Consider the following 230686-nt stretch of genomic DNA (forward strand, 5'->3'; position numbering starts at 1 on the left):
CGAAAAGCTCCAAGGCCGCGAACTGCGTGGCATGGGGCATGGCAGAGACTTCGTCCAGAAACAACGATCCGCCAGCGGCATCCTCGCAGCTTTTGGCCAATTCTTCGGGGCTAAGGCTAGAGGCCGTGCGTTTGACAAACGGTCCCTGCCCTGCGGGTGACATCAGATGCACCACCTCGGCGACCTTTGAAATGCCGCTGCCCGGAGGTCCCGTAACAAGTACCTCAGCCCCCGTCGGTGCAACGGTTCGAACCCGCTCGCGCAGCGCCTCTGCCTGCGGCGACAAGCCGAACAGCAGCCGTGCGGCAGGATCTCCGCGTTCTAGCTCGGATTTCACCGCTCTTTGCTCCAAGACTTGAGAACGGGCTGCGAAGGCACGCTCAAGTACTTCCAGCAAGTCAGACGCCGCGCACGGCTTTTCCAGAAAGTCGAACGCGCCCTTTCCCATGGCCTCGACGGCCATGGGTATGTCGCCTTCACCCGTCAGCAGAACCACAGGCAGGTCTGGGTCGATTTCCCGCGCATAGGCCAGCAGATGGAACCCGTCCCGGCCTGGCATGCGGATATCCGAGATGATGACACCCGGGAAATCGAGGCGGATATGGTCCTTGGCCGCCACAAAAGACCCGGCGGTCGTTGGCAGATAATCCGCCAGTTCCAGAGTTTGCGACAGGGCTTCGCGAACGGCGGCATCATCATCGACCAACAAAACCCTGCGCATCATGCGGCTTCTTCCTTGTCGCAAGGTTCCAGTTCGACGGTAAACATGGCCCCATCCGCCGTGTTCGTGCCCCGAATATCGCCGCCGAAGCTTTGGACCAGCCCATAGGAAATCGAAAGCCCCAGCCCCAAGCCTTCCGACGATCCCACACTCTTCGTAGAATAGAATGGCTCGAACATCCGATCAGGGTCTTCAATGCCGGGGCCTGTGTCCTGCACAGAAACGCTCAACCGTGCGCCTTCTCGCAGCGCAATCGTTATATTCCGTTTTGGTCGCCCCAACATTGCATCCGCCGCATTGTTGATCAGATTCACAAACACTTGAACCAAACGTACTTCACCCCCCCAAACATACATAGCGCTATTCGGAGGCGCCCAGTTTAACGTCACATCGTCGTCTCGCAGGCGGGCTTCGGTCAGTTCGACTGCGGTGTTCAGAACCTGAATCAGGTCAACACGCCCCATCGGTTCGCTTTCATTGCGGGCAAAGGCACGAAGGTTCTTGATGATCCGCGCCATCCGCGCCGCCATTTCAGAGATGCGGCCCAGATTCTCGGCAGCCTTCTCGGGCTTTCCCCGCGTCATGAACGCCGAGCCGTTATCTGCAAATTGCCGGATCGCCATAAGCGGTTGGTTCAGTTCATGACTGATACCCGCCGACATCTGCCCCAAGGCGCTGAGCTTGCCTGCCTGCACCAGATCCGCCTGAGCCCTCCGCAGCGCTGCTTCGGCTTCTTCCCGTTCCGTCACTTCCCTGCGTAAGCTGGCATTTGCAACTGTCAGATCGTGGGTGCGTTTGGCCACGCGGCTTTCCAGAACGGCGTTCGCCTGTGCCAGGGTCCGTCTTCTCTCCATGGCAAGAAAGAGCATTGCACCAAAAGCCAGACAGATCGCCGCGACGGCAGCCGCCTGAAGCCTGGCAAGCTGCAGGGCCGGCGCCACGTCCACCAAAACCTCGGCAGTCATATCGATGACCGGCAAATCAAGGGTAAGGTGCAGCGCATCGCGTGGCAGATAACGCCCCCAATTCAATCTCCATAGCTCGTGCCTACCGACTTGAGTCGACGCAAAATCGACTGCCTCGCCATCTGGTGGGTTCAGCCCCGGCTCACCCTCTGCTCGATGCCAGAACAGCAGATCCGATCTGTTGGAGATGAAGACAACACCATCTGAATCGACAAAGAAAACCGCCTCGGTACTGCCACGCCAAGTTTGTTCAACGTCCTGAACATCGGCAACGACCATCAGCGCACCTTTGATCTCGCCAGGCGGGCCGAAGGCTGGTGCGGCGTAGGAATAAATCCGGTCGTCGCCCGAGGGCACAACCTCATGCGCATTGCCCAACGCACCCTGCATCGCACGACGGAAAGCGGGGTGCCCCGCCATATTGCGCTGGGATACCGGCTGCGCTGATACCAGGACCTGCCCGGTCGTATCCAGATACATCATGTTGACGGCAGCTGTCTTGTCCGCAACGTCCAGCAACATGGCCTGAGCTTGACGTATGTCGGCCTGAGTTTCCAAATCATGCAGAATTGGATGCGTCGCCATCAGCACCGCAAGCTCTTGATATACTTGCATTTGCGTGCTCAGCCGGTCAGCCGCCAGCTCAAGATCAGCCTCTGCCTTTTCGCTCAGCTGCGAAAGCGCCTGTCGATACCCATAAGACCAGATAAACCCCGACAATAGTCCGACGGCGAGCAAAAATCCGGAAATGAACCAAACCCTGTGCATAGACAGGGTCTTGCATTCAATGCGCCGCATGGCAAGTGTGCTGCGCATGAAGTCTTATTCGCAATCCCCGACAGACCCGGGTTTCGTCCAAAACCCCTACCCGTTCTACGACAAGGCGCGGAGATCGGGCGATCTGATCTTTTGGCAGGACTACAATATGGTCGCTGCGGTGTCCTGTCAGGCTGTCCGGACATTTCTGCGGGACCGCAGGTTTGGACGCGAAGTTCCGCCTGAACACGCGACGTCCGGACCTCCTCATCTGGCACCATGGCTGGCTGTTGAAGCCCATTCGCTTCTTGAAGCAGAGCCGCCGCGCCATACCCGGCTGCGAGCGCTGGTCATGCGCGCTTTCACCTCACGGGCAATTGCTGCCCTGCAACCTTCCATCGAATCCCTGTGCAACAGTTTGATCGATGCTTTCCCTCAAGACCCCTTTGACCTTCTGGATGCCTATTGCACTCAGGTCCCGGTGATCACGATCTGCCGGCTTTTGGGCGTACCCGAAGACATGGCCCCCGCCCTTTTACGCTGGTCACATGACATGGTCGCGATGTATCAGGCCAACCGGACTCGGGAAACCGAAGATCAGGCCGCAAGGTCATCACAAGAGTTCATCGAGTTTCTGGAAAACTACATCGACGAACGCCGCAGTGACCCGCGCGACGACCTGATCACACGCCTGATCAGTGCGGAAGAAAAAGGTGAAAAACTGTCCCGGGACGAACTGGTCGCAACCTGCATTTTGTTGCTGAACGCAGGTCACGAAGCGACGGTGCATTCTCTTGCCAACGGTGCGAAAACCCTGTTGCAGACCAATACCGATCCCGGTGTTCTGCGCCCGGATGCCATCGACGGGACGCTTGAGGAAATCCTGCGGTACGATCCACCGCTACACATGTTCACCCGCTATGCGTATGAAGACGTTGAGTTATTCGGTCATTCGTTCAAGCGCGGCGATCAAGTGGCGCTATTGCTTGCAGCGGCCAACCGTGACCCGGCTGTCTGGACCGAACCTGAAAAGTTTGATCCGGACCGCATCATTGAAGTGAACACAAGCTTTGGTGGCGGCATTCACTTCTGTGTCGGAGCACCTCTGGCACGTCTGGAAATGCGTATCGCCATGCCTATCCTGTTCGAAAGATGTCCAAATCTTCGACTGGCCGAAGTTCCAGTCTATTCAGACAGCTATCATTTTCACGGCCTGAAGCGTTTGTTGGTGCAGGTTTGACGGCACCAATCGCTTCGCCGCGCATTACCTCTGAAATAGGTAATTCTGCGTCAGAGTAAGATGTTGATCCTTGTGTCCCGGCAAACACTCATCTCGGTACACAATGACGCGCGCGCGTCAGGGCTTCTCAAGACCCAACCACCATTGCATTCAACGGCAGCATCGTCGTGGATTTGATCTCTTCCATAGACAAAAGAGCCGTCACATTGTGCACCCGCACCTCCGAGATGAGTGACTGGTAGAACTCGTCATAAGCGCGTGCGTTCTTGACCCGGACTTTCAGAATATAATCGATGTCCCCGGCCAAGCGGTGTGCTTCTTGCACTTCGGGGTGATCTTTCAATGCTTTCAGGAATTTACGCTGCCATTCCGCCTCATGTTCCGACGTGCGGATCAATACAAAGAAAGTGGCCTCAAATCCAAGTGCCTCAGCATCCAGCAGAACAGTTTGCTGGCCAATAATCCCAGCCCCTTTGAGTTTCCGTATGCGATTCCAGACCGGTGTCTTTGAACTGCCGACCCGCGCCGCAATTTCATCCAGAGATTGACCCGCATCGCGTTGCAGCTCAGCCAGAATTTTCCGATCAGTGTCATCTATCCGAACCGACATTCCAAATTTCCTTCCGTTTCGATGTTCCTGTTCCGGTTTCCACGCAAAACAGAACAAACATCCTTATTTCAGCGGCGATATGGCGCTTTGTTGGGAATATTTCCTATATTAGGGGTCAAGTCAAACAACACTCGAGACGATCCGATGCAGGATTTTCACACAACCAAACCCTTAGGGCATGTCGACTTTGTCGGCGCCGGTCCGGGTGACCCCGAGTTGCTGACGCTCAAGGCATTAACTGCATTTGAGCGCGCGGATGTTGTGTTGCATGATCGCCTCATCAGCAAATCTGTACTGGACATAGCCGGTCAAAGCGCAATTTTGATCGACGTCGGCAAAGCCGGGTTCGGCCCTTCCTGGAAGCAAAGCGACATCGACGCGCTTCTGATCGATTATGCCCTGAAGGGCAACCGGGTCGTGCGTCTGAAATCAGGAGATCCGACTGTCTTTGGTCGTCTGGACGAAGAGATCGAAGCGGTCGAGGCGGCTGGTATCTCGTGGCAGATTGTTCCCGGCATCACCGCGGCCTCTGCCGCGGTGGCTGGCATCGGTCAAAGCCTGACCCGCCGTGGACGCAACTCATCTGTCCGTTTTTTGACCGGGCATGACATGAAAGGCTTTGCCGATCATGACTGGAACGCTCTGGCACAGGCGGGTTCGGTTGCCGCGATCTACATGGGCAAGAAATCTGCCCGCTTCATCCAAGGCCGCCTGATCATGCACGGTGCGGATCGCACCACGCCTGTCACTCTGGTCGAGAACGCCTCGCGTCCGAACCAACGGATTCTGGCCACCACGCTGGACCAGTTGCCTAACGATGTGGCCGCCGCCGAAATGGACGGGCCGGCCCTGACCTTCTATGGCCTTGCCCCGCGCGAAGCGGTGCAGGCTGTAACCGAATTCAATAAGGAGCTTGCCTGATGGCCCGCGCTTTTACCCCCAAAGTCGTCACCGCAAACGATTTGCTGGAAGGTGATGTTATTTACCAGACCGAAGATGACCGATGGTCGCGTGATCTGTCCGACGCCGAACTGATTACGGACGAGGCTCATGCGCAGGTCCGCCTGCTGGATGCCGCGCGCCAGGCAAACAAAATCGTTGGTGCCTATCTGGCTGATGCCGCCGCAGGCGACAACGGCCCCGAGCCCACCCATTTTCGGGAAGACTTCCGCCGCACTGGTCCGTCCAACTATGCCCACGGCAAACAGGAAACTTCCCAGCAGCCCCGGGCCTGACCTCTGGCCCTTCTCTCTCCCCTTCAAGGCCCTGGTTCGGGGCTGCAACTAAGGACAGCTAGACATGTATCGCTACTCCGAGTTTGACCACGAGTTTCTGGCAGAGCGCAACGCGCAGTTCCGCGCTCAAGTTGAACGTCGCATTGACGGTTCGCTGACCGAAGACGAATTCAAACCCCTGCGCCTGATGAACGGCCTGTATCTACAGCTGCACGCCTATATGCTGAGGGTCGCCATTCCCTACGGCACACTTAACAGCGCACAGATGCGTCAACTGGCTCTGCTGGCCGAAAAGTGGGACAAGGGCTATGGCCATTTCACCACCCGTCAGAACATCCAGTACAACTGGCCGAAACTGAACGACGTGCCGGATATGCTGGACGCGCTGGCCGAGGTTGGTATGCACGCCATTCAGACCTCGGGCAACACCATCCGTAACGTGACCGCCGACCATTTTGCCGGTGCCGCCGCGGATGAAATCGCCGACCCGCGCCCCTATGCCGAACTGCTGCGCCAGTGGTCCACTGATCACCCGGAATTCCAGTTCATGCCGCGTAAGTTCAAGATCGCCATCACCGGTTCGGAAAACGACCGCGCCGTGATCAAGGCGCATGACATCGGCTTGCAACTGGTTGAGCGTGACGGCGTTCTGGGTGCCCGCGTTATCGTTGGCGGTGGCCTGGGCCGTACGCCGATGATCGGTAAAGAGTTGTCCGAGTTTGTCGCATTTGACGACCTGCTGGCCTATCTTGAGGCCACTGTTTCCGTATGGAACCAGATTGGTCGCCGCGACAACAAGTACAAAGCGCGCATCAAGATCACCGTCCATGAAAACGGCATCGACACGATCCGCGCCAAGGTAAACGAGCGCTTCCTGCAGGTTCGCCCGCAGTTCAAAGGTGCAGACATAAACCTGTTGGAAGAGATCAAGGGCCACTTTGCGGCACCTGCCTTCCGCGAAGGTTCGGTTGCGTCGTTCGAAAGCGCCTATACCAACAATCCGGTCTTTCGTTCGTGGGTCGACACCAACATCGCACCGCACAAGAACGCGGACCACGCGATCGTCACGATCTCGATCAAGAAGCATGGGGCAACGCCGGGCGATGCGACTGCCGAGCAGATGCGCGTGATGGCCGATCTGGCCGAACAGTTCGCCTATGACGAGCTGCGCATCAGCCATGAGCAGAACGTGATCCTGCCGCATGTCCACAAATCGGACCTGCCCGCGATCCATGCGAAGCTGAAAGAGCATGAGTTGGCCACCGCCAATATCGGCCTGATCAGCGATATCATCGCCTGCCCCGGCATGGATTACTGCGCGCTGGCAACGGCCCGTTCAATCCCGGTTGCACAGGAAATCGCGACCCGTTTCGATGATCTGAAGCTTGAGCATGATATCGGTCACCTTAAGATCAAGATCTCGGGCTGCATCAACGCGTGTGGCCACCACCACGTGGGTCACATCGGCATCCTGGGTCTGGATCGCGCAGGCGTCGAAAACTACCAGATCACTCTGGGTGGTGACGCGACTGAAACTGCGACCGTTGGTGACCGCACCGGCCCGGGCTTTGCCTATGACGAGATCGTGCCGGCCGTAGAACGCATCGTCTATACCTATCTGGAACAGCGGGAGAGCGCTGAAGAAACCTTCCTGGAGACCTATCGCCGCGTCGGCATGGCTCCGTTCAAGGCGGCCCTCTACCCCGAGGCTCAGGCGAATGCCGCTTGACCTGATCCAGACGGAACTGGGCGCTGACCGTGCCGACCTGACTGAAAAGGTCAACGCATTGAACGCCCGGTTCCGGCATCACAGCGCCCATGATGTGATGCATGGTGCCATTGAAGCGATAGACGAGCTTGCTCTGGTCTCAAGCTTTGGTGCGGAATCGGTGGTGCTGCTGCATATGGCTGCGGTGGTCGACAAGATGACACCGGTGCTGTTCGTCGACACCCAGATGCTCTTTACCGAAACGCTGGAATATCAGCAGGAGGTCAGCGAGCGCCTGGGGCTGAGGAACATCCAGATCATCCGTGCGGATGACGAGGACATTCAACGTGAAGACCCCTATGGCGCGCTGCGTATGCGCGACATGGATGCGTGCTGCAACCTGCGTAAGACCTTCCCGTTGCAACAGGCATTGACCGGGTATTGCGGCTGGATTACCGGGCGCAAGCGGTTTCAGTCCGGAACACGCGCCGCGCTCGAGTTTTTCGAGGTCGAGGACGGCACGGGCCGGATCAAGGTCAACCCGCTGGCCCATTGGGCGCCCGAAGATGTGCGCGCCTATATGGAAGAAAACAACTTGCCCCGGCATCCGCTGGTGGCCAAAGGATACCCTTCGATTGGCTGTGCGCCCTGCACCTCGCCGGTCAAAGAAGGCGAAGACCCTCGCGCAGGACGCTGGCGCGATCAGAACAAGGAAGAATGCGGCATTCACTTTGTCGACGGCAAGATGGTGCGCATCGGAGAGAAAACATGAACGTAATCGTAACGGATGAGGGCTTTTCGCCCGATGACTGGACCGACGGCTTTGTCACTCTTGATGATGCCGCCAACGACGTGGTCGCACTGGATGTCAGTTCGGACACGGACCCGGATGAACTTTTTGATCGCCTGGGCAGCGCCAAGCTGGTTCGGGTGGATTTCCCGTCCTTCGCTGACGGCCGCGGCTTCACCATCGCCCGGACCCTGCGCCTGAAAGGCTATACTGGACGTTTGCGCGCCAGGGGCCATGTTCTGGCGGATCAATACGCCATGGCGCGTCGCAGCGGCTTTGACGAAGTTGAGATTGACGGGGACCTGGCGGATCGCCAGCCCGAAGATCAGTGGCTTTCCCGGGCCAACTGGAAAGAGAACAATTATCAGGCCCGTTTGCGCGGTTAAAAGTGGCCCATCGCCAGCTTGTGATACAAAGGGGGCAATCTGTCCCCTTTTCCTGACTTGGATCAAAGATTAAACGGAGATGTCGGTTTAGCAGACCGACAGGTAAACGATGACAGAGATGAAGCCCGTGAGCGAAGCAACTGCCGTAAAGGCCCCCGTCCTGCCGGACGCGCAAACCGTAACTGACGTCAAACACTGGACCGACAGCCTGTTTTCTTTCAAGGTATCGCGCCCCGCCTCGCTGCGCTTCCGCTCGGGTGAGTTCGTTATGATTGGCCTGCTGGGCGACAATGGCAAGCCATTGCTGCGCGCCTATTCGATTGCCTCGCCTTCATGGGACGAAGAACTCGAGTTCTACTCGATCAAGGTTCAGGACGGCCCGCTGACATCGAAACTGCAGCATATCAAGCCCGGCGACCAGATCATCCTGCGCCCCAAGCCGGTTGGCACGCTGGTACATGACGCGCTGCTGCCCGGCAAACGTTTGTGGTTTTTTGCAACAGGCACCGGCTTTGCTCCTTTTGCTTCGTTGCTACGCGAGCCGCAGACCTATGAGGATTACGACGAGGTCATCATCACCCATACCTGCCGCGAAGTGGCCGAACTGGAATATGGCCGCCAGCTGATCGAGAGCATCCGTCAGGATGAAATGCTGGCAGAGCTGATGGGCGAAGGCTTTGCCGACAAGATCCGTTACTATCCGACGACCACCCGGGAAGAGAGCCCTAAGATGGGTCGCATCACAACGCTGCTTCAGGACGGCACGGTATTTGCCGATCTGGGTATCGACGGTGGCATCAAGCCCGAAACCGACCGTGCAATGGTCTGCGGTTCACTGGCTTTCAACCTGGATATCAAGGAAATCCTCGAAAGTTTTGGTCTGCGCGAAGGTGCGAATTCCGAACCCAAGGAATTCGTGATCGAAAAAGCCTTTGTCGGCTAAAGTAACCCTGCGTTCGGGACTTTGCGGTCAAGAACGCAGAAAACTCCGAACAAAAGGCAGTTTTTTCGTAGTTGCCTGTGTTTATGCCGCTTGAAGTGTGGCCCAGCCCGGTTTAAATTCCGGGCTCGAATTTCTGCAATTATCAAAGGAATGAACCCATAGCTCGCAGACCTCACAACGCGCCGCCACAAAGAGATACCGGCCCGCGCGTCAATGATAAGATCCGTGCCCCCGAAATTCGCCTGATTGGCGCCGAAGGTGAAAACGTCGGGGTGGTTCATCCCGCCAAAGCCATGCAGATGGCCGCAGATGCCGGTCTTGATCTGGTTGAGATTTCGCCCAATGCGAACCCACCGGTCTGCAAGATCATGGACTTCGGCAAGTTCAAATACGAGACGCAGAAACGCGAAGCCGAAGCGCGCAAGAAGCAAAAGATCATCGAGGTGAAAGAGGTCAAATTCCGACCCAACACCGATACGCATGACTATGACGTGAAGATGCGCAACGTGTTCAAGTTCCTGGAGAACGGCGACAAGGTCAAAGTTACTCTGCGCTTCCGTGGCCGCGAGATGGCACACCAGAATTTGGGCCGCGAATTGCTGGAGCGGGTCGCTGAAGACGTCAAAGATCTGGGCAAGATCGAAAACATGCCAAAAATGGAAGGCCGTCAGATGATCATGATGATCGGCCCGCTTCCGCAGAAATAACCCGGTCTTTAGACCCTAACGATCAAAGCCCCTTCACTTTAGAAGGGGCTTTTTTGTTTGGTTTGCCCGCTTGCCTCGCAACCAATGGGCCGCATCCCTAAAGTCGAACACCAAAGATATGAGATCGACGATCAGAAGAACCCAAAGAAAGCTCATAAAGGCTGGGTTAATGTCCTCTTCTGACGACAGAAGAAGCGCAACAATGACAACCAGCGGCACCCAGCACAGGATGTGCGGCAAAGCCATCGCACCGCTCATCCCGCGTGCAGCCGCCATGATCGGCACGTTCAGCGCCATGCCAGAAATGGCAAGAAAAGCTATCACTTGCCCCTGTGGCTGATCCAGAAATGCCAGCGGAACCAGGTTGACCGGCACCAGGATGACGGCCACCCAGACCTGCACCCACAGAGGAAGCGCTCGGAAACTGCGCCAAATTTCCAGCACCATGGACTTCGCCCTTTTCTGATACTTCGCCGGCGACACTAACAATTGTGCTACCGGCGAACAGGGCTTTCACGGTAATGTCAGAGCGCTGCTGAAAGCGCGCGGTCCATTTTGCTGACAAGCTCGCCTATCTGGCCTTCTTCAATAATGAAAGGCGGAGCGAGCAGGATATGATCCCCGTTTCGACCATCTCGCGTGCCAGCCATGGGGTAACAGATCAACCCTTCGGCCAGCGCGGCCTTCTTTACTTTTCCAGCAATCCCCAGCGATGGGTCAAATGGTGTCTTGGTCTCACGATCCGCCACCAATTCCACACCCCGGAACAGGCCACGACCCCGCAAATCGCCCACGTTTGGATGCTGTCCGAAAGCGGCCTCCAATGCGGATTGCAGTTTGGTGCCCATAATCCCGGCACGTGCCGGTAATTCGTGTTCTGTTAGCTCACTGACCACCGCAAGTGCCGCAGCCGTGGCGACGGGGTGGCCAATATAAGTGTGTCCATGTTGGAAAAACCCTGACCCATCGCGGAACGCTTCGTAGATTTTTCCGGTGCACAGCATAGCTCCGATCGGTTGATAACCTGCGCCTAACCCCTTGGCGATGCACAGAATATCCGGCGCGATACCGTCATTATCACAGGCGAACAGATGACCGGTGCGCCCCATACCGCACATCACCTCATCCAGAATCAGCAACACGCCGTATTGGTCACAGATTTCGCGAATGCGCTTGAAATACCCATCAACCGCCGGAACCGCGCCAAGGGTTGCGCCGACAACCGGCTCGGCCATGAAGGCCATAACTGTTTCAGGCCCCAGACGCAGAATTTCCGCCTCCAACTCATTGGCGACGCGTTGGCCGTAATCAAAGCTGCTTTCACCCTCAGGTTTCTCAGCGTACTCGTAGCAGGCCGAGATATGTGTCATCTCGATCAGCATCGGAGCGAACTGTGCCCGTCTCCAGGCGTTGCCACCGGCTGACAGGGCCCCCAGCGTGTTGCCATGGTAACTCTGTTGACGAGCGATGACATGACGGCGTTCAGACTGACCAATTTCCAGGAAATACTGGCGTGCCAGCTTGATCGCCGCCTCAGTCGCTTCGGACCCTCCCGAGACGAAATACACCCGGTCCAGATCCCCCGGCGCATGCTGAATCAACAGATCGGCCAGTGCCTCAGCCGGTTCCGAGGTCATGAACCCGGTATGCGCAAAGGCGATCTGTTCCACCTGCTGTTGCACGGCCTGTATTACAGCCGGGTTCGAATGCCCCAGACAGGACACTGCCGCGTCGCCGCAATCCAGATACCGCTTGCCCTTGGCATCGATCAGGTAACAGCCATCTCCACCCGCCGCGATGGGAAGGTCAGATTTCGTGTGGCGCGGGAAAACATGACTCATGCTTCAATCCTCCCAAGAGTTTTAACCAAAGCTGCGACCGAAGCCGCGTTATCCGCCCACGGTGTGCCATCTGGCCCCGTCAAGCTGTTTTCAAATCCGACCCGCACGTCACCACCGCGCCGCGCAGCCTCGGCCAGACAGGCGTGTTCCTGCGCGCCAAAAGCGCACACCATCCAGTTGGACGGGCTGGATGGAAAAACATCGAGGTCCGCAGGCGCAGATTGCTGGCCGTCGCTGTATCGTCCCAGCACAAGCAAGCGGTCTGTCTGATCGGCCTTCACAACGCCTTCGGCCTGCCAGTTTTCCAACAAGTGCACATCTTCCGCATCATAGAGAATGTGCTGAACCCGCGTGCCCTGATCGGCGCACAGCGCATAGACACGAGGCGCGAGATCAGGGTCGCGCGCGATCTCCCTTACTGAAATTGAAGCCCATTCAGGTTGGACCTGTTGAAGGCACTCAATTTGTGCCGGGACATCAAAAACACCCGCTGCTTCGGTGGTAATCTGAATATCCATGCCCGGCACTTTGCGCTGCAGCTCTGACAGCGTTTCGCGATACAATCCAGCGTCCAGTGTATGGTTTCCGTCAGTATCCCGGACATGCAAGTGCATACCGTACGCACCCGCTGCGTGGCAGCCCTGCGCAGTCATGACAATCTGATCCGTCGTAACTGGCAGAGCCGGGTGATCCTTCCTGCCCCGTCGTGCTCCGTTCGGGGCCACCAGAATATACGGTCGGCCAGTGTTATTCGCTGCGTTCGAAGTCATTGCACCCTCTGATTCTCATGCTTTCAGCTAATGTGCTCTATTTCTGTTTTCAATTTACCTCTTAGAAAACATATGTTTTATTTCATGCATGACGCGCACCCTCACAGCCTTGGTTACGCAAATGCGCCGCGAGATCGATGAGATGCCCGCGCAAATGCAGGTCGCCGCAAAGTACGTCATCGATCATCCCGGCGATTTCGCCCTGAACCCGGTCCGAACAACCGCTGATCGGATTGGCATCAGCTCGAACGTTCTGGTCCGGCTAGCGCAGCGCATGGGGTTCGAAAGCTTCGAAGCGTTTCGCCGACCCTTTCGTCAAGCCCTGATAACCGACGGAGAGGACAGGTTTGGACAAAGCTGGTTGGAACACCTTACGGAACAAGGGCAGTTTAGTTCCGCGCAGGCGAGATTTGCCCAGAACGAAATGAATGTCGTGTCCCGATCCCTGCGCCTGATGGCCCCCCATTTGACGGAACGGGCCGTGACGCACATGATTTCGGCGCGGCGCTGTTACGTGACTGCCACGCGGTCCAGCCATGCGCTGGCCTATTACTTTCACTATGCGGGACGCATGGCCCATCCCGGATTTCAGTTGGTCCCCCGCCACATGGGCTCAGCCATCGATGATCTGGTCGAAGCAACAGAAGACGACTGTCTGTTTGCTATTACGGTTCACCCCTATTCTGCCGATACGATACAATCGATGCGTCTTGCCCGTGACAGGTCCATGCGTATCGTATTGTTGTCAGATAGCGAGGTTATAGCGCCCGGAGTAGAACCGGATGTCGTCCTGCCGGTCAGCACCCGAACCTTGCACCCCTTTTCGAGCTTTTCCGGGGCAATGGTCGTTCTGGAGTGCCTGTTGGGACATCTATTTGACGCTGGCGGAGAGGCAGCCAGACAAAGAGTGGGCGCTTATCAGAAAGCGAGGGAAGATACCGGAGCGTACTGGCGGCCTGGCACATTGCCAAAGCTCAGAAAACCATAAACCAGGACCTTCGGAGCGTTGTCCAACACCAGAATTCGATCCATTTCAGGATTGGCAGCGGACTATTCTATACGTTTGGCGCGCGGTTGAGGTCTGGTCGGGATTTCCTTCAGCAGTCCCCCAACACCCATTCCGGCAATATCTGCCCCGGTCGTTTCGATCCCGCAGGCAACCCGTGACAGAACCCAATCCGCCCCGTTCAATGCCGGAGACCGTGCGCACCCGGGCAACCCGATCACGGGTCGATCCTGCATCGCACCCAAAAACAGCAGGTTTCCCGGGTCAACCGGCATACCAAACCGATCCACCTGCCCACCGGCCAGCCGAACGGCTGAAGGTGCAACATCATCAGGGTCCGAGGTCGCAGATCCGGTCAGGATCAACAACAAATCGCCAGAAATCGTGGAAACCGCCTTGGCCAGCGCGTCTGCGCGGTGAGGCACGATTTGCACATCACACAAGTCCAGCCCCAAGGCTTCGGTCCGCCCACGAATGGCGGCGATGCCCTTGTCGTTCGACGGGCCACCGGGGATATCCGTCACGATCAGCCCGGCTGTTTGGTGCACTGGTCTTGCCAGACGAACGGCACCTCGTGCCAGATTGGCAGCACGCTGAACATCTGCCTCAGGTACGGCATAGGAGATGACCTTGATGGTGGCCACCATGCCCTTCGGGCCCATCTGTTGATATTGTGGAACCGTCGCGACCGTGATCATCGAGTTGACCTGGTTGAACATCTCCAGCGCGTCCACATCCAGGACTGCCACGCCCGGTCCATCCGCCAACAGGTTGACCCGGCCCGTGAACGCGTCGGTAACACGCAGGTTGGCCGAAACAGCGTCTGGGGCAAGGGCCGACGCCAAGGCACGTGCGGCTTCGTCTTCGTGACAGTCGCCGGGTTCAAGGCGGGCAACGATTACCTCCCTGATCCCTGCCTGAACCAGCTGGGTCACATGCTCTGCCTGCAGCGACAGACCTTTGCGCAGTTTTTGTCCGTCCGCCGAAACCGAATGCGCCAGAATCGCGCCTTTTGCTTCGGAGACTGCTACCGGGCCAAACTTCATGCCTTACCTCGCAATACGGCTGTCATCTGCGCCAGAATTGCGACGGCTATCTCGGATGGCCCGGCAGCCCCGATATCCAAACCAATAGGCCCGTGAATTCTGGAGATCTGCGCGTCGGTAAAACCAGCCGCCTCCATACGCTCGACTCGTTTGGCATGGGTGCGTGTTGATCCCAAAGCACCAATATAGAACACACCCGCGTCCAACGCGGCTTGCAGCGCCGGATCGTCCAGTTTCGGATCATGGGTCAGCAGGACAATCGCCGTGCGCGCATCCAGCCCGAGTTTTGCCACAGCCTCATCCGGCCAATCCGTCAGGATCGTCTCCCCGGGAAAACGGGCGCTGGAGGCAAAAGCATCGCGCGGATCGATAATGGCCGGATCATATCCCGCAATCCGCGCCATCGGCACCAGTGCCTGCGCGATATGAACCGCTCCGACAACGATCAACCGCAGAGGCGGATTGTGTACCGCCACAAATGTCTGGCCATCTTCTTCGAAACCTGACCGATCCATGCGCAGCCTTTCCGCATAGGCGTTGCGGCGCAAGGCCCTGTGCCCGGTGTCGGTATTGACCTCGTAAGCAATTGGCTCGCGCCCTCCACGGGCTGCAACCAGTTCAGCCAGCATCGGTTCGGGCAAAACCTTACCAACGGGTTCCACAAGCACGCGTATGGTTCCGCCACAGGCCAGCCCAACCGCAAAGGCATCTTCGTCGCTCACCCCGAATTCCAGCAAGCGGGCTTCGCCTTCGTCAATGGCCTCAAGTGCTTCGACGATCACTGCGCCTTCGACACAGCCGCCGGACACAGAACCTTCGATCCGGCCATCGCCGCCGATCACCAGTTGGGACCCAACCCGCCGCGGCGCGCTGCCCCAGGTTTCGACAACAGTGGCAAGCGCAGCACCGCCGCCGTTGCGGTGCCAATTCAGTGCCGTTTCCGGACTGTTGTCGAATCGCTCCATCAGAACCTCCAGACGTCGTCTGTCTTCAACATAGGCAGGAATGGCGTGATGAAAAGCGCAATGCCCCTGCCAAAACGTCTATATTGAACCCTACAAGCCAATGCCAAGGCCGGAACTACATTCAATAAATCATAGCATTGATTGTTAATGGCCCGGGTTTTAGCCTGCGCGGGCAACCGGCCAATGGACCGGACTGCCTATCAAACAAATAATAAATCGGAGACAAGCAGTTGAAACACTTTCTTACACTGGGCGCAGTGGTTGGCCTTTTGACTTCGACCGCGGCGTGGGCTGATACATTCGAACGTTATGGAGAGGTTGAGGGCTGGAAAGTCTTCATTGATAACGAAAAGAAATCCTGCCTGATCGAAGCTGTGGACGATGCCGAAAACGTCGTTCAGATGGGCCTGACCGAAGATCGCGGCGTCGGCTATGTCGGGATTTTCACCAAAGCCGAAACGGACATCAAACGCGGTGAAAAAGAAGAAGTGGCGATCCTGATCGGCGACAACATTTATCTGGGTGAAGCCACGGGTATGAAGGGCAATATCACCAAAGGTTATTCCGGTGGCTACGTTCTGTCGGACAGCCCTCAGTTCGCGGATGATCTGGCCAAGAAAAAAGTCATGGTCGTGTTCCCCGAGACGTCATACGCCTTCACCGTCGACCTGACCGGCACGTACAAAGCCATGGAAATGGCCCGTAAGTGCAACGAGGAACAATTGTCATAAAACAACTAGCCGGAAAGCGCGGCCATCAGCCGTGCTTTCTGCCCCTGATCGTCGGGTTGAGAAATAACTGCGGCCAGATCTTCCAGCGAGGCAATCGAGTGCCCTGCCCTGAAACTGTCCACATGGGGCAGCATCACCGCCACCCCCTGCGCCTTGGGGGCGAACTCATCCCAGCGCAACAGTGGGTTCAGCCAGATCAGGCGTTTGGAGGACAGGTGCAAACGCTCAATCTCTTTCTTCAGGCTCTCCGGGTCCCCCCGCTCCAAACCATCGGTGATCAGCAAAACAACGGCCCCCTGCCCCATGACACGTCTTGACCAGTCTCTGTTGAACTGGTGCAGACAGTCCCCGATGCGCGTGCCCCCTTCCCAATCCTGCGCCTCGGCCCCGGCCGCAGCAAGTGCTGCGTCAACGTCCCGATGATGCAAGTGGCGGGTTATATTGGTCAGGCGTGTGCCAAAGGTGAAGGCATGTACCTTTGCCCAACCCGCACCCTTTGCGTTCGATACCGTGTGCAGGAAATGCAGGATGATACGGCTGTATTGGCTCATCGATCCCGAAATGTCGCAAAGGGCGACTAGATTTGGCCAACGCGGTTTGGGTTGTAGCCGGGCGATATCGCGTAATTCGCCGCCTTGCCGCATGGCGGCGCGCAGGGTGCGGGCGCGGTCTATGCGGTGCCCCAGATGGCTGGCCTGCCCGCGCCGCGACTCAATTGGCTTGACCGGTAATGTCATCCGCGCAAGCACACGTTTGGCCTGCGCAATTTCAGCAGTACTCATTTGCTCGAAGTCCAGATTGCGCAGACGTTCCTCTGACGACGCCGTTTGCGTTGCGTCAATCTCGATTTCGGTTTCGCCTTCGTCTTGCGCGGTCGGGTCGGGGAGGTCCTGCTCTACACCGTCCAACAACGCCTCAGCTGCGCGTTTTTCACCGGCATCCGCTTTTCGCTCCTCCTGAACGCCGCGAATGGCGGGAAGCATCATGGCCATCATGTGTTCCATGTATCGCGGGTCGCGCCAATACATCCGGAAGACTTGTGCGAACACCGTGCGATGTTCCGGCCGGTTCACGAAACAGGCATGCAGGGTCCAGTAAAAATCCCGTTTCTCGGTAAAACCTGCCGCTTGGACGGCGCGAATTGCGTCAATCACGCGCCCCGGGCCGATTGGCAGCCCCGCCTTCCGCAACGCGCGCGCAAAATGTGTGATGTTCTGCGCCAGTTTAGGATTTTCTGGAATTTCCAACAGAAGTTGTTCAGCCATCAACAGTCATGGGGCTCTGCCCTCATACCCCCAGAGTATGTTGAAAGGATGAAGCATCAGGCCGGTTCTAAGTCGGATTTCGCCTCGTCGAGAATGCGTTTGGCCTCAGACCCTTGCAGCTTTTGAATATCGTCCTGATATTTCAGGATAGCACCAAGTGTGTCGCCGATCACTTCCGGGCTGAGGTTCATCACATCCAGCGCCAGCAGGCATTTGGCCCAGTCGATGGTTTCGGCCACTCCGGGTTTCTTGAACAGGTCTTCGGTCCGCAAACGCTGAACAAAAGCCACAACTTCGCGGCTAAGCGCATCGGCAGCCTCGGGCGCGCGCGCGTGAAGAATTTCGATTTCGCGACTGAAATCAGGATAGTCGACCCAATGATATAGGCAGCGGCGCTTGAGAGCGTCATGCACTTCTCGGGTCCGGTTCGAAGTGACAATCACAATGGGTGGTTCGGGCGCTTTAACTGTGCCCAGTTCAGGGATCGTAACCTGAAAATCACTGAGGGCTTCCAGCAAAAACGCTTCGAATGGTTCATCGGTCCGGTCCAGTTCGTCGATCAGTAGTACCGGCGCCCCGTTTTCGTCCGGTCGCATCGCCTGGAGCAAAGGGCGCTCGATCAGATATTCGTCCGAGAACAGTTCAGCCTGCAACGCGCCCCGGTATGCCCCGCCCGAAGCCTCAGCCGTTCGGATCGCGACCATCTGCGCGGGAAAGTTCCATTCGTAAACGGCAGAAGACGCGTCCAAACCTTCGTAGCACTGCAACCGGATCAAACGACGGTTCAGCCCGGATGCCAGCGCCTTTGCGATCTCGGTCTTTCCGACACCTGCTTCACCTTCCAGAAACAACGGGCGCCCAAGTTTCAACGACAGGAACACAACGGTCGCCAAGGCGCGGCCACAGACATAGCCCTGACTTCCCAGCATCTGCTGCACGGCATCGATGGAATTTGGCTGCGTCATGGAATTCCTCTCTTCTTCGCGGACAAACAGGTCACGCAAGCGCCTGTGCGTCAAGGCCTCACCCCCTGTCAGAGCTACGACGTTCCGGTTGGTTGACAAGTTTTTTTGGCAACTCGTACCGGGCTGGTTGGTCTTTCGGGGCAGCTATGCTAGCGGAAGGCCATGACTGATACCCTCACGATCCGCCGCCCCGACGACTGGCATCTGCATCTGCGCGATGGCGCCATGTTGCAGGCCGTCCTGCCCGAAACCGCGCGTCATTTCGCCCGTGCGATTATCATGCCGAACCTCGTGCCGCCTGTTGTGCGCGGCGATCAGGCAGCCGCTTATCGCGACCGCATCTTGGCCGCCTTGCCAGACGGCATGACGTTCGAGCCGCTGATGACCCTGTACCTGACCGAGGATACAGATGCGCAGGACGTCGCAGCTGCCCATGCCAGCGGGCTGATCAAAGCGGTCAAGCTGTACCCGGCTGGGGCCACGACCAATTCGGCCTCGGGCGTGCGTGATTTTGATAAAGTGCGTCCAGTTTTGGAAAAAATGGCTGAGATCGGTCTGCCCATGTGTGTGCATGGTGAGGTGACGGATGCCGAGATCGACATCTTTGATCGCGAGGCCGTGTTCATCGACCGCGTTCTAGATCCGATTCGCAAATCGACACCGGGCCTGCGCGTGGTGATGGAGCATATCACCACGTCGAATGGTGTGGACTATGTCAAAGCCAACGAGACCGATCTGGGCGCAACGATCACGGCGCACCACCTGATCATAAACCGCAACCACATCCTGGTGGGTGGGATCAAGCCTCACTACTATTGCCTTCCGGTCGCCAAGCGCGAAGAACACCGACTGGCCCTTCTGGCTGCCGCGACGTCAGGCGACACACGTTTCTTTTTGGGTACGGACAGTGCTCCGCACACCGATGCGAATAAAGAAATGGCCTGCGGCTGTGCGGGATGCTTCACCGCGACCAATACCATGTCGCTGGTCGCCGAAATGTTCGAGCGGGAAAATGCGCTGGACAAGCTGGAGAGGTTTGTCTCGCTCAACGGGCCGGACTTTTATCGCTTACCGGTCAACGAAGGGACGATTACCCTGACCAAAGGCGATCCGGTGGAGTATCCATCCAAGATCGACTCCGGAGATGGGCCTGTCACTGTGTTTGATCCGGGCTTTCCGCTGCATTGGCGCGTGGCTTAAGCCGACACGCAATTGGCCAAATCACGGGCGCGACCACCGGTGCGCAACATCGACCAGATCGCGTCCGCCTCATCAGCGCCGATCAGTTTAGCCGCCTTGTTGCGTACACGATCCTCGCGATCGGACAGTGACATTGGGGTCATCAAATCATGCGTTGCCTCGCGGCGAATACCGTCGCGACGCAGCAGGGCCAGATGCGCCTGCGTTTCTGACAAACTTTCATCTGCTTCGACCGTGATGCGGTCTCGCAGAGACTTAATGCGAAGGTCTGCGCAGACCTTGTCGGTATAGCTGCCCGGCAAAGCCGTATCATATCCCATCGCCTGCATCGCGATGACTGTACGATAAGAGAATTTAGCCCCCAATCCGGTTGTGGGCGAAAGTTGATTACAAACACTCATCCAGCGGGGATGGGTTTTAATCTTGATCTCGGCCACTTCAGGTTCGGCGATGTCCAGCTCCCGCGCTGCCTCCAGTGCCGCGTGCAAGCCGTGACAACAGGCGTGGAATTTATGACTGACTGTTTCGAACAACCATTCATCACCCAATCCATCCAGCGCGCTTTGATCCGCTGCGCCATGATGGGTCGCCCCAAATCCAAACGGGCCTTCCAACGCATCGGCATTGGCCTGAAACCCGCCATACACCAGCAAGGCCGCCTCGACACCAGCCGAAGCGGCGAGACCCGCATTATAGGGCTTGCCCATAGTCCCGAACTGGGCTTTCAGCCCAGCCGCTCGCGTCGCTGTCAGCCCCAGAACGGACCGCATCTGGTGCGTGTCAAATCCCAACAGCCGCCCTACAGCTACAGCGGCCCCGAAAGCGCCGGATGTTGCTGTCTGGTGAAACCCGGCCTGATAATGGCCTCTGCCCAGCCACAGGCCGACACGGATCGAAGCCTCCATCCCTACCAACGCGGCTTCGAGTAAATCAACCAGAATGCGGTCATCCCACTCGGACACAGCAAGGGCGGCAGGCAGGATGGCAACGGACGGATGCCCAATATGGGCAAAATGAGTGTCGTCGTAATCCAGTGCATGAGACACGGTGCCATTCACCAAAGCTGCGCCGCGCAACGGCGCGGCGCTACCGCCAAAGAGATGGGCCTGAGCGTTCCCGCCCTCGGCCAGAACCATATCGCGAATTATGGTGGACACCGGCTCGGCCGCCCCTGCACGACCAACGGCAATCCAATCCAAAACAGATAGCGACGTGACAATCCGTGCCTGAGTGGTCGTTGAAACCGGGCCAGCCGCGAAGGTGGCCAATGCTGCTGTGAAATCCGTCATGGGCGCAGTCTAGCGCACGCCCTTGCGGGGTAAAGACCTAGTCGTAGAGTTCTTTGGCACGCGCTTCGAAAGCGCGCACAATCCGCTGCATGGCTTCGTTGAATACGACGCCGATAATCCCCTGAAGGATGGCATTCTTGAACTCGAAATCCACATGGAACGAGATGTTGCAGCCCCCATCGGGTGCATCTTCGAAGTGCCAGTCGGACTTCATGTATTTGAAAGGGCCGTCGAGATATTCGGTGTCGATCTTTTTCAGATCCGCAAAAAGGGTCACACGGCTGCCGAACCGTTCGCGGAACACTTTGAACGAGATGACCAGATCGGCCTCCATCACCTCGGCCTCACCAACCACAAACGTCTTTCGGATACGCGCCGCGGCACACCAGGGCAGAAACTTGGGGTAACTGCCCACATCCGCAACAAGATCATACATCTGCTGGGCTGTGTATGGCAGGTGGCGGGTTTCCGAATGGATTGGCATGATGTCCGGTATTTGCAGGTGACAATGGCGCGTCATGTCGTATGTTGCGCGCCAAAGATCAAGGGGGCTGCGATGACTAACCGCGCATATGTGATAGATGAGATGATCTCGGCCAAGGCCATCGCCGCCCGAATCGAGGAATTATGCCGCGAAATTACGGACGAATTCGGCAATACCGACAAGCTGGTCGTCGTGGGCTTGTTGCGCGGAAGTTTTGTTTTCATTGCTGATCTGGTGCGCGAACTGGATTTACCAATCGAAGTGGATTTCCTTGAGGCGTCCTCATACGGCGATTCAATGGAAAGCAGCCGGGAAGTACGTATTCTCAAGGATTTGCGCGGTGCGATTGAAGGTCGTGACGTGCTTGTTGTCGAAGATATTGTCGACACTGGCCACACGCTGAACCACGTGACAAAACTGCTGGAAAGTCGCAAACCGTCTCGCTTGAAGTCCATTGCCCTGCTGGACAAACCCAGCCGTCGCGAAGTTGATTTCCGGTCAGACTGGATTGGCTTTGAAATTCCTGATGAATTCGTCGTGGGTTATGGGATTGACTACGCGCAGCGCAATCGCAACCTGCCGTTTATCGGTAAGGTCAGATTTACCGAGGACTGACAGGTAGTCACAAACGCAAAGAGCAACAGAATAAGGTTCACCCTTTGACTACCCCAAGACCTGCCGCATGGCAGACATGAAGACGTTGATGCCGACGGGGATCAATGCGTCGGGGAAATCGTAGTCCGGGTTGTGCAACTGTGGGTGATCTTTTCCGGCCCCCAACCAGAACATTGCCGTCTTAGCGTTTTTACCAAACTGGCCGAAGTCTTCGGAAAAACGCTGCGGCTGGTCAACTAATGTGCTTGTAACGGCTTGATCGGCGCAGGCCGTTGCCAAAATCGCAACAGCTGCAGGGTCGTTGACGCAGGCTTCGAACACCTCGTCATAGCTGATTTCGACCGACAGCCCCTCGGCCCTCGCTGTTTCTTCAACCAACTTCTCGGCTTCGGCCATAAGACGTTCCATTCGCGCATCCGAGACCGTGCGCAGCGTCACCCACAATTCCGCCAGCCCTGGCGCAACACCTACTGTGCGCTCGCCCAGAGTGGCATGCGTGACCGTGGTCAGAGCGAAATCGTCATCCAGATCACCACCCGCCCCCAATTCGGCCAAAGCCGGCATCAGGCTGGACAAAGCACCTGCTGGTGACACACCGTCTTGCGGGGCAGCGGCGTGTGACGTCTTGCCTGTCAAAACGATTTGCATCCCGCGCGAAGCACAGTTCGCAGGACCTTTACACAGCTCAACGGTGCCCAGCTCCAAACCGGGCAGGTTATGCAGAGATAGCACGATGTCAGGCGAAAGCTCGGCGAATTGAGGATCGGCGCGGTAAGCGATAGCGCCGTGGCCAGTTTCTTCAGCTGGTTGGAATATCAGAACAACGCGGCCCGTTTTCGGGCGCTGTTCTTTCAACGCTTCAGCTACGCCGAGCACCATCACCATGTGGCCGTCGTGACCACACAAATGCCCCTTGCCAGTAATCTGAGACTTATATGGAAGATCCGACAATTCCTGAATAGGCAGGCCATCCAGTTCGCATCGAATGCCAAGTGTGGGTCCGGGTACGCCGCTTTCGTAAACAGCGGCTATCCCGTGCCCGCCCAGGTTGGACAAAACACGGTCTGCCCCCGCTTCGCGCAGAAGATCAGCCACCCGCGCTGCGGTTACGTCCTCCTGACCCGAGAGTTCAGGATGCTGATGCAATTCGTGGCGCAGCCGGGTTAGCCGCGCTATCCGTTCCGGTGTCACGCCTGTTGCAACTTGGCTTGTCGTGCCGCCCGAAGCTGGGCGAAGTCGTCACCCGCGTGATAGGACGACCGGGTCAGAGGCGTCGCAGACACCATCAGGAATCCTTTGCCATACGCCGCTTTTTCGTAAGACGCGAACTCTTCCGGTGTTACGAAACGATCGACACCGTGATGTTTTGGTGTCGGCTGCAGGTATTGGCCGATGGTCAGAAAATCGATATCCGCGGCACGCATATCGTCCATGACCTGACGCACTTGTTGTTCGTCTTCACCCAACCCAACCATGATACCGGATTTGGTGAAGATCGACGGATCAAGCTCCTTCACCCGCTGCAACAGCCGAAGCGAATGGAAATACCGCGCGCCCGGGCGTACCTCAGGGTATAGACCCGGCACGGTTTCCAGATTGTGGTTGAAGACATCCGGTTTCGCTTCGACCACAATCTCCAGGACATCCTCGTCACACTTCAGGAAGTCGGGCGTCAGAATCTCGATGGTGGTCTTAGGAGAACGATGACGCACTGCGCGAATAGTCTGCGCAAAGTGCTCGGCCCCGCCGTCTTGCAGATCGTCACGATCCACCGAAGTGATCACCACATGGTTCAAGCCAAGCTTCTCTACCGCGTGCGCCACCCGACCGGGTTCAAACGCATCAAGATCGTCTGGGCGACCGGTGGCAATGTTGCAGAAGGTGCAGCCGCGCGTACAAATCTCACCCATGATCATCATGGTGGCGTGACCCTGGCTCCAGCATTCGCCGACGTTGGGGCACCCTGCTTCTTCGCAGACAGTGACCAAACTGTTGTCACGCATAATCCGGCGCGTGTCCGCATAGCCTTTGCCACCAGGTGCTTTGACCCTGATCCAGTTCGGTTTCTTGGGCTGTGCATTATCCGGGCGATGCGCTTTTTCCGGATGGCGTTGTTCGGGGATCTTCAGATCTCGCACGGTAGTTTTCCTGACTTTGGGTCAACTCTTGTTACTCATAACATAGACAGAAGCGCAGTGTTACACCAGCGACGCATAGCCGCTATGCACTGTAACTGCGCAAGCGCAGAAAGACGCCGTGCACGCCCTCGTAATTGCGACGTAAATTCAATATGTAGCCGGGCGAAGGCTTTATTCGCGTTTGCAGCGTTTCCTCGATTGAACGCAGTTTAGAACTGTTTTAATTCACAACGAAATCACATATGAATCACAGGAGTTTGACTATGAAATCCGGCACAAAACTGCCCGACGTGACCTTTCACACCCGTGTCCGCGACGAGTCTGTCGAAGGACCAAACCCTTTCCGGTGGGAAGACAAAACCACCGCTGACTACTTTGCCGGAAAACGCGTGATCCTGTTCTCACTGCCTGGCGCGTTCACACCAACCTGCTCGACTTACCAGCTTCCCGGTTTCGAGAACGTGTACGCTGACTTTCTGGCCAATGGTGTTGATGAAATCTACTGCATGTCTGTCAACGACAGCTTCGTCATGAACAAATGGGCACAGGATCAGGGCCTGACGAACGTCAAGGTCATCCCTGATGGGTCTGGTGAGTTCACCCGCAAAATGGGTATGCTGGTCGACAAGGACAATCTGGGTTTCGGGATGCGTTCATGGCGCTATGCCGCCATCGTCAATGATGGTGTTGTGGAGGCCTGGTTTGAAGAGCCCGGCCTGATGGATAACTGCCCCGAAGACCCTTATGGCGTGTCCTCGCCGGAAAACCTGATGAAACATCTGCAGGCGTCGGCAGAGCCGGAAATGGCCTAACCTATAAATCCCAAAAAAAAGGCCCGTATCAAATGGGCCTTTTCTTTTTTGGTCAGCCAATCATCCGGTCCCGTTCCGCCTGATCCTGATAATGCCGCTTCAGGCGCTGCAAGGCGATCCGCAGTACAATCTTACCGGATCGCGCTGACCAGCCCATTCGCTTTTCCGCCAACTCCAATCCCTCCAGATAGCAACAGCACCGCAGCGCAACATCACTCAGCCCCGGCCCCAGATCGGACAGGGCACGCGCAACGCGGTCTTTCGCGTCAGAAGACCCCGCCGCCCCATGGCTTTCACTGTCAAAACGACCGCGGCCGCCTGTTGTCAGAAAGCGATCCCAGTTCTGTGAAACCTGAGGACCAATCTGCGCCAGTTCGAAATCTTCGCGCAAGCGCTCTCCGGCGCTGACGAGGGATTCATCCAGAAACGGCTTTCCATCCCGATCCCGTCTGCGCGCCAAAGCAATCAGCGGACTTTCTGCAGCACTGTATCGAATCCGTTTAATTCGCTCAGGAGACCCGCCCGAGGGTCTTGCCTGAAAGGAGTTTTGAGCTTCGGCAAAGCCGAAGTCAGTCCCGGCACGCGCTTTGTTTTCGGCCTTCGCAATCAAATGGCTCAGTGCCGTTCGCCCCGCCGTGGAAATCCGATACCGGGAAATACGCCCTGGATTGTCACAGGAGATCCAGTCTTTCAAAGCTAAGGCCTGCGCAATTCTGCACTCCACGACCGCGGTTCTTGTTGCCCCGGCTTCACCGGTGCCGCGCACGACGACTGCCTTATCCATTTCCTCGGCCACGGCAAGGACTGAACCCGTCTCGCTCAGGCGGCGCAACACACGCAGCGCTTCATTTTCAAATTCTTCTTCAGCAGCATTTTCCAATTCGCCCGACGGACCATCACCACAATCCAAGGTTGCAAAATGCGTCTCAGCCAGCGATTGCAAAGCCGCATCCACCAATGGATCGTCGCGGCGCATTTCGATGCGCCGTATTTGCCTGAGGATGGTTGATGCATGGCATCCGGCTGATCGCGCGATATCACGGATCGAGCGACCGGTCTCAGTATGAGCAAGGTACCTTTGCGCCCCCTCTGGAACCCATGCCGGAATGGTGAAAGCCATGTTGTTTTCCATAATTATATGCCCTCGTCGACAAAACAAACTGCCACTTTTCGCCCTCGGAATGCGGGTTAACCAAATCTAACTAGAGGTCCATTCGTTACTCGTTCGTTAACCGCACAAGGCAAGAACCAGATTTGATTCAAAAATATAAACAGTCATGAAACCATCGTTCGGAGGGACTCTGACAAAGGCAACACTCGCTTAGGTTGTGCAACATATGACCCGTGAATTTTCGAAAAAGGGACACATGACATGCAGGACCTGATGACAATGATCGCAACCCTCCGCCGCCCGCGCACGCTGGCGCGTGCTGCCAGATTCGGGGCGCGGGATTACAATCGGGACAGGCATCTGCAACGCATTCTGGGATACGGTTCGCTGCCCGGTTCGGGTCAGGCGCTGCTGCGTTTGCTCGAGATGGAAAGAGAGGTAAATGAACAGCGAAGAGATGATGATGCCGCCTACTCATTGGTGCGGCATCTGGATCTGCTTATTGCGCTGTTGGGTGAGGCGCAGCTGTATCAGGCCAGCCGCGCCTCGGTTCTTCAGTAATCAGGTGAATGCGTCCGGCATGGAGGCCTTTTTCTCGGCGATATAGGCTTCCAGCGCCGCTGCGGTATCCGGGTCCATCTGCGGTTGCTGATAATTGGCCAGCAAATGTTCAACCCGTGCCGAAGCCAAAGCCCGCGTGTCACGCGCGCCCTCTTCCTGCCAGGTTTCATATGGCTTGTAGTCCAGCACTTCGGATTTCCAGAAGGATTCCTTGAAGTTGGCCTGCGTGTGAGCACACCCGAGATAGTGACCGCCCGGCCCTACCTCGCGGATCGCGTCCATGGCCTGAGCGTTGTCATCATATGCAACGCCTTTGGCCAGTGAATGCAGCACACCCAACTGATCGGCATCCATGACAAACTTCTCGAAGTCGGCAACCAGACCACCCTCAAGCCAGCCACAGGAATGCAGCATGAAATTCACGCCAGACAACAGGCCCATGTTCAGCGAATTCGCTGTTTCATACGCCGCCTGAGCGTCCGGCAGTTTCGAGCCGCAGAACGACCCGGCCGAGCGGTATGGCAAATTCAGACGGCGCGCCAGCTGGCCAGCACCATAAGTGATATGCGCGGCTTCCGGAGTGCCGAAGGTGGGTGCGCCCGAGTTCATATCGATCGACGTCACGAATGCGCCGAAAATCGCGGGTGCACCGGGACGGATGATCTGGCTATAGGCAACACCGGCCATAACTTCGGCCAGAACCTGCGTCAAAGTACCGGCCACCGATACCGGAGCCATCGCCCCACCCACGATAAAGGGGGAGATGATGCAGGCCTGATTGTTACGCGCATAAACCTCCAACGAGCCCATCATCACATCGTCGAATGTCATCGGCGAGTTGATGTTGGTCAGCGAGGTCATCACCGTGTTTTCCTGAACGAACTCCTTACCGAACAGGATTTCGCACATTTCAACCGAATCCTGAGCCCGGCTGGGATCGGTTACCGAGCCCATGAAAGGCTTGTCCGACAAGGTCATATGCGCCTTCAGCATGTCCAGATGGCGCTTGTTCACTGGAATGTCGGTCGGCTCACACACCGTACCACCCGAGTGGTGCAACCACTTGGACATATAGGCAAGTTTCACGAACTTGTTGAAATCGTCCATGGTTGCATACCGGCGACCACCCTGCGCATCACGCACAAACGGAGGGCCATAGACCGGGGCCAGAACCATGTTCCGGCCACCGATGACAACCGATTTCTCGGGGTTGCGGGCATGCTGGGTAAACTCGCTCGGAGCTGTCTTGATCAACTCGCGGGCCAGACCACGCGGAATACGCACACGCTCGCCATCCACGTCAGCGCCGGCATCGCGCCAACGTTCCAGCGCGGCCGGGTTGTCGACGAAGTTGACGCCGATCTCTTCCAACACGGTTTCCGCGTTGTTCTCAATAATCTCCAGCGCCTCGTCGTTGAGGATCTCGAAATTCGGAATGTTCCGTTCGATGTATTTCGCAGTCTCGATACGAACTGCGGTACGCTCGGCACGGCGGGCAGCGCCACCGCCACCTCTCGCCCTGCGCCGGGTGTTTGCCTCTGCCATGAGAAAATCCCGTCTGGTTGGTTAGATTGAATGTTTGATACAGGTTTGCCGAAACGCAAGCATCGGGATTGCGGCGCTCTGGGGGAAAAAGCGACATTGCCTTCCGGCAATCCGGTGCGCCAATCCCCTCTGCGTTATCAGGCTTCGGAAACAGTATCCCATTCAATGCTGTCGATACTTGGCTCCAACATAAGCGGAGCGACAACCTTATGCTGCAGTTCCTCAGGGTGATCTTCCATCGAAACCAGAACCGCAATTGTCCGCACACCATCGGAACTGTCGCCTTTTTCGAATCCCACGATTCGCACGTCGTTCTGCGCCAATGCCTTGAGAACCGCCGCCCGCGCGTCTGCCTGAGCCGCCTCAGAACACTGCAGCAAAATTTTGAACTCCTGCGTCAGCGGCACTCCGGCGCGGGTTGTGCGTTTCAACCATTTCACCAGAGGTCTGAGACCAAGATTCACGAAAATGACGAATCCGGTCATCATAATTGCGAACAGCCACGCCCCCGTCCCTGCCATCATTCCGACCGCTGCCGAACACCACAGGGTCGCTGCAGTATTCAGCCCATGAATCGTGAACCCGTGTCTGAATATGATACCAGCCCCCAGGAACCCGATGCCGGAAACGACCTGTGCTGCCACGCGGGTTGGGCTGACTTCATGTGGGAACAGCGCCGCAAACACAACAAACGCCGCAGCACTCAACGCCACCAGCGCATTTGTCCGCAAACCCGCCATTCTCTGCCGGACCTGCCGCTCTGACCCGATCAGCGCCCCGCAAAACAATGCTAAACTCAGGTTCAGCGCCGCAATTTCTATGGAAATCGGCAATACCAGTTCCTCGTTCAGACGAATCTCCCCATAGATTCTGCCGATCTGTCATATTTTTGTTACAAAACATTTACAATTACCTTTTGCCGGGCAGCTGAAATCATTCAGGAAACGGACGTCGCTCTTGCGAATTTGCCGGGCTTGCCCTAAGGCGCTGGCATGACCCAGACATCCCACGACCGCCTTCTGATCATCGACTTTGGCAGCCAGGTTACGCAGCTTATCGCCCGCCGCCTGCGCGAGTTGAATGTCTATTGCGAAATTCACCCTTACCAGAATGTCACGATGGATTTCGTGCGGGAAATGGCACCGCGCGCTGTGATCTTCTCTGGCGGCCCGGATAGTGTGACGCGCGAAGGATCGCCCCGCGCTCCGCAAGAGATTTTTGATTATGGCGTTCCTATTTTGGGCATTTGCTATGGTCAGCAGGTGATGATGCATCAGCTTGGCGGTAAGGTCGAAAGCGGCCATGGCACCGCCGAGTTTGGTCGGGCCTTTGTCACACAGAAAGACAATCTGGACATCCTGGACGGCTGGTTTGCCGACGGCGATGAACAAGTCTGGATGAGCCATGGCGATCACGTCAGCGAAATCGCGCCGGGTTTTGAAGTGTTCGGAACCTCGCCCAACGCGCCTTTCGCGATTACGGGCGATCCTTCGCGGCACTTCTACGCCGTGCAGTTTCACCCTGAGGTACACCATACGCCCAAGGGCGCGAAACTGTACGAAAACTTCGTTAAGCTGGCCGGGTTCAAGGGCGACTGGACCATGGGCGCTTATCGCGAAGAGATGATCCGCAAGATCCGCGAGCAGGTTGGTGACAAAAAGGTCATTTGCGGTTTGTCAGGCGGTGTCGACAGCTCGGTTGCCGCGATCCTGATTCACGAAGCAATCGGGGATCAGCTGACCTGTGTATTCGTCGACCATGGGCTGCTGCGTAAAAACGAGGCCGAAGAAGTCGTCGGCATGTTCCGCGACAACTACAACATCCAGTTGATCCACGCCGACGAATCCGAATTGTTCCTGGGCGAACTGGAAGGCCAGAGCGACCCGGAAACCAAACGCAAGATTATTGGAAAGCTGTTCATCGACGTATTCCAGAAACACGCCGATACCATCGATGGGGCCGAATTCCTGGCTCAGGGCACTCTCTACCCAGATGTGATCGAATCAGTATCCTTCTCGGGCGGGCCATCGGTAACCATCAAGTCGCACCACAACGTGGGCGGCCTGCCGGAAAAGATGGGCCTGAAACTGGTCGAACCTCTGCGCGAACTGTTCAAGGACGAAGTCCGAGCACTGGGACGTGAGCTTGGTCTGCCGCAGAGCTTCATCGGCCGTCACCCCTTCCCCGGACCTGGCCTTGCCATCCGTTGCCCCGGCGAGATCACCCGTGAAAAGCTGGGGATTCTGCGCGAAGCTGACGCGATCTACATTGACCAGATCCGCAAGCATGGACTTTACGACGAGATCTGGCAGGCTTTCGTCGCCATCCTTCCCGTCCGCACTGTGGGTGTGATGGGTGATGGCCGCACCTATGATTACGCCTGTGCGTTGCGGGCCGTCACTTCGGTCGACGGGATGACGGCGGATTACTACCCGTTCAGCCATGAATTCCTAGGGGAAACGGCGACACGGATCATCAACGAGGTCAAAGGCATCAACCGATGCACATATGACATCACCTCGAAACCGCCCGGAACCATTGAGTGGGAATAGTCTGACAAAACGCCACAGCGTTCGATACTGACTGACCAACATTGCAGCATTCCTGTTCAAGCCGTGCCCGAAAGTATGGGGCGTGGCTTGAACCTGACGCCCGATCGGCGTTTGAATGATCCGACGAATTCAATCGTTTTGTTTTGAGCGCGCGGCGAAGGCCCCATTCCCAAGGTCCTGACCTCGCGTCCAGTCAGGGGCGCGGTACGTGAATCAGATACAACAAAACACGTTCAAAGCCGCCTTATGGATGACGGGAGCCATTGCGTCCTTCTCTTCCATGGCAGTTGCCGGTCGCGAACTGAGTCTCGCGCATGACACGTTCGAAATCATGATGTACCGAAGCGTGGTCGGGTTTGTCGTCGTCGCCCTCGTAATTACTGTCACACGCAGCTGGGCTCAGGTTTCAACGCAGCGTCTGGGATTGCACGCTGTGCGCAATACCTTGCATTTCACGGGCCAGAATCTTTGGTTCTATGCCGTCGCTGTGGCGCCGCTGGCACAGGTATTTGCGCTGGAATTCACGCAACCGCTTTGGGTAATTCTGCTTTCGCCGTTGTTTCTGAACGAACGCCTGACTGCCCTTAAGATAACGACCGCACTCATTGGTTTTGCCGGTGTTCTGATCGTGACGCGCCCCGGCGCGGCGCCCTTGAGCCCCGGCCTTGTGACAGCAGCTGCGTCTGCGATTTTCTTTGCGTTTACAACGATCACGACCAAAAAGCTCACACGCTTTGCCAGTATCGGTTGCATCGTTTTTTGGCTGACGACCATGCAGGCGGTTCTTGGGGCCGCCGCCGCCGGTTTCGACGGGCAGATTTCCTTACCGACAGCGCAAACCGCTCCTTTTTTGGTTCTGGTTGGGCTGGCGGGCCTGTTGGCTCACTTCTGTATAACAAACGCTTTGGCCATCGCACCGGCAACTGTCGTGGTCCCTTTTGATTTCGCGCGCCTTCCAACGATCACGGTGGTCGGAATGATCCTGTACCAGGAACCCATCGACCACTGGGTCCTGATAGGCGCAGCCGTCATCTTTTCCGGTATTTTCCTGAACATCTGGTCCGAAAATCGTAACAGTTTGGCAACACTTGAAAACAGTAGTCGCAATACGTAACGCACCGTCACCAGTTGACCTTAAAGTAACCAAAAAGAGAGTATCGTTCATACAACGGGCAGGCGTTCATCACACTCAATTCAACGCCTTACAAGCCCACGGGAGATTGTCAGGGAGGACAGTATGAAAAAAGTACTACTCGCGACCTGCGCATTGTGCGCTGGAGCGACGGCAGGATATGCAGGCGGTCTGGATCGCAGTGGTCAGGGCATTAACCTGATCTTCGAAGAAGGCTCGGCCGTACAATTCCGTTTGGGGTACACCAGTCCAAGCGTGACTGGCACAATGCCAGACCTTTTTGGCACCAACGGCGGCCAACCTGTTGATTCCGGTGAGGTCGCAAACGACTTCTTCACACCGCATCTGGGATACAAAACATCCCTCACCGAGAAACTTGATTTTGCAATCATGTATGATCAGCCCTTTGGTGCCGACCTTCAATATGCAAGCGATTTCCCTCTTTCAGTCAACCCGATCCCAGGTGGTCGCACTGACGTCCTGAATGCAACGGCCGACACCGACGCCATTACCGCATTGCTACGCTACAAATTCGATGGCGGTTTCAGTGCAATCGGCGGCATTCGTGCGCAACGCGTAAAGGCCTCGGTGACTGTACCGCTTGCCGCGGGCTATCAGGTTGATTCTGACGCCGACACGGCATTTGGCTACGTTATCGGCGTCGCTTGGGAGAAACCCGAGATCGCGGCACGGGTGTCGTTAACCTACAACTCCAAGATCAGCCATGATCTTTCTCAGACGGAGTCCCTGAACCCACCGCCTTTCCCCCCGATTCCTCCGGGGACCGTGGCGTCATTCGACTCGTCCAGTGAAATCGAAACACCTCAGTCGGTCAACCTGGACTTCCAGACGGGCGTCGCACCTAAAACCCTTCTTTTCGGCTCAATTCGTTGGGTTGATTGGCCACAGCTGGTCTACAATCCGCCAAACTATCCGCCGGCCAGTAACCTCGTTGATTTCGACGAAGCCACGTTCACGTACGCGCTGGGCTTGGGGTACCAGTTCTCGGAAGAGTTTTCCGGCGCTGTAACGTTGGGCTACGAGTCATCTCAAGGTACTCCTGTATCGAACCTTGGTCCGACAGACGGATTTTGGAGCATTGGTTTGGGCGGAACCTACTCGCTCGAAAACGCGAAAATCTCAGGTGGTGTTCGCTACACTGATATCGGTGATGCGACAACAGATGGTGCCGGTCCAGGGGCTCGCGGAACATTTACAGGTAACAGCGCCTGGAGCGTCGGTGTTCAGGTCACTTACGCTCTGAACTGATCAAACAGATAGCTAAAACAAAGTACAAAGCCCCGCAAAAACTGCGGGGCTTTTTTCGCATGATCCGGGTCGCCGCCTTTTCGCAAAGATAGGATAGTGGCAGGATGAACGCACAAAAACATCTCTCCCCTCGCGCCTGGGTCGAACTACTGTTGCTTGGCGTAATCTGGGGCGCGTCCTTTGTATCCATTCGAATAGCTCTGGACACCATCCCCGTGATCACATCGGTTCTGCATCGCACCTTTTGGGCGATGCTGGCTCTCTGGCTTGTCGCTTGGTACAAAGGGTTTAAATTCCCGCGCTCACCCCGCATCTGGGGGGCATTTCTGGTAATGGGGCTATTGAACAACGTAATCCCGTTCAGCCTGATGGCCTGGGGGCAGTTGTATATAGATACGGGATTGACCGCGATCCTCAACGCAGCAACAGCCGTATTTGGCGTGCTGATCGCTGCACTGTTTTTTAAGGACGAACGTTTGACGAAAACACGCCTGCTTGGCGTTTGCTTGGGGTTTTTAGGAGTTTCCATCGCCATCGGGATCAATAGCGTCACAAACTTCAGCCTGCAAAGCACCGCACAGGTTGCGATTCTGACAGGAACTCTGTCGTACGCCTTCGCCGCAGCATGGGCCCGGCACGCCTTGTCCGACTTATCACCCATCGTAGCCGCAGCCGGAATGCTGACCGCGTCGACGTTATTGATATTGCCGGTGACACTTTTGGTGGATGGATGGCCGACATTGGCACTTCCTGCAATCACATGGGCGGCAATTGGCTATTACTCAATCGTGGCGACGGCTGGGGCTTACCTGCTGTACTACCGGGTTTTGGCGATGGCCGGCAGCGGTAACCTAATGTTGGTGACGCTTGTGATACCTCCCGTCGCCATCGTACTCGGAGCTGTACTGCGGGATGAGGCCCCACCCCCTAGTGCCTATTTTGGCTTTGCCATTCTCGCCATGGGCCTGATGGTTTTGAACCGGTCCGGTCGTCGCGATTGACGCCGTGCGCTGCCCGATTTAGCAAAGGCATAAAAAGGGACAGCACAAGATGATTTACAACACCGCCGAAGACTGGCGCACGGCGCGCCGCAAGAAGGTGCTGTTTTTTGGCATGTCCGGTCTGGGCAAGACTTATGTCTCGAATATCCTCAGGGATTCTGGGAACTGGTTCCACTACTCGATCGATTATCGGATCGGCACCCGATATATGGGCGAGTACATCACCGACAACGCAAAAGCCGAAGCGATGAAAGTTCCGTTCCTGCGCGAGTTGCTGCTGTCGGATTCGATTTATATCGGTTCAAACATCTCGTTCGCAAATCTGACGCCGGTTGCAGCCTATCTCGGCAAACCGGGCAACCCTGCCCTCGGCGGGTTGGAGATGCCGGAATACCGCCGCAGACAGGAACAGTTTCGCCTGGCCGAAATACACGCCCTGCTGGATACCGAGTATTTCATCGATCGCGCCGAGCGCCTGTACAAATACCCACATTTCATCTGCGACACCGGTGGGTCGATCTGCGAATGGGTGGACCCCGAAGATCCAAAAGATCAGGTCCTGTCCGAGCTTTCGCGGCAGACCCTGATGATCTGGCTGAAGGGGGATGAGGGCCACACGGCCGAGCTTGTGCGGCGCTTTGACAAAGCGCCTAAGCCGATGTCCTATCAGGCCGAGTTTCTGACCAAAGCCTGGACAGACTATCTGGACCAACACGGTTGTTCGGAATCTGACGTAAATCCCGATGATTTCGTCCGTTGGACCTATGCGCAGGCATTGGCGCATCGCCAGCCTCGCTATGAAGCCATGTCGAAAAACTGGGGCGTGACGATTGCCGCCAACGACATCGGCAAGATCCGCGATGCCGCCGATTTCGATGAGTTGATCGAACGCACCCTTGAGGCCAAACGCAATAACGCCTAACTACCAGTTTTCACTATTCTCTTCGAAGCCTGACACATGCCCATCAAAATCCCATCCGACCTGCCTGCATTTGACGTCCTGACCAAAGAGGGCGTCATGGTCATGGATGAGGATCAGGCGATGCGTCAGGATATCCGCCCCCTGCGCATCGGTTTGCTGAACCTGATGCCCAAAAAGATCCAGACCGAAAACCAGTTCGCGCGTCTGATCGGGGCAACCCCATTGCAGATCGATCTGTCGTTGATCCGCATGACCGAACATCGGACTAAAACCACTGCAGCCGAGCACATGTCCGAGTTCTATCGACCGTTTCAGGAGGTCAAGGATCAGAAGTTCGATGGCCTGATCATTACCGGTGCCCCGATCGAGCATCTGGAATTCGGTGACGTCACTTATTGGGACGAAATCAGCGAGATTTTCGAATGGACCCAGAGCAACGTGCATTCCACCTTTGGCGTGTGCTGGGGCGGGATGGCGATGATCAACCACTTCCATGGCGTCAAGAAGCATATGCTGGACGCCAAGGCCTTCGGGTGTTTCCGCCATCGCAATCTGGATCCGGCTTCCCCTTTCCTGCGCGGGTTTTCGGATGATTGCGTTATTCCGGTCAGCCGCTGGACAGAAATGAAACAGGATGAGATTGACCTCGCACCCGGTCTCAGGACCCTGCTGGGCAGCTACGATGTCGGCCCCTGTCTGGTCGAAGATCCCGACCACCGCGCGCTGTATATCTTCAACCATTTCGAATATGACAGCGACACGCTGAAACAGGAATATGACCGGGACGTCTCGAACGGCACGCCTATCAACGTGCCGATCAATTACTATCCCGAGGATGATCCATCCAGGACGCCGCAGAACCGGTGGCGCAGCCATGCGCACCTGCTATACGGCAACTGGATCAACGAAATCTATCAGTCCACACCTTTTGATATGGCAAAAATTGGCCACTAAAGCCCTGATATCCTTTGGCCTGATCGTTCTGAGCCTTGTCGTGCTGACAACCTGGCGCAGCGCCCGGAACGAAGAATTGGCCGAGGCGGCCTTCCCCCCCGAAGGTCAGATTCTCGATGTGGGTGGCATCGCTGTACATGCCGTGGTCATGGGGGAAGGGCCTGACGTCGTTCTGATCCACGGGTCAAGTGGCAACACGCGCGATATGACCTTTGCACTGGCCCCTATTCTGGCCAAATCATACCGCGTAATCGTCTTTGACCGACCGGGGTTAGGCTATTCCGAAAGCTTCAATTCGGACGGCGAAACCATCATTGAACAGGCAGATATCCTGCAACGCGCTGCGGCCCAGCTTGGCGCAGAAAAGCCCATCGTAGCCGGGCAAAGCTATGGTGGATCGGTTTCCCTTGCCTGGGCAGTGACCCGTCCCGAGAATATCTCGGCTCTGGTTCTGATCGCTCCGGCCGCGATCCCTTGGAAAACGCCATTGGATGGATTCAACCGGCTTGCTGCGACTACGGCAGGCAACGCGCTGGCCTTGCCCCTGATCAGCTCTTTCGTGCCCGAATGGTACGTGGCACAGGCGCTGGACAAAGTGTTCGCACCGCAAACTGCCCCTGAAGGCTATGCTGAACACTTCGGGCCCGGGCTAACGATGCGGCGAGGCTCGATGCATGCCAATGCCAAGCAACGCGCCAACCTGCTGGATGAAGTCACCCGCCTGCAACCGAGATACGGTGAGATTTCCGTTCCGACAGAGATTGTTCACGGAACTGCAGACGACACGGTGGGTCTGGAATGGCATTCGGAACGTCTGATCGAACAAATCCCCGGAGCCGAATTGATTGAGTTACCGGGTATTGGTCACATGCCACAGGTGGTTGCAGCACCCGAAGTTGCCGCTGCAATAGATCGCGCGGCTCAGCGAGCGGGTTTGCGTTAAACTACGCTCTAATCCATAGTAAGAAATGGATTTTATCGCGAGGTGACATATGGCCCGGTCCGGAAAAGGTTCTATCGAGAAGTATTTTCAGAAAGATGCGCCCAAAGCTGTACGGGAAGAGATTCAAAACGCGAAAAAAGGCGACATCCTGAATCCGACCTACCCCTACTCCGAAAAAATGAAGACCAAGGATTATGATGAGCAAATGGACCTGCTCCAGATTGAGTTGGTCAAAATGCAATCCTGGGTCAAGGAAACGGATCAACGGGTTGCTATCATTTTCGAAGGCCGCGACGCCGCTGGCAAAGGTGGAACAATCAAACGGTTTCGCGAAAACCTGAACCCGCGCGGCGCACGCAATGTTGCTCTCAGCAAACCCTCGGACGCCGAGCGCAGCCAATGGTATTTCCAGCGTTACATCCCCCATCTCCCCGCTGCCGGGGAAATCGTGTTCTTTGATCGCAGCTGGTACAATCGCGGCGTCGTTGAAGACGTCTTTGGTTTCTGCACACAGGAAGAACGTGAACGGTTTTTCCGGCAGGTCCTGCCGCTTGAAACGGGTCTGGTGAATGACGGCATCCATTTATTCAAATTCTGGCTCAATGTCGGGCGTGCCGAACAACTGAACCGTTTTCTGGCACGCGAAACGGACCCTTTGAAGCAATGGAAACTCAGCCCGATTGACGTGGCCGGGCTGAACAAATGGGACGAGTATACGCAGTCGATCTCAGAAACCCTGACCCGGTCGCATTCTGATGCTTGCCCCTGGACGATTGTCCGCTCTGACGACAAAAAGCGCGCGCGCCTCGCAGCCATCCGGACGGTCCTGCACGCTTTGGATTATGATGAGAAAGACAAAAAAAGTATCGACGACATTGATCTCCAAATTTGCGGTGGCCCGGATGTGTGGGAGGCGTAAACTGTCAATTCGCCCTACCCTGTTAAAGCCTTCACAAGCATGTGTTGGACGGCAGGTCGTCTCTGGTTTATGTCCTTGTCTTCCAACACCTGATTAATGCACCTGAGGCCGGGATGACGAAACGCGGTTATCACCACGGAAACCTGAAGCAAGCCCTGATCGAGGCAGCTTTGTCCCTGATCGAGAATAAAGGCCCAACAGGTTTCACTTTGTCCGAAGCCGCCAAAACTGCCGGTGTCACGCCTGCCGCCGTCTATCGTCATTTTCAAGGGCGCGAGGACCTGATTGCCGAAGCCGCCCGGCAAGGGTTTGAGATGTTCGCGGATTTGATGCAATACGCTTACGACAAGGGACAGCCTTCAGCCCTGGAGGCTTTTGAGGCGACTGGACGTGCTTATCTGGCTTTTGCGCGCAAAAATCCCGGGCATTACATTGCTATGTTCGAAAGTGGAGTATCACTGAACCGGACGCCCGAATTGTCCCTGGCAGCGAACCGCGCCAAATCCGTTCTGGAGAAAGCCGCAGCTGATCTGTCGCAGCACATTCCTCCAGAAAAGCGCCCGCCCGCCTCAATGTTCAGCGCCCATATCTGGGCGATGAGCCATGGTGTTGTTGAACTTTTCGCCCGGAATACAGGCGCAACTTCACCATTCCCCCCCGAAGATTTGCTGGAAAGCGGTATCGGCATTTACCTGCGCGGTTTGGGTCTGATCCCTCAGGACGAATGACGTCTGTCAGAACGAGCGACTGCTCTGAGGCATACTCAGGCCCGATGTTACATTGATCAGATCCATCTCACCCATCCCCTTGATATCGACACGCCCCAGTTCCGAGACCTGAAACTCGTCAATCAGGGCATATTTCATCTCTTCCGGGGCCACGATGTTCATGGGGTTGGCAAAAACCTGCAACCGGGATGCGATGTTCACGGCCGGGCCAAACACGTCATAAACATATTTCTGAATACCCACGACCGATCCGACCGCTGCGCCCATACCCAGACCGATCCGGGCCTGCCATTTATGCGGATGGCTTTCGTTGCGGCGTTCAAGGTAGCGCAGGAACCGTACAGCACAATGTGCCACAGCCGTCGCATGATCCGGTGTGGGATCAGGCATACCTGACACGGCCAAATATGCATCACCGATCGTCTTGATCCGCTCGCACCCGAATTGCTCGACAATGCGGTCAAAGGCCGTGAAGATATCGTTCAACTCACTTAGCGTTACCGTTGGATCGGTTTTGGCAGCGAAATCCGTAAACCCAACAAAATCCAGCATCACCACCGAAACCTGTTGATAAAGCTGCGGTGTGACAACGCCGAAAGTCTTGAACTCCTCATACACCGCTCGAGGCATCAGATTCAGCAACAGGCGTTCGACCCTCTCCTTCTCGCGCTCAAGCTCTCGGGTGTTGCGCTCGACCATGGTGGAATAGCTGTCGATCATGCTTTCCAGCTCCCGAATGCGGGTAATGTTCTGGCACTCGACAATCAGCACCTGCTCGGACAACCCATTAGCCAGCGAGACTGCGACCGCAAAGATCAACGTTCGGCGTTTTGGTTTGATCTGCAATTCGACCGAATATCTCAGGCCAGACTGTTTCACATCTTCCAGTTCTTTTGGATCCAGAGCAGGTAAAATGTCCCTGAGGGTGTTTCCCTTCTCAGGGGTACCGAACCATTCCGTAAAGGGCCCGTTGTGAAACACGAACTGCAGATCGGATGCCCGCACCACGGCGACGCCCACTCCAATCGCGCGCAGCAATTGTTCGTTTATCGCATGAATGCTCATGCCGCATCCCGGGTGACAATGATCGAACGTTTTCCTTCAATCGCGTTCAGCGCGGTTTTGATGTCGCCGTCCGACATACCATGCTGACTCAACGCGTCACCAAACAGGTCGGCCATTACATCGAACTCATCATGCGAGATCTTCAGATGCCGATGAACAGCTTCGATCCTGTCATCACTGAAAGATGCGGGCCCACCAATCAGGGACGATACGAATTTGGTTTGATGGTCGATCAAACGCGGCATGTCTATGTCTTCAAAATGATGGCCGATCTCATCCGAATCCAACGCCATTTCATAGAATGTCATCACGACTCGGCTGATCGTTTTGAAGCCGCCATACTTTTCATAAAGTGTCTGTGCCACACAAGTACCCGCGCGTTACCAATCAATAACCCCACAACTTTATATCAAATCGATATTTTTGTTAACGCTTATGATTTTCTAACAGGGAATGATTACAGAAACCGACCTGCTGCGCGGAAAAAAGTAGGAGGTTCGCTGGAGCGGAACGTGAGCTTTCACACGTATAATGAAACCGACAGCCCAAACGCGCTACACCACGGGGAAACCTGCATTTCTACCATATTAGAAGGGATAATGGCGGAGAGACAGGGATTCGAACCCTGGAGACGGTTTCCCGCCTACACACTTTCCAGGCGTGCGCCTTCGACCACTCGGCCACCTCTCCGTGACGGCGATATTTGGACGAATGTAATCGGATTTGCAAGGCCCCAATTCGGGGAATAGCTCAAATAAATCAGGCCACCCTCTGAAGGGTAATCAAACGCTAAAACACGCTGCGATCTGACCTGTCAGATCTCATCACCAGCATCCGGGTCCATATCCGCTTCGGTCAGATCCACTGGTTTTCCCGAAGTCTTGCGTGGCTTGTCCTGAACAGCATCGGTGGCGTCATGCTCTTCCTTCTCGGATGATTGAAGGGCTTCGGGATTACGCAGCCAGATGTCACGCTGCGCAAAGGGAATCTCGATCCCCGCTTCCGAAAATCTACGATTGATTTCATGGTTCATATCGGATTTCACCGACAGAACCCAATTCACGTCACGCAGGATTGCGCGGATCTCAAAATCAAGGGAATCCGCACCAAACCCTTGGAACACCACACTTGGCGCCGGGTTGGCCAGAACCATCGGATGACCGTTGGCGATCTCGCCCAGAATGGTTTCAACCAGGCGCGTGTCGGTGCCGTAGGCAACGCCAACCGGAACGATCACCCGCCCGATCGTATTGCCGCGGGTGTAGTTCGTTACGACACCGCTGATCAGGTCAGAGTTCGGAACAATTACATCCGTTCTGTCAAACGTCTCGATCCGGGTCGAGCGGACGGAAATATCCCGTACGTATCCCATCATGCCATTCGCATCGATCCAATCTCCCTTGGAAATCGGGCGCTCGACCAGAAGGATAATACCAGAAACAAAGTTCGACACGATGGTTTGCAGACCAAAGCCGATACCGACAGACAACGCACCGGCGACAATCGCCAGTGACGATAGATCAAATCCGGCCACCATGATTGCCACGAGCGCGGCAAGAAACATCCCAACGTATCCGGAACCTGCGACAATCGCGTTTTGTCCGCCAGGGTCAATACTGGTTTTCGGCAAAAGCGAATTTCGCAGCCCGCTTTGCAACAGCCGCGTCAGCGTATAACCGATTGCAAAAACAGCAACAAAGGTCAGAAAGTTGCTGGGTGAAATCGTGACGCCACCGATATCAAACCCAAGCAGCAGACGCGACCATGCTTCAAGCAGATCGGTTTCACGCGCGCCCCAGTAAATCGCCAGAATGGGAAGCGCCACGATGGCCAATGCAAACCCGACCAGCACGGCAAAAAGCGAATCCCGCGCGGCATCTCCCTGCCCTGTGATCCAACCGTAAATCTGGCTGATAAACCGTTGCAGGATGACCAAAGCCCCGATGAGCACCAGTGTCTTAACAGCAGGAAACACGATTGCTTCGGCCGCATTGGTGTACCCGAAAACCGCCAGAACAGGAGATGCTATGCCCAACAAGAACAAGGCCCGGCGCAGGAACTCGACCAATTGGCTGAAGCCAGCAGAACGGGTCGAGGCTGTTTGATCCGGCGGTCCGTCGGTTGTTCGAATCTGACGTATACGCAACAACAACAATGCTGTTGCGACAATGACCGGGAAACTGACAACTGCACGTGTTGCGTCCGAAGTGTTTTCGATCCGCTCGAACAGCAGTGCCAGTTCGTGCAAAACCAGCATCAGGGCAAGCAGATCGATATACACGCGCAGTTCTGTAATGCGTGCAGCAGACAGCCGTTTGAATCCCTGCGACGCGCCGATCACGTATACTTGGCGACCAATCCAGTCATAGAAAAATACAATCGCTGCCCAATACGGAATGTTCTGCAGCAGCAGGCTTCCCCGCAAACCCGGAACGCCAGTGAGACTAATCGCTGTCACCAAGGCCAATACACCGATCCAAGGCAACAGAATCCGTAACAAAGAGATTACGAACGACCATACCCCAGTACCGGCCCCGCCCAGTAACCTAAGGTAGTCACCTCCACGTTCGGACCAATGCTTGCCAAAGATCAGCAGCACGGCTGAAATGATCAGAAGTAAAAAGATCGCTAGTCCACGCTCACGGATTTGTTCGCGCACGACATCCGAACGCAAGTTAGTGAACGTTTCATTTGCAAGGCTTTGGACTGCTTCTTTGACATCAATCCAAGTCGGCCCCCAATACACGGGATTTATCGGTGACGGACCCTGTTCAAAGAACTCTCTTGTCTGCCGTGCGCGAAGGATCTGATCAATTTCGCTGATCAACCCATTTGCACGGCTATACGCCTCTTCAGATATGATGCGCGGCACACGCAGACTGTTGAGCTGTTCCTCAAGATGCGCGCGAAGTTTAGCTATGTCTTCAGGCTCTGTCGCGTCCCCCTCGGGTTTGGGACCCAACGCCATGATCTGGCTTTCCAGTGTTGTGATGCGGTCGGTATTTGCGCCGCGCGCTCGATTGAAGTCGTCCCTGTAACTGTTTATTTCAGAGCGCAAATTCTCTAAAGCGGCATCCGAGGCCCGGTTAGCCTCGATCACGGTTTCGGCCCGGCCCGCCGTTTTAACCCAACTTTGATAATACTCGCTTTGCCGGTCCGTCAGCTGCGCGACAGCGCTATCTGCGAACCCGACGAAGCACAGGAAAATCAGGGTCAGAAACAGGCGGACCTGCCCCAGCATTACACGTCCTCGAACACGCCGGGAATGCTGCGTGGTGCTTCGGTCATCCAATCCGGAACCGGAAGTTCTTTTTCACGCAGGAATTCGGGGTTGAACAGCTTGGACTGATACCGCGTGCCGTAGTCGCACAGGATGGTCACGATCGTATGGCCTGGCCCCATGTCCTTGGCCAGGCGTACCGCACCCGCCATATTGATCGCGGTTGAGCCGCCCATGACCAAACCTTCGTCACGCAGAAGATCAAAGATGTACGGCAAAGCCTCGTTGTCAGTGATCTGGTAGGAATGATCTGGTGTGAACCCTTCCAGGTTCTTGGTGATACGCACCTGCCCGATGCCCTCGGCGATAGAGCCTCCCTCCATCGCGATCTCACCTGTCGTGTAATAAGAAAACAGGCCGGCCCCCATCGGATCGGCCAGACCGATCTTGACGCCCTTGGGCTGCAGAACTTCGGCGACGCCTGCCAACGTACCACCCGACCCGACTGCGCTGACGAACCCGTCAACCTTGCCGCCGGTTTGCTCCCAGATCTCCGGCGCTGTGGTTTCCACATGTGCCTGACGATTCGCCACATTGTCGAACTGGTTGGCCCAGATCGCGCCATTGGGTTCCGTCTGCGCCAGTTCCTCAGCCAGACGGCGGGAATAGTGCACGAAATTGTTGGGATTGCGATACGGGGCTGCAGGCACCTGAACCAGCTGGGCACCGGCCAGACGCAGCATATCTTTCTTTTCTTCGGACTGGGTCTCAGGAATCACGATAACTGTTTTGAACCCCATCGATGCCCCGACCAGAGCCAGACCAATACCTGTGTTGCCGGCAGTGCCTTCCACAATGGTGCCGCCCGGTTTCAGATCACCCCGAGCGACGGCGTCCTTGATGATGTAAAGCGCAGCGCGATCCTTTACGGATTGTCCCGGGTTCATGAACTCGGCTTTGCCAAGAATTTCGCATCCAGTCTCTTCACTGATACGGCGCAGCCGGATCAAAGGTGTTTTTCCTACTGCGTCAGCAAGATCTCGTGCAATGCGCATGGTCGCCCCTTGTCATTTGGTATCCCCGAAGATTTACAGTCGCACCGCCACGACCACAAGCGCGATAGTCACGCGCGTAACCGATCCCGATGACGGTCCAGCCAGTAAGCCAGAGACACCAGTTGCAAATCCTTGAAAAGATGGCGGTCCGTCATATCGATGAACTCGTCGAATGGCAGTATCTGGCTGCGGATATCTTCACCTTCCGTGTCCAGGCCACCGGTGATTGTCGTCTCAGTCAAATCGCCGAGACCGACATACAGATACATGAAACCGGTCGAGGACCCGCTGGAGGAATACGCCCCGCCCGCATATTCCAGCCTGTCAAATCGAACTCCGGCCTCCTCCATAGCCTCGCGATGTGCGGCCTGTTCCGGCGTCTCGCCAGGGTCGATCATTCCGGCAACTGCTTCCCACAGCCAGGGCTCCGGATCGTTGATCAAAAAAGCTGGCGGTCGGAATTGCTCAACCAAAAGCACGGTATCGCGGATTGGGTCATATGGCAGTACGGATACGGCACTGCCCTGCATCAAACTACCCCGGTGCAGGACGGGACCCATGCTGCCGTCATGCTGCCGGAACTGAAGATCAATCTCCTCCATCCCGAAATAGTTTACGTAAACCCGGTCGTGGCGGTGCACAATTACGTCTTCAGCTATGTTCCGAGGATCGCCGGTTCGCCGTTGCCCGGCCATGATCTTCGCCCAGGCGCGGGTTTGAATGGCGCGCATGCTGCGCGCCATGACTCGGGGATCGACCTTGCCGAAATAGGCCATCTCTTCTTCAGCGGCGAGTGCCGTGATCTCGCCCAGCCGGTCTGCCCAGTCCTTTAGCGACCACAAATCACCTGGCTGCCACGCTCCCGGAGTCGGGAAAAAAACCTGCGCCGCGGCCATGCCCCCGTCGTCCAGAATGACCTGCAACGGCTTCAGATCATAATCGAAGGACCCTTCATAATAGGCCAACCTGGCCAAGTCATCAGATGACAAGCCCTGCACCAGCAAGCCCTCGGCCGTGGCACCTGCTGCGGGCAGGATCATTGGGAAATCCTGACCCTGAACCGCGTGAACAGCATGGTCGCAAAGTGTGGCTGTATGAAACGTGATTTCGTTCAGGTGACGACCAAGAACACGTTGCAACAGCGGCAGATGCCGCAGCGTTCCATAGAAGAACAAATCAGACAAATTCAATCTCTCTTGTGACGAAACGGTTTAGCGCCATTTGCGGCTGGCCTGTTCCGTGGCCAGCCCGGCGACAACCGCACCAATGGCGAATGTAACGAGAATCTCGGGATAGATCAGTTGCTTGCCGTAGTCGATTCCGATCACAAAAATAGCCATGACAGCTTCAAACGGACCACCGTAGCGATTGCGCATAGCAAGATCGAACATGCGATAACACCCTTGCACAAACAGTGCCCAGAAAACCAGCGAGGCAACTCCGGTCAATCCATTGTTAATACCGGCTGTCCATCCGCGTCCGGCGCGCTTGCCCATGATTTTCCATCCACAGATCGCGCCCAGAGCCATGTTAACATAGGTAAAATAGCCATAGTCCTTACCTTCTTCGCCATTCGCGATAATCATGCCTGAAACAAGAAAAGCCAGCACGACGAGGCAAACAGCGGCTACGAGACGCGAGGCAGTAGGCATGTGACAGTCCGTGAATTAACTTGGTTTCGCTATTGTGATCTGTGTCACATCGCAATTGCCTGTGTCAAAGGCCGCACCGCATGCGGTCAAATAATAATTCCACATGCGGCGAAAACGCTCATCAAACCCCATCACCGAGATTTGGTCCCATTTGGCGTTGAATGTCTCGTACCAGCGGCGCAACGTCAGGTCGTAGCTTTTCCCGAATTCTTTCGAGTTCACAACTTTCAGCCCGGCCTGATCTATCTGCTGACGCAGGATTGTCGGCGACGGGAGCATCCCACCAGGAAAGATATATTTCTGAATGAAATCTACGCCATTCTTGTAAAAGTCCCAGCGGTGATCACCAACCGTAATGATCTGTAATGTTGCCTGTGCACCGGGTTTCAACCGGTCCCGAACGGTTTCGAAGTAGACCGGCCAGTATTTCTGTCCAACCGCCTCGAACATCTCGATGGATGCAATTCCGTCATAGACCCCGCGTTCATCCCGATAGTCCTGAAGCTTGAATTCGACCTGATCTGAAAGTCCTGCCTTTTCAATACGCTCTCTTGCAAACCTAAACTGCTCTTGACTGATCGTCAGGCCGGTAACACGTAAACCCCGCTCTTTTGCGGCATATTCAGCAAACCCACCCCAGCCGCAGCCGATCTCCAGAACATGATCACCTGGTTTGGCACCCATCTCATCCACAAGGCTGGCATATTTGGCCGTCTGCGCCTTCTCCAGGCTTTCCTGCCCGGACTCGAAAATGGCACTGGAATAGGTCATCGTGTCGTCCAGCCACGAACTGTAGAAATCGTTACCCAGATCGTAGTGATACGAGATATTCTTCTTTGCTTGCGTCTTGTTGTTTCGATGCAACCAGAACCGCAGCCTTTCGTAGGCCTGAACAAGAAACTGGCCAGTAAACCCGTCATAAACGGTCTCAGTCCCAAGATGCACCAGGTCCATGAAGGATCTCAGATCAGGTGTGCTCCAATGACCGTCCAGGTAAGCATCGGAAAACCCGAGTTCGCCTTCACGGATCAGGCGCGCAAAAACGTCATCGTCGTGAATGTCGATCTGAGCAACCGGTCCTGCCTTTGCGCCTTCAGCTCGAAACGTGCGACCATCGGGGAGTAGGATATCCAGACGCCCGGATTCCATCCGGGTCAGCATTTTGAAAACCTGTGCAAAATATCTGGGCAGATCATTCTGCCCTTCGGTCGTCGTCAGGATCATCCGCTCTCCCCTCTGCGGTATAGGTATAAAGCTAGGCCGCGATTTTGTTTCTGGCAAGTTTTCAGTTCCTTAGTGGGATTTTCGGCTTTCATATGCGTGCAAGGCGCGGGTGCGCCCTTGATGCAATCCGACGATAGGATTGGGATAATCGGCACTCGGAGTCAGGCCCCATGACAGTGGGATAGCATCGAAGTAAGAAAGAGCTGTACTGCACGGCTCAACCTGACCTTCGGCGATCCAGCGACGCCGGTAGGCGCCGTCAGGATCAAATTTGTCTGCCTGTGTCTGGGGATTGAAAACCCGAAAAAACGGGGCCGCATCTGGGCCGGAGCCTGCCACCCACTGCCAGCCCATGGCGTTGCAGGCTGGATCCCAGTCAATCAAACAATCCCCGAACCAGTCCATCCCTATTTTCCAGTGCGTCATCAAATGCTTGGTCAGATAACTTGCGACAATCATTCTGGCTCGATTATGCATCCGTCCCGTCACATACATCTGCCGCAATCCGGCATCGATCACGGGAATGCCGGTTCTGGCCTGCCGCCATGCAGTGACCTCTGGATGGTTTGGATCCGTATTCCAGGGAAAGCTGTCCCATTCCGGCTTCCAGTTGGTCGTCACCAATTGAGGCGTGTGAAACATCAGGTGATAGGCGAACTCACGCCAGACAAGCTGGCGCAGAAAAGCTTCGGTGCCCTGTGTTCCGGTCAACATAGCCCGATGGACCATGTGCCAGACGGTACGTGGCCCAATCTCACCCAATGAAAGATATTCTGACAGGTTGGACGTCGCATTCTGATCAAGATGGTCCCGGTGGCTGAAGTACTGAGGAATCCGGCCGAGAAACTCTTCCAGATGGTCCAATGCCGCCCGCTCGCCAGGCTGCACATGAAGGCGCACAACTGTCGCCCCCCTGTTCATTGCATCCCCCATCCGCCAAGTGCTCAATTCGTCCGAGACAGGCCATGATGCTGGGGCCCGCAAACCTGAAACTGGCTCTTGAGGAAATGGAACTTCCCGCCCCTGAACCGCACGCCACATGGGTGTGTAGACCCGAAACGGGTGTCCTGTTTTGGTGGCGACGGTCCAGGGTTCAAAAAGCAGATGCCCGGAAAATGACAGCGCAGATACGCCCCGTTGAGATAGAACTGATTTGATGCGCTTATCGCGCCTGATCGTCGCCGAATCGTACGCACGAGACCAGTACACTGCGTCAGCGCCGGTCTCAGCCACGATCTTTTGCAACTGCTCAAGCGCGCCGCCGGATCGCAGGATCAGACGGCTATCCAACCGTGCCAGAGACGCACCGAAGACTTCCAGCCCCAAGCCCAACCGCCATTTCGGCGCGGCTCCAAGCTGTTGTACGAGGTCGTCGTGAATAAAGACGGGGATGACCGGGCGACCGCTTGCGACCGCCGCGGTCAGCGCCGGATGGTCCGACAGGCGCAAATCCCGTCGGAACCACAAAATGATCGGAGACTGCTCTTGCGCCATATCCACCCAGAGGTTTTCTTCATTCTACGAACCCCGGCGGATAGTGGATCACAAAACGCGCTCAAGAGCCTCTAAAAGCTGATCAATTTCCTGCTGCGTTGTATAATGGGTGAAGCTGACCCGCAAAACACCCTGGGTCGGATCAACACCCATCGCCTGCAAGGGGCGCACGGCATAGAAATCTCCGCCGCCCGCCATAACACCGTTTTGCGCCAGGTCCGCAGCAACTGGTTCAGCCGGGCGGTTCAACGAAAGCGCAACGGTCGGGGCGCGCCGGGTCGCGTCAGAAGTGCCGATCAGACGCACGGCGTTACGATCCTTCACCGCGTCCAGAACCGGTTGCAGCAGCGATACTTCATGCGATCGCATCAGATCATGGGCAAAAGCGCCCTGCTCTGCCGCGTCTGACGCCGGACCGCCGTGATGGGCGCAAAGCTGTTCGACATAATCCGCCATGCCTGCGCTGGCCGCGATCTGCGCGTGATCCGGGCCTGCGGGATTAAAACGTTTATACAAAACGCCGCCGTTGAAATAATGTGCCTGATTGGGCAACAGCTCTCCCAAAGTGCGGCGGATGATCATGCATCCCTGATGCGGGCCGTATGTTTTATAGGCTGAAAACAAATAGACATCCGGCCCCAGATCGCCAACATTCGGAAAGCCGTGCGGCGCATAGGATACGCCATCGACGCAGACAAATGCACCTGCCGCATGGGCAATGGCGGTAATCTCTGTCACCGGATTGATCTCACCAATGACATTGGAACAATGAGGGAAACAGACTAGACGCACTTTTTCATCCAGCATGTTTTCCAGATCCTGCGGGTCCAGCGATCCGGTTTCAGGATCAATCTGCCATTCCCTTACCTCGATCCCGGCCTCGGCCAGACGGCGCCACGGACCGGAATTGGCTTCGTGATCCTGATTGGTCACGACGATCGCTTCCCCGGGTTGCATCCATTGCCGAAAAGCCTGCGCCAGAACATATGTGTTCTGCGTGGTTGAGGGACCAAAACTCAGCTCATCCGTGTCGACACCCAATATGGCAGCCATGCGCCTACGCGCTTCGTCCATTTCGTCGCCTGCCAGACGGCTGGCCTCGTACGGAGCATAGGGTTGAACCTTACGTTGCGTGTAGAACCGTGTCAGCCGGTCAATCACCGGTTTGCAGGTATAAGACCCACCCGCGTTTTCGAAAAATGCCTGACCTTGCAGGTTGGGTTCGGAAAAGGCCGGGAACTGCGCCCGAACGAAATCGATATCCAGAGAGCTCATGCCTCATTGCTCCTTAATTTTGCATTCAGATCAATAAGATGCCCACGCATGTTTCCGGACATCTCAGAAATCACGGCAGGTCTTCCAGCCCAGCCTGTGCTTGCGTCATTGAGCAACGAAACACGGGGCAGCCCTTCTCTGTAGAAGGACAACGATACTTAGACAGCGACGTCCTTGACCGTCAAGCAAAACGCAGAAGCCCCGACGTCATGCCGGGGCTCCGAAAGTCAACAGATTTGCCAGACGCTTTCTCAGACCTTAACCCTGAACCTTGGTATAGGTCCCCTCGCCGGCCAGAATACCGCGGAAACCACCGGGCTCATCAAGTCCAAAAACAATCAGGGGCAGGTTATTATCGCGAGCCAAAGCGATGGCCGAGGCATCCATGACCCGCAGCCTCTTGGCCAGCACATCATCATAGGTCACAGTATCATAACGCACGGCGTCTGCATGTTCCGCAGGGTCTTTGTCGTACACGCCGTCAACACCGTTCTTGCCCATGAAAATCGCCTCACACGCCATTTCGTTGGCGCGCAAAGTGGCGGCCGTATCTGTCGTGAAATACGGGTTGCCGGTTCCCGCTGCAAAAATGCAGACCCTTTTCTTTTCGAGGTGCCGTACTGCCCGGCGGCGGATATAGGGCTCACATACTTCATCCATGCGGATGGCCGAGATCACACGGGTGAACACTCCGATCTCTTCCAGTGCGGATTGCATCCCAAGCGCGTTCATCACCGTGGCCAGCATGCCCATATAGTCCGCCGTGGTGCGTTCCATACCCTGGGCCGATCCGCTCAAACCCCGGAAAATGTTGCCGCCGCCGATAACCATGCAGATTTCAACGCCCAGATCGTGAACCGATTTCACCTCTTGCGCGATGCGCTGAACGGTTGGCGGGTGAAGACCGAATCCCTGATCCCCCATCAACGCCTCTCCCGAGATTTTCAACATGACCCGATTGTACTTTGTTTTCGGGGACTCAGCAGTTTCAGAAGAAGGGGAAAGGCTCATGTTGCGCTCCGGGCTGGCACGGGGTTAATTTCCGGCGCAAAATGAAGCAAAAGCTCCGCAGGTTCAATGCGGTTGGTGAGGATTGAGGCAACCGCACATGACCCGGCGATCAACAGACCCATTTTTTCAACAGTTGCCGCCTATTCCCGACGACAAGCCGGTCCTGATCGCAGGACCGACCGCATCGGGGAAATCAGCACTGGCGCTGGAGATCGCCGAACGGTTTGGCGGAGTTATCGTCAATGCTGATGCAAGTCAGGTTTATGACTGCTGGCGCGTCATCTCGGCCCGACCTTCCGCCGAAGAAGAAGACTGCGCGCCGCATCTCCTGTACGGGCATATCCCCTATGATCAGGATTACTCTACCGGCCATTGGCTGCGCGAGGTCGCACCCCTTCTCACAGGTGATCAACGCCCAATCATAGTCGGTGGGACGGGCCTGTATTTCACCGCCCTGACCGAGGGCATGGCCCAGATTCCAGCCACCCCACCTGAGGTTCGGACCGAGGCTGATCAGATGCCAATGACCGAACTTCTGGCGGGTGTCGATGCACAGACGCTTGCAGGGCTGGACACACAGAACCGTGCACGCGTGCAACGCGCCTGGGAGGTGCAACGCGCCACAGGTCGCAGCCTGTTGTCGTGGCAGGCTGACACACCTCCGCCGGTATTGCAGCTGAGCGATGCGGTTCCCATCGTTTTTGATGTCGACAAAGCGTGGCTGCTGGATAGGATAGAACGCCGCTTTGATCAGATGCTCGAACAGGGTGCAATCGAGGAAGTGCGCGCCATGCAGGACCGCTTCGATCCCAACCTTCCCGCTTGCAAGGCCATAGGCGTGCCGGAACTCAGGGCGTATCTGGGCGGCACGATGACTTTGGATCAGGCGCGGGAGCGTGCTACGATCTCGACAAGGCAATTCGCCAAGCGTCAACGCACCTGGTTTCGCGCTCGTATGAAAGCATGGAATCACATTGACTTCTCAAAGTGATACCTGCCGTTTTTGAACTTCCGGAACAATACGTCGATCAAGTCTCAAAATTTAATGAAACGCAGTGAATTTCCTTAACAAACCGGCAAAACAATGTGGGTCTCGGAATTGATTTGAGCTGCGTGAAGAAAAAAGACCCGTGAATTCAACAATGCGCGAATGTCGTTTTTGTACCTCGAATGACGATTTCGAACATTGACCTAAATCGAAATCTGGTGCCGAATAACGACATGGGGATGTGCAGAGTCCAAAAACCGAAATCCTACACTCTGGCGACCGCGAGAAGACGGGCCGCGTAGAGCAATAATCAATCAACAAAATCAATGTCACAGGGAGACATCCATGACGAATATCGTATCCACCGAAGACAAGGTGCACTGGGCGGCCGAGATGCACGCTCAGGAATACCGCGACGGCAAGCTAAGCCGGCGGGAATTCATGACGCGTGCAACCGGTCTTGGGGTTACAGCCGCCGTAGCTTACAGCATGATCGGCCTGCCGACGCCTGCAGTGGCTGAAGGGGCAAAGCAAGAGGGTGGCACGCTGCGTGTGCAGCAGGAAGTGCGTGCTCTCAAAGATCCCCGCACCTATGACTGGTCGCAGATCGCCAACGTATCGCGCGGCACACTGGAATACCTGGTCGAGTACAACTCGGACGGCTCGTTCCGCGGCATGTTGCTTGAAAGCTGGGAAGTCAATGACGACGCGACTGAATACACTCTGAATGTCCGCCCGGGCGTCAAGTGGAACAATGGCGACGATTTTACGGCCGACGACGTTGCCCGCAACATCGCGCGCTGGTGCGACAAATCCTCGGAAACCAACTCGATGGCAGGTCGCTTTGCGACCCTGATCGACGCGGAATCGGGCCAGGCTGGTGAAGGCGTCATCGAGGTTGTCGATGCAACCACTGTCAAGCTGAACCTGCCAAAACCGGATATCACTCTTATCCCGGGTATGGCCGATTATCCGGGCGCGATTGTACACAGCTCGTTTAGCGAGACTGATCTTCTGAACAACGTGGGAACCGGGCCATATCTGATGGATGAGCTTGAGGTCGGTGTAAAAGCCGTTCTGGTTCGCAATCCGGATCACACCTGGTGGGGTGACGAAGTATATGGCCGCCCTGCTCTGGATCGTATCGAATATATCGATTACGGCACCGACCCGTCTGCCTGGCTGGCAGCACTGGAATCAGACGAAGTCGACATGTTGTATGAATCGGTCGGTGAATTCATCGACGTGATGGATGGCCTTGGCTATGTAAAATCCGAAGTTGTGACTGCCGCAACCATCGTTATTCGTCCAAACCAGCTGGCCGAATTCGACGGTCAGAAGCCGTATGCGGATAAGCGTGTCCGTCAGGCGATTCAGATGGCAGTCGACAACGCCGTTTGTCTGGAACTGGGCTATGGTGGTCGTGGTGCCCCGGCGGAAAACCACCATGTGGCTCCACTGCACCCGGAATATGCAGAGCTGCCACCGCAAAAGGTTGATCCCGCAGCAGCCAAGGCGCTGATGGATGAGGCCGGTTTTGGTGATTTCGAACATGAGATCATCTCGATTGACGATGACTGGCGCCGCAACACCACCGACGCCGTGGCTGCGCAGCTGCGTGATGCCGGCATCAAGGTCAAACGGACGGTTCTGCCCGGCAACACCTTCTGGAACGACTGGGCGAAATATCCGTTCAGCTCGACCAATTGGAACCCGCGCCCTCTGGGTGTTCAGATCTGGGCGCTTGCCTATCGTTCAGGCGAAGCCTGGAACGAGTTCGGCTATGCGAGCCCCGAGTTTGACGCCATTCTGGAAGAGGCGCTGGCCATTGCTGACGCGGACGCGCGTCGCGAAGTCATGGCGCGTGGCGAAGCACTGCTGCAGGAAGACGGGGTTACAATCCAACCCTACTGGCGCTCGCTCTATCGCCACATGAAAGAGGGTCTTGTCGGAACCGACATGCACGTGACCTTCGAACACCACCACTACAAGTGGGGCTGGGCTGCCTAAGCTCCGCCAATGACACGCGAGGGGCGCCTGACACGGGCGCCCCTTTCCAGCCGCAGACTTGCCGACGCGGGGTCGGACGTCCGAGGCCAGAAAATGGTCCAATGATCTGCGGAATACCTGAACAACAGGGGCCACCATGGGACTATTCATCCTACGACGGTTCGGAGTCATGCTGCTTACAGCATTATGTCTGACATTCGTCGTCTTCTTCCTGACCAACCTATACCCGAACCTTGAAAAGCTTGCGAAAACACAGGGCAACCAGCGTATGTCAGACGAGCAGGTCGAAGCCTGGTTGGACAATCGCGGTTACCTTCAGCCCACACTTGTGAAATACGGCCAATGGCTGGGCGTGATGCCCGGTTTCCAGAATACTCTGGAAGATGGCCAGTTTGTGGGCACCTGTACGAGACCAGGTTCGACGGCAGAGGACACAGCCAGATACTGCGGTGTTCTTCAAGGCGACTGGGGATACTCGACCGTCTTCAAGGACGAAGTCGGAACCATTGTTGGCAAGCGCCTCGGCAACACGGGCTACCTGATGTTCTGGGTTCTGGTCCTGATGGTGCCATCCGCGCTGATCGTCGGTGTTCTGGCCGGGATGCGCGAAGGATCGGCACTGGACCGGTCGCTATCAACTTTCTCGATCATTACGACGGCAACACCGGAATACGTATCCGGCGTTATCTTCATCGCAATTTTCACATCATCCACTGTCGGTTTGAAATGGTTCAAGGGAACCGCGACTCAAGCGATGGAGAACCCGACGTTTGAGAACTTCTTCCTGCCGGTTCTGACCATTGCGCTTTACGGAATGGGTTATATCGCCCGTATGACCCGCGCTTCGATGACAGAAGTGATGACAGCGCAATATATCCGAACCGCACGTCTGAAGGGTGTGTCGTTCCCGAACATTGTCATGAAACACGCGCTGCGCAACGCGCTGATCGCGCCGTTCACGGTTATCATGCTGCAGTTCCCATGGCTGCTGAACGGCGTGGTCATCGTCGAGACCCTGTTCAACTACAAGGGTTTCGGCTGGGCGCTTGTCCAGGCTGCAGGCAACAACGATATCCAGCTTCTGCTGGCGATCTCGGTCGTGTCGGTCTTCGTGGTTCTGATAACGCAGCTGATCTCGGATATCGGCTACGTCTACCTCAACCCGCGCATCCGCATTTCATAAGGAGGGAGAGATTATGGAACCACTTACCTGGACCGGCTCTATTGCCTTCCTGAACCCATTGCTGATGATCGCGCTGGCAGTGCTGATCCTGTCGATCGTGATCTGGATCATTGCCAGTATCTTCCTGCCCGAACAGCAGATTGTCGTGAATTCGGATGGCTCCGTAAGTTCGAGCGGCGGCGTCCGAGGTCTGATCCAGCTTGGGCTGAACTACAGTTTCATGGCCAGCGTAGGATTGGCGGTTGCTTATCTGGTGCTGGGTGTCCTGATGGGAACCAGCGCCGGAATTGTTGGGGCCATTTCTCAACAGTTCATGCCGGTATGGGTCGCGCTGATCATCATGTTCGCCATGTCCATCGCCTTTAAGAGGCGGTTGGGACTGTACGGCAAATTGTATGACAGCCCCATTGGCATGATCGGCTTTGGCCTTGTGATGTTCTGGGTCTTCACCGGCATCTTCGGCGCGCTTGATCTGATCGTCACACATGATCCGCTCGTTCAGGTCTCGGGCATGAAAAATAAAGTGCCCGGAACACCGTTGCCGAACGTGGAGGACGGCGAATATGCTTGGTACCTTCTGGGCGGCGATAACCTGGCCCGTGACGTCTTTAGCCGTATGGTCAAAGGTGCTTGGGTCGTGGTGCAGATCGCACCGCTGGCAACGATGTTCGCCTTCATGGTCGGTATCACGCTGGGACTTCCTGCCGGATATTACGGCGGTCGTCTGGACACGTTCCTGTCGTTCCTCGCGAACCTGATCCTCGCCTTCCCAGTGATCCTGCTGTTCTATCTGCTGGTGACACCGGAAATCGTGGCAACCGGGGTGCCGAATTATATGGCGGCCGTTCTGTTCGTGTTCCCGATCCTGTTCATCGGCGTACTGCTGAACTCGCGCTATTACACTCGCCCGAAATTCCGCACCCCGTTGCTGATCGGTGTCCTGGGTGTTGCGATCTGGCTGTATCTGTCGTTGATTTCAACCGGTGGCTACATCATCAATACCGACGCCTATCGAATCTGGGGACTGCCGACCTATCTGGACCTGTTCGATATCCCAGGTGGTATTCTGGTTGTCTTCGTTTCAGTGGTTTTTGTGAACTCGCCCACGGTTTTCCGTATCGTGCGCGGGCTGGCACTGGACATCAAAACCCGAGACTATGTGGCTGCGGCCCAGACCCGCGGCGAGGGTCCGTGGTACATCATGCTGTGGGAAATCCTGCCCAACGCTCGTGGCCCACTGATCGTCGATTTCTGTCTGCGTATCGGCTATACCACCATCCTTCTGGGGACCTTGGGTTTCTTCGGGCTGGGCCTTCCACCTGAAAGCCCGGACTGGGGTTCGACGATCAACGAGGGGCGCAAGCTTCTGTCGATCTACCTGCACCCTGCCCTTCCGCCTGCCTTTGCACTGTTGTCGCTGGTTCTCGGTCTGAACCTGCTGGCCGACGGTCTGCGCGAAGAAAGTCTGAAGGACTGATGTGATCGAGGCCGGGGGCTCTGCCCCCGGACCCCCGAGATATTTTCAGCCAGATGAAGGGGATCCCCGAAATCCGGCGAGGAGTAAGCAAAATGAGCAAAATGGCGGATTATGACGGCCCGATCCTGGAGATCGACAAGCTGTCGATTTCATTCTTTACCCGCCTGCGGGAAATTCCGGCCGTGATGGATTTCTCGGTCAGCGTACAGCCTGGTGAGGCTGTAGGGCTGGTTGGCGAATCCGGTTGCGGCAAATCAACCGTGGCGCTGGGCGTCATGCAGGACCTTGGCAAGAACGGTCGCATCGTAGGTGGAACTATCAAGTTCAAGGGCCGCGATCTTTCAGAGATGTCGACCGAGGAGTTGCGAGACATTCGCGGCAATGAAATTGCGATGATCTATCAGGAGCCGATGGCATCACTGAACCCGGCGATGAAAATCGGCAAGCAACTCATGGAAGTTCCCATGATCCACGAGGGGGTAAGTCAGGAAGAGGCTTACTCCCGCGCGCTGGAAGTGGTGACTGATGTGCGTTTGCCGGACCCCGAGCGGATGTTGAATTCGTTCCCTCACCAGCTATCGGGTGGACAGCAGCAGCGGATCGTTATCGCGATGGCGCTGATGTCGAAACCAGCGCTGTTGATCCTGGATGAACCGACAACCGCACTGGATGTGACCGTTGAGGCCGCTGTGGTCGAACTGGTCAAGGATCTGGGCAAGAAATACGGCACCTCGATGCTGTTTATCTCGCACAATCTTGGTCTGGTTCTGGAAACCTGCGACCGTCTGTGCGTGATGTATTCGGGTGAGGCGGTCGAGCGCGGCTCGATCAAGGACGTATTCGACGAGATGCAGCATCCATATACACAGGCGCTGTTCCGCTCGATCCCGCTGCCGGGGGCTGACAAGAATTCGCGCCCATTGGTGGCCATTCCGGGCAACTTTCCCCTGCCCCATGAGCGGCCTCCGGGCTGTAACTTCGGACCGCGCTGCGACTATTTTGAAGAGGGTCGTTGTGACGCCAAAGACATTCTGATGGAAGCGGTGCCCGGAAATGACCGGCACCACACGCGCTGTCTGAAATTCCAGGAGATCGACTGGAACGCGCCGATCACAGTGAGCGAACAGAAAGAAAAAGGTGAAATCGGCCGAACTGTCTTGAAGATGGACAACCTCAAGAAATACTATGAGGTGGCGGCAAACGCTCTGTTTGGCGGTGGCGAGAAGAAGGTTGTGAAGGCCAACGAAACCCTCAGTTTCGAGGCCCATGAATCTGAGACTCTGGCCATCGTGGGCGAATCCGGTTGCGGCAAGTCCACTTTCGCAAAAGTGCTAATGGGACTGGAAACAGCCACAGACGGGCAAATCCTGCTGGACAACCGCAACATCGAACAGGTGCCCATCGAAGAACGCGATGCCAAGACGGTCGGCGAAGTACAGATGGTCTTCCAGAACCCGTTTGACACATTGAACCCTTCGATGACCGTGGGGCGTCAGATCATCCGTGCGCTGGAGATCTTTGGCGTCGGAAATTCAGAGGCCGAGCGAAAAAAGCGGATGCTGGAGCTTTTGGATCTTGTAAAGCTGCCACGTGCCTTTGCTGACCGGATGCCACGTCAATTGTCAGGTGGTCAGAAACAACGCGTGGGTATCGCGCGCGCCTTTGCAGGCGATGCGCGCATCGTGGTCGCGGACGAACCTGTCTCGGCGCTGGATGTGTCGGTTCAGGCCGCCGTGACCGACCTGTTGATGGAGATTCAGCGTGAGCACAAAACAACGCTGCTGTTCATCAGTCACGACCTGTCAATCGTGCGCTACCTGAGCGACCGGGTCATGGTGATGTATCTGGGGCATGTGGTGGAACTGGGCACCACGGATCAGGTCTTTGCACCGCCCTATCACCCTTACACCGAAGCGTTGCTGAGTGCGGTTCCGATTGCGGACACTTCGATCGAGAAACAGCATATCGTTCTGGAAGGCGATATCCCCTCGGCGATGAACCCACCCCCGGGCTGCCCGTTCCAGACGCGTTGCCGCTGGAAATCCGAAGTACCTGACGGCCGGTGTGAATCTCACGTGCCGCCAATGCAAACACTGGCTGATGGACATCAGGTGAAATGTCACCTGGCAGAAGATATTCTTGCCCGGATGGAGCCTGTGATCAAAGTCGCAGCGGAATAGTCCTAATGGATGAACTTAGAAAGGGCCGGTCATAGACCGGCCCTTTCTTTTGGCGCCGTGGTTAGAGGGGAGACATACGGCGCTTGGGAGTATGCGTGAGTGGCAGCCCCCGGTAATTCGTCAGCCGGTCATGATGTTGTTGCCGAAATGCATGAATTCCTGGTTCATACCGGCAATCTCTCCGGCCTCCAGCTGTAGGCTGGCGCTGTCGAGCATCTTGTAGCTTTGCTGTCCTTTCACCCAGTCGTCCGCAGATTGCAGCGTGGTCAATGTGTAAGAAGTAACCTCGTTCAGGTAATGGGTGGGGATGATGACCTTAGGCTTGAGCTTGGAAACGATGTCATTGCCCTGATCAAAGCTGAGAATGTGTTCCGAGCCATCCACCGGCAGCGTCAAAACATCCACCTGTCCGATTGCATCCCAGAACTCCTGCGGTGGGTTATGGCGGTTATCGCCCCAAATCAGCGTGCGGATGCCTCCGGTTTCGACCAGATAGACGACCATGTCCATGTGACCCACATTGTTCGGCGGGCAAGCTTCCACCCCAAACTCGGCCAGTGCGTTTGTCCAGTCATACCATCCGGGCGCGACACAGGCATGTTTATCGGCAAAGCCTGTGATCTTGACGTCAGCAAACTCGAAATTGCCAACCATCCGGTCCAGCACCATGGTCGAGCTTGGACGTTCAATCGCATCGTGGTCAAAATGCGCGTGGGTCGACAGGGTGATGTCCACTGGAATTTGCGGGAACTCATTGCGGAACCAAAGACCCCACGCACCCGACGGATCATCGCGCCACGGATCAAACAGAACGGTTGCCCCGTTGGGTGAGGTGATCTTGATCGCACAATGACCGTAGTAGTCGATGCCGACAGCCCCGGAGCTGGCCTGCCCGGTTGCCCCTTGCAGGTCGATCACATGGTTGTTGTTTCCCGGTTGCAGCCACGCCTGAGATTGCGCATCCGCCGATTTTGCACCCAGCACTGAAGCTGTCGCGCCAACACCGGCAGCCCCTGCCGCCATGAAGAACGATCGACGGGATAACCCCGGTGCCAGGTGATCCTTGTCTCCTTTCAGGATAGTCGGCTTCAGATCTTTACGATCCATGTTAGTGTACCTCTCTGTTGGACGTGTGCAGTTTGTCCGCACCTCACAACAGAGGGTAACAAGCCAATGCATATTGGCTCAGACCGGAAAATTAGGGGTGGAATATGGGGCCAATCCCCATATTCGGACATCACGAAATCGAGAGCAAATGGCTGCGCAGGTTCTGGTCGCGCCCTTCAAGGCCCAGTTTGCGACGGATATTGTTGCGGTGAAAATCGATTGTCGAGGTTTCCCGCGACAGGGCCTTAGCAATGTCCTTTGTTGTTTTTCCAAACATCACCATCTGCGCGATCTCGATCTCGGTCGGGGTCATCACTGCAAAGGCATCCGTCAATTTGTCGGAGAGTGAAGATGTAATCTCGTTGAGGTTCTTTTCGGCCAGTTCAAGATAGACATACTGCGCCTCATCACCTGAAAGCTGCGCCCGAACCTTTTCGAGATACGGCAAAACCCGACTGCGGACCTGTTCGACAATTTCGTGATCCCGGCTTTTGCGGTCATCGTCCAGACTGGACAACAAAACACGCAATGCCGTGTTTGTTTCCTGCAATTCCCGCGTGCGATCCGAAACACGCGTTTCAAGCTGCGCCAATGTTTCATTGAGTTTTTCTTCCAGCGTGCGGCGCAGGTAAACCTCTTGCAGCAAAGCCAAATCTGACTCAACCATGCGCGCAAACTGCGTCAGCCCCTCACGAAACAACAAAGCCCGCCGGTTTTGTTTACGGTCCAGAACGCAAATTGTTCCGAACACCGATCCATCGGGCCATTTCAGCGGCAGGCCGATGTAAAACGTCATCTCGTGTTCCAGATCGTCATTGTCTGCCCAAACCGGATCGCAAGCGGCATCCTCGACCACCAGTTCCCCGTCCCGTTGCAAAACGCCCTGACAATAAAGCTTGGGGTTCAGTTGGAAACTCATGCCGACTGGATAAGGGTTTTCAGGATGATCGGACGTGATCAGCACCGCATGATCCGGTGCGTCGGTTTTCATGATCAGGCTTGCGGGCACATCCGCCAGCTCAGCGACCAGATCAACAAGTTGCTGCCAATTGGCCAGCGTTTCTTTCGGAATCCGAGGGTGATCAACGAGCATGTGGGGCCTCACCAGTTACTTGGGGGTGCCCTTTCAGGTTAGTTGGACAGGTTAGACTGAATCAAGAAATGGACGCTCTGCGCCGCAGCATCGGGGCTTAGCCGCCCCAAATGACCTTCACGTAGTTCTGAGTTTCCTTATATGGCGGAATGCCACCATGCTTTTCCACCGCTTTTGGTCCCGCATTATAAGCGGCCAGGGCCAGTGGCCAGGATTTGAACTTGCGATACTGCCAGGACAGGTATCTCGCCCCACCTTCGAGGTTCTGCTTGGGGTCATGCGGGTTGACCCCCAAAAGTTCGGCCGTCTGAGGCATCAACTGCGCCAATCCCAACGCACCTTTGTGAGATTTGGCCTGCGCGTTCCATCCGCTTTCCTGTTGCACAAGACGCAGGAACAAGTCTTCGGGGATATTGTGAAGCCGGGCTGCCTGCTTCGCCAGGTCCAGATACTGCCCGCGATATTTCCCGGTATACCTTTTGCTGGACTGCTCGCGGGATGTTTTGGGCTTCAACCGCGCGGAATCGCGATATTGCGTTGCGGCGCGGGAATCCAAAACCTTAGATTGTTTCAGGAATATATCCTTACGGCTTTTGGTAGACAGAGTTTGCGCCTGCACAGGCACAACAGCCAGCACAAGGCAGACAACAGAAAACCCAGCAACCCAAGAACGCATCAATGCCTATCCTGCTCGATAAGAAACCAGTCGGAGTATAGGTATTCCCGCAAAAAATGAAAGCTTGGTAAAGACCAAAGTAAGACTCTTGTTCAACACTGTTGTATCAACGTGTTCCAACCACGGTGCAGGCCGTATAGGGTTTCACAAAACAAGTCGCGCCAGATTCGGCGCACATACGCGAAAACAGAACGAGGAATTACATGGCGGGTTCAGTCAACAAGGTCATTCTGGTCGGAAATCTGGGGCGTGATCCTGAAGTGCGGACATTCCAGAACGGCGGCAAGGTCTGCAACTTGCGCATTGCTACGTCAGAGAACTGGAAAGACCGCAACACGGGTGAACGCCGCGAACGGACGGAATGGCACTCGGTCGCCATCTTCAACGAAGGTCTGGTCCGCGTCGCCGAGCAATACCTGCGCAAAGGCTCGAAGGTCTACCTTGAAGGGCAATTGCAAACCCGTAAATGGCAGGATCAGTCAGGTCAGGATCGCTATTCCACAGAAGTTGTCTTGCAGGGCTTTGGATCAACCCTTGTCATGCTGGACAGCCGTGGTGAAGGCGGCGGCAGCAGTGGCGGTGGATACGGCGGCGGCCAGGCCGGTGGTGGAGGATACGGAGACCCGTATGGCGGTCCATCCAGCTCACCGGCGCCTGCATCGGGCGGAATCGACGACGACGAGATTCCGTTCTGAAGGGAACAAACTTCTGAATTGTAGATTTTAGAAGTTAAGTCGTTATTAAAAAGAAAAAATCTCAAAAAGTGTTTATTTTTGGGATTGACAAGCCTGTGAGATTCCAAATCCAATCAAAAGTGTAGATTTTTGATTGGTGGAGGAATGTGTGCCTATACAATGCTGTACTATATTTACTAGCGGCGAACGGTTTAGCTATCTCGAAACCAAATCTGGTCTTCCTGATTATTGGAGCACACTATTTGTCGCGGTAGAACTTCGTCCGAGGTTTGCACAGAACACCATTATCAGTGCGCTGACGGCAATCCGTCATCTAGGCTCTGGACTCATTGAATTTCAAAGCCAGTAGATGTTTCTCCCACTATCTTTTCGCAATTGCACAACTATTTTATTCACCGCCTTGTAAATGATCGTAACTTGGCCCTCCTTGAAAACACAATCTCGACCCTCGATAGTGTTTCGCGCAGCCAGATTCCCAACCTCCCACAGGGAGGTTGCGTTGTGACCGGAACCACCTTCGATATTCCGATGCTTTTGCAGGTTGAGAAACTGTCAGACGATAAAGCTCCGGACAGCAGTGATGTCGATCTGGAGATGCTGTGGGGTTCACGTTGAAACCATATTCGGGTTTTGTGAAGCGTTGACATTGCGAAGACACAAGTTCGCCAGCAGAAGAGTTCTAAAAAGATCGGCAATATTTGCGAAAACACTGCTCATTTTCTGCACATCTGCACGTTAGAAAATCTTAGAACGACCATTTGGATCTAGTGAGACCATGAACATGCGACTTTGGAGAGATTGGGTGCTTCTCTGGGCGATCATGCCCTTGGCAACATCCTTTTTTCTGATGGCATTGAGCAAGCAAATAAATGAAGTCGATCCACTGGCGCAGCTTCACCGAACAGGTTCACTCTTCGTCATTCTCCTCGCCCTGGCGTTTTTGTTCGTAGCTCCGTTTGTCGTGATCAAGCGTCACCTAAATCGATACGGAGTTGGGGCTTATTTTGTCTGTCTTCTCCTGTTTTTTGCGGGCTGGTCTCTTTTTCTCTGGCCATCATTCGGCGACGTTAATGGTGGCATCTTCCAACTTAAGAAGGCGTTCTCGTCTTCAGTTCTTCGGCTCAAATTTGATCCACCGATACGTCTTGTGGACACTTTGGCTCTACCTTGGTGGAAGCTCTACATCTCGATCCTTACAACAACGGCGCTAACATTTTCTGGTCCAGTTCTGGTCGTTTGTATGCTTACTGGGCGGCTGCGTGACTTCGGCCTTGTGATGTCACTATTCCTTCTCGCCGGCTTCGTCACAGCTACGTCCGACGCCCTTTTTTATCTCCTCGATATTAGGGAACTAAAATTTGGACAGTTAAATGGGAAAAACTGGTGGGAACGCATAGCGGCAATGGCAACTTGGGCGGTGTCTTCCGCAATCGGCGCGACCGTCAGCGTGATCGGATTAAACCGTGTGCTGTATCGATCAAACAAGAACCACGGTCGCCTTGAGTTTTACTACCCGCGCTCATATCGCACGGCATTCACTTTGTCGGCTGTCACAGCCTTGATGCTCTGGGGGGCATGTTACTCAATTGACTTCGTTACTGGTCCCAAAGGCATTCGCTCAAACTTTGCAGAGCTTCGGAGATCACTAACCTTGGTGCCCAAGCAGGACGAGTCTTCGGGCCAAGAGATATTGCAGTTTTCTCATGTATTGGAGGCCTCGCCTTACAGATTTCCAAATCCTAACTATACAGTCTTTCAACTTGCGCCAGACGAAAAGACAGCGGTCCTTCTGGAACAACACGGCAAGAGCAAAGGGCAGCTTGCAATTTACAATATCGTTTCAGGCAAACGAGTGAAGTCACTGGGTGATCCGCTCTCTCGATTCGAACGGACTTCATTTCTATGGAGCAACTCGGCAAAGTACTTAGCTGTTCGTACCAATGGAGCATTGCGGAATGGTCAGCGGTACGAGCGCTATGAAACAAAAGTCACACTCTACAAGCTTCCTCACTATGAAATGGTCTCCGAATGGGAATCCTCTTCAATCGGTTGCCAGCATCCAGTGGTTTCGACGACTAGCATGATCATGAATGAAAATGATGAACTACTCGTGATCTGCTATGCACCAGCACAAAACAGTACGAAAAACGTTTTGGCGGCCACACTATCCGTTCCAGACCTCAATGTGGTTCGACTGAGAGAACGGTCGGGCATCGAAGTGGGTAGCAGCATGCGATCTATCACTCGGTTGGGCAAGTCGACCTACGTTCCAATGATGGTTCACGGTAGCGATGGTCGTTTTCTCTTTGCCGATCTTTCAGACCCGTCCAACAACATCGTCTTTGATCACCCACTCAGGTTGGGGCGCGGAGGCAGGCTGACTTTTCAAGGTTTTGTTACAAACAATGCTGAGCCGGATACGGTTGGTCTGCGCTTCTGTGGATCGATTGAGGACGTTTCGAACCCGCCGGAACACCATATCGAGGCAGCTTGGGGACCTTCATTCTGTCGGCGGCTTGACTACGATCCGAGCACCGGTTCTTTGACAGGAATCGTCGACGGTGAAGAGACACGCATCAGCAAAGAGCCACTAAGTGTTCGAGAGGTCTCTATTTCCTACGGAGCTTTGGAAATAGTCGGCGTGTTGAACAAGCTGAGAAAAACAGGGGAACTAGTCGTCACATCCGGTGAAAACGGACCCGTTTTACAAACCATCCGAAGTAAAGCACAGATACCCTTCGCAGTGTCTCTTAAGAACGGGCTCTTATTTACGAACCGAACCGACGAACGAAAGATTGCCGTCTATTCGATTGACAAAGAAAGCTAACTTCAAGTTTGAACAAGCAAAGAAGCGTGCCGTAGACAAGTGAGGCAAGCCCGCTACACTGCCATCTACCAGATTGACAGAAAAAACTATTTCCTGATGTACACGATCAAAATGAACAGAGGTTCAACGTGAATTTGAAGGCGAAATTTGCAATTTTGTTTATGGCTGCAACGCTTATTACGGGCATCGCTCATGCAGAACCACTAATGCCTTTATGTAAGTTCCCCAGAGCTTTATGCGGTTATGTTGATGACGTGGGCACGGTCGTCATACCGCCGAAGTTTGACACAGCAGGTAAGTTTGTCGAAGCCCGCGCAAGAGTATCGGTCGGTGGACAGTATGGAATAATCGACAACTCAGGCGTTTTCGTAGTTCCGCCCGATTATCAAGCAGTCAGTGACTTCTGGAATGGGCTGGCACAACTTCACAAGGACGGTGTCACAACCCTAGTTGACCACGACGGTTACGAGATTTTCCGGGCCGAGGGAGAGATTATCATTCCCACAGATGCCAATCATTTTCTGATCGGCAGAAGACGTTATGAATCAAGTGTTCTCGGATTAGGGTTTAGGAACGGCCTCAAAGAATATGGTTTAGTAAATTTTCTTAACCAATACTGGTCGATGTTTGACAGGTCGACCGGCCGGAAGTCCGAACCTGTTGTTTCCGATGTCAGGTTTCTCTCTGACCAGCCCAACTCTCCGTTTTGGCAGAAAGTGGACGGCGAGTACTTCCTGACCAACACGGATGGTTCGCGCTTGACGGAGGGTCTCGACTATGGCGGATACCTAAGTAACGGTACAATTCCAATACGTCGTGACGACTGGTCAGCACTGATAAATCTGCAAGGAGAGGTTGTTCAAGAAAAGCTCTTTGAGAAAGCTGATTTTTTCTATGATGACCGGTGGACGACCTTTCGACAAAACTTAGACGGAGTGGATCGCTTCGGGTATATCGATCAAAGTGGGGAAATCGTCATACCGGCTCAATTCGAGAAGGCCGGGCAATTTGAAGGCGACGTAGCCAAAGTCACGCTGAATGGATGGGACATTCAGATTGATCGAGCGGGAAACCCGGTCGCAGGTTGTTTAGATGACATTGTGGTCAAGGAAATCGAAGACGACTATTTCATCGTACGTCTGGACGGCACAACAGTCACCAATCAACCCTTTGCCTACGCCACCGCATCGTGTCAGCAACCAACCCGAGTATATACACACGACGACAAAGCAGGCTTTGTCACTTCCGATGGAGAATTACTTGGGAAACGACACTACAGGAATGCAAGCGCTTTTAATGATGGTGTCGCCGCCGTGTGGCTGGAAGACAATCATTTTGGAATCATCGACACAAGCGGAGCATTCATAGTACCGCCACTTAGCTTGAAGGCTAAGGTCATCACAAACATAGATTATGTGGTGATAAATCCGGGGCCTGACCACAAAAAACTGACGCGCGCTTTGGCGGATCAATTGGCGAGAGACCCGTCTTTGTTGACCACGGCTCCACCTACCCCGCCCTCCCGACCACATTGTCGTGACGATAGTGTAGATATCCTCACAGAAAATGGGTTGATGTCGTATTGGGATGTAACTGGAGCCCAGTTTATTGAACGACAATTCGATTTTGCGACATGCTTTCGCAATGGATACGCTCAGGTGGCCATTCCAGAGCGCCGTGAGTGGTGCGATATAGACAAACGCGGCTTAGTCAGGGAAAGCACATGCAACTGTCATCAACCGTTGATCATTTTCGAATTCGATACTGGGCCCAAAATGAGTTCGGAAGACGCCGACTGCTATGCATTCGGCTTGCGCATCGTGCAGGAGTATTCATCAAAGTCTGCCCAGTGACTCAAAATCACTTGGAAACCGTTTCAACTAATATTTGAGTGAAGACGTTTTGCAGCGGCCGTTCGCCCAGTCGACGAGAGATGAACCTTGATGAAATACAGTGTTCGTGAAATGTTGATTTAAACTGGTGAAGTTGAATACGAGCCGGGATTTCGGCTGTAAATCAACGTTTTGAGTCAAACGTGTTTACTTATGATCTGAAACAAGCGCAGCACCCTTCAGTATTCTATGGGCAACCCCACAGTCACTCACACAGTTGCTGGGAAATTTTGTTACCTTAACCCTTTTAAGCAAAACGGAGACATAACATGACATGGTCCTTCTCTCTCGGCCGATTGCTCGGGTCCGAACTGAGGGTCCATGTCACTTTTTTTCTGCTGCTTGCCTGGGTGGGTTTCGCCGCCTACTCAGCCGGTGGTCTACCGGCTGCAATTGACAACCTCTTGTTCGTTCTGGCGTTGTTTGCCTGTGTGGTCGCACATGAATTCGGCCATGCGCTGATGGCGCGGCGCTATGGAATCAAGACCCCCGACATTACGCTGTTACCCATCGGTGGGCTGGCCCGGCTAGAAAGGATGCCGGAAAAGCCGATGCAAGAGGTGATGGTGGCACTTGCAGGCCCTGCCGTGAATATCGTGATCTGGATTGTTCTGGTCGCTTTGGGTGCAGGGCTGCCGATTGAGATGTTCTCCCAGATCGATGCACCGGGTATCGGGTTTCTGAACAGGCTGGCCTACATCAATCTTCTGCTGGCCGTTTTCAACATGATCCCCGCTTTCCCAATGGACGGAGGACGCGTGTTTCGCGCCCTGTTGTGTCTGCGCATGGATCGCGTCAAAGCCACACGTGTGGCTGCGGTCGGAGGTCAGATCGTCGCCGTTGGCCTGGGTTTTTTGGGGCTGAGTTCGGGCAACCCGTTTCTTGTGCTGATCGCGGTGTTCGTGTTCATCGCCGCCAACGCCGAAAGTCAGGACGTCGCCCTGCGATCCGCGGCACGCCGTGTTCTGGCCCGGGACGCGATGATCACCGAGTTTCACGCGCTCTCCCCCAACGATACGCTGAGCACAGCGGCACAAGCCGTGATTCACACGACTCAGCACGAGTTCCCTGTATTGGACTCAGAACAGGCCCTGCTGGGTTTCGTAACGCGTGAACGACTGTTTGCAGCGCTCGCAAGTGATCAGCCCAGATCGGCTCCTGCCACTTCGATCATGGATGCGGATGTCCCTGCAGTTTCACTTACCACCGGCCTTGAGGCCGTGCTGGAACATCTGCACAAGGGCGCTCCGGCCATTGCGGTGGTCGCCCGGACCGGACGCATGATGGGTTACATCACCCGCGAGAACATCGGCGAGCTGATGGTTATTCAGGGTCGTTAGGTTTTCAGGTCAAGCCGTCGCAAGCGCATCCGACAGAACCGACAGAACCGCATCTTTCGACACATCCGAAGTTACGAACGCCTGCCCAATTCCACGCGCCAGAATAAACCGAAGCTGACCGTCCACGACCTTCTTGTCTTGTCCCATAAGGTCCACCAGCGCCTCGGCACTTGGCAATTCGCCGGGAATATCAGCCAGATCGGTTTTCATTCCCATCGCGCGCAAATGCGCCCGTACCCGGCTTGGATCCTCTTGCGAGCATAGGCCAAGGCGGGATGACAGCTCAAACGCCAGCGCACAACCAATGGCCACGCCCTCGCCGTGCAGAAGGCGGTCGGAATAGCCCGTTGCGGCCTCCAGCGCGTGGCAGAACGTGTGCCCCAGATTGAGAAGGGCACGGTCGCCCTGTTCTGTTTCGTCCCGCGCCACGATATCGGCTTTCATTTGCACCGAACGCGTTACCGCGCGCACTCGGGCCGCCATGTCGCCCGAGGATACACTTGGCCCAAATTCTTCAAGCCATTCAAAGAAGCTTGCGTCACCGAGCAAGCCGTATTTCACCACCTCGCCATAACCGGACAGGAAGTCTCTCTGGGTCATGGTACCCAGTACCGAGGTGTCCGCCAGAACCAGCGATGGCTGATGAAACGCACCGATCAGGTTTTTCCCCTGAGGCGCGTTGATCCCTGTCTTTCCTCCAACCGAACTGTCCACTTGCGCCAGCAAAGACGTCGGGATTTGAACGAAGCGAACACCGCGCCGCAAAACCGCCGCTGCAAAGCCTGCGAGGTCGCCAATGACCCCGCCGCCCAAAGCCATGACCACATCCCGGCGTTCGACTTTTTCGGCCAGCAACCACTCAACGGCGCGTTCGAAATGCGGCCAGCTTTTGGTTGCCTCTCCGGCAGGCAATGCCAACGCGGTCATCTCGATCCCCGCCGCCTTCAGCCCGGCGCGCAGAGCGTCGAGATGCAGATCGGCCACGTTCTCATCCGTTAAAACCGCCACTTTTGGCCGGGCCAGCGATGGCGATATCCATTCCCCTGCCCGTGCCAGAAGATCCGGACCGATTTCGACATCATACGAACGGTCACCCAAGTCTACATGTACTGTTTGGTGCATCTATTTAAGTTCCAAAACATCAGGACGCGCCAACAAAGCGTCGACAACGCGGCCCACCATATTTTCGATCGAAGTTTCTCCATCCGAATCGACGGTTAGATCGGCCTGAGCATAAACCGGTACGCGAACCTCGTAGAGGGATTTCAACGTCGCAAACGGATCAGCAGTGCGCAGCAGTGGACGTGTGTCTTTGTGGCGCACACGGTTCCATAGAACATTCAGGTCCGCCCGCAACCAGACTGCAGCACCCTTTTGGGCGATAATGCGACGGTTTTCCGGCTGCAAGAACGCCCCGCCACCCGTTGAAAGAATGCCCTTTTTCTCATCCAGCAAGCGCCCGATGACCTGCGTTTCCTTGGTGCGAAAGAACGGTTCCCCGTCGCGTTCAAAAATTTCCGGAATGGTCATGTTGGCGGCTGATTCGATTTCAGCATCACTGTCAAGAAACGGAACACCCAGTCGCGCCGCCAATGCGCGGCCCACCGCGGTCTTGCCAGCCCCCATCATACCCACCAGAACCACGGTTTTGTGCAGATTAAAACCAGCCTGTGTGTCCGCCGAGTGCTTGTTATGCTTAATTTCGCTCATTTAACCGTGAATGACGTGATCTTGGAGAAAATGCCAGTTATAACTTGGCCAAAATCAAAAATTGAGGCAGCGTGGGGCCATGGGCCGTCTGATCAAATTCCTGATATATGTTCTATGCCTTGGGTTCATTGGGCTGGTTGCCTATGCCTATGTCGGCCCGTTCTTTGGCGCGGATTTCTCTGCGCCTCAAAGTGAAATCCGCGAACCGGTCGTATTGGATGTCAACTAAACAAGCGCTGTTGGCGATCTTTCTGGCTGGATCGGCACATGCGCAAGCGCCGCTGTCTGCGATCGAATGGCTGGCGGATCCGCCCGAAAACCTTCCCGGAACTGTTTTGCTTGAACCTCCGGTAACGCAAAATGGTGCTTTGCCCGAGATCGAGGTGACACCGCTTGAGGCACTGTCGCAGCCGTTGGGCCTCGTGGCGTCATCCGTCACGGGTCTGCCTGTAGACTTGTGGCAAGGCAGCGATGCAGACCGACTGGCCGAACTGATCGCGAAAACACCCGTTCGCGATAATCCAGCCATGCAGCGCCTGTTGTTCACATTACTTTTGTCAGAAACCCGCGCACCCGCCGGGCCAGAAGCACAAGAGGTTCTGTTGCTGGCACGGCTGGACCGCCTGATGCAGCTGGGCGCAGCCGATCCCGTTCAATCGCTGGTTCAATTGGCCGGGCCGACCGATACACAGGATCGGTTTCAACGCTGGTTTGATGCAACGTTGCTGACCGGTGATGAGGATCGCAGTTGTACCGCCCTTATCGCTGAACCGCACCTGTCAAAGAACTATGCCGCGCAAGTATTCTGTAAGGCCCGGCGGGGCGATTGGGCATCGGCCGCACTGACACTGGAAGCAGCGCATGCGTTGGAAATTCTGCCACCAGAAGACCTTGCGGTTCTGGATCGTTTTCTAAGCCCCGAACTTTATGAAGGCGCGCCTTATCTGCCTCAACCTGAACACCCCGATCCACTGAGTTTCCGGCTGTTTGAAGCCATCGGGGAACGGCTACCGTCGGCCTCGTTGCCAAGAGCTTTTGCAAATGCAGATCTGCGCGATGTGGCCGGCTGGAAGGCACAGATCGAAGCCGCCGAGCGGCTCACGCGCATTGGCGCCCTGACACCAAATCAATTGCTGGGCCTCTATACCGAGAGGTCCCCGGCGGCGTCCGGCGCAGTCTGGGACAGGGTCGCGGCCATGCAACGTTTTGAAAGCGCGCTGGATACTGGAAACGCGGAAGCGATTGGAAAAACACTGCCACAGGTCTGGGAACAGATGCGTAGCGTCGGACTTGAGGTTCCCTTCGCCGACTTATTCGCCGAGCGTTTGTCGGACGTTTCATTAGAGGTCCCGGCGACAGAAAACCTGCGCTGGCGCCTTCTGATGTTGTCTGGCCTTTACGAACAGGCCGCGCAATCGACGCCCGATACGTCAAACGATACGCAATTCCTCGCCGCCCTGGCACAAGGCGATCCGGGACGCGCAGTATCCCCTTCCCCTTGGGCGGATGCAGTCGCCCAGGGATTTGAATGGGCGGCGCCGGTACCCAACGATATTGACGCCCTACTTGCCAATGGTCAGCTTGGTGAAGCCATACTGGAAGCCATGCAACTTTTTGCACATGGCGCACGAGGCAATCTGGTAGACCTCACAGCCGCAATCGCAACCTTCCGGCGGGTTGGCCTGGAAGACACCGCGCGGCGCGCGGCCCTGACCCTGCTGATCCTGCAAGAGAGTTGACCATGGGCGCTCCGGCATCGAACGAGCTGTGGATTTCAACCTTCCTGCAAGCTCAGGCGGCGGAACTGGGGGCAGCCACAAACACGTTGCTGGCCTATGGGCGCGACCTGAAAGACTTTGCATCCTGGTTAGAGCACAGGACATCCGGGTTCGATCAGGCAGATCGCGATCAGATCGAAGCCTACCTGATCGACTGTGATGCACAGGGCTTGTCACGTTCAACCCGTGCGCGGCGATTGTCTGCTATCAAACAGCTCTACCGGTTTGCGTTCGAAGAAGGCTGGAGTGAGACGAACCCAGCCATCCAGATCAAAGGTCCGGGACGGCAGAAGCGCCTGCCCAAAACGCTGGACGTGCCTGAAGTAGACCGCCTTCTCGAAGCCGCTCGGCAAACCGGGCGTACCCGTACCGACCGAGTACGCAACACGTGTCTGATGGAGGTTCTGTATGCCACCGGAATGCGCGTGACCGAACTTGTGTCCCTGCCCGTTTCGTCGGCCCGAGGCGATCCGCGCATGTTGTTGGTGCTGGGTAAAGGTGGCAAGGAACGCATGGTGCCCCTGTCCCCTCCGGCGCGGGACGCATTGGCCGACTGGTTGACTGTGCGGGACGAAGTCGAAGACCAGACCGTTGAGAAAGGTGGTCAAAGATCGCGCTTTTTGTTTCCGTCGCGCGGCAAATCTGGCCACTTGACGCGGCACAGGTTCTTTCTGCTGGTCAAGGAACTGGCGGTTCAGGGTGGTGTTTCGCCTGAGAAAGTCACCCCGCATACCCTACGCCACGCCTTTGCAACGCATCTGCTTGCCAACGGGGCCGACCTGCGTTCGATCCAGACCCTGTTGGGCCACGCTGACGTTGCAACAACCGAGATTTACACTCATGTTCTGGATGAACGGCTGGCGGAACTGGTGTTGCAGCATCACCCGTTGAGCAAAGACCCTGACGGAGACAAGGGCTAAGCCCTTGATCCAGCGGGGCGGCATCCCCATAACGGATGCATCACCCTAAACCACCAAGGACCAATGGAACCCTCACCTTCTCTGATCGACGGCGCATTCTGGTTTACATCAGGCGCGATCCTCTTATTGCTCGTTCTGTCCGGCTTTTTCTCGGGCTCGGAAACGGCCCTCACGGCCTCTTCACGCGGAAAACTCAGGGCGCAGGCCGACAAAGGATCACGTGGGGCAAAAAAAGCGCTGGAGATCACCGATGACAATGAACGTCTGATCGGATCAGTTCTTCTGGGCAACAACCTGGTCAACATCCTTGCGGCCTCGTTGGCAACGGCCTTATTCACCCGGTTGTTCGGAGAAAGCGGCGTGGCTTTGGCGACGTTGGTTATGACCTTTTTGGTCCTGATCTTTGCCGAAGTGTTGCCCAAGACCTACGCCATCACCAATTCTGAAAAGGCAGCAGCCGCGGTCGCGCCGATCATCAGCGTGGTCGTGACGGTGTTTTCACCTATCGTGGCCGCGGTGCGTTTACTCGTTCGCGGTGTATTGCGCCTGTTTGGGGTGCAGATCGATCCCGACAGCAACATTCTGGCCGTGCGTGAAGAAATCGCCGGTGCCCTGCAACTGGGCCATTCCGAAGGTGTGGTCGAGAAAGAGGACCGCGACCGCATTTTAGGCGCGCTGGATCTGGGTGACCGAGCGGTGGAAGAGATTATGTTGCACCGCTCGAATATCGAGATGATCGATGCCAATGCCGCACCCGAAGCCATCCTGAAACAGTGCCTTGAAAGCCCACACACGCGTTTGCCTGTTTTCCGCGAAGAGCCTGAGAACATTGTAGGGGTTGTTCACGCCAAGGACCTATTCCGCGCGATGTATAAGCAGGCAGGTAGCAGCGACGGCGGCACCGACCGTTTAGCCAACTTTGACATCGGAAAAGTGGCGAACGACCCCTATTTTGTACCGGAAACCACAACGCTTGACGACCAGATGCGGGAATTCCTGCGGATGCACAGCCATTTTGCACTCGTGGTAGACGAATATGGTTCGTTGCGCGGCCTGATCACTCTGGAAGATATTCTGGAAGAAATCGTGGGCGAGATTGCCGATGAGTTTGACATCGAGGAAGAAGTCCCGGTGACCCGCACAGAAGATGGCCAGTATCTTGTCGAAGGTGCCATGACCATCCGTGACGCCAACCGCGCGCTGGACTGGTCTCTGCCGGATGAAGAAGCCAATACCCTCGCTGGCCTGGTGATTCACGAAGCGCAGATGATCCCCGTCGTCGGTCAGGTGTTTTCGTTCCACGGTTTCCGGTTCGAGGTCACGTCACGTGAAGGCAACCGCATCACTGGACTAAAAGTGCGCCCGCTTTAAAGGCCCCCCCAAAAAACCGGTGCCCCGCAACAGGGCACCGGTTCTTTTAGTTAGCTCTTAGGCAAACCAGGTGCGGCTGGCGACGTAGCCATCCATCAGGTCTCCGTTGGCATGCGCCGCCCAACCTGTGACCTTGTCCGAGTATCCATCGATGAACTGGTTGAACATCGGGTTGATAAGGCCGCCTTCTTCCCAGACGATCCGTGCCATCTGGGCATAGATGTCCTTGCGCTTTGCTTCATCCAACTCTGCCCGCGCTTTCAACAGCAACGCGTCGAACTCTTCATTTTTGAAGCGGGTGTCGTTCCAGTCCGCAGTAGACAGATAGCCGACTGACCACATCTGGTCCTGAACAGGACGACCGCCCCAATACGAAGCGCAGAAGGGTTTTTTGTTCCACACTTCCGACCAATACCCGTCCGCGGGCTCGCGCTGGATTTCCAACGGGATGCCAGCCTCTTGGGCAGACAACTGGAACAGCTGCGCCGCATCGATCGCACCGGCAAAGGCACCATCTGAGACATGCAACACGATGGGCGAGCCATCGTGGCCGGACGCTTTGTAGTGCTCAGCCGCTTTTGCCAGATCGAACGCGCGCTGCTCCATCGTGTCGTCGAACAGAGGATAAGCTTCGTTGATCGGGATATCGTTGCCGATCGAGCCATAGCCGCGCAGAACTTTCTCTACCAACTCCTCTCTGTTGATTGCGTATTTCAGAGCCAGTCGCAGATCCTTGTTGTCGAAAGGTGCGGTGTCGCAATGCATGACAAAGATATAGTGCCCGCGGCCCGACGTGGCGTTGAGCGTGACCCCCGGTGCACGGCCAAACAACTTGGCAGTACGCGGTGGCACGATGTTGATGGCGTGAACCTGGCCAGCCTGCAGTGCGGCTGAACGCGCGGTGTCATCGTTCAGGACCAGAATTTCGTGGCTGTCAAAGTGGCCGACACTGTCATCCCAGTGATTGGCGAACTTCTCAAACCCATAGCGAATGCCAGGCTCGTCCGCGACAACCTTGTACGCGCCTGTTGCGATGCCTTCTGCCGGATTGTCCATACCGCCGCCGGGCTGAATGACCAGGTGATAATCCGACAACAGGTATGGCAGATCGGCATTCGGCGTAACCAGTGTGACAACCACATTGTCGCCATCGACGCGCACATCTTCAATCCCGCGCATAATACCCAGAGCACCGGATTGGGACTCTTCGTTCGAATGACGCGCCAGTGTCAGCTGAACATCTTCGGGGGTCAGAGTCTTGCCGTTGTGAAATTCAACTCCCTTACGGATTTTAAAATGCCAGACCTTTCCGTCTTCGGACGCTTCCCAACTTTCTGCCAGGCTCGCCGCCAGCCCTCCGTCAGCGGTAACCACGGTCAGGGTGTTTCCATACGCGCGAAGGGCCTTGGCCGTCACGTGCGAAGCCGACAAAGCCGGGTCCAGAGTATTGGTACTTTCGCCGCCCGTCAGGCCCAGAACAAAGTGACCACCCTTTTTAGGTGTTTCCGCCAGACCCGCTTCGGCCCAGATCGTGCTTGCGACTGCCGTGCTCAGACCCAGTGCAGAAGCTTTTGCCAAGAATTCTCGGCGACTCAGCGCTTGGGGTTTTAGGTCGAATTTGCTCATATCTTATCCTAACCGAGTGATTATGAAGGGTATTGATCGCGCGGCTGTTAGCTTGATTCTGTAACAGGCTCGTGACCAATTTTACGGCTCTTATCCGGCCAGGCAAATTACTTCCACGACAAGTTTTGTCGCGTTTGGCATTGCGCTCTGATCCGTGCCAAGCACACTGGCGAAAACCAGTCGGAGGCCCTTATGAAACTTCAAACTCGCGCGGTGGTAATTGGCGGCGGCGTTGTTGGCTGCTCGGTTCTTTATCACCTGACAAAACTGGGCTGGTCCGATGTCATGCTGTTGGAAAGGTCCGAGTTGACCAGCGGATCGACCTGGCACGCCGCAGGCGGGTTTCACACGCTGAACGGCGACACCAATATGGCTGCGCTGCAGGGTTACACGATCCGGCTGTACAAAGAGCTGGAAGAGATCACCGGTATGTCATGCGGCCTTCACCATGTGGGCGGCGTGACACTGGCCGACAATCAGGACCGGTTTGACATGCTTCTGGCCGAACGTGCCAAGCACAGGTTCATGGGGTTGGAGACTGAAATCGTCGGGCCGGAAGAGGTCAAGAAAATCGCACCGATTACGAACACCGACGGCATAATCGGCGCGCTGTATGATCCGCTCGACGGGCACCTTGACCCATCTGGTACCACACACGCTTATGCCAAAGCAGCCCGCATGGGTGGTGCCACCATCGAAACTCATTGCATGGTGCGTGAAACCAACCAGCGTCCGGACGGAACCTGGGATGTAGTGACCGACAAAGGCACTATTCACGCCGAACATATCGTAAATGCAGGCGGTCTTTGGGCGCGTGAAGTTGGCGCAATGGCCGGTGTCTATTTCCCGCTACATCCTATGGAACATCAATATCTGGTGACCGACTCGATCCCTCAAATCGAAGCGATCATCGACGCAGGCGGTGAACATCCGCACGTCATGGATCCGGCAGGCGAAAGTTACCTGCGGCAGGAAGGGCGTGGCCTGTGCATCGGCTTTTATGAGCAACCCTGCAAACCATGGGCTGTTGATGGCACGCCCTGGGAATTCGGCCATGAATTGCTGCCCGACGACTACGACAAGATCACTGACAGCATCGAATTCGCGTATCGACGCTTTCCGGTTCTGGCTGAAGCAGGGGTGAAATCGGTGATCCACGGGCCGTTCACGTTTGCGCCCGACGGCAACCCTCTGGTCGGGCCGGTTCCGGGTATGCGCAATTACTGGTCGGCTTGCGGTGTCATGGCCGGGTTCAGTCAAGGCGGAGGTGTTGGTCTTACACTGGCGCAATGGATGATCGAGGGCGAGCCCGAACGCGATGTCTTTGCTATGGATGTTGCGCGTTTTGGCGACTGGATCAGCCCCGGCTATACCCGCCCCAAAGTCATCGAGAACTATCAGAAACGCTTCAGCGTCGCCTACCCGAACGAAGAACTACCCGCCGCGCGCCCCAACCGCACGACTCCGATGTACGACATATTCAGCGATCTGGGCGCGGTTTGGGGGCAGCAATACGGCCTCGAAGTCGCCAACTACTTCGCTCAGGGCGACGAGCCGGGCTATGAGACGCCATCATTCCGGCGTTCGGATGCCTTCGAGGCAACAGGCCGAGAAGTGCGTGCCGTGCGTGAGGGTGTGGGCATCAACGAAGTCCACAATTTCGGTAAATATCGCATCTCAGGACCCGCCGCGCGCGATTGGTTGGATCAGATCATGGCAGGTCGGATTCCGAAACCCGGACGGCTGTCTCTGACACCGATGCTGTCACCAAAAGGCAAACTGATCGGCGATTTCACAGTGTCCTGCCTGAGCGAGACTGAATTCCAGCTTACGGCCTCATATGGCAGCCAGGCGTTCCACATGCGCTGGTTCCAGCAGAACGCGCAGGACGGCGTGACGATTGAGAATATCAGCGACCGTTTGAACGGGTTTCAGATCGCGGGGCCTAAGGCAATGCAGGTTCTGGCCGCGTGTTCCCGCGATGATCTGAAGGACTTCCGCTTCCTCGACGTACGCCGCATGACTGTTGGCATGACCGAATGCACCGTGCAGAGAGTCAGTTATACCGGTGATCTTGGTTATGAAATCTACTGCGATCCGATAGCGCAGCGGCAACTTTGGTGGACATTGTGGAAGGCCGGAGAGCAGCACGGAATGGTTCCATTTGGAATGCGCGCAATGATGAGCCTGCGTTTGGACAAGTTCTTTGGCTCGTGGATGCGGGAGTTTTCGCCCGACTACACGGCTGCAGAAACCGGGTTGGACAGGTTCATCTCATTCCGAAAGAACGCGGATTTCATTGGTCGCACGGCCGCTGAGGCGGAACGCGCCAAAGGCGCGGCACGCACCTTGGTTGCCTTCGAAGTCGAAGCCGATGACGCAGACGTCAACGCCTATGAACCGATCTGGCTGGACGGTGCAGTTGTTGGTTTCTGCACCTCAGGAGGCTATTCGCATTACGCTCAGAGGTCCGTCGCCATGGGTTTCCTGCCGTCCGAACGCGTAGCAGATGGGCTTGAAGTGGAGATCGAGATACTGGGCCAGATGCGCAATGCAAAAGTCATTTCGACACCTTTGTTTGACGCTAATGGAGCCCGAATGAGGGGATGACTCGGGCCTGGGTCAACGGCATTGTGTCGGAATGACTGAGGTTCCCATTATCCTTCTGGCTGCAGGTCAATCCAGCCGCATGGGCGGCATCGATAAACTGATGCAGCAAATCGACGGCATTCCGCTGCTCGCCCGGTCCGCAAGCATGGCCTGCGCCGTTGGGCCAGTAATAGTCGCCCTGCCCCCTGGACCGCATCCCAGATATGATGCGCTTGAAGGTCTGGATGTTCAGATCGTTCCGGTTTGGGATGCGGCAGAAGGAATGAACGCCAGTTTGCGCACCGCGCTCAAATTGCTGCCATCGGATACACCAGCCGCAATGGTTTTGTTGGCCGATTTGCCTGATCTGACTGAAACCGATCTGGCTACTATCCTGAAAGCGCGGCAAACCCATCCAGACAACGTAATCTGGCGTGGAACAACAGAGGATGGAAAGCCTGGCCATCCGGTGGTGTTTGACAAATCTCTATTCAACCAACTCTCACAGTTGCAGGGAGACACCGGCGCCCAGGCGATTGTACGGAAACATCAAGGCCGCGTTCATCTGCAGCCCCTGCCCGGCCGAAATGCATTGTTGGATCTGGATACCCCGGAAGACTGGGAAGACTGGCGTGGCAAACACGCCCCCTGAACAAACGCGGCCCGGTCTGTTCGACCGGGCCGGTGCCCAAAACAGGACTACCACTTTGTTCAATCTCCAAAGCGCGGCCAGTGTGCCTTTAGAAACACCCCGGCTACAAAACAGCCAAACCTAAACAAGACCCCCTCGTTAACATGCCGCTATCACTTTTGGTGATCGAGTTAGCCGCCAGCGCCCCCTAGCGCTTTTAGCTCCCCTCACTTGGGCACCTTCATCCTCACTGATCCGATCGTTCGAAACAACGTAAAATTGGAAGAAAGGGTTAATTTGAGTCTTCTTCGGATGGCTTTTGCGCAACATTGCACGCCACTGCAATCAACCCAAAGGCGATCATATATTTTTGAAAACGGCAGCGATTCGAAATTAAGCGCGAACATATTCCTCAATATCCGCAATCAAGAGTATGTTTATTGTTTCAATCCAAGGTTTACACAGACTCCCCCACAACCATTGGAAGAGCAGTCTTTTTTCCCATTATTCGGGGGGATGATTGTCAACAAGACAAAACAAATTCAATGTTTTTGAAAGTTTGCCGTCGATTTCAGCAACAATCCTCCGATTCGCTCGCGTTTGAACCGCCAGATTCCGCGAATCCCGATCACTGTCGGCCGCCACACAACACCGGCTTTGTGGCAAAATTAAGATTTATTAATTGATCAGTCAGGAAACCCCAATCCTGATCCGTCACTTGATGTCTCAACGCGCAATGGAATCTGCGCGAACAATACAGGAGACACACATGAGCATCCGCAAATCCTCGCTTTTACTTCCTCGCACGTCCAACTGGATGGGGGTCAGCGCATTGGGCGCCGCAATGCTTGCGACAACCGCCATGCCGTCGATGGCAGACGAGGCACTGGCTGATCTGGTCGAAACCGTTTCGCCTTCGGTCGTAACCATCATCGCAGAACAAGACGCTGCACCGACTCCGGCACAAGGCCAGAACTTTGACTTCGACGGACATCCGTTCGGCGAATTCTTCAAACGTTTCGGCGGACCTGAAGGGTTCGACATGCCTCAACGTGGTCCGGCCCAGGGCTTGGGCTCGGGTTTCGTTCTGGATAAAGCTGGATACATCGTCACCAATCACCATGTCGTCGACAAGGCCTCGACCGTGACCGTGCGGCTCAACGATGATCGCACCTTTGAAGCGGAAGTGGTCGGAACCGACCCGCTGACAGATATCGCGGTTTTGAAGATCGACGCGGATACTGACCTGCAAGCCGTCGATCTGGGCGACAGCGACGCGATCCGCGTGGGCGAGGACGTGGTGGCCATCGGCAACCCCTTCGGCCTGAGTTCGACTGTGACCACAGGCATCGTTTCGGCCAAAGGGCGCAATATTTCGGAAGGTCCCTATGCCGAGTTCATCCAGACGGATGCAGCGATCAACAAAGGCAACTCGGGCGGTCCCCTGTTCAACATGGAAGGCGAAGTGGTCGGTGTGAACTCGGCCATCTATTCGCCCAGCGGCGGATCGGTCGGTCTGGGTTTTGCGGTCACGTCGAACATCGTCGAACACATCGCATCCGATCTGCGTGATGACGGACAGGTCAGCCGTGGTTGGCTGGGCGTTTCGATCCAGAACGTAAGCCCGCAACTCGCAGCGGCATTGGGTATCGATGCGTCCTCTGGCGCACTGGTGTCTGACGTCGTTGCAGACAGCCCGGCAGATGGCGTCCTGAAACAAGGCGATGTGATTCTGTCCTTCAATGATGAGGCCGTCGACTCCAGTGGTGATCTGCCCATCCTTGTGGGCACAACCAAAGTCGGCACCGACAGCACCCTGACCGTGTTGCGTGACGGCAAACAGGAAACGGTGACGCTGACCGTTGGCCAGTATCAGACCGCCTCAGTTGAGACCGATACACCGGTCGAGGCGGAAGTTGCGGGTACAACGCTCGGTGTTACCGTGGCACCGCTGACTGAAACAGTTCGGGCGGAGACAGGTGTTGCCGAAACTGTCGAGGGCGTAGTGGTCACGGACCTGAAGCCCGACAGCCCCGCAGCAAAGGCTGGCCTGCAGCGTGGCGACGTGATCGTCAAGCTCGGCAATCAGGACACCTTCACGCCAGACGCTCTGAAGGCGGCATTGGATAGCGAAAAAACTGATCCTGCCCTTGTGCTGATCAATCGCGCCGGCAGCCAGATCTTCGTCGCGGTCGAACTGGCCTGATCCTGAACATGCGTGCGCCGCTTGATGGGGATTTTCGGCGCACGCTACACCCGGCGGATCAGAGTTGTCCACTATCCGCCGGGCTTGCCGGGTGCAGGCCCAGCATCCGGCAAGAACTTCTTCTAACCATGTGCTTTACCTGAAATTTGTGCTTAAATCCCGAAAGAAAGGAGCCCGACCATGAGCCGCCGACTGTTGATCGTCGAAGATGATGCCGACACCAGGGACTTCATCGCCAAAGGATTTGGTGAAGAGGGTTACGTGGTCGAAACCGCCGCTGACGGTCGCGAGGGGTTGTACCATGCCACGGACGGAGGGTTTGACGCCATTGTTCTGGACAGGATGCTACCCGGTCTGGACGGGCTCTCGCTCATCAAATCCCTGCGGGCAGCCGGATTGAAAACCCCGGTATTGATGCTGACGGCGATGAGCGCGGTGGACGAGCGGGTCAAGGGCCTGCGTTCGGGCGCTGACGATTATCTGGTCAAGCCGTTCTCGTTTCAGGAACTGCACGCGCGAATAGAAGCCTTACTGCGTCGCCCTCAGGAATCCGAAGAAGCGCCCACACTCACCTGCAAGGATCTGCAGATGGACTTGCTGACCCGCAAAGTCACGCGCGATGGACACGAGATCACCCTGACACCGCGTGAGTTTCAGATCCTCGAGTTTTTCCTGCGCCGCAAAAACCGTGTCGTGTCGCGCACAATGTTATTGGAAGGGGTCTGGGATTATCACTTTGACCCGAACACCAACGTTGTGGATGTTCATATCTCAAAACTGCGGCGCCAGTTGGATGAAGGCGGTGACGCACCGTTGATTGAAACCGTCCGCGGAGCGGGTTACATGATGTCCGATGGATAACCTTCGGCTTTCCCTGAACAATTCCCGCACAAGGCTGGTTGCGACCAGCATGTTCCTGAGCACGATTCTGACAGCGTCTGTGCTCGCGGTTGTCTATGTGACCGCCAACCGAAGCATCGAATCCGAGACCCGCTCGGTTGTGTCAGCCGAGTTGACGGGGCTGGCAGATGAATATGAAAGGCGTGGGCTGATCGGGCTGATCGCCGCGATCGAACGTCGCATGCCAAGCGCGTCAGAGCGCGACGCGCTCTATCTTTTGACAGACCGTCTGGGCATCAAACTGGTCGGTAACATCAAATCCTGGCCTGTGAACATTGCCGCCGGAAGTGGTTGGGTAGACTTGGAATTACACCGGGCCGACAATGATCAACTCGTGTCCGTCTCAGCCGCGTCAATCCGCTTACCGGGCGGCGAGCGCCTTCTGGTTGGGCGGGATGCGGCGTCACGCCAGCAATTCGACAGGGTTCTGTTCCGGTCAGTTGCGCTGGCGCTGGGGATTGCTTTGGTTTTGAGCGTCATCACCGGTTGGTTATTCACAAGATTGGTGTTTTCGCGCCTTTCAGACATTGCCAGCACGGCTGAGAATATCGTTTCGGGCGATCTGTCCAAACGGATGCCCCTGCGTGGAACCGGGGACGAATTCGATCAGGTTTCAGGTACGTTGAACAACATGCTCGACCGGATCGAGGAATTGATCAGCAACCTTCGCACCACCTCAAATTCTATCGCGCATGATCTTCGGTCACCTTTGTCCCGCTTGCGGCAAAGGGTCGAAGCCCTCTCGGAGCCCGGCAAAAGCGATCTGGATCGCGAGATCGACATTGCGAGGGCAACAGGTGAAATCGATCACGTTTTGCGCGTGCTGGGGCAACTCACCGAAATCTCGCGGGCCGAGGCTGGTCTGGGACGCGAGCAATTTGAAACCATTGATTTACAGCAACTGGTTGGCGACGTTGTGGAACTTTATGACCCAGTGGCCGCCGACCAAGATGTGCAACTTGAAGTCAAAGGCTCCGCTCCTGCCATTCAGGGACACCGGCCCCTACTGTCGCAAGCTCTTTCCAATCTGTTGGAAAACGCAATGCGTTACGCTCCAGTTGATACCGCGATCACGATATCAATCGATGCACGTGACGGCTTTGCCCGACTGAGCGTCAGGGACCGTGGCCCTGGTGTTCCGCCCGAAGAACTGGATCGCCTTCAGCTTCCATTCGTAACACTTGACCCGGCGCGGACGGAACGCAATGCCGGTTTAGGGCTGGCTCTGGTTGCCGCAATCTCACATATGCACGGCGGGAAATTTGCAGCCCGGAACTGTGACCCCGGATTGGAAACAACAATCAATCTGGCACAATAGCGTTAATCCGGAACACCGTTTATCGCCAAGGTCTTGTTTTTATATCGTTTGTCTTCAGTCACATCCGCACCGAACCATTCCGGAGGTATGTATCCTTTGGCCTGATCCTCTGAAGTGAATTCCACCTCCACCAGACGCAAAGGCGCCAGATCGCCCGAGAAAACATCCAGTTCAAACACCAGACCATCCGGCAAATGGCCGGTGTAGCGTTCTTTCTCAATCCTGCGCCCTTCTGTTTCCGGCCAGAAGGTTTCGAACTGTTCACCAGTGATCTCTGCCTCACGCTCTACCCGGACGAGGCCGCCGCCACCCTTCAAAGTCAGAAAAAAAACTCTGTTCTTTTGCCTCAGCCGCAACTCGGTCGAGTCGTCGGGTGCCGTCAGATAACCCTGCCGCACAACTGCTTTCTCGGCTTTGCTCAGGTCCGGCAGGCTTGCCACCAGAAACTTGCGTTCGATTTCTTTGCTCATTGGTTTGAAATCACCCCTTCTCCAATTCGTCAAACAACGCCCGGTAGGCAGCACAGGACGCACTGCGTCCGGCATAGGTGCTGACCGGGGCACGGTGCTGACCCATCTTTTCGATATCTGCTGCGAAAGGAACCGTCGTTCGCAAGAAGCGCTTGGGATACAACTTACGCATCGACTCCATTGTTTCCTGGTGCAAAACCTTCCTTTGCTGCACCATCGAAAAGTACGCGCGCAGCTTTTTCTTGCGCAGCTTGTGTTCGTCAAAAAAGCTCACCAACTGTTCGAACGTCCGCTCGGACAGGGTTGTAGGGATGACCGGCACGACGATTTCATCGGCTGCTTTGAAGATGTTCTCGGACAGGGTCGAAAAGTTGGGCGGGCAATCCAGAATGATCACGTCATAGTCACTGCCAGCCGAAATCAGAGCCTTTTTCAACCGCGAGCGTTTGTTCCGCATCCGTGACAGGAACACATCGAAATCGCGGAAGGTCAGGTTCGCGGGCAGCACGTCCAACCCTTCGAAATCGCTGGCCCTGATTGCCTTGGTAAACCGCTCCACGTCTTCGAAAAACCGCGCATCCGTCAGCTTTTTTGACGGTTTCACCCGAAAGTAAAACCCCGACGCACCCTGAGGGTCGAGATCACACAGCAACACCTGTTGCCCCGCCTGCGCGTAGGCATAAGCCAAGTTCACCGAGGTTGCGGTTTTACCAACACCGCCTTTGTTGCTGTAACAGGCAACGATCTTCATTCCTCACTCCTTTTTGTCATGAAACAAGGTCCGGAACAGGTGCCTGGTCTCTGGCCCGTCGAATTTCTGAAAGCTTGAAAGCACGCGGCTCCGCTCTGCCTTCTGACGTTGGTCCAGCACCGCAATTAATCCACCCACAGCCAGACCAATCCGTGCATCTACACGGCCCTGTGTGTCGCTTTGTTGCGCGACGAAGGCCAGCAATGCTTCTTGCTGGACGGAATAGTCGTTGAACAGGCCCAGATTGTCCTGCAGCTTTTTCAATGGCTTGATGATGGTCTTGAAGCTCTTTGCATCAAAGAGTGGGCCAAAGAACTCCATCAGGTATCTCAGCTTCTTGCAATCGATGCGAAGGTCATGCACCGTTTTATCCGGAGTATCGTTGGTGATGCCGCGCGCGACTTTGCATACCTTTCGATACCGTTTCCAGATCAACGCGCATGCATATTTGTGCGCGCCCCGTTGCGCGTTTGATCCAGGCTCTGGCCCCTTTGTTCCGCGGAATATAGCGATCAGCTCGGTCATGGACGCGTCATAAGCGTCGCTGTGCAACCGGCGGGATAAACGCGACAGCTCCCGCGCGCGTTCCTTCTCGAAAAGGTCGAACATCTCCTGCAAACCAGCATGTAGATTGGCCGGTACAAGGCTGAAGTACGTATTTTTTTCCAGAAGATACACATCCAGATCGCGCATGCGCCCGGTGGGCGCCATGAGATCAGAAAAGATCCGTTTCAATTCCGCGGTCTGTGCGTCAGAGAAAACCCCCTTGAACAAGCTGATCACAGAACGGATTTTTCGCAGAGACACCCGGTAATCATGCAGAAACTCTGTATCGATATCGGCGATCATTCCACTTTCGTTTTGTCGGGCAACCTGCAGATATGTGTGAATAATATCTTTCGCCACCTGGATAGATGGTTCTGTTCTGCCTAACTCGATCTCTGGCTTGGCCCGATAGGCAACCAAGTCTGGAAACAGTCCGGTATAGAGTCTTTCGATACCCTGTCCGTCGCCCGACACGGCGGAAATCGCGGCGCATACCTTTTGATACGCTCTCTCAAACCCACGCAGTTGGTGAAGTTGAACAAGTGTCGCTTGCCCTGTTGGCGAAGACATGCACCAGACCGTTCCCCTGACTTGCGTTTTCTGCAACTCATCCAACACGGTGAGGGATTTCACCTGAATCTCTCCCGCCCCGATCTGCATCAGGGCACGTAGTTTCGGAAAATCTTCCAATGCCGCCTGCACCGGGCCCTGTGGCAGATCTTGAACAAAACGCCCCCGCCCCTTGCAGCGTTGAAACTGTGGCAAGCGGCCGTTCTGCCAAAGCCGCAGCGCCCCATCGGTTTCGATCAGAACCCGGCCTGAGTTTCGCAACGACTGATCGTGGCAATCCAGCAATGCGAAAGGTTTTGCAGCTTCCTTCAGATCAATCCTGACCGTAAACCCCGGAAGGAGTTTTGCGCAAAGTGCCTCGTCAATCGGATTGGACAGAATGCACTGATCGCCTGAATGGTCGCTCATGATCCACCTTTTCGGGTCGTTTTCTGGCATTCATTGACTGGTTTCTCAACGATTTTCTGCACGCCAGCCCCCTCTTCGATGGCTCTGATCCTCAATGCGTTCAGGGTCTTCTCTTCCTACCTTAGCGAGATGTTTTTCTTGCTCTTGACCGACCTACTTTCGGTGTCTTCGGCTTTTGAAATCCGACCTTTCGTAACGGCATGACCACATGAGAACTGAAACACGAAGAGACAGCAAGACATTATGTTTTGACCATACGTAATCACAGGTGACAGGCCCCCGGCGCGCAAGTAAGACAGGTTCATGAGTGATCCAGTTTCTTCGATCCGCAACCTTGGTCCGGCCTTTGAACAAGCTTGTGCGCGCGCCGGTATTCTCTCGGCAGATGAGTTGCGAGAAATGGGACCTGACGAAGCCTATGCTCGTCTTTTGCGCGCTGGCACCAGGGCACATTTCATCGGCTATTATGTTCTGGTGATGGGGCTGCAGGGACGCCCATGGAACGATTGCAAGGGTGAAGAAAAAAAGGCCCTGCGACAGCGTTTCGACGCCATCAAGGCCGGTAACAGCGCAGCGCCGGAAAACCAGATGGTTGCGGATCTGGACGCCATCGGCGTGCGCGTCGCACCCAAAGACCTAAAGCAAGTCTGAACAAAAAAGGCCGCCCCAACAGGAGCGGCCCAATCTTTCAGCGAACAACTGCGGCTTAGCCGACCAGTTCGATGCCCGAGAAGAAATATGCGATTTCAACCGCAGCGGTTTCCGGAGCGTCGGAACCGTGGACCGAGTTTTCGCCAACCGATTCAGCGAACTCGGCACGGATGGTGCCGGGGGCTGCGTCAGCGGGGTTGGTTGCGCCCATGACTTCCCGGTTCTTTGCAATGGCGCCTTCGCCTTCCAGAACCTGAACGACCACCGGCTCAGACGACATGAATTCGCACAGTTCGTCATAGAACGGACGCTCAGCATGTACTTCGTAGAACTTGCCAGCCTGAGCTTTCGTCATGTGGATGCGCTTCTGCGCGACGATGCGCAGACCGGCCTCTTCAAACTTGGCGTTGATCTTGCCAGTCAGGTTGCGGCGGGTTGCATCGGGTTTGATGATCGAAAAAGTGCGTTCCAGTGCCATGTCGGCCTCTCCTTACAATGTGGCGCAGGGTCCGCGCCGAAATCCATCGCGCGCCGCGTATCACGGTCTTTCGCTCATGAAAAGTGTTATGATGGTCTGCCAGCTGCTTTGGGGTTCAGAATGTGTCGGGCAATGGGTCGATCCGGTCCAGGCGCCGAACGTAAAGCACCGCAAGCAAACCAGCAAAGCTGCATGCCCACATCATACCCAGAACCAGAAATGGCCCGTTTTCGGGGCTGACAAATGCACCTGTCATTGATGTCAGGATCGCACCCAGTGCCACCACCATCGCCCCCGACAATCCTGCGGCACTGCCCGCCAGCTTGGGGCGCACGGACATGACTCCTGCCGAGGCGTTTGCATTGGTCAGACCGTTGCCAAACCCGACACAGATGGCCGAGCCGAAGAAGACCCAGACTGACCCCAGTTCAGCCAGAAACAGCAGCAATCCGCAGAATGGCCCGGTCGAAGCCACGACCCGACCAACCAGGATCATCGTGGTAAGACGTGTTCGAGCCGCAATCCGGCCGGTGACGAAGTTTCCGGCCATGAACCCGCCCGTGATGATCCCAATTCCAAGGCCCAGCGTCGCTGGGCTCAGATCAAACCACGCCGCCGCAACCAGAGGAGCACCGGTGATAAAGCTGTAGAACCCACCGATCGAAAACGCAGCGCAAAGGGCATAGCCCCAGAATCGGCGGGCGCGGAACAGATGCGGATACTCCCGCAGTTGGGCAGCGAAAGTTGAAGAGCGGTTTACGTTGGTCTCACCCATGTCAAACCACAGCAGAACCAACAGCCCTGCCCCCAACAGGGTGTAGAGCACAAACCCCGAGCGCCAGCCGAAGATCATATCCAGCGCCCCACCGAGCATCGGACCAAGCATCGGTGCCAATGCCATGGCCATCGCAACATAGCCGAGTTTGCTGGCCGCTTCATTTGGCGGATACCGATCTCTGATCGACGCGCTGGACAGAACCGATCCAGCCACAACGGCAGCCTGCAATAGTCGGAACCCCAGAAAAGCCCAGATCGAGTCGGCAAGTGTGCATCCGATAGAGGCGACGACGAAGATGGTCATGCACATCAACAGGATCGGTCTGCGTCCGAAGCGATCCGACAGCGGCCCCATGATCAGTTGCAGCACGGCCGAGACTGCCAGATACCCCGCGACCGACAGATTCACGAGACCATAATCCACCGCAAAGTCTTCGCTCATATGCGCCAGCGATGGCAGGAACATGTTCAGCGACAGCACCGACAGCGCCGTGGCAAAGATCAGCGTGATCAAACTTGGGGGCGTTTGGGCCGCGCGCATGTGAAAAACCGTTCAGAAAAGCAAACGACACAGCGCTAACACATTGCATGAAGCTTGAACATGCCAAGCCGCTGGCGGCGGCATCACACCTCTGCTAAGAGCGCCCCATGTTACGGATCGAAGACATCACCTATGCCGTTGAAGGCCGCCCGTTGTTTGATGGCGCAAGCGCGACGATTCCCGATGGTCACAAGGTTGGCCTTGTCGGGCGGAATGGCACTGGAAAGACCACCCTTTTCCGCCTGATCCGAGGCGAGCTGGCCTTGGAATCGGGCAACATCTCGGTTCCCAAGCGCGCGCGCATTGGCGGGGTGGCGCAAGAGGTGCCCTCGTCCGATGTTTCGCTGATCAACACGGTTCTGGCGGCCGATGTTGAACGCAGTGCTCTGATGGCCGAGGCCGATAGTGCCGAAGATCCTACGCGCATCGCCGAGATTCAGACCCGTCTGGCCGATATCGACGCCTGGTCGGCCGAAGCGCGGGCGGCTTCGATCCTCAAAGGTCTTGGGTTTGACGACGACGACCAGTTGCGCCCGTGCTCGGATTTCTCAGGCGGCTGGCGGATGCGCGTTGCGCTGGCGGCGGTGCTGTTTTCTCAGCCTGACCTGCTGCTGCTGGACGAACCGACCAACTATCTGGATCTTGAAGGCGCGCTTTGGCTTGAGAGCTATCTGGCCAAGTATCCGCATACGGTGATCATCATCAGCCACGACCGTGGATTGCTGAACCGCGCTGTTGGGTCGATCCTGCATCTGGAAGACCGCAAGCTGACCTATTACGCGGTGCCCTACGACAAGTTTGCCGAACGTCGTGCAGAACGTCTGGCACAAGCGGAATCCGAGAACGCGAAGGCAAAAGCCCGAATTGCTCACCTTCAAAGTTTTGTGGATCGTTTCCGCTATAAGGCATCCAAAGCGGTTCAGGCTCAGTCACGCCTGAAGATGATCGAGCGCATTCAGCTGGTCTCGACCCCGCAAGAGGCGGCGCTGCGGGCGTTCAGCTTTCCAGAACCCGAGGAATTGTCGCCACCGATTATCCAGATTGAGGGCGGCGTCACAGGTTATGGCGAAACCGAGGTGCTGCGCCGCCTGAACCTGCGTATTGATCAGGATGATCGTATTGCATTGCTGGGCAAGAACGGTCAGGGCAAGTCGACACTGTCCAAGCTGCTTTCCGACCGGCTGCCCCTGATGGCAGGTAAGATGACCCGCAGCAACAAGCTGCGCATCGGTTATTTTGCGCAGCATCAGGTGGATGAACTCTATGTGGACGAAACGCCGCTAGACCATCTGCGTCGGCTGCGCCCGGATGAGGCTCCGGGCAAATGGCGTTCTCGACTGGCCGGATTCGGATTGAACGCAGACCAGGCCGAGACCGAGGTCGGTCGCTTATCAGGTGGTCAGAAGGCGCGCCTGTCACTGCTGATCGCCACCATTGACGCACCCCACATGCTGATCCTCGATGAGCCGACCAACCACCTCGACATCGAAAGTCGTGAAGCGCTGGTCGAGGCGCTGACCGCCTATTCCGGCGCAGTCGTGCTTGTCAGTCACGACATGCATCTTCTTAGCCTTGTCGCGGACCGGCTGTGGCTGGTCTCTGACAGAACCGTCAAACCGCTCGAAGGCGATCTTGAAGCCTATCGGTCCCTGCTGCTGGCGCGTGACAAGCCGGTCAAGGAAAAGCCGCAAGCCGCCAAGCCGAAACGCCCTTCGCGCGAAGCGATGCTCGCACTGCGTGCCGATTTGCGCAAATGCGAGGACCGGATCGAAAAACTGACGGATATGCATGACAAGCTCTCGGCCAAACTGGCGGACCCGGCCTTGTATGAGGACGACAAGATCAACGATCTGGAAACCTGGAACCGCAAGTTCACCGAAGTCACTGAGGCAATGCAAAAGGCCGAGGCATTGTGGGTCGCTGCCGCCGAGCGGCTTGAGCAGGCAGAAACCGCATGAGCACGCCCATCAAGGATACCAACGCTATGATTGCGGGTATGCATCCCGTTTTGCAGGCCGGTGAGGTTGCCTTTGTTGTCTGGCCTGAAAACAAACCCTGGCCAGAGGGCACGCGGGCCAGTTGTGCCGAGGCCGAAGGGATGTCCCTCATCGTTCCGATCACCGCCGCACCGCAAGATGCCGTCGCCATGCGCTGCATCACGTTGCAGGTCCATTCCTCGCTGGAAGGTGTTGGTCTGACAGCTGCCGTTTCCAGCGCGTTGGCTCAGGCAGGCATTCCCGCAAACATGGTCGCGGGGTATCACCACGATCATGTCTATGTCCCTTCAAATCTGTCGAACGACGCCCTGAATATCCTGCAGGACCTGCAACGGAGCAGAAAATAACAATGGACAGCGCATTCCTGATTACTGCGTTCACAACGCTTTTCGTGGTCCTCGACCCGCCCGCGCAAACTCCGATCTTTGTGGCGCTGACTCAGGGCATGGACTGGCATACGCGCCGCTCCATCGCGATCCGGGCCTGCCTGACGGCGGGCTTCATTCTGGCCCTGTTTGCCGCCTTTGGCGAAGCTCTACTAGGGTTCGTTGGCATTTCGATGGAGGCGTTTCGCGTTGCGGGGGGCGTTCTGCTGTTCCTGACCGCGCTGGATATGTTGTTTGAACGCCGCACCAAACGGCGCGAAAGCAGCGCCGAGGAAGAAGAACATCCGGATCCGTCAGTCTTTCCTCTGGGCATCCCTCTGATCGCCGGCCCCGGCTCAATTGCAACGATGATTCTGCTTGCGGGTCAGCAGCCCGGCATTCAGGGCCTTGCCGTTGTCATCGGTGTGATGCTGATCGTGCTGGCGATGGTGTTCGTGATGTATCTGACATCCGGCGCAGTGGCGCGTGTATTGGGCAAGACCGGGCTGAACGTGTTGACCCGGCTGCTGGGGATGCTGCTTGCTGCCTTGTCTGTGCAGTTCATTCTTGATGGCCTCAAGGCGTTTGGTTTTGCGTCTTAAACCCCCATATACATTGCATGTAACTTGCGTGGGGTGAACCTTTTGGACAGCGTCAATATTGGACAACTGGTCTATCTGGTCGTGCTCGGCCTGGCGGTCGCGTTCTGGTTCGTTTCTCAAAACCGCCAGTCCCTGAATAAGACGTTGCAGCAGGTGATGGCCTGGGTGTTCATCTTTGTTGGCGTCATCGCCGTTATCGGCCTGTGGGAGGACATCCGGTCTTCGGTTGGCCCTGCTCCGCAGATGACCGTTACCGGCAACGCGATCGAGGTGCCCCGCGCCTATGACGGTCATTATTACCTTCCTGTTTTGGTGAATGGTGAGCCGATCAACTTTCTTGTCGACACCGGCGCCAGCCAGATTGTGCTGAGCGCGCAGGACGCCGAACGCGCAGGCATTGATCCTGATCAGCTAAACTATTTCGGACGCGCCTTGACTGCAAACGGTGAGGTGCGAACCGCCCCTGTACGGCTTGAGACCCTGACCGTAGGGCCCATTACGGACCAAAACGTATCGGCCTGGGTCAACGAGGGTGAGCTGGACAAATCCCTTTTGGGGATGGAATATCTGCACCGTTTTTCAAGCATTCAGTTTGCGGATGGCAAGCTGATCTTGTCTCGTTAACGGCTCTCATCACTTGAGAACAAATGAGGAACATGATAGCTTGCGAGCATGTCTACTCAGCTTCTTGGCCACAAACCTGCGCGTCAGGCACCGGGGGTAAACCTCCATCCGCAGATCACCCTGCAACTGGGCCGCGTGCACGAGGCATGCGGCCCCGCCCGGCGCAGCTTTGCCATGTGGCTGGCCGGTCAGACACAGGGGCCGATCTTGTGGATTTCCCCCGCGTGGGAGCCCGGCCAGCTAAACCCCGACGGAATGATGGCCTTTGCCGACCCGGCCCGGTTCATCTTTGTTCATCCCACCCGTGCCGAAGATCTGCTGTGGTGCCTGGAAGAGGCGCTGCGCAGCGGGGCCATTCCGCTGATCATCGGCGACCTGCCCGGCGCGCCGGGGCTGACACCCATACGCCGGATGCATCTGGCCGCCGAACAGGGCGGCACGATGGGGCGGGCTCCGCTTGGCTTGTTGCTGACACCCGGAGATGGTGGCGCGCAAGGGGTTGAGACGCGCTGGCACATGGCGGCCACCCATAGGAATGAGGCCCGCCGGTGGACCCTGACCCGCCGCCGCGCCCGCGCCCTGCCCCCGGTTACATGGCAGGCCAGCATGACCGCCGCCCGTACCGGGCTGCATCTAAAACGGATCGAAACCGAAGACGCACCGGCATAAAGCCACACAGATCACGCAAGATGTGACTGGTCAAAACCCGGGCCGCGCCCTAGCGTCACCGCATGAGCCATCCGATCCATGACAGTCGCTATTCCTGGCTACGCCTTCTGATTACGCTCGCCATTGCAACAGTGGCGAATGTGGGCATGTGGGCCGTGATCGTGGTCATGCCCGCAGTTGAAGCCGAATTCGGAGCCGGTCGTGCCGAAGCCTCGATGCCGTATACGCTGGCGATGATCGGGTTTGCCCTTGGCAATATGTGGCTGGGGCAGTTGGTGGACCGGCTGGGTGTTACCAGCGCCCTGATCGGAGCAGCCGTTTTAAGTGCTCTGAGCTATGTGCTGGCAACGCTGGCACCAAACATAATGTTGCTGTCTGCGGCGCATCTTCTGCTTGGGCTGGGCACGTCGATTGGGTTTGGTCCGCTGATCGCCGATATCTCGCATTGGTTCATGAAGCGACGTGGTATTGCTGTCGCACTAGTGGCCAGCGGGAACTACCTGTCCGGTGCCATCTGGCCCACCATGCTGTCCGAAATTCTGGCACGGGATGGATGGCAACAGGTCTATCTGACGCTCGCCGCCCTGACGCTTGTTGTCGTCATTCCCCTGTCCCTGCTGCTACGCCGCAGGGTTCCGGTCGAGGCGCACGGCACGGCCGCAGCGTCTGCCCAAATCAATGCACGAAGTGTCGGCGTATCACCGCGTGCGCTGCAATACATTCTGGGCCTGGCCGGAATCGGTTGTTGCGTCGCGATGTCAATGCCACAGGTCCATATCGTCTCTTATTGCGTCGGCTTGGGATATGGACCCGCAGTCGGGGCCGAGATGCTGTCATTGATGTTGTTAGGTGGTGTTGTCAGCCGCATCATTTCGGGCCTGTTAGCTGACCGGTTAGGCGGCGTCATGACCCTTTTGATCGGTTCGCTCCTGCAATGTGTCGCCCTGTTCCTGTTCCTGCCTTATGACGGAATGGTGTCGCTGTACGCCATCAGCCTGCTTTTTGGTCTGGCACAGGGAGGCATCGTGCCCAGCTATGCGTTGATTGTCCGCGAATACATGCCGCCGCAAGAAGCTGGCGCACGGGTCGGGTTCGTCATGATGATGACCATTCTCGGCATGGCACTGGGAGGTTTGATGTCAGGGTGGATTTACGACCTCACCGGAGCCTATCAACTGGCATTCGTGAATGGTATTTTTTGGAATGGCCTGAATATTGCAATCGTTCTGATGCTGCTCAGGAGATCCCGTCCCAGAGGAGAAAGGGTCATGGCATGACCCTTCTGACCCGTCGCACTCTACTTGCCGGGTTGGCAACCCTGCCCCTGGCCCAGACAGCACATGCCGATTTACAGCCGTACATCCTGTCGACTGAAGGCACCCGGGTCGGTTTCACCTTTGATCTGTCAGGCGTGACTCAATCGGGGACAATGCCGATCCGTACCGCCGATGTTCAGATTGACACACGTCGCCTGCAGAACAGTCAGGTCGCAGTGACGCTGGACGTCAGCAAGGCCAGAACACGACTGCCCTTTGCCCGAATGCCCATGCTCAGCCCCAGCGTTTTGAACGCGAAACAGCACCCAATTATCCGGTTTGTATCAACTGACATACAGTTGGGCCCGGAAGGACGTATATCAGATGGCGCTCGGATCACGGGTGATCTGACGGTCCGCGGCGTGACCCGCCCGATCACGTTAGAGGCCAATCTGTACCGCCAAGCGGGAACTGCGGTGAACGATCTGAACCGTCTGACCATTGGCCTCAAAGGAGCTCTGAATAGGCACCACTTCGGCGCTTCGGGCTATCCTGATCTGGTTAATGACAACGTCGGGCTGGACATCCACGCAGAAATTATCCGCGCGACCTGATCGTCGAATAGCAAAAAACGACTCGCTAAAGTCGAATTGATGCGCGCATTGTGCGGCGACACTGCCAATCTGAGACCACCATGCGAACGATCATTTCATTTGCCGCCCTTTTTCTTTCGGTCATTCTGCTACAGCTCTCGACAGGGGGTGTCGGGCCGCTCGATGCCATATCGGGGATCACGCTGAATTTCACGACCGAGCAAATTGGTCTGCTGGGATCGGCGCATTTCATAGGGTTCTTCGTCGGATGCTGGTGGGCCCCGCGCCTGATGGGCAGCGTTGGACATTCCCGCGCCTTTGCGGTGTGCACCGCCTTGGGCGCGATGGGGCTGATCGGGCACACCCTGACCGAAAACCCATATATCTGGGCCGCCCTGAGGATCGCATCGGGCACCTGTGTCGCCGGCTGCTATACGGTGATCGAGGCCTGGCTGAACGCCAAGGTCACCAATGAAACACGCGGGCGCGCCATGGGGACCTACCGCATTGTGGATATGGGGGCCTCGCTGACTGCTCAGTTGATCATCGCGGTTCTACCGCCTGCCTCTTACGTGTCGTATAACCTGTTGGCCATTCTGTGCTGCGCCGCCTTGTTGCCGCTGACACTGACCCGAGCGAGCCAACCGAAAACACCCGATGCACCGCGTCTGCGACCAAAGCTGGCCTGGCGCAGTTCACCACTGGCCGTTGCAGGGGTTATCGTAGCAGCGCTGAGTTCCGCTTCGTTCCGAATGGTCGGTCCAGTATATGGTCAGGAAGTGGGTCTGGGCGTGGACCAAATCGCCTTCTTTCTGGCGTCGTTTGTCTTGGGCGGGGCACTGGCGCAGTACCCGATGGGATGGCTGGCAGATAAATACGACCGACGCTGGGTGCTGATCTGGCTGTCCGTCGCGGCGGTTCTCAGCTGCGGCGTGACCATGGCGGCCAGCGGCACCGGAACACTAGGGGTCATGCTGGCAGCGGGTCTCTTCGGATTCACGACCTTCCCGATCTTTTCGGTTTCCTCTGCACACGCAAACGACTTTGCCACAACCGAACAGCGGGTCGAGCTATCTGCGGCGCTGATGTTCTGGTACGCGCTAGGGGCAATTGCATCGCCCTACATCTCATCAACACTGATCCAGCAATTCGGCCCCGGAGCGCTGTTTGCCTTTGTCGCACTTGGTCATGTATTCCTGATTGGCTTTGGCTTGGCCCGGATGAAATCTCGCCCGACACCCGAGGAACGAACCAACTACGTCTATGCGCCGCGGACGTCATTCACCATTGGTCGACTGCTGAAACGATCTCGCGAAGGACGCTAGAAAAAGGCAGGGCTTCTATAACTTCTTTCGGCTCTGGCATTGCATCAATCACGTCAGTCGTCACGCCGACGACATCTGTCGAGCGTGCCAATTGCAGCAAGCGAGCAGGCGCAAAGAGAATGCCGTCCTAAACGCTAATCAGCAGGCGGCGGGGATGGGATCATTTCATCCAGAAGCGATCCTGCCTCGTATCCCAGCAGATCAACTTCCATACGCCTCGGGTCTCCGAACGCCCATGCGCCGACATGGCGTTGCATTCTCTCATAGCCGACGAAATCGGCCATTGCCTGATCGCCATGCGCATTTTCGGCAAACATGACCTGACCCGCAGCAACTTTGTTCGGCATCACACGCTCCAGATACAGTTCGACGACATTGATCCCCGTAACGTTAGACCCGCCGTGATGGACGACATACATATCGTCCCAGACCTCTTCACTCACTGCCGCACGCGCGTCCGATACAGCCTTGTGCAACGCTGCAATTTCCGCGCGCGCTGCTTCGCGCATGTTGGCGGCCCAAATCGGACGCATGTCGTTGATCGCTTTTGACACGTCTTGCTTTGTGAGGGTTCCGCGCTGGACTGCTGTGCTTGTAAAGGTTCGCGCAGCCTCAAGCATATGTCGTTGCCGGGCAATCTCGTCTTCCGGAAGATCAAGTCCCTCGATCCATGGCAGCAAGGAATCAACTTCCTGCGCAATCGCCGCAAAGTCAGTTTTCCATCGAGTACCATCTTCCTTGGGCCACGGAGTCACCGCACCGATAATTCCCAGAAGAACGTGGGACGTTGATTTGAAAATCAGATAGTTTGGCGCGTCCCGTGGAAAGGACACCTCGCCCTTCTCGGACAGGATCGTAACATCCCGGGCAATCACCATGACCGGCCGTGTCTGCGATGTCAGCGCATCCTGACCACGCCGAAACACCGACAGCATCGCTTTATCAAAGCTTTCGATCGCACCCATGGCTTCGCTCTGGTCTGCCTGAACATTTGGCGCGACGAATAGAGTTAGACAGAGAGTTGCCGATACCTTCCGCAAGCGTTGAACCCAAAACAGCTTCATCTTGTCCCCCATGCGCAGTTTACACAGCAATCATACATGGTTCTGCACCGCCACGCGAAGGTCGCGTTGAACCTGCACTTACACGTCTTTTCGGGCGTTTATCGGTGAAACCGGGGTTTTGCTGGCCGGTGACATAAGGTAGACGGACGCCCAGTTAGATATGCGGAAGCGAAACATGGCTCGGATTCTCATCACCTCGGCAATCCCTTACATCAACGGGATCAAGCACCTCGGCAACCTGATCGGCTCGCAACTGCCGGCTGATCTGTACGCGCGGTATCAGCGTGGCCGGGGGAGCGAGGTCATGTTCCTGTGCGCCACGGATGAGCACGGCACCCCAGCGGAATTGGCTGCTGCGAAAGCGGGCAAGCCGGTCGCGGACTATTGCGCCGAGATGTATGGCATTCAGGCCGATATCGCCAAGCGCTTTGGCCTGAGCTTCGATCACTTCGGTCGCTCTTCCAGCGAGCAGAACAAACGTCTGACCCAGCATTTCGCGGGAAAGCTGGACGACGCCGGGCTGATCCGTGAAGTCAGCGAAAAACAGGTCTATTCCAACGCCGATAAACGCTTTTTGCCTGATCGTTACATTGAGGGCACCTGCCCCAATTGTGGCTATGAGCGCGCGCGCGGCGACCAGTGCGAGAACTGCACCAAGCAGCTTGATCCGACGGACCTGATCGAGCCGCGCTCGGCCATTTCCGGTTCGACCGATCTGGAGGTGCGCGAAACCAAGCACCTGTATCTGCGCCAGTCGGCGATGAAGGATCAGCTGGACGCGTGGATTAACAAAAAGATTCCTCCAAAATTGGACAGAGTTTTTTTCGATGGCGACAGCAGTGGATTAGTTGAAACTGAAGACCTGTCAGGCTTCAAAGACAACCCATATTGGCCAACATTAACTACCTCGATTGCCAAGAAATGGCTGCATGACGGCGACGGTTTGCAAGACCGCGGCATCACCCGCGATCTGGACTGGGGCGTGCCCGTCAAAAAAGGCGATCAGGATTGGCCGGGGATGGAAGGCAAAGTCTTTTACGTCTGGTTCGACGCCCCCATTGAATACATCGCCTGCGCCAAGGAATGGGCCGACGCCAACGGCAAATCCGATGCCGATTGGGAGCGCTGGTGGCGCACCGACAAGGGCGCGGATGACGTGCGCTATGTCCAGTTCATGGGCAAGGACAACGTGCCGTTCCATACGCTGTCCTTCCCGGCCACCATCTTGGGCACCAACACGCATAATGAAGAGACCGGATCACCCGAACGCTGGAAGCTGGTCGATTACATCAAGTCGTTCAACTACCTGAACTATGACGGCGGTCAGTTCTCGACCAGCCAGGGCCGCGGCGTTTTCATGGATCAGGCGTTGGACATTCTGCCTGCCGACTATTGGCGCTGGTGGCTGCTGAGCCATGCGCCGGAAAACAGCGACAGCGAGTTTACATGGGAAAACTTCCAGCAATCGGTGAACAAGGATCTCGCCGACGTTCTGGGCAATTTTGTCAGCCGGATCACCAAATTCTGCCGCTCGAAATTTGGTGAGGCCGTACCCGAAGGCGGTGAGTTCGGCGAGCGAGAGCAGGCTCTTATCGAAGAGCTTACCAAACGCGTCCGCGCCTATGAGGCTCATATGGAGGCGATGGAGGTTCGCAAATCCGCGCAGGAGCTACGGGCAATCTGGGTTGCTGGAAATGAATATCTGCAGGCCGCAGCCCCCTGGTCGACCTTCAAGGAAGACCCTGAACAGGCCGCTGCACAGGTACGTCTTGGCCTGAACCTGATCAGGCTTTACGCCGTCCTCAGCGCGCCGTTCATCCCTGACACCTCAGCCCGTATGCTAAGCGCGATGAACACACTGGATACCGCCTGGCCGGATGATGTCGCCACCGCATTGAATGCCCTGCCCCCTGGTCACGACTTCGCCGTGCCTGACGTTCTGTTCGCCAAAATAGCGGATGAACAGCGTGAAGAATGGCAGGTAAAATTTGCTGGGACACGCGACTGAACAGTCTGGGCATCAAGAAACAATGGGGGTCAACTTGGCCCTCTTTTTGTTCAGGCCCGCTGAACACGCCAATGCCTAAACCAGCCTAAGTGCTAAAATTTTCGGCATCACTCCTCGCCAGCTCAGGATTCATCACGCTTGAGATATCCCAGCAAAAAAGTCATCCTGAGACCAAGTTCCTCCGACTCGGGTCGCCATTGCGACGGGGTCGGTATCTTTTGTTTCCGCATCGAACGAGGCTTTCGCCATGTCCCCAGCAGTCATTTCACCCAACACGACCAGCAGGCCCTTGGCCGCCGTATTCATGCTGTTGTCCTTGGGTTTTGGGCATCCTGCGACCGCGCAGGAGGAAGGGGCACCGCCTAAAGTTTCAATCGCGGCGGCCTACACCGAAGAAATCACTGACGAGGCCACGTTCATCGGGCGAGCCGAGGCGATCAACAACGTCGATATTGTGGCCCGCGTAAATGGATTTCTCAACAGCCGCGAAGTCGAAGATGGCGCAACCGTCAAGGCAGGTGACCTGCTGTTCACTATCGAACCCGATCTTTATGAGGCCACCCTTGAGGCCCGTAAGGCCGATCTGAATCGAGCCGAGGCAAATCTGGAACTGGCCAAGGTTGATCTGGCGCGTAAAGAAGAGCTTTACAAACGTGATGCGACACCGGAATCAGAGCGCGACATTGCCCGCGCCAATGAGTTGGTTGCTGAGGCCGAAGTGAAGGCAGCCAACGCCGCGATCCAGCAGGCCGAACTCGACCTGAGCTACACGCAGATCCACGCACCTTTTGACGGTCGTATCGGCAGCATCACCACCAGCGTTGGCGATGTGGTCGGCCCAACCAACCCTCCGCTGGTCAATATCGTCAGCGAGTCGCCAATCTACGTTAATTTCTCGCTAAACGAAAAGCTCTTCACCTCAGTATTGCAGACCTACGGTGAAAGCTCGGCCTCATTGGCGGAAAGTTCGCAAAGCCCCAATGTGCATGTCATCCTGCCCAACGGAACTGAGTTGGATGAGATTGGCAGGATCGTTTTCGTCGACAACCGCATCGATCCGCTGACCGGCGCGATCACGCTCCGCGCCCAGTTCGAGAACGCGAACCGCCTGATCCTGGACGGCGCCTTTGTAAACGTACAAATTGAAGCGCTGGAGCCGACCTTGCAGGTTCTTGTGCCTCAAGCCGCCTTGCAGCGCGATCAGCGCGGTGAGTTTGTTCTGGTGGTCAACGATAAGCAGATGGTGGAACAGCGTTACATCACCACCGGGGATACGGTCGGCACTGCGATTATTGTGCTGGACGGCCTGCGTGAAGGCGAAAGTGTTATTGTCGAAGGCCTGCAGCGGGTCCGCCCCGGCGTGGCTGTTGACGCGGTCGTCGCCTCTGAGCAGCCGGGAGAGTAACAGATGTTCTCAGCCCTGTTCATCAGCCGGCCCAAGCTGGCGCTTGTCATCTCGCTGGTGCTGACCATCATGGGCTGCATCGGCTATCTGGTGCTGCCGGTGGCGCAGTTCCCGGATATCACGCCACCAGTCGTCAGCGTTACGACCACCTATACCGGCGCTAACGCAGAAACCGTGGAAAACACCGTCGCTGCACCGATTGAGGCGCAGGTCAACGGTGTGGACGACATGATCTACATGACGTCCACATCTTCGGATAACGGGTCTTACTCTCTGAACATCACCTTCGAAGTCGGCACCGATCCCGATATCGCTTCGGTGAACGTTCAGAACCGGGTGGCGCAGGCCATGTCGTCGTTGCCAACCGAAGTGACATCGTCGGGTGTGGTCACGCAAAAATCCTCGACCAACATGCTGATGCTGGTCACGCTGACATCGCCGAACGGTACTTATGACAGTGTTTTCCTGTCCAATTATGCCTCGATCAACCTGCGTGACGCGCTGGCACGTGTGCAGGGCGTCGGCAAGGCTGATGTTCTGACCAACCTTGAATACGCCATGCGAATCTGGATGGATCCGGATAAAATGGCCGCGCTTTCCATCACGCCGGGTGACGTGATTAACGCAATCCGCGAACAGAATATCGAGGTGTCCGCCGGTTCCATCGGTTCCCCTCCGGTGCCTGAAGGGCAGACGTTTCAATACACGATCAAATCCAAAGGTCGTCTGACATCCGCAGAAGAATTTGCGGACATCGTCATCCGCACTGGTGATGCTGGCGCCATTGTTCGCGTTAAGGACATTGCGCGTACAGAGCTTGGGGCGCAGTTCTACTCGGCTTCAGGCTATTTCCAAGCGGTTCCTGCCACTGTTATCGGCATCTATCAGGCCCCCGGCGCCAACGCACTGGCGGTTTCGGAACGTGTACAGGCCGAGTTAGAGCGATTGTCCCGCGCGTTCCCGACGGACGTTGAATATGATGTGCCCTTCAACACGACGGATTTTGTCGAAGCATCTTTGAACGACGTGGTCTCGACCCTGATCCTGACCTTCACTCTTGTGATCTCGGTTGTATTTATATTTCTGGGAAGTTGGCGCGCCACAATCATTCCGGCGGTGGCAATTCCAGTGTCCCTGATCGGCACCTTTGCCTTCTTGCTGGCCTTTGGCATGTCCCTGAACACGATCTCGCTGTTCGCCTTGGTGCTTGCGATCGGTATCGTTGTGGATGACGCGATCGTCGTGGTTGAAAACGTGGAACGCATTATTGCGGATGAAGGCCTGCCCCCGGCTGAAGCGACCCGCAAAGCCATGGGCCAGATTACTGGTCCGGTCATAGCAACCACACTGGTTCTGTTGGCCGTATTCGTGCCGGTGACATTTATGCCCGGCATATCGGGGCGGCTGTATTCTCAGTTTGCAATCACGATCTCGACCGCTGTTGTGATCTCATCCATCAACGCATTGACCCTTTCCCCGGCTTTGTGCGGGCTGGTCCTTCGCCCCCGTTCCGGCCCTCCCAAAGGGCTGCTTGCCGTGTTCGAAAACTTCATCGGTGCCGTGCGCAACGGTTACGTGGCCATTGTGCGAAAGCTGTTGGTCTTTCCGGCCATTGCGCTGGCCATCGTGGTTGGTCTTGGCATGGGAACCGGCACAATCATGTCGAACACCTCTGCCGGATTCATCCCGCTTGAGGATAACGGTTATCTGTTCGTCGACGTGCAGCTGCCCGATGCCGCCACGCTGGAACGGACTGAGGCTGTGACCTCCCGCCTTGACGATCAACTGCGCGAAATCCCCGGCGTGGCCAGCACGGTTCTGGTCAATGGATTTTCGCTGTTGAACGGTACCACCACAAACGGTGCCGCAATATTCGTGAATCTCGACAACTGGAGCGAACGGCAGGAAGATGACCTGAGCGCGGACGCCATTCTCGCCAAGGTCCTGGCGATTGCAAATAGCGAGTCAGCCGCCTCGATCGTCGCCTTCAACCCGCCGCCCATCCAGGGCCTTGGCATGTCTGCAGGGGTTGAGATGGAGGTGCAGCAAACCGGTGGCGGCACGCCGCAGGATCTGGCCTCAGCCGTGGGTTCGTTCGTGTATTCGGCAAATCAAAGACCGGAAATCGCCCAAGCCTATACGACCTTCCGCGCAAACGTCCCGCAGTTGTTCGTCGATCTGGACCGCGAAAAGGCCAAAACGCTGAATGTCTCGGTGGCTGAAGTTTTCCAGACCATGCAGGCACAACTGGGGTCTTACTATGTCAATGACTTCAATCTTTTTGGTCGCGTCTATCGCGTGATGATCCAGGCCGATGGCACCTATCGCGACAATGTTGAAGATATCGCGAACCTCTATGTGCGTTCTCAAAATGGCGACATGGTACCCTTGGGAACATTGATCGACGTGGAAAACGTGCTGGGTCCGGTTCTGCTGAAACGCCATAACCTGTTCCGGTCGGCCACTGTGACCGCGGTGCCCGCACCCGGTCTGTCCAGCGGTGACGCGATCAACGTGATGACTGAGGAATCTCAAACCGCCCTGCCCCCCGGATATGCGTTCGAATGGACAGGGACAGCGCAGCAGCAGCTGGCGTCAGGCAGTTTGGTGATCATCATCCTCGGGCTCGCGATCCTGTTTGGATACTTGTTCCTCGTGGGTCAATATGAAAGCTGGACCATGCCTGTTTCGATCCTGCTATCCGTGGTCGTAGCTCTGTTTGGTGCCGTGGCAGCGGTTGCGATTGTAGGCAGCGATATCAACCTCTACACGCAGATCGGTATGATCATGCTGGTGGGGTTGGCCTCGAAAAACGGTATTCTGATCGTCGAGTTTGCGATGGAACAACGCGCCAAAGGCCTGTCCATCAAGGATGCCGCCGCCGAGGCCGCGTATCAGCGTTTCCGCGCCGTGATGATGACCGCTCTGTCCTTCCTTCTAGGCGTTGTACCACTGCTGGCTGCCAACGGTGCCGGTGCCGCCAGCCAGAAGGCCATTGGTGTCGCCGTGTTCGGCGGGATGCTGGCCGCGACGCTGGTTGGTGTGATCGTAGTACCCGTGCTCTATGCCCTGATGCAAAGTATGCGAGAGTGGTTGAAGGGCAGTAAAAACGATCCCGGCCCTTCAGAAGAAGCGGCCTGAACAATTAAAGCCCCACCTGATTTGGTGGGGCTTTTTTTTGCAACCCAAAAACGGATCCGTGGCGTTTTCAAGCCACCTTTTCATCCTTGGACCGCACGGACATCCAGTGATCGATCCGCGCAATCTGTTCAGCGGTCAGCCGCAAACCCAGCTTGTTGCGGCGCCAAACCACATCTTCGGCTGAACGGGCGTATTCTTTTTCCATCAGCCAGGCGACCTCTCGCGCTGTCAGGGTTGCGCCAAAGTCTTCTCCCAGATCGGATGACTGTTTCGCATCTTCCAGGACGTCCTGTGCTTCGGACCCGTAAGCTCTGATCAGGCGAGCAGCCCAGGCTTCGGTCAAAAATGGATACACAGCCAGAAGATCGTTTTTGAGGGTTTCGACTGCATCCACCGGAAAATCCCCCCCCGGCAGGGCAACACCAGCGGTCCAGGGCCCGGGCAGGTTCGGAAAAAACTCACCAACCTTTTCAAGCGCACTTTCTGCAAGCCTGCGGTAAGTGGTGATCTTGCCGCCAAACACGTTCAGTACAGGTGCTCCACCCTGCGCATCGACTTTCAGAGTGTAATCGCGCGTCGCCGCTGTAGCGCTGCTTGCGCCGTCATCATAAAGCGGACGTACACCGGAATAGGTCCAGACGACATCATCGCGAGTCACGGCACGCTTGAAGTATTTCGAAGCGAAGGCGCACAGATAATCCTGCTCAGCCTCGGTGCAGACCGGTTTCGTTGCGGGGTCTGGATGGTCCTGATCCGTTGTTCCGATCAAGGTAAAATCCTGTTCGTACGGAATGGCGAAAATGATGCGGCCATCTTCGCCCTGGAAGAAATAGCATTTGTCGTGGTCATACAGTCTGGGCGTCACGATATGACTGCCTCGCACAAGCCGAACGCCTTCGCGAGAGTTCACGCGGATCTTGGTTTGAATAATGTCTCCAACCCAGGGCCCGCCGGCGTTGATCAGCATTCTGGCCCGGATCACCCGGGTCTCGCCGCTTTTCCGATCCCGAACGGTCACGTCCCAAAGATCATCGACCCGCTCGGCCGAGATTACCTCGGTTTGCACCATGATCTGCGCACCGCGTGCTTGGGCGTCACGCGCATTCAGAACCACCAGCCGCGAGTCTTCGATCCAGCAGTCGGAATATTCATAAGCCGTTTCGAACTTGTCCTGCAGCGGTCCCCCTTCCGGTGCGGAGCGCAAGTTCAACGACGTCGTTCCAGGCAGGATTTTGCGCCCGCCCAGATTGTCGTACATGAACAAGCCCAACCGGATCAGCCAGGCCGGACGACGCCCCCGCATCCACGGCATAACCGTGCTGAGCAACCGCGAGGTCGGTGTTTCAGAGTCAAACCGCATTTCCTTGTGGTAAGGAAGCACAAAGCGCATTGGCCAACTGATATGCGGCATCGCGCGCAGCAGGGTTTCGCGCTCGATCAGGGCTTCGCGTACCAGACGGATCTCGAAATACTCCAGATATCGCAACCCGCCATGAAACAGTTTGGTCGAGGCTGACGATGTCGCCGAGGCCAGATCGTTCATCTCGGCCAGCTTTACCGAAAGACCCCGTCCAGCAGCATCCCGTGCGATGCCGCAACCGTTGATCCCGCCGCCAATGATGAAAAGGTCTGTGATCTGGTCGTCCGTCGACTGCATATCCATTGATTCCCTGCATAACACGGTTACGGGCATTAGCCAGAACACCATTCGCTTCGTCAATGTTTATGTTCGTTTATTTTCGCTTTGCAATACTGGTATGTATTGAAAGCAAGTTGGCTTGCCAAAACCAATAAAAAGAACAAATACGAAAACGTATCTTCTGCGCCGGAACCATTCATGTCCCTATCTTTTCGCCAATCCGACATCCTGGAAATCGCCAGCGCCGAAGGGCGCGTTACCGTCGACGGCCTGGCCGAACACTTTGGAGTCACCGTTCAGACAATCCGACGCGACCTGACAGAGCTTGCAGAAGCGGGCAAACTGGACCGGGTCCATGGTGGCGCAGTTTTGCGATCAGGCGTCTCAAATATCGGATATGAAGACCGCCGCGCCTTGAACGCTGACACCAAGATCCGCATCGCGCAGGCATGCGCGGCTGATATCCCAGACGGTGCGTCGGTTTTCATGAACATCGGAACTTCAACCGAGGCCGTGGCAAGGCAATTGCTGAACCACAAAAACCTGATGGTCGTGACGAACAATATGAACGTTGCAAACATCCTGATCGAAAACCCGGACTGTGAAGTCGTCATGGCCGGTGGCGTCCTGCGCCGCACGGACGGAGGTCTGATCGGCAATCTGACTGTATCGACCATTCGGCACTTTAAATTCGATCTCGCTGTTATCGGGTGCTCAGCATTGGATACAGACGGAGACCTTTTGGACTTCGACTTTCAGGAAGTTCAGGTCAGCCAGACCATTATCGATCAGGCCCGCCGTACTTTTCTGGTAGCCGATCACTCTAAGTTTCAGCGCTCGGCCCCGGCACGCATAACGTCGATGGCCGAACTTGACGCGATCTATACCGATGCGCCCCTGCCCGGCAACTTGCTGCAACACTGTCGCGAATGGCAAACAAGCGTTGTTGTCTGCGGTTAAGCAAAAGCACCTTTCAACGCTCAGTCGAGTCGCGCGGCTTGCCAGACGGGACCTGGCCTGACACTATCCATTGTACAAGGATTTGTGCACGGGATGGGAGAACCGGGCCATGATTGCGCTTTTATTTGCATTACTTACCGCCACGATGGCGCTGAACTATTTCAATCTGACAAAGGCTGGCAACGTCTTGTTTTTCGTCACGCTGGCCATGTGTGTCTACTGGCTGAAATTCCACGCCACCACCCAGCTGACAATTCAACTCTGAGGGGCTTGCCATGACACCTGAACTGTCCCGCACCCTCAACGCGTTCGGAATGCTGGCCGTCTGCCTCGTTCTGGCGCTGGCATTTTTCTATCAACTCGTTCTTTACGAACTGCCCTGCCCGCTTTGCCTGCTACAACGCGTCGGCCTTGTCGCCGTTGGCGTGGGGCTTGGCTTGAACCTTCTCTACGGAGCAAGGCCGCAGCATTACGCCATCGTACTGATCGCGGCATTGTACGGCGGCAGTGTTTCGATCCGGCAAATTCTACTGCACATCGTACCCGGAACGGGTCACTATGGCTCTCCGGTTCTGGGGTTGCACTACTACACTTGGGCCGGAATCGCCTTTTTCCTTGTTTTGCTGGGCACATCGATCATGCTGCTGTTTGAACGCCAATACGAGGGATCCTCACATCACGAACCCCGGTTCGGTGGCAACGCTCTGGCCAAGGTCGCGTTCTTCGTCATGCTGGCTCTGGCGGTGCTGAATGCAGGGTCCGCCCTATTGGAATGCGGACCTGGTATCTGCGCCGACCCGCCGACAAGTTACAAGCTGATTGACGAGTTGGGCGCAGGCAACTGAAGATACCATAACCTTCCCAGAACGGAGGCGCGAGCATGGGATTATTGGGACAGCCGCTTGGCTACTACGACTACCTGACTTTCGTGGCGTTGATCCTGCTACTGGCGGCGGTGATGGCTTTGTTTCTGTTCCTCATGGGCCTTCCCGGGCGGATCGCCATCAAGCGCAATCATCCCCATGCCGAAGCCGTCAAAATCATGGGCTGGATGGGATTTTTGGCCGTGGTTCCCTGGGTCCATGCCTTCATGTGGGCGTTCCATGATGGTGTCACGGTCGATATTCGACGCGGTCCCGATGAGGAAAAAGATGCCATTCGCGATGAAATCAAGCGTCTGGGTGGCGACATCAGGCCAGAGTATCAAGATCGTCTGGACACAGACAGTACTCAGCAAAGCTAAGGCCGAAGGAAAGCAATACACATGTTCGTCGCCCTTGGCATTACTCTGTTTTACATCATTTTTGTCTGGCTTATCTTCTTCAAGCTGGAATTGCTGAAATTCAACATTGCCTGGGGCATTGTTTCGTTCTGGGTCGGTGCGCACCTGCTGTTGATTTTTCTGGTCGCATTGCGGTTCTTCCAGCCCTTCTCGGTCGACAGTCATGTCGTGCGTTCGACCATACAGATCATCCCGAAGCTGACACAGCCAACGATCCTGACCGAGGTTCTTGTGGAACCGAATACACCGGTCACCAAGGGCGATCCGCTCTACCGCTTTGATGACACAGTGTTTTCACTGGCGGTAGACAATGCGCAGGCGCAGTTGGTCGCGGCCGAACAGAATGCGAAAATTCTGGATCAGGATGTGATCGCGTCAACCGAAGCCGTAGAAAGGGCAAACGCGCAATTGGCTTACGCGCAGACCCAGCAAGCGCGGTATGAAAACCTCGTGCCTGCGGGTGGAGCGCGGCAAGATGATCTGGACCGCTGGAACGAGCAGGTGACCGAAGACCTAGCCGCCGTGAAACAGGCCGAGGCAAATCTCGAAAAGGCGCAACTGGCTGTGGAATCCCAGATAGACGGTGTGAACACGGGAATTCTTCAGGCGCAGGCGCAATTGTCCGAAGCTGAGTACTTCCTTGAAAACACAACAATCTACGCGCCTGAAAACGGCATGATCGTTTCTCAGCAGGCCCGCCCCGGGCTGGTCGTTGGCGATGTACGCCTGGGTGCGATTGCCAGTTTCGTGACCGAAGACAGCCCCTATATTCTCGCGACCTTCCGCCAGCAGAACCTGAAATTCGTGGAACCCGGTCAAGAGGTCGAGGTGGCGCTGGATCTTTATCCCGGGGAAATCCTGAAGGGTAAGGTCGAGGCGATATGGTGGGCCACACGTCAAGGGCAACTGATCCCTTCAGGTCGCCTGCCGCGCTTTGAACTGCCAAAACTGCCGGGTCGAATTGCGGTGCAGATCACCGTCGATGTCCCTGACGGGCACACTTTCCCAGCGGGTGGCCACGCCGCTGTGGCGATCTACACTGGCATGGGCAAAAGCTTTGAGTTCCTGAGGCGCATCAACATCCGCCTCTATTCTTTCGCCAACTTCATCCGACCGCTGGATATTTGAGGATGCGCGCCATGACACTCCGCCGTTTGATGGGAACTGCCATCTGCGCCGCAACCCTCGCCGCCTGCACGCCCGTAGGGCCGGATTTCGTGCGTCCGAACTCTCCGGTCGTGAAGCAATGGATCGAGGTAAACAACCCCAGCACTGGCCAAAGCGGCCTGACATCACGCAGCGCACCTGTGGTGAAATGGTGGAAGACGTTTAATGATCCGACCCTCAACAAGTTAATAGCTGAGGCGTACGCCCAGAACCTGACATTGCAGGTCGCGGGTGCGCGGGTATTGCAAGCCCGTGCGCAGTTGGGCATCGCCTTCGGAGAGTTGTACCCGCAGTCTCAGGCCATTGGCGGTTCGCTGCAGCGACGGCAAATCAGCGACAATCTTGGGCCGGTTTCCGATATCAACCGCATCATCCCGCTGGATACCGAATTCTCAACTTCACAAGTCGGTTTCGATGCCCAGTGGGAACTGGATGTGTGGGGCGCGCAGCGGCGCGGCGTTCAGGCGGCGCGGTCAAATCTGGCGTTGCAGGTTGCGAATTATGACGACGCCTTGGTGACGCTGACCGGGGATGTGGCAGCGCTCTACGTCAATATCCGCGCGCTTCAGGAATCGCTGGCGGTTGCCCGCGAAAACATCAAGTTGCAACAGGAGTCCGCCGATCTGACCCAACTGCGTTTTAACAACGGTGTCACGACCGAGTTGGACGTTCAGGAATCCACTGCCCTGCTTAACAACACCAAAGCCTTGGTGCCTGAACTGGAAAGCGACCTGCAACAGACCAAAAATGCACTGGCTGTGCTGCTGGGTGCCACGCCGTCCCGGATGACAAGCCTTCTGGGGAACTCCGGTCGTATCCCATCTGCGCGTACCAACGTGGCCGTGGGGGTACCCGCAGAACTGCTGCGTCGTCGACCGGATGTCCGCGCGGCAGAACTGGCTGCAGCAACGCAATCTGCGCAAGTCGGCATCGCAATGGCCGATTTGTATCCGCAGTTTGTCCTTTCCGGCGCGATTGGCCTGCAGGCATCGGGCGGGCGTGATCTGTTCAGCGGCAATAGTACAACCGGTTTAGCCAGTGCCGGCGTGGTCTGGAATGTCCTGAACTATGGCCGCATTAAGAACAATGTCCGCGCGCAGGACGCCGCCTATCAGGCGCTGATTGCCAATTACCAGAACACCGTGCTGACCGCTTATTCCGAGGTAGAAAGCGCAATGGTTGCCTATGCACAGGCGCGCAAGCAGGTTGGATTCTATCAGCAAAGCGTCGATGCCTCGCGCAAAGCCGCGCAAATTGCAGTCAGCCAATACACGGACGGCATCGCCAGCTATTCGCGTATTCTGAACACGCAAACGGCCCTCTTGCGATCACAGGCCAACCTGATCGAAGCGCGGCAGCAAGTGTCCAGCAATCTGGTCGCGGTTTACAAAGGTCTGGGTGGCGGCTGGCAGATCCGCCAAAATCAGGAGTTCCTGCCCGAAACGGTTCTGGCTGAAATGGCCTATCGCACTGATTGGGGTGATCTGCTTGAGAAAACCCCCACCCGAGCCAGCCTGAACTAAGCGCTACTTGGTCAACCCGCGCAAACCGCCCGAGATCAGGATGTTGACCTCGTAAAGGATGCGGGGCGCGGCCAGCCCCCCGGGGCTGGCCAGATAGTTGGGGCTCCATTCCGGGTCGAATTTCTGTTTGAAGGCACGCAATCCTTCGAAATGGTAGAACTGCTCGCCATGCTCGTAAACAAATCCTCCGATGCGGTTCCACAGTGAGGCAAGCTGACGGTTTTCGATCCCCGAAAATGGCGCTGCACCCAACGAGAACCAGTGGAACCCCTGTTCCGACCCCCAGACCATCATTTCGGCAAAAAGCGCATCCATAACAAAGCTTGGACTTTCCGGCTCATACCGCATCAGATCCAGCGACAGCTCGGATTTATTGCCACCCTGAAACAGATTGGCAAAGGCCATGATCTTGCCTGTGTTGCCATCGCGCAGAACCGCGTGATCAAAGTAAGACAGATACTGATCGTCAAAACCACCCAAAGCGAAACCTTTTTCCGCACCGGCCTTTTGCGCCAGCCAGTGATCGGAAATTGCGCGCAATTCCGGCAGAACCGGTCCCAGTTCCTCTTTCGGAATGATCTCGAAAACATAGCCCTCACGTTCGGCCCGGTTCTTGGCCTGTCGAAACCTCTTGCGTGATTTTCCATCCAGCGAGAAATCCTTCAGGGGCACCCGCGCGACTTCACCAATTTTGAGGATCGACAGACCAAGATCTAAAAAGGTTGGAAGGTATTTCGTCGAAACGCTGTAGAACGCACACAGCTTCCCTTCGCGATCTGCCATTTCGCGAAGCTGCCAGATTAACTGTTGCCCGGCCGTCTCGTCCCCTATTGGTTCTCCCTTCGATATGATCGCGTTGCCCGTGTCCGCATATGCAATGAATGCGGTTTCATCCGGAGAGATCAGGAACTGTTTGTCGCCGGTCAAGGAGATCTGGGATTCGGTGTCCTCACTTTCCATCACCAGTCGTTCCACGACCTCGGGGATTTCGGTGCGCTGGGGCGCAGGAATCTCGCGCCCGAATAGGGAATTTGCAGCGACAATCCCAACGATCACCGCAACAACAAGGCAGGACCGCAGGAAACGCGAGGCGTCCCCGTTCCAGGCAAACTCCCACCACAGGGCGTTCTGATATTCGACGTGCGAATATGCGAAAAGGCCGATCCAGAAAATGACGGCCAGCAGAACAACCACACTGATCAACCAGGGGATGTTCAGCCTGAAGATCGACGCACCACTAACCCGGTAGAACGCCCCACGGAACATGGCCAGCAGGCCAATTGTGCCCAACATCGAAAGCGCCTCGTGGGTGTCGAGCCCTTTGGCAAGTGAGGCAAAGAACCCCGCCGCCATCAACAGCATCGCCACCACCCACGCGCGATAGAGCTTACGGAATAACCCACGCGATACCAGCAACAGCAAAACACCTATGGCGCTGCCTGCAAGGTGCGAGGCCTCGACAAATGACAGAGGCAGAACTTCGCGCAAAACGCCAAGGTTCTGCGTGCCCGCTGGCAACGCGCCGGAAATCAGAAGGATCACTCCGGCCACTGCAGCAACGCCTGCTGCCACCATGGGAACAATTGGTCGGATGGCCCGGTAGACCCATGTCGCGGCCCCACCGATCCTGTGCCTTTGCGTCAGCGCGGACGCGACCGCAATGGACAGGCTGGCAATACCAAACGGCAGGAAAGTATAAACCAGGCGATACAGCAGCAACGCTGCGATCACATCCGAACGTCCTGACGCCCCAAGCCCAGCAATCAGCGTTGCTTCGAATACACCTATCCCGCCAGGCGCGTGACTGAGGATACCGACGGCTATCGCGGCAATGTAGATCGTGAAGAAGTAAGGGTAGCCAACGCCCAGATCGTCCGGCATCAGGACATAGAGCGCCATGGACGCGCCAAACAGGTCTCCGACAGCGGCAAGTGTCAGAAGGCTGGCCAGTTTACCGCCCGGCAAATCAAACCCGATACCAGCAACGGCCAAACGCCTGCCCCCGCTGGACAACCATATGAACATGGCGACCAAAGCCCCCAAAAGGCACAACCCGATGGCGGTTTCGACCGTCTCGCTGACAGGAACTACCTTGGATATTCCATCCGGATGCAGGGTCAGTAACAAACCCAGAATGAGGATAAGCCCCATCCAGAACGCGACCCAGGAGGTAGCGATCACCCCGGCCACACGCCCAAGATCCAACCCGAGTGACGCATAAATTCGATACCGGATCGCAGTTCCGGTAATGTAAGAGAACCCAAGGCAGTTTGACACGGCATACCCGCTGGCTCCTGCCATTCCCGCCACAGGCAAAGGCACCTTGCCGCCCGCGACACTCTGCACCGCAAACACATCATACAACGATAGCGAAAGGAAACTGAACGCGGTCCAACACAACGCGAAGAACATCAGCTTCCACGAAGTTGACGAAATATCCGTCTGTACATCCGACCATTTCACATGCGCCGACAGATCATGCAAAACCGTCAGCGCGATCCCCGTTACGAGAATCGGTATTGCAATCCGCAGCCAGGGTTTCTCCAGCATGGCCGTAAGCTTCTCGGCCCAATGCACGGCCAGAGGTTCACCGTCATTCTCCGCATTGGTCATGCTGCACGTCCCCGCCAGTTTCTGGTCGCAGGCAAAACGCACGGCTCACCCGCACGCCGATTATCAAGACTTCACCTGCCCACAAACTCTGGCACATTTTGGTTACATCTCAAAGCGCTAGAGCCGCCCTTTGCGTGTTGACAGCAGAAGATTCGTTTCTGACCGCGTTACGCCGTCGATCTTTCGAATCTGAAACAAAACCTCGTCCAGTTCGGCCAGGGTTTCGGTGCTGATCTCGGCGATCAGATCCCAACTGCCATTTGTCGAATGAACGGCCGTAACCTGACGCATGGCTCCGATCCGGGCCATCACGCGTTCTGTCCCGCGCCCTTCGATCTCAAGCATCATCAATCCGCGCACCGGGCTTTGCGCCAGATCGCGACGCGTCAAAACCGTAAAGCCGACGATTTCACCGGACTGTTTCAACCGCTGCAATCTGCTGCGCACAGTGGTGCGCGTCACGCCCAGCGTTTCCGAGAGCTCTGACAGGCTCGCCCGTGCATCCCGCTGCAACGCATTGAGCAGCCGATTGTCCAATTCGTCCATAGTGCTTTCTCATAAAGGAATTTCTGAAACCATTTTGAGCATTTTGCTGACTTCACGCAAGACACTCTGACAGCATAAATGAACATATGGAACTCAAAGATATCATACTGGTCGGCGCCCCGATGGATGCCGGAAAACGCCGTCAGGGATGCCGGATGGGACCTGACGCGTATCGCGTGGCCGGGTTGGATCAAGCGCTCTCTGATCTTGGCCACACCGTTCACGATTGGGGCGACGTGCAAGCCGAAAATGTGGACATCCCTCAACACCCACACCTGTTCGCCCTGCCAGAATGCGTAGGATGGACACAAGCTCTCAGCAAAGCTGCGCAAAACGCGGCTGGTCAGGGTGTTCCTATTTTCATGGGGGGTGATCACGCTCTGTCCATGGGCACGGTTGCCGGGATGGCCGCGCATGCTGCACAGATCGATCGCCCCCTGTTCGTACTATGGCTTGACGCCCACAGCGACTTCCACACCCCGGACAGCACTGGCAGCGGAAACCTGCACGGAACGCCTGTGGCGTATTTCACCGGAAGACCCGGGTTCGAGGACTTTCCCCCTCTAGCCGCTGCTGTACCGACGGATCGGGTCGGTATGATCGGATTGCGCTCTGTCGACCCGGCGGAACGGTCGGCACTTGAACAAGACCACGCCATGCTGGCGGATATGCGCAGCATTGATGAAAACGGCATCAAGGCTCCGCTGCTGGCATTTCTGGATCGCGTCAGGGCCGAAAACGCTCTGCTTCACGTATCTTTGGACGTCGATTTCCTCGACCCGGCAGTGGCCCCGGCTGTAGGTACTACCGTGCCCGGAGGTGCAACCGAGCGCGAAGCCCATTTGGTGATGGAGCTGCTGCATGAAAGCGGGCTTGTCTGCTCGCTGGATCTGGTCGAGCTGAACCCGTTTCTGGATGAACGTGGTCGCACCGCGAAACTGATGGTGGATCTGGCCGCCTCGTTGATGGGCCGCCGTATCTTCGACCGCCCCACTCGGAGTTTTTGATGCTATCTCTTCAAGCGCCCTCTGCCGTTGTCATGATCCGGCCGCATGCTTTTGCGTCCAACCCGGAAACGCGCGATGACAATGCCTTTCAAACTCTGAGCACGACGTCTGCCGAGGCCACGTCGGATGTGGCCAGGGATGAACATGACCGGGCAGTGCGGCAACTGCGCGATGCAGGCGTCACTGTTCACGTCTTTGACGATTTCGGCGATCAAAACACACCTGACAGCGTTTTCCCAAACAACTGGTTTTCCACGCACCCTGGTGGTCATGTAGCGATTTACCCAATGTTTGTGCCATCGCGCCGGCGCGAGCGGCGGACCGACGTGATCGAACTCCTCAAACAAGAATACCGCGTGCAGGACGTCATAGATTATTCCGGGCTGGAACAAGACGATCTGGCACTGGAAGGGACTGGAGCGATGGTGTTGGATCACGTCGCCCGCATCGCCTACACGGTCACTTCCAATCGCGCCGATCCAGTCCTGCTGGAGCGGTTCTGCACGCATTTCAACTATGAGCCGATTGCCTTCGAGGCCAGAGACTCGAAAGGCCGGGATGTTTATCACACCAATGTGCTGATGGGCATTGGCACCCATTACGCTTTGATCTGTCTAGATATGATATCGGATCCTGATCGCCGGTTGACCGTTCGCAATCGGTTGGAGGAATCCGGTCGAAAAGTCATTGATCTGACACACGAACAAATCGCCGAGTTCGCGGGCAACGCGATTGAGTTGACGGGGCGCAACGGGCTGGTGCTGGCCTTGTCCAGCAGAGCCCTTGCCGCCCTCACGCCAGATCAACTCGCGACAATCCAGGCCAGCGCAACACCTTTACCACTGTCCGTTCCAACAATTGAAACTGCCGGTGGGTCCGTGCGCTGCATGATCGCAGGCGTCCACCTTGCCCGCCGATAGGAGAGCACTATGCAACCTTCAGACAAGGCCCTGGTGCCTTTCGTTTCCGTCGATAACATGATGCGACTGGTTCACCACATTGGTGTCGAGCAGATGATCATGCAAATCGCCACTCAGATCGAATCCGATTTCAAGCGATGGGAGAGCTTTGACAAAACACCGCGCATTCCGGCGCATTCCCCCCATGGCGTGATTGAGCTCATGCCCACCTCGGATGGTGAGGCTTATGGGTTCAAATACGTCAACGGGCACCCCAAGAACACCTCCGAGGGGCTGCAGACAGTCACTGCGTTTGGCTTGCTGGCGGACGTCTACACAGGATATCCGACGCTGTTGACCGAGATGACGATGCTGACCGCGCTGCGCACGGCGGCGACTTCGGCTTTGGTTGGGCGCTATCTGGCCCCGAAGAACGCCACGACAATGGCCATGATCGGCAATGGCGCACAGTCCGAATTCCAGTGCCTCGCCTTCAAGGCAATGTGCGGGATCAACACCGTCCGGCTTTACGATACCGACCCGAACGCCACCGCGAAATGTGCAGCTAACCTTCAGGGCAAAGGCTTGACCGTTATCTCCTGCAAGACGCCAGAGGAGGCTATCGAGGGTGCGCAAATAATCACCACCTGCACTGCAGATAAGAAGTACGCCACGATCCTGACCGACAACATGGTTGGGCCCGGCGTGCACATAAACGCTATTGGCGGAGATTGTCCCGGCAAGACTGAGTTGCACCGTGACATCCTGTTGCGTTCGGAAATTTTTGTCGAATACCCAGAACAAACCCGGATCGAAGGCGAGATTCAGGCGCTGGACGCAGATCATCCGGTAACTGAGATGTGGCAGGTCATCACCGGTGCCGCCAATGGGCGCACCGATGAACGGCAGATTACCTTATTCGACAGCGTTGGTTTCGCGATCGAGGATTTCTCGGCCCTGCGCTATGTCAAACAAGCGATCGAAGGCACTGCATTTTTTGAGCCTTTGGACATGTTGGCCGACCCGGACGATCCACGTGATCTGTTCGGAATGCTGATGCGGGCGAGTTAAGACACGACCAAGAGAGCCCGGCCCCGCCGCCCAGCGGGCGCCTTCTCCGAGGTACTTTCAGCCAGATGAGCATAGACGCCTTTGTTCATCTGGCCAAAAATACCACGGAGCGCGAAGCACAGCCTCGCTATTTTGCTACCCCGCAAGCGATGGCAGGTAGAGAACAATACCCGGGAAAGCCACGAGCATTGCGATTGTCAGGGCGTCGGCAATGAAAAAGGGGGTGACACCTTTGAAGACGTCCTGAACGCTCAGGTCCGGACGCACGCCAGCAACGACGAAACAGTTCAGTCCGATGGGCGGTGTGATCAGACAGAACTCGGCCATTTTGACCACCAGAATACCGAACCAGATCGCGCACATCGGGCCTGACATTCCAAACGCACTGTCAGCAGCACTGACGGTTTCGCCGCCATTCAAGGCCATCACCGCCGGATAGACCACAGGCAAGGTCAAAAGCAACATCCCAATCGCGTCCATGAACATGCCCAACACCGCATAGGCCAACAGAATACAGATCAGGATCATCATCGGCGACATCTCAAGCCCCGTGATCCAATCCGAGAATGCGCCCGGCAGGTCCGCAAAGCCCAGAAAACGCACATAGATCAGAACGCCCCAGATGATGGAGAATATCATCGCTGTCAGTTTAGCAGTTTCCAGAAGCGCGGATTTTAACTCGGTCCAGCGCATTCCATGGAACAGGGCGAAACAGAACACAATGAAGGCGCCAATTGCTCCGCCTTCTGTCGGTGTGCCCCACGCCTTTTCACCGAATGGGTTATAGACAAAGCAGATGATGATCAGGATGACGGCGACGATGGGAATAGCACCGGGAAGGGCTGAGAATCGTTGCTTCCACGTAAAACCTGTTACCGGTGGACCGACGGATTTGAAGATAACAGCGATTCCCACAATCAGCAGTCCATAGACGACAGCGGAAAATGCGCCCGGAATAAATCCGGCAAGCAACAGCTTTCCAACATCCTGCTCGACGATGATCGCGTAGATCACCAGAATTGCAGAAGGTGGGATCAGCGACGCCAGCGTTCCGCCTGCGGCAACCACCCCTGCTGCAAAGCGTTTGTTGTAACCAACCTTCAGCATTTCCGGGATTGCGATGCGGGCGAAGACAGCTGACGTCGCAACCGACGCGCCAGATACGGCAGCAAAGCCGGCAGTGGCAAAGACAGTCGACACCGCGAGCCCTCCGGGAACCCAGGCGACCCAGCGCTTGGCGGCCTCGAACAAGGCGCGGGTGAGGCCCGCGTAGTAGGCCAGATACCCGATCAGAATGAATGTCGGGATCAGGCTGAGAGTGTGGGACGCGACCTTGGAATGCGGCACTTGGCCTGCGGTTTTAACCGCCACTGTCAACGCCTTGCCAAATCGGTCCGGATCGTAGCCGAACTTGGCCCAGAAAATCCAAATTAGTCCGACAAGCCCCGCCAAACCCGCCGCAAACGCGACACGCATACCGACCACGACAAGGACCAGCAGACCGCCTGTGACCCAAAGGCCAATCTCAATCGTGTCCATGTATCAGTCCTGCCCTTCGAACTGTTCGGCTTCGGCTGCGGCCTGCGCCGCCGCATCCTGTATCAACGGGACCGCCGGCGGCGCGTCCAGCCCAAGCAAGAACGCCCGGCCATACCCCCAGACTTGTAGTGCAAGGCGCAGGCAGAGAACGGAAAACGCAACAGGCGCCAACAGTTTGGCAGGCCACAGAGGTATGCCGATATCAATGGAACTGTCCCGACTCCACATTGGTGCGCCGAAGTCAAAAGACCGGTCAAAATGAGACCAACTGCCCCAAACCAGAGCCAGCATCAGGATCAGGATCAAAACCACCGAGATCAGTTCGAACAGCCACAAAGCCCGCCCGTGCAGACGGGAAATAACGATATCCATCCGGATATGGCCACCATCGCGCTGAACATATGAAACGCCAAGAAAAGCGATGAGCGGCATCGCCTGTTCAATCCAGTCTACATACCCTGGCAACGGTGCATTCAGGGCATTGCGGCCACTAACGGACACAACGGCCAATACCATCAGTGAAAATACCGCCAAACCGCTGATCAGTGCCAGAAACCGTTCCAGCACGAGCAAACGCTGATCCAACTGGCTCAGACGGCTACCGTCTTCCAGAACCGTGGCTTGTCCTGCCATTCCGGTGTTTCCTTATTGTTTGTTACCGGGTGCCCTGGCGGCACCCGGCATTGATGGTCAGTTGCCGCCGCGCTGCTGCTTCAGCGTCATCTGTACGAGATCGTAAAGATCCTGAGCTGGCAAACCCTGATCCGTCATGTCCGCGATCCATTTTTCACGGATCGGGTCAGCTGCCGTCGTGCGAAACTCTTCAATCACCGCGTCATCGATCATGACTTTCTGGACGCCCTTTTCTTCCAGAACACTGTCCCATTGCTCGAGCAGCCCACCGTAATTTGCAAGATAATGGTCGATCGCCTCATCGATCGAACTGTTCAGAACTTCACGATGTTCGGCTGGCAAGGCCTCGTAAGCATCGATATTGACCACAACCGGGCAATTCACGGTTCCCGGGTTGAGATTAGCCGTCCACCAATCAGCCTCGTTGATCGTCCCAAAAGACAGATGTGCGTGCTGGGCAAAGGCGACTGTATCTACGACACCGGATTCCATGGCATTGAAGGCTTCGGTCGCTGGAACCGACGTTGGAACGCCTCCGACCGCTTCAAAGGCCTGACCAAGTCCGCCGGTCGCCCGGACCCGCATTCCGTCGAAGTCGGCCAGTTCATCCCGCGGCTCGCCGGTGCCGACAATGTTATATTGTGGCATTGGCGAGGTCATGATGATGCGGGCATTCCACTGTGCCATCTCATCCTTGACGGCAGGATGGTCATATACCGCATGGCTGACTGCGACCTCTTCCTGCAGGTTGTTCACGCCCAGGAACGGCAATTCCAACACGGTAATCGCGCGGTTCTTGTCACGGTGATAGCCCGCACAGAACTGAGCCATCTCGAAAGCGCCAATCTCGATGCCATCCAGGTTCTCGCGCGGCTTGGACAACCCGCCGTAGCTGACGTTGATGGTAAACTCACCACCCGTTTTTTCGCTGACAAGTTCTGCCAGTTTTTCAACATGTTCCGTAAAGGCGCGGCGCTTGCCCCACACAGAGGCATTCCATTCGGTTGCGGCGGCTTCGGTCACAAAAGCCACGCCAAGGGCGGCGACGGCGGCACCGCTCAACATCTTTTTCATAGTTTTGTCTCCCATTGGTGCGCCCCCTCCCGAGGCGCTTGTCGATCAAGCTAGCGCCAACATTCGATTGTGCCAACCCTAACCGGAACTTCCGAAAGTTTCATAAGAAGCCCAAAAAAGAACCATGAAGACCAGGAGAATTGAGGCAGGCCTGCCATCGCCCACATATTCAGAATGCAGCGCTCCTTTCGATTGTTACAGTTATCACTTTGTTATTTTTAATGTTTTTCGCACCTAGATAGACATTTTTTACACAGCGAGTAAAACAGTTAAAATTTCTTTACAAAGAAACTCAAGGATTACGCCAATTTATTTATTTATTTTCAGAACCCGGTAATACTCGCTCGTGGGGAGGAACGGGATCGACATTGCCTAAATGACAGGCAAAAAATGTCCCAAAGCAATCCAGTCCAGAGGGAGGAGCCTCAAAGATGACCACCGCTGCCCAGGCAGATGCCAAGACATATCCGCCATCCGCAGAAACCGTCGCTCGTGCGCATGTCGATGCCGCAAAATATGCCGACATGTACGCCACCTCAGTCAACGACCCCGATGCGTTCTGGGGCGAGCAAGGCAAGCGTGTCGACTGGATCAAACCTTTCACCAAGGTCAAAGACGTCAATTACGATTTCGGCTCGGTCAAGATCAACTGGTATGCCGATGGCACGCTGAATGTCTCAGCCAACTGCCTGGATCGCCATCTGAAAACCCGCGGCGATCAAACCGCAATCATCTGGGAGCCGGATGATCCAAACGATCCGGCCCAGCATATCTCTTACGCCGAGTTGCATCGCCGCACTTGCCGGATGGCCAACATTCTGGAATCCCTGGGTGTGCGCAAGGGCGACCGTGTTGTCATCTATTTGCCGATGATCCCCGAGGCCGCATATGCCATGCTGGCCTGCGCGCGGATAGGCGCAATCCATTCTATCGTTTTTGCAGGCTTCTCGCCTGACGCTCTGGCCGCCCGGATCAATGGCTGCGAAGCCAAGGTTGTGATTACCGCAGATGAGGCCCCGCGTGGAGGTCGCAAAACACCGTTGAAGTCCAACGCAGACGCGGCGCTGCTGCACTGCAAGGACACTGTGAAATGCCTTGTTGTAAAGCGCACAGGTGGTCAGACCACGTGGATCGACGGTCGCGACTATGACTACAACGAAATGGCGCTTGAGGCGGACGACTATTGCGCGCCTGCTGAAATGAACGCCGAAGATCCGCTGTTCATCCTGTATACCTCCGGCTCGACCGGTCAGCCGAAAGGCGTTGTGCACACCACTGGCGGTTATCTCGTCTATGCCGCGATGACGCATGAGATCACCTTCGATTACCACGAAGGCGATGTGTACTGGTGTACTGCGGACGTAGGCTGGGTGACTGGCCACAGCTACATCGTCTATGGCCCGCTGGCCAACGGTGCGACCACGCTGATGTTTGAAGGCGTTCCGACTTTCCCGGATGCCTCGCGCTTTTGGCAGGTCTGCGAAAAGCACAAGGTCAATCAGTTCTACACCGCTCCTACCGCCATCCGTGCCCTGATGGGACAAGGCAATGAGTTTGTCGAGAAATGCGACCTCAGCGATCTGCGCACTCTGGGCACCGTGGGTGAGCCGATCAACCCCGAAGCCTGGAACTGGTACAACGACGTTGTCGGAAAGGGCAAATGCCCGATCGTGGACACATGGTGGCAGACCGAAACCGGCGGTCACCTGATGACCCCCCTGCCCGGCGCACATGCGATGAAACCCGGCTCGGCCATGAAACCATTCTTTGGCATCGAACCGGTGGTTCTGGACCCTCAGTCCGGTGTCGAGATCGAAGGCAACGGTGTCGAAGGCGTGTTGTGTATCAAAGACAGCTGGCCCGGCCAGATGCGCACCGTCTGGGGCGATCATGAACGGTTCGAGAAGACCTATTTCTCGGACTACAAAGGCTACTATTTCACCGGTGACGGATGCCGCCGCGATGAGGATGGCGATTACTGGATCACGGGCCGTGTGGACGACGTGATCAACGTGTCCGGTCACCGTATGGGCACTGCAGAAGTGGAAAGCGCGCTGGTGGCTCATGCCGCTGTCGCTGAGGCCGCTGTTGTGGGCTATCCGCATGAAATCAAGGGACAAGGTATCTATTGCTACGTCACCCTGATGAATGATCGTGAGCCTTCTGATGAGCTGCTTAAGGAGCTGCGCACTTGGGTCCGCACCGAAATCGGCCCGATTGCATCCCCGGATGTGATCCAGTGGGCCCCCGGCCTGCCGAAGACGCGCTCGGGCAAGATCATGCGCCGTATCCTGCGCAAGATTGCCGAGAACGATTTCGGCTCGCTGGGCGATACTTCGACACTGGCAGATCCGTCGGTGGTCGAAGACCTGATCGAAAACCGTGCGAACAAGTGAGGATGTGATGGACGCTGCCACGATCACCACACCCGCCGTTCTCATCCTTCTCGGCCCTCCGGGCGCCGGGAAGGGCACGCAGGCCCGGATGCTGGAAGAGAAGTTCGGACTTGTACAACTCAGCACGGGTGACCTGCTGCGCGAAGCCGTCGCCGCAGGCACCGAAGCAGGTCTGGCCGCCAAGGCCGTAATGGAAGCCGGCGATTTGGTCAGCGATGAAATCGTCATCGCCATCCTGCGTGATCGCATGGCACAGTCAGATTGCGCCAAAGGCGTTATTCTGGACGGCTTCCCGCGTACTACGGTTCAGGCCGAGGCGCTGGACGGCCTGCTGGCCTCGAACGACCAGAAGATCAACGCCGCAATCAGCCTTGAGGTAGAGGACGCAGAAATGGTCACCCGAATTTCGGGCCGCTACACCTGCGCCGGTTGTGGTGAAGGGTACCACGACCAGTTCAAGATGCCTGCCGAAGAGGGCAAATGCGACAAGTGCGGCCATACTGAATTCAAGCGCCGCGCTGATGACAATGCCGAGACCGTAGCCTCGCGTCTTGCAGCGTACCATGCACAGACCGCGCCGCTGATCACCTACTATGAAGGTCAGGGCGTACTGCAGCGCACAAACGCCATGGGCAGGATTGAAGACATCGCCAATGATCTCGAAGGGATCGTTGACGACGCAATGAGTTAAGGGGAGGAGACGAGCCGCAAGGCTCTGATCCTAAATGGAATACTTCAAAAGACCGCCTTGGCGGACTGGTGGAGTTTTGCCTGATGCCACGGGGTATTGGGCACAATCGAGAAGCGACCCGCGGCACTGGAGGAGTTGGGCAACGGGTCGCCTAACGAGAAAGCGAAGGAGGAACCCGCAATGGCGGATCAATCTACAAACTCCGCGCAGACTGCCGAAGCCGATAAGGGCTATTGGCAGGCTAACCTGCGCCTCATCTACATCAGCCTCGCGATCTGGGCGCTGGTGTCGTTTGGATTCGGCATTCTGCTGCGTCCGATGCTGTCGGGAATTGCCGTAGGCGGAACTGATTTGGGCTTTTGGTTCGCGCAACAGGGATCGATTTTGGTCTTTTTGGTGCTGATCTTCAACTACGCCTGGCGCATGAACAAGCTGGACGCCGAATACGGCGTTGAGGAGTAAACCCCATGGATCAGTTTACCATCAACCTGCTGTTTGTCGGCGCGTCCTTTGCGCTCTACATCGGCATCGCGATCTGGGCCAGGGCCGGGTCCACATCTGAATTCTACGCCGCGGGTCGCGGCATCCATCCTGTCACCAACGGTATGGCAACGGCGGCGGACTGGATGTCTGCGGCTTCGTTCATCTCGATGGCGGGTCTGATTGCCTTCACCGGGTACGACAACAGCTCGTTCCTGATGGGCTGGACCGGTGGTTACGTGCTGCTGGCTCTGCTGCTTGCGCCCTATCTGCGTAAGTTCGGCAAATACACCGTGTCGGAGTTCATTGGCGACCGTTTCTACAGCCAAACCGCTCGTATCGTTGCGGTTATCTGTCTGATCGTTGCGTCGGTGACCTATGTGATCGGTCAGATGACCGGTGTTGGCGTGGCCTTCGGCCGCTTCCTCGAAGTGTCCAACACGTCGGGTCTGCTCATCGGTGCTGCAGTTGTGTTTGCATATGCAGTGTTTGGTGGGATGAAGGGCGTGACCTACACTCAGGTTGCTCAGTACTGCGTGCTGATTACCGCCTACACCATCCCGGCGATCTTCATCTCGCTGCAGCTGACCGGCACACCAGTTCCGGCGCTGGGTCTGTTTGGTGACACCGCCAGCGGTGAGCCCCTGCTGACCAAGCTGGACGCCATCGTGACCGAGCTGGGCTTCAATGAGTATACCGCCCATCACTCGAACACTCTGAACATGGTGCTGTTCACCCTGTCGCTGATGATCGGTACGGCGGGTCTGCCCCACGTCATCATGCGTTTCTTCACCGTTCCCAAAGTGGCCGACGCACGTTGGTCGGCTGGCTGGGCGCTGGTTTTCATCGCGCTGCTGTATCTGACCGCCCCTGCGGTAGGTGCCATGGCACGTCTGAACATCAGTGACATGATGTGGCCCAATGGCGGCATCGAAGGCGGCGCTGTGTCTGTTGAACAGATCGACAATGACGCACGTTATGACTGGATGGCCACGTGGCAGAAAACCGGTCTGCTGGACTGGGAAGACAAGAACGGCGACGGCAAGATTCAGTACTACAACGACAAGTCTGAATCGATGCAGGCACTTGCGGAAGAAAAAGGCTGGGTTGGCAACGAGCTGACCAAGTTCAACCGCGACATCCTCGTTCTGGCCAATCCCGAGATTGCCAACCTGCCGGGTTGGGTGATCGGCCTGGTCGCAGCCGGTGGTCTTGCGGCTGCTCTGTCAACCGCTGCGGGCCTGCTGCTGGCAATCTCGTCGGCTGTGTCCCACGACCTGATCAAGGGTGCCATCAACCCGCAAATCTCGGAAAAGGGTGAACTTCTGTCGGCACGTATCGCGATGGCCGTAGCTATCGTAGTTGCGACCTATCTGGGTCTGAATCCTCCGGGCTTCGCGGCGCAGACAGTGGCACTTGCGTTTGGTCTGGCGGCTGCTTCGATCTTCCCGGCGCTGATGATGGGGATCTTCTCGACCCGCATCAACAACACCGGCGCGGTCGCAGGTATGCTAGCCGGTCTGGTCGTCACTCTGGTCTACATCTTCCTGCACAAGGGCTGGCTGTTCATTCCGGGCACCAACTCGTTCACCGATGCTGACCCGCTGCTGGGTCCGATCAAGTCGACCTCGTTCGGCGCAATCGGTGCCATGGTTAACTTTGCAACGGCATACATCGTTGCGGGTATGACCAAGGAAACTCCGCAGGAGATCAAGGATCTGGTCGAAAGCGTGCGCATTCCCCGTGGTGCGGGCGCAGCTCAGGATCACTGAGTGTGATGCGGTCGTTGGCACTTGCCTTCGGCCGCGACTTTCGATCCACTGTTCCCGCCCGGCACACCACTGGGCGGGATTTTTTCACCAGAACACCGGAGACATCCAATGCCCCTGTCCCATGATGAAATTGCCCGGTTTCTGAAGTCCGTTCATCCATACGACGCGTTGCCTGCTGACGCACTGGACCAGATCGTCAAGCAGATCGAGGTCTGGGAGGTCGAGGAAGACGCCTCAGTCTACGAGCTGGGCCATACCCTGCCCGGTGTGTTCGTTATCTATGAAGGACAGGTTGAAATTACTGATGAGAACGGTGCAGTCGTCTCTCATCTGGGGTTACGTAATTCCTTTGGCGAACGAGGTCTGCTGAAAGATGGTAAGGCCGCCACCAAAGCCCGCGCGCATACGCCGTCGGTCCTGATGGTGTTGCCGCCGGATCTGGTAAGGCAGTTGATTGATGGGCACGATGTCGTCGCAAAGTTTTTCAATCGGACACGCGGCGATCGCAGCAGCCCTCAGAGCCTTGCGACCAGTTCGATTGACGTTCTGATGGCCCATAACCCGGCCACCTGCCCTGCGGACACGCCGGTTCAGGAAGCGGCTCAGATCATGCGCGACAAGCATATCTCATCGCTTTGTGTGACAGATGGAGAAAAACTGCAGGGTATTGCCACCCTAAGGGACATTTCGGGCAAGTATGTTGCAGACGGTTTGCCAGCAAGCACACAGATTTCCGAAATCATGACCGCAAATCCCGTAACCCTGTCCCCCAGCGATATCGGGTCGGATGTTTTGCACATCATGATGGAGCGCGGCATCGGCCACATCCCAATTTCCGAAGGTGGCCGTCTGGTCGGGATCGTGACGCAAACCGATCTGACACACTACCAGGCCGTGAACTCGGCCGAGCTGGTAGGTCGTATTGCACAGGCTGACACAGCCGAAGAGATGGCGCGCGTTACCGATGAGATTCCGCAGTTGCTTGTTCAGCTTGTCGCAAGTGGCAACCGGCACGAAATTGTCACGCGTCTGATCACAGATATCGCCGATACGGTCACCCGACGCCTTTTGGCTCTCGCCGAAGCTGAGCTTGGCCCGCCGCCGGTGCCGTATCTGTGGCTGGCCTGCGGCTCGCAAGGGCGGCAAGAACAAACGGGCGTGTCCGATCAGGACAACTGCCTGATGCTGGATGACAGTGTCACCGGCGCCGATATGGACTATTTCACCAAGTTGGCCAAACTCGTCTCGGACGGGCTTGATACCTGCGGGTATTTCTATTGCCCGGGCGATATGATGGCGACCAACCCGCGCTGGTGTCAACCGGTGCGTGTCTGGCGCGACTACTTCAAAGGCTGGATCGCCAAGCCAAACCCTGAGGCGCAAATGCTGGCCTCTGTCATGTTTGACCTGCGCCCTATCGGCGGAGCGTTTGAATTGTTTGCCGACCTGCAAGCCGACACTCTGGCGGCGGCCAGAGCAAATTCGATCTTCGTGGCGCACATGATTTCCAACTCGTTGAAACACACGCCCCCGCTGGGGCTGCTGCGCGGTTTCGCCACGATCCGCTCGGGTGAGCATCGCAACACGCTTGATCTGAAACACAACGGGGTTGTGCCCGTTGTTGATCTGGCGCGCATCTACACATTGCAAGGCGAACTGACCGAGACCAACACCCGCGCCCGCCTGAAAGCAGCCGAGGCCAGCGGAGTCCTCAGCCCTTCAGGCGCTCATGACCTGCTGGATGCTTATGATCTGATCGCTGAAACCCGGCTGGAGCATCAGGTTCGGCTGGTCAAATCAGGCGAGAAGCCCGACAACTACCTGCCGCCGTCCGATTTATCGGACTTTGAGCGAAGTCATCTGCGAGATGCTTTCGTGGTGGTAAAAACCATGCAATCGGCTGTCGGCCACGGCAAGGGCATGCTGGGCTGAGATGCTTAACAAGAACGGAGAGACCATATGTTTCTGGAACTGATCGGCACGGTTTTTGCGGGGTTCGCATTTGCTGGCATCGTTCTTGTACTCAACAAACTGACCGGTGGACGTTTGCCCAAATGGTCTACTCCTGTCGCGGCCGGCCTGGGCATGATCATCGTGACCATCTCCAGCGAGTACTCCTGGTACGACCGCATGCGCGACCAGCTTCCTGAAGAGATGGCAATTGTGCAAGAGGTCGAAAGCCGCGCGTTTTATCGCCCCTGGACCTATGCCGTGCCGTTCGTCGATCGGTTTGCCGCCATCGACACTGTATCGGTGCGTACAAATGAAAACGTTCCGGAACAACGGCTTGTCGACCTTTACTTCTTTGGCCGCTGGGCTCCGGTTTCGAAACTGCCCGTGGCCGTAAACTGTGCAGAAAACCGCCGCGCCAATATGGCGGATGGCGCCGAGTTTGCCGATGACGGGCGTCTGGTGAATGCGGACTGGATTGCGGCCGGAGCCGATGATCCCATCATCGAGGCCACCTGTGGGGTTTGACCATGCTGACTGGATTGAGCCTGAGGCTCAGGATTTTTCTGTTCTTCTGCCTTCTCGCCCTGGGCGGGGTTGCGATAAGTGCCGCCGCTCTCTGGATCACCTATTCCCGCGCGGGAAATCCCGATCTGTTGAGTGACTTCGTTTTTGCCGAAATCCTGATCGGATTTGGGTTACTGGCACTGGTTGCCGGTGTTTGGCTGCTGTTCGACGACAATGTCGCCAAACCGATCGAACGGCTATCGGCCCAATTGCGTGCCCGCGCGCACGCTGGTGTCAGCACCGACCTTGACATGCAGGCCGCGCGATATCTGGGCGATCTTGCCCCGGCTGCAGCCGGATTGGCCGAGCAACTGGCCTCGAACGCCATGCGCACAGCCGAGGCCGTCGCCGCAGAAACCGCGCACCTTGCAACAGAAAAACAGCGTCTCACCGCCCTGCTGACTGAGATCCCAGTAGCTATGTTGCTGGCCAGTCCGAAGCATCAGATCGTCCTGTACGACGGGCAGGCAGCCGAGGTTCTCGCCCAGATCGCGCATCCCCGCCTGAACGCATCTCTGTTCGAATACCTCGAATCCACCGGTCTGACAGACGCCTATGCCAAATTGTGTAAAACCGGAAAGGACGTCTATTGTACGCTGTCCAGTGTGGACGGGCGACAGACCTATTCCGCCCGGATGAAACCCCTGGGCGATGCACCCGGATATATGCTGGTCTTCGAAGACAGCGCCGCGCATATGTCACCCGATGACGCCCGCCCTCTGGTTTACGATTTTGAACTTCTCAATACGCCGGGTGATGATGCGTTTGAGAACCGCACCCTGTCGGACCTGTGCTTCGTGGTCTTTGACACCGAAACAACCGGCCTGTTGCCACACAAGGATGAGATCGTGCAGATCGGTGCGGTACGCGTTCTGAACGGCAAGATTGTTCAGGGTGAGCATCTGGACATGCTGGTTGATCCCGGCATTCCTATCCCACCTGCATCCACCAAGGTACACAAGGTCAGCGACCGCATGGTTCAGGGCGCGCCTGATATTGCCGAAGCCGGGCGCGTGTTCCATCAGTTTTCACGCGACGCGGTGATCGTCGCGCATAACGCCCCGTTCGACATGGCGTTCCTGCGCCGCCATGCAAAACGGATGCATGTTGAGTGGGATCATCCGATCCTCGATACCGTCCTTCTTTCCGCGGTCCTGTTCGGCGCCAGCGATACACACACACTGGACGCCCTGTGCGAAAGGTTGGAAATCACCATCCCCGAAGCCTTGCGCCATACAGCACTGGGCGATGCGGTTGCTACAGCCGAGGCGTTGATCAAGATGCTGCCGATCCTGCAAGCGCGGGGCCTGACGACCTTTGGCGAGGTGATTATGGAAACCCGTAAACACGGGCGTTTGCTGGAAGACCTGAACTGACGGTTTAATTTGCAGACAGCAGTCAGCTTTTCATGGACAATCCGGGCCACGCATGGCACCTGATGCGCGGCCAAGGAACAAGCGCGCAATGACCGAAAAGACCTTCACACCGACCCCGGATCAAAGCCCCGCCTTTCGGGAAGCGTTGGGATGCTTTGGCACCGGTGTCACGGTTGTCACAGCGCAATCAGACAAAGGCCCGCGTGCTATCACTGTGAATTCCTTTGCGTCGGTTTCACTGGACCCGCCACTGGTCCTGTGGTGTCTGGCCAAGGAATCGTACCGTTTCGACACGTTCAGCACCTGCGATCTCTATTCGATCCACGTCATGGCACAGGATCAACAGGATCAGGCGCTGCGGTTCGCGCGCGACGGGGCGGATTTCTCACATGCGGATTGGGTTGAGGATGAAGCCGGGCGTCCCCATCTGGCGCAATGTCTGGCACGGTTTGATTGCCGTCTGCACGCCCGTCACGACGCCGGGGATCACCTGATCATTGTGGGTCAGGTGGATCAGGTGATGTACCGCACCGGTAAGGGCTTGATTTTTAAACGCGGACAGTTCGGCGGGTTTGTTGACCTGATCTGAGAGCTTCGACAAACCTGACGACTGATTGCCTGAAGCACAGCGAATTCCCAGTTTGCCCTGCCTTATTGCGCACCAATTTGAGCTTTTGGTGCCTTTATGTTAATCTTGTTATGTTAAATTTCAGTGTGTGTGGGTGGGTACTATGAAAAATCTCCTGGCTGGGTGTCTTGCGCTGATCACCAGCAGTTCCAGTGCATTTGCCCTTACGATGACATTTGATGCAACTATCAGCAACGTTCAAGGAAGCGCAGCGCTCCTCTCGGATTTGGGAATTGTGAGCGGCGGCACGCTAACTGCAAGGTTTTCATTTGATACAGACCTGACAAATGGAGCAGTCTCTGAAAACGGGCCTAATTTTGTCGGCTCAAGACTGTATTCGACTTACGACAGTTTTTCGTTGTTGGCCCCATCAGGAACGATAAACGCACCAACTGCAGATGCATTCAATCATCGGATTCACACATTGGATGGCGTTTCGGATGGCAATGTAGACGTTCCTGATAACTTCTCAATTGCATCTATAGGAAACTCTGGCGCATTCAATTCCATTAGCATTGAGGCCTATGATTTCGACGAAACCAAGTGGTCTCGTTCTAATCCCCTGTTGCCCTCGACGCTTAACAGCTTCGCCAACCATCGGTTCTTTCTCTCAAAGAATATCAACGGAACGCAAACAACGATTCAGAGTAACTCGGTTTCCTATTCATTGGTTGCCCCTGCGCCGGTTCCAATTCCTGCCTCATTCCCCATGTTGCTCATTGGATTAGCAAGCCTTGGATTTGTTGCACGAAGACGTCAAAATCGGTAACGGCTGACGTCTTTTTGAACAGGTTCGCGGAGAGTAAGCCTGCTTAGTCATCCAGCGACCCGTGAACCGCGAGCGCTTCCAGTTCTGCATCTTGTGGAGTGATCACCCGAAATGCTTCGTGGACACCGGTCTCGGTCAACTCTCGGGCCACTGTCAGCAGCGTGTTCGCCGCGTGGTCTTCGCACAGTTCCGACATGTGATCGATTTCGGTCTGAGCAACGCCTAATGCAGCCTCAACCGAGGGCGCACCGTAGAATTGTACGAAGTGTTCGGCCAAATTGCGGGTTATCTGATCTTTCTCTGCGGCTTCGATCTGCGTCACGGCGACAAAAGTCGCCCGGCCAAAGGTCTCCAATCCCAGCCAGCCATTCGCAAACGCCTGACGCGCTTTGCCTTCAAGATCACCCTGCCCCCAGTTTGAAAACTCGAACCCGCCGGAAACGCACCACTCTCCGGTGCGCGCGGGAGAATGAAACACGTTCATGTCGCTTTCATCAAAATGGATCGCGCGGGCCAGTTTCATCATCGGTTCTCCAACAATTGAGTCAGGGGGCGAATATGTGTATCGACCCCATCGCGGATCAACATTCCGAACCGTTCATCCGTACCAAGGAACACGCCTCCGTCGATCAGCGGTTCGCCCACACCACGCAGCAGGCCCATCCATTCCGCATGCAAAGGCGCGTTACCATCCTCCTGCCAGCGATTGAGCCAGGTCAACATGTGTCGGGACCAGCTTTCCACCAGTTGCGTGGCCGAAACCTCGGCACAGCCCTCATCATAAAGCGCCGTGATATCCGGATTTTCACCCGGCGCATCACTGGTCTGCAACAGCGTTAGTTCCCAACCGACAACAAGCCAGTTCGGTTCTTCGTCGGGTATTGATGTCGATGCTGCGGCACGGAACCGGCCGCAACGGGCACCGTTTACACAAATCAGACCATCCCACCCCAGATGCACCGCAACTTCCGGAGGAGCCAGTGCGCCCAGCGCGTTCTGGAACCCCACAGCGCAGAGCGGCAGCATCGCCATCGCATCCTCCAACGGCACCTCGGGGGCAAAAACAACTGCCACCCGCAGGAAGTCCGCCTGAATGTTGTAGACAACCGATCCTGCATCACAGCCCAGCGCGGCCATGGCCTGCGCGCGTTCAAACGGGTCTTCCCCACCCTGAACCGGGTGACCCGTCAACAGAGGGGGAAAAACCGGTTGGTTCATGCGTTACCCTTGGCGATCATGTCACGAGCGATCTTGCGGAATGCCTCGGCCTGTGGGCTCTCGGGTTTGCTGACCACGATGGGTGCACCCCCGTCGGCGGCAACGCGAATGTCCAGATGCAGCGGGATTTCACCAAGCAGCGGCACGCCCAGCGCCTCGGCCTCAGACTTGACACCACCATGACCAAACACGTGTTCCTCATGCCCGCAGTTCGAACAGATATGCGTGGACATGTTTTCGATCATCCCGACAATGGGTGTTTTGAGCTGATTGAACATATCGATCCCCTTGCGCGCGTCGATCAGCGCCACGTCCTGAGGGGTTGAAACCACAATCGCGCCATCCACCTGAAACTTCTGGCTCAGTGTCAGTTGCACGTCTCCCGTGCCGGGTGGCAGGTCGACGATCAGAACGTCCAGCGCCCCCCATTGCACCTGGCTCATCATCTGTTGCAGGGCTCCCATAAGCATCGGCCCACGCCATACAACGGCCTGTCCTTCATTGGTCATCAGACCCATCGACATCATGGTGACCCCGTGGTTGCGCAGCGGCAGGATGGTCTTGCCGTCGGGGCTGGCCGGACGACCCGAGACACCCAGCATCCGGGGCTGCGACGGCCCGTAAACATCTGCGTCCAGCAGACCCACACGCCGCCCTTCCGCGGCCAATGCGCAGGCCAGATTGGCCGAAACCGTGGATTTGCCCACGCCCCCCTTGCCAGAGGCAACGGCAACGATCCGGTCGACACCGGGAACCGCCTGCGGCCCTGTCTGAGACGGTTTGGGTTTGGGCTTCAGGTCCGGCGGCGCCTTATCAGAATGCGCAGTCATCATGGCCGAAACATTTGCAACGCCTTCAACCATTTGCGCGGCCTTCTCGGCCGTTGCGCGCACCGGTTCCATTTTCTCGGCATGCTTGGGATCGATCTCAAGTACAAAGCGAACAGTGTCTCCCTCGACATTCAGCGCACGCACGATGCCTGCACTGACGATATCCTGCCCGGACACTGGATCAGTGATCTTTTTCAGGTTCGCCAGAACCGAGTCACGAACACTCATGCCTTTTCTCCTTTTATGCGCCCTGCTGACAGGGGCCTGCGTATCGACAAAATCCGGTCGCCGCTCATTGCATGTGTCTCCGTCTCATTCTGTTTATTTGACGCATCCCGCTTTGCGAAGTTACGCTGGGCCATGCGCGTTGTCCTTATGTGCCTGAGCTTGACGCTCTCTGCCACCCCCACTTGGTCGCAGGAGGCCATTGGCCTTGCCGCCCCGGCAGAGGTGAACGACTCTGGTCTGTTGCAACATATCCTTCCTCGCTTCTCTCTCAAGACCGGGATCCGCGTTATTGCTGATGATGCGGGCGTTATGTCGCTGGAAACCGCGCCGCCCGGCGATCCGGTCTTTGCCCGCGACGAGGCAATCTATCACCTGCGCACTGAAGATAACGACCGTCAGGCCCGTTTTCTTGAATGGCTGCAGTCGGACATCGGAAAACGCACAGTGGAGAGCTTTGTTCCGGAACAAGGCACGCCCTTCACTGCCAATTTCGACGTTGCGGTTGTTCAGTCTGATGACATCGTCGATGGCGATACCCAACTCGGTGAAGTACTGTCGATGACCCATTGTGGGCGCTGTCACGTGATCGGACCAAAAAACCGGATGAACGGGTTGGGTTCCACACCGTCTTTTGCCGTTCTGCGCGCAATGCCCAACTGGTCGGAGCGGTTCGAAGCTTTTTTCGCCCTCAATCCCCACCCCGCATTCACGCAGATCGACGGGCTGACGCCCCCTTTCGATCCCGAGCGCCCTTCCCCAATTCACCCAGTCGAGATGACGCTGGACGATCTTGATGCGATCCTGGCCTTTGTGTCGCGCATCGACGCGGCAGATCTGGGTGCCCCGCTGAAGCTTCAGTGATCCTTCCTATCTGAATAGTAATCTTCGGTTGTTACGACCCGAGGCTTGGGTTTTGATTGGAACGGGTTGTCTTGCTGTTGGAATTGCGCATTTACCCGACAGTTGTCACACATCTGGATCATCCGCGCCTGATCCGTTGTGGCGAACATCGGGTGCGTGCCCGAAAGTTTCTCCACGATCCGCTCAACCGTGGATTTCACTCCGAACAGCGCCCCGCATTCGACGCAGGCAAAAGGTTCCTCCTCGTTTAACACCTGCTGTGACAGGGCGGCATCGCTGAGATCCAGTTGTGGAACCAGAGCGATCGCTTCTTCGGGGCAGATCGTCTTGCACATTCCGCATTGCAGACAGGCGTCCTGCTGAAAGTTCAATTGCGGTTTGTCCGGGTTGTCGATCAATGCACCGGATGGGCACAGCGACACACAGCAAAGACACAGGGTGCAACTGTCGGTATTGACCGCGACAGCCCCGTAAGGCGCATTCTCGGGTAAAGGCAATGGCGCGTCGGCCTGCGGGTTCAGCGCCTGCGCCGCCAACCGGGCAATTTGCCGGCGATTGCCCAAGGGCAGCACGGGATCGGTCAAGGGCTGCGGCACTGCTTGATCATATAACAGATCTGCCATTGCATCAGGGTCTGCTTCATCAATCAGACCTATCCTGTCCGGGCTGGCGATAGCGCGCGCCAACTCAAGTTCGCGGTCCAGAGCATCGCGTTCGGTCGTTGGAGCAAGCAGCACATCCACTCGGGCAAACCCATGCGCCAAAGCTGCAAGCATTTCGGCGTGACCAAAGCCGGATATAACATTCAACTCCAAAGGGATAACGTCCGAAGGTAATCCACGCCCAAACCGCGCAGCCAACCGGATCATCTCCGCCCCGTGCACATCATGCACAAGCAGTCGAGGTGCAGTGCCGCCCGCCCTGCGGAAAGTCCGCGCTAAAATATGTACCCTCGACAACAGCGCCGAAACCGGAGGGTCTTCATAGGTTATAGCTGTTGAGGGGCACAGTGCGGCACACGCACCACAGCCCGCACAGACCATCGGATCAATTTCAACATATTCGCCCACCGGGGTAATCGCGCCGGTTGGGCAGATGTCCAGACAGTTGGAACACCCCACCTGTTCGGCCCGGGAATGGGCGCACAGGATTTCCTCGACCCGCACATAGAGAGGCTTCTCAAATGTGCCCACCAATTGCACGGCCTCAAAAGCCAACCGCTGAATCGCCGGGGCATCTTTGGGATCGGCCCGCAGATAACCTTCGCGCTTGGCCGGGGCCTGCACAAAGGGTGTACTGCCCGTCAGATCGAGAATGATATCGCAGCCTGACAGCGCCCCGTCCTTTGGATCGGTCCACGCAAACGCGCCACGCCCACTGGGTACGACTTGCTGCAGCGCGTCCAGACGCAAGGAGAACCCACCAAGCGCGCCAGATGCCGACCGCAGCCGCCCGCGAACAACATCAAAAGCTCGTGAGACAGGTTCTGACTGATCCGTCGTCAGAACGGTCACTGCCAGTGCCCCTGCCAGCTGCTCAGCCAGTTCAAAGGCCACCGCACCGGGACCGATAATGAAACAGGTGCCTTCACTGATAACATCCACGCTTGGCGTTACTGGTTGCGGCAATAAGGCCTCGGCGGCCAAAGCGGCCATCTTCGGGGTTGCGTCAGTCCCCTGATCAGACCATCCCGCCCTGTCGCGCAGATCAACAAATCCGGGTGCATCAATATTCAGGTCTTCGGCGAGGGACTGAAACACCTCCTGCTCTTGCAGGCAGGCAATAACTGTTTCGCCGTCCTGCATCAGTTTCGCCGCTGATTGCAGCTCGCTGGTACAAAGCCCGGTATGCACCTTGGAACAGCTGATACCACAGGCGCTCTCGATCCTGTCTGGGTTCAGCGCCTGAGTACCGGCGCAATCGCATAGCAGTATTTTCGTAGCCATATCCCCTCCGTCGGGAAGCCGTCCCGATCCCTTGCGCATTAGGCTGTACCCCCGGCAAGGCAACTTCAACCCCTCACCGCTTGTGATGCGCAAGGCTGCATTCCGCGGGAAAACGTCAGGAAACAAAAGCGTTCATTGGACCTGATCACGCAGTTGCTACCTCGGTCTACGACCAAAGTCGTAGAGCATGAGCTTGGCACACAGCTAGTTTGTGTACCATAGTGGACTTGGAAAGGCAGGGGAGAGCCTTTCGGGGAGGAACCAGTGGCCCAGGCTGCAAGCCAGATCGAAATGCCGGTTGGCGTCATCGTGCGCAAGACACCCGGGGTCACTCGTTGGGCCCGCTGGAACTGGCGCGCTGTAGCCCTTTTGCCCGGTGCAGGGGCGGCCAACTGGCAGGAGCTGCGCCGCGAAGGCGAAGCAGTCGAGTATCACGCTGCCACCCTGCCCCTGACGCTCTGGGCAGATGAGACAGAAGCCTACATGGTCAACTTGTCGGATGGACAGCCTTCGCTTTATCTTGTGCTGCGGGATGAGCTGAAAGGTGACACTCCTCTGAATGCCGTTCTGATCACCGCCTCTCCGTTCGAGGGGCAGGACTACGCGGATACGGGCGAAGAGATTGTCGAGAAAATCCCGATGACCGAAGGGCTGATTGCCTGGGTGCGGGACTTCACCCTCAAACATCATCAGCACGAAGTGTTCGTGAAGCGCCGTCGCGACAAGAAGCGGACCGATCTGGTGGAAGACGGCAAAGGCGATGCGCGTATCCGGCAGGCTTCGGACGTCTATCGCGCCCCAAGGAAGGTACTGCAATGACCCGGCCGCGTGATTTCTGGTCGCGCAGGAAGGCCGCCGTTCAGGCCGAAGCCGAAGCTGAAGAATTGGTTGCGGAACAGCAGATGATCGCGGCTCAACAAGCAGAGCTGGAAGAAAAGAGTGATGCCGAGATTCTGGCTGAGTTCGACCTGCCCGATCCGGACACGTTGCAGCCCGGCGATGATGTTTCGGGTTTCATGGCCAAAGCAGTCCCCGATCGCCTGCGGCGCCGCGCCCTGCGTCGGTTGTGGCGGCTGAACCCGGTTCTGGCCAATGTCGACGGTCTGGTTGATTACGGCGAAGATTACACCGATGCGGCCTGCGTGATCGAAAACATCCAGACCGCTTATCAGGTCGGAAAAGGGATGTTGGCCCATGTCGAAGCACTCGCCGCTGACGCGGAAGAGGTTGATGCGATCGACGTAGAAGACGAGGCGCCCGAAATCGAACCCGCGGTGGAACCAGTTGAACCCGAACCTACTCCGGAACCTTTGCTGATGGCTCAGACTGATGAACCGGAAGAAATCGATCTGCCCCCAGCTCCGCGCCGTATGACTTTTGAATTTGAAGGATGACCGAATGACCACAAGTGACGCGCAAACCATGGATGTCTCAGCCGAGGATCGCCTGCGCGCGGATTTCTATAACTTCCTTGGCCTGCTGCTGGCAGGTCCGCCCGATCAGATGCTGCTGGACCAGATGGCCGGGCTGTCCGGTGATGACACCGATCTTGGTCAGGCCATTCAGGCTATGGCTCGCGTGGCAAAGGTCACTAAACCCGCGGCCGCCGAACGCGAATTCAACGCCTTGTTCATCGGGCTGGGTCGGGGCGAGTTGCTGCCCTATGCCAGCTTCTACCTCACTGGTTTCCTGAACGAAAAACCCTTGGCACAGCTACGCAACGACATGGCGGTGCGTGGGATCACACGCGCCCAGAACGTATTCGAGCCTGAAGACAACATCGCATCATTGATGGAGATGATGGCAGGCATGATCGTTGGGCGATTTGGCAGCCCGGCATCCCTTGATGATCAGAAAGCTTTCTGGAGCAAACATATCGGCCCGTGGGCCACGCATTTCTATTCGGATTTGGAAGCAGCCGAGAACTCGGTTCTCTATGCATCGGTCGGCACTGCCGGACGGGTGTTCATGGAGATCGAGCGCGAAGCGTTCCGGATGACGGCAGCGTGAACCGCTGTCATTCGCCAGCGTCCTGATGGGCGCTACACTGCAATTGGGAAAGGAGGTTCCCATGAGCAAGACCAAGGAACAAGGCGCCTCGCGCCGCGATTTCCTTAAACTGGCCGGAACCGCAGCACCTGCTGCCGTTGCCGTCGCCAGCCTGACTGGGGAAGCAGAAGCAGCCGAGCTGCCGACCGAAGAGACCCGCATTCAGGATACCGCGCATACACGCGCCTACATCGAGAGCACCCGGTTCTAGGATCGGACGCTTTCACACCCGACTGACGGTTGCGTTTGGCCCTGACGTCGGCTTCAGCAGTACCAAGCCAGCCGTGGCTGACACGGCGCGCAAGGGAGGAAAGAAATGCTTAGGAAAAAGACCAACGGGGTTGCGAGACGCCCCCAGCGGACAAGTATCCTGTCCCAGGTCGGCGAGAAAACCGTCGATCGCCGCGCATTCCTGCGTGGCTCGGGCCTGACGATCGGTGGCCTTGCCGCGATCAGCGCCACGGGTGGAACCGTGACGCCAGCCAGCGCCCAGACAGCGGCAAACACCGCCGTTGAAAACATCAAATCCGTATGCACTCACTGCTCGGTCGGCTGTACGGTCGTTGCCGAAGTTCAGAACGGTGTCTGGATCGGGCAGGAACCCGGTTGGGACAGCCCGTTCAACCTGGGTGCACACTGTGCCAAGGGCGCCTCGGTCCGCGAGCACGCTCATGGCGAACGCCGCCTGAAGTACCCGATGAAAAAGGAAGGCGGCGAGTGGAAGCGCATCAGCTGGGAACAGGCGATCAACGAGATCGGCGACGGCATGATGAGCATCCGCGAGGAATCGGGGCCAGACAGCGTCTATTGGCTAGGCTCAGCGAAGCATAACAACGAACAGGCCTATCTGTTCCGCAAGTTCGCAGCCTATTGGGGCACGAACAACGTGGACCATCAGGCCCGTATCTGCCACTCGACCACTGTTGCAGGCGTTGCGAATACATGGGGCTACGGTGCCATGACCAATTCGTATAACGACATGCACAACAGTAAGGCGATCTTCATCATTGGCGGCAACCCGGCCGAGGCGCACCCCGTCTCGTTGCTGCATATTCTGCGCGCGAAAGAGCAGAACGCGGCACCGCTGATCGTTTGCGACCCGCGCTTTACGCGTACCGCAGCCCATGCAACGGAATATGTTCGGTTCCGCCCCGGCACCGACGTTGCGCTGATCTGGGGCATCCTATGGCACATCTTCGAGAATGGCTGGGAGGATCGGGAATTCATCCGGACCCGTGTCTGGGGAATGGACCAGATCCGCGAAGAGGTTCGCCAATGGAACCCCGCCGAAGTTGAACGCGTCACCGGCGCGCCGGAAAGCCAACTGCGCCGGGTCGCCCGAACGCTTGCCAACAACCGCCCCGGCACTGTGATCTGGTGCATGGGCGGGACCCAACACACCAACGGCAACAACAACACCCGGGCTTATTGTGTGTTGCAACTTGCGCTGGGCAATATGGGCACCTCGGGTGGCGGCACAAACATCTTCCGCGGCCATGACAATGTGCAAGGCGCGACCGACCTTGGCGTTCTGTCTCACACCCTGCCCGGCTATTACGGCCTGTCTAAAGGCGCATGGGGTCACTGGGCCCGTGTCTGGGGTGAAGAGCCCGAGTGGCTTGCTGGTCAGTTCGCCACGATCAAGGACAAGGACGGTAAGGACAAACCGCTACAGAACGAGCGTGGCATCCCGGTCTCGCGCTGGATTGACGGTGTTCTGGAAGACCCGGCGAACATGGATCAGGACAACAACGTCCGGGCCATGGTTTTGTGGGGTCATGCGCCGAACTCGCAAACGCGGGGCCCGGAAATGAAGACGGCGATGGAAAAGCTGGACATGCTGGTCGTAATCGACCCGTATCCCACCGTTTCCGCCGTGCTGCATGACCGCACCGATGGCGTTTACCTGTTGCCAGCCTGTACGCAGTTCGAAACCCGTGGTTCGGTCACGGCATCGAACCGCTCGTTGCAATGGCGGGACCGTGTTGTTGAGCCGCTGTTCGAAAGCCTACCGGACGAGGTCATCATGGCCAAGTTCGCCAACAAGTTTGGCTGGGCGGATCGGTTCTTCCGCAATATCGAGATGGAAGACGCCGAGACCCCGAATGTTGAAAGCATCACGCGTGAATTCAACTCGGGCCTCTGGACCATCGGCTATACCGGACAATCACCGGAACGCCTGAAAAGTCACATGGCCAACCAGCACACGTTTGACAGAACCACGCTGCAAGCCATTGGTGGCCCGAACGACGGCGAATACTACGGCCTGCCCTGGCCTTGCTGGGGAACGGCCGAGATGGGTCATACGGGGACACCAAACCTCTATGACATGTCCAAACCGGTGGCCGAAGGCGGCCTGACCTTCCGCGCCCGTTTCGGCGTGGAACGCGATGGTGACAACCTGCTGGCCGAAGGGGTTTATAGCGTTGGATCGGAAATTCAGGATGGTTATCCCGAATTCACGATGCAGATGCTGATGGACCTTGGTTGGGACGGTGACCTAACGGCTGAGGAACGCGCGGCCATCGACGCCGTCGCGGGACCAGAGACCAACTGGAAAACCGACCTGTCCGGCGGTATCCAGCGGGTTGCGATCAAGCATGGCTGTGCGCCCTTCGGGAACGCAAAAGCCCGCGCGGTCGTCTGGACCTTCCCGGATCCGATCCCATTGCATCGCGAACCGCTCTATACCAACCGGCGCGATCTGGTCGAGGACTATCCAACCTACGAGGACCGGCAGGCCTATCGCCTACCGACCCTTTACGCTTCGATCCAAAAGAACGATTTTTCAAAGGATTACCCAATAATCCTGACGTCAGGTCGTTTGGTCGAATATGAAGGTGGTGGCGAGGAAACCCGGTCGAACCCGTGGCTGGCCGAGCTACAGCAGGACATGTTCGTCGAGATCAATCCGCGCGATGCCAACAACCTTGGTATCCGCGACGGATCGCAGGTCTGGGTCGAAGGCCCCGAGGGCGGCAAGGTCAAGGTGATGGCGATGCTGACCAACAGGGTTGGTGCTGGCGTGGCCTTCATGCCTTTCCACTTTGGCGGCCATTTCCAGGGCGAAGACTTGCGGCACAAATATCCCGCAGGGGCTGATCCCTATGTCCTGGGTGAAAGTTCCAATACCGCCCAGACCTATGGCTACGATTCAGTGACCCAGATGCAGGAGACCAAAGCGACTCTCTGCAAGATCTCGGCAGCGTAAGGAGGACGATAAATGGCTAGAGCAAAGTTTCTCTGCGACGCTGAACGCTGCATCGAGTGCAACGCCTGCGTAACCGCGTGTAAGAACGAACACGAGGTGCCATGGGGCATCAACCGCCGCAGGGTGGTGACGATCAATGACGGCAACCCGGGCGAACGCTCGATCTCGGTGGCCTGTATGCATTGCTCGGATGCGCCCTGCATGGCGGTGTGCCCGGTCGACTGCTTCTATCAGAACGAAGAAGGCGTCGTCCTGCACTCCAAGGACCTGTGCATTGGCTGCGGCTATTGCTTTTACGCGTGCCCGTTCGGCGCGCCGCAATACCCGCAGGCGGGCAACTTCGGATCGCGCGGCAAGATGGACAAATGTACCTTCTGCGCCGGCGGTCCCGAGGAAACGCACTCGACCGCAGAGTTCGCTAAATATGGTCGCAACCGGATCGCCGAGGGCAAACTGCCCATCTGCGCCGAAATGTGTTCCACCAAGGCCCTGCTTGCCGGAGACGGCGACGTGGTGTCCGCAGTTTACCGCGAACGCGTCGTGGCGCGCGGTTTCGGTTCGGGTGCCTGGGGTTGGGGCACAGCCTACGACCAGAAAGGCGGATAAAGTCCGGCTTTAGAAAAATGGCCTCCCGCCACGTGCGGGGGGCTTTTCAGGTGATGCAATCGGGGATTGGTTTCCTGTTTCGTCACAAAATCTTTTTGAGAGGCGCGCATGACCAACGATGTTTACTGGCTGCTGAAACTTGACCTCAATCTGGACAAAAAGGATGAGTTCGAAGCGCTTATGGCTGAAATGGTCACGGCAACGCTGCAAGAGACTGGCGCCAGAAGCTATGAATGGCACGTGACCGGCTCGGCAGTGCACATCTATGAACGCTACGCCAGTTCTGACGATGCGATGATTCACATGCAGAATTTCGGTGCGAATTTCGCGGACAGGTTTCTGGCCTTGCTGACGCCAGTGGGGCTGGACGTCTATGGTCCGGCCAAGGAGGACCTTCGCGAAGCTCTCACACCTGTTGGCGCTGTATTTCACCAACAAATCGGTGGCTTCGACCGCTGATGTAAGAAAGCACAGGAGGGTATCCCGATGCGCGTGATCCAGTACCTGCTCGTTTCGATATTCCTGACCGGGGCCGCATGGGCGCAGGAGGCCTCTGAACCCACGGCAGCAGACCGCACGGCAACCGGCGGGGCGACAACCCTGGAAGACATTCTTGCGCGCCAACGCGGTGAAAAAGTCGACAATAGCTATCGCTCTGAAAATACCGGTCAGGGCAACGCAGAAGGGTTATTGGGCCAGCTTGGCACACGCGGTGTTGCATCGGACAGCGACGTGTACCGCGCATTGCGGTATGGCTCGGCCGATGTGACGGTGTCGTCGGGTGGCCCGGCAGCCAGTGTGCTGATACAGGACGGCGGCATGTGGTGGTTGAACTTCCGCACCGGGCCGCTGCGCGAATACGGCACCTATATCATAGCAGGAATGCTGGGCATTATCCTGCTGTTCTTCCTGATCCGTGGCAAAATTCGCATCGACGGCGAGAAAACCGGCCGCACGGTTACGCGTTTCAACGGCTTTGAACGATTTGGCCATTGGCTTTTTGCCGGGTCGTTCCTGATTCTTGGTGCAACCGGCCTGCTGACGCTCTACGGGCGTGACTTCCTTATCCCGCTGTTCGGAAAAGAGGGCTTTGCGACCATCGCGCAGGGCTGCAAGTGGCTGCACAACAATCTGGCCTGGGCTTTCATGCTGGGCCTGATCATCGTCACGGTAAACTGGATCGCCCATAACATTCCCAACCGTATTGACTTGAAATGGCTGGCAGCGGGCGGCGGATTGTTCACCAAGGGCAGCCATCCGCCCGCCAAAAAATTCAATGCCGGTCAAAAGGTCATTTTCTGGGCCTGCATCCTGCTGGGTGTTTCTATTAGCCTGTCGGGCCTGTCGTTACTATTCCCGTTCGAGATGCCATTGTTTGCCAAAACTTTCCAGATCGCCAACGCGACCGGACTACCGCAGATGATGGGATGGGACCTGCCCGTGCAGATGTCCCCGCAGGAAGAGATGCAATACGCGCAGATCTGGCACGTGATGGTGGCCTATGTCTTCATTGCGATCATCGTGGCGCATATCTATCTCGGTTCGGTCGGGATGGAAGGTGCGTTTGACGCAATGGGCACTGGCGAGGTCGAAGAACAATGGGCCCGTGAACACCACTCGCTGTGGCTGGAGGAAGTTCAGGAAAAAGAGGCTGGCAAGGCCGCCGCCTCACCTGCTGAATAGATGCGGGGGCTGGTTCTGGCCCTGGCGCTGGCTCCCCTGCCCGCCATGGCCGAATTCTACACACTTAAAGGGCACGGCGGGCCGATCATGGGAATCGCCACCGCCCCGGACGGGCGCATTGCGACAGCCAGTTTCGACAATTCCGTCGGGCTTTGGGCTGACCAGACTCCGGAATGGCTGGAAGGTCATGAGGCTGCCGTAAACGCCGTTGCTTTCAACGGTACTGCAATCTACTCCGCCGGGGATGATTTCACCCTGCGCAAATGGCCCGGTGGCGATGTTGTCGGGCGTCATCAGGGCAAGATCGTTGGGCTGGCAGCATCAAAAACCCATGTTGCGACCGCCAGTTGGGATGGGACAATTGGGTTATGGCCCGTTGATGGAACAGAAGCTACAACCCTTGGCCCAACCGGAAGCGGTGTGAACGCGGTTGTGTTTTCTTCGGACGGCGCACAGCTTTATTCAGCCGACATGGATGGGTCGCTGCGGGTTTGGGACGTCTCGAGTGGACAAGAGATCACCCGCCTCATTGAGCACGGGTTCGGTATCAACGAACTGGTCCTGAATGAACATGACAACTGGATTGCTTACGGCGCGGTTGATGGCGTGACGCGTATTCTGGACCTGACAACAGGTGACGAACGCGATTTCACTCTGGGCCGCCGCCCGATCCTTGCCCTTGCGATCAGCCCGAACCGGAGGTTTCTGGCCGTGGGCGATGGCGAAGGATACATCATGCTGATCGACACTGCAGAATGGCGTATCGCAAAGGATTTTCGCGCGACGCTGCGGGGGCCGGTTTGGGCGTTGGCCTTTTCGACGGACGGAGAAAACATCCATGCGGGCGGGATAGACCAAGCTATGTACAGTTGGCCTGTATCCGCCTTGTCCGATCAGCAACAGATGGCTTCCGCTGAACCCAGTTTTCTGAAAGATCCCGAAGAAATGGGCAATGGTGAGCGCCAGTTTGCGCGTAAGTGTTCGATCTGTCACAGCCTCACCCCCGACAGTGAGCGTCGGGCAGGCCCCACCTTACACGGCATTTTCGGGCGACAGGCAGGCACGTTGCCCGGATATTTGTACTCGGATACGCTGCAAGGCTCTGATATCATTTGGGATGAAGAAACGATAAATGCCCTTTTCGACGAAGGACCTGACCATTACATTCCGGGTTCGAAGATGCCGATGCAGCGGATTACCGAAGCTCAGGACCGTGAGGATCTGATCGCTTTTCTGCGCCGTGCAACGAGGGACCGGGACTGAACCGGAGGAGACCATGAAAGCCTTTCTTGCCGCCGTCGCCGCGATGGTCGTCATTGCAGTTGCAGCACCTTTTATGCTGGACCAGATCGGGTTCAGCGCCGCCGACGCGACATCCGGCTCCGCCGTGCGCCTTGACTGAATGTCACAATACCTGACCACCCGGGAACTGGCCGACTTGCTGAGGATTGGTGAGCGTAAGGCCTATGATCTTGCCTCGTCGGGCGAGGTTCCATGCGTACGTGCCATGGGTAAACTGTTGTTCCCCCGGACTGAGATCATTGCCTGGCTCAACGCTTCGCGATCCGGCCCACAGGTGGCCGAACCGCCCCTGCCCCCGATTATTGCGGGCAGCCATGATCCATTGTTGGACTGGGCTCTGCGTGAAAGTGGTTCGGGGCTGGCCACCTATTACGATGGATCGTTCGATGGGCTGACGCGGCTCAGCGAGCGAAATGCGCAGGCTGCGGCCCTGCACATCCACGAAGAGGGTGGGTTCAACAACACATCCCTGCGTGATGCCCTGGGTGAAGCCCCCGTTGTCCTTTATGAAATCGCCCAACGCGAGCGTGGATTGCTTCTTGCCCCGGGTGTGGCGGATATCAAGTCTTTCGAAGATCTAAAGTCACGCCGGGTTAAGCTGCGCCAGGACAGTGCGGCAAGCCAGCGTCTGTTCGATACGCAACTTGAATCCCACGGCCTGACACGCGACGATCTGGACATTCACCCCGGTTGCGCCCGTACCGAAGAAGAGCTGGCCATCGCCCTTCACGATCAAAAAGCCGAAGCAGGCTTTGGTCTTGGGGCATTGGCCGGGCTTTACAATCTGGGCATTGTGCCTACCCATTCCGAGCGGCTGGATCTTGCAGTCTGGCGCAGGGCGTTTTTCGATCCGCCCATGCAGAAGCTGATGACATTCCTACGTTCGGAACAGTTTGCTCAACGCGCGCGCGAGTTTGGTGGCTACGACCTGTCGGGGTTGGGCACGATACACCACAACGGTGCCAGCGGGTAATACAGCACCCGCTGGTGGTTTCATTCAGATGTATCCACCGCTTGCGGGAACGGTTACTGCGCGTTGGGGAAAAACACCTGTTGTCCCTCGAGCCTGAAGGACGCGATGGCCTCTTGCCCGTCCGGTCCGGTCAACCAGTCGATAAAACGCTGACCGGAAGCCGCCCGAACATGCGCGTGCTTTTCAGGGTTCACAAGGATCACGCCATACTGGTTGAACAAACGCGGATCACCTTCGACCAGAACCTCGAGGTTGCCGCGATTTCCAAATGACAACCACGTGGCCCGGTCCGTCAACGTGTAGGCATCCATGCCGCTTGCCACGTTCAGCGTCGCCCCCATGCCAGATCCGGTCTCGCGATACCACGTGCCCGACGCATCTGTTGGGTCCAGCCCTGCTGCGGACCAGTGACCCAGCTCGGCCTTGTGCGTTCCGCTGTCATCACCACGCGACGCAAATGGGGCTTCGGCATCGGCGATGGCCGTGAGTGCGGCCAGAATATCCGTCTCGCCGCGAATTCCGGCTGGATCTGATTTTGGGCCGACAACAACAAAATCGTTATACATCAGGTCTTTGCGATCAACGCCCCAACCGTCTGCGACAAACTTCTCTTCGGCGGGTTTAGCGTGAACCAGCAAGACATCCCCGTCGCCATTTATCGCATTTCGGATCGCCTGGCCGGTTCCTACGGCGACAACACGAACGTCGATGCCCGACTCTGCCTCGAACCACGGCAATATGAACTCGAGCAGACCCGAGTTTTGCGTCGATGTCGTAGATTGCACAACGATGAAAGGTGCTTCGGCCGAAGCGGTCCCCGCCGACAGACCAATAGTCATAATTGCAGCCCGAATTAATGCCCGGAACATCAGAGTCTCCAATATCTTTAAGTAACCAGCCCGCCCGCCAGATAGCGACGCGACGCATCGCTTTGAGGGGCATCCAATACCTGCTTTGCGGCACCATGCTCGACCACATGCCCGCCTTGCATCATGACCACATCCGATGCCAGACGACGCGCTTGGCCAATATCATGCGTCACCATCACAATCCGCACCCCCCGTTCAGACGCGCGCAGAATCATACGTTCGATCATTTGTGTTGCATTCGGATCAAGGGCGCTGGTGGGCTCATCCAAAAACAGCGTTTCAGGCTCCAGCGCCAAAGCGCGTAAGATTGCCAACCGCTGTGCTTCGCCACCTGACAGCGACCGGGCCGATTGACGGGCCTTTCCATCTAGCCCACCTTCGACAAGCAATTCGGCGATACGCGTCTTTCTGGCCGCCCGTCCAAAACCCTGTCGTTTAAGAACAAAGCCCAGGTTTGCAGCAACCGACCGGCGCAAAAGAACGGGCTGCTGAAACACCATGGCCTGACGTGCCTTCTGCGCCGCGCCAAGTGGCACACCGTCCTGAACCACCCGCCCACGATCCGGGCTGATCAAGCCGTGCAGGCATCTTAGCAACAGGCTTTTCCCCGATCCGTTGGGGCCCAGGATCAAAGAGGGGCCCGGCCCATCCAGAACCAAAGAGGGAACATCCAGCAGCGCGCGACCCTTGCTGCGAACCTGCAGATCCTGAACCTGTAGGCAGTTCGCCATATCGCACAGCAGATCACGCATGGCGCAGCCCCTCCTGCTCTGCCCGCAAACTCACTGCGCTGACCATCGCATTCACCGCGATGGCAATCCCGATCAGGATCGTCCCCAGCGCCAATGCCAACGCCAGATTTCCTTTCGAGGTTTCCAGGGCTATGGTTGTCGTCATCACACGGGTCACATGGTTGATGTTTCCGCCGACGATGATTACCGCGCCGACCTCGGCAATTGCGCGCCCGAACCCGGCCAACAAGGCCGTAACCAAAGCCAGCCGCGCATCCCACAGCAAAACAGGCACCGAAGCCAGCCGCGACACACCCAGTGATCGCAATTGCTCGGAGTATTCTTCAGCCAGCATCTCAACCACCTGTCGGGTCAGCGCCGCGACAATAGGAGTGACCAAAACCACCTGCGCAATGATCATGGCCGTCGGGGTATACAAAAGCTCAAGCACACCCAAGGGGCCGGAACGGGACAACATCAGATAGACAAGCAGACCCACAACCACGGGTGGGAACCCCATCAAAGCGTTCATCAGAACGATCAACATTCGCCGCCCCGGAAACCGGGCCACAGCCAAAGCAGCCCCGACAGGCATGCCGATCAGGGCAGAAATCAATACCGCGAACACGGATACTTTCAGGGACAACAACACAATCGCCCAAAGCTCTGAGTCTCCCTCGAAGATCAGAGCGATAGCAGAACTGAATTCCGACGCAAATTCCTGCATTTCTTCCCGAAGTATCTGCATTTCGTACGAAATGCGCTTATTTACAGGTAAACACTACTCTGTTTTAGCCACGAGTACAGACACAAATCCGGCATCCAAAACGAAAAACGCGGCCCCGATTGGGACCGCGTTGAAATTATTCGAATTGACTGTGTGCGTCAGTTCAATGCTGCATCCGTGATCTGGTGCGTCCAGGCACCTTCGGGTGTCTTGGTGATCACCGGATCAGAGCCTCCGGCCAGCAGGGTACCCACGGTGCGATCAAAATCAGCCGGGTCCAGCGCGCCGTTCGACCCTGCGGTCAACTTGGCGATCTCACCCATCATACGCTTCTGGTGTTCTTCCGTCTGAGCACCGGTTGCATCGTTTTCCAGTACGATATCCGCGGCTTCATCCGGATGCTCTTCTGCGTATTTCCAACCCTTCATCGAGGCGCGAACGAACCGTTCCATCTTGTCGGTGAAAGCCGCATCGCTCAGGTTCTCTTCCAGAACATAAAGTCCGTCTTCCAGCGTCGCCACGCCCTGATCTTCGTATTTGAAAGTCACCAGTTCATCCGGGCTGACACCGGCATCGATGACCTGCCAATATTCATTGTAGGTCATGGTGCTGATGCAATCCGCCTGACGCTGAAGCAGCGGATCAACGTTAAAGCCCTGCTTCAGAACTTCCACGCCGCTGTCGCCTTTGCCATCGGTGCTGATGCCCAACTGGCTCATCCAGCTCATGAACGGGAATTCATTGCCGAAGAACCAGACACCCAGCGTGCGGTTCTTGAGATCCTCGGGTGACGAGATGCCGGCGTCTTTCCAACAAGTCAGCATCATGCCAGAGCTTTTGAACGGTTGGGCGATATTCACCAGCGGCAGCCCTTTTTCACGCGCGGCCAGCGCCGCAGGCATCCATTCAACGGTCACATCAGCGCCGCCGCCTGCAATCACCTGTGTCGGTGCAATGTCAGGTCCGCCGGGCAGAATGGTGACGTCCAGCCCCTCTTCTTCGTAAAAGCCCTTGTCCTTGGCAACGTAATAGCCCGCGAATTGCGCTTGCGTGACCCATTTCAGTTGCAGTGTCACCTCATCCGCTGCCAGCGCCGCACTGGCCGCCAGGCTAAAGGCGGCAACCGCCCCGCTGAGTAGCTTGTTCATCTTCATTTCTCCTAGTTGCTTGTTGTGCCCCAGTTTCGGGGTCTGTTGATTTCCTTGTTTTATCCGCGTTGTGACGGGTGCCAGAAGGTCACCACTTTTTCGATCCCCGCCACCAGACCATAAAATGCCGTGCCTGCGAGTGCTGCAACAACGATTTCGGCCCAAACCATGTCCAACGACAACTGCCCGACGCTTGTGGAGATCCGGAACCCCATGCCCAGAGTCGGCGAACCGAAGAACTCGGCCACGATAGCGCCGATCAGCGCCAAAGTGGTGGAAATCTTCAGCCCATTGAAAATGAAAGGCATTGCCGCAGGCAGTCGCAACTTCAAAAAGCTCTGCCAATAGGTTGCGGCATAAGTCTCCATCAGATCACGCTGCATTGCAGTTGCTTCGCGCAAGCCGGCAACCGTGTTGACGAGCATCGGAAAAAACACCATCACAACCACCACTGCCGCCTTCGAATGCCAGTCAAACCCGAACCACATCACCAGAATGGGGGCGGTTCCGACGATCGGCAGCGCAGCGACGAAATTGCCAACCGGCAACAGACCCAGACGCAGGAAATCCCAGCGATCCACGGCAATCGCCATCAGGAACGCAGCACTGCACCCGATGACATAGCCGCTGAACGCGCCCTTGATGATGGTCTGTACAAAATCCGCCCAAAGGATCGGCAGACTATCTGCAAACCGCACCGCGATCACCGAAGGGGCCGGCAGGATAACCAGAGGCACCTCAAGCCCGCGTACCAGAAGTTCCCAGATCCCGATGACAGTCACACCAAAGATCAAGGGGGCCAGAAACCGCACCATTGGGGTGTCGGCGTAAGGCCCGCTGGCCAACCGCCCGTTCAACCACCAGCCAAAGAGCCAAAGCAGGACAGCACAGAAAACCAGTATCATTGCGCCATCCCCATCCGTTTCAGCACAGCCCGTTCTATCAGCCCCAGCAGCCCGACCAGGCACGCCGCCAGAATTGCCGCAGCAAACAGGGCTGACCAGATTTGCACCGTCTGCCCGTAATAGCTGCCAGCAAGCAACCGCGCGCCCAGACCGGCGACAGCCCCTGTCGGAAGCTCACCAACAATGGCCCCCACCAATGAAGCAGCGATCCCGATTTTCAGCGACGTGAACAGATAAGGCATCGACGCAGGCAGGCGCAGTTTCCAAAAGCCCTGAGACCGGCTGGCGTTATACGTCCGCAACAAATCCAGCTGCATCGCATCGGGGCTGCGCAGGCCTTTGACCATGCCAACAACAACCGGAAAGAAACTCAGATAAGCCGATATGATCGCCTTGGGAATGATCCCCTGAATTCCAACGGAATACAGAACCACAATGATCATCGGCGCCAGAGCGATGATCGGAATAGTCTGACTGACAATGGCCCAAGGCATGACCGACAGATCCATCACGCGGCTATGCACGATCCCTACAGCAAGAAGAATGCCCAGCCCGGTGCCTATCGCAAATCCCAGCATTGTTGCGCTAAGCGTGACCCAGCCGTGATAGATCAGAGACCGTTTTGAGGTGATTTTTTTCTGGACCGTCGTCTCCCACATCTCAATGGCGACCTGATGCGGGGCCGGCAGTCGAGGTCGATCCTGCTCCCACGTAGCGGGGATGGCAAAAGCGTTGTTCAAGACAAGACCAAGTTCGGACATGTCACGCCGGTCCTTGGCGGATGGCGGCTGCACCTCGGCACCTGCACGTTCTTGTTCGGTCAACACGCCTTTGATGTTCATCGGAACACAGGCCACGTACCAGGTTAGAACAATCGCGGCGACAACAGTGAAAACGGCTATGACCTGCTTCATGCGTGCCACTCCATTCGATAGACAGGCACAGTTTCCGGCGGCACAGGAGGCTCTTCGGCCGTCACTTCAAACCCTTCACGGCGGTAAAACCGCTGCGCTTCTGTATTGGGCCGGTGTGTTGTCAGCCAGAGGCGATCTCTGCCCTCTTTTGCTTTGTCGACAAAGCGCTTGCCGATACCCTGCCCCCTCCGGCTGCAATACAGCGCGCCGATTTTATTCTGCACCGGGTCCACTGACATGTAACAATCGACCGGATCACCGGCGACCCAGATTTCACGGCTGTCGAATGCATCGCGGATCAGGTTCGCCAGCTCTTCTACCGGCAGTTCGTCGGGCATCCAATCTGTTTGCTTGGCCCAGTCATGAATAACCCTGGCGCAGGCTGGCACATCATCTGGCACGGCGCGCCGGATTTTATCTACGTTCAGCTCAGTCGTCATAGGAATGCCCGGCCCGCAATCCATCACGCACGCGATGCGCGACATCGATGAATTCCGGAGTGTCACGAATGTCCAGTGGCCGTTCTTTCGGCAGCGGGCTGTCGATTACATCGGCAATCCGTCCCGGCCGCGGGCTCATCACCACGATCTTGGTGCTCAGATAAACCGCCTCGGGAATGGAGTGTGTCACAAACCCGATCGTCTTCTCGGTCCGCGCCCAAAGCTCCAGAAGCTGTTCGTTCAGATGGTCGCGCACAATCTCGTCCAACGCTCCAAACGGCTCGTCCATCAGCAGGATATCCGCATCGAACGCAAGGGCCCGCGCGATACTTGCCCTCTGCTGCATCCCTCCCGACAACTGCCAGGGGAATTTGCCACCAAACCCTTCCAGATCAACGAGTTCCAGCACCTTACTCACCCGCTCATCCTGCTCGGCGGCAGAGTAACCCATAATCTCAAGCGGTAGTTTTATGTTCTTGGCGATCGTGCGCCAGGGATACAGTCCTGCCGCCTGAAACACATATCCGTATGCCCGGTTTCGCCGTGCCTCATCAGCGGTCATGCCATTGACGGTCAGCGTCCCGCCCGTTGGTGTTTCCAACGCCGCGATACACCGCAGAAAGGTGGTTTTACCGCAGCCGGACGGCCCAATGAAACTGACAAAATCGCCCTTGTCGATTGTCAGATTCACGTCTTTCAGCGCGTGAACTGGCCCATCATTGGTCTGGAATGTCAGGTCCAGCTGCCTTGCCTCTATGACGGGCTGGGTCGTGCTTTCAGTGTTCATATTGTAGCCTTGAAAAGAGTGGTGTCAGGGCCGCCGCTAAAGCGGCCCAAACTGATCAAACACCGGTCGCCGGAATTCCCGTCCGCTCAACAGGCCTTGGGGCTGTCAGCTCTTTCCAGGTGCTCAACGCTTTGTTGACGGTGGTGTTCGCCTCACGCGCCACAAAGTCCCCATGACCTTCCTGCGTGCGGATCTCACCGTCATGCACCGCCACCTGACCCCGCGTTAGGGTAAAGCGCGGCAGACCTTTGACCTCTTTGCCCTCAAACACGTTGTAATCAATCGAGGATTGCTGGGAACCGGCACTGATTGTCTTGCTTTTCTCGGGATCCCAAACCACGAGATCGGCATCTGCCCCGACCAACACTGCGCCCTTTTTAGGATAGCAATTCAATATCTTGGCGATGTTTGTTGAAGTTACGGCCACGAATTCATTCGGTGTCAGGCGCCCGGTGTTGACTCCATGTGTCCACAGCATCGGCATCCGATCCTCCAGCCCGCCTGTGCCATTGGGAATCTTGGTAAAATCACCTACGCCATATCGCTTCTGTTCAGTGGTAAAGGCACAATGATCAGTGGCCACCACACTCAGAGACCCCGATTGCAACCCGTTCCACAGGCTATCCTGGTGCTGTTTGTTCCGGAACGGAGGGCTCATCACGCGTCGCGCCGCGTGGTCCCAATCCTTGTTGAAATATTCGCTTTCATCCAGCGTCAGGTGCTGGATCAGGGGTTCTCCCCACACCCGCTTGCCCTGCATTTTTGCCCGGCGGATAGCTTCATGCGCCTCTTCGCAAGAGGTATGCACGACATACAACGGCACACCCGCCATGTCCGCGATCATGATAGCCCGGTTGGTGGCTTCACCCTCGACCTGCGGCGGGCGGGAATAGGCATGTGCCTCGGGGCCGGTATTGCCTTCGGCAAGCAACTTAGCACTCAATTCGGCCACCACATCCCCGTTCTCTGCATGAACCAAAGCAGTACCGCCGAGTTCGGCAAGACGCTTGAACGAGGAGAAAAGCTCATCGTCATTCACCATCAACGCGCCCTTGTAGGCCATGAAATGCTTGAAGGTGTTGATACCGCGCGTCTCGATCACGGTTTTGATGTCGTCGAACACCTGCTCGCCCCACCATGTGACCGCCATATGGAACGAATAATCACAATTCGCGCGGGTCGACTTGTTGTCCCATCGCTTCAGCGCGTCCAGCAGGCTTTCTCCTGGATTTGGCAGTGCGAAATCCACCACCATCGTCGTGCCACCTGCAAGCGCCGCGCGCGTGCCGCTTTCGAAATCATCACTGGAATAAGTGCCCATGAAAGGCATTTCCAGATGTGTATGCGGATCGATCCCACCCGGCATTACGTAACAACCGGTTGCGTCCAACTCCTTGTCACCTTTCAGATCCATCCCGATCTCGATGATCACGCCACCTTCGACCAATACGTCTGCTTTGTAAGACAAATCTGCGGTGACGACGGTTCCGTTCTTGATTACAGTACTCATTTTGAACTCCCTGATGCGGTCTGCGCCGCTTGCTTCATCCGGCCAAAAATACCTCGGGGGAGTCGCCCCTTGGGGCGACGGGGGCTGCGCCCCCTATTCCACGATTTCGGCGGTCTCGACCACGGCATGTAGCAGAACATCCGCCCCGGCTGCCGCCCATTCCTTGCTGATCTCTTCGGCCTCGTTATGGCTCAGCCCGTCGACGCAGGGGCACATGACCATTGCGGTCGGTGCAACCCGGTTGATCCAACACGCATCATGCCCCGCGCCCGAAATGATATCGGTATGCGAATAGCCCAGCCGCTCGGCCGCATTGCGTACAGCAGATACGCAATTTTCATCGAATTTCACCGGATCAAAACCGCCGACTTTCTCGAATTCGATCTGCAGGCCCATCTCGTCGACTATGTCTTCGGCAGCCACTCGCAGGCGGTTTTCCATATCGGTGATCACCTCCAGTTCGGGCGAGCGGAAATCGACCGTGAACACCACCTTGCCGGGGATCACATTGCGCGAGTTCGGATAGACATCGATATGTCCTGCGGCACCCACCGCGTGCGGAGCATGAGACCAGGCGATCTCGTCCACTTTCTCAAGAATACGCGCCATCGCCAGTCCTGCATTCTTGCGCATCGGCATTGGCGTCGACCCGGTATGGGCATCCTTACCGGTTACTGTGATCTGGGTCCAACTCAGCCCCTGACCGTGGGTGACGACGCCGATATCCTTTTCTTCGGCTTCAAGGATCGGTCCCTGTTCGATATGCAACTCAAAGAACGCGTGCATCTTGCGCGCACCGACTTCTTCATCGCCGCGCCAGCCGATCCGGTTCAATTCATCCCCGAATTTCTTGCCCTCGGCATCTTCGCGAGCATAAGCCCAGTCCTGTGTGTGCATCCCGGCAAATACACCCGAGGACAGCATCGCCGGGGCGTAACGGGTCCCTTCTTCGTTTGTCCAGTTGGTGGCAACGATGGGATGCTTCGTCTTGATGCCCAAATCGTTCAGCGTACGGATCAACTCCAGCCCTCCCAAAACGCCCAGAACACCGTCATACTTGCCACCCGTGGGCTGCGTATCCAGATGCGATCCAACATAAACAGGCAATGCGTCCGGGTCGGTGCCCTCACGGCGGGCAAACATGTTGCCCATCTGGTCAAGCCCCATGGTGCACCCCGCTTCCTCACACCATTTCTGGAACAAGGCGCGACCTTCCGCGTCTTCATCCGTCAGTGTCTGGCGATTGTTACCGCCGGCAATACCGGGGCCAATCTTGGCCATCTCCATCAGGCTGTCCCACAACCTGTCGCCATTGATCCTGAGATTCTGCGCCGGAGCTGCCATGTTCATCTTCCCTGTTTGCTTGCGATTTGGCTCGCTATTGGTGTCTTGATTTGACCATCTGGTCAAACTCACGCTATCACGGGTTCGGTATCAGTCAAGAAATTGCGCGGCACTGCTTGAATTTTCAGTGTATTTCGCGCCCATCCGACGAAAAAAGAGACACGCTGTAAACATGCCAAAAGACCGCGCACCGACTCGTATTCAGAAAAAGAACCGCGCTGCGATTCTAGAGGCTGCCCTGAATGTGTTTTCAGCACACGGATTTCGCGGATCAACCGTCGATCAAATTGCCGCTGAAGCGGGATTGAGCAAGCCGAATTTGCTGTACTATTTTCCGTCGAAAGAGGCGATCCATACCGAACTGCTTTCCGGCTTGTTGGAAACCTGGCTGGCCCCGCTGCACGATCTGGACGAGAACGGCGATCCGATGGAGGAAATCCTGGCCTACATTCAGCGAAAGCTACAGATGAGTCAGGAGCTACCACGCGAAAGCCGCCTTTTTGCCAATGAACTGGTGCAGGGTGCGCCGCGTATCCATGAGGCGTTGTCCAATGATCTTAAGGCGCTGGTGGATGAAAAAGTCATGATCCTTACCGGTTGGATGGATCAGGGAAAAATCGCGCGGGTGCATCCCTATCACCTGATGTTTTCGATCTGGGCCTTGACGCAGCATTACGCCGATTTCGAAGTTCAGGTGCGCGCAATTTTAGGCGACGAAGATCCGTTTGAGGGGGCCGATCCCTTCGTGGACACCCTGTACCGAAAGCTTCTGACTCCCTGAAAAAAGGGGCCGCAAAAAGCCGGCCCCTTGGTGATCTGTCGCATTCCCCTCATTCGGCCGCCTTGGCCATCGGGTTGTTCGGATGCGTCGTCCAGTTCGCATAGGTCGGCTGAACTTCTTTCCCGGTGCGAGGATCAACTTCACCCGCGGCCATCGGCACCATATCGATGCAGCCTTCGATCGGACAAACATCGACGCAGAGATTGCAGGCGACGCATTCGTCATCCATTACCTCGAAGACCCGGTCTTCTGACATCGAAATTGCCTGATGGCTGGTGTCTTCACAGGCCGCGTAGCAGCGGCCACACTTAATGCACTGGTCCTGATCGATCTTGGCCTTGGCGATGTAGTTGAGGTTCAGATACTGCCAGTCGGTGACATTGGGCACTGCGCGTCCGATCACCTCATCAATGCTGGAATAGCCCTTTTCATCCATCCATTCTGACAGACCCGCCGTTAGTTCGTCGATGATCTTGAAGCCATAGGTCATTGCCGCGGTGCAGACCTGAACGTTGCCACAGCCCAGCGAGATAAACTCTGCCGCATCACGCCACGTTGTGACCCCGCCGATGCCGGAAATCGGCAGACCATGTGTGGCCTCGGCCCGCGCGATTTCGGACACCATCGACAACGCAATGGGTTTGACCGCCGGACCGCAATACCCGCCATGGCTGCCTTTGCCGTCGATCGAGGGTTCAGGGCTGAACGTGTCCAGATTGACGCTGGTGATCGAGTTGATCGTGTTGATCAGAGACACCGCATCTGCGCCGCCGTTTCTGGCCGCAGCCGCCGGTTTTCGGATATCGGTGATGTTTGGCGTAAGCTTCACAATGACCGGACGGTCATAGTATTTCTTACACCAGCGCGTGACCATCTCGATATATTCCGGCACCTGTCCTACAGCCGAGCCCATGCCGCGCTCGCTCATCCCATGCGGACAACCAAAGTTCAGTTCGATCCCGTCTGCACCGGTTTCGGCAACACGCGGCAGAATGGCTTTCCATGCCTCCTCCTCGCACGGAACCATAATTGACGCGATCAGCGCGCGGTCCGGGTAGTCTGATTTGACACGCGCCATTTCCTCTAGGTTCACCTCAAGCGGGCGGTCAGTAATCAGTTCGATATTGTTCAGGCCCAGCAAACGGCGGTCAGCCCCGTAGATGGCGCCATAGCGCGGGCCATTCACGTTCACGACCGGAGGGCCCTCGGACCCCAGTGTTTTCCAGACAACGCCGCCCCACCCCGCTTCGAACGCACGGCGAACGTTGTATTCCTTGTCCGTAGGCGGCGCAGAGGCCAACCAGTACGGATTGGGGCTGGAAATGCCCAGAAAGTTTGTCGTCAGATCGGCCATGGCTTCTCCCTTCCCGGCTCAGCCGGATTTCTTGAATATCATTTCAGTCGGGCGAATGCGCCCGGCCTTGAGGTTTGTGACGTAGTTTTGGAACTTTTCGGGCGCCGTCTCGCCCATCATCAGGTGGATACCCAGCGGCGGCGGCCCGGTTTCTGCTATTTTTGCAAAGACATCTTCGAAGAATTGGATCGCAAACGCGGTGCGGTCGGTTTCGATCTCCAATTCAAGTCCCGCCGCGGTCGCGGCGTCCCTGTATGTTTCAGGTGCATCCACAAACGAGGTTTCAGCCACAGTTGACCACGGCAGCGGGAAAGCCAGCGGCTCATCCACCTCTCCGCTCATGACGTCGAACAGGGCAAAGGTGCCACCTGTGGCCAGTGCGCGCGATACTTCGGCGAACAGCCCCTCTTTGTCGTCGATGTTCATGCCCACATGCATCATGACGGCAAGGTCGAACCCCGCATCCGGCACTGGCATGTCCAGAGCACTGCCAACGTGAAAACTGGCCTTCTCGGAATGCCCAACCAGATCGCTGAGCACTGTGGCTGTTTCAACGAACTCAGGCGTCAGATCGACCCCCGTTACCGTGGAATCGTAGCGATCCACTATGTACCGAGAGGTGCCTCCGATGCCGCATCCCACATCCAGAACGCGTGTCGCGTGGGTCGGTGACAGCTGAGCAAAAAGGTTGTCGGTCGCCAGAACGCCGCCTGTGTGGAACTCATCCCCAGCCTTCAGATCGGCGACTGTGGCCGCATCCGGGTCAATACCGCTGGCCTCCAGCGCCGCGCGGACGCGTTCGGTCAGGGCACCGGTGGTATAATGTTGAGCAACAGCTTGTTCGATCTGGGACATTGGAATACCTCAGCAGCGAAAGGAATGGGGTGAATACCCCACCCTATCACGAAACGAGCGTTGCGTGGATGTCCATCGCCGCGTCCCGGCCTTCGGCAACAGCGGTCACGGTCAGGTCTTCCCCTCCCGCAGCGCAGTCGCCGCCCGCCCAGACACCAGCTATGGACGTGCGCCCAGCCCCGCTGACAGCGATTTTGTTGCCATCCAGCGTCAGCCCATCTGGTGCACCTTCCAGCGCTTGACCGATGGCCTTGAGAACCTGATCCGCCGGCAGCCGGATCATTTCACCGGTTCCGCTAAGCGTGCCGTTCTGGCTGGAGGTATATTCCAACTCGATCTCGGTCGAGGCACCGTTGCCGTGTACGGCCACTGGCTGAACATTGGTCATGATCCGAACACCGTGCGAGGCTGCAAGGTCCTGCTCGTACCGACTGGCCCCCATGGCGTCGCGGCCACGGCGATAGGCAATCGTGACATGCTCGGCACCCAGAAGTTTCGACTTTACAGCAGCATCTACCGCAGTCATGCCCCCGCCAATAACGACCACATTCCGCCCAACGGGCAGATCGACGAGGTCACTGGCCTGTCGCACGTCCGAGATGAAGTCGACCGCAGCCCGCACACCGTCTTTGTCGACACCGCCTGCACGCAGGGCGTTTACACCCGCAAGGCCAATGGACAGGAACACCGCGTCGTAGTTATCGACCAGACCATCCAATGAGATGCTTTCGCCTAAAATCGACCCGGTTTCGACCGCGATACCGCCGATCTTCAGCAACCAGTCCACCTCGGCCTGCGCAAAGTCGTTGGTCGATTTGTAGGCGGCAATACCGTATTCATTCAGGCCGCCGGGTTTGGGCTTGCTTTCGTGGATCACCACATCATGGCCCAGCATGGCCAACCGGTGGGCGCATGCCAAACCCGCAGGCCCAGCCCCGACAACGGCTACTGTTTTGCCGGTGGTTGGCGCACGCTCGAACGGATGCGTACCCGAGGCCATAACTTCGTCGGTGGCAAAGCGCTGTAAGCGCCCAATCTCAACCGGTTTGCCCTCGGCGGTTTCGCGAACGCAGGCCTCTTCACACAACGTCTCGGTCGGACAGACACGAGCGCACATGCCGCCCAGGATGTTCTGTTCCAGGATCGTGCGACCCGCTGCTTGCGGTTGACCGGCTTGAATCTGGCGGATGAACAACGGGATATCGATATCCGTTGGACACGCAGTTACGCATGGTGCGTCGTAGCAGAAATAACAGCGATCTGCAGCTACTGCGGCCTCATGCGGCGCAAGTGGCGGATGCAGATCGGTGAAATTCGAGGTCAGCTCATCGCTTGAAAGCCGCCCGGCTACGATGCCGGGTGCCATCTGGCCCTGTGCCATCACTCTACTCCCTGTAGATATGTTTGTTATGCTCTCAGCTTGCCACAAATGAATTTTTTATCAATTGGTAAAATTTGCCAAATGGTCAAAAAAATGAAACGCCCGCTCAAAATACCTGCGTTCTCAAGCGCTTCGCCCACCAATTGAGCATCAAAAAACTTAGAGAGTTTTGCCCATTTTGCCGAATTAGACCGAAACACACGCACCGCAAGGCTGTGCTGTGACTGGAAGAAAAGCCTTTTCGAACCATGCAAACCACCAACTTCACTCACCAAAATGAATGACAATGAACGTTATGGAATCCTCAAAAATCACCTTGTGCAAACCCTTCCGCGGCACTCCGAGCGGAATGACCTAAATGACAAAAATTACAACTTTCGGCTTTTGACGCCCCATCCCGCTTGCTGTAATCCGGATCAAGGCGTGCCGGTTCCGGCAGCTGTCAGGAATGGGCGCAGATGCAGGCAAATTCTCAGAAATTCAACATCGCGGTTGTTGGGCAGAACAACCGCCTGCAATACGAGGCACTGCTGTTCGCGGCCTCGCTGCGCCATTGTTCACCTGAGTTTCAAGGAAGGCTGTTTGTCGCCACACCCAGCCCGGGTCCGCGCTGGAAGCACGACCCCAGCATTCAGGACGAAGACATTCTGAAAGCCCTGAACCAGCTGGATGCCGAAATATTGCCGTTCGACTCGCATGTTTTTGGTGAAAGCTACCCTTATGGCAACAAGATCGAGGCTTTGTTGGCCTTGCCAGAGGGTGAACCTTTTGTGTTCTTCGATACAGACACTTTGATCACCGGTGACATTACAAACGTTCCGTTTGATTTCGACCGTCCTAGTGCATCGTTGAAGGTTGAAGGTACATGGCCGAAACCCACACTTTACGGCCCCGGATTTGACGGCATCTGGCACGCGCTCTACACCCGTTTTGGGCTGAATTTCGAAAGCTCATTTGATACCAGCCAACCCCATGGTTACTGGCGGCGATACCTTTACTTCAATGCGGGCTATTTCTACTATAAATGCCCCAGGATGTTCGGTGAACGGTATCTGGACTACGCCAGAACGATCCGGGATGAAAACATTCCCGAGTTGACGGGCCAGAACCTTGATCCATGGCTGGATCAGGCCGCCCTGCCGCTGGTTATTCATTCTTTCGGCGGCGGGCGGGATGCATTGCCTGACGGATTTCTGGATGGGTCCGTCAGCTGCCACTATCGCCTGTTCCCTTTGCTTTATGCCCGCGAAAATGACCATGTGATCGATGTTCTGGAAACCGTTGTGGCCCCAAACAAGGTCAAGAAAGTGCTCAAACAATATGACCCGCTGAAAAAGCTGGTTCTGCAGGGAAAAGGAGCGAAAATCCGCGCCCTGTTTGATCAGGACAATCTGCCACGGCGGGAACAGGCAATACGCAATACGATCAAAAGCAAAGGCCTCTGGCTGCGCTGACAGGATCGTTGTGCGCGGGCGGGCAATGGCATACAGATTCCGCAAGACAAATACCAACAGGAGATTTTCAAGATGTCTGACGGCCCGACCTACGGTTTCGACACGTTGCAAATTCACGCGGGCGCCCGCCCCGACCCGGCGACCGGAGCGCGCCAGACACCAATTTATCAGACAACAGCTTATGTTTTCCGCGATGCAGACCATGCGGCTGCCCTGTTCAACCTGCAAGAGGTGGGTTTTATCTATTCCCGCCTGACCAACCCAACCGTAGCCGTTTTGCAGGAGCGCGTAGCGACGCTTGAAGGTGGAGTTGGGGCCGTTTGCTGCTCATCCGGTCACGCGGCGCAAATCATGGCGCTGTTCCCGCTGATGGGGCCTGGCTGCAACGTGGTGGCCTCGACCCGTTTGTATGGCGGCACGGTCACGCAGTTCAGCCAGACGATCAAACGCTTTGGCTGGTCCGCCAAGTTTGTGGACACCGATGATCTGGATGCCGTGAACGCTGCAATTGACGAAAACACCCGCGCGGTGTTCTGCGAATCCATCGCCAATCCGGGCGGTTATGTGACTGATATCCGCGCGTTGGCGGATGTTGCTGATGCAGCGGGTATCCCGCTGATTGTCGACAACACCTCGGCCACACCCTACCTGTGTCGCCCGATTGAGCACGGTGCGACGCTGGTGGTGCATTCGACCACCAAATACCTGACCGGCAACGGCACCGTCACTGGTGGCTGCATTGTGGATTCAGGAAAATTCGATTGGTCCGCGAACGACAAGTTCCCCTCGCTGAGCGAGCCCGAGCCAGCCTATCACGGACTGAAGTTCCACGAGACATTCGGGCCTTTGGCCTTCACCTTCCACGGGATCGCCATCGGTCTGCGCGATCTGGGTATGACCATGAACCCGCAAGCCGCGCATTACACGCTGATGGGGATCGAAACACTGTCGTTGCGCATGGAGCGTCACGTCGAAAACGCCCAGAAAATTGCGGCCTGGCTCGAAGCGGATGACCGCGTAGACTACGTGACCTATGCTGGCCTGCCCTCGTCGCCCTATAAAGACCGGGTCAAATCGCAGTATCCGCGCGGCGCCGGTGCCCTGTTCACCTTTGCGGTCAAAGGTGGCTATGACGCCTGTATCAAACTGGTCAACGCGCTGGAAATCTTTAGCCACGTGGCAAACCTTGGTGATGCTCGTTCGCTGATCATCCACTCAGCATCGACCACGCACCGGCAGTTGACACCCGAACAGCAAGAAGCCGCGGGCGCAGGTCCGGGTGTGGTGCGCGTGTCCATCGGGATCGAAGACGTGAATGACCTGATCGCGGATTTGGATCAGGCATTGGCCAAAGCAAGCGCCTGACGATGGTTGGGCACGACACAAACGACCTTGGCCAGCCCATCGGTTTACCGGTTTCGGGTACCTTTCCGCGCCCCACGCCGCCTTATACACCGATGGAAGGACAGTACTGTTCTGTCGTGCCCCTTGATGTGAACAGACATGCGCCCGGGCTTTTTCGGGCGTTTGCAAATGACAGGGATGGTCGGAACTGGACATACCTGCCCTATGGCCCGTTTGACAGTGAACCGGAATTTGAAGACTGGGCCCGTGCCAACTGCATGGATGCGGACCCAATGTTTCATACTGTATTGGATGCGAGTGAAGTGCCGCTGGGCATGGCCTCTTACCTGAGGATCAAACCCGCCGCCGGTGCGATCGAGGTTGGGCACATCCACTTTTCGCCGTTGTTGCAACGCAAACCGCAATCAACAGAAGTTATGTACCTCATGATGAAGCGGGTATTCGACGAACTCGGCTATCGTCGTTACGAGTGGAAATGCGATGCATTGAATGCTCCGTCGCGCAATGCCGCTGAACGGCTGGGGTTTACCTTTGAAGGGGTGTTTCGACAGGCGACCCATTACAAGGGGCGCAACAGGGACACAGCATGGTACGCGATCATCGATACCGAATGGCCGCGCATTCGCGATGCGTTTGAAGCCTGGTTGTCGCCTGACAATTTCGATACGACGGGCCAGCAACGAAAGCCGCTGATGGCCCGCGCCAAAGGTTGAGCTTACTCGGCGATCTCGAATTCCATAGAAACACTGACCGAGACAGAAACCTCTCCGCCTGCGACAGGAACACCACCTGCATCCGCCATGCTCATTGCGCGCATTTCTGCCATCGGACGAATGCCAGCCGTTTGTTCCGAGATCGACTGAACCGGCCCAAGTGTCACGCCCGCGGCCTGCGCCAACTGTTCCGCCTTGGCAGTCGCCTCGCCAACGGCTTCGGCGCGCGCCTGTGCTTCAATCGGTTTTGGGTTCTGAACACCAAAGCTCAGGCCGCCGAAATCATTGGCGCCGTCCTGAATAACCGCATCCATGATTTTCCCAAGTTGGGTCAAGTCGCGAACGCGCACAAAAACGCGGTTGGACGCCGTAAAGCCTGTGATTTCGGGTGTTTCCCCGTTCTGTCCATGACGACCCGACCAGACGGGTGACAATGACAGGTCTCGCGTCTGAACGTCACGATCTTCGATACCCATCTCGGTCAGGCGCGCAAGAACTTTGGAAACGGCATCCGAAGTCGCCTGCATCGCGGCCGAGGCTTCGGCGTTTTCGTTTGTTACGCCCAGCGTGATCGTCGCCATATCGGGTGCGACCTGCACGGTCCCGGTAGCACCGACATTGATGCGACGTTCTTCCGCATGGGCAACTCCGGCGGCCGTAGCGGCCATCATCGCGGCCAGAAAAGCGAATGTCTTCAAGGTTATCACTCCAATTTGCTCTGTTCCAAGATGGGTCGGCGAGGCTTTGCGATACAAGGGGAAAGGCCGCCTTTTTCTTTCCCTCGGCGGGTTCCTGCTTTAATGTCGGTCTGCGAACGCAAAGTCGTTTGCATTGACGTTGATAATTATGGTTCCTCCGGATTATGAAACCCGCCTTTGCGCTGTCTTTTTCTACGACCGGAATAACACTGCACCACCATTCGGATGACGATTGGTTCGTTATTGGCACGATCCCTTTGGACGTGCCGGACCTGTCCGGGCAGATGCAAGCCTTGCGAGAAAAGGCGTTTGCCCTGGAAAACGACCTGAGCTGCACGCTTGTGCTGCCTGATGATCAGGTTCGTTACCTGCAGCTTTCAACCGAGGGATTCTCTGCTGAAGACAAGGCGGAACACATCACGCGGGCCGTGGCTGATGCCACCCCTTACGCCCTGTCCGAACTGAGTTACGACAGCCAATCCGAAAGTGGCACGACCTATGTGGCGGCCGTCGCAATCGAAACCCTGTCAGAGGCGCGGACCTTTGCCTCGGAACACGGTTTCGTACCTGTTGCGTTCAGCGCCGAAGAAAACAAGGACGCTTTCCCGCGAGAAGTGCTGTTCAGCGAAGAACCAAACGAATCCGAACCAGTGCCGCCGGAACGGCAGCCCTCACCTGAGAAAACCGAACCCGAACAGGCACCAATTGTCGACGGGCCGGAACATCCCCTCGCGCATCCCATAGCCGGCGTCGCTGCACCAGATACTTTCCGGGCGCCCGAGGCAACCGGCAAAAAAGAAGCCGCCGCTAAGGCCGAGGCAAAGCGTTATGCCATACCGGCCTTTGCAGCCGTTGTCCTTATCGGAGCTGTCGTCGGCGCCTGGTTGGCTTCGGGGTCGGACAATGAAGCAGATCAAGCGGAGTTGAGCCCTGTACTGCCCGAAGTGACGGCGCCTGAGCCAGTCGCAGGCGATCCGCCCCAACCATTGCCCGAGATTGCCGGGCTTGAACCTCAGAAAGAGGTTTCACCATCCGACCCCGCCACGGAAGAGGCACCAGAACCGCTGCCAGAGCCAGCCGAGGTAGAAGCCGACGCTCAACCAGCCCTTACAGCGACTGACGAAGCCATCCTGGAAGCCCTGAAGGTTGCGCCGACACCGGTGGAATCGGTTGCTCAGGACCCCGAGACGCAGGAGGCCGTTCAAGCCGCTGTGGGCGTTAGCACGACACCACCCGTTGCTTTGGACGTACCGGAAGTCTTCGATCCGGAAGAGTTATATGTGGCATCGCTCGATAACTCAGATCTGTTTGGCGACGCGGTTGCATTACCTCAGGCCTCCAGCTTCGACACGGACGAACCGTTCGATCAGGATGAACAACCCAGTGTCGCGGGCACACGGTTCGATCTGGATGGCAGCGGACTCGTTGAACCATCGCCCGAGGGTACTCTGAACCCGGACGGGATCGTTGTTTTCCGGGGCCGCCCCTCCAAGGTTCCCCCTGAAGCTCCGGTGCGTTTCGAAGAAGAGCCGGTGATTGACGAAATTGATCAACGGTTGGCCGGCATCCGTCCAAAGGGACGCCCTTCTGATCTGGTCGAAAGCTTCGAACGCAGTCAGTTGGGGGGCCGTTCACGCGAGGAACTGGCAACCAAACGCCCCAAGGCCCGCCCCGAAAGCCTGCAGGTGAAACCAGAGGTGGACGACACGCCCACTGCATTGGCCGTCGTCCGAGTGCCCCGCCCCAAAGTGCGCCCGGCTGGGTTGGTGGTCGCCAGCGCTCCGAAGGCAAACAATTCTAATCTGGGTTCTACAGCTGCGATTAGTCAGAAAACTGATGATGCGGGATCGTTCGAGCCAAAGACAGTTGCGCCCAAAATCCCTTCGACCGCTTCGGTTGCACGACAAGCCACGATCGACAATGCTATCAATCTGCGCAGGTTGAACCTGATCGGGGTCTACGGAACGCCAGCCAACCGACGCGCATTGGTGCGCCTTCCCAGTGGACGTTACAAGAAGCTGAAAGTCGGAGACCGCATTGACGGCGGCAAGGTCATCGCGATCAGCGACAGTGAACTTCGGTATCAAAAGAAGGGTCGTAACGTGACCCTGGCGATGCCGCGAAGCTGATACCGAAAATCAAAGCTCTGAAGCATCAGTTATTGTACAGGCGCGCCGGAGGCAGCTGAATTGCCCCCGGCGCTGGCTCGTTTCGGTCAGGCCGCGGAAATCTCTCCGCTCTCGATCTGCTCACGTTCGATAGATTCGAACAGCGCCTGGAAATTCCCCTCGCCGAAACCGTCATCTCCTTTACGCTGAATGAACTCGAAGAAGATCGGGCCGATGACCGTCTTCGAGAAGATCTGCAGCAAAATGCGGGTCTCGCCCCCGTCTACGACACCTTCGCCGTCGATCAGGATGCCGTGTTTCATCATCCGGTCCAGCGGCTCTTCGTGATCGGCCACGCGGGTCCGGGACATATCGTAATAAGCCTTGTTCGGGCCCGGCATGAATTTCAGGCCATTCTCAGCAATTGCATCCGTCGAGGCATAGATATCATCACTGCCGACAGCGATATGCTGAATACCTTCCCCTTTGTATTTCTTCAGGTAAGACACGATCTGACCCGTTTCACCGCGGTCTTCGTTGATCGGAATGCGGATACGCCCACATGGAGATGTCAGCGCGCGGCTGAACAGACCGGTGAACTTGCCCTGAATATCAAAGAAACGGATTTCACGGAAGTTGAACAGGTCGCCATAGAACTTGAACCACTTGTCCATGTTGCCCTTGTAGACGTTATGCGTCAGGTGATCGAGATAGAAGAATCCTTCACCCCGTGGTTTGGATACTTTGACCCACTCGAATTCCTGATTGTAGGGCGATGTGTCGTAATACTGATCGATGAAATAGATCAGCGATCCACCGATACCCTTGATCGCGGGCACGTCCATCGTCTTGTCAGCGCCGTCATAAGGTTCCGCACCTTTTGACACGGCATGTTCATACGCTTTCTGCGCGTCCACGACCCGCCAGCCCATCGACGGCGCGCAGGGGCCGTGTTCGGCCACGAACTTATCCGCGAAACTGTCTGGATCAGCATTCAGGATATAGGTGACATCCCCTTGCTGCCACAGCTCGACAGCTGGTTTTTCCTTGTGGCGCGCCACCAGATCGAACCCCATCTTTGCGAAAACATCACGCAGTTCCTGCGGTTCAGGATGGGCGAATTCGACGAATTCAAACCCATCGGTACCGGCAGGGTTCTCTTCGCTGATCACAGATTTCGGGGCGTTGTGCGGGAAAGGACCCATGGCGCGTCTCCTTCGAAAACAGGAATTTCTTTGCTGATTCAAAAATACGACTTTTCCGACGCTGTTTCTGCGCATTGTTTTCGTGTAAACTGCCAGTTAACGCGCAAAACGCGCATAAAAGTTAATAAAGTCAGGATTTTTCCGCACATGTTGGATGCGACCGACAAGCGATTGCTTTCCGCACTGCAAAAAGACGCACACCTGACCGCACATCAACTGGGCGAGATGCTGAACCTGTCGCCCAGTCAGGCAGGACGTCGCCGACAGCGGCTTGAAGCCGAAGGATACATCACCGGTTATGCGGCTCGGCTGGACCCGCTGAAGCTGGGTCTGCAGGTACAAGGGTTTGTTCAGGTTCATCTGGGCACTCACGGCCCCGAACAATCTGCAAGCTTTGCCCGCATGGTCGACACCCGCCCCGAAATTACCAGCGCGTGGACGATGACAGGAGAAGCAGATTATCTGCTGCACATCTATTGTGACGATCTTTCCGCCCTCAACAGCTTGCTACATCAGGTCATCCTGCCGCATCCTGCTGTTGCAAGAGTACAAAGTCAGATCGTAATGGATCAACTGAAACGCGACGCCCCCCTTCCCACCTGAAAAGGTTCCGAGGACACACATGGACGACTTCTTATATCAGGCTTCGATCTATCTGGCAGCCGCTGTCATTGCCGTTCCCCTGTCTGCCAGGCTGGGGTTGGGATCTGTGCTGGGCTATCTTGCGGCCGGGATCATCATTGGCCCCGTTCTTGGGCTAGTCGGCGCGGAAACGGAAAATCTTCAGCACGTTGCTGAATTCGGTGTGGTAATGATGCTGTTCCTGATCGGTCTGGAACTGGAGCCGCGCGCGCTGTGGGATATGCGTGACAGGTTACTGGGGCTGGGCGGATTGCAGGTTGTGTTGTCAACGGCTGCGATTGCTGCCGTGGCTATGTATGCCAACCACCCGTGGTCGGTTGCCTTGGCCGTAGGTCTGACCTTGTCGCTGTCATCTACCGCAATCGTGCTTCAGACCCTGTCGGAAAAGGGCCTGATGCAGACAAATGGCGGTCGGGCTACGTTTTCGGTACTGCTGACGCAAGACATTGCGGTCATTCCGATCTTGGCCATGCTGCCACTTCTGGCTTTTCCGGCCATGCCTCATATCGAATCGGATGGTTCAATTGACCGCGGGGCCAGTGATCTGCACGGCGCTGGCCATCACAGCCTTTCTCTGGTCGAAGGTTTGCCGGGTTGGGCCGTCACGCTGGTCACAATCGGCGCAGTAGTGTTTGTCATTCTGGCCGGTGTCTACCTGACGCGCCCGCTGTTCCGCTTTATCCACGCGACCCGTCTGCGCGAGATGTACACCGCTCTGGCGCTTATGATCGTGGTCGGGATTTCCTTCCTGATGACTCTTGTCGGCCTGTCCCCTGCTCTGGGCGCTTTTCTGGCGGGCGTGGTTCTGGCCAGTTCCGAGTTCAGACATGAAATGGAAAGCGACCTTGAGCCTTTCAAAGGTCTTTTCCTCGGGCTTTTCTTTATCACGGTTGGTGCCGGGATCGACGTCGGGTATTTCTTCGATGACCCCCTGGACCTGATCGGTCTGGCGCTGCTTGTGATCCTTGCAAAGGGGGTCATCCTGTATCTGGTCGGCAAAGCCTTCAAGCTGCGTGGGCGGGATCACTGGCTGTTTACGCTTGGACTAGCACAAGCCGGTGAGTTCGGCTTTGTCCTGCTGGCATTCTCCACGCAACAGAATGTCATCCCTCCCGACCTGTCCCAAAAGCTGCTGATGATCATCGCGTTGACGATGCTGATCACACCGCTTCTGTTCATCATCTATGATGTCCTGTCCCGCAAGATTGGGGATACGTCGGTCGCTCCTGAACCGGACGAGATTGATGAAAAAGGCCCGGTTATCATCGCTGGCATCGGCCGGTTTGGGCAGATCGTGAACCGGCTTGTGCAGGCCAGCGGGTTCAAGACTGTCGTTCTGGACCATAACATTGAAACCGTTCAACTGATGCGCCGGTTTGGCGTCAAAGGCTTTCTGGGCGATCCCACCCGACCCGAGCTGTTGCGTGCTGCGGGGTTGGAAAAAGCCTCGGTCCTGGTGGCCGCAATGGACGACCACAAGCAAGTCACGCGGCTGGTTGGTTATGCCAGACGGCAGCGCCCTGACCTGCACATCATCGCCCGCGCCCGCGACCGGACCCATGTGTACGAACTGTATCAGGCGGGTGCCAATGACATCGTGCGCGAATTGTTCGACAGCTCGCTGCGTGCAGGTCGTTATGTTCTGGAGAATATCGGTCTGAGTGAATATGAGGCCGCGCAGGCGGAGCAGACCTTTTACCACCACGACCGGACATCCGTGCGCGATCTGGCTGAGCTGTGGGTTCCCGGCATGCCGACAGCCGAAAACAAGAAATACATCGAACGTGCGCAGAAGCTGGAGAAAGATCTGGAAACGGCGCTACTTGAGCTGGCGGAAGAACACGCCAAGAAATCTGCCTGACCCAAGCCCCGGCCCGGGTCAGGCAAATAATCAGCCGTCGGAAACCCCTGCTTCGGCAAAGGTTGCCATGCCGGAGTGGCAGGCGACGGCGCTTTTAAGAATGTTGATCGCCAGCGCCCCGCCGGATCCTTCACCCAGCCGAAGACCGAGGCTCAGCAACGGTTCCTTGCCCAGTTTCGCCAATACGGCCCCATGCGCCGCCTCTGCGCTTTGGTGGCCAGCTATGGCGTGATCCAGTGCAGCATCCGACAGCTTCCACAAACAGGCAGCGGCAGCAGAACAGATAAACCCGTCCAGGATCACCGGAATGCGCAATACCCGCGCTGCGGCAATCGCCCCGGCCATCGCTGCAATCTCGCGACCTCCGAGGCAGCGCAGGATTTCCAGACCATCCTCTGACGCGTGCAGGGCAACGCCTTCTGCAACAACGCGGGTTTTGTTGGCCAAGCCTGCGTCATCCACACCTGTCCCGCGACCTGTCCAATCGGACGCGTCACCGCCAAACAATGCGCAGGCAATGGCGGCAGCCGGGGTGGTGTTGCCAATACCCATCTCGCCCACAACCAACAGATCTGCCTGCGGATCGACAGCCTGCCAGCCAGTTCGCAACGCCTCCAGCAATTCGTCTTCTGTCAAGGCCGGAGCTTGCGTGAAATCCGCAGTCGGGTTGTCCAGATCCAGCGCGTGCACATCCATCTTGGCGCCGGCCTCCTTGGCCAGTTGGTTGATGGCCGCGCCGCCATGTTCGAAGTTCATCACCATCTGCACGGTCACTTCCGGCGGAAAAGCTGACACGCCCTGCGCAGTGACACCGTGGTTTCCGGCAAAGACAATGACCTGAGGTGTCGTGATCTGAGGGCGAGCATCCCCACGCCATCCAGCATACCAGATCGCCAGATCTTCAAGCCGCCCAAGCGCACCGGGGGGTTTCGTCAGTTGTCCATTGCGCTCACCCGCACCTTGTACCGCAGCAGCATCCGGACCCGGAGCTGCCGCCAGAGCAGCGCGGAACGCGTTTAAATCATTCAGTTCAGGCAGCATGAAAGCCTCATTGCATCAGAGTGGTGCTGTGTGTTTAACCGAAGCATTGAATCCAACAAGACCCCGAAAGGCACGGGCGTGCAAAAAAACGACACCAAACCCTTTTCTCTGTGGGATATTCCGCTGGCTCTGGTGCTGTTGACCCGGCTTCCCCTGCCCCGATTGCCCGAACCTGTGTTCGCGCGGCAGGCACAGGCGGCGTGGGCCTTCCCGGTCGTCGGGCTGGTCGTCGGAGGGACCGCCTGCCTTGTCGGATGGCTGGCAATGGTCGCTCATCTGTCCCCTTTTGTTGCAGCGACCATATTGGTTGCGGCATTGATCATGATGACGGGCGCCATGCATGAGGACGGCCTGGCCGATACCTTTGATGGTCTCTGGGGCGGTTTTACCCCTGAGCGTCGGCTGGAGATCATGAAAGACAGCCACATCGGAACCTATGGCGTGCTAGCGTTGCTCGTCTCTCAGCTTGTTCGGGTTTCCGCAATTGCCTCGATTTTGTCATCCGGATCGATCTGGGCGATTCTGGCGGCTTGCGTGTTCTCGCGCGCCGTGATGCCGGTTCTGATGACATCCCTGCCAAATGCCAGAAAGTCAGGTCTCAGCCATTCGGTTGGAACGCCCGGCGCAACTTCGGTCGGCGCGGCTGTGGGCATTGCTATCGTGATAGCCGTTTTCCTGTGCGGAAGCCCTGCTGTCAGCGCAATAACCCTTGCTTCTTTGACCGTTGTCGTTTTGGCGATAGTCGTGCGCAGGAAAATCGGCGGTCAAACCGGAGACATACTTGGAGCATCGCAACAACTGGCTGAAATCGCGTTTCTACTTGCCGTCAGCGCTCAGATTTAAGACACGCCGCCCGTTTCGATCCGTAGCGTGCACCCGCAATGCTTGCAGTGGACGGCATCGGGGTCGTGTCTGTAAAGTCCGCAGCTCGGGCATTTGTGGCGCACTTTCTGCGGCATGAAAATCGCCTGCGCCAGACGGACAAACAGCGCAACGCCGACCACCATTATGAAAACCGAAAACAGTTTCCCCCAAGGGGTGCTCAGCGTGATATCCCCGAACCCGGTCGTGGTCAGGGTCGCCATAGTGAAATACAACGCATCTATGTACGGCGTCTGCGCGTCTGCGGGAATAAAGAACACCAAAACCGCCGTAGAAGTAGCAAAGACAAAAACCATCAGATTGATTGCTGCAATCACCGCATCTTCATGCGTTCGAAAAAAATGGCTGTCGCGCCGTAAATCCCTGAGCAGATGGTATGAATGGATCAGGCGCAAGGCGCGCAAAATTCTCAAAAACGCGAGATTCCCCGTCAGGAACGGATCCAGCGCCAGCGAGATGATAACGACAATATCCGCCAGCGTGTAAATCTGGCGCAACAGTTTCCACCGGTCTTTTGAAATCCAAAGCCGTGCCGAGAAATCCAACAAAATCAAAAAGCCGATCAACAGGCTTGCAAGGACCAACCCGGGTCCGTGTGGAATATGTGCCGTCGCAACAAAGAAAACGATTGTCGCGACATCGAACAGGATCAGCGCATACCGAAACCAGACTGAAATCGGGTCGTGCCCAATGTACAGATATCTCAATGTCTGCTTCATGTCCGCCCTGTAGCTTGCTGCATATACAGTGAAATTAGCGGCACTCGGGCATTTCACCAAGCCACGAAAAAGCCGCCCCAAATCCGGAGCGGCCTTACTGACGTAGTCATTGCCATCAGGCAGCGCGTGAAGTCAGAACTTCGTCTACCTGTTTGGCGGCAGATACTTCGCCCGCACCAGAAACGGCCGCAACCTCGCGGGTCAGACGTTCCAGGGCGGCTTCATACAGCTGACGTTCGGAATAGCTCTGCTCGCGCTGATCATCGGTGCGATGCAGATCACGGACCACTTCGGCAATCGAGATCAGATCGCCCGAGTTGATTTTCTGTTCATATTCCTGCGCGCGACGGGACCACATGGCGCGTTTTACCTTGGCCTTGCCCTTCAGTGTTCTCATCGCCTGGCTGATCACGTCAGGCGAGCTGAGCGACCGCAGACCGGATTCGGTGACCTTGTTGGTCGGCACGCGCAGGGTCATCTTGTCCTTCTCAAAGGAGATGACGAACAGCTCGAGCGAAAACCCCGCGACTTCCTGTTCTTCGATCGAGATGATCTGGCCTACGCCGTGTGCGGGGTAGACAACATAGTCGTTCGGGCGGAACTCGAGCTTTTTCGACTTTGTCATTCAGTTTTATTCCTTGGTTACGGATCGGAACACTGACAACAAAAGCACCACATGCCGGGACTGTTTCAGCCCCGTCAGGCGGCGGTATTGTCACAAATTCAGAACTCCAAAGCGAGCATACTTGTGGAGCGCATCCCAATCTCGGTCATCATACAAGTTAGGAGTATATCACAAAAATACGACACCCGAAAGTTTACCCTACGGGAATTTTTCGTATTCATCCTGCTTTCAACAGTTTATGTCGCGTCCTTTGCGCGGCGAACCGGGTTGTGCGCGCGAATCGCTTAACCGCCTTCGCCGGGCGCTTCTGAGAAGTACTTCTCCATCTTGCCCTCTTCGCCGTCGCGTTCTTCAGCATCCGGAAGCGGGTCTTTCTTGGTGACGATCACCGGCCATTGTTCCGAGAACTTGCGGTTGAACTCAACCCATTGTTCCATTCCAGGCTCAGTGTCCGGGCGGATCGCGTCGGCCGGGCATTCCGGTTCGCAAACGCCACAGTCAATGCATTCGTCGGGGTGGATGACCAAGGTGTTCTCACCCTCATAGAAACAGTCCACCGGACACACTTCGACGCAGTCGGTGTATTTGCAGGCGATACAGTTTTCGGTGACAACATAGGTCATGATCGGATTCCCGTTTGCGGTTTGAGCGACTAGCTAATTCAGTCTGGCCTGCTCTTCAAGATGGGATCAGCGATCTTCTGTACGAGAAAGATCAAGAGCACGACGATCTTTCTTGGTTGGGCGACCTTTTCCTTCATACCCCGGATTTTTGGGTGGGACGTCCTGTTTTTCGGTCATGTCGAAATACAACGTTTGTGCTTCGGGTGCCGGACCACGACGCTCACCCAGTTTTTCCACCCGGACGACACGGACGATGCGGCCTTGTGGAAAGGTCAGAACGTCACCGGGGGCCACGGCTTGCGCTGGTTTCAGCACCCGGTTTCCATTCAGCCTGACATGGCCGCCACTGACCTGTTTGGCGGCCAGGCTGCGGGTCTTGAAGAACCGCGCCTGCCACAACCATTTATCGATCCGCAGCTTGGCCTGATCCATCGCGGATCAGTTGCCGTCCTTCAAACCCATCAGCGCAGCTGCAAACGGGTTATCGGGATCAATGGCCTTTTCCTTCTTCGGAGGCCGTGACGAGAAGGTTTTGGCACCCTGAGGTTTGCCCCCTTTCTTGCCATGAGGTTTGCCACGACCATCCTGTGGTTTACCTCGCGGCTTGCCCTTGCCCTGCCCCTGCTCGCGGCGCGGGCCCCGGTTTTGCTGACGCTGACGACCCCAGGTAAACGTGTAGAAAACTTCGACCTCAGGCTCGTCGGAAGCGGGTTCCACAACTTGACCCGCCGCTGGAGCCTCGGCTACCGCCTCGGTGCTTTCCGTGGCCTCGGCTGGCGCCTCGGCGGGTGTGACACCCTCTTCCGTTACGGCTTCTGGCGCCGGGGTTTCTTCGGCTTGTGGTTGCTCAGCCACTTCTGCCGCCGGTTGTTCCACGGGGACTGATTTCACCTTTTCACGCTCGCCGCGCTCGGCCTTGTAACCCAGCCCCTGCATCAGATCGGCGAACTGTTCCAACGTCATGCCGGTGATCGACAACATGTCAGGCTTGGCTTCAAACCCGCCGCGGCTGTCTTCGGCGCGCAGCATGTCGGCCAGGCGTTCCAGCATGTCGATACGGATCGAACGCTCGCCTGCATCGCGGTAGCCGCACATAGTGTCATAGCCTTGCGGCGCATCCTTGGCGACTGGCACCGTCACCAGGCCCGGAGGTGGCGCTTCGGGAAATTCCTGCAAGCCGCTGGACAGTGCCCACAACACCAGGCGCAGGCGCGTGGGCGCAGGTTTCAGCAGAAGCGGCATGAAGATCGTGAATTGACCAAAGCGAATGCCATGTTTGCGCAACGCGCCACGGGCGTCCTGATCGAGATCCTTGACCTCTTGAGCGACCTGAGCGCGCGGCAGTACGCCCAGCGCTTCGACCATGCGGAACGCAAACCCCTTGGCAAGCCCGCTGAGTTCCTCATCGCGTGACAGGTTCAGCAGTGGCTCGAACAATGCCGCTACTTTACGGTCGATGAAATGCTGCAACCGGCGCTGCACTTTCTGCTCGACGTCCGGCCCTGCGGCTTCGTCAACGAATACCTCGACCATGGGTTTGAGAGGTTCTGCCCCGGCAACCAGTTTGCCAACGGCATATTCGCCCCACATCAGGCCACCCTGATCAGTGAAATCAATTTCGGTATCGGGCGCATTGTAGAAGCGATCGGCGCGCAGATGGAATTGCGGCGCGAGTGCTTGCAAGGATGCCGATTTCAAAGCTTTCGCTTCGGTTCCCTGCGCGCTTTTGTCCGGCGTAAACCGGAACCCTTCCAGACGACCGACGAATTCGCCTTCGACGGTCACTTCACCCTTGTCATTTACTTCGGCCAAAAGGGCCTCCTTCTGTTTGAGCCGGCGCAGCAATACTGATGTACGCCGGTCCACAAATCTCTGAGTCAAACGCTCATGTAGTGCGTCAGACAGCCTGTCTTCTACAGTGCGCGTTTCGTTACGCCAATGTGATTCGTCACGAACCCATCCGTTTCGCTGCGCAACATATGTCCAAGTGCGAATGTATGACAACCTTTTGGACAGCGCATCAATGTCGCCATGGGTTTGATCGATCCGACGGATCTGCCGCGCCATGAAGTCATCGGGAATGGATCCCCGTTCATGCAGGTGGCCATAAATCACCTCCAGCAAACTGGCGTGTTCTGCATGGCTGATACCACGAAAATCAGGGATTCTGCACACATCCCACAGCAAGCGAATGGAATGGCCATCACTTGCACGGGCCATGATCTCGGTCACTTGCGACAACGATTTCAATGCGTTCAGGTCGTCAGCGGGACGGGCTTTGATCAGATGTTCGTCCTTCGGGCTGACCTCAAGCGAGTCGATCAGCGCGTCAATCGATCCAAATCGGAGGGCAGCATTCCGCCAGTTAAGCTTTTTCATCGGCGTAAACCGGCTGTCCATGATCGCTTGCGCCACACCCTCGTCCAGCGGTGGGGCCTCTCCGGTTACGCCAAAGGTGCCATCGGACATCCCCCGTCCGGCCCGGCCAGCAATTTGTGCCAGTTCATTCGGGGCAAGCGGGCGCATCCGGCGCCCGTCGAACTTGGTCAGGGATGAAAACGCGACGTGGTTCACATCCAGGTTGAGTCCCATGCCGATGGCGTCGGTAGCGACCAGATAGTCGACCTCGCCATTCTGATAGAGATCCACCTGCGCATTTCGCGTACGCGGGCTGAGTGCACCCATGACCACGGCTGCTCCGCCTTTCTGACGACGCAACAATTCCGCAATGGCATAGACGTTCTCGACCGAAAACCCGACGATGGCACTGCGCGAGGGCATCCGGCTGATTTTTTTGGAACCTGAATAGACCAACTGCGACATCCGTTCGCGCCGGACGAACTGCGCCTCTGGCACCAACGCCGCTATGGGGCCGCGCATGGTATCCGAGCCAAGGAAAAGCGTTTCGTTCGTGCCGCGTGACCTCAGCAATCGGTCAGTGAAGACATGACCACGCTCAGGATCGGCGCACAGCTGAATTTCATCGATCGCAACAAAATCAGCGCCCATGCCTTCCGGCATCGCTTCAACCGTGCACACCCAATACTGGGTGCGAGGTGGAACAATCCGTTCCTCCCCCGTTACCAGAGCCACAACCGACGGCCCGCGTATCGCAACAATCTTGTCATAGACCTCGCGCGCCAGCAGACGCAATGGCAGGCCGATCACGCCGGTTCGATACCCCAGCATGCGTTCGATTGCGTAATGGGTTTTACCTGTGTTTGTCGGGCCCAGTACGGCCACGATTCGGGATGACCCGCTCACTTTCGCCCCCTGCGCCTTGAGACTTACAGCGCCTTGCCTTCAACCTGAGGCTTCAGCCGATTCACGGCATTGGTTACTTCTTCATGATGGGGATGTATAGCCAAGGCCCGAGAATATGCTTCGTAAGCTTTCTGAGGTTCACCGATGACTTCAAAGATCAGACCCAGACCGTAAATCGCCTCATAGTGATTTGGGTTCAGGGTCAGCACATGTTCCAGATCCGCTGCGGCCATGCCAAATCGCTCGATCCCAAACAAGGCCGACGCGCGCAGATGCCAGCCTTCCGCAAAATCTGGCGCATGATCCGTCAGTGCGGTCAGATGATCCAATGCAGCGTCTACATCGCCGTCATCCAACGCCTCGCGGCCCCGTTCCAGCAAAAGATCGGCAGATGCCGATCCGGATTGCGACCACAGGGCCTGTAATTGCCGATCCAGAGCGAACGCCTGATCGGGCGTTGACTGGGCCAGTTTTTGCAACAGTTCATCTTCGTCCCTTGAATCCGCCTGCTGCGCAAAGCAATTGGTGGAAAACATGACTAGGACGACAAGTGCCGCAACGGTACCTTTGAGATTGTGATTTGCAATGCTCATAACAATAGTCAGTGTAGCGTTGCGACCGGGGATGTCCATTCACGGCGCACTAACAATATGAGGAAAAGCATGAGCGAGATTCTTGAAAAAGCAGCTGCGGCGCTGAATGAAAAACTGGAAGGCGGCGCGTTTGATGCCTCGGCCAAGTTTGATATCGCCGATTTGGGCGCAATTGTTTTGGACGAGAACGGTGCACGGGTCAGCGACGACGACGCTGATGTCACCATGAGCGCTGACGCCGACACGTTCGAGCAGATCCTCAGCGGTGAACTGAACCCCACTGGTGCGTTCATGTCCGGCAAGCTGAGCATTGATGGCGACATGGGCGTTGCCATGAAACTTGCTTCGGTGTTGGCCTGATGGAATTATCGCCGGCCCCTTTGTTTGAAGACGTGGCCGGCGGACCCGCCGGTGGAAAAGCCCACTGGTTGACGACGTCTGACCAAAAACGCATCCGCGTTGGTCACTGGCTTCCGGACGCCAAGGCTCATGGCACTGTCATGATGTTCCCCGGACGCACCGAATATATCGAAAAATATGGCAGTACCGCCGGCGAGTTCATCGAACGTGGTTTCGCGATGCTAGCCGTCGACTGGCGCGGTCAGGGCCTTGCAGATCGATTGCTGGATGACGCTCGGGTCGGCCATGTCGATAACTTCACCGATTACCAACTGGACGTGCAGGCAACTCTGGATCTCGCAAACGCGCTGGATCTGCCGAAACCGTGGCACGTGGTCGGGCATTCTATGGGCGGCGCAATCGGTTTGCGTGCCGTCATCGAGAAAGGGTGCTTTGCCGCTTGCGCTTTCACGGGCCCAATGTGGGGAATTTTCTTCACTCCGGTCATGAAACCCCTAAGCCGCGTTACCGCCTATTGGGGCACAGCGCTTGGCCTTGGTGAACGAACGCCCCCTACCACCACGCTTAACAGTTATGTCTTGTCTCAACCTTTCGACGGGAATGTGCTGACCCGCGATCCGGGCATGTACCAGATGATGCAGGATCAGCTGAATGCGCATCCCGAACTGGCACTTGGTGCCCCTTCAAACCTATGGCTGCGCGAGTCTCTGGATGAATGCGCATGGTTGATGGAGCAGCCGGCACCAAAGACACCCTGCCTGACATTTCTGGGCAGCCACGAGCAAATCGTGGATCGCAAGGCCATACGGGCGCGCATGGCCAATTGGCCGAATGGGACATTGATCGAAATCCCGGGCGGTGAACACGAAGTGTTGATGGAAGCACCCGACGTTCGGGGGCCGGTTCTGGACCAGCTTGCCAGGCATTTCCTGACTAACCAGTCCAACGGGGCATCCAAGCTGGTTTCCTCGTAAACCCTTTCACCTTTGGGATTGGCCGCTTGTGATCCGGGCGCGCCAGCCCTAGATGTTTGCAAAAGCAGTCTACAATAAGGTGATCCATGCGCGACCTTCCCTTTCCCGTCCGTGACGCAAACGCAATGGGCGGTGCCGACAATCTGGGTAATCTTCCCGAGTGGGATCTGAGCGATCTCTACGCGTCGGAAGACGCACCTGAATTGGGGCGCGATCTGGACTGGCTGGAAGGCGAATGTGCCGCCTTTGCCGCTGATTACGAAGGCAAGCTGGCAGAGCTGGATGCTGCTTCCCTTCTGACCTGCGTACTGCGCAATGAAAAGATCAACTCCATCGCAGGTCGGATCATGTCCTTTGCCGGTCTGCGCTATTACCAGCTGACCACCGACGCGGAACGGACCAAATTCCTGTCGGACATGCAGGAAAAGATCACCGTCTTCACCACTCCGCTGGTGTTCTTCACGCTCGAGATCAACCGCATTGATGACGATGTGCTGAAAGCGCATTTTGACGCCAATACAGATCTTGCCCGATACGAACCCGTGTTCCGCCGCATCCGAGCGATGAAGCCCTATCAACTGTCTGATGAACTTGAGAAGTTCCTGCACGATTTGGGCGTTGTCGGCGACGCGTGGGAGCGTTTGTTTGACGAGACTATTGCCGGTTTGACGTTCAATGTCGGCGGTGATGAGCTGAACATCGAGGGTACCCTCAACCTGCTGACCGAACAGGATCGCTCGAAACGCGAGGCTGCGGCGCGCGAATTGGCTTCGGTCTTTCAGGAGAACGTCAAAACCTTTGCCCGTGTTCACAACACGCAGGCCAAAGAGAAGGAAATCGTTGATCGCTGGCGTAATATGCCAACCGCTCAAACCGGGCGCCACCTGTCGAACGACGTCGAACCCGAAGTGGTCGAAGCCCTGCGCGAGGCCGTCGTGGCCGCCTACCCCAAGTTGAGCCATCGTTACTATGAGCTGAAGCGCAAATGGCTGGGTCTGGACGTCATGCAGGTTTGGGACCGCAACGCGCCACTGCCGATGGAAGACACACGCATCGTCAATTGGGATGAAGCTGAAAAGACGGTAATGGACGCGTATAATGCGTTCGATCTCCGGATGGGTGAAATCGCGGCACCCTTCTTTTCAAAAGGCTGGATCGACGCTGCGGTGAAGCCCGGCAAGGCTCCGGGTGCTTTTGCCCACCCGACTGTTACTGATGTCCATCCTTATGTGATGCTCAACTATCTGGGCAAACCGCGCGATGTGATGACCCTGGCGCATGAGCTGGGCCACGGCGTGCATCAGGTTCTGGCGGCTGATCAGGGTGAGATGTTGTCGTCAACGCCGCTTACGCTGGCCGAAACGGCCTCTGTCTTTGGTGAGATGCTGACCTTCCGCAAGATGCTGGACAAGGCCGAAACCCCCGAACAGCGCAAAGTGCTGCTGGCAGGCAAGGTCGAGGATATGATCAACACGGTGGTCCGCCAGATCGCCTTCTACGACTTCGAGTGCAAGCTGCACGCCGCCCGTCGCGAAGGCGAGTTGACGCCGGATGACATCAACGCTCTGTGGATGAGCGTTCAGGCCGAGAGCCTTGGCCCCGCATTTGAATTCATGGACGGGTACGAGACCTTCTGGGCCTATATCCCACACTTCGTACACTCGCCTTTCTACGTCTATGCCTATGCCTTTGGCGATGGCCTCGTGAACGCGCTCTATTCGGTTTACGAAAGCGGCGCGGACGGGTTCGAGGATAAGTACTTTGAGATGCTGCGCGCGGGTGGTTCCAAGCACCACAAGGAATTGCTGGCCCCGTTCGGTCTGGACGCCAGCGATCCGAAGTTCTGGGACAAAGGCCTGTCGATGATCTCGGGCTTTATTGATGAGTTGGAGGCGATGGAGGGCTGATTACTTTTTATTTTTGGTCGTCAGGAACACGGCGGCCACGATCAACACGCCCCCTACGGCCGCAGTCGGTGTGATTGCGGCCCCCAGAAACAGTGCAGAATTGATGAAGGTGAACACCACCGAGACGGCGAACAATAAGGTCGCCGTCAGGGTCGATACACGTGCGGCGGCCTCGTACCACAGGTAATAGGCCAGCGCGGTTGGCAATACGCCCAGCAAGGTCAGGAACACCACGTCGTTGACCGTCGCCACTTGCAGCGAAAAGGCAGCTACTGGAAACAAAAGCACGCCCGCACACAGAAAAATGCCAAACAGAAAGTTGAGACGCTCTCCGGTCGCTTGTGAACTGCGCATCGCTCGACTGCTTGAAATCAGAAACACCGCCCAGCTTAGCCCTGCACCAATCTCAAGAAGGTCACCAAACAGGGCTTCCCCACCACCAGCAAAGTCCTGGTAAACCGTCAGAGAAACGCCAAGAATTGCCAAGGCCGTCGCCAGAACGTCAGTGCGTGTTACTGGTGAATCAGCAAAGAAATACAAGAAAACAAGAACGAAGAAGGGTGCGGTATTCTCTAAAACCATCGCATTCGCTGCGCCGGTGTGTTCAAGGCCAATATGGAAGAGAATATAGTTGATGACCGTCGACAGAACTGCCAGCCGAAAGTTCCAATCCCCCGGCGTTAGCCTGACCGGAACGCGCAGAACGCGCAATATGCAATAGATGCTAAGTGCAGCAATGAACAGACGGGTTACTGCGATCTGCATACCGCCCAGATCACTCGTGAGGTAGCGCACAATCACACTGTGCGTTCCCCAAAGGAACGCCGCCAGCCCGCCCAGAACCAGACCGTTTTGCATCAGTTTGGTACCGGGCATTTTCTCTCAGCTCCCGCTTACTTCAACTGACTGTCCTTCGACCCCCGCCGATTGACGCCGCCACGCGCCTTGAACGCGCCATCGCGCTCTTGCTGGCACTCCAGGCAGAGCTTCACTCCCGGCAAGGCACTCCGCCGCTTTTCCGGGATAGGTTCTTCACATTCAGCGCAATGGGTCAGACTTTCGCCAACGGGCCGCTTTTGCGCCTGCATCCGTGCCAGCTCATCTGAAATTGACGCCTCGATCTGTTCGCTTACAGCGCCGTCGCGCGCCCAACCTCCGGCCATCGGTCATCTCCTGAAACTGTGACACTCAGGATAGCTGAGCCGTTGGGCGCAAAGCAAGTTACAGCGAAACCGCGCCTTCGAACACACGATCAATCACTTCTTGCGTCCCACGAGAGAACTCCAACGGACAGGGATATTCCACCCCTTCCCGGATTGATCGGCAGAAGGCCTCGACCTGCAGTTTGTAATGATCAGCCCCTGGGAACCGGGTGACCTGAACTTCCAGTCCCGGGCGGTGCAACTCGACCCGGGCCTCGCCAAAGACACGCGCATTGAACGGGGTTGTCAACCGGATCAAACCGGCTTCGCCATGAAACACCATCTCTTGATGGGGGTGCATCCGAATGGACACATAGCTGGAATAGGTAAAACCGGGAAATTGTGCACGGATTTCGGTGAAGATGTCGATATCGTCCTGCCAACGGATCGCTGACTGCACTGACACAGGCTCTTGCCCGGTTGCAAAGCGTGCTCCGCCGATCACATATACGCCGATATCGCGCAATCCACCGCCGCCCGTTTCTGCACGGTTGCGAATGTTCTGGATATCAGAACGATTGTCGAAACTGAACGCGCCGGTCACATGCACCAAATTTCCGATGGCACCATCAGCGATCAGTTTCCGCGCGAATTGCCATTGGGGGTGATGCACAATCATATAGGCCTCGGCAGCAAGCAGGCCGCTTTTATCCCGCTTTTGGATCAATGCGTCGAACTCATCCGCCTTCATGGTCACAGGTTTTTCGCACAAGACATGCTTGCCTGCGTCCAGCGCCTTGAGGCTCCATTCCACATGCATATGGTTCGGCAGTGGTATGTAGACCGCGTCGATCCCAGGATCGTTCAACAAAGCATCGTAGCTCTCAAACACCTGCAAATCCGGGCAAAAGGACAAAAACGGATCTGCTTTTGCTGCATCAGACGTTGCCAACGCAGACAAACGCGCCCCATTAGCAGCATGTATCGCAGGGGCCATATACTCGCGCGCAAACTTAGCAGCACCCAAAACGCCAAATTGAACCGGTTTATGCATTGCGCCCTCCGTAGCCGCCTGTTCTCAAATGGTGCGCTTCCCAAGGGTTCCCGAGGGCTCGACCTGACACAATGTCATTGAAGTAAAGCTTGCCTTTCTCGTAGCATACCTTCCGACCTTCAGCCACTTTTTAGGGTCTCAGGATCGGTTGCTGCCAACATGAGCAAAAAACGCCCCCTGATTTTCAGAGGGCGTTTCTACTTAGCATAAACGCGAACGATCATCCCGTTGCGCCAGTGGAAAGGTGAAACAGTCAGCTGACGCCCAGCATGCCTTTTTCCCGCGCCAAATCCCGCATTTTCTTTTGCAGTTTCTCAAACGCACGCACTTCGATTTGGCGAATACGCTCGCGGCTGACATTGTATTGTGTACTGAGATCTTCCAACGTCACTGCTTGGTCCAGCAATCTGCGTTGGGTCAGGATGTCCTTTTCCCGATCATTCAGCACGTCCAAGGCGGCGGACAGCAATTCCCGGCGCGCTTCCAGCTCATCACGCGCTTCATAGTCGCCAGCCTGATCAGCATCTTCATCCTCAAGCCAGTCCTGCCATTGCATCGTGCCTTCGCCTTCAGAGCCGACCGTGGCGTTCAGCGACGCATCGCCACCGGACATCCGGCGGTTCATGCTGATCACTTCTTCTTCGGTCACGCCCAAATCATTGGCGATCTGCTTGACGTTTTCCGGGCGCAGGTCACCCTCTTCCAACGCACCGATGCGGGCCTTGGCCTTGCGCAGGTTGAAGAACAGCTTTTTCTGCGCCGAGGTGGTGCCCAGCTTCACCAGAGACCAGGACCGCAGGATGTATTCCTGGATCGAGGCGCGAATCCACCACATGGCATAGGTCGCCAGACGGAAACCTTTTTCGGGGTCAAACCGTTTGACCGCCTGCATCAGGCCCACGTTGGCCTCGGAAATCACCTCGGCTTGCGGCAGGCCATAGCCGCGATAACCCATCGCGATTTTGGCTGCCAGACGCAGGTGAGACGTCACCATTTTGTGCGCGGATTCAGTGTCCTGCTCTTCGACCCAACGTTTGGCCAGCATGTATTCTTCTTCCGGCTCCAGCAAAGGAAACTTGCGAATTTCCTGCATATAGCGATTCAGGCCGCCCTCAGGCGTCGGTGCGGGGAGATTTGCGTAGTTTGCCATTATGATGTCCCTCCGACAAATGTTTAAGTCTTTAACATAGGATATGGGTAAGGAACTCTTCCCATTCAAGAGGTGCTGCTAACAGTCTGGAATTAATCTTACGTTAAGGAAAGATAAAAAGCCCTTATTCACAGGACTTTGCTTATTATGACAGCGGTTTGCGCAAACCTTCAATTAGGTTTTGCATATCTTGCGGCAAATCGGCCTCAAATCGCAGGATTTCACCGGTGACCGGGTGCTCAAATCCCAGAACAGCGGCATGAAGCGCCTGACGGGGAAAATCCCGCACAGAATCGGCAGCAGCACCGGAAAAAGCCCTGGCAGACAGTTTTCGCTTGCCGCCGTAAACCGGGTCGCCCACCAGCCCGTGCCCGGCATGGGCCATGTGCACCCGGATCTGATGCGTTCGACCGGTTTCGAGCCAGCACTCGATCAGGGCAAGACCTGCAGGAGTTCCAAATGTCTCGACCACACGCGCTCGTGTCACGGCATGGCGCCCGCCGTGGAACAGAACCGCCTGTCTCTGACGGTCGGTCTTGTGCCGCGCAAGTTGCGTTGTTACGCGCATGATATTGCCGGGTTCAAAACTAATCCCTTTGACACCGCGCAAACGGGGATCATTGGCATCGGGTGCACCGTAACACACCGCGCGGTAATAGCGTTCGACGCTATGCGCCGCAAACTGCTCGGCCAGACCGTGATGCGCCGCGTCTGACTTTGCGACCACCAGAAGGCCACTGGTTTCCTTGTCGATACGATGCACGATACCGGGGCGTTTCACCCCACCGACGCCAGACAGATCGTCCCCGCAATGGTGCAGCAATGCGTTCACCAGTGTGCCGCTGGGAGATCCCGGCGCGGGGTGCACGACCATACCTGCGGGCTTGTTGACGACGATCACGTCTGCATCTTCGAAGACGACCTCAAGCGGGATGTCTTCCGGGCCGATATGGCTGTCCTCGGCCTCGGCCACGACAATCGTGACCCGCGCCCCTTCGGTCACCTTGGCTTTGGGATCGCGCACCTCAGCTCCGTTGATCTGAACCGCGCCCTCGTCGATCAGACGCGCCAGTCGCGTACGCGACAGGTTTTCCCCGTCTGGCACATCCCGGGAAAGCGCCTTATCAAGACGAGGTGGCGGATCGGCCGCAATCTGAAACTCAATCTGGCGGGTGCCCATGACTGTCCCTTCCGAACCTCAAGAACCGCAGGAAACACCGCAGCTGCGATTGCTGCGGCGGATGGTCATGCTGTTGACCGCGGTGATGATTGGCGGGGTTCTAGTGACATTCGCGCTGATTGTCATCCGCCTATCGGACCGCACCCCGACCCTGCCGGGTCAGATCGAATTGCCCGACGGTGCAAAGGCACAGGCTCTGACAATCGGGTCCAACTGGTATGCGGTTGTCACCGATGATAATCGCGTCCTGATCTTTGACAAGACGACCGGAAAACTGCGTCAGGAAATCGCGGTCGAATAACCGTTCGGGCCGCGCCGCGCCTCAACCGGAAAACAGCCGCGTTCCAGTCCACGCATGACCCAATCGCCGATCCAGTGCTTCCGAACGAATCTTGAGCTTGCCTGAAATCGGAGACAGCGAGATGTCACGCAAACAAATCCTGTCGCTGATCGAAAACAGATCCACACGCGCGAATTCGAGGCCCTGCCCCAAGGTTTCAGCAATCCGGATCATGTCGTCAAAGCGCTCAGGCCGGGGTTCAACAGCGCTGCTGGTTGGCAAAGACAACTCATCGGCAACATATTTGTAATCGCGGTCATGGAGGATTTGAATGCGTCCTCGTCCCCGGTCCCGGTCGACCTGAACCAGTTGAACCTGCCCGGCGATTACCCAAAACTGCCAGTCATCGATTTGTCGATCCCCGGCGGCCAAATCTTGTTCGATGTAATACAGGGGCTGTTTTGTGACGCGCCACCATTCACCGGTCCAGAAACCTTCGGGCGTCTTGGTCTTGTGCCATGCAGCCAGATTCTGGTGGGCATCATCGCGCTGCGTGTCGCTCAGCGGAAAGGACAAGGCCAGCATATGCCCATGACCCATTGTGCCCTTTAACCAGTATTGGCCAGGCTCTAAGTCGAGTGTTTCCGGAAATTCCGGGGCTTGCGTCTCCCACACACGCTCGGGGCAAGTGAGCAGCTCGGAAACGGTTGCCAAGCTTTTGTTCCCGTCGGCGATCAATGTATCAGGCACTTCGCCGAACAGCTTCATAACCAACAGCTTTTCGGTAAATGTCTTTGGGTCGCGAAGGTCGGGTAAAAAGCGATGACTATCCGCATAGTTATACAGAGATAACCCAAGCGCATTCAGCCGCGCCGGATCATTGCCATAATGATCCCAACCGCGCAAGAAACCGGCGCGTGGCGGATTGTTCACACCATACAGATTGTCAGTTGTGATGGCGTCCAAATCATCCTGTGCCGCCTTGAGATAATCTTCTCGGTCGGAAAGCAGGGCAACGGACATTACACCGCCCGTAGCGTCTCGGATTTCTTCTGTAGATGCTCGCAATGTGGGAAGATTTGCCGGAAATTCGACCGGTTTGAGGCCCCTTCTTCCGTGAAGTGGTAGTGGCGCGTCGCCGGGGCGAACGCCCAGGTTCCTCAGGCGTCGGTCCAGGAAGGAATGCCGCTTGATACCGTTTGCAATCCACCACCGCATCCGACGCCCCCATAGATGTACGGCAAGCGTATCCTCTTTGATATACGCGTTCCTGAACTCTCGGACATGGATATCATTGGCCTGCCCCGCCCGCCTGAAAGGCAACGGATAAAAGACAGAAACTGGGCTGGCATGTTTCAGTTCGTCATAGTGGCGAAGGTACCATGTCATGACACCGGGACCATAAACGCTGTGTTGCTGATCCGATGCGTGCGGCAATTCACCGGCGCGTTTCAGGCGCTCCAGCTCTTCCCGCTCATCACCTTCGACCCATGGGCGGATCGGGTACGGATCGTGGCAGTATTCCGAGTACGCGTTTAACGTTGGACTATCGGAAGGTAGCCGCATAACCGCATTACAGATCGTATCACGATTGAAATACCCGAAGATGTGATCTGCTTTTGGAATGGGGGCCAGTGCCAACACATCCGTGTCACACCAAAGGAAGTCCGTTTTCTTCATCAAGTGCAATCTGAAGATATCAGACTGCGGCACCGGCGTTTTGAACTGGTTGTTCATAATGAACTTTTCCGGCTCATGAATTTCGTTTGCCGAAACCAGTTCGATGCCGGAAGGTACGTTTTCGACCTGCCCATAGTGGAAAAGAACCACGTTGTGACCATTTTCAATGAAGGACAACATGCACACCTGTTCCAAAAAGCTCAGGTGCCCTTCCATCCAGAGCATTCCAATCGTCGGCAGAGAGCTATCGGCAGCCATTAAGTTCATTCTCCGCGCGGTTCGAGTCAGGATTCAGGCTGATTTTCACCAGAAGTCGGCGTCGTATCCGCCGACAGCCGCTCCCGCATCTGGCGGTCACGTGTAACAAAGTCCACAGCCGGTTTCTCCAGCAGCGTCTCGTACAACTCGCGGTATTCAGGCAGGTTCAGCAGATCGTTAATCAGTGCTTTATGCCAGCGGAACGCTCTTCTATGTAACCGTCGAAGCTTATCGTCAGCGCGAAACTCGTCCAACACCGCATCGACTTCGTCCTTGTACCGCAGGATGGTTTCATCCTTGGCACCACCACGGTTCCAGCGGTCCCAATAATCAGTCCCCAGCGTCTGCGATGAGTGATTTGCCCGACCGCGGCTGCGTTTGGCCAGATAGGCCTGGGTCGATCTTACGGCATAGTGGTTGATCTGCGCGACTTCCAAGCCAAAAGGCGGCGAGACATGGTTGCCGAAAGGCGCAGGTTCTGTGGCGTGCCCTCCTGGTACAGACCGGAACACTCCAGCCTGAAGTTCAGGCCGGGGATGCGGGTTGTGCAACCCGTACCGCAGATAAAACTCGCCCTGCCGGAACAGGGATTTGACAAACCGTCGCCCTGCCCCTCCCTGTTCGAAGTCCAGCTCACAATCCCAGAATTGCCGCGTCACGAGCGTATCGCGCATCACATGCCGACCACTGTTTGAAAAAATCTTCCACGGAATCGAGATGACATCGACGCCCGGCGTCGCCTCGATCAGATCGTCAACTTTGTGGTTTCCAACGTGAATGTTCAGGAATTCATCCGCATCACAGACATAAATCCACTTCGCCTCTTTCACGACCGGCAGGCGTCGCGCTTGCCTTAGTGCAGATCGGTGAATTCCTCCCGTTCCAACTCGGTTCCTGTGAAACTCCACATGGCCCAAATCCTGCAAACGTCGAAGAATCTGGTTTGTGCCGTCCGTACAGTCATTGGTGTAGACAATGATCCTGTCAAACCCCAGCACCTTGTGGTGCGCCACCCATTCCAGAATATAGGGGCCTTCGTTCTTCATCGCAGTGATGAGGACTTTTTCAGGCTTTTCCATCGCTGCCACTTATCCCCGCTGCCTAGTCGTCCTGACCTTTGCTGTCATCTTGCGGGACAATCTTTTCTATGGCGATCTGCGCGCCTGCTATCGCGCGGATGCGCAATTCCCGAGGGTGCTGGCCCAGAAACTCGTTGACCGCGCGGATCACCCCGTCGCCCCACCAGCCGCGGCGGTGGTAGTCGTCGAATGCCATGATCCCACCCGATTTGATCTTGGGAAACAGGGCAGCCAGATCGGCAGTCACGCCTTCATACGAGTGGTCCCCGTCGACATATGCAAACGAGATGCTTTCATCGTCAAAAAGTTCCAGTGCAGGCACCGAAAAATCCCGGATAATGCCAACCTTGCCTTCTTCAATCTCGCTCTCGAACGTCTTTACGACTTTCTGAAAGATGGCTTCCATCTTTTCGTCTTCGGTCCGGCCGACAAACGCGGTTGTGTGCGATTCCTCACCAATGTGTTTCCACGGGTCGATCAGAAATAGCTGACTGGGCTCAATCAGTTTCAGGATGGTCGGAGAGAACTCGCCCTGCCAGACACCGATCTCAACGGCCACGCCCCCCTTTGGCAGGCGTGAAAGGAACGTGCGACGGATTGCTTCTTTGCTGTTCTTGCGCTTGGTCGCCTTGTCAGCCTTCGGTTTCTTCTGGTTGCCGGGCGCAACACCGATAACCTTGGGTTCGTTTGACATCTCGACCTCACTTGCAGACGGGCATTCAACTCATACACAACCCGTTTTGTTTGTTGAGCCATGGCTACCATGCCGTCGCATCAAGAACCAGAAGCTATGTGTCCTTTTTGTCAAGTGGCGGCAACTTGTCGATGCCAAGCCACGGTGGCTGCAAGCTGGTTATTCTGTACCGCGCCGCATTGCGCCCCAGAAAACTGTTAATCGCTGCATTCATGCCAGAATACGACCCGCCTCCGTGACGGCGATAGGATGTGAACGCTATACTCCCCCCGGGCGCAAGAACCCGGTCGATCCGACGCAACAGCTGGTTCATTACCTTTTCGGCCCGAACCCCACGAATGATAACGACTCCAACGCTTTCATCTTCAAACAGCTTCAGCATCAAAGGGGGCAGCGCCCTATAGACCCTGAGACGCCCGGAAAGGATCGGATCTCGGAAGTATTCGAGAAAGGCATAGAACGCCCGATCAAGTGCCTGAAGGTCTGGATCCTGTACTTCGTCTGCGCAGGCGAAACTGTCCCAGGACAATCCCCAAGGCGCAATGACGGTCAATTGAGACACGGTTTCAAGCGCCAGAATTTCTTCGACAATTTCAACCTCGACCTGCCCTATCAGAATCCATGCTCTTTTACCGCTGATAGATTTAAGAAAACTGCGGCGCTGCTCCTGTGTTCGCTCAATCTCGGGAGAAACACGCGGCAAAACTCCAATATCTCTTGGATCAAATGGCAAAGACAGGAGTTTTAGCTCTGCAATTCCATCCCGCTGCGCTCTGGCCTCGACAGGTTCCAAAGTCGTTTCCAATGAATCCAAACGAACAAACCAGGGGTACGCGTTAGCTTTTGAATTTTGCGCCTTCGCCATGTGTCCCAGCCGGTTCCATTTGGCTTTATGGGCAAATGAAACGTCGGCTTCTGAATACGTTTCGGCATTGGGTAAACTTGGAGATTTTGCGGCGAACAGAATGCTGGCCTCTTCAATAATACCTAAATCCAGTGCTTTCAAATATTGCCCACCCCGAAAATCCTTGTTTCGACTAACGAACTTTCGGGCCGCATCAGTGTTTCGCAGAACAGCAATTCGATCTTTATGAAAATTCACCGTAGCATGATGCAAACTTTCCATCACCGGATCCGCTCGCAATCGGTCATAGACCGCCCGCAATCGCTGCACTTTGCCAACTATCGAAGTTTCCTCAACAACGTTATGGCAATGCAGATTCCAATAAGATTGACCGGATGCCTCCATCTTCGGATGAAAGGCCGTGGTATTCACATCTCCCCGCAACCTTTTCATCAGATAACTGTCAATCGACCTGACAGCATAATGGTTCATTCGAAACAGCTTTTGTCCGAATCCCGCACCGGTCATGGAAAACCCCCATCCGCGCCGCCGCATCGCCGGTGGCAACAGGTCCCCATCTCCGTCCACCCACACAAAACGATCCGCTTTTCCACGAACAGGTCCGCGGGGTCGGTGGGTGTCAATCGCGTGATAAGACCCATTGTTTCGATATAGCGACTTGAGTGCACGCAAGTTCTGCGGGAGCACGGCCCCCAATTCTCCCGCTCGTGTGAATTGTTCCGTCACGAAACGATCTTCAAATTCCACGACGCCATTATGTCCGAACAACTGCCACAGGGCGACAAACCCGTCGGCATGAGGCAACGTACGAAACAGATCGTCCAATGTCCCATCGCCGACGCGGATGTCCAAGAACTCATCCACATCGCAGACTAGTATCCATTCGGCCTCTTTGCACCATGGGTGCTCCATAGCGTTCGCATATGCCGACGCCTGAGGCCCCAATTCCCATGGACCGGGATTGTCGATATGCGCCAGAAAACCCAGCTCTTCGCATCGCCTTAGGATTGCGTCCGTGCCATCGGAACAATCGTTCGAATTGACGATAAAGTGTGTGAAGCCGATCGAAAGGTAGTATGCAACCCACTCCAGGATGAACGGCCCCTCGTCTTTCATCGTGGATATGACAAGTCTCATCGCATCTCCCCGCAACCATGGCCCGCAAACTCAGGATCTTGGGAAAAAACGCATCACTGCAGACTTATAGCGCGCATCCCGGCACGCGGCTTTGTTACGAGCCACTAAATAGCAATGCAAGGGATAGGTAAGAATAACCAGTCAAAGGTCACCTCATCCATCTTCCACCGGCGTCCTTTGTGCTCTCGCGCGAGTTCACAGATGGGATGTGAAGGATGGATTTTTTCGCTTGGGCCAAGACATCGGCCCAGAGCAGCGGGTTGGCGTTGGCACGATCCTCGACCTCCACGTCCATCGCCCGGGAGTTTTCCGAAATGACTTCATGCGTGTTCGAGCTATCCCGCGCTGATATCTGATCGATCGTCGCGGTGAACAGGTTATCGCCGTTGAAGATGTCTGTATTCTCAGCAACGAAGCAGAAGATCGGCCGCGCCATGAAGTGGGTCATGTCATAGCGGCGCTCTCTCGTTCCCCAATCTGGGTTCTTTTGCAGCAAGGTCACCTAGAGCTTGTTGAAACGCGAGGTGGCCCTGACACCGGAGGTGTTCTCACCAATTTGCTGAACGGCGGTGATGCCCGCCAGCGGGAGAAAAAACCCGAACTTATCGGGGAACTCCTTATAAGAGCAGTTAGCGGTTTCACCAGAGTTCAGGTCCTCGGCTTCGGGAGTTTCCCCATCCGTCGCGAGGATTAACTTTACGCGGTGACGCTTGTTCTGAAACGCGGGGCTTTCGGGAAGCGAGGATACCTGAAAGCGTCTTCGGCGGCCTCCGTCACGGGTTGGGCGCTTGGTTCTTTGACAACATCACGTAGAACGTGTGAAACTTTAATCTTGGCCTGCGTGTGTTCTGCCGAAACCACCAAACTCAAGATAGTGCCTGCGCTTGCGCTCTGCGTTGTTCGCGATCCTTGGGTTTCGGTGAGTATGGTGGCCTCGATCCGTTTCATTGCCGCATCAATTCCGGCAAGCCTTCTGGCCTTGCGTGCATGGGCAGATACATCAAGTCGATATCCACGGAGAGGCGCGGCAGATTGCGAACAAACAGGTTGATTGGCGGCATCCAATCCACGCAGGGTTCGTCAGGATCTTATACGGGCAGGAACGCCCTTTGATCGATGGGTGCAGGGAGAGCGAAGTCTCCAGCGAGTGTTTGACCGGCGATACGGTCTACTGGCTCTGGAATGGGTTCAATACCCTGGACGAGCCACCGCCGAAGGGATGCAACGGGAACGCGCAGCGGGATCCCTTGCTTAGATAGTGTTGAAGTACAACACACATCTTGCGGATTAAATAAGGGGGGAGACTTGGCGCAGTGCAACAGAATTTATGCTACATTGTCGGGGTATTTGTAGAAGGTATTTTGACCGATGGCGAAGGGAATTGCATTCGTGGCTCTAATAGCCGTCCTATTGCCTGTTCAACTGCGGGCCGAGGACAGTTTTACCGGCACATGGCAACCCTTCAGCAAGGCTGCATTTTTTTGGGGTGCATTGACCATTCAAACCGACCGGCTGACCTATGCGGAAGGAATGAAGGCTGAGCTTGATCCGGTGCGTAAAGGGGGGAGCGTCTTCAGGCTCGTCAATCCAGAAGGTGAAGCGTTCAAGGATTGCGGCGTTGATCCGGTGACTTATGTGGGTTTTCGCGTGTTGAGTGACGGCCATCTGGCTGTGCTGCACTACAGGGGAGACGCACCGCCGAATGAACCGACCGGTAACGACCCGATGGCAGTAATCCAGAACGGGGCGTGTTCGGTTAGTTTCTACGAAAGGTGAGCGGAACCTTCGGCAAGATCTTCACGTCCGGCATGCGAACGAAAAAAGGCGCTGACCTGCCAGGTCACGTCCTTCGTGGTTGACAGGTAGTGCGTTGCTACTTGGTTTCGGGTTTGAACGTCGCTGGCAGGATCACCAGACGACCAGTGGCTGCATTAGGCTTCAAAAACGTTCAGAATTTAAGGAGTACCGAAGCCATGTTCACAAGGCATGCAAGTGCCGCCGTTCTGACGTTCGCAGGGAGTGCTGCAACAGCCGCTGATGTCGTCGAAATTCGGCACGCAGCGTTCAAGCAAAGTTCAAATCACGCTGCGCACTACTGGTACATAGCACGCGACGAGGTGCCGGAGGCTAATTTTGATACGAGCAAGTACTCATTTGCCCGTGCGCCCGCGACTGTACGTGATTCCGGTGCACTAATCATGACAACCGCGGACAACACGATCTGTTAGACGAGCGCGGAATGTGTTGAGGAAACCAAGGAATCCTTGGCGGAAATGTGCAGGAGTCCTGACGATCTTAGCATCAACCCTCAATAGGGCCTTATTGAACTCTGTTCTGTGCGGCGCAGGTGATGTGGTCTTTAAAGTCTCTCTTTTCCCGTTTCATTTGTAGGACTCCGCGATAAACTGGTAGTCGAGCCAGACAGGAAAGGTTTCGTCACCTTCCCACGCAAGATATTCCGATGTGATCTGATCCACTCTGCCCGCGCCGCCGGATGCAGCAGCGTTCGCGACCTCCTGCTCGAATTGCGGCAGTGCCCCTTCCAGAATTTTTGAGCGCTTGTCTGAAAACTTCTTCATCGCGGAATCAAAAGCAATTTGTTCCTGATATGGCCCGAACAGGCGTTTGAATTCTTCAAGCCAATCGAGGCTGGCACTCAAGCCATCTGGCCCAGATGGTAGCGCATTCAAGGAAGACAGTTGCCTGGAAAGCAAGGCATCAAGAATGAACTGCCGTTTTTGGGCGATCGTTTCCTCGAACGGCGCGGCAACGCGCTCAGTCAAAAGAGCCGTCGTTTTCTGAATTTCGGCAGCCAGCTCTTCAAACGCAGTCAACGCGGATACCTCACTGGGAAGCTCTTCCAATTCGGCAAACGCAGCGGAAAGCAGAGACGTAGCGAATTGTGATTGTTCCTCCTCCACGCGGGCCTTGAGGTCTGCCTTTCGGCGGTCGTCAAGATACCGCTGATATTCCTGTTTTCCTTCGGCCATGTCGGTCAGGGCTGCCAATTTTGCGGCGGGATCATTCAGTCGGTCAACGTCCTCAAGCGCGGTTTCCATATCTATTAAAGACAACGAAACCAGATGGTCAGAGAGCAAACGTTCGGTCTCGTCGACCTCGCTTGGCCAAAGCTGGTCGCGGTTATTTTTCATGAACGTGGAAACGCCCCGCACCAGCGGCGCGGCCTCTGCCACAGTCGGTGCCTTGATTGCAGTCTCAACTTTTTCTCCGAGTTGATGCCGCGTTTGCCTGATCTGCTGAATAGCATTAAAAATCGCAGGCAAACCAAAACTGGTCAAAGGTCGCTCCATTGTACCCATTAATCCGCGATCCAGCGTTGAGAACTTGTAGTAGTCGTCACGATAGAACGGGTCGTTGCCGCACACCCTTGCCATTTCGGTCCTGATGTTGCGGCGCTGATCTTGCGGCATCGCATCGAAAGGCTGGCCGAAGACAGGTACAAAATCATCGTCGGCAAACAACAGCACGAGCTTTGGGTAGATCACGTCTGTGACCGTGTTTACCATCGACAGGTCGGGAAATTCCCGCTCAAACTTGCGCGGCAACTCCAGCGCGGCTTCGCATCTGTCCTGCGGGCGCTGTTGGGCAAAAAAAACGCCGCCATTTCCGGCTGTGGCGGTCGGAATTCGAGTTGGCGAAGTGACCGTAACACGGCTCAACTCGATATCACCACATCCGGTGTCGGCGATTGATAGCTGCAATGTGCCAGCATCGTCACCAACCGCCAATTCGAACGACTCTGGCATTCTGTTACCGACACCGGTGAATCGAGCGTTCTCTATGACGCCCTGGTACTTTCCGGTTTCCACGGTGGGGCGCGCCAAGACACCAACCGAAACTACTCCGCGCATTATCGCTTGAGGACCAAAAATATCCAACCTTCCGCCAATTCTGTCGGATTGCACACGTTCGATATTCAGGGCGATCGAGGTGTCACCGTCTTTGCATATTGCTTGGCCTTCCCAAAGCCCGTCCAGTCCGGTCATTAGCGAGGCTATGCTATCTTGTTCGGATACTTCTGCACCCGGCCTCTGAAAAGCGGCATACGAGCATCGCTGCGTTCTACCCGTGAGAGAATCGGTTGACGGGTCATATTTGAGTGTGAAGCCAGGGAGTTGCCAGTTGACCTGTGTACGTCCGCCATCACGCGTTTGCCCGAAGGTGCGAAGAGCTGCGAAACTATATTGCTGACTAGCCGCATCCCAGTTGCCATACAAAAATGTTCGGCCGGAATACGCCTGCCCTGACGAACCATGCGGGAACTGCTGAAACTCAATATCCATAAACAGGTTGCCCTCATGGGCAGTTACCAGAGTCAGTTCAGCTTCTGACTCACCTGACTGGCACGCTTCGATTCGACCGGTCCAGCTTCCTTCAAACGCAGGATTGGGCAAAAAAACCTGATCGCGTTGGAACTGAATATCCGTGCATTTGCCAAAATTAACCGACATTAAGTTCGAGGAAACCGGCTTGATAAAAAACTTCGAGGTTCCCCGGATCAATCGCTTAAATTCATACTCGTAGTGTATGGCATTTGATCCGTCTGCCGCCCCACCTCGCATTATAGCAAATGTGGGTTGCGGCTTTGATGTCTGCTCCATCGGTGCTAACTGAAAGAAAGCACGTGGGCCATGTGCATCCATTGTAAGAAGTCGTGCCGCGTAGAGTTTCGGTTTATTGCCTTGGATCCGGCAAGAGAACTGCGCACTCCAGACACCGTTCGGCACACCGTTTGTCGGTATGTCTGCCGTGTCGCCACCAGAGGCGTTGAAGTTGAAGAGCGGAATTTGAGCCGGTTGTGTTTGAGGTGCAGACTGAGCTTGTTGCGAGGGTCGTATCGGCTGGACCCGTCCTGACATGACATTCAAATCGTTGATCCGTTGCTGCATAACTGCCTGTAAACAGGCAGTATTTGCACCGCACGCGTCACGCTGAACTAGCCATACTCTCTGGGTGGCCAGCAACGACTGTTTGCCCGCCTGGTCTAAGCGGACTTGAACATTGGAATAGGCTTGCGAAAGAGCCACATCCAACTGAGCCAAAACCCCTGATGAACAGATGGTGTGCTCGGTCGCTGTCGTCGCTTTCCCGCAGTCAAAACTCGGTTGAGCGAGCGCCGAAAACGGTAGAAATATCTGGGCGCAGGCCAAGAGCGACATCGATCGTATCATTGAGACACTGAAAATCTTAATAAACATCACAAACAGACTTTCTAAGTTCGGCAAGCGCGTAGCTTCTCGGACAAGCCGTCATAACCCCGCGCCAGCGATATGACCGCCTTGAAATCGCCGGAGACGGTCTTCCACTCACCTTCTGAAATACCCTGCTGATCGAGCGCACTGATCATGCAGCCGCAAAGCGCGTCTTTTTTCCATTGTGCGACGCAACTGGCCTTTGCGTCCGAGCGCAAAGCGAGCTGGCGCGCTATTTCGGCCTGCTCCTGCTCTTGCGCTTTTTGCCGTTCGCGGCGTGCGGCTTCTTCGGGCGAAGGAATCCCTTCGCGCCCGAATGCATAGGCACGAATATTGGCGTAAATACGCTTGGCCACTTCGCTTTGACATCCGTGAAGAGAAATCAGACGAGCCCCGTCGATGCCGCCACTATCCGCGAGTGCAGATAGGTTGTGTTGCGTTTCCATCCACGAACCCACGCCGCCCTGATGAAGATCAGTCAGAAGATCAGCCATCATCTTGAAACCTTGCTCGGCTCCCCGATCCAAACTGCCTTGAAGACCGCCGCCGCTACCGCCGCTCATAAGCTTCAGCACACGGGATTCCAGCTTTTTAGTGACAGACGGATCGTACAACGCAACGCAGGTCTGATCCTTGAAATTTACTGTACCGCCGAATTCCTTGTGAAATGTGGCGATATACAGGTACGTGTTGGAAAGTCCGGCATAGTTCGTTTTGCCAACGCCCTGTACCTCCATTGACGAGAAGTCACCGGAATAAAGCGCTTTCACGATTTTGGGCTGATTGTACTGGCCTGGATTGAACGGGACTTCCTGCTGAACCGGTTGCGGCTGCTCAGCCACGACACGCTCTAGCGGCTGTTCGATTGATATTGCCTTTTCTGCACTACCACTTTCAGCAACTTCTACATTGCCAGGCCCATCTGGCGCTATGAGCGCCGCCAGCACATCTGCGGCTGGAGAAAATCCATCTTCTGCAGCGATCTGGTAAAGGGCTACCGCGAGGTCCTCGTCTTCTTCAATTCCGCCGAGACCATACATGTAGGCGTCTGCCAGATAAGCATAAACCGGCCCGTACTCGAATTCTTCCTCAAGACCGACAAAAACGTCTGTACCTTCTTCCATACGGTTGGCCGCCCACAGTGCTCTTCCGAGTTGAAAGGCAAAGCGCGGGGTATCCGGGTGTTCTTCGACGGCCTCGCGGCAGAATTTCACGGCCGGGCCTGGGATGATTTCTTCATCTGACACGCCCGCCGCCCAACGGTTCGGATCATTCGGATGCGCCGCGTAATCATCACATTGATGAACGTCTTCGTATTCCTGCGCCTCCGCCAAATTCGATGCCAGCAACATCATCGTTGCTGAGACAGTGGCGAAAATTGATGGTTTAAAATCACAATAAAATCGCATAACAACCCCACCTCGTCGTTAGCGGCGGTTGTCATTATCATCGCCGCTTTTACGCGTCCGGCGGACCTCCCCTCTCAGAAAGGTTCACAGAACAAGGCTAAGCCGTTACCCTTGTTCGCGTCCAGTATTGGGTGGGCCGTACAATGAAAATCTGCAAACTTATTGTAATTGTTTCATTTTTATGTGGGTTCGTCACGTCCGGAGACGCTGCCCTCAAGGTCAGCTCGTCTGACGTTGTTCCTGCGTTTGATTCGCATGTGGCGAAAGATCTGGCCGAACCGCCGGTGGTCTTCGCCAAGAGCAAGAGGCCGAAACAAGAGTTCAAACGCGTTGCAAAACCGCCCGCGAAGCCCGTAAAGCCTGACAAAACGCTCAGAAAGCCACTCGCTGGACAGCGCAAACCGTCAGTGTCGCAACCTATCCCAAAAGCTCAAAGTACAACTGTAAGCCCTGCGGTTAGTGTCGCAGTTAGTCGCTCATCAACCGCAAAGTTAACTCATGACGTTAGAAAAAGCAGCCGTCCAATCGCCAAAAATCAAGCTGTAGTCAAGCTACGTGCAAGCAAATCTCAATCGGCGTCATTTGATTTTGGAAGTGTCGGTCCTTATCTGCCCCCTGCAATCAAACCAAGGGCAGACCAGCGAATTCCGCTATCAAAAGTTGACGGGCGACAATCGCGAAAGTCCGGCCCCTTTAAAGACGTAAAGCTTTCAAATGGCAGAGGTGAGACGGGCAAGTATCTTTGGACAATAGACAGGAGAGGGATCAATATTGCGCTGGAAAAAACCCCAATAGGCAGAAGTAAGGAAATAAAACATACAAACTTGAGCCGGCGCGCCTCGATTGGCGGAGAAGTGTGGTTTGTTGGAAAGAACCATGTCGTGATAAATGGAGGCTCAGGGCGATTTGGTGACGGGAACATCCAGGTATCAAAAAAGAACTTTCAACGCGCAGTTGAGGCGTGGAGGCACCTTGGTTACAATGTAACAGTAGTACCATTTAACGCGAGGTAACTATTGAGTTTTACATATTATCGACTTTGGTTATTTATTGATCCTGATGAATTTGAAAAACTTGAAGGTTTCTTTTCGAACGAAGAGAAACAGACCTTCTCGAGGTGTGATGCAAGTGATGAGTTTGTCAATGAGTATTGTACACAATCCGGCTCCCAAACTATTGACCCAAGAGTCATAGAAGAGAAATTTCCGGAGATTTATGCCGTCGTACCAAAAGATCGTTTAATGGAAATATTGGGGCAAGTGAGCTATAAGTTCTATGTTTCAGGACGGTTGGTGCGAATGGATGAGAATGTGACACCTATCCTAAGAAAACTTGATTGTCTTTCTGCTTACTTAGAGTTCGGCATCGACAGGCTGGATGAGATCAAGGACAAGGGCTCTATATACCTTGAAGGAGCGGAGCCATTCGCCCCATGAACCGATTTGCCTAGGCTCAGAACCTATTGATTTCCGCCTGGCGGCGTGATTCATCGTTCGAAAACCGAGTGGTGACATGTCTGATTTATTTGCCTGAACGATGCGCAAATAGCTCGTTTGAAACCCTATTTCCCCACATCTCAAGGCAAGCCACGTTTTGATGACCGGCGTGTGTTGAGTGGGATTGGCTACTCGGAGACCGAGGCTATGATGCTGATTGGTTCAGAGAAGCCTTGAAAGACAAGGGGGTACGCGCCTGTATTCCGGGCCGGAGGCAACGCAAGGCCAACGTCAAATATGATAAGCGCCGCTACAAGCAGCGCAATCGGATCGAGATTATGTTCGGCAGGCTCAAGGATTGGCGGCGTGTGGCGATCCGATATGACAGGTGCCCAAAGGTGTTTTTCTCTGCCATCGCTCCCGCTTCCACTGTCATATTCGAGCTATGAAACAAAAACGAGTCCTGACCCTAGACCATTAAAGAAGTAAGCGCGAGATAGTTACTCCGCAGTTACCTTCAGACGGTGAAATCATACCATACTCGCGAGAAACATCGCTTAAGTCATTGTTTTTACTGGTGCGGTCGAGAAGACTCGATACTCAGACTTTTTTCGTAACTATTTATAAATAAAGACTATTTTCGATTCATCACACAGCTAAACGTTCACTCTTGTGTGACGTTCACCTAAGTTATTTTTCTTCCCTTTGCTCTTCTTTGGCACTGCGATTTATTGGCCTTCCATCTTCATCCAAACCCCGCCGCCTGCGGATTTCGTCAATCAGAGGCTTGTAGAGTCTCTCCGGGTGCGGTGGTGCAGTCTTTGATCCGTAATTCATGTTGGTTTCTTGCTTAGTGGAATTTCTGAATTGCCCGTTGAGATGCAGCCCTCGAGTCAGCGGTTATTAATACTCGGCTTTGGCAGAAGCTACTCGCAGCCTTCGTCGGTGCATTAATAGTTAAGAACGTGAGTGTAAGAATGCCTGTCTGTGGCTGCCATCTATTATGTATCGAATGACCGGTTCGAGCCCTTACCGGACACTACTGTTGAATTGGAATGTTGCCAGCGCAATAGGCCGCTAGCACTTCCCAGAACGGTCATTGCCGTGCGAGCAGACTGCTGCGGTCGCATTCGACAGGTAGGCCCTAGTGCGGACCTTGGCTCGGACTATCGAAAGACACCTTTGATTAGATTGCAGGCGCTTGGCTCGCAGCAAGGTTGGTTGAAACCTCAAAGATCGAGCTTTAGCGTAATGCATATGGCATCAACAGAGCAGATACTGGCTGCGGTCCTAGAGTTCTTCCTATCGACCGCTGAACGAGATCAATTCAACGGGTTACGCGCCAACGCGCTGTTAAAGCTGGTATCAGATCAGGAAGAATTGCGTGGTACTTTGTCCGAATTGATTGCAAGTCGGAAGGTTGACTGCGTGTTTTCGAAATACGAAGTCAACATTCACATCAAACGAGTTCCGAACCTTCCAATTGAAAATCAGCTAGAGTGCGTCAAGACAGAAGAGCCTAGTTCGTTTTGCGTGTATCCATCTTCGGAAGAAGTGGCAAAAAACTGCGACCTTTCTAAGTGGGACAGCAGACCGTTCTCAAGAGCTTTGCTGCTCGCAGAACCGCAACTTTCTTTTCGATCATTCGAAATGGCGGCTCTGGAGCGTTACATCAATGATCCCAGATATCGGGTGTACTTCGAAGACTACATGGGAACTATGTCTATAGGTGACGAAACCTACCGCCAGATGGGTTTTCCAGATCGAGACAAGGTATCCCTACAAACGTTCGGTTTGGGTTTCGGAGAAGATAGGCAACCGTATTTGATCGTATTTTTGCGATACCTTGCGAACCTCTCACCCGAACACCAGCAGTTTTGGAACAGCTACCTTTCAGTCGAAGACGCAAGGATGACACGTCCCTACTACGATGCAAGTTTTGGTGGAACTTTCTGGCAAAACAGGTCAGCGCGGCACGCGATTATTCAGGAAATCAACCTGATAAACAAGATGATCCAAGCGATATATGGACAACAGCTTTTTCGAGACTTTGAAGAGAAGGACGTTCCAATAGGAATTACAGGCTTTCTTCGACCAACCAGTGCCAACTTCGAGGCCTTCGTTATGGCGCTCGACAAACTTCTTTCAGACAGGATCAATGTGAATTTCTTCAAAGAAAAAGTCGCATTGCACGAGGAGATTCCGAAAGAAGAGGGAAGGTTTGAAGTCAAACGAAAGGGTTCTATTCGCCTCCTAGAAGAATGGTTGCTCATGGCATTGAATTGGAGCAGCGAAGAAGGAGTCAAAGAGACGATCATCGGTCCATTGCGTGAGGTACGGAGGTTGCGTCAAAAGCCTGCACATGAATTTAGCAAAGACAGATTTGATTTGGAGTTTCACAGCGAGCGACGCCGTTTGCTTGGTGCAGTATTGAATAGCCTTCAAAACATGCGAATGGCATTTTCGACCCATCCAGCGACCAAAGGAATTGTCGTTCCTTCGTGGCTCGACACAGATGATATCGATTTTCTCTAAGGTTTGCTCTTTGACTTTGCAAAGCCTGCTTTAGTGCGCGAACTGCCGTTGGTAGTACTCCAATCGCGCATTGATTATGATGCCTGATTAGAAAGAGAATTAATGCAGCCAGATAACAAAACCAAGAATTGCATAGATTGCCACAGCGTCATTCCTTATCCGGCATCAAAGTGTGCAAAGTGCGGGAATTATCAGGATTGGCGACGTTTCTTGCCTGCTTGGAGTCAGCTATTGGCTTTGGTTGTCGCGGCTTTGGCTCTATTGAGTTCATTCTGGGGTCAGGGGCGCGTCGCAGTGGAAACGGTGCAACAATACCTATCTGGAAACAACTTCAAGTTAAACGCTGCTGTTGTTGAGTTGGGTATGGAACAAAGTACGTTCGCTGTCTCCAACAATACTGACAAAAGTGCGGTAGTCACGTCGGTACAATGCGGTCTGTATCTACCAACTAATCCCAAGGTGCATCGCGACAAAGCCCTCCAGGACGGAAAGATGGAAATGTACCGGTGGAAGGAGACCGTTGGAATGTTTTTGGTTACGTTCAACCCCGATGGACCCGTCCAGATTGCAGCAGGTGAGCAGGTTGTGGCAAAGTTTCGCACTCAGCATGTCAGCCCAGCTTTTGGGGCAGACCGTTTCGGCACCCCACGTAAGCCGGAGGAATTGGTCTCAAGCTATTGTTTTATTAGCGGGGTTCGCGGAAACAACGAACTAATTGGGGGCGCTTTGCTGCTGAGCCCTCGGAACACATCCAATTTGGATGCTTTGGAGTTGCTGCAAGTCGCTGACTACTCGGAGCAACAAGAAGCTGAGCGCGTGGCCCTGAAAAACAAGATAACCAGCGCACGGTCAGCGGCAGATTAGCGCTCGCCCCTGTCTTTGTCGGCGCAGTCCAAAGAGGACACTTCACTACAGTACACGGGGCGTAGAGCTGTCTACCGCGTATCGTACACTAAGCAGCGGGTGTGGGCTGGTGTACTCAATCACTAAGTGTCATGCTTTAAAGGCAAAGCTAGTTGAATGGATTAAGTTTGTCTGAGGTCAAAGAGCAAGCTGAGAGAGAGAAGTCTTACCTTTTGGCTATAGGCGTTTTCCTTTTAGCATTGATAGGTCTGTCGTCTCTGTTTGTTGTTGGTTACACCAGCGACATACCTCGCGAAGCATATCTGGTGTTTGGGCGAGATTTATTTCTAGCGATTGGACTTGAAGCAGGATTTGGTGTGGCTTTCTCGCTGATAACAGCGAAGGTGATTCTGATCCTAATTTCTGTAATGATCGCTTTAGTCGGTAGTGTTCTAGCCCCGCTCAAGAATGAGATGTTGAAGCTCTGGGCTGAGAAAATGGATGAGGTCGCTATCAAGATCGCGACAGCCCCACTAAAGGTCGTTCTTCTGCTTGCAGCTTGGGTGTTTTGGGCGAGAATTCTCCACTTTTCGCTTGAAAGTTTCATGATTGCAGGCGGATGGATTGTATTTGGATCGATTCTCTTGGAAACTAGTGACCGGGTTTTGCTTCGAAAGCTGACCGGGGCGGCAGACGAAAGCGTAAACACGGAAATTGAGAACTACTTGTCCGTCCGCTTGCTTTTGCTCGCCACTTTGATTTCAGGTTTTGCGTATGCCGCGGGAATCGCGGCGGAACGACAAGCGAAACGCCAAGTACCAAGGATAATTTCCGAGAAACTCGACCAACCGGGTATCGTTTTCGGTGCAAGCGACATTGGCCTGTTGGTACTTGTTCCCGGCGAGTTGATCGAAACGCGGGGCGCAGGTTTCCTAGAAAGCCGAAAACCAAACGCGTGGTATATGTTACCGCTCAATGGTGATCCGATTGAACTACGGTAGTCACGAAGCAGCGCAAATACTTAAAATGTCTAACAAAGTGAATTCGCTGCCAATCTAATCGTGCACCTACAGTGAATGTCTCCTAGCGACAGGCCGCAGGACGGCAATACGAATTGAGGGCCAAAGTCTGGTAGAGCTTGAGGAGAAATACTGCACACACGCAGAAAAGCGCCTTGCAGGAGTCTCTCGTTACCGCGCTTCGAAAGAGATCAAGTGTGCGGCATAGATAGAACAAACGCCGTATCGGTTTGCAGCCGAGTGCAAACCGAAACTGAGCTTCAAGCCCAAATGGGTGGACGCCAATGCAACTTTTTTGCCAAATTTTTGAATCTAACGAAAACCCAATATAGTGCAATTTTGCTCAATATATTTGGGCTTTGGGTCCCCCGGTTCAAAAAATCTGAGGGATGATGTACAACCACTGCAACTAAATGGTTTACAACTTTAAATCGCGAGTTGCTCTGGTCTCGACAGGAGGCATCTACCGCCCTTACCCACCCCCACTGGCATACCCCCAACGGGTCCCATTTTATATTTTTTTTCAACATGTTATGATGATTATAGGCTGCTCATAACTGAAGCAAAGTAGATATTTTCAAGCCGCTAACGCGGCCATGCGCTGTGCCTTGGTGCTATTAAGATGCCAGAGCCAATCGCTGACGCAAACGCGCGACCGTGTTGGGGTGCCATTGCCCTCCGCGAGCGGTCTTAATGCCACGTTTGTTCAACTCGTCCGCTTGCTCCCGCAATGTGCTGAATCCAACTGTTTCGAGGTCTTCCAGCACTTCTGCTAGATCGTGGGCGCGCGCGTTAGCGTTGTCCCTTTGTGCGGCGCAGGCTGCGCCGTTGCCCTTGCCTGCACGACGCAAAGCGGCAGCCCCGTTCGGGTTACCGAACTTCTGCCCACGAGCCTTTGCAGCCTGCATAGCTGCACGCGTCCTATCGCCAATCATTCGGGATTCTGCTTGGGCAATCACGCTCATGATCCCAACGGTAAGTGCGTTTGCGTCCGGCATGTCGCAGCACACGAAATCGACGCCTGACTCCTGCAATTTAAGGAGAAACGCCGCATTTCGGCTTAGTCGATCCAGCTTGGCAATTACCAGTTTTGCCCCCATGACGCGCGCCATCTTTAGTGCCTTCACTAGCTCTGGACGTGCGTTGTTCCTGCCAGACTCTACTTCTTGGAATTCCGCCACCATCTCCGCGTTAGCGGCCTTGGCGTAGGCAGCGATAGCTACTTGCTGAGCTTCCAGCCCTAGACCACTGCTTCCCTGCTTATCGGTCGATACTCGGATATATGCGACGATCTTCACGGCAGTTTCTCCAATTTACATCTGGCCCAAGGGACCCTAGGCAAGTTGTAACACCGTTGAAATGTGATTCGCGAGTCAATTCAGATATTTAAGGAGGTAAAGGTATTAGCCTGCTTCCGCAGTTGGTCGCATTGAGTCGATTTACTTTAAGTAAATAGTTATGACCTAAATCGTTGCTACTTGTGGCGTAGGCGGCGGCTGATTGACCATCTTACACTGCTTTGAGAATTGTCATTAACTTGACGCAGGGTAGAATATCTGCGCGACGGCACTATATAGTGTGCATTGAAGGAAAAATGGGGCACTTTTAGTATATGGTAGACAGCTCAGAGAAAAGCAGCGGCAACAAAAATCGAGGTATCGATGTGGCTGACATTGATTACTCGGGCAAAAACCTCCCAGAGGTCAAAATTGGCGAAGAAATAACTGGTCTAAAGCCTGCAACCCAAGAAGCCCTAGAGCATATTGCGAAGCAGGGTGATGCAGCGCATTTGAAGCACGCAGAAATAATTGAGCAGTTCTCAGGCAGCAACAAATATACCGAAATGCTAAACGGTGTCTCATCCGCGAATGAGGCAATGAAACGTTTCACCGAAAGCCCGGTCATGAAGAGTGTCCGTAAACAACTCGAGGCCTATCAAAACTCCGCAGGGGGAAACGAGAAACTAGCGGAGCTTGCCAACAATTTTGCAAGGCAACATGAAGCAATTGACAAATTGGCGAAATCGCACGTGGATAGGACCGAAACATTTCGTGGTCTTCGTGTCCCCGACCTAAAGAACCCTATTGTCGAGACAAACGAGCGGCTTGAAAGAATCGAGCGACAATTTAGCCAGTTTCAGATTGTCGCAAAAGAATCCGCGACGATTGCTACCGGGCTGCAAGAAGCTGCTGCTGCGTTCTTACAAAAATTTGAGGCTGCAGCAGAGAAAAACGATGAATCAGCCGACAAGGCGATTAGCGTTGGACGTCAAGCAGTATGGATGGCTGTGCTTGTTCCCATCCTCATTCTGGGCGCACAGTTTCTAGGCACGTACGTTATGCAGGACCCTGACACTGCGGTCCTGCAGCAGTCAGTCTCTGAACTACGCAGCGAGCTAGAAGATCTTCGTGAGAGCCAAACCGAGGCCACGAACAGGTTAATCGAAGCGATTGAAACCTCAGACGCTGCGACAGCCGCCGCATTGGTTTCGATTGTCCAAGGTCTGTCGCAACTGAACTCCGATGCCCCAACCAATAAATAACCAATATATTTCTAAGAGGTGAAATTTGGCACTAGGCAAACTCTGGGCCGGAAGAGCATACGGTACGAATACAGGTAACCTGTTTCTAAAACTCGAAGGTGATGACGGATCGCTTTCTGGTACATTGCACCTGAATGACCCAGACTATGGGTTGACTGTTTACGGCGTTGGTGGGTCGTTTGACGGTTTCAAACTAGAGATGAGCGGGCATCCACAAAGAGAGACCGAAGGCACAGAACTCGGCAAACTGACAGCCTCTGCAGTACTAAACTCAAAGGGCCAGCTAAGGGGCGAGTGGCATACTGATATTGGGTCTAGCGGAACTTTTGTCCTTTTCCCTCACGAAAGCATGGAAAGCGCTGAGAAAACTGATGCTACTGAACCTAGCCAAATCTACACTGCGCGGCACAACTTTGAAGCCGTTGCCTTGGATAAGCAGCAGATTATCGATCTAGCTGAGGCAATGCAGGGCGATTTCACGACATCTGAAGTAGTTGTAACCATCGCTTCTGGAACAGAGCAAACGCGCCTGCTCAGCGACTTCAAATCAGCCAACTTGGCGGCTGAGAAAGCTGACCTCGTGAAACTCTACGTACAGCAACCCGAGACCAACGGCGTAAACCGAGTCGCTACAGTGGAATTCGGACCGCAAGTAAACATGGTCATGGTTCAAGGTGCCGATGAAGCTTGGGTGCTTGGGATGGTCGAAAAGCTGAAACGCTACACAAGACCATTGGAAAGAACTAACGCGACGAAATTCAGGAAGCTAAATTTCGGCATCAACCAAGTTTTGTTTGTAGGTGCCTTAGTCTATTTACCAAGTTTGGCGACCTTGAGAGATAGAGCAATTCTCATGATTGGTGTTTTGCTTATCATGTATTGCGTCAACTGGTTGCACATGCGCTTTCTCCCACACGCAGCTATTTTCTTAGTGCCGAAAGCAAAAGGTGTATTTGCTGCCAGTGCCATATCGTGGTTGATCGCGGTTACTTCGGCGGTAGCGGCTACGTTGTTGGCGGCATATCTTCAGGGTCAATTCCCTATTCTATTCCCTTCGAACTAGTTTTAAAGCATAAACGGTCCAAATACGGTCGCGGAAAACGGTCCGAAATTTTAGCGTTTTCAGTGACTTAAACCAAAAAACCGTATTTAGCACGAGTTTCGAGGCCGAGACGCCCCTACGGAATTGCATATTTGATAAATAAAGACGACTTGGTATGAAGTTTGGTATGGAAAACAAATACGGTAAAAACGGTATTCCAGATAATACACTGTAAACATTGATGTTTTCCGACCGTATTTGGACCGTTTATGCACCGTATTTGAACCGTTTAAGGGGGCTGACGCCCCTCGCCAACAAGACACGTTTTCGCAAAAACGCAAAAGGCCGCTAACGCGGCCCTCAACGTAAAGGTAAGTTGGTTCCTACTAAGCAGCCTTGTCGGCCCTCGCTCGAATTTCCAAGGTTCGCGCGCTTCTTTCCTCCGAGGTCAAGCTGGACCAATCTGCGCGCTCCTGTGCGGTCATTCGCCTTCGCTCGGTCCGTGAAAGAGGAGGCACATTAACCGCCTCTTCCACTGGCCGCGTCAGCGGCTTTGCGGTCTCCACCTGCGCAGGTTCATCGGCCTTCGTTACTCCGCGCGCTTCGACAGGCTTGAGATACCAAGGAAAGCCCCCCTTTCCACGCTTTTCCGACTGCAAAAGAGCTACGTTACCGAATGTACTCAGATCAAAAATACGCTCCTGCATACCCGGCAGAGCCTTGCCGAGCGAGCGAGGGTTGTATTCAAACTGCCCGCCATCGCGGACGCGTGCGACATCCAACGGAATTTCGTAATCCTGTGCAAGCTCTGCAAGTTCACGTGCTTCGATCCGACCGGCATACCCAGTGCCACGTTCACTAGCCCACTTCTCAAAAAGCTCGGACCATCCATCCTCTTCACTGTCCTTGGCGACCTTCACCAGCTTGGCACGGTTGCTCTGCCAACTCGTCCAATTGGAAGAAGCCGTTTCAAGGATGCCACCAATTACATGACGATAACGCTCAAATCGCCCGATCACAGGTGGGTGCTTTGGCTCCGGCTGACCCTTGTCCAGCCAATGCTTAACCAATACCAACAAGGCGCTAAGGATGCGCCCACGATTGCTGCGAACGTAGGTCGTCAGGTCATCGTGCTTCCAGCCCGAACGAGACTCAGGCGATGCGGTTTGCGGCAACAGTTCCAACAACGTTAGCCGCTGCACCAATTCGTCGCTGAACGGGGGACGGTTGCCAACCATCACAAAAGAAGCTCGAACTGGAATACTGCGTTCAATGCTGTTTCCCAGTTCTCGGTCTACATAGACGCCCTCAGTAAAAAGTGTCGCCAGCGTTGGAGAATCGATGGTTCGTCCGGTAGGCAGGTTATCCCATGCAATCACGCTCGAACCTGACTTGAGAGCTGCCAGAATGGCCTTGCGCCGTTCATCTTCATTCCGAGCAAGCGGGCGCATGCCAGCAGAGCCGCGAACGACAGTCTGCATTACGGTCGCCAACAAGCCACCCCCAGCGCGTCTAGCAGTCTTGGAAATGAGCAACGGCATTACAGGACCATCGATCATTGGACGCACGATCTGCTCCAACATAAAACCAACGGCAGACAAGAAAGACGGCGGGACTGCGGTCACCCCTTCACCACTTCCCCACTTTGTTCCCACACCCATACGCAAGACAGCATTTTCCAATTCGGCACGGCTAACGCCGTCCATCTCAAAATCACAAAGAATGTCCACGAGAGTATCCTTTGCTTCCGCAAGGTGCTCTTCCGTAATCCGACGCGGTGGGCGAGCAACACTCAATTCGGCAGGAGGGGCGTAAAAGTACCCCGACTTGTGATAGCCAGGCGTAATTACCAACTCGCCGTCTGCGGTAAACATGGGCGCGCTGATAACTGCGCGCAACTCAGGGACCGGCTTTTCAGGGTGCGCGTAAATCTGGTTCACGACGTCCTTTGGAGCGCTTACATACCGAAAGGATGTACCGTCACCAACACGCTTGCGCCAGAACGTTGCAACGTTCAGCCGCGCTGAGAAAGTATCACGATCAAGAGGAACAATAGTTGCCGTTTGATCCTCACCCGATCTCTGGATTTCGACCCACTTCCCGTCGCGCTGGAATATGGTCGGCGTCCAACGGTTCTCGCGTTCAATAGTGGTCAGAGCGTAGTTGCAGTGTGCCTGAAAGTCATCCTCATCTACTACATTCGTGTCATCACCCTTTGCTGCTGACCGCTTGTCAGCGTCGAGGATAGTGTCTACCGCGCGCCTGATATCCTTAAGGTATCTCAAGTCCAATGCAGGCCAATGGGCCTTCATCGTCGTCATGAAGTTGCGGATTGCAACTTCGCCTTCACCACTCTTGATCAACCCTGCCAACATAACGGCAAGGTCAACGGTCTGAGGTGTCGCCTTCCATTTATTTTCCAACGTCGCGGAGTACGTTAGAGGCTCACACTTCTTGATCGCCTCGCATTGCTTTTCCGTCAGTTCACTTAGCACCTTGCGCGCGCCGTTAGACATGCGGGCGTTGCCGATAATCGTGACGTCTGTGCTCTTGGTCTCTGCCATTTGTTCTTTCTCCTTTAGTCAGTTTCTCTTTCCCTTCTTCTGTTTGGCTGGGCGCTCTCGCGCCCACCGAAGTTTATGCTGTTAACGCGCCCCGCGCCTCACCCGGCGGGTGCGTGACACCACCGGCCCTTCGTCTTCTTCGTCCCCATCCGGCAGCGAACATGCCTCGAGATAGGCGTCGATCTGGTTCTCAATCAGCATTTACCAATCGTGCTCAGCCGCCGCCGCGTTGCACATCAGTGAAAACCGTGTATCGGGGTCGGCGACATGCTGACATTCTGCGTAGATTTCTCGGGAAATCGGATTGCCGGTCGCGCGCGCCACTGCGTCATTGGTTCAGGAAAATGATGACAACACATCAGCCATCACACGCGCCCCGCTTCGAAGTCCTTCAAGAACGCTCCGATTTTCTCCAACATGATCGCCACATCCCCGTATGAATGACCCGCATGGTTCAGTTCGTCGGACAACACCAAAACCAATCCACCTATGGGCCTTGGGTCATGACCATCCCAGTTCAGAGCAACGAGGGCGGTCCGAGCAGCTTCAACAACAATGTCGTTTCTGGCGTCCATCAAGCGACCACCCCGTCACACACGCCAAGATGGCAAATCAACTCAGCGCACATCGCGCGTAGCTGCTCGTCGCGTTCCAAAGAACGTTCCTTTTCGCCAACTTCCTTGATGTCGTGCGTCAGCTTCACAATTTGCTTTTCCAAAGTTCCATCTCCTTTTCCATTTAACTCCTCGCGGCGCTTCGACACCCAGCGAAAAACTACGCTGTGGTGTGGTGATCCACAACGTGAATTTATAATAAGTTATTGATGTTATTGATAAAGTGGGCTTGAAGCGGAGTTTCCACCTCATGCTCAAGTGCAAAATTCCGCTTCAAGCCCATTTTCAGCGTAACGGTATATTTCAGCTTGTAACAATTCAGGTCAGGCGTAGTCGGCCATCGCCAACCGCAGACGGTCAGCAAGGGCGTCGGGGTAGGAAAAATCGCCGAGGTTCGCTTTACCTCGCCCCGTGCTCCAAGTCGTCGGCTCGGGGGTAAATCCTGCCTTGCGCAATACGAGCCGTGCTAGCGCGCCGTCCCCATTCAGGGCATTCGCCAGCCACAACAGAGGGATGCGGAGACCACGCCCCCGTGACCTGCCTACTTCGTCCCTTAGCGTTTCTGCTAGTTCATCTATCAGTTCCGGATCGTACATTTAGTTCTCTTTTTTCTTGTAGTTTGATGTTTCAACCGGGGCGCTGCCCCGGCTGTTTCAGAAGTGGTGTTAAATGGAGCCGTGGCCGTAGCCAGCCGCTAGTGCCTGCTCGAAACGGGTCTCCACTTGCTCCCCGACGTACTCGTCAAGCGTACCGGCACGAGCCATACTCATCCTGCGTTCGGGCGGAATGCCAGCGACTACTTCGTCCGTAAGACGCTGCCGCAATTGGTCATCCGAGGATGCCAGACAACGCTGTGATAGCTCGCAGCCGTTGACCGCGTCACGTGCCCAGACAGCCCACCCCTCGTGCGTCACAGGGACTTCTACGACTGAGGCCCCCTCAAGCCGAGCGAGCACCTCAGGGCGCAAGATAACCTCTGCGGTTATCTTGTCCGCCAACATAGGTGCCAGCCGGTTCCCATATTCACGCGCCAAGGCAAGAGCCATATTGTGCCGGATTTCTTCCAACTTCTTGGATTGAGGCATAGTCAAGCCCCGCTCCAGATTTTCGATGTGGTTCAGTCGGTCGGTTCCCATTTATAACCCCCTGTTCTAAAAAGTTGTCGGATGTAAAAAGTATCGCTAAATCCAGCGTCTTTGACGCGTGGCAGCACAACATTGATTGAGTAAAGCCTCTCTCTCCTACCTCCTGTAGCGCTGGGCGGAGCCAATGCATACGGCAGGGGATAAGGCTGGATTAGAATACGACGAGCGGCGTAGTACGAAATGCCCAACGCTTCGCCGACCTGACTTGTTGTCAGCATCTGCAAACCTCTTGTTTTGGATGAAACGCCTCTGGCGTAAGGTCAGCATCACCTATGCTGACCGGGTATGAGAACTCACTACCATACTTTAACCGGTCGGCCAAGAAACTGCGCAAAAACGGGTCATTTTGTCGAAGCTATTTTCAACAAAAAAGCCCGCCTTTCCGACGGGCTGCATGTATTTCTTGAAGCGTATCTCTTCAATCAGGGCCCAAGTGGGTCAACCTTTTTCAAGCTATCAAACAGGTACTGCATACCAGCACCGTCCCCATAGCCGCCCTCAACGGCATCCCTATTGGCACGGCCCGTCAGGTAGCGACGGTGCGCGTCCGAAATATTGGCGTTGTCGCAGGCATCTTGAAAGCGATGACGGAAGCTGTGAAAAACCGCCTTTTTGTCTTTAATCCCCAATTTCGAACGCAGCAGATACGAGAAGCGCTTGCCGTAATCGGCGCTGACGCGCCCACGAGTGTCGGGCGTCATTTCTTCAAGCTTCTTCGCGTACCGCCCAAATTGGTTGAATGCGAAGGCGTCAGCCGGTCGGGCTTCAACCACCCCCCGCAATCCGGCTGTGATCAGAGCGGGATGGACAGGCACCCAACGAACGGACGCCGCATTTTTGGTTTTTTGGTCTTCGCCTTCATCGGTGATTTTCATTGACCAAACGCCGCCGATTTCTTCGAAGTCATTCGTTCGAAGCTGACAGGCTTCTTGAATCCTCAAACCGTGGTAGGCAGCAATCCATGGTGCCCAGCGGTCTACGGTGGTGCTTCCGTATTGGTCCGCGTTCGATCCTTTAACGAATTCCAGTATCTTACCGACTTCCTCACCTGTGAAGGCACGGCGGGTCTTTTCGGCGCTGTGCTTCACCTTGGGTTTAACCAGTTTCATGCCCGCCCATGGGTCAGTTTCAACGAAGCGCCGCCCTACGGCGTGAGACATGAGACCTTTGAGCATGTCGAAATATTTCTTCTGGGTGGCATATCCGATGGTATCTGCCCCGGTCTTCTTGGCATCTGCGATAAGCTGCAGGAAAGCCATGTCGCGACGCTTACCGCTCTGGACTTTAGGAAGGCCTTTGAGCGCGTCGGTAAACTCTCTCAGGTGCGCACCGGTAATGTCCTGCAATCCAACCTCGCCATGCAGTTCAGTGAAACGCCTAACGTATGTTCGCCCGTTTTCTGCCGTATGTGCATCAACGGACGGTGCCCAATCTTCGACCAAATCGCGCAAACTGAACACATCGCCAATCAAATCTACGTCCTGACCGATCTGGCGCAGCACCCGCCCCCGCGCGTTTGTTTGGGCGCGTATCGCCGCTGACGCGGCGCGGTGTTCTGCTTGCTGTATCTGTAGCTCTTCTGGGTCGGTAAACTCGTCAATCAGCACCTTTGAGGGCGGCGCACCCGTCTTTTGAACAACAAAACTGTCACCTTTGACATAATCGACTTCACCGCCTTCAACGTCGAACGTGCCCGCGTCAGCGGGTTTTCCAGCCTCCAAGAATGCCAAAGCCCTCTTGCTTTGCTCGAACTCTTTCAGAAGCCCGGACAATCCACCTGCTTTGTCCAGCAGTGCCTTTTGGTCGGGCGGCAGGTGGCGTGCCAAAGCCTGCCAGCCCTCTTCCGCTTTTGCCTGATCCTGCTGAGCATCCATGATCGCGCGGATCGCACGAACTTCCTTTTCAGCGATTTTGGGGTCGGATGTTTTCAGGCTTTTTTGGTAAACAACTTTGCCGCCCCAGTGCCTACGGATGGCTTCAGGCACTCGAATCTTGGCGTGGTAACGCCCGCGAAGCTGGATAGTCCCATCAACCCTAGGCAATGCCATTTCAGCACTCCAACTGGAATCATCACACGTACTTGTGTGATGTATTGTGTGACGTTTTGCAAGGCTAAGGCCCTATTTTTACGAATTTACTTATTTTTATGGATGAAATACTGGTGCGGTCGAGAAGACTCGAACTTCCACGGGAGTTACCCCACAGCGACCTCAACGCTGCGCGTCTACCAATTCCGCCACGACCGCACTGCCAATGACTTGGTAAAGCGGCGTATAGACGTTGGTGTGCGCGATGTGAAGAGGCAAAAAACGCTCTGGTTTAAAATCCTTCACCGCAGCCTTATCTTTGCCAGTGCACGACGCGCCATTGATCTGACAGGAGCCGCAGATGACCTCGCCCGATACCCGCCCAATCGTTCAGATCGATATCGTCTCGGACGTTGTGTGCCCCTGGTGTATTGTCGGGTTTCGCCAGCTTGATGAAGCACTGCAGCAACAGGGTGTCCTTGCCCGGCTTCGCTGGCATCCGTTCGAGTTGAACCCCAACATGCCGCCCGAAGGCCAGAACCTGCGTGAACATATCATGGAGAAGTATGGCTCGACCGCTGAGCAAAGCCAGGAAGCGCGTGACAGGCTTACCTCGATCGGCGCTGAACTCGGCTTTACCTTCAACTTCGACGAAGACAGCAGGATGGTGAATACGTTCTCGGCGCATCAGTTGCTGGACTGGGCGGAAGGGCAAGGTCGGCAGCATCCTTTGAAACTGGCGCTGTTTGACGCGTTTTTCACACAGCAACAAGATGTGTCCGATATTGACGTGCTGTTGGCGGCAGTTCGATCCGCTGGGCTGGACACGGAAGCAGCGCGGCAAGCGCTTGAAAGTGGCCAGCACATAGCACCGGTTCGCGAAAAGCAGCAATTCTGGACCAGCCGAGGCGTTTCAGGCGTTCCATCCATGGTTTTTGGCGGAAAATACCTGCTAACCGGCGCGCAGGGTTCTGAAACCTATGCACAGGTGTTGCAACGGTGCTTGTCTGAGGCAGCCTGACCCCTTTCCCTGACCGATCTGGACAGATATGAGGCCGGCATGGAATGGAAAATCACAGATGGTCTGATCAGCTATGACGACGCCGTCGCCTTTATGGAGGCACGCGTCGCTGCAATCGCAGGCGGCGACGCCGAAGAATGCGTCTGGTTGCTGGAACACCCACCGCTTTATACTGCGGGCACCTCTGCCAGGATCGAGGACCTAACCGACCCTGATCGCTTTCCGGTTTACGAAAGCAAGCGAGGCGGCGAATACACTTATCATGGACCCGGTCAGCGCGTGGCCTATGTCATGTTGGATCTGAACAAGCGCGGGCGCGACGTGCGCCGGTTTGTGAAGCAGTTGGAGACCTGGGTGATCTCAGCGCTGGCAGAATTCAATGTGCAAGGTGAGATTCGTGACGGTCGCGTGGGGGTCTGGGTTCGGCGTGACGACAAGCCGTTGACGGTGACCGGCAAACCGGCGGAAGACAAGATTGCCGCGATTGGTCTACGCCTGCGCAAATGGGTCAGTTTTCACGGTATCTCGGTGAATGTCGAACCGAATCTGGAGCATTTCTCGGGCATCGTCCCCTGTGGGATCAGCGAATACGGTGTGACCTCCTTGGTCGATCTGGGGCTGCCGGTGACAATGGCGGACCTTGATACAGCACTGGAAAAGACATTCGTCGACGTTTTTGGCCCCGTGGCTTCCTGATTCCATCTGTCGATCACTGCGCGGCGAATCGATGCGCTCCATTCAAGCAAACAACAATCCCGGCGACAGGCTGGCTCTGTTTCCTATGCGCAAAGTAATTAACCGCGAAAACACAGAATTTAGGATAGTCTTTAATCAATTTTTAACTCGGGTAGATACAAAGGCACCGTTAACGAGTAATATGAAACTGCCAATCAAGAGTGAGTGGTATGTTAACCGGTGATCCAGGGCTCGCCCTCGAAATCCGATAAGTGTTTGGTTACGAGTCTGCCGTTCCGACCCCAAATCGGAACGGCAATTCTCTTTAAGGCACAGCTAGTTTTCCTGATGCCCAAATCGGGACGAACCGATGCAGGCGCGGTCGGCCTGTTCAAGCTCGAGCGTCGCATGGCCCACCCCAAAACGATCTTGCAGGGTTTGCCTGACACTGTCCCGCACCCCTTCGGCATTCGGCCAGGCGTTCGTATCGATGACCAGATGAGCCGTCAGCGCGGGCTGCCGTTCCTGCATGCTCCACAAATGAACATGATGCACTTCCGCCACCCCTTCTGTTTCTTCGATAGCCGCCGCAACCTGCTCTGGTTCCAGGTCGGGCGGAGCGCCCAGCATCAGAACGCGGATCGTCTCGCCCATCTCACCTTTGACATGCCACATGATATAGACCGAGATCAGGATCGTTACCGCCGGGTCCACCCACGTCCAGCCGAACAGGATCACTGCAGAGCCCGCTACAATCACGGCGATTGATCCCAATGCGTCAGCAACATTGTGAATGAATGCGGCCCGGATATTCATGCTTTCTTTGGCCATAGTATACGTCAGCGCAGCGGTTACGAGATCGACCACCAATGCCAGCGCGGCAATCCAGACCACAATCCAGCCATTGATCGGCTCGGGTTCAAAAAACCGCATCACGCCTTCGTAGAACAGATAGACCGACAACACGATCAACGTGGTGTAATTGACCAACGCGGCGACGACTTCGGCCCGGCCATAGCCAAAGCTCATACGGGGGTCGGCTGGACGCCGGGCGATTTTGCGCGCGAAAAACGCGATGATCAGCGCGACGGCGTCCGAAAAGTTGTGCAACGCATCGGCAATCAGCGCCAGAGAGCCCGAAATGATGCCCCCTATGACCTGAGCCACTGTCAGGAACATGTTCACCCCAATCGCCCAGGCGACGCGCGCGTCACCTGCGTCTGGATCAATGTGGCTATGTGGGTGACCATGCCCGGTGTGGGAATGCTGGTGTGCCATATCGTTTCATGTCCCTTGTTACGGCTTCCCAGAGCATGTAATTCCTCTAGCCACTAGAGGTTCAAGAGCCCCGAGGAAAAAGATGATGTCACTAAAGCGATCTCTTCTGAACGGAATTGTGCCCAAGCTGATCTTTTCGGTCCCGGTGGCAATTTTTTCGCTTAGAAGCGAGGGGTTTTGGGAAAGCCCAAAGATGCAGATTTTTGTTATTGGTTTGCTGGTACTGGTTTTTTTTGGTGAAGCACTGATTTGGGTCATTAAAAACAACATCAATAACAAAAGGCACTAGAGCATTGTATTCGATTGGAGATCTTTCGCGTCGGACACAGGTAAAGATTCCGACCATTCGGTTTTATGAAGACAAAGGCCTATTGCCCAAGCCAGAGCGAACGGAGGGCAATCAGCGCCGGTATGACGAGGCGGCGTTGAAACGGCTGTTCTTTATTCGCCATTGTCGTGATTTGGGATTACCCTTGGCCGACGTGGTGGGTTTGCTGTCCCTTGAGGGTGCATCGGGCAGCGACCTCAACCGGGCGCACGAAATTGCCGAAGTGCAACTGGCCGACCTCAGGGACCGTATTGCCCGCCTGCAAAACCTCGAGGCTGAACTGACCCGAATTTCAGCGGCCTGTGACGGGCAGCACGATCATGTCTGTGCCGTGCTGCACGCGTTTGGAGATCACAGCGAATGTACGGGGCCTCACAACGCCTAATGATCAGGCGAGTGCAGCGCTGATCTTTTTCGCATGTTCCCCGATAAGCTCTAAATCCCCCATCTTGCCCGGCGGGCGCATGGAAACACCTTCGTAGCGCGGTAAGATGTGAAAATGCAGGTGGAACACTTCCTGCCCGCCTGCCGCCTCGTTGAATTGCTGAATCGTCACACCGTCTGCGTCGAACGCAGCCTTAACCGCCCTGGCCAATTTTTGCACCGTATTCATCACCGCTGACAGTTGCGCGGGCGAGGCATCCAGAACATTGCGGCAGGGCGTTTTGGGGATCACCAGCAGATGTCCGTCCGTACGCGGCATGATATCCATGAAAGCTAACGTCTCTTCGTCCTCGTACACGCGCATGGAAGGAATTTCTTCACGCAGGATTTTGGCAAAGATGTTGTCGGGATCGTAATCGGTCATCTCAAGTCTCCGGATTGCGGGTGTTGGCACAGTTCTGAGATGCATGCAGGCAACGGTCAAGGCGGAACTCTGCCATGTGCCTCACCGATCCGAAACACCGGGCTTGAAATCCCATCCGCAATGTCCAGATAACCCGTGTTCAAGGCCGGAAAATCGTGTGGCACCCGCCCGCCCGCGACAATTAATCTTGATCCAGATCAAACTCGGCCATTGAAGGTCGCCCCTACGCATTCTAAAACCAGCAGGAATCCCGCGCGTTGGAGAGGTCCGACTGCGCGGTGCAGTTGCAACAGGAGGCACCTATAATGGCAGACGCAGCCATTCATGGCCACGACCATGAAGACGAGCGCAGCTTTTTCCAGCGCTGGTTCATGTCGACCAACCACAAGGACATCGGGATTCTGTACCTGGTCGTTTCGGCGCTTGCCGGTCTGATCTCGGTTCTGATGACCGTCTACATGCGGCTCGAACTGATGCACCCCGGTGTTCAGTATATGTGCCTGGAAGGCTTCATGGCCGACCCATGTACCCCCAACGGCCATCTTTGGAACGTGATGATCACCTATCACGGTGTTCTGATGATGTTCTTTGTTGTCATCCCGGCCCTTTTCGGCGGTTTTGGCAACTATTTCATGCCGTTGCAGATCGGTGCGCCGGATATGGCGTTCCCGCGGATGAACAACCTGTCCTTCTGGCTGTACGTCGCCGGCACCTCTCTGGGTGTGGCCTCGCTGCTGGCGCCGGGCGGTAATGACCAGGCCGGTTCGGGCGTGGGCTGGGTTCTGTACCCGCCGCTATCCACGACCGAGGGTGGCATGTCCATGGACCTTGCGATCTTTGCCGTACACGTATCGGGCGCCTCCTCGATCCTCGGCGCGATCAACATGATCACCACCTTCCTGAACATGCGTGCCCCCGGCATGACCCTGTTCAAGGTGCCGCTGTTCAGCTGGTCGATCTTCGTCACTTCGTGGCTGATTCTTCTGTCGCTGCCTGTTCTGGCAGGCGCGATCACCATGCTGCTGATGGACCGCAACTTTGGCTTCACGTTCTTTGACCCGGCCGGTGGCGGTGACCCGATCCTGTATCAGCACATCCTGTGGTTCTTCGGCCATCCCGAAGTGTACATCGTGATCCTGCCCGGCTTCGGCATTATCAGCCACGTGATCGCGACTTTCTCGCGCAAGCCGATCTTTGGCTATCTGCCGATGGTTTGGGCGATCATCGCGATTGGTGTGCTGGGCTTCGTCGTATGGGCGCACCACATGTACACCGTTGGCATGTCGCTGCGTCAGCAGGCTTACTTCATGCTGGCCACGATGGTCATCGCGGTACCTACAGGCGTTAAGGTCTTCTCGTGGATTGCGACCATGTGGGGTGGCTCGATCGAGTTTAAGACGCCGATGCTGTTCGCCTTCGGCTTCCTGTTCCTGTTCACCGTTGGCGGTGTAACCGGCGTTGTGCTGTCGCAGGCGGGTGTGGACCGTGCCTATCACGACACCTATTACGTGGTTGCGCACTTCCACTACGTGATGAGCTTGGGTGCCGTATTTGCCATCTTCGCTGGTATTTACTTCTATTTCTCGAAGATGACAGGCCGTCAATATTCCGAATTCTGGGGTAAAGTTCACTTCTGGCTGTTCTTCATCGGCGCCAACCTGACCTTCTTCCCGCAGCACTTCCTGGGCCGTCAAGGCATGCCGCGCCGCTACATCGACTACCCCGAGGCATTTGCCCAGTGGAACTTCGTATCGTCGATTGGTGCGTTCATCTCGTTCGCCTCGTTCCTGCTGTTCTTCGGCATCGTGATCTACGCTCTGCTGCGCGGCGCGAAAGAGACGCGTCCGAATCCGTGGAACGAATATGCGGACACGCTGGAATGGACCCTGCCCACCCCGCCGCCCGAACACACGTTCGAGCAGTTGCCCAAGCAGGAAGACTGGGACAAGGGCCACGCGCACTGATCCCGTTCTGATCTAAAGAAACCCCGCCCAAGTGGCGGGGTTTTTCATTGCCAGCGCTGCAGGTTCGCCAAGTGCATCAAAATCAGCTATGATACTCCGGCAGATCAGTCGGAGGGTCGGCCATGCCGGAAATCGACTTTTGGTATTCAATCGGCAGCACTTACAGCTTCCTGACCGTAATGCGTCTGGACGATTGGTGCGATGAGCATGACGCCACAGTAAACTGGCGGCCCTTTAACGTGCGCGCAGTCATGTCGGCTCAACAGAATATCCCGTTCGCCGGAAAACCCGAAAAATCCGCCTATATGTGGCGCGATATCGAGCGGCGCGCCGCCAAGTACCACATCCATGCACGCCTGCCCGCACCCTACCCGATATCCGATCTGGAATTGGCCAATCAGGTCGCAGTGCTGGGGATGACGGATGGTTGGGGTAAATCCTTTACCCAAAACCTGTATCGCATCTGGTTCGAGGAAGGTGTCGAAGCAGGCAGCGAAAGCGCTCTGTCCGAAGCCCTGTTGCGATGCCAACAGGATCCCCGCCTGACGTTGGCGCGTGCCCGCAGCCCCGACATCATCTCTGCGCTTGAGACCGAAACCAACATCGCCGTGCAGCTGGGTGTTTTTGGTGCCCCCAGCTTTGTTGTCAGGCAAGAGGTGTTCTGGGGTGACGACCGATTGGATGATGCCCTGTCCTGGGTTCGGGTCGGTCACGTCGTCTGATCAAATCCCGTCGACACCGGGCCTTGCCGCGCTATGTTTCTGGTATGCCGTATACGTGGAATCAGATATCGGAAAACGAACAGGAGCTGCGCCTCTGGCCGCATAATTCGCTGCCGCCGCAAGGGGCAATGATTACGATCCTGTCTGTGTTTCTGTTTGGACTGATCCCGTTACTGGCCATGCTTGGATCTGCTGTCTTGTGGGGGTTGTTGCCGTTTTTGCTCATCACTGTTCTCGGGCTTTGGCTGGCGATACAGACCAACTATCGCGCCCGCAGTGTGTTTGAGGTTTTTACGCTGTCCGATACCCAAGCGCGACTGGTGCATCACATCCCAGGCAAAGACCAACAGGAATGGTCCTGCAACCGCCATTGGGCGCGACCCGAAATGCATGAAAAAGGCGGCCCGGTTCCCCACTACGTCACCTTGTCCGGCGACGGACGCGAAGTCGAAATCGGTGCATTTCTGTCAGAAGACGAGCGTATCACGCTCTATGATGAGCTGGTCAGGAAACTGCGCGCGCCGGTCGCGCAGTAGTTATTGTTTAGCCTGATGTCTCAGCAGTTGCCGTTTGATGCGGCGCACAGGTGATCTTTGACCATCGGCCCAACCTTGCCGAAATCCATCTGTCCGGTATAGCGGGTCTTAAGCTCGCCCATGACCTTGCCCATGTCACGAATGGAACCCGCTCCGGTTGACGTAATCGCAGCCTGAATCGCCTTTGACACTTCGTCGTCATCCAGCTGCTTAGGCAGAAACTCTTCGATGACGGCAACTTCCTGCATCTCGCGCTCGGCCAGATCAAGGCGACCGCCCTCTTCATAAGCGCGCGCGCTTTCCTTGCGTTGCTTGGTCATTTTACCAAGGATTTCAAGCACCTCAGCATCGCCGCAGCCTTTGATCTCTTCATTATCTGAGGCGCGCGCGGCGATATCGCGGTCCTTGATGGCCGCGTTTATCAACCGCAGCGTCGACAGACGCGCGGCCGCTTTGTCTTTCATTGCTTGCTTCAGGGCGGCATTCACCCGTGATCGCATGTCCATTTGGTTTGTCCATCCCCATGACAACGGAACCCCGAACATATCTAAACAAAAAGCGTGATACAACCGGGGGCGAATACACGTAACCCATTGAAAAACAACAATAGCCGAAAAATTGAACAGACTTGACCCAAGGGCTTAACCCCCTTAGGTATGCGCCGATTTACCCTGCAGGAGAGTCGCGCCATGGCCCAGAACGCCCCGTCCAAGCCCACCGCATGTCTGGCTTTGGCCGACGGAACACTGTTTTACGGCATCGGTTTCGGCGCGACCGGACAGACTGTGGCCGAGTTGTGCTTCAACACCGCGATGACCGGATATCAGGAAATCATGACCGACCCGTCTTATGCCGGGCAGATTGTAACCTTCACCTTCCCCCATATCGGCAATGTCGGTGTGAACCCAGAAGATGACGAAACCGGTGATCCAGTCGCTGCCGGCATGGTCGTGAAATGGGACCCGACCGAACCGTCGAACTGGCGTTCAGCCGAAGAACTGAAGACTTGGCTGGAGCGTCGTGGACGCATCGCTATCGGTGGCGTCGATACCCGGCGCCTGACCCGCGCAATCCGCCAGCAAGGTGCGCCGCATGTTGCGCTGGCCCATGACCCCGAGGGCAATTTCGACATCGAAGCGCTGGTCGCAGCTGCTCGAGGCTTTGCCGGTCTGGAAGGCATGGATTTGGCCAAGGACGTCACCTGTGCCCAAAGCTATCGCTGGGATGAGATGCGGTGGGCCTGGCCGGACGGGTACAAGCGACAGGAGGCCCCTGCCCACAAAGTCGTGGCCGTCGATTACGGCGCCAAACGCAACATTCTGCGCTGCCTCGCCTCAGCCGGATGCGATGTAACCGTTCTGCCCGCGACGGCAACCGCCGCCGAGGTGCTGGCCCATCAGCCAGACGGCGTGTTCCTGTCGAACGGTCCCGGCGACCCCGCTGCAACCGGTGAGTACGCTGTTCCGATGATCAAGGAGATTCTGGACACAACCGATCTGCCCGTTTTTGGTATTTGCCTTGGCCACCAGATGCTGGCGTTGGCATTAGGCGGACAGACAGTCAAAATGAACCACGGCCACCACGGTGCAAACCATCCGGTCAAGGATCTGGACACCGGAAAGGTCGAAATCACATCAATGAACCACGGCTTTGCGGTGGATGCACAATCTCTGCCCGACGGCATCGTGGAGACGCACCGGTCGCTGTTTGACGGTTCGAACTGCGGTATCCGCATGACCGATCGGCCCGTGTACTCTGTGCAATACCACCCCGAAGCATCGCCCGGACCACAGGACAGTTTCTATCTGTTCGAACGTTTTGCCGATGCCATGGAAAAGAAAAAAGAACAGGCCTAACGCTCAAACAATCCAGTGTTAACGGGACGTTAACCTTGTTTGAACAACCCTGAGCGCAAGTAATTGCGCCAGGGTTTTTTTTATGGTTGAGCTTAACCTTCAGGATTTTACGACCGCGGCCCCGATCCCGGCACCCGGTCTTCGCAAACCACTGGGCACTTGCCTGTTGGAAACCGGGGTCGTCACCCGGTCGCAACTAGACCACGCATTGAGCCTGCAAGCCAGACAGAAGGCGCCGCTTGGGGAAATTCTGGTTGGGGAGGGTTATGCCAACCGGCAAGATGTGTTGGACGCCTTGTCCACACAGTTCGGGTGGCAAATCGCGGACCTCGAACAGATCACGCCAATGTCCGGATTGTGCGACCTGAAGCCAGTAGATTTCTGGCTTGAACACAATGTTATCCCTTGGATGCGTATCGGCCCGCTGCTTTTGGTCGCCACTGCCCGGCCCGATCGTTTTGCAACCGTTACAGTCGCGATGCAGGATTGCGACTATGCCATCCTGCCGGTTCTTGCGGATTCTCATCAGATCGACAGGGTTATAGCTCAGCAGCTTTCACGACCTCTGGCTGAGGTTGCGGAAAACCGTGTTGACCCCGCGCAAAGCTGTCGCAACTGGACTGTGAGATCTCGGGTCATTCCATCTGTGACAACGCTTGGCGTGTTAACACTTTTTGTCCTTTTCCCCTCGTTTGGTTTGCTGGTGTTGTTGGGCCTCGCAGTAGGGACTTTATTGCTGTTTGCAGCCTTTCGACTATTTGGCACCTTGGCCTACCTTCGCCATCGCATAAGAAAGTCGACCGAACCAACTGAAGCGGCAATCGCACTTCGACACCCCTGCGTGTCCATCATGGTGCCGTTGTATAAGGAACGTGAAATCGCAAACGCTCTGGTGCAACGGCTGCAAAGGCTGACCTACCCCAAAGCGCTGCTGGACGTCATTCTCGTACTTGAGGAAACGGACGACGTGACACGCGACGCCCTTTCACAGGTGTCTCTGCCCAGTTGGATACGCATTGTTGAAGTCCCAAAACTTAACGGCTTAACCACCAAACCGCGCGCCATGAATTACGCACTGGATTTTTGCCGTGGCGACATCGTTGGCGTTTGGGATGCCGAAGACGCACCACAGCCGGATCAGATCGAACGTGTTGTGGGGCACTTTACCCAAGCCTCGCCCGATGTGGTGTGCCTGCAAGGAGTTTTGGATTACTACAACCCTCGCACAAATTGGCGGTCTCGCTGTTTTACCATCGAATACAACTGCTGGTTTCGTGTCATCCTGCCGGGCATAGCGCGAATGGGGTTGGTCGTCCCGCTTGGAGGTACAACGTTCTTCTTCCGCCGCGAAAAGCTGTTGGAACTGGGCGGCTGGGACGCCCATAACGTCACCGAAGATGCCGATTTGGGCGTACGGCTTAGTCGAGCCGGCTACCGGACCGAGATGGTGGATACCACGACATTCGAAGAGGCAAACTTCCGAGCCTGGCCTTGGGTAAAACAACGCTCACGATGGCTCAAAGGTTTCATGGTTACGTATCTGGTGCACATGCGTGACCCGCAAAAACTGTATGGTGACCTTGGTGCGGTGAAGTTTTTCGGACTTCAGGCCTTCTTTCTGGGCACGCTGGGTCAATTTCTTCTGGCACCTGTTCTTTGGATCTTCTGGCTATCGACTTTGGGGTTGTCCAATCCGATGGAACAATTTCTGCCGCATCAGATCTCAACAACCCTAATTTGGTTATTTCTGGCGACAGAAGCCCTGAGCATCAGCGTTGGAATCATCGCTGTATTCGCGCGTGAACGTCGGTTTCTATTGCCATGGGTCCCAACAATGTTCTTGTATTTCCCGCTGGGCGTGATCGCGGGTTACAAAGCACTGTGGGAACTGGCGACCAAACCTTTCTTTTGGGACAAAACACAACACGGGCAAGCCAGCGAAGACATTCCGCCAGCCTGACATCTATTTGTCGCGGCGGCTCGCGTCCTGTTTCAGACGCGTCATGAAAGCGATCGAAATATGTTCCTTCAGCGCCTGCCCCGCGGCTTCCTCATCCCGGGCGGCGATGGCTTCGACAATTCCCTTATGCTCGCTTTGAGCAATTTCACCGCGCCCCTGAACCGCCAGAGAAGTAGTCGCCATCAGGGCCATCGTCCGATGGACCAGATCGAGTTGCTGAACCAGGTATCGATTGTGTGACGCCAGGTGAATCTGTTCGTGAAACCGTCTGTTGGCCCGCGACAAGGCCGAAGGATCGCCAATCAGTCTGTCGTCTTCGACAACCATGTCCTGAAGAACCTTGATCTCTTCCTCGGTGGCGTGTTTCGCGGCCAGCCGTGCGGCAAGCCCTTCCAACTCGCGGCGCACGATGTAAAGCTCGGCCATCTGATTGTGATCCAGGGAAGCCACGATCAACGACCGCCCGTCCCGCTCCAGCAAGGATTGGGTTTCCAGGCGTTGCAGCGCTTCGCGGATCGGGGTGCGTGACACCCCGAAACGTTCTGCCAATTCGCTTTCGACCAATCGATCACCGGGCTTGTAGACACCCACATCGATGGCTTCGAGAATAAGACTGTAGGCGTCCTTTGTCGGGGATCGGGTCTGGCTCATGGGGTCGTTCATCTCCTCGTTCGGACATGTCTAGCCGCGTCAGGGGGCGGCGATCAAGTATAGCATTGAAAACAACCCGAACGCGTTCTAAACCCAAGCCATGGTCAAACCGTCGTTTAGTCATGTTAGCCAGTGGGTATTCGATCTGGATAACACCTTGTACCCGCCGCATATGCGCCTGTTCGATCAGATCGAAGTTCTGATGACAGATTATGTGGTTCAGGCAATTGGTGTGGACCGGGCCGAGGCCGACAGGCTGCGCGCGCATTACTGGCGCGAATACGGGACAACGCTGGCCGGATTGATGGCCGAACATGATCTGGACCCCGACCCTTATCTGCACGCCGTACATCAGGTGGACATGAGCCATATGGACCGGGATGCGGATCTGGCCGATCACATTCGCGCCCTGCCCGGTCGTCGCATAGTCTACACCAATGGCAGCGCGCCCTATGCCGAGCGGGTTTTGCATGCGCGCGGCCTGACCGGCCTGTTCGACGCGATCTACGGTGTTGAACATGCCGGGTATCGGCCAAAGCCTGAAAAAGCGGCCTTCGAAGCGATCTTTGCGCAGGACGGTATCCAGGCCGAGAAGGCGGCCATGTTCGAGGATGATCCTCGTAATCTGGCCGCACCACACGAGATGGGAATGCGCACGGTTCATGTCGCCCCCGACCCGCATGAGGCCAATCATATCCACCATCACACGGACGATCTGACCGCGTTTCTGGCCCGCCTGCGATAGCCTGTCACACTGCGACGATCTGCTCATTCTGCACCCGCATCCGCATCCCTATATGCGCTGCAGCGACGAACAGATGGAGACCCCAATGAGCGCGATCGAGATGCCGATGCGCCTGCCGGTTTGGCAGCGCCTTTTCTTTGCAATTCCGGTTTTCGGGTGGCTGGCGCGCGACGCAGCCAACGGCAAGGCAGAAGACCTGTATTACACTGCCGGTGCGATTTTCAGCATGTGGGGCTGTTCCATCATGTTGTTTGGTCTCCCGGGCCTCTACATCCCTGCCCTGATGATGGTGCCGGTGATGTTTCTGATCCTGATCCTGATTTCAAGGGGCTGAGAAACGGGACAGGATGTCACTTGGCGCGTGGGGTGGAACCGAACTAGGTTCTGCCCAGAATGATGAGAGGCGCCATGACTGACAGCTGTGACATCCTGATTTCCGGCGGTGGAATCGCCGGTCTGACCGCGGCAGCGGTATTCGGAACAGCAGGTTTTAATGTGATCTGCGTCGATCCGGCCCCGCCGATCACTGAACGGGATGTGGACGGGTCCGATCTGCGGACCACAGCATTTCTGCAACCAGCGCATAGCCTGCTGGAACAATGCGGTCTATGGGCGCGTCTGGACGCTCACGCGGCTCCGCTTCAGATCATGCGCATTGTCGATGCCGGCGGCGACGTGCCCGAGCCGCGCGTTGTACGCGATTTCAATGCGGCGGATATTTCCGAACAACCGTTTGGCTGGAACCTGCCCAATTGGTTGTTACGCCGTGAAATGGGGGCGCGACTGGCCGAGATTCCAAATGTCGATTTCCGTCCCGGCACCGGAACCACCAGCCTGTTCACCCGAACCGCCGAGGCCCGTGTAGGTCTGAGTGATGGCAGCCGCGTCCGGTGCAAGCTGGTGCTTGCCGCCGATGGCCGCAATTCACCAATGCGCGAGGCCGCCAGTATAAATGTGCACACTACCCGGTATGGTCAGAAAGCGCTGGCCTTCGCGGTCACACACCCGATTCCGCACGAGAACGTCTCGACCGAGATACACCGGTCAGGCGGGCCGTTCACACTGGTGCCTCTGCCTGATTGGAAAGGGCAACCTTCCTCAGCCATTGTCTGGATGGAGCGGGGACCGAAGGCTGTTGAGCTTTTGAACCTTGAACCAGAGGCGTTTGAAGCTGCGATGACTGAACGTTCCTGTGGTTTGTTCGGGCCACTGACGCTGGCCTCACGCCGAACCATCTGGCCGATCATCAGCCAATCGGCGGAACGGCTGGCTGGCGAACGGATCGCCCTGATGGCCGAGGCCGCGCATGTCGTGCCTCCCATTGGCGCGCAAGGGTTGAATATGTCACTGGGCGATCTGCGCTGTCTGCTGGATCTGGCGCAGGCCCGGCCCGAAGGACTAGGTGACGTACAGATGCTGGATGCCTATCACAAGGCCCGCCATACCGAGGTTGAGATGCGCGTCAAAGGCATCGATTTGCTGAACCGCGCCTCGATGATCGAAGCGCGCCCGCTGCGGGATGCACGGGCGATGGGGTTGAGCGCGCTCTATTCCCTGCCGCCCGTACGCAAGACGTTGATGCAGATGGGCCTCGGCGTTCGCTAAGGCCCGGCCCGTTTACAGAACCTGATCCAGAACGCGTTTCAGGCGCGCAACAGTAGCATCCACATCGTATAGCTTGTCCAGCCCGAACAGACCCAACCGGAAGGTACTGAATCCGTCGGGCTCGTCACATTGCAGGGGCACGCCAGCGGCGATCTGCATCCCCAAGGCCGCAAATTTCTTACCGTTTTGAATTTCAGGATCCGACGTGTAGCTGACCACAACCCCGGGCGCGCCAAATCCGTCGGCAGCAACCGAAACAATGCCTTTTTCCTTCAGCATTGCCCGCACACCGTCACCCAGAGCCCATTGCGCCGCGCGCAACTTCTCGAATCCGTAGTCTCGTGTCTCTGCCATGGTATCGCGGAAGGCCAGCAAGGCGTCGGTCGGCATCGTGGCATGATAGGCATGGCCGCCGTTTTCATAAGCCTGCATAATCTGACGCCACTTCTTCAAATCAATGGCGAAACTGTCAGAACTGGTCTGCTCCAGGCGCGCCTCGCCCCGTTCAGACAGCATGACCAGACCGGCACATGGCGACGCGCTCCACCCCTTCTGCGGGGCAGAAATCAGAACGTCGACACCGGTGGCTTTCATGTCTACCCAGGCGCAACCCGAGGCAATGCAATCCAACACCATCAAAGCGCCGACCTCGTGCGCTGCGGTAGCCAAAGCGGTGACATAGTCATCCGGCAGAATGACCCCCGCGGCAGTTTCGACATGAGGCGCAAAAACGACACCGGGTTTTTGTTCACGAATTGCCGCAACAACCTCTTCGATCGGCGCAGGCGCGAAGGGCGACGGACTGGCGTTACCTGTCTCTCGCGCCTTCATGACGGTCACCGAGTTTGTCAGAGCGCCGCTTTCAATGATCTGGCTCCAGCGATAAGAGAACCATCCGTTGCGAACCACTAACACGTCCGCACCGCGCGCGAACTGCCGGGCAACGGCTTCCATGGCATAAGTTCCGCCCCCGGGAATGACGGCGACCGCATCAGCCTGGTATACGTCCTTCAACATGCCCGAAATGTCACGCATCACCTGCTGAAATTTCTGCGACATATGGTTCAGCGAGCGGTCGGTAAACACGACCGAGAATTCTTCGAGCCCGTTCGGGTCTACGGTTTCCAGCAAGCCTGGCATGACGCGTCCTTTCCAAAGCGTTTTAGAAGTCTTGTCCCCTTTGTCTTTGTTGGTAAAGCCCTTTTGCGACAAAAATTGACCTTTGGTAAAGCAAGGGAAATAGTAACTTTTTTCCGCCTACCCTCCTGAAAACACGAGAAATGACGCCAACCAGTGTCACTTCCCCTTTACACTTCTACTTGCTTCTGAACAGATGCGCACACTTTATACTTGAAGGGATATATTTACCCGTGACGATACAAAAGCGGATCAGTTTCCAATTCGTTCGAGACGAAGTAAAACGACGCATTGAAAGCCGTGTCTGGCCACAAGGATCGCTTTTGCCGACAGAAACTCAGCTGGCGGAGGAATTCAATTGCGCGCGGGCCACCGTGAACCGGGCTTTGAGGGAACTGGCCGATCAGGGCTTTGTCGAGCGCAAACGTAAAAGCGGCACCCGTGTCAAGAAAGAGCCCAGCAAGCACGCCAAACTCGAATTCTCACTGGCGCGGCAAGTGGTCGAAAGCCAGAATGCGACCTATCGCTATGCGCTTGTTGAACGGAACGTAGTGACCAGCCCCGGATGGCTTTCGTCGCAGATCAACGTAGCACCAGGTGGGCGCGTCCTGCATATTGTCTGTATGCACTATGCGGACAATCGGCCATTTCAGATGGAAGAACGATGGATCAACATCGAGGCTGTTCCAGATGTTGAGGACGCAGATTTGATCGAACAGGGGCCACACGAGTGGTTGTTGACGGCTGCTCCGTTTACTGACGCTGAGGTCGCTTTTTGCGCCATTTCCGCTGATGCGCGATTGGCAGAGTTCATGGGCACCACGGCGGGAACATCCATGATTCAGATGGAACGCACCACGTGGAAGGAAAACAAACCGCTCACCTTTGCGCGTATGACACACCATCCGGGATATTGCATCCGCACCAAATACTGAGGGTTTTCAACCGATCGGACCGGGTAGGCGTTCTTCGCTCAGCAGAACGTTTGCCTCGACATCGCCTGCGCCCGGCAGAGTCATGATCCGGCGCCGCAACACGCGTTCGAAATCGGACAAGTCCCGCGCCACGACGCGCAGTCGATAATCATATAGTCCCAGGACATGCTCGACGGTCTGCACCTCGGGAACGGCACTGACGGCGCGTTCAAAGTCTTCAAGACTGATCTGGCCTTTGCGCCCGAGTTTGATACCCAGAAAGACCGTCACGCCAAACCCAAGCGCTTCGGCATTCAAACGCAGCCGTCGGCCCTTGATGACGCCGGCCTCTTCAAGTCGGCGGATACGACGCCACGTGGCGGGTTGAGACAACCCGAACCTGCGCCCCAATGCTCCGGCACTTTGCGTCGCGTCCTGTTGCAGCGCGCGAAGAAGGCGGCGATCAATCTCGTCCAGCTCAATCATACTGGCAGAACCTCGTCACGCTTGACCCGCGCGATATGCATAAGAGCTTCAATATCGGCAATATGAGGCAGGGTCAGAATCCGGTCACGATAGAGCTGTTGATAGTGTTTCATATCCCTTGCAATGACGGATAGACGTACATCGACACGACCCAGAAAGGTCTGGATCTCGATTACCTCGGCCACGTCCCGCGCCGCTTGCGTGAACTCGTCAAAAGCACGGGCCTGTGTCTTGTCGAGCGTGATCCGAAGCGAGACTTCGACCGCATATCCCATCGCGGTCCAATCTATCACTGCCTCCTGCCCTTCGATGATCCCTGCGGCCTGCATCTTTTCGATCCGTCGCCAACAGACACCAGAGCTGATCCGGCAAAGATCGGCCAGTTCCGCTGTTGTCAGGCTGGGGTCCGCTTGGAAGTGACGCAGAATGCGCCGATCAATATCGTCGAGCATGATTTTTTCACATTATTCCGTTAACGCGCATTATTCTTCATCTTTTTCGCAAATACTCAAGCCCAACCCTATCGCCATTGCGCAAACAGGCAGGTACAACCGCCGCAATCTAACCAGAAAGGACCAGCGAAATGCGCGTCTATTACGATCGCGATTGCGACATCAACCTGATCAAAGACAAGAAAGTGGCTATCCTGGGCTATGGCTCGCAAGGCCACGCTCACGCGCTGAACCTGCGCGACTCGGGTGCAAAGAACCTGGTCATCGCCCTGCGCGAAGGTTCGCCCTCGGCCAAGAAAGCCGAAGGCGAGGGTCTGGAAGTCATGGGTATCGCCGAAGCGGCTGCCTGGTGTGACGTCATCATGTTCACCATGCCCGACGAACTGCAGGCCGAGACCTACAAGAAATATGTTCACGACAACATCAAGCCGGGTGCGGCCATCGCGTTTGCCCACGGTCTGAACGTCCACTTTGGCCTGATCGAGCCGAAAGAAGGCGTCGACGTCATCATGATGGCGCCCAAAGGCCCCGGCCACACCGTGCGCGGCGAATACACCAAAGGCGGCGGCGTGCCCTGCCTGGTCGCGGTTCACAACGACGCAACCGGCAAGGCGCTGGAAATCGGCCTGTCCTATTGCTCGGCCATCGGTGGCGGCCGCTCGGGCATCATCGAAACCAACTTCCGGGAAGAGTGCGAAACCGACCTGTTCGGCGAACAGGCTGTTCTGTGTGGCGGTCTGGTCGAGCTGATCCGCTGCGGCTTTGAAACTCTGGTCGAAGCGGGCTATGCGC

214 protein-coding genes, 2 tRNA genes and 2 pseudogenes (2 of these 218 cut by a window edge) are annotated in these 230686 nt (G+C 56.0%); 117 read left to right on the forward strand and 101 right to left on the reverse strand.

Annotated features, from left to right (window positions below; all coding sequences use genetic code 11):
* Together ACR0K5_RS00400 and ACR0K5_RS00405 are read right to left on the reverse strand one after the other, a co-directional pair.
* On the reverse strand, window positions 1–724 hold the 5' portion of the coding sequence (locus ACR0K5_RS00400) for a sigma-54-dependent transcriptional regulator (protein ID WP_480627766.1). It extends 506 nt beyond the left edge of the window; only the first 724 of its 1230 coding nucleotides appear in the window; it begins with the start codon at window positions 722–724; its stop codon lies off the left edge, out of view.
* The gene (locus tag ACR0K5_RS00405; RefSeq protein ID WP_480627767.1) at window positions 721–2502 is read right to left on the reverse strand and encodes a sensor histidine kinase; all 1782 of its coding nucleotides are present in this window, start codon (window positions 2500–2502) and stop codon (window positions 721–723) included. Before ACR0K5_RS00405 ends, ACR0K5_RS00400 begins: the two co-directional genes overlap by 4 nt.
* On the opposite strand from ACR0K5_RS00405, the gene ACR0K5_RS00410 reads away from it, so the two are divergent.
* Window positions 2501–3682 (forward strand): cytochrome P450, encoded by a 1182-nt coding sequence (locus tag ACR0K5_RS00410; RefSeq protein WP_480627768.1) that lies wholly within the window; start codon window positions 2501–2503, stop codon window positions 3680–3682. The two genes, ACR0K5_RS00405 and ACR0K5_RS00410, sit on opposite strands and share 2 nt — an antisense overlap.
* A 127-nt stretch (window positions 3683–3809) precedes the next feature.
* Here the strand turns inward: ACR0K5_RS00410 and ACR0K5_RS00415 are convergent, their stop codons facing one another.
* Window positions 3810–4292, reverse strand: a complete 483-nt coding sequence (locus tag ACR0K5_RS00415) for an Lrp/AsnC family transcriptional regulator (RefSeq protein ID WP_480627769.1) — start codon at window positions 4290–4292, stop codon at window positions 3810–3812.
* A 144-nt stretch (window positions 4293–4436) separates the two neighbouring features.
* Here ACR0K5_RS00415 and cobA point away from each other — a divergent pair, with 144 nt between their 5' ends.
* The 7 genes from cobA (at window position 4437) to infC (ending at window position 10061) form a co-directional block, all read left to right on the forward strand.
* Window positions 4437–5213, forward strand: a complete 777-nt coding sequence (gene cobA / locus ACR0K5_RS00420; protein ID WP_480627770.1) for a uroporphyrinogen-III C-methyltransferase — start codon at window positions 4437–4439, stop codon at window positions 5211–5213.
* On the forward strand, window positions 5213–5527 hold the full coding sequence (locus tag ACR0K5_RS00425; protein WP_480627771.1) for a DUF2849 domain-containing protein: 315 nt from the start codon (window positions 5213–5215) through the stop codon (window positions 5525–5527). The genes cobA and ACR0K5_RS00425 overlap by 1 nt, the downstream gene beginning before the upstream one ends.
* A gap of 64 nt (window positions 5528–5591) precedes the next feature.
* On the forward strand, window positions 5592–7256 hold the full coding sequence (locus ACR0K5_RS00430; RefSeq protein ID WP_480627772.1) for a nitrite/sulfite reductase: 1665 nt from the start codon (window positions 5592–5594) through the stop codon (window positions 7254–7256).
* Window positions 7246–8007: a phosphoadenylyl-sulfate reductase gene (locus ACR0K5_RS00435; protein WP_480627773.1), complete on the forward strand. Its 762-nt coding sequence runs from the start codon at window positions 7246–7248 to the stop codon at window positions 8005–8007. Before ACR0K5_RS00430 ends, ACR0K5_RS00435 begins: the two co-directional genes overlap by 11 nt.
* Complete coding sequence (locus ACR0K5_RS00440; protein ID WP_480627774.1) at window positions 8004–8411, forward strand: DUF934 domain-containing protein; 408 nt, start codon at window positions 8004–8006, stop codon at window positions 8409–8411. Before ACR0K5_RS00435 ends, ACR0K5_RS00440 begins: the two co-directional genes overlap by 4 nt.
* A gap of 109 nt (window positions 8412–8520) precedes the next feature.
* Window positions 8521–9354, forward strand: coding sequence for a ferredoxin--NADP reductase (locus tag ACR0K5_RS00445; protein ID WP_480627775.1), 834 nt, complete (start codon window positions 8521–8523; stop codon window positions 9352–9354).
* Between the two features lie 245 nt (window positions 9355–9599).
* Complete coding sequence (infC, locus tag ACR0K5_RS00450) at window positions 9600–10061, forward strand: translation initiation factor IF-3 (RefSeq protein WP_437181686.1); 462 nt, start codon at window positions 9600–9602, stop codon at window positions 10059–10061.
* Between the two features lie 33 nt (window positions 10062–10094).
* Here infC and ACR0K5_RS00455 read toward each other — a convergent pair whose 3' ends face one another.
* The 3 genes from ACR0K5_RS00455 to ACR0K5_RS00465 form a co-directional block, all read right to left on the reverse strand.
* Window positions 10095–10508 (reverse strand): hypothetical protein, encoded by a 414-nt coding sequence (locus ACR0K5_RS00455; protein WP_480627776.1) that lies wholly within the window; start codon window positions 10506–10508, stop codon window positions 10095–10097.
* Window positions 10509–10585: 77 nt separating this feature from the next.
* Complete coding sequence (locus ACR0K5_RS00460; protein WP_480627777.1) at window positions 10586–11902, reverse strand: aspartate aminotransferase family protein; 1317 nt, start codon at window positions 11900–11902, stop codon at window positions 10586–10588.
* Window positions 11899–12672, reverse strand: a complete 774-nt coding sequence (locus tag ACR0K5_RS00465) for a beta-keto acid cleavage family enzyme (protein ID WP_480627778.1) — start codon at window positions 12670–12672, stop codon at window positions 11899–11901. The genes ACR0K5_RS00460 and ACR0K5_RS00465 overlap by 4 nt, the downstream gene beginning before the upstream one ends.
* Window positions 12673–12760: 88 nt before the next feature.
* Between ACR0K5_RS00465 and ACR0K5_RS00470 the strand changes: the two genes are divergently transcribed.
* Window positions 12761–13660, forward strand: a complete 900-nt coding sequence (locus ACR0K5_RS00470; protein WP_480627779.1) for a MurR/RpiR family transcriptional regulator — start codon at window positions 12761–12763, stop codon at window positions 13658–13660.
* A gap of 62 nt (window positions 13661–13722) precedes the next feature.
* Here the strand turns inward: ACR0K5_RS00470 and ACR0K5_RS00475 are convergent, their stop codons facing one another.
* Together ACR0K5_RS00475 and ACR0K5_RS00480 are read right to left on the reverse strand one after the other, a co-directional pair.
* Window positions 13723–14724, reverse strand: coding sequence for a molybdopterin-binding protein (locus ACR0K5_RS00475; protein ID WP_480627780.1), 1002 nt, complete (start codon window positions 14722–14724; stop codon window positions 13723–13725).
* Window positions 14721–15689 (reverse strand): XdhC family protein, encoded by a 969-nt coding sequence (locus ACR0K5_RS00480; RefSeq protein ID WP_480627781.1) that lies wholly within the window; start codon window positions 15687–15689, stop codon window positions 14721–14723. The genes ACR0K5_RS00475 and ACR0K5_RS00480 overlap by 4 nt, the downstream gene beginning before the upstream one ends.
* A gap of 230 nt (window positions 15690–15919) precedes the next feature.
* Between ACR0K5_RS00480 and ACR0K5_RS00485 the strand changes: the two genes are divergently transcribed.
* On the forward strand, window positions 15920–16420 hold the full coding sequence (locus ACR0K5_RS00485; RefSeq protein ID WP_480627782.1) for a hypothetical protein: 501 nt from the start codon (window positions 15920–15922) through the stop codon (window positions 16418–16420).
* Window positions 16421–16425: 5 nt separating this feature from the next.
* On the opposite strand, the gene ACR0K5_RS00490 is transcribed toward ACR0K5_RS00485, so the two are convergent.
* A complete protein-coding gene (locus ACR0K5_RS00490; RefSeq protein ID WP_480627783.1) occupies window positions 16426–17685 on the reverse strand; it encodes a vWA domain-containing protein in 1260 nt (419 codons plus the stop codon).
* A gap of 56 nt (window positions 17686–17741) precedes the next feature.
* The gene (locus ACR0K5_RS00495) at window positions 17742–18650 is read right to left on the reverse strand and encodes an AAA family ATPase (protein WP_480627784.1); all 909 of its coding nucleotides are present in this window, start codon (window positions 18648–18650) and stop codon (window positions 17742–17744) included.
* A gap of 162 nt (window positions 18651–18812) precedes the next feature.
* On the opposite strand from ACR0K5_RS00495, the gene pyrC reads away from it, so the two are divergent.
* On the forward strand, window positions 18813–19850 hold the full coding sequence (gene pyrC, locus ACR0K5_RS00500) for a dihydroorotase (protein WP_480627785.1): 1038 nt from the start codon (window positions 18813–18815) through the stop codon (window positions 19848–19850).
* On the opposite strand, the gene ACR0K5_RS00505 is transcribed toward pyrC, so the two are convergent.
* Both ACR0K5_RS00505 and ACR0K5_RS00510 read right to left on the reverse strand, forming a co-directional pair.
* Window positions 19847–21139, reverse strand: a complete 1293-nt coding sequence (locus tag ACR0K5_RS00505; RefSeq protein ID WP_480627786.1) for an MmgE/PrpD family protein — start codon at window positions 21137–21139, stop codon at window positions 19847–19849. The genes pyrC and ACR0K5_RS00505 overlap by 4 nt on opposite strands.
* 37 nt (window positions 21140–21176) lie before the next feature.
* Window positions 21177–21623, reverse strand: a complete 447-nt coding sequence (locus tag ACR0K5_RS00510) for a type II toxin-antitoxin system RatA family toxin (RefSeq protein WP_480628740.1) — start codon at window positions 21621–21623, stop codon at window positions 21177–21179.
* Between the two features lie 72 nt (window positions 21624–21695).
* Here ACR0K5_RS00510 and hpt point away from each other — a divergent pair, with 72 nt between their 5' ends.
* Complete coding sequence (gene hpt, locus ACR0K5_RS00515) at window positions 21696–22238, forward strand: hypoxanthine phosphoribosyltransferase (RefSeq protein ID WP_480627787.1); 543 nt, start codon at window positions 21696–21698, stop codon at window positions 22236–22238.
* Window positions 22239–22286: 48 nt separating this feature from the next.
* Here hpt and ACR0K5_RS00520 read toward each other — a convergent pair whose 3' ends face one another.
* Together ACR0K5_RS00520 and lipA are read right to left on the reverse strand one after the other, a co-directional pair.
* Window positions 22287–23429 carry an amidohydrolase gene (locus tag ACR0K5_RS00520; RefSeq protein WP_480627788.1) on the reverse strand — a complete coding sequence of 381 codons (1143 nt, stop codon included), beginning with the start codon at window positions 23427–23429 and terminating at the stop codon, window positions 22287–22289.
* The gene (gene lipA, locus ACR0K5_RS00525; RefSeq protein ID WP_480627789.1) at window positions 23426–24376 is read right to left on the reverse strand and encodes a lipoyl synthase; all 951 of its coding nucleotides are present in this window, start codon (window positions 24374–24376) and stop codon (window positions 23426–23428) included. Before lipA ends, ACR0K5_RS00520 begins: the two co-directional genes overlap by 4 nt.
* 263 nt (window positions 24377–24639) lie before the next feature.
* Here lipA and ACR0K5_RS00530 point away from each other — a divergent pair, with 263 nt between their 5' ends.
* Window positions 24640–25188, forward strand: a complete 549-nt coding sequence (locus ACR0K5_RS00530; RefSeq protein ID WP_480627790.1) for a redoxin family protein — start codon at window positions 24640–24642, stop codon at window positions 25186–25188.
* Between the two features lie 52 nt (window positions 25189–25240).
* Here ACR0K5_RS00530 and ACR0K5_RS00535 read toward each other — a convergent pair whose 3' ends face one another.
* Window positions 25241–26320, reverse strand: a complete 1080-nt coding sequence (locus ACR0K5_RS00535; RefSeq protein ID WP_480627791.1) for a DUF6456 domain-containing protein — start codon at window positions 26318–26320, stop codon at window positions 25241–25243.
* A 240-nt stretch (window positions 26321–26560) separates the two neighbouring features.
* On the opposite strand from ACR0K5_RS00535, the gene ACR0K5_RS00540 reads away from it, so the two are divergent.
* Entirely contained in the window at window positions 26561–26860 is a 300-nt protein-coding gene (locus ACR0K5_RS00540) for a DUF6477 family protein (protein WP_480627792.1), read from the forward strand.
* On the opposite strand, the gene ACR0K5_RS00545 is transcribed toward ACR0K5_RS00540, so the two are convergent.
* Together ACR0K5_RS00545 and ACR0K5_RS00550 are read right to left on the reverse strand one after the other, a co-directional pair.
* Window positions 26861–28405 (reverse strand): trimethylamine methyltransferase family protein, encoded by a 1545-nt coding sequence (locus ACR0K5_RS00545; RefSeq protein WP_480627793.1) that lies wholly within the window; start codon window positions 28403–28405, stop codon window positions 26861–26863.
* 137 nt (window positions 28406–28542) lie between these two features.
* A complete protein-coding gene (locus ACR0K5_RS00550) occupies window positions 28543–29238 on the reverse strand; it encodes an MgtC/SapB family protein (RefSeq protein WP_480627794.1) in 696 nt (231 codons plus the stop codon).
* Window positions 29239–29397: 159 nt separating this feature from the next.
* Between ACR0K5_RS00550 and guaA the strand changes: the two genes are divergently transcribed.
* The 9 genes from guaA to ACR0K5_RS00595 all read left to right on the forward strand — a co-directional run bounded on the left by guaA (window position 29398) and on the right by ACR0K5_RS00595 (window position 38825).
* Entirely contained in the window at window positions 29398–30957 is a 1560-nt protein-coding gene (gene guaA, locus ACR0K5_RS00555; protein ID WP_480627795.1) for a glutamine-hydrolyzing GMP synthase, read from the forward strand.
* Between the two features lie 217 nt (window positions 30958–31174).
* The gene (locus ACR0K5_RS00560; RefSeq protein WP_480628741.1) at window positions 31175–32071 is read left to right on the forward strand and encodes a DMT family transporter; all 897 of its coding nucleotides are present in this window, start codon (window positions 31175–31177) and stop codon (window positions 32069–32071) included.
* Between the two features lie 123 nt (window positions 32072–32194).
* On the forward strand, window positions 32195–33358 hold the full coding sequence (locus ACR0K5_RS00565) for an OmpP1/FadL family transporter (protein WP_480627796.1): 1164 nt from the start codon (window positions 32195–32197) through the stop codon (window positions 33356–33358).
* A 104-nt stretch (window positions 33359–33462) separates the two neighbouring features.
* On the forward strand, window positions 33463–34359 hold the full coding sequence (locus ACR0K5_RS00570) for a DMT family transporter (RefSeq protein ID WP_480627797.1): 897 nt from the start codon (window positions 33463–33465) through the stop codon (window positions 34357–34359).
* A gap of 49 nt (window positions 34360–34408) precedes the next feature.
* Window positions 34409–35281 (forward strand): ATPase, encoded by an 873-nt coding sequence (locus ACR0K5_RS00575; protein WP_480627798.1) that lies wholly within the window; start codon window positions 34409–34411, stop codon window positions 35279–35281.
* A 36-nt stretch (window positions 35282–35317) separates the two neighbouring features.
* Complete coding sequence (metA, locus tag ACR0K5_RS00580; RefSeq protein ID WP_480627799.1) at window positions 35318–36235, forward strand: homoserine O-acetyltransferase MetA; 918 nt, start codon at window positions 35318–35320, stop codon at window positions 36233–36235.
* Window positions 36225–37178, forward strand: a complete 954-nt coding sequence (locus tag ACR0K5_RS00585; protein ID WP_480627800.1) for an alpha/beta fold hydrolase — start codon at window positions 36225–36227, stop codon at window positions 37176–37178. Before metA ends, ACR0K5_RS00585 begins: the two co-directional genes overlap by 11 nt.
* Window positions 37179–37227: 49 nt before the next feature.
* The gene (ppk2, locus tag ACR0K5_RS00590) at window positions 37228–38097 is read left to right on the forward strand and encodes a polyphosphate kinase 2 (RefSeq protein WP_480627801.1); all 870 of its coding nucleotides are present in this window, start codon (window positions 37228–37230) and stop codon (window positions 38095–38097) included.
* Window positions 38098–38210: 113 nt separating this feature from the next.
* Window positions 38211–38825, forward strand: a complete 615-nt coding sequence (locus ACR0K5_RS00595; RefSeq protein ID WP_480627802.1) for a TetR/AcrR family transcriptional regulator — start codon at window positions 38211–38213, stop codon at window positions 38823–38825.
* Between the two features lie 6 nt (window positions 38826–38831).
* On the opposite strand, the gene ACR0K5_RS00600 is transcribed toward ACR0K5_RS00595, so the two are convergent.
* The 11 genes from ACR0K5_RS00600 to pyrH all read right to left on the reverse strand — a co-directional run bounded on the left by ACR0K5_RS00600 (window position 38832) and on the right by pyrH (window position 50821).
* Window positions 38832–39890, reverse strand: a complete 1059-nt coding sequence (locus tag ACR0K5_RS00600; RefSeq protein ID WP_480627803.1) for an adenylate/guanylate cyclase domain-containing protein — start codon at window positions 39888–39890, stop codon at window positions 38832–38834.
* On the reverse strand, window positions 39887–40255 hold the full coding sequence (locus ACR0K5_RS00605) for a group I truncated hemoglobin (protein ID WP_480627804.1): 369 nt from the start codon (window positions 40253–40255) through the stop codon (window positions 39887–39889). Before ACR0K5_RS00605 ends, ACR0K5_RS00600 begins: the two co-directional genes overlap by 4 nt.
* A 235-nt stretch (window positions 40256–40490) precedes the next feature.
* Window positions 40491–40580, reverse strand: a tRNA-Ser gene (locus tag ACR0K5_RS00610).
* A 124-nt stretch (window positions 40581–40704) separates the two neighbouring features.
* Complete coding sequence (locus tag ACR0K5_RS00615; RefSeq protein ID WP_480627805.1) at window positions 40705–43131, reverse strand: DUF3772 domain-containing protein; 2427 nt, start codon at window positions 43129–43131, stop codon at window positions 40705–40707.
* The gene (locus tag ACR0K5_RS00620) at window positions 43131–44165 is read right to left on the reverse strand and encodes a cysteine synthase A (RefSeq protein WP_480627806.1); all 1035 of its coding nucleotides are present in this window, start codon (window positions 44163–44165) and stop codon (window positions 43131–43133) included. The genes ACR0K5_RS00615 and ACR0K5_RS00620 overlap by 1 nt, the downstream gene beginning before the upstream one ends.
* A 68-nt stretch (window positions 44166–44233) precedes the next feature.
* Complete coding sequence (locus ACR0K5_RS00625; protein WP_480627807.1) at window positions 44234–45349, reverse strand: NUDIX domain-containing protein; 1116 nt, start codon at window positions 45347–45349, stop codon at window positions 44234–44236.
* Window positions 45350–45376: 27 nt separating this feature from the next.
* Window positions 45377–45817 (reverse strand): TrgA family protein, encoded by a 441-nt coding sequence (locus ACR0K5_RS00630; protein ID WP_480627808.1) that lies wholly within the window; start codon window positions 45815–45817, stop codon window positions 45377–45379.
* Between the two features lie 15 nt (window positions 45818–45832).
* Window positions 45833–47041 carry a class I SAM-dependent methyltransferase gene (locus ACR0K5_RS00635; RefSeq protein WP_480627809.1) on the reverse strand — a complete coding sequence of 403 codons (1209 nt, stop codon included), beginning with the start codon at window positions 47039–47041 and terminating at the stop codon, window positions 45833–45835.
* A 69-nt stretch (window positions 47042–47110) separates the two neighbouring features.
* Entirely contained in the window at window positions 47111–48535 is a 1425-nt protein-coding gene (locus ACR0K5_RS00640; protein WP_480627810.1) for a cryptochrome/photolyase family protein, read from the reverse strand.
* A 48-nt stretch (window positions 48536–48583) separates the two neighbouring features.
* Window positions 48584–49810, reverse strand: a complete 1227-nt coding sequence (locus ACR0K5_RS00645; RefSeq protein ID WP_480627811.1) for an aminotransferase class V-fold PLP-dependent enzyme — start codon at window positions 49808–49810, stop codon at window positions 48584–48586.
* Between the two features lie 258 nt (window positions 49811–50068).
* Window positions 50069–50821, reverse strand: coding sequence for a UMP kinase (pyrH, locus tag ACR0K5_RS00650; protein WP_480627812.1), 753 nt, complete (start codon window positions 50819–50821; stop codon window positions 50069–50071).
* Window positions 50822–50918: 97 nt separating this feature from the next.
* On the opposite strand from pyrH, the gene miaA reads away from it, so the two are divergent.
* The 5 genes from miaA to ACR0K5_RS00675 all read left to right on the forward strand — a co-directional run bounded on the left by miaA (window position 50919) and on the right by ACR0K5_RS00675 (window position 58659).
* On the forward strand, window positions 50919–51812 hold the full coding sequence (miaA, locus tag ACR0K5_RS00655) for a tRNA (adenosine(37)-N6)-dimethylallyltransferase MiaA (protein WP_480627813.1): 894 nt from the start codon (window positions 50919–50921) through the stop codon (window positions 51810–51812).
* A gap of 342 nt (window positions 51813–52154) precedes the next feature.
* Entirely contained in the window at window positions 52155–53819 is a 1665-nt protein-coding gene (locus ACR0K5_RS00660) for an ABC transporter substrate-binding protein (RefSeq protein WP_480627814.1), read from the forward strand.
* A gap of 136 nt (window positions 53820–53955) precedes the next feature.
* Window positions 53956–55002: an ABC transporter permease gene (locus tag ACR0K5_RS00665; protein ID WP_117869195.1), complete on the forward strand. Its 1047-nt coding sequence runs from the start codon at window positions 53956–53958 to the stop codon at window positions 55000–55002.
* A 13-nt stretch (window positions 55003–55015) separates the two neighbouring features.
* Entirely contained in the window at window positions 55016–56479 is a 1464-nt protein-coding gene (locus tag ACR0K5_RS00670) for an ABC transporter permease (protein WP_480627815.1), read from the forward strand.
* 92 nt (window positions 56480–56571) lie between these two features.
* Complete coding sequence (locus ACR0K5_RS00675; RefSeq protein WP_480627816.1) at window positions 56572–58659, forward strand: dipeptide ABC transporter ATP-binding protein; 2088 nt, start codon at window positions 56572–56574, stop codon at window positions 58657–58659.
* A gap of 120 nt (window positions 58660–58779) precedes the next feature.
* On the opposite strand, the gene ACR0K5_RS00680 is transcribed toward ACR0K5_RS00675, so the two are convergent.
* From ACR0K5_RS00680 to ACR0K5_RS00690, 3 genes are all read right to left on the reverse strand, one after another.
* Complete coding sequence (locus tag ACR0K5_RS00680; RefSeq protein ID WP_480627817.1) at window positions 58780–59766, reverse strand: MBL fold metallo-hydrolase; 987 nt, start codon at window positions 59764–59766, stop codon at window positions 58780–58782.
* Between the two features lie 130 nt (window positions 59767–59896).
* Window positions 59897–60859, reverse strand: coding sequence for a LuxR C-terminal-related transcriptional regulator (locus tag ACR0K5_RS00685; protein WP_480627818.1), 963 nt, complete (start codon window positions 60857–60859; stop codon window positions 59897–59899).
* Window positions 60860–60956: 97 nt separating this feature from the next.
* On the reverse strand, window positions 60957–61535 hold the full coding sequence (locus tag ACR0K5_RS00690; protein ID WP_480627819.1) for a lytic transglycosylase domain-containing protein: 579 nt from the start codon (window positions 61533–61535) through the stop codon (window positions 60957–60959).
* Between the two features lie 203 nt (window positions 61536–61738).
* On the opposite strand from ACR0K5_RS00690, the gene ssb reads away from it, so the two are divergent.
* From ssb to ACR0K5_RS00710, 4 genes are all read left to right on the forward strand, one after another.
* A complete protein-coding gene (gene ssb / locus ACR0K5_RS00695) occupies window positions 61739–62230 on the forward strand; it encodes a single-stranded DNA-binding protein (RefSeq protein WP_480627820.1) in 492 nt (163 codons plus the stop codon).
* 775 nt (window positions 62231–63005) lie between these two features.
* Window positions 63006–65057 carry a hypothetical protein gene (locus tag ACR0K5_RS00700; RefSeq protein WP_480627821.1) on the forward strand — a complete coding sequence of 684 codons (2052 nt, stop codon included), beginning with the start codon at window positions 63006–63008 and terminating at the stop codon, window positions 65055–65057.
* A 128-nt stretch (window positions 65058–65185) separates the two neighbouring features.
* A complete protein-coding gene (locus tag ACR0K5_RS00705) occupies window positions 65186–66910 on the forward strand; it encodes a WG repeat-containing protein (RefSeq protein ID WP_480627822.1) in 1725 nt (574 codons plus the stop codon).
* Between the two features lie 308 nt (window positions 66911–67218).
* Entirely contained in the window at window positions 67219–68289 is a 1071-nt protein-coding gene (locus tag ACR0K5_RS00710) for a site-2 protease family protein (protein ID WP_480627823.1), read from the forward strand.
* A gap of 9 nt (window positions 68290–68298) precedes the next feature.
* On the opposite strand, the gene aroB is transcribed toward ACR0K5_RS00710, so the two are convergent.
* Window positions 68299–69411, reverse strand: coding sequence for a 3-dehydroquinate synthase (gene aroB, locus ACR0K5_RS00715; protein ID WP_480627824.1), 1113 nt, complete (start codon window positions 69409–69411; stop codon window positions 68299–68301).
* Window positions 69412–69999: a shikimate kinase gene (locus ACR0K5_RS00720; RefSeq protein ID WP_480627825.1), complete on the reverse strand. Its 588-nt coding sequence runs from the start codon at window positions 69997–69999 to the stop codon at window positions 69412–69414.
* A 79-nt stretch (window positions 70000–70078) separates the two neighbouring features.
* On the opposite strand from ACR0K5_RS00720, the gene ACR0K5_RS00725 reads away from it, so the two are divergent.
* The 4 genes from ACR0K5_RS00725 (at window position 70079) to ACR0K5_RS00740 (ending at window position 74068) form a co-directional block, all read left to right on the forward strand.
* Window positions 70079–70228 carry a hypothetical protein gene (locus tag ACR0K5_RS00725; protein WP_480627826.1) on the forward strand — a complete coding sequence of 50 codons (150 nt, stop codon included), beginning with the start codon at window positions 70079–70081 and terminating at the stop codon, window positions 70226–70228.
* On the forward strand, window positions 70218–71738 hold the full coding sequence (locus ACR0K5_RS00730) for a hypothetical protein (protein WP_480627827.1): 1521 nt from the start codon (window positions 70218–70220) through the stop codon (window positions 71736–71738). Before ACR0K5_RS00725 ends, ACR0K5_RS00730 begins: the two co-directional genes overlap by 11 nt.
* A 2-nt stretch (window positions 71739–71740) precedes the next feature.
* Complete coding sequence (locus ACR0K5_RS00735) at window positions 71741–72697, forward strand: tyrosine recombinase (RefSeq protein WP_480627828.1); 957 nt, start codon at window positions 71741–71743, stop codon at window positions 72695–72697.
* A 63-nt stretch (window positions 72698–72760) separates the two neighbouring features.
* On the forward strand, window positions 72761–74068 hold the full coding sequence (locus tag ACR0K5_RS00740) for an HlyC/CorC family transporter (protein ID WP_480627829.1): 1308 nt from the start codon (window positions 72761–72763) through the stop codon (window positions 74066–74068).
* Between the two features lie 57 nt (window positions 74069–74125).
* Here the strand turns inward: ACR0K5_RS00740 and ACR0K5_RS00745 are convergent, their stop codons facing one another.
* On the reverse strand, window positions 74126–75694 hold the full coding sequence (locus tag ACR0K5_RS00745) for an ABC transporter substrate-binding protein (protein ID WP_480627830.1): 1569 nt from the start codon (window positions 75692–75694) through the stop codon (window positions 74126–74128).
* A 192-nt stretch (window positions 75695–75886) separates the two neighbouring features.
* Between ACR0K5_RS00745 and ACR0K5_RS00750 the strand changes: the two genes are divergently transcribed.
* The 5 genes from ACR0K5_RS00750 (at window position 75887) to ACR0K5_RS00770 (ending at window position 83338) form a co-directional block, all read left to right on the forward strand.
* Window positions 75887–78304: a GcvT family protein gene (locus ACR0K5_RS00750; RefSeq protein ID WP_480627831.1), complete on the forward strand. Its 2418-nt coding sequence runs from the start codon at window positions 75887–75889 to the stop codon at window positions 78302–78304.
* A 31-nt stretch (window positions 78305–78335) separates the two neighbouring features.
* On the forward strand, window positions 78336–78935 hold the full coding sequence (locus tag ACR0K5_RS00755; protein WP_480627832.1) for a nucleotidyltransferase family protein: 600 nt from the start codon (window positions 78336–78338) through the stop codon (window positions 78933–78935).
* A gap of 748 nt (window positions 78936–79683) precedes the next feature.
* A complete protein-coding gene (locus ACR0K5_RS00760; RefSeq protein WP_480627833.1) occupies window positions 79684–81120 on the forward strand; it encodes a DegQ family serine endoprotease in 1437 nt (478 codons plus the stop codon).
* A gap of 180 nt (window positions 81121–81300) precedes the next feature.
* Window positions 81301–81981: a response regulator transcription factor gene (locus tag ACR0K5_RS00765; RefSeq protein WP_480575140.1), complete on the forward strand. Its 681-nt coding sequence runs from the start codon at window positions 81301–81303 to the stop codon at window positions 81979–81981.
* Complete coding sequence (locus tag ACR0K5_RS00770; RefSeq protein ID WP_480627834.1) at window positions 81974–83338, forward strand: sensor histidine kinase; 1365 nt, start codon at window positions 81974–81976, stop codon at window positions 83336–83338. Before ACR0K5_RS00765 ends, ACR0K5_RS00770 begins: the two co-directional genes overlap by 8 nt.
* A gap of 2 nt (window positions 83339–83340) precedes the next feature.
* On the opposite strand, the gene ACR0K5_RS00775 is transcribed toward ACR0K5_RS00770, so the two are convergent.
* From ACR0K5_RS00775 to ACR0K5_RS00785, 3 genes are read right to left on the reverse strand one after another with little or no spacing between them, the layout of a single operon-like run.
* On the reverse strand, window positions 83341–83808 hold the full coding sequence (locus tag ACR0K5_RS00775) for a CYTH domain-containing protein (protein ID WP_480627835.1): 468 nt from the start codon (window positions 83806–83808) through the stop codon (window positions 83341–83343).
* 10 nt (window positions 83809–83818) lie between these two features.
* The gene (locus tag ACR0K5_RS00780) at window positions 83819–84559 is read right to left on the reverse strand and encodes a ParA family protein (RefSeq protein ID WP_480627836.1); all 741 of its coding nucleotides are present in this window, start codon (window positions 84557–84559) and stop codon (window positions 83819–83821) included.
* Window positions 84560–84562: 3 nt separating this feature from the next.
* Entirely contained in the window at window positions 84563–86083 is a 1521-nt protein-coding gene (locus ACR0K5_RS00785; RefSeq protein ID WP_480627837.1) for a CHAD domain-containing protein, read from the reverse strand.
* A 303-nt stretch (window positions 86084–86386) separates the two neighbouring features.
* Here ACR0K5_RS00785 and ACR0K5_RS00790 point away from each other — a divergent pair, with 303 nt between their 5' ends.
* Complete coding sequence (locus ACR0K5_RS00790; protein ID WP_480627838.1) at window positions 86387–86734, forward strand: TfoX/Sxy family DNA transformation protein; 348 nt, start codon at window positions 86387–86389, stop codon at window positions 86732–86734.
* A 55-nt stretch (window positions 86735–86789) separates the two neighbouring features.
* Here ACR0K5_RS00790 and ndk read toward each other — a convergent pair whose 3' ends face one another.
* Window positions 86790–87212 carry a nucleoside-diphosphate kinase gene (gene ndk / locus ACR0K5_RS00795; protein WP_480627839.1) on the reverse strand — a complete coding sequence of 141 codons (423 nt, stop codon included), beginning with the start codon at window positions 87210–87212 and terminating at the stop codon, window positions 86790–86792.
* 115 nt (window positions 87213–87327) lie between these two features.
* On the reverse strand, window positions 87328–88530 hold the full coding sequence (locus ACR0K5_RS00800; RefSeq protein ID WP_480627840.1) for a multidrug effflux MFS transporter: 1203 nt from the start codon (window positions 88528–88530) through the stop codon (window positions 87328–87330).
* A 107-nt stretch (window positions 88531–88637) separates the two neighbouring features.
* Here ACR0K5_RS00800 and ACR0K5_RS00805 point away from each other — a divergent pair, with 107 nt between their 5' ends.
* The 8 genes from ACR0K5_RS00805 (at window position 88638) to ACR0K5_RS00840 (ending at window position 95961) form a co-directional block, all read left to right on the forward strand.
* Window positions 88638–90488, forward strand: coding sequence for an ABC-F family ATP-binding cassette domain-containing protein (locus ACR0K5_RS00805; protein ID WP_480627841.1), 1851 nt, complete (start codon window positions 88638–88640; stop codon window positions 90486–90488).
* Window positions 90485–90874 carry an ACT domain-containing protein gene (locus ACR0K5_RS00810; RefSeq protein WP_480627842.1) on the forward strand — a complete coding sequence of 130 codons (390 nt, stop codon included), beginning with the start codon at window positions 90485–90487 and terminating at the stop codon, window positions 90872–90874. Before ACR0K5_RS00805 ends, ACR0K5_RS00810 begins: the two co-directional genes overlap by 4 nt.
* A gap of 2 nt (window positions 90875–90876) precedes the next feature.
* Window positions 90877–91494 (forward strand): MarC family protein, encoded by a 618-nt coding sequence (locus ACR0K5_RS00815; RefSeq protein ID WP_480627843.1) that lies wholly within the window; start codon window positions 90877–90879, stop codon window positions 91492–91494.
* Between the two features lie 42 nt (window positions 91495–91536).
* A complete protein-coding gene (locus ACR0K5_RS00820; RefSeq protein WP_480627844.1) occupies window positions 91537–92118 on the forward strand; it encodes a retropepsin-like aspartic protease family protein in 582 nt (193 codons plus the stop codon).
* A gap of 48 nt (window positions 92119–92166) precedes the next feature.
* On the forward strand, window positions 92167–92787 hold the full coding sequence (locus ACR0K5_RS00825) for an ImuA family protein (RefSeq protein ID WP_480627845.1): 621 nt from the start codon (window positions 92167–92169) through the stop codon (window positions 92785–92787).
* 62 nt (window positions 92788–92849) lie between these two features.
* Window positions 92850–94064 (forward strand): MFS transporter, encoded by a 1215-nt coding sequence (locus ACR0K5_RS00830; RefSeq protein ID WP_480627846.1) that lies wholly within the window; start codon window positions 92850–92852, stop codon window positions 94062–94064.
* The gene (locus ACR0K5_RS00835) at window positions 94061–94657 is read left to right on the forward strand and encodes a YceI family protein (protein ID WP_480627847.1); all 597 of its coding nucleotides are present in this window, start codon (window positions 94061–94063) and stop codon (window positions 94655–94657) included. The genes ACR0K5_RS00830 and ACR0K5_RS00835 overlap by 4 nt, the downstream gene beginning before the upstream one ends.
* 80 nt (window positions 94658–94737) lie before the next feature.
* Window positions 94738–95961, forward strand: a complete 1224-nt coding sequence (locus tag ACR0K5_RS00840; RefSeq protein WP_480627848.1) for an MFS transporter — start codon at window positions 94738–94740, stop codon at window positions 95959–95961.
* A gap of 134 nt (window positions 95962–96095) precedes the next feature.
* Here the strand turns inward: ACR0K5_RS00840 and ACR0K5_RS00845 are convergent, their stop codons facing one another.
* The gene (locus ACR0K5_RS00845; RefSeq protein WP_480627849.1) at window positions 96096–97025 is read right to left on the reverse strand and encodes a hypothetical protein; all 930 of its coding nucleotides are present in this window, start codon (window positions 97023–97025) and stop codon (window positions 96096–96098) included.
* Window positions 97026–97200: 175 nt separating this feature from the next.
* On the opposite strand from ACR0K5_RS00845, the gene ACR0K5_RS00850 reads away from it, so the two are divergent.
* Window positions 97201–99033, forward strand: a complete 1833-nt coding sequence (locus ACR0K5_RS00850; protein ID WP_480627850.1) for a methionine--tRNA ligase — start codon at window positions 97201–97203, stop codon at window positions 99031–99033.
* 132 nt (window positions 99034–99165) lie between these two features.
* On the opposite strand, the gene ACR0K5_RS00855 is transcribed toward ACR0K5_RS00850, so the two are convergent.
* On the reverse strand, window positions 99166–99339 hold the full coding sequence (locus ACR0K5_RS00855; protein ID WP_480627851.1) for a hypothetical protein: 174 nt from the start codon (window positions 99337–99339) through the stop codon (window positions 99166–99168).
* Here ACR0K5_RS00855 and ACR0K5_RS00860 point away from each other — a divergent pair.
* Together ACR0K5_RS00860 and ACR0K5_RS00865 are read left to right on the forward strand one after the other, a co-directional pair.
* Window positions 99338–100438 (forward strand): efflux RND transporter periplasmic adaptor subunit, encoded by a 1101-nt coding sequence (locus ACR0K5_RS00860; protein ID WP_480627852.1) that lies wholly within the window; start codon window positions 99338–99340, stop codon window positions 100436–100438. The genes ACR0K5_RS00855 and ACR0K5_RS00860 overlap by 2 nt on opposite strands.
* A gap of 3 nt (window positions 100439–100441) precedes the next feature.
* Complete coding sequence (locus ACR0K5_RS00865) at window positions 100442–103579, forward strand: efflux RND transporter permease subunit (RefSeq protein ID WP_480627853.1); 3138 nt, start codon at window positions 100442–100444, stop codon at window positions 103577–103579.
* A 67-nt stretch (window positions 103580–103646) separates the two neighbouring features.
* Here the strand turns inward: ACR0K5_RS00865 and glpD are convergent, their stop codons facing one another.
* Window positions 103647–105236, reverse strand: a complete 1590-nt coding sequence (gene glpD, locus ACR0K5_RS00870; protein ID WP_480628742.1) for a glycerol-3-phosphate dehydrogenase — start codon at window positions 105234–105236, stop codon at window positions 103647–103649.
* Window positions 105237–105416: 180 nt separating this feature from the next.
* Between glpD and ACR0K5_RS00875 the strand changes: the two genes are divergently transcribed.
* The 6 genes from ACR0K5_RS00875 to ACR0K5_RS00900 all read left to right on the forward strand — a co-directional run bounded on the left by ACR0K5_RS00875 (window position 105417) and on the right by ACR0K5_RS00900 (window position 110150).
* Window positions 105417–106178 (forward strand): DeoR/GlpR family DNA-binding transcription regulator, encoded by a 762-nt coding sequence (locus ACR0K5_RS00875; RefSeq protein WP_480627854.1) that lies wholly within the window; start codon window positions 105417–105419, stop codon window positions 106176–106178.
* A gap of 109 nt (window positions 106179–106287) precedes the next feature.
* Window positions 106288–106443: a DUF5993 family protein gene (locus tag ACR0K5_RS00880; RefSeq protein ID WP_480627855.1), complete on the forward strand. Its 156-nt coding sequence runs from the start codon at window positions 106288–106290 to the stop codon at window positions 106441–106443.
* Window positions 106444–106453: 10 nt separating this feature from the next.
* Window positions 106454–107023, forward strand: a complete 570-nt coding sequence (locus ACR0K5_RS00885; RefSeq protein ID WP_480627856.1) for a disulfide bond formation protein B — start codon at window positions 106454–106456, stop codon at window positions 107021–107023.
* A gap of 35 nt (window positions 107024–107058) precedes the next feature.
* Window positions 107059–107421: a DUF3302 domain-containing protein gene (locus ACR0K5_RS00890; protein WP_480627857.1), complete on the forward strand. Its 363-nt coding sequence runs from the start codon at window positions 107059–107061 to the stop codon at window positions 107419–107421.
* Between the two features lie 21 nt (window positions 107422–107442).
* On the forward strand, window positions 107443–108588 hold the full coding sequence (locus ACR0K5_RS00895; protein ID WP_480627858.1) for an HlyD family secretion protein: 1146 nt from the start codon (window positions 107443–107445) through the stop codon (window positions 108586–108588).
* Between the two features lie 11 nt (window positions 108589–108599).
* Window positions 108600–110150: an efflux transporter outer membrane subunit gene (locus tag ACR0K5_RS00900; protein ID WP_480627859.1), complete on the forward strand. Its 1551-nt coding sequence runs from the start codon at window positions 108600–108602 to the stop codon at window positions 110148–110150.
* A 3-nt stretch (window positions 110151–110153) separates the two neighbouring features.
* Here the strand turns inward: ACR0K5_RS00900 and mprF are convergent, their stop codons facing one another.
* Window positions 110154–112763, reverse strand: a complete 2610-nt coding sequence (gene mprF, locus ACR0K5_RS00905) for a bifunctional lysylphosphatidylglycerol flippase/synthetase MprF (protein WP_480627860.1) — start codon at window positions 112761–112763, stop codon at window positions 110154–110156.
* Window positions 112764–112880: 117 nt separating this feature from the next.
* Entirely contained in the window at window positions 112881–113309 is a 429-nt protein-coding gene (locus ACR0K5_RS00910; RefSeq protein ID WP_170344639.1) for an Lrp/AsnC family transcriptional regulator, read from the reverse strand.
* A gap of 86 nt (window positions 113310–113395) precedes the next feature.
* On the opposite strand from ACR0K5_RS00910, the gene rocF reads away from it, so the two are divergent.
* From rocF to ACR0K5_RS00925, 3 genes are read left to right on the forward strand one after another with little or no spacing between them, the layout of a single operon-like run.
* On the forward strand, window positions 113396–114316 hold the full coding sequence (gene rocF, locus ACR0K5_RS00915; protein ID WP_480627861.1) for an arginase: 921 nt from the start codon (window positions 113396–113398) through the stop codon (window positions 114314–114316).
* Window positions 114316–115236, forward strand: coding sequence for a citrulline utilization hydrolase CtlX (gene ctlX / locus ACR0K5_RS00920; RefSeq protein WP_480627862.1), 921 nt, complete (start codon window positions 114316–114318; stop codon window positions 115234–115236). Before rocF ends, ctlX begins: the two co-directional genes overlap by 1 nt.
* Window positions 115237–115245: 9 nt before the next feature.
* A complete protein-coding gene (locus ACR0K5_RS00925) occupies window positions 115246–116286 on the forward strand; it encodes an ornithine cyclodeaminase (protein WP_480627863.1) in 1041 nt (346 codons plus the stop codon).
* A gap of 135 nt (window positions 116287–116421) precedes the next feature.
* On the opposite strand, the gene ACR0K5_RS00930 is transcribed toward ACR0K5_RS00925, so the two are convergent.
* From ACR0K5_RS00930 to ACR0K5_RS00940, 3 genes are read right to left on the reverse strand one after another with little or no spacing between them, the layout of a single operon-like run.
* Entirely contained in the window at window positions 116422–117825 is a 1404-nt protein-coding gene (locus ACR0K5_RS00930) for a TRAP transporter large permease (RefSeq protein WP_480627864.1), read from the reverse strand.
* 3 nt (window positions 117826–117828) lie between these two features.
* Complete coding sequence (locus ACR0K5_RS00935; protein WP_480627865.1) at window positions 117829–118458, reverse strand: TRAP transporter small permease subunit; 630 nt, start codon at window positions 118456–118458, stop codon at window positions 117829–117831.
* 57 nt (window positions 118459–118515) lie between these two features.
* Window positions 118516–119532: a C4-dicarboxylate TRAP transporter substrate-binding protein gene (locus ACR0K5_RS00940; RefSeq protein WP_480627866.1), complete on the reverse strand. Its 1017-nt coding sequence runs from the start codon at window positions 119530–119532 to the stop codon at window positions 118516–118518.
* Window positions 119533–119963: 431 nt separating this feature from the next.
* Here ACR0K5_RS00940 and acs point away from each other — a divergent pair, with 431 nt between their 5' ends.
* From acs to ACR0K5_RS00985, 9 genes are all read left to right on the forward strand, one after another.
* Window positions 119964–121928: an acetate--CoA ligase gene (gene acs / locus ACR0K5_RS00945; protein WP_480627867.1), complete on the forward strand. Its 1965-nt coding sequence runs from the start codon at window positions 119964–119966 to the stop codon at window positions 121926–121928.
* A gap of 7 nt (window positions 121929–121935) precedes the next feature.
* Complete coding sequence (locus ACR0K5_RS00950; RefSeq protein WP_480627868.1) at window positions 121936–122619, forward strand: adenylate kinase; 684 nt, start codon at window positions 121936–121938, stop codon at window positions 122617–122619.
* Window positions 122620–122799: 180 nt separating this feature from the next.
* A complete protein-coding gene (locus tag ACR0K5_RS00955) occupies window positions 122800–123081 on the forward strand; it encodes a DUF4212 domain-containing protein (protein ID WP_298848721.1) in 282 nt (93 codons plus the stop codon).
* 5 nt (window positions 123082–123086) lie between these two features.
* The gene (locus ACR0K5_RS00960) at window positions 123087–124871 is read left to right on the forward strand and encodes a sodium:solute symporter family protein (RefSeq protein WP_480627869.1); all 1785 of its coding nucleotides are present in this window, start codon (window positions 123087–123089) and stop codon (window positions 124869–124871) included.
* A gap of 108 nt (window positions 124872–124979) precedes the next feature.
* A complete protein-coding gene (locus ACR0K5_RS00965; RefSeq protein ID WP_480627870.1) occupies window positions 124980–126803 on the forward strand; it encodes a DUF294 nucleotidyltransferase-like domain-containing protein in 1824 nt (607 codons plus the stop codon).
* Between the two features lie 27 nt (window positions 126804–126830).
* On the forward strand, window positions 126831–127349 hold the full coding sequence (locus tag ACR0K5_RS00970; RefSeq protein WP_480627871.1) for a hypothetical protein: 519 nt from the start codon (window positions 126831–126833) through the stop codon (window positions 127347–127349).
* A 2-nt stretch (window positions 127350–127351) separates the two neighbouring features.
* Window positions 127352–128764, forward strand: coding sequence for a 3'-5' exonuclease (locus ACR0K5_RS00975; RefSeq protein WP_480627872.1), 1413 nt, complete (start codon window positions 127352–127354; stop codon window positions 128762–128764).
* 88 nt (window positions 128765–128852) lie between these two features.
* Entirely contained in the window at window positions 128853–129353 is a 501-nt protein-coding gene (locus ACR0K5_RS00980) for a flavin reductase family protein (RefSeq protein WP_480627873.1), read from the forward strand.
* A gap of 142 nt (window positions 129354–129495) precedes the next feature.
* Window positions 129496–130161, forward strand: a complete 666-nt coding sequence (locus ACR0K5_RS00985; protein WP_480627874.1) for a VPLPA-CTERM sorting domain-containing protein — start codon at window positions 129496–129498, stop codon at window positions 130159–130161.
* Between the two features lie 43 nt (window positions 130162–130204).
* Here ACR0K5_RS00985 and ACR0K5_RS00990 read toward each other — a convergent pair whose 3' ends face one another.
* From ACR0K5_RS00990 to ACR0K5_RS01000, 3 genes are read right to left on the reverse strand one after another with little or no spacing between them, the layout of a single operon-like run.
* Window positions 130205–130684, reverse strand: coding sequence for a DUF6505 family protein (locus tag ACR0K5_RS00990; protein WP_480627875.1), 480 nt, complete (start codon window positions 130682–130684; stop codon window positions 130205–130207).
* Window positions 130684–131379, reverse strand: a complete 696-nt coding sequence (locus ACR0K5_RS00995; protein WP_480627876.1) for a biotin/lipoate--protein ligase family protein — start codon at window positions 131377–131379, stop codon at window positions 130684–130686. The genes ACR0K5_RS00990 and ACR0K5_RS00995 overlap by 1 nt, the downstream gene beginning before the upstream one ends.
* Window positions 131376–132437 (reverse strand): Mrp/NBP35 family ATP-binding protein, encoded by a 1062-nt coding sequence (locus tag ACR0K5_RS01000; protein WP_480627877.1) that lies wholly within the window; start codon window positions 132435–132437, stop codon window positions 131376–131378. The genes ACR0K5_RS00995 and ACR0K5_RS01000 overlap by 4 nt, the downstream gene beginning before the upstream one ends.
* A 132-nt stretch (window positions 132438–132569) precedes the next feature.
* Here ACR0K5_RS01000 and ACR0K5_RS01005 point away from each other — a divergent pair, with 132 nt between their 5' ends.
* On the forward strand, window positions 132570–133298 hold the full coding sequence (locus tag ACR0K5_RS01005; RefSeq protein ID WP_480627878.1) for a hypothetical protein: 729 nt from the start codon (window positions 132570–132572) through the stop codon (window positions 133296–133298).
* Here ACR0K5_RS01005 and ACR0K5_RS01010 read toward each other — a convergent pair.
* Window positions 133292–135244 (reverse strand): 4Fe-4S dicluster domain-containing protein, encoded by a 1953-nt coding sequence (locus ACR0K5_RS01010; protein WP_480627879.1) that lies wholly within the window; start codon window positions 135242–135244, stop codon window positions 133292–133294. The two genes, ACR0K5_RS01005 and ACR0K5_RS01010, sit on opposite strands and share 7 nt — an antisense overlap.
* A 264-nt stretch (window positions 135245–135508) precedes the next feature.
* On the opposite strand from ACR0K5_RS01010, the gene ACR0K5_RS01015 reads away from it, so the two are divergent.
* The 11 genes from ACR0K5_RS01015 to ACR0K5_RS01065 all read left to right on the forward strand — a co-directional run bounded on the left by ACR0K5_RS01015 (window position 135509) and on the right by ACR0K5_RS01065 (window position 145068).
* Window positions 135509–136063 (forward strand): DUF3305 domain-containing protein, encoded by a 555-nt coding sequence (locus tag ACR0K5_RS01015; RefSeq protein WP_480627880.1) that lies wholly within the window; start codon window positions 135509–135511, stop codon window positions 136061–136063.
* Window positions 136060–136638 carry a DUF3306 domain-containing protein gene (locus ACR0K5_RS01020; RefSeq protein WP_480627881.1) on the forward strand — a complete coding sequence of 193 codons (579 nt, stop codon included), beginning with the start codon at window positions 136060–136062 and terminating at the stop codon, window positions 136636–136638. The genes ACR0K5_RS01015 and ACR0K5_RS01020 overlap by 4 nt, the downstream gene beginning before the upstream one ends.
* A gap of 4 nt (window positions 136639–136642) precedes the next feature.
* Window positions 136643–137254, forward strand: coding sequence for a TorD/DmsD family molecular chaperone (locus ACR0K5_RS01025; protein ID WP_480627882.1), 612 nt, complete (start codon window positions 136643–136645; stop codon window positions 137252–137254).
* A gap of 61 nt (window positions 137255–137315) precedes the next feature.
* Entirely contained in the window at window positions 137316–137504 is a 189-nt protein-coding gene (locus ACR0K5_RS01030) for a twin-arginine translocation signal domain-containing protein (RefSeq protein WP_480627883.1), read from the forward strand.
* Window positions 137505–137609: 105 nt separating this feature from the next.
* Window positions 137610–140504 (forward strand): formate dehydrogenase subunit alpha, encoded by a 2895-nt coding sequence (locus tag ACR0K5_RS01035; protein WP_480627884.1) that lies wholly within the window; start codon window positions 137610–137612, stop codon window positions 140502–140504.
* A 12-nt stretch (window positions 140505–140516) separates the two neighbouring features.
* Window positions 140517–141110: a formate dehydrogenase FDH3 subunit beta gene (gene fdh3B, locus ACR0K5_RS01040; protein ID WP_480627885.1), complete on the forward strand. Its 594-nt coding sequence runs from the start codon at window positions 140517–140519 to the stop codon at window positions 141108–141110.
* Window positions 141111–141218: 108 nt separating this feature from the next.
* Window positions 141219–141569 (forward strand): putative quinol monooxygenase, encoded by a 351-nt coding sequence (locus ACR0K5_RS01045; protein WP_480627886.1) that lies wholly within the window; start codon window positions 141219–141221, stop codon window positions 141567–141569.
* A 27-nt stretch (window positions 141570–141596) separates the two neighbouring features.
* Window positions 141597–142793 (forward strand): formate dehydrogenase subunit gamma, encoded by a 1197-nt coding sequence (locus ACR0K5_RS01050; RefSeq protein WP_480627887.1) that lies wholly within the window; start codon window positions 141597–141599, stop codon window positions 142791–142793.
* The gene (locus ACR0K5_RS01055) at window positions 142794–144056 is read left to right on the forward strand and encodes a c-type cytochrome (protein WP_480627888.1); all 1263 of its coding nucleotides are present in this window, start codon (window positions 142794–142796) and stop codon (window positions 144054–144056) included.
* Window positions 144057–144069: 13 nt separating this feature from the next.
* Window positions 144070–144195, forward strand: a complete 126-nt coding sequence (locus ACR0K5_RS01060; protein ID WP_480627889.1) for a hypothetical protein — start codon at window positions 144070–144072, stop codon at window positions 144193–144195.
* Window positions 144196–145068 (forward strand): substrate-binding domain-containing protein, encoded by an 873-nt coding sequence (locus tag ACR0K5_RS01065; RefSeq protein ID WP_480627890.1) that lies wholly within the window; start codon window positions 144196–144198, stop codon window positions 145066–145068.
* 53 nt (window positions 145069–145121) lie between these two features.
* On the opposite strand, the gene ACR0K5_RS01070 is transcribed toward ACR0K5_RS01065, so the two are convergent.
* From ACR0K5_RS01070 to ACR0K5_RS01115, 10 genes are all read right to left on the reverse strand, one after another.
* Window positions 145122–145937: an ABC transporter substrate-binding protein gene (locus ACR0K5_RS01070; protein ID WP_480627891.1), complete on the reverse strand. Its 816-nt coding sequence runs from the start codon at window positions 145935–145937 to the stop codon at window positions 145122–145124.
* A 17-nt stretch (window positions 145938–145954) separates the two neighbouring features.
* On the reverse strand, window positions 145955–146689 hold the full coding sequence (locus tag ACR0K5_RS01075) for an ATP-binding cassette domain-containing protein (RefSeq protein WP_480627892.1): 735 nt from the start codon (window positions 146687–146689) through the stop codon (window positions 145955–145957).
* Window positions 146682–147395, reverse strand: a complete 714-nt coding sequence (locus ACR0K5_RS01080; RefSeq protein WP_480628743.1) for an ABC transporter permease — start codon at window positions 147393–147395, stop codon at window positions 146682–146684. Before ACR0K5_RS01080 ends, ACR0K5_RS01075 begins: the two co-directional genes overlap by 8 nt.
* A gap of 158 nt (window positions 147396–147553) precedes the next feature.
* Complete coding sequence (locus tag ACR0K5_RS01085; protein ID WP_480627893.1) at window positions 147554–148543, reverse strand: ABC transporter substrate-binding protein; 990 nt, start codon at window positions 148541–148543, stop codon at window positions 147554–147556.
* A gap of 59 nt (window positions 148544–148602) precedes the next feature.
* Window positions 148603–149448, reverse strand: a complete 846-nt coding sequence (locus ACR0K5_RS01090; RefSeq protein ID WP_480627894.1) for an ABC transporter permease — start codon at window positions 149446–149448, stop codon at window positions 148603–148605.
* Window positions 149445–150362 (reverse strand): ABC transporter permease, encoded by a 918-nt coding sequence (locus ACR0K5_RS01095; protein ID WP_480627895.1) that lies wholly within the window; start codon window positions 150360–150362, stop codon window positions 149445–149447. Before ACR0K5_RS01095 ends, ACR0K5_RS01090 begins: the two co-directional genes overlap by 4 nt.
* Window positions 150359–150802, reverse strand: coding sequence for an N-acetyltransferase family protein (locus ACR0K5_RS01100; protein WP_480627896.1), 444 nt, complete (start codon window positions 150800–150802; stop codon window positions 150359–150361). The genes ACR0K5_RS01095 and ACR0K5_RS01100 overlap by 4 nt, the downstream gene beginning before the upstream one ends.
* A complete protein-coding gene (locus ACR0K5_RS01105) occupies window positions 150792–151589 on the reverse strand; it encodes an ABC transporter ATP-binding protein (protein ID WP_480627897.1) in 798 nt (265 codons plus the stop codon). The genes ACR0K5_RS01100 and ACR0K5_RS01105 overlap by 11 nt, the downstream gene beginning before the upstream one ends.
* A gap of 55 nt (window positions 151590–151644) precedes the next feature.
* The gene (gene hydA / locus ACR0K5_RS01110; RefSeq protein ID WP_480627898.1) at window positions 151645–153099 is read right to left on the reverse strand and encodes a dihydropyrimidinase; all 1455 of its coding nucleotides are present in this window, start codon (window positions 153097–153099) and stop codon (window positions 151645–151647) included.
* A gap of 93 nt (window positions 153100–153192) precedes the next feature.
* A complete protein-coding gene (locus ACR0K5_RS01115) occupies window positions 153193–154443 on the reverse strand; it encodes a Zn-dependent hydrolase (RefSeq protein ID WP_480627899.1) in 1251 nt (416 codons plus the stop codon).
* A gap of 172 nt (window positions 154444–154615) precedes the next feature.
* On the opposite strand from ACR0K5_RS01115, the gene ACR0K5_RS01120 reads away from it, so the two are divergent.
* Entirely contained in the window at window positions 154616–155224 is a 609-nt protein-coding gene (locus ACR0K5_RS01120) for a TetR family transcriptional regulator C-terminal domain-containing protein (protein WP_480627900.1), read from the forward strand.
* A 49-nt stretch (window positions 155225–155273) separates the two neighbouring features.
* Here ACR0K5_RS01120 and preA read toward each other — a convergent pair whose 3' ends face one another.
* From preA to ACR0K5_RS01140, 4 genes are read right to left on the reverse strand one after another with little or no spacing between them, the layout of a single operon-like run.
* Window positions 155274–156578: an NAD-dependent dihydropyrimidine dehydrogenase subunit PreA gene (preA, locus tag ACR0K5_RS01125; RefSeq protein WP_480627901.1), complete on the reverse strand. Its 1305-nt coding sequence runs from the start codon at window positions 156576–156578 to the stop codon at window positions 155274–155276.
* An 18-nt stretch (window positions 156579–156596) separates the two neighbouring features.
* The gene (locus ACR0K5_RS01130) at window positions 156597–157433 is read right to left on the reverse strand and encodes a methyltransferase domain-containing protein (protein WP_480627902.1); all 837 of its coding nucleotides are present in this window, start codon (window positions 157431–157433) and stop codon (window positions 156597–156599) included.
* A gap of 46 nt (window positions 157434–157479) precedes the next feature.
* The gene (locus ACR0K5_RS01135; RefSeq protein ID WP_480627903.1) at window positions 157480–158814 is read right to left on the reverse strand and encodes an NAD(P)-dependent oxidoreductase; all 1335 of its coding nucleotides are present in this window, start codon (window positions 158812–158814) and stop codon (window positions 157480–157482) included.
* Between the two features lie 26 nt (window positions 158815–158840).
* Entirely contained in the window at window positions 158841–159086 is a 246-nt protein-coding gene (locus ACR0K5_RS01140; protein WP_480627904.1) for a hypothetical protein, read from the reverse strand.
* 186 nt (window positions 159087–159272) lie between these two features.
* Here ACR0K5_RS01140 and ACR0K5_RS01145 point away from each other — a divergent pair, with 186 nt between their 5' ends.
* From ACR0K5_RS01145 to ACR0K5_RS01155, 3 genes are all read left to right on the forward strand, one after another.
* Window positions 159273–160268, forward strand: coding sequence for a hypothetical protein (locus tag ACR0K5_RS01145; RefSeq protein WP_480627905.1), 996 nt, complete (start codon window positions 159273–159275; stop codon window positions 160266–160268).
* A gap of 72 nt (window positions 160269–160340) precedes the next feature.
* Complete coding sequence (locus ACR0K5_RS01150) at window positions 160341–161633, forward strand: O-acetylhomoserine aminocarboxypropyltransferase/cysteine synthase family protein (RefSeq protein WP_480627906.1); 1293 nt, start codon at window positions 160341–160343, stop codon at window positions 161631–161633.
* A gap of 2 nt (window positions 161634–161635) precedes the next feature.
* A complete protein-coding gene (locus ACR0K5_RS01155) occupies window positions 161636–162346 on the forward strand; it encodes a GNAT family N-acetyltransferase (RefSeq protein ID WP_480627907.1) in 711 nt (236 codons plus the stop codon).
* 2 nt (window positions 162347–162348) lie between these two features.
* On the opposite strand, the gene ACR0K5_RS01160 is transcribed toward ACR0K5_RS01155, so the two are convergent.
* Window positions 162349–163053: an SIMPL domain-containing protein gene (locus ACR0K5_RS01160; RefSeq protein WP_480627908.1), complete on the reverse strand. Its 705-nt coding sequence runs from the start codon at window positions 163051–163053 to the stop codon at window positions 162349–162351.
* 155 nt (window positions 163054–163208) lie between these two features.
* Between ACR0K5_RS01160 and ACR0K5_RS01165 the strand changes: the two genes are divergently transcribed.
* Entirely contained in the window at window positions 163209–165173 is a 1965-nt protein-coding gene (locus tag ACR0K5_RS01165) for a hypothetical protein (protein ID WP_480627909.1), read from the forward strand.
* A gap of 86 nt (window positions 165174–165259) precedes the next feature.
* Here the strand turns inward: ACR0K5_RS01165 and hppD are convergent, their stop codons facing one another.
* The gene (gene hppD, locus ACR0K5_RS01170) at window positions 165260–166357 is read right to left on the reverse strand and encodes a 4-hydroxyphenylpyruvate dioxygenase (RefSeq protein WP_480627910.1); all 1098 of its coding nucleotides are present in this window, start codon (window positions 166355–166357) and stop codon (window positions 165260–165262) included.
* A gap of 147 nt (window positions 166358–166504) precedes the next feature.
* Between hppD and ACR0K5_RS01175 the strand changes: the two genes are divergently transcribed.
* Together ACR0K5_RS01175 and ACR0K5_RS01180 are read left to right on the forward strand one after the other, a co-directional pair.
* Window positions 166505–166960 carry an Lrp/AsnC family transcriptional regulator gene (locus ACR0K5_RS01175; protein ID WP_480627911.1) on the forward strand — a complete coding sequence of 152 codons (456 nt, stop codon included), beginning with the start codon at window positions 166505–166507 and terminating at the stop codon, window positions 166958–166960.
* Window positions 166961–166979: 19 nt separating this feature from the next.
* On the forward strand, window positions 166980–168860 hold the full coding sequence (locus ACR0K5_RS01180; protein WP_480627912.1) for a monovalent cation:proton antiporter-2 (CPA2) family protein: 1881 nt from the start codon (window positions 166980–166982) through the stop codon (window positions 168858–168860).
* Window positions 168861–168890: 30 nt separating this feature from the next.
* On the opposite strand, the gene cobT is transcribed toward ACR0K5_RS01180, so the two are convergent.
* Window positions 168891–169901, reverse strand: coding sequence for a nicotinate-nucleotide--dimethylbenzimidazole phosphoribosyltransferase (cobT, locus tag ACR0K5_RS01185; protein ID WP_480627913.1), 1011 nt, complete (start codon window positions 169899–169901; stop codon window positions 168891–168893).
* A gap of 78 nt (window positions 169902–169979) precedes the next feature.
* On the opposite strand from cobT, the gene cobS reads away from it, so the two are divergent.
* The gene (cobS, locus tag ACR0K5_RS01190; RefSeq protein ID WP_480627914.1) at window positions 169980–170744 is read left to right on the forward strand and encodes an adenosylcobinamide-GDP ribazoletransferase; all 765 of its coding nucleotides are present in this window, start codon (window positions 169980–169982) and stop codon (window positions 170742–170744) included.
* On the opposite strand, the gene ACR0K5_RS01195 is transcribed toward cobS, so the two are convergent.
* From ACR0K5_RS01195 to ACR0K5_RS01220, 6 genes are all read right to left on the reverse strand, one after another.
* Window positions 170741–171502, reverse strand: a complete 762-nt coding sequence (locus ACR0K5_RS01195) for a potassium channel family protein (protein ID WP_480627915.1) — start codon at window positions 171500–171502, stop codon at window positions 170741–170743. The genes cobS and ACR0K5_RS01195 overlap by 4 nt on opposite strands.
* Before the next feature lie 115 nt (window positions 171503–171617).
* Entirely contained in the window at window positions 171618–172127 is a 510-nt protein-coding gene (locus ACR0K5_RS01200) for a CarD family transcriptional regulator (RefSeq protein ID WP_480627916.1), read from the reverse strand.
* A gap of 284 nt (window positions 172128–172411) precedes the next feature.
* The gene (gene fdxA / locus ACR0K5_RS01205; RefSeq protein WP_074735041.1) at window positions 172412–172750 is read right to left on the reverse strand and encodes a ferredoxin FdxA; all 339 of its coding nucleotides are present in this window, start codon (window positions 172748–172750) and stop codon (window positions 172412–172414) included.
* A 66-nt stretch (window positions 172751–172816) separates the two neighbouring features.
* Window positions 172817–173182: an RNA-binding S4 domain-containing protein gene (locus ACR0K5_RS01210; protein ID WP_480627917.1), complete on the reverse strand. Its 366-nt coding sequence runs from the start codon at window positions 173180–173182 to the stop codon at window positions 172817–172819.
* A 6-nt stretch (window positions 173183–173188) separates the two neighbouring features.
* Window positions 173189–176014 carry a helicase-related protein gene (locus ACR0K5_RS01215; protein ID WP_480627918.1) on the reverse strand — a complete coding sequence of 942 codons (2826 nt, stop codon included), beginning with the start codon at window positions 176012–176014 and terminating at the stop codon, window positions 173189–173191.
* A 23-nt stretch (window positions 176015–176037) separates the two neighbouring features.
* On the reverse strand, window positions 176038–176607 hold the full coding sequence (locus tag ACR0K5_RS01220) for a tetratricopeptide repeat protein (RefSeq protein ID WP_480627919.1): 570 nt from the start codon (window positions 176605–176607) through the stop codon (window positions 176038–176040).
* 69 nt (window positions 176608–176676) lie between these two features.
* Between ACR0K5_RS01220 and ACR0K5_RS01225 the strand changes: the two genes are divergently transcribed.
* From ACR0K5_RS01225 to ACR0K5_RS01235, 3 genes are all read left to right on the forward strand, one after another.
* Entirely contained in the window at window positions 176677–176967 is a 291-nt protein-coding gene (locus tag ACR0K5_RS01225) for an SCP2 sterol-binding domain-containing protein (protein ID WP_299642517.1), read from the forward strand.
* On the forward strand, window positions 176967–177941 hold the full coding sequence (locus ACR0K5_RS01230) for an alpha/beta hydrolase (RefSeq protein ID WP_480627920.1): 975 nt from the start codon (window positions 176967–176969) through the stop codon (window positions 177939–177941). Before ACR0K5_RS01225 ends, ACR0K5_RS01230 begins: the two co-directional genes overlap by 1 nt.
* Before the next feature lie 86 nt (window positions 177942–178027).
* Window positions 178028–179848: a M3 family oligoendopeptidase gene (locus ACR0K5_RS01235; protein ID WP_480627921.1), complete on the forward strand. Its 1821-nt coding sequence runs from the start codon at window positions 178028–178030 to the stop codon at window positions 179846–179848.
* Here the strand turns inward: ACR0K5_RS01235 and ACR0K5_RS01240 are convergent, their stop codons facing one another.
* From ACR0K5_RS01240 to ACR0K5_RS01260, 5 genes are all read right to left on the reverse strand, one after another.
* Complete coding sequence (locus ACR0K5_RS01240; protein ID WP_480627922.1) at window positions 179849–180724, reverse strand: DMT family transporter; 876 nt, start codon at window positions 180722–180724, stop codon at window positions 179849–179851.
* A gap of 17 nt (window positions 180725–180741) precedes the next feature.
* A complete protein-coding gene (locus tag ACR0K5_RS01245; RefSeq protein WP_480627923.1) occupies window positions 180742–181011 on the reverse strand; it encodes a DksA/TraR family C4-type zinc finger protein in 270 nt (89 codons plus the stop codon).
* A 58-nt stretch (window positions 181012–181069) separates the two neighbouring features.
* Entirely contained in the window at window positions 181070–182044 is a 975-nt protein-coding gene (locus ACR0K5_RS01250) for a Gfo/Idh/MocA family protein (protein ID WP_480627924.1), read from the reverse strand.
* Window positions 182045–182297: 253 nt separating this feature from the next.
* Complete coding sequence (rpoH, locus tag ACR0K5_RS01255; RefSeq protein ID WP_480627925.1) at window positions 182298–183194, reverse strand: RNA polymerase sigma factor RpoH; 897 nt, start codon at window positions 183192–183194, stop codon at window positions 182298–182300.
* Window positions 183195–183339: 145 nt separating this feature from the next.
* Window positions 183340–184374 (reverse strand): RluA family pseudouridine synthase, encoded by a 1035-nt coding sequence (locus ACR0K5_RS01260; RefSeq protein ID WP_480627926.1) that lies wholly within the window; start codon window positions 184372–184374, stop codon window positions 183340–183342.
* On the opposite strand from ACR0K5_RS01260, the gene ACR0K5_RS01265 reads away from it, so the two are divergent.
* A complete protein-coding gene (locus tag ACR0K5_RS01265) occupies window positions 184373–184675 on the forward strand; it encodes a DUF6476 family protein (protein WP_480627927.1) in 303 nt (100 codons plus the stop codon). The two genes, ACR0K5_RS01260 and ACR0K5_RS01265, sit on opposite strands and share 2 nt — an antisense overlap.
* A gap of 21 nt (window positions 184676–184696) precedes the next feature.
* Here the strand turns inward: ACR0K5_RS01265 and ACR0K5_RS01270 are convergent, their stop codons facing one another.
* The 6 genes and pseudogenes from ACR0K5_RS01270 to ACR0K5_RS01295 all read right to left on the reverse strand — a co-directional run.
* On the reverse strand, window positions 184697–186592 hold the full coding sequence (locus ACR0K5_RS01270; protein WP_480627928.1) for an ATP-grasp fold amidoligase family protein: 1896 nt from the start codon (window positions 186590–186592) through the stop codon (window positions 184697–184699).
* A gap of 26 nt (window positions 186593–186618) precedes the next feature.
* Window positions 186619–187671 (reverse strand): glycosyltransferase family 2 protein, encoded by a 1053-nt coding sequence (locus ACR0K5_RS01275; RefSeq protein ID WP_480627929.1) that lies wholly within the window; start codon window positions 187669–187671, stop codon window positions 186619–186621.
* A 22-nt stretch (window positions 187672–187693) separates the two neighbouring features.
* The gene (locus ACR0K5_RS01280) at window positions 187694–188365 is read right to left on the reverse strand and encodes a class I SAM-dependent methyltransferase (RefSeq protein ID WP_480627930.1); all 672 of its coding nucleotides are present in this window, start codon (window positions 188363–188365) and stop codon (window positions 187694–187696) included.
* A 94-nt stretch (window positions 188366–188459) separates the two neighbouring features.
* Entirely contained in the window at window positions 188460–190367 is a 1908-nt protein-coding gene (locus ACR0K5_RS01285) for a glycosyltransferase family 2 protein (protein WP_480627931.1), read from the reverse strand.
* A gap of 148 nt (window positions 190368–190515) precedes the next feature.
* Window positions 190516–190863, reverse strand: a complete 348-nt coding sequence (locus ACR0K5_RS01290; protein WP_480627932.1) for a type IIL restriction-modification enzyme MmeI — start codon at window positions 190861–190863, stop codon at window positions 190516–190518.
* Window positions 190864–190869: 6 nt separating this feature from the next.
* A pseudogene (locus ACR0K5_RS01295) lies at window positions 190870–191082 on the reverse strand (type IIL restriction-modification enzyme MmeI); the annotation flags it as partial.
* Window positions 191083–191735: 653 nt separating this feature from the next.
* Here ACR0K5_RS01295 and ACR0K5_RS01300 point away from each other — a divergent pair.
* The gene (locus ACR0K5_RS01300; protein WP_480627933.1) at window positions 191736–192143 is read left to right on the forward strand and encodes a hypothetical protein; all 408 of its coding nucleotides are present in this window, start codon (window positions 191736–191738) and stop codon (window positions 192141–192143) included.
* 605 nt (window positions 192144–192748) lie between these two features.
* Here the strand turns inward: ACR0K5_RS01300 and ACR0K5_RS01305 are convergent.
* Window positions 192749–195547: a lysozyme inhibitor LprI family protein gene (locus tag ACR0K5_RS01305; RefSeq protein ID WP_480627934.1), complete on the reverse strand. Its 2799-nt coding sequence runs from the start codon at window positions 195545–195547 to the stop codon at window positions 192749–192751.
* A gap of 53 nt (window positions 195548–195600) precedes the next feature.
* Window positions 195601–196935, reverse strand: coding sequence for a hypothetical protein (locus ACR0K5_RS01310; RefSeq protein WP_480627935.1), 1335 nt, complete (start codon window positions 196933–196935; stop codon window positions 195601–195603).
* A 197-nt stretch (window positions 196936–197132) separates the two neighbouring features.
* Between ACR0K5_RS01310 and ACR0K5_RS01315 the strand changes: the two genes are divergently transcribed.
* The 6 genes and pseudogenes from ACR0K5_RS01315 to ACR0K5_RS01340 all read left to right on the forward strand — a co-directional run bounded on the left by ACR0K5_RS01315 (window position 197133) and on the right by ACR0K5_RS01340 (window position 202804).
* Window positions 197133–198002 (forward strand): hypothetical protein, encoded by an 870-nt coding sequence (locus ACR0K5_RS01315; RefSeq protein ID WP_480627936.1) that lies wholly within the window; start codon window positions 197133–197135, stop codon window positions 198000–198002.
* A 3-nt stretch (window positions 198003–198005) separates the two neighbouring features.
* Window positions 198006–198425 (forward strand): hypothetical protein, encoded by a 420-nt coding sequence (locus ACR0K5_RS01320; protein WP_480627937.1) that lies wholly within the window; start codon window positions 198006–198008, stop codon window positions 198423–198425.
* Window positions 198426–198607: 182 nt separating this feature from the next.
* Window positions 198608–198874, forward strand: a pseudogene (locus ACR0K5_RS01325) (transposase); the annotation flags it as partial.
* Between the two features lie 742 nt (window positions 198875–199616).
* On the forward strand, window positions 199617–200960 hold the full coding sequence (locus tag ACR0K5_RS01330) for a hypothetical protein (RefSeq protein ID WP_480627938.1): 1344 nt from the start codon (window positions 199617–199619) through the stop codon (window positions 200958–200960).
* Between the two features lie 102 nt (window positions 200961–201062).
* Window positions 201063–201824 (forward strand): hypothetical protein, encoded by a 762-nt coding sequence (locus ACR0K5_RS01335; RefSeq protein ID WP_480627939.1) that lies wholly within the window; start codon window positions 201063–201065, stop codon window positions 201822–201824.
* Window positions 201825–201991: 167 nt separating this feature from the next.
* The gene (locus tag ACR0K5_RS01340) at window positions 201992–202804 is read left to right on the forward strand and encodes a hypothetical protein (protein ID WP_480627940.1); all 813 of its coding nucleotides are present in this window, start codon (window positions 201992–201994) and stop codon (window positions 202802–202804) included.
* A gap of 635 nt (window positions 202805–203439) precedes the next feature.
* Here the strand turns inward: ACR0K5_RS01340 and ACR0K5_RS01345 are convergent.
* Complete coding sequence (locus ACR0K5_RS01345) at window positions 203440–204120, reverse strand: recombinase family protein (protein ID WP_480627941.1); 681 nt, start codon at window positions 204118–204120, stop codon at window positions 203440–203442.
* Window positions 204121–204434: 314 nt separating this feature from the next.
* Here ACR0K5_RS01345 and ACR0K5_RS01350 point away from each other — a divergent pair, with 314 nt between their 5' ends.
* Window positions 204435–205364 (forward strand): hypothetical protein, encoded by a 930-nt coding sequence (locus ACR0K5_RS01350; RefSeq protein ID WP_480627942.1) that lies wholly within the window; start codon window positions 204435–204437, stop codon window positions 205362–205364.
* Window positions 205365–205389: 25 nt separating this feature from the next.
* Window positions 205390–206427, forward strand: coding sequence for a hypothetical protein (locus ACR0K5_RS01355; protein ID WP_480627943.1), 1038 nt, complete (start codon window positions 205390–205392; stop codon window positions 206425–206427).
* A gap of 365 nt (window positions 206428–206792) precedes the next feature.
* On the opposite strand, the gene ACR0K5_RS01360 is transcribed toward ACR0K5_RS01355, so the two are convergent.
* The 6 genes from ACR0K5_RS01360 to ACR0K5_RS01385 form a co-directional block, all read right to left on the reverse strand.
* Window positions 206793–208970: a hypothetical protein gene (locus tag ACR0K5_RS01360; RefSeq protein ID WP_480627944.1), complete on the reverse strand. Its 2178-nt coding sequence runs from the start codon at window positions 208968–208970 to the stop codon at window positions 206793–206795.
* Window positions 208971–209335: 365 nt separating this feature from the next.
* Window positions 209336–209545, reverse strand: coding sequence for a hypothetical protein (locus ACR0K5_RS01365; RefSeq protein WP_480627945.1), 210 nt, complete (start codon window positions 209543–209545; stop codon window positions 209336–209338).
* Window positions 209545–209688, reverse strand: a complete 144-nt coding sequence (locus tag ACR0K5_RS01370) for a hypothetical protein (protein WP_480627946.1) — start codon at window positions 209686–209688, stop codon at window positions 209545–209547. Before ACR0K5_RS01370 ends, ACR0K5_RS01365 begins: the two co-directional genes overlap by 1 nt.
* Window positions 209689–210249: 561 nt before the next feature.
* A complete protein-coding gene (locus ACR0K5_RS01375) occupies window positions 210250–210720 on the reverse strand; it encodes a hypothetical protein (RefSeq protein ID WP_480627947.1) in 471 nt (156 codons plus the stop codon).
* A 431-nt stretch (window positions 210721–211151) separates the two neighbouring features.
* Window positions 211152–212777 (reverse strand): DUF6538 domain-containing protein, encoded by a 1626-nt coding sequence (locus ACR0K5_RS01380; RefSeq protein ID WP_480627948.1) that lies wholly within the window; start codon window positions 212775–212777, stop codon window positions 211152–211154.
* 111 nt (window positions 212778–212888) lie between these two features.
* A tRNA-Leu gene (locus ACR0K5_RS01385) sits at window positions 212889–212975 on the reverse strand.
* Window positions 212976–213117: 142 nt separating this feature from the next.
* Between ACR0K5_RS01385 and ACR0K5_RS01390 the strand changes: the two genes are divergently transcribed.
* Together ACR0K5_RS01390 and lipB are read left to right on the forward strand one after the other, a co-directional pair.
* Window positions 213118–213777, forward strand: a complete 660-nt coding sequence (locus ACR0K5_RS01390; protein WP_480627949.1) for a DsbA family oxidoreductase — start codon at window positions 213118–213120, stop codon at window positions 213775–213777.
* Between the two features lie 39 nt (window positions 213778–213816).
* On the forward strand, window positions 213817–214473 hold the full coding sequence (lipB, locus tag ACR0K5_RS01395; protein WP_480627950.1) for a lipoyl(octanoyl) transferase LipB: 657 nt from the start codon (window positions 213817–213819) through the stop codon (window positions 214471–214473).
* 315 nt (window positions 214474–214788) lie between these two features.
* On the opposite strand, the gene ACR0K5_RS01400 is transcribed toward lipB, so the two are convergent.
* Window positions 214789–215730: a cation diffusion facilitator family transporter gene (locus ACR0K5_RS01400; protein ID WP_480627951.1), complete on the reverse strand. Its 942-nt coding sequence runs from the start codon at window positions 215728–215730 to the stop codon at window positions 214789–214791.
* A 293-nt stretch (window positions 215731–216023) separates the two neighbouring features.
* On the opposite strand from ACR0K5_RS01400, the gene ACR0K5_RS01405 reads away from it, so the two are divergent.
* Complete coding sequence (locus ACR0K5_RS01405) at window positions 216024–216443, forward strand: MerR family transcriptional regulator (protein ID WP_480627952.1); 420 nt, start codon at window positions 216024–216026, stop codon at window positions 216441–216443.
* Between the two features lie 3 nt (window positions 216444–216446).
* On the opposite strand, the gene ACR0K5_RS01410 is transcribed toward ACR0K5_RS01405, so the two are convergent.
* Window positions 216447–216866, reverse strand: coding sequence for an HIT family protein (locus ACR0K5_RS01410; RefSeq protein WP_480627953.1), 420 nt, complete (start codon window positions 216864–216866; stop codon window positions 216447–216449).
* A 305-nt stretch (window positions 216867–217171) separates the two neighbouring features.
* Here ACR0K5_RS01410 and ctaD point away from each other — a divergent pair, with 305 nt between their 5' ends.
* The 3 genes from ctaD (at window position 217172) to ACR0K5_RS01425 (ending at window position 220088) form a co-directional block, all read left to right on the forward strand.
* Complete coding sequence (ctaD, locus tag ACR0K5_RS01415; RefSeq protein ID WP_480627954.1) at window positions 217172–218830, forward strand: cytochrome c oxidase subunit I; 1659 nt, start codon at window positions 217172–217174, stop codon at window positions 218828–218830.
* 122 nt (window positions 218831–218952) lie between these two features.
* The gene (locus ACR0K5_RS01420; protein WP_480627955.1) at window positions 218953–219552 is read left to right on the forward strand and encodes a DsbA family protein; all 600 of its coding nucleotides are present in this window, start codon (window positions 218953–218955) and stop codon (window positions 219550–219552) included.
* Window positions 219553–219596: 44 nt separating this feature from the next.
* Complete coding sequence (locus ACR0K5_RS01425; protein WP_480627956.1) at window positions 219597–220088, forward strand: DUF2244 domain-containing protein; 492 nt, start codon at window positions 219597–219599, stop codon at window positions 220086–220088.
* A gap of 20 nt (window positions 220089–220108) precedes the next feature.
* On the opposite strand, the gene ACR0K5_RS01430 is transcribed toward ACR0K5_RS01425, so the two are convergent.
* Window positions 220109–220594 (reverse strand): GatB/YqeY domain-containing protein, encoded by a 486-nt coding sequence (locus tag ACR0K5_RS01430; RefSeq protein ID WP_480627957.1) that lies wholly within the window; start codon window positions 220592–220594, stop codon window positions 220109–220111.
* A 183-nt stretch (window positions 220595–220777) separates the two neighbouring features.
* Between ACR0K5_RS01430 and carA the strand changes: the two genes are divergently transcribed.
* Entirely contained in the window at window positions 220778–221944 is a 1167-nt protein-coding gene (carA, locus tag ACR0K5_RS01435) for a glutamine-hydrolyzing carbamoyl-phosphate synthase small subunit (RefSeq protein ID WP_480627958.1), read from the forward strand.
* 82 nt (window positions 221945–222026) lie between these two features.
* The gene (locus tag ACR0K5_RS01440; protein ID WP_480627959.1) at window positions 222027–223904 is read left to right on the forward strand and encodes a glycosyltransferase; all 1878 of its coding nucleotides are present in this window, start codon (window positions 222027–222029) and stop codon (window positions 223902–223904) included.
* A 3-nt stretch (window positions 223905–223907) separates the two neighbouring features.
* Here the strand turns inward: ACR0K5_RS01440 and ACR0K5_RS01445 are convergent, their stop codons facing one another.
* Complete coding sequence (locus tag ACR0K5_RS01445; protein WP_480627960.1) at window positions 223908–224555, reverse strand: GntR family transcriptional regulator; 648 nt, start codon at window positions 224553–224555, stop codon at window positions 223908–223910.
* 100 nt (window positions 224556–224655) lie between these two features.
* Between ACR0K5_RS01445 and ACR0K5_RS01450 the strand changes: the two genes are divergently transcribed.
* The 3 genes from ACR0K5_RS01450 to ACR0K5_RS01460 all read left to right on the forward strand — a co-directional run bounded on the left by ACR0K5_RS01450 (window position 224656) and on the right by ACR0K5_RS01460 (window position 226905).
* On the forward strand, window positions 224656–225300 hold the full coding sequence (locus tag ACR0K5_RS01450) for a pyrimidine 5'-nucleotidase (RefSeq protein WP_480627961.1): 645 nt from the start codon (window positions 224656–224658) through the stop codon (window positions 225298–225300).
* 85 nt (window positions 225301–225385) lie between these two features.
* Window positions 225386–225634 (forward strand): hypothetical protein, encoded by a 249-nt coding sequence (locus ACR0K5_RS01455; protein WP_480627962.1) that lies wholly within the window; start codon window positions 225386–225388, stop codon window positions 225632–225634.
* Window positions 225635–225708: 74 nt separating this feature from the next.
* Window positions 225709–226905 (forward strand): UbiH/UbiF family hydroxylase, encoded by a 1197-nt coding sequence (locus ACR0K5_RS01460; protein WP_480627963.1) that lies wholly within the window; start codon window positions 225709–225711, stop codon window positions 226903–226905.
* 12 nt (window positions 226906–226917) lie between these two features.
* Here ACR0K5_RS01460 and ACR0K5_RS01465 read toward each other — a convergent pair whose 3' ends face one another.
* Entirely contained in the window at window positions 226918–228045 is a 1128-nt protein-coding gene (locus ACR0K5_RS01465) for an aminotransferase class V-fold PLP-dependent enzyme (protein WP_480627964.1), read from the reverse strand.
* Between the two features lie 230 nt (window positions 228046–228275).
* Here ACR0K5_RS01465 and ACR0K5_RS01470 point away from each other — a divergent pair, with 230 nt between their 5' ends.
* Window positions 228276–228977 (forward strand): GntR family transcriptional regulator, encoded by a 702-nt coding sequence (locus ACR0K5_RS01470; RefSeq protein WP_480627965.1) that lies wholly within the window; start codon window positions 228276–228278, stop codon window positions 228975–228977.
* Window positions 228978–228983: 6 nt separating this feature from the next.
* Here the strand turns inward: ACR0K5_RS01470 and ACR0K5_RS01475 are convergent, their stop codons facing one another.
* Together ACR0K5_RS01475 and ACR0K5_RS01480 are read right to left on the reverse strand one after the other, a co-directional pair.
* Window positions 228984–229442 (reverse strand): Lrp/AsnC family transcriptional regulator, encoded by a 459-nt coding sequence (locus ACR0K5_RS01475; RefSeq protein ID WP_480627966.1) that lies wholly within the window; start codon window positions 229440–229442, stop codon window positions 228984–228986.
* Complete coding sequence (locus tag ACR0K5_RS01480; protein WP_480627967.1) at window positions 229439–229894, reverse strand: Lrp/AsnC family transcriptional regulator; 456 nt, start codon at window positions 229892–229894, stop codon at window positions 229439–229441. The genes ACR0K5_RS01475 and ACR0K5_RS01480 overlap by 4 nt, the downstream gene beginning before the upstream one ends.
* 131 nt (window positions 229895–230025) lie before the next feature.
* Here ACR0K5_RS01480 and ilvC point away from each other — a divergent pair, with 131 nt between their 5' ends.
* Window positions 230026–230686, forward strand: partial view of a ketol-acid reductoisomerase gene (gene ilvC, locus ACR0K5_RS01485; RefSeq protein WP_480627968.1) — the 5' portion only. 362 nt of this gene lie beyond the right edge of the window; the window shows 661 of its 1023 coding nt (coding positions 1–661); its start codon is at window positions 230026–230028; the stop codon falls past the right edge of the window.

It is taken from the genome of Ruegeria sp. AB9 (assembly GCF_056542585.1).

Excerpts from the sequence above, each read along its gene's own strand:
- ACR0K5_RS01365 (WP_480627945.1), bottom strand. The coding sequence starts at position 209,545 with ATGGACGCCAGAAACGACATTGTTGTTGAAGCTGCTCGGACCGCCCTC.
- ACR0K5_RS01440 (WP_480627959.1), top strand. The coding sequence starts at position 222,027 with ATGGTTGAGCTTAACCTTCAGGATTTTACGACCGCGGCCCCGATCCCG.
- ACR0K5_RS00630 (WP_480627808.1), bottom strand. The coding sequence starts at position 45,817 with ATGCCTACTGCCTCGCGTCTCGTAGCCGCTGTTTGCCTCGTCGTGCTG.
- ACR0K5_RS01070 (WP_480627891.1), bottom strand. The coding sequence starts at position 145,937 with ATGTTCCGGGCATTAATTCGGGCTGCAATTATGACTATTGGTCTGTCG.
- ACR0K5_RS01115 (WP_480627899.1), bottom strand. The coding sequence starts at position 154,443 with ATGGCAGCTCCGGCGCAGAATCTCAGGATCAATGGCGACAGGTTGTGG.
- ACR0K5_RS00510 (WP_480628740.1), bottom strand. The coding sequence starts at position 21,623 with ATGCCAATCCATTCGGAAACCCGCCACCTGCCATACACAGCCCAGCAG.
- ctlX (WP_480627862.1), top strand. The coding sequence starts at position 114,316 with ATGCTATCTCTTCAAGCGCCCTCTGCCGTTGTCATGATCCGGCCGCAT.
- ACR0K5_RS00770 (WP_480627834.1), top strand. The coding sequence starts at position 81,974 with ATGGATAACCTTCGGCTTTCCCTGAACAATTCCCGCACAAGGCTGGTT.
- ACR0K5_RS00740 (WP_480627829.1), top strand. The coding sequence starts at position 72,761 with ATGGAACCCTCACCTTCTCTGATCGACGGCGCATTCTGGTTTACATCA.
- ACR0K5_RS00885 (WP_480627856.1), top strand. The coding sequence starts at position 106,454 with ATGACACCTGAACTGTCCCGCACCCTCAACGCGTTCGGAATGCTGGCC.
- ACR0K5_RS00465 (WP_480627778.1), bottom strand. The coding sequence starts at position 12,672 with ATGACTTCGAACGCAGCGAATAACACTGGCCGACCGTATATTCTGGTG.
- ACR0K5_RS01265 (WP_480627927.1), top strand. The coding sequence starts at position 184,373 with ATGACTGTCCCTTCCGAACCTCAAGAACCGCAGGAAACACCGCAGCTG.
- ACR0K5_RS01010 (WP_480627879.1), bottom strand. The coding sequence starts at position 135,244 with ATGGCTACGAAAATACTGCTATGCGATTGCGCCGGTACTCAGGCGCTG.
- ACR0K5_RS01105 (WP_480627897.1), bottom strand. The coding sequence starts at position 151,589 with ATGAACACTGAAAGCACGACCCAGCCCGTCATAGAGGCAAGGCAGCTG.
- ACR0K5_RS00595 (WP_480627802.1), top strand. The coding sequence starts at position 38,211 with ATGACGAAACGCGGTTATCACCACGGAAACCTGAAGCAAGCCCTGATC.
- cobT (WP_480627913.1), bottom strand. The coding sequence starts at position 169,901 with ATGCTGCCTGAACTGAATGATTTAAACGCGTTCCGCGCTGCTCTGGCG.
- ACR0K5_RS00925 (WP_480627863.1), top strand. The coding sequence starts at position 115,246 with ATGCAACCTTCAGACAAGGCCCTGGTGCCTTTCGTTTCCGTCGATAAC.
- ACR0K5_RS01100 (WP_480627896.1), bottom strand. The coding sequence starts at position 150,802 with ATGACGACTGAGCTGAACGTAGATAAAATCCGGCGCGCCGTGCCAGAT.
- ACR0K5_RS00730 (WP_480627827.1), top strand. The coding sequence starts at position 70,218 with ATGTCAACTAAACAAGCGCTGTTGGCGATCTTTCTGGCTGGATCGGCA.
- ACR0K5_RS01350 (WP_480627942.1), top strand. The coding sequence starts at position 204,435 with ATGGTAGACAGCTCAGAGAAAAGCAGCGGCAACAAAAATCGAGGTATC.
- ACR0K5_RS01195 (WP_480627915.1), bottom strand. The coding sequence starts at position 171,502 with ATGAAGCAGACATTGAGATATCTGTACATTGGGCACGACCCGATTTCA.
- ACR0K5_RS01230 (WP_480627920.1), top strand. The coding sequence starts at position 176,967 with ATGGAATTATCGCCGGCCCCTTTGTTTGAAGACGTGGCCGGCGGACCC.
- lipB (WP_480627950.1), top strand. The coding sequence starts at position 213,817 with ATGGAATGGAAAATCACAGATGGTCTGATCAGCTATGACGACGCCGTC.
- ACR0K5_RS00535 (WP_480627791.1), bottom strand. The coding sequence starts at position 26,320 with ATGGAAAACAACATGGCTTTCACCATTCCGGCATGGGTTCCAGAGGGG.
- ACR0K5_RS00735 (WP_480627828.1), top strand. The coding sequence starts at position 71,741 with ATGGGCGCTCCGGCATCGAACGAGCTGTGGATTTCAACCTTCCTGCAA.
- preA (WP_480627901.1), bottom strand. The coding sequence starts at position 156,578 with ATGGCCGATCTGACGACAAACTTTCTGGGCATTTCCAGCCCCAATCCG.
- ACR0K5_RS00680 (WP_480627817.1), bottom strand. The coding sequence starts at position 59,766 with ATGGATCGTAAAGATCTGAAGCCGACTATCCTGAAAGGAGACAAGGAT.
- ACR0K5_RS00700 (WP_480627821.1), top strand. The coding sequence starts at position 63,006 with ATGAACATGCGACTTTGGAGAGATTGGGTGCTTCTCTGGGCGATCATG.
- ACR0K5_RS00460 (WP_480627777.1), bottom strand. The coding sequence starts at position 11,902 with ATGAGTCATGTTTTCCCGCGCCACACGAAATCTGACCTTCCCATCGCG.
- ACR0K5_RS01135 (WP_480627903.1), bottom strand. The coding sequence starts at position 158,814 with ATGGCACAGGGCCAGATGGCACCCGGCATCGTAGCCGGGCGGCTTTCA.
- ACR0K5_RS01180 (WP_480627912.1), top strand. The coding sequence starts at position 166,980 with ATGGACGACTTCTTATATCAGGCTTCGATCTATCTGGCAGCCGCTGTC.
- ACR0K5_RS00570 (WP_480627797.1), top strand. The coding sequence starts at position 33,463 with ATGAACGCACAAAAACATCTCTCCCCTCGCGCCTGGGTCGAACTACTG.
- ACR0K5_RS01460 (WP_480627963.1), top strand. The coding sequence starts at position 225,709 with ATGACTGACAGCTGTGACATCCTGATTTCCGGCGGTGGAATCGCCGGT.
- ctaD (WP_480627954.1), top strand. The coding sequence starts at position 217,172 with ATGGCAGACGCAGCCATTCATGGCCACGACCATGAAGACGAGCGCAGC.
- ACR0K5_RS00810 (WP_480627842.1), top strand. The coding sequence starts at position 90,485 with ATGAGCACGCCCATCAAGGATACCAACGCTATGATTGCGGGTATGCAT.
- ACR0K5_RS00490 (WP_480627783.1), bottom strand. The coding sequence starts at position 17,685 with ATGGCTGAACAACTTCTGTTGGAAATTCCAGAAAATCCTAAACTGGCG.
- ACR0K5_RS01050 (WP_480627887.1), top strand. The coding sequence starts at position 141,597 with ATGCGCGTGATCCAGTACCTGCTCGTTTCGATATTCCTGACCGGGGCC.
- ACR0K5_RS01145 (WP_480627905.1), top strand. The coding sequence starts at position 159,273 with ATGCAGGCAAATTCTCAGAAATTCAACATCGCGGTTGTTGGGCAGAAC.
- ACR0K5_RS00950 (WP_480627868.1), top strand. The coding sequence starts at position 121,936 with ATGGACGCTGCCACGATCACCACACCCGCCGTTCTCATCCTTCTCGGC.
- ACR0K5_RS00970 (WP_480627871.1), top strand. The coding sequence starts at position 126,831 with ATGTTTCTGGAACTGATCGGCACGGTTTTTGCGGGGTTCGCATTTGCT.
- ACR0K5_RS00645 (WP_480627811.1), bottom strand. The coding sequence starts at position 49,810 with ATGAGCTCTCTGGATATCGATTTCGTTCGGGCGCAGTTCCCGGCCTTT.
- ACR0K5_RS00855 (WP_480627851.1), bottom strand. The coding sequence starts at position 99,339 with ATGAATACGGCGGCCAAGGGCCTGCTGGTCGTGTTGGGTGAAATGACT.
- ACR0K5_RS00415 (WP_480627769.1), bottom strand. The coding sequence starts at position 4,292 with ATGTCGGTTCGGATAGATGACACTGATCGGAAAATTCTGGCTGAGCTG.
- ACR0K5_RS01475 (WP_480627966.1), bottom strand. The coding sequence starts at position 229,442 with ATGATTGAGCTGGACGAGATTGATCGCCGCCTTCTTCGCGCGCTGCAA.
- ACR0K5_RS01075 (WP_480627892.1), bottom strand. The coding sequence starts at position 146,689 with ATGCGTGATCTGCTGTGCGATATGGCGAACTGCCTACAGGTTCAGGAT.
- ACR0K5_RS01360 (WP_480627944.1), bottom strand. The coding sequence starts at position 208,970 with ATGGCAGAGACCAAGAGCACAGACGTCACGATTATCGGCAACGCCCGC.
- ACR0K5_RS01210 (WP_480627917.1), bottom strand. The coding sequence starts at position 173,182 with ATGGATCAGGCCAAGCTGCGGATCGATAAATGGTTGTGGCAGGCGCGG.
- ACR0K5_RS00775 (WP_480627835.1), bottom strand. The coding sequence starts at position 83,808 with ATGAGCAAAGAAATCGAACGCAAGTTTCTGGTGGCAAGCCTGCCGGAC.
- ACR0K5_RS01375 (WP_480627947.1), bottom strand. The coding sequence starts at position 210,720 with ATGGGAACCGACCGACTGAACCACATCGAAAATCTGGAGCGGGGCTTG.
- ACR0K5_RS01235 (WP_480627921.1), top strand. The coding sequence starts at position 178,028 with ATGCGCGACCTTCCCTTTCCCGTCCGTGACGCAAACGCAATGGGCGGT.
- ACR0K5_RS01335 (WP_480627939.1), top strand. The coding sequence starts at position 201,063 with ATGCAGCCAGATAACAAAACCAAGAATTGCATAGATTGCCACAGCGTC.
- ACR0K5_RS00975 (WP_480627872.1), top strand. The coding sequence starts at position 127,352 with ATGCTGACTGGATTGAGCCTGAGGCTCAGGATTTTTCTGTTCTTCTGC.
- ACR0K5_RS01450 (WP_480627961.1), top strand. The coding sequence starts at position 224,656 with ATGGTCAAACCGTCGTTTAGTCATGTTAGCCAGTGGGTATTCGATCTG.
- ACR0K5_RS01245 (WP_480627923.1), bottom strand. The coding sequence starts at position 181,011 with ATGGCCGGAGGTTGGGCGCGCGACGGCGCTGTAAGCGAACAGATCGAG.
- ACR0K5_RS00865 (WP_480627853.1), top strand. The coding sequence starts at position 100,442 with ATGTTCTCAGCCCTGTTCATCAGCCGGCCCAAGCTGGCGCTTGTCATC.
- ACR0K5_RS01390 (WP_480627949.1), top strand. The coding sequence starts at position 213,118 with ATGACCTCGCCCGATACCCGCCCAATCGTTCAGATCGATATCGTCTCG.
- ACR0K5_RS00565 (WP_480627796.1), top strand. The coding sequence starts at position 32,195 with ATGAAAAAAGTACTACTCGCGACCTGCGCATTGTGCGCTGGAGCGACG.
- ACR0K5_RS01275 (WP_480627929.1), bottom strand. The coding sequence starts at position 187,671 with ATGGAAAAGCCTGAAAAAGTCCTCATCACTGCGATGAAGAACGAAGGC.
- ACR0K5_RS01025 (WP_480627882.1), top strand. The coding sequence starts at position 136,643 with ATGACCACAAGTGACGCGCAAACCATGGATGTCTCAGCCGAGGATCGC.
- ACR0K5_RS00995 (WP_480627876.1), bottom strand. The coding sequence starts at position 131,379 with ATGAACCAACCGGTTTTTCCCCCTCTGTTGACGGGTCACCCGGTTCAG.
- ACR0K5_RS01380 (WP_480627948.1), bottom strand. The coding sequence starts at position 212,777 with ATGGCATTGCCTAGGGTTGATGGGACTATCCAGCTTCGCGGGCGTTAC.
- ACR0K5_RS00685 (WP_480627818.1), bottom strand. The coding sequence starts at position 60,859 with ATGCTCGTTGATCACCCTCGGATTCCGAAAGAAACGCTGGCCAATTGG.
- ACR0K5_RS01480 (WP_480627967.1), bottom strand. The coding sequence starts at position 229,894 with ATGCTCGACGATATTGATCGGCGCATTCTGCGTCACTTCCAAGCGGAC.
- ACR0K5_RS00815 (WP_480627843.1), top strand. The coding sequence starts at position 90,877 with ATGGACAGCGCATTCCTGATTACTGCGTTCACAACGCTTTTCGTGGTC.
- guaA (WP_480627795.1), top strand. The coding sequence starts at position 29,398 with ATGACCCAGACATCCCACGACCGCCTTCTGATCATCGACTTTGGCAGC.
- glpD (WP_480628742.1), bottom strand. The coding sequence starts at position 105,236 with ATGCAGTCGACGGACGACCAGATCACAGACCTTTTCATCATTGGCGGC.
- ACR0K5_RS01420 (WP_480627955.1), top strand. The coding sequence starts at position 218,953 with ATGCCGGAAATCGACTTTTGGTATTCAATCGGCAGCACTTACAGCTTC.
- ACR0K5_RS01250 (WP_480627924.1), bottom strand. The coding sequence starts at position 182,044 with ATGCATAAACCGGTTCAATTTGGCGTTTTGGGTGCTGCTAAGTTTGCG.
- ACR0K5_RS01085 (WP_480627893.1), bottom strand. The coding sequence starts at position 148,543 with ATGAACAAGCTACTCAGCGGGGCGGTTGCCGCCTTTAGCCTGGCGGCC.
- ACR0K5_RS00455 (WP_480627776.1), bottom strand. The coding sequence starts at position 10,508 with ATGGTGCTGGAAATTTGGCGCAGTTTCCGAGCGCTTCCTCTGTGGGTG.
- rpoH (WP_480627925.1), bottom strand. The coding sequence starts at position 183,194 with ATGGCAAACTACGCAAATCTCCCCGCACCGACGCCTGAGGGCGGCCTG.
- ACR0K5_RS01445 (WP_480627960.1), bottom strand. The coding sequence starts at position 224,555 with ATGAGCCAGACCCGATCCCCGACAAAGGACGCCTACAGTCTTATTCTC.
- ACR0K5_RS00475 (WP_480627780.1), bottom strand. The coding sequence starts at position 14,724 with ATGAAGTTTGGCCCGGTAGCAGTCTCCGAAGCAAAAGGCGCGATTCTG.
- ACR0K5_RS01225 (WP_299642517.1), top strand. The coding sequence starts at position 176,677 with ATGAGCGAGATTCTTGAAAAAGCAGCTGCGGCGCTGAATGAAAAACTG.
- ACR0K5_RS01260 (WP_480627926.1), bottom strand. The coding sequence starts at position 184,374 with ATGGGCACCCGCCAGATTGAGTTTCAGATTGCGGCCGATCCGCCACCT.
- ACR0K5_RS00930 (WP_480627864.1), bottom strand. The coding sequence starts at position 117,825 with ATGGACACGATTGAGATTGGCCTTTGGGTCACAGGCGGTCTGCTGGTC.
- ACR0K5_RS01400 (WP_480627951.1), bottom strand. The coding sequence starts at position 215,730 with ATGGCACACCAGCATTCCCACACCGGGCATGGTCACCCACATAGCCAC.
- ACR0K5_RS00405 (WP_480627767.1), bottom strand. The coding sequence starts at position 2,502 with ATGCGCAGCACACTTGCCATGCGGCGCATTGAATGCAAGACCCTGTCT.
- ACR0K5_RS01310 (WP_480627935.1), bottom strand. The coding sequence starts at position 196,935 with ATGATGTTGCTGGCATCGAATTTGGCGGAGGCGCAGGAATACGAAGAC.
- ACR0K5_RS00690 (WP_480627819.1), bottom strand. The coding sequence starts at position 61,535 with ATGCGTTCTTGGGTTGCTGGGTTTTCTGTTGTCTGCCTTGTGCTGGCT.
- acs (WP_480627867.1), top strand. The coding sequence starts at position 119,964 with ATGACCACCGCTGCCCAGGCAGATGCCAAGACATATCCGCCATCCGCA.
- ACR0K5_RS01315 (WP_480627936.1), top strand. The coding sequence starts at position 197,133 with ATGAAAATCTGCAAACTTATTGTAATTGTTTCATTTTTATGTGGGTTC.
- ACR0K5_RS00470 (WP_480627779.1), top strand. The coding sequence starts at position 12,761 with ATGACGCGCACCCTCACAGCCTTGGTTACGCAAATGCGCCGCGAGATC.
- ACR0K5_RS00640 (WP_480627810.1), bottom strand. The coding sequence starts at position 48,535 with ATGGCGCAAGAGCAGTCTCCGATCATTTTGTGGTTCCGACGGGATTTG.
- ACR0K5_RS00845 (WP_480627849.1), bottom strand. The coding sequence starts at position 97,025 with ATGAAGCTGTTTTGGGTTCAACGCTTGCGGAAGGTATCGGCAACTCTC.
- ndk (WP_480627839.1), bottom strand. The coding sequence starts at position 87,212 with ATGGCACTGGAACGCACTTTTTCGATCATCAAACCCGATGCAACCCGC.
- ACR0K5_RS00440 (WP_480627774.1), top strand. The coding sequence starts at position 8,004 with ATGAACGTAATCGTAACGGATGAGGGCTTTTCGCCCGATGACTGGACC.
- ACR0K5_RS00545 (WP_480627793.1), bottom strand. The coding sequence starts at position 28,405 with ATGGCAGAGGCAAACACCCGGCGCAGGGCGAGAGGTGGCGGTGGCGCT.
- ACR0K5_RS01005 (WP_480627878.1), top strand. The coding sequence starts at position 132,570 with ATGCGCGTTGTCCTTATGTGCCTGAGCTTGACGCTCTCTGCCACCCCC.
- ACR0K5_RS01090 (WP_480627894.1), bottom strand. The coding sequence starts at position 149,448 with ATGATACTGGTTTTCTGTGCTGTCCTGCTTTGGCTCTTTGGCTGGTGG.
- ACR0K5_RS01270 (WP_480627928.1), bottom strand. The coding sequence starts at position 186,592 with ATGGCTGCCGATAGCTCTCTGCCGACGATTGGAATGCTCTGGATGGAA.
- ACR0K5_RS00710 (WP_480627823.1), top strand. The coding sequence starts at position 67,219 with ATGACATGGTCCTTCTCTCTCGGCCGATTGCTCGGGTCCGAACTGAGG.
- ACR0K5_RS00800 (WP_480627840.1), bottom strand. The coding sequence starts at position 88,530 with ATGCGCGCGGCCCAAACGCCCCCAAGTTTGATCACGCTGATCTTTGCC.
- ACR0K5_RS00900 (WP_480627859.1), top strand. The coding sequence starts at position 108,600 with ATGACACTCCGCCGTTTGATGGGAACTGCCATCTGCGCCGCAACCCTC.
- ACR0K5_RS00805 (WP_480627841.1), top strand. The coding sequence starts at position 88,638 with ATGTTACGGATCGAAGACATCACCTATGCCGTTGAAGGCCGCCCGTTG.
- hpt (WP_480627787.1), top strand. The coding sequence starts at position 21,696 with ATGACTAACCGCGCATATGTGATAGATGAGATGATCTCGGCCAAGGCC.
- ACR0K5_RS00785 (WP_480627837.1), bottom strand. The coding sequence starts at position 86,083 with ATGAGCGACCATTCAGGCGATCAGTGCATTCTGTCCAATCCGATTGAC.
- metA (WP_480627799.1), top strand. The coding sequence starts at position 35,318 with ATGCCCATCAAAATCCCATCCGACCTGCCTGCATTTGACGTCCTGACC.
- ACR0K5_RS00675 (WP_480627816.1), top strand. The coding sequence starts at position 56,572 with ATGAGCAAAATGGCGGATTATGACGGCCCGATCCTGGAGATCGACAAG.
- ACR0K5_RS00980 (WP_480627873.1), top strand. The coding sequence starts at position 128,853 with ATGACCGAAAAGACCTTCACACCGACCCCGGATCAAAGCCCCGCCTTT.
- cobA (WP_480627770.1), top strand. The coding sequence starts at position 4,437 with ATGCAGGATTTTCACACAACCAAACCCTTAGGGCATGTCGACTTTGTC.
- ACR0K5_RS00895 (WP_480627858.1), top strand. The coding sequence starts at position 107,443 with ATGTTCGTCGCCCTTGGCATTACTCTGTTTTACATCATTTTTGTCTGG.
- ACR0K5_RS01120 (WP_480627900.1), top strand. The coding sequence starts at position 154,616 with ATGCCAAAAGACCGCGCACCGACTCGTATTCAGAAAAAGAACCGCGCT.
- ACR0K5_RS00955 (WP_298848721.1), top strand. The coding sequence starts at position 122,800 with ATGGCGGATCAATCTACAAACTCCGCGCAGACTGCCGAAGCCGATAAG.
- ACR0K5_RS01175 (WP_480627911.1), top strand. The coding sequence starts at position 166,505 with ATGTTGGATGCGACCGACAAGCGATTGCTTTCCGCACTGCAAAAAGAC.
- ppk2 (WP_480627801.1), top strand. The coding sequence starts at position 37,228 with ATGGCCCGGTCCGGAAAAGGTTCTATCGAGAAGTATTTTCAGAAAGAT.
- ACR0K5_RS00860 (WP_480627852.1), top strand. The coding sequence starts at position 99,338 with ATGCTGTTGTCCTTGGGTTTTGGGCATCCTGCGACCGCGCAGGAGGAA.
- ACR0K5_RS01045 (WP_480627886.1), top strand. The coding sequence starts at position 141,219 with ATGACCAACGATGTTTACTGGCTGCTGAAACTTGACCTCAATCTGGAC.
- ACR0K5_RS01130 (WP_480627902.1), bottom strand. The coding sequence starts at position 157,433 with ATGTCCCAGATCGAACAAGCTGTTGCTCAACATTATACCACCGGTGCC.
- ACR0K5_RS01240 (WP_480627922.1), bottom strand. The coding sequence starts at position 180,724 with ATGCCCGGTACCAAACTGATGCAAAACGGTCTGGTTCTGGGCGGGCTG.
- ACR0K5_RS01200 (WP_480627916.1), bottom strand. The coding sequence starts at position 172,127 with ATGACAAAGTCGAAAAAGCTCGAGTTCCGCCCGAACGACTATGTTGTC.
- ACR0K5_RS01020 (WP_480627881.1), top strand. The coding sequence starts at position 136,060 with ATGACCCGGCCGCGTGATTTCTGGTCGCGCAGGAAGGCCGCCGTTCAG.
- hppD (WP_480627910.1), bottom strand. The coding sequence starts at position 166,357 with ATGGGTCCTTTCCCGCACAACGCCCCGAAATCTGTGATCAGCGAAGAG.
- fdxA (WP_074735041.1), bottom strand. The coding sequence starts at position 172,750 with ATGACCTATGTTGTCACCGAAAACTGTATCGCCTGCAAATACACCGAC.
- ACR0K5_RS01035 (WP_480627884.1), top strand. The coding sequence starts at position 137,610 with ATGCTTAGGAAAAAGACCAACGGGGTTGCGAGACGCCCCCAGCGGACA.
- ACR0K5_RS00755 (WP_480627832.1), top strand. The coding sequence starts at position 78,336 with ATGACTGAGGTTCCCATTATCCTTCTGGCTGCAGGTCAATCCAGCCGC.
- ACR0K5_RS00840 (WP_480627848.1), top strand. The coding sequence starts at position 94,738 with ATGCGAACGATCATTTCATTTGCCGCCCTTTTTCTTTCGGTCATTCTG.
- ACR0K5_RS01305 (WP_480627934.1), bottom strand. The coding sequence starts at position 195,547 with ATGTCGCTCTTGGCCTGCGCCCAGATATTTCTACCGTTTTCGGCGCTC.
- mprF (WP_480627860.1), bottom strand. The coding sequence starts at position 112,763 with ATGACCAATGCGGAGAATGACGGTGAACCTCTGGCCGTGCATTGGGCC.
- ACR0K5_RS01165 (WP_480627909.1), top strand. The coding sequence starts at position 163,209 with ATGAAACCCGCCTTTGCGCTGTCTTTTTCTACGACCGGAATAACACTG.
- ACR0K5_RS00410 (WP_480627768.1), top strand. The coding sequence starts at position 2,501 with ATGAAGTCTTATTCGCAATCCCCGACAGACCCGGGTTTCGTCCAAAAC.
- ACR0K5_RS00445 (WP_480627775.1), top strand. The coding sequence starts at position 8,521 with ATGACAGAGATGAAGCCCGTGAGCGAAGCAACTGCCGTAAAGGCCCCC.
- ACR0K5_RS00760 (WP_480627833.1), top strand. The coding sequence starts at position 79,684 with ATGAGCATCCGCAAATCCTCGCTTTTACTTCCTCGCACGTCCAACTGG.
- ACR0K5_RS01410 (WP_480627953.1), bottom strand. The coding sequence starts at position 216,866 with ATGACCGATTACGATCCCGACAACATCTTTGCCAAAATCCTGCGTGAA.
- pyrC (WP_480627785.1), top strand. The coding sequence starts at position 18,813 with ATGACTGATACCCTCACGATCCGCCGCCCCGACGACTGGCATCTGCAT.
- ACR0K5_RS00620 (WP_480627806.1), bottom strand. The coding sequence starts at position 44,165 with ATGCGCATTGCACGAGATCTTGCTGACGCAGTAGGAAAAACACCTTTG.
- ACR0K5_RS00660 (WP_480627814.1), top strand. The coding sequence starts at position 52,155 with ATGACGAATATCGTATCCACCGAAGACAAGGTGCACTGGGCGGCCGAG.
- ACR0K5_RS01465 (WP_480627964.1), bottom strand. The coding sequence starts at position 228,045 with ATGCCAGGCTTGCTGGAAACCGTAGACCCGAACGGGCTCGAAGAATTC.
- ACR0K5_RS00780 (WP_480627836.1), bottom strand. The coding sequence starts at position 84,559 with ATGAAGATCGTTGCCTGTTACAGCAACAAAGGCGGTGTTGGTAAAACC.
- ACR0K5_RS01080 (WP_480628743.1), bottom strand. The coding sequence starts at position 147,395 with ATGCAGGAATTTGCGTCGGAATTCAGTTCTGCTATCGCTCTGATCTTC.
- ACR0K5_RS00720 (WP_480627825.1), bottom strand. The coding sequence starts at position 69,999 with ATGAGCGAAATTAAGCATAACAAGCACTCGGCGGACACACAGGCTGGT.
- ACR0K5_RS01285 (WP_480627931.1), bottom strand. The coding sequence starts at position 190,367 with ATGAGACTTGTCATATCCACGATGAAAGACGAGGGGCCGTTCATCCTG.
- ACR0K5_RS01095 (WP_480627895.1), bottom strand. The coding sequence starts at position 150,362 with ATGAAGCAGGTCATAGCCGTTTTCACTGTTGTCGCCGCGATTGTTCTA.
- ACR0K5_RS00890 (WP_480627857.1), top strand. The coding sequence starts at position 107,059 with ATGGGATTATTGGGACAGCCGCTTGGCTACTACGACTACCTGACTTTC.
- ACR0K5_RS00825 (WP_480627845.1), top strand. The coding sequence starts at position 92,167 with ATGTCTACTCAGCTTCTTGGCCACAAACCTGCGCGTCAGGCACCGGGG.
- ACR0K5_RS01000 (WP_480627877.1), bottom strand. The coding sequence starts at position 132,437 with ATGAGTGTTCGTGACTCGGTTCTGGCGAACCTGAAAAAGATCACTGAT.
- ACR0K5_RS01055 (WP_480627888.1), top strand. The coding sequence starts at position 142,794 with ATGCGGGGGCTGGTTCTGGCCCTGGCGCTGGCTCCCCTGCCCGCCATG.
- ACR0K5_RS01220 (WP_480627919.1), bottom strand. The coding sequence starts at position 176,607 with ATGAGCATTGCAAATCACAATCTCAAAGGTACCGTTGCGGCACTTGTC.
- ACR0K5_RS00910 (WP_170344639.1), bottom strand. The coding sequence starts at position 113,309 with ATGGACGAATTGGACAATCGGCTGCTCAATGCGTTGCAGCGGGATGCA.
- ACR0K5_RS00495 (WP_480627784.1), bottom strand. The coding sequence starts at position 18,650 with ATGACGCAGCCAAATTCCATCGATGCCGTGCAGCAGATGCTGGGAAGT.
- ACR0K5_RS00880 (WP_480627855.1), top strand. The coding sequence starts at position 106,288 with ATGATTGCGCTTTTATTTGCATTACTTACCGCCACGATGGCGCTGAAC.
- ACR0K5_RS00665 (WP_117869195.1), top strand. The coding sequence starts at position 53,956 with ATGGGACTATTCATCCTACGACGGTTCGGAGTCATGCTGCTTACAGCA.
- ACR0K5_RS00850 (WP_480627850.1), top strand. The coding sequence starts at position 97,201 with ATGGCTCGGATTCTCATCACCTCGGCAATCCCTTACATCAACGGGATC.
- carA (WP_480627958.1), top strand. The coding sequence starts at position 220,778 with ATGGCCCAGAACGCCCCGTCCAAGCCCACCGCATGTCTGGCTTTGGCC.
- ACR0K5_RS00790 (WP_480627838.1), top strand. The coding sequence starts at position 86,387 with ATGAGTGATCCAGTTTCTTCGATCCGCAACCTTGGTCCGGCCTTTGAA.
- ACR0K5_RS00575 (WP_480627798.1), top strand. The coding sequence starts at position 34,409 with ATGATTTACAACACCGCCGAAGACTGGCGCACGGCGCGCCGCAAGAAG.
- ACR0K5_RS01060 (WP_480627889.1), top strand. The coding sequence starts at position 144,070 with ATGAAAGCCTTTCTTGCCGCCGTCGCCGCGATGGTCGTCATTGCAGTT.
- ACR0K5_RS00615 (WP_480627805.1), bottom strand. The coding sequence starts at position 43,131 with ATGCTGGGGCAGGTCCGCCTGTTTCTGACCCTGATTTTCCTGTGCTTC.
- ACR0K5_RS00745 (WP_480627830.1), bottom strand. The coding sequence starts at position 75,694 with ATGAGCAAATTCGACCTAAAACCCCAAGCGCTGAGTCGCCGAGAATTC.
- ACR0K5_RS00725 (WP_480627826.1), top strand. The coding sequence starts at position 70,079 with ATGGGCCGTCTGATCAAATTCCTGATATATGTTCTATGCCTTGGGTTC.
- ACR0K5_RS00540 (WP_480627792.1), top strand. The coding sequence starts at position 26,561 with ATGCAGGACCTGATGACAATGATCGCAACCCTCCGCCGCCCGCGCACG.
- ACR0K5_RS00960 (WP_480627869.1), top strand. The coding sequence starts at position 123,087 with ATGGATCAGTTTACCATCAACCTGCTGTTTGTCGGCGCGTCCTTTGCG.
- ACR0K5_RS00830 (WP_480627846.1), top strand. The coding sequence starts at position 92,850 with ATGAGCCATCCGATCCATGACAGTCGCTATTCCTGGCTACGCCTTCTG.
- hydA (WP_480627898.1), bottom strand. The coding sequence starts at position 153,099 with ATGAGTACTGTAATCAAGAACGGAACCGTCGTCACCGCAGATTTGTCT.
- ACR0K5_RS00835 (WP_480627847.1), top strand. The coding sequence starts at position 94,061 with ATGACCCTTCTGACCCGTCGCACTCTACTTGCCGGGTTGGCAACCCTG.
- ACR0K5_RS00940 (WP_480627866.1), bottom strand. The coding sequence starts at position 119,532 with ATGAAAAAGATGTTGAGCGGTGCCGCCGTCGCCGCCCTTGGCGTGGCT.
- ACR0K5_RS00635 (WP_480627809.1), bottom strand. The coding sequence starts at position 47,041 with ATGATCCTGACGACGACCGAAGGGCAGAATGATCTGCCCAGATATTTT.
- fdh3B (WP_480627885.1), top strand. The coding sequence starts at position 140,517 with ATGGCTAGAGCAAAGTTTCTCTGCGACGCTGAACGCTGCATCGAGTGC.
- pyrH (WP_480627812.1), bottom strand. The coding sequence starts at position 50,821 with ATGAGCCTTTCCCCTTCTTCTGAAACTGCTGAGTCCCCGAAAACAAAG.
- ACR0K5_RS01430 (WP_480627957.1), bottom strand. The coding sequence starts at position 220,594 with ATGGACATGCGATCACGGGTGAATGCCGCCCTGAAGCAAGCAATGAAA.
- rocF (WP_480627861.1), top strand. The coding sequence starts at position 113,396 with ATGGAACTCAAAGATATCATACTGGTCGGCGCCCCGATGGATGCCGGA.
- ACR0K5_RS01030 (WP_480627883.1), top strand. The coding sequence starts at position 137,316 with ATGAGCAAGACCAAGGAACAAGGCGCCTCGCGCCGCGATTTCCTTAAA.
- miaA (WP_480627813.1), top strand. The coding sequence starts at position 50,919 with ATGACCCGGCGATCAACAGACCCATTTTTTCAACAGTTGCCGCCTATT.
- ACR0K5_RS01280 (WP_480627930.1), bottom strand. The coding sequence starts at position 188,365 with ATGTCAAACGAACCCAAGGTTATCGGTGTTGCGCCCGGCAACCAGAAG.
- ACR0K5_RS00985 (WP_480627874.1), top strand. The coding sequence starts at position 129,496 with ATGAAAAATCTCCTGGCTGGGTGTCTTGCGCTGATCACCAGCAGTTCC.
- ACR0K5_RS00670 (WP_480627815.1), top strand. The coding sequence starts at position 55,016 with ATGGAACCACTTACCTGGACCGGCTCTATTGCCTTCCTGAACCCATTG.
- ACR0K5_RS00600 (WP_480627803.1), bottom strand. The coding sequence starts at position 39,890 with ATGAGCATTCATGCGATAAACGAACAATTGCTGCGCGCGATTGGAGTG.
- ACR0K5_RS01425 (WP_480627956.1), top strand. The coding sequence starts at position 219,597 with ATGCCGTATACGTGGAATCAGATATCGGAAAACGAACAGGAGCTGCGC.
- ACR0K5_RS01065 (WP_480627890.1), top strand. The coding sequence starts at position 144,196 with ATGTCACAATACCTGACCACCCGGGAACTGGCCGACTTGCTGAGGATT.
- aroB (WP_480627824.1), bottom strand. The coding sequence starts at position 69,411 with ATGCACCAAACAGTACATGTAGACTTGGGTGACCGTTCGTATGATGTC.
- ACR0K5_RS00875 (WP_480627854.1), top strand. The coding sequence starts at position 105,417 with ATGTCCCTATCTTTTCGCCAATCCGACATCCTGGAAATCGCCAGCGCC.
- ACR0K5_RS00480 (WP_480627781.1), bottom strand. The coding sequence starts at position 15,689 with ATGGAGCGATTCGACAACAGTCCGGAAACGGCACTGAATTGGCACCGC.
- ACR0K5_RS00435 (WP_480627773.1), top strand. The coding sequence starts at position 7,246 with ATGCCGCTTGACCTGATCCAGACGGAACTGGGCGCTGACCGTGCCGAC.
- ACR0K5_RS00530 (WP_480627790.1), top strand. The coding sequence starts at position 24,640 with ATGAAATCCGGCACAAAACTGCCCGACGTGACCTTTCACACCCGTGTC.
- ACR0K5_RS00935 (WP_480627865.1), bottom strand. The coding sequence starts at position 118,458 with ATGGCAGGACAAGCCACGGTTCTGGAAGACGGTAGCCGTCTGAGCCAG.
- ACR0K5_RS00505 (WP_480627786.1), bottom strand. The coding sequence starts at position 21,139 with ATGACGGATTTCACAGCAGCATTGGCCACCTTCGCGGCTGGCCCGGTT.
- ACR0K5_RS00965 (WP_480627870.1), top strand. The coding sequence starts at position 124,980 with ATGCCCCTGTCCCATGATGAAATTGCCCGGTTTCTGAAGTCCGTTCAT.
- ACR0K5_RS01455 (WP_480627962.1), top strand. The coding sequence starts at position 225,386 with ATGAGCGCGATCGAGATGCCGATGCGCCTGCCGGTTTGGCAGCGCCTT.
- ACR0K5_RS00750 (WP_480627831.1), top strand. The coding sequence starts at position 75,887 with ATGAAACTTCAAACTCGCGCGGTGGTAATTGGCGGCGGCGTTGTTGGC.
- ssb (WP_480627820.1), top strand. The coding sequence starts at position 61,739 with ATGGCGGGTTCAGTCAACAAGGTCATTCTGGTCGGAAATCTGGGGCGT.
- ACR0K5_RS00765 (WP_480575140.1), top strand. The coding sequence starts at position 81,301 with ATGAGCCGCCGACTGTTGATCGTCGAAGATGATGCCGACACCAGGGAC.
- ACR0K5_RS00430 (WP_480627772.1), top strand. The coding sequence starts at position 5,592 with ATGTATCGCTACTCCGAGTTTGACCACGAGTTTCTGGCAGAGCGCAAC.
- ACR0K5_RS00990 (WP_480627875.1), bottom strand. The coding sequence starts at position 130,684 with ATGAAACTGGCCCGCGCGATCCATTTTGATGAAAGCGACATGAACGTG.
- ACR0K5_RS01300 (WP_480627933.1), top strand. The coding sequence starts at position 191,736 with ATGGCGAAGGGAATTGCATTCGTGGCTCTAATAGCCGTCCTATTGCCT.
- ACR0K5_RS01150 (WP_480627906.1), top strand. The coding sequence starts at position 160,341 with ATGTCTGACGGCCCGACCTACGGTTTCGACACGTTGCAAATTCACGCG.
- ACR0K5_RS00425 (WP_480627771.1), top strand. The coding sequence starts at position 5,213 with ATGGCCCGCGCTTTTACCCCCAAAGTCGTCACCGCAAACGATTTGCTG.
- ACR0K5_RS01155 (WP_480627907.1), top strand. The coding sequence starts at position 161,636 with ATGGTTGGGCACGACACAAACGACCTTGGCCAGCCCATCGGTTTACCG.